This is a genomic window from Nitrosomonas communis (assembly GCF_001007935.1).
Taxonomy (GTDB): domain Bacteria; phylum Pseudomonadota; class Gammaproteobacteria; order Burkholderiales; family Nitrosomonadaceae; genus Nitrosomonas; species Nitrosomonas communis.
The window spans coordinates 1,038,087-1,268,772 of record NZ_CP011451.1; the positions used below are offsets into that span (position 1 = coordinate 1,038,087).

Sequence of the window (230,686 nt, forward strand, 5' to 3'; positions counted from 1 at the left end):
TAGAGATGTTAAAAAATCATACTGCCGGCTCACCAATGGATGAATCCGTAAAGTGGTCAAATTTGAGCCGCAACGAAATGGCTGAGAAGCTAAAACAGTGCGGATTTAGCGTGAGTGTGACCGTTATTGATCAATTGCTCGACAAACATCATTTTCGCCGCCGTCAAGCCTTCAAGGTTGAAGCCGGGAAAAAGAACCTGCCGCATCGGGACGAGCAGTTCAAAAATATCGAGCGCCTCAAAGAAGAGTACCGGGTCCAGGGTAATCCGGTGATGAGTATGGACGTTAAAAAAAAGAATTGATCGGTAATTTTTATCGCCCCGGAAAGCTCTATACCACTGAGGTCGTGCGGGTCAATGATCATGATTTTGCATCCCTGGCAGACAGTAAAATTGTGCCTCATGGGCTGTATGACATCCATCGCAAAAGCGGCTATATCGTATTAGGCACGAGCCATGATACCTCTGAATTCGCTTGCGCCTGTATCCGGCACTGGTGGTTGAACTATGGTCAACTGGACTATCCAAAGGCGACGAGTATTTTATTGCTCTGCGACTGTGGAGGCAGCAATAATGCACGCCACGCTATCTTTAAAGAGGAGTTACAGAAATTGGCAGATGAATTGGCTATTGAGATTCGTATCGCTCACTATCCCCCGTACACGTCAAAATATAATCCCATAGAGCATCGATTATTTCCTCATATCACCAAAGCTTGTAGTGGAGTTATTTTTACCAGTGTCGAGCGGGTCAAAGCAGTCATGAGTAAAGCAAAAACTTCTCAGGGACTAAAGGTTTTTATCTCAATTATGGATAGGGTATTTGAAACTGGGCGCAAAGTGGCGGATGGCTTTAAAGAAAATATCACCATTGAGTTTGACCCGTTTTTACCGAAATGGAATTAGGTTGCAATTCCATCTGCTTGCATAATTTCTGCAGTTATTAAATCCTGATTCCTTAGAAGAGAGCATCATAATAAGTACGAGAAAATGTATCATGTATGTTCTATTGCCGTCTTATTCTGATCTGACAATTTTATTAACCTTGGCCAACGGTCATGTATCCAATGATACTGGGATGGAGTCTCTTCGGTGACAATATAGAGACCTTGTGCTCGTCATTTCTCTCGGCAAGTAGAGCCTGAATTAACATCCCTGATTCGAGTTTTATCCAGTAGAATTGCTTATCGTGATTTTTTTCTAAAAACCTATCTGCCGGAATTAATACTGGTCGGGGATGTCATGGTTTCCATTTTCCCGCTTTGATTGAATCAAGCCTTGCCCAACCACCGTTGGGAAATTTCCCTGGCCCTTCATTTTGACGTTTACCCCATAACACCCAGATTACTCCGCCATATCGTAGCATTACTGGCAGTTTGGCAATTGGGTGAAGGAAAATAGATTTTCTAATTCCGATATTGGATACCGCCACACATGAAGGAATTATAGCGGGTATGAATATTGTATGAGAATGGATAACTGGAATTGGTATGCTAATCATAATGGAATTAATTATCCAGTAGCGATTATACGTAAAGTAATTATTACCTGATGTTACGCAGCCCCACACTGATAACGTATCATTCCTGGCATGAAAGCAAAGTATTTAGATTTATACACGGATTATTTGATCAGCACTACCGGCTACGCGAGGGCGACCGAATTATCGGCCATGTTAGACGGGGAGATGAGTCATGATCAAGTGACACGGTTTTTGTCGGAACGAAAATACACATCCAGGGACTTGTGGCGGGAAGTGAAGTCAGTAGTGCGGCAAATCGAGCAGGAGGAAGGCTATCTGATTTTTGATGAGTCGGTGCAGCAGAAAGCGTGGACAGACGAGAACGAGGTTGTTTGCTGGCATTATGACCCTTGCAAAGGGCAGACAGTCAGGGGCATTAGCCTTTGAATGCGCTGTATTACAATGATGAGGTATCGATCCCGGTGGCTTTCGAAATGATTCGCAAGCCGTTGCAATATTGCGCCGTCAAAACGCACCAAATCAAGCGCACCAGTGAGGTCAACAAGAACGAGTTGCTGCGAGACATGCTCAAGACATGCGTGAACAACCCACTTAAATTTCGTTATGTGCTGATATCTGGTTCGCGGCGACAGAGAACTTTGAGGCGGTACTGCGTTCAGGTAAGCATTTCGTGGCGGCGTTGAAGGATAACCGGCAGGTAGCGCTGACGCTGGAAGACAAACAACAAGGTCATTTCGTCAAGGTAAGCGAACTGACGTTATTGGATCGGCAGGCAGTGCGCGGCTGGCTGAAAGGCTTCGATCAGGAAGTGCTTTTGGTACGGCGGGTCTTTACCAACAAGGACGGCAGCACAGGCACGTTGAATCTGGTTTAGAGTAGCCTCTTCTGCGAAGATGGACAAGTAGCGGCGATCTACCAAAAACGGTGGAAAGTCGAAGCGTTTCACAAGTCGTTGAAATCCAATGCGGCGCTGGCAAAGCCGCCGACTCGGACGGCAACCACGCAATGTAACCACGTGTTCATATCCATTTACGCCGTATTTAAATGCGAATTAAGATCTAACTCTCAAAAAATTCCAAAAAAACAGAGCCGCAGCCAGCTTTCCAAAGACATGCACCATCAGTCCCTTATAAGAACGAACTTTGCTGGCACATTCAATGCCTGTTTTTTCTTCAATCCAGGCAAATAAGGCTTCAATCGGTTGCCGAACGCGAGATATCGCTGTAGACAACCATTGATCCTGTGGTTCCAGATGGTGTTGCCCTGTTTGTTTTTTAACCGGTGTCAGGACAGTCAGATTCTGGGCTTGCCTGACCTCTTCGGCGTCTGGCCGTTGATAAGCTTTATCCCCATACAGTTCGTTGTTGTGCAATTGTGGCCGAATCTGATCAAATATCTTGCCATCATGATCGCTGGCGCCAGTCACACCGATATACTCAGGGATCGGCAATGAGCCTGGTTGGCGGCTTCCTATGATATGAACCCGCACACCATGATAGTACAACTTCCTGGTTGAGCAGTAGCCTGAATCCGCCAACTCTTTCGCTACACACGCGTTAAACCGATGGCCTTGCCTGGCTAATATCACCGGAAATGAATCGATCAACCAAGCTTGCCCTAAGTTCTTGACTTCCTGTTCCTGCTGAATTAGTGCCAATAAGGGCGCAAACACATCAACCACCTGATTCAAGCGCTGAACATAAGCCACATAACCAGGAAGTCGTGGAAACCAATCGCGTAAGTGGCGATCCGCATATTCGTAAATACCTTTGATTTCTCTATGCTTGTCCATTACACCGAACAGGAAGAGAGTAAGGACCTCTTCGTCACTAAAGCTTAAATCCGCGTAATTACTCATTCTTTGACTATGAATCCAAAGATTTTGCTGATAATGCTTGCAAACATGGAGATAAATCGTTATTAATCGGTTTTGCCAGTTCATTGGTTACTTTGATTGATTGAGGTTGGGTAGTGTCTTCCTCAATAGTTTAACGTTATTGATGAACTGGCTTCTATTTCAGCTCTTAATTCGCATTGTAGAAAAATATTTCACAATGCTGCCAAGTTTATGCTGTGGCCAAATACATGTTTACTTAGGAAGACATAGAATTGAATTGAGCAGCGAGATCTTCTAACAATTTTATATACATATCGTTCATAAATTTTATGGCCTCTGTTTCATTTGATTCCCATCTGCCGCTCCATTCCACAAATGTTTTTCCCTCTGAAGTAATCGGTAATAGATGTAGATCACCTACATAGTTACGAATGTTTTCTGGAGAAATAGGAGGAGGTGCATTATCAATGGAATAGGTAATACGATGATCTAATGAACTATAAGCAATTAATGTATCTAAGAAACTCCCGTTCAAAAGCCGCTTTGCACCGACAGATGTTCCTCCCATGCTTCCCACGTTCTCACACTGCTTTATGATAGATGGTGCCCACGAGAAATCATGAAAATCTGAGATACGCTTCCATACCACCTCAATGGGTGCGTTAATAACAATAGAGTTATAGACACTAGGCATTATAAAAGTCCATCCCATTTCATGTAATAATTGGATGATATATCACTTTGCCAAGAATAATTCAGGCTCGTTCTATATAAATGATATGCGTACCGGTTTGATCATAATATCAAGTTACGATGGGTAATGTTTTTATCTTTGCTTTCTATTTCATACTTTCATTTTACCAAATGATAAACTTAATATTTGGGAGTACATATCACGTTTTGTTATTTCCTGTATTAAATAGAAACTTCTACTTTCTATAATTTATATCTTTTTTATTACTTTCTTCCATTATTAAGAGGTTATTTCTTATCTAGTGCGAAAGAGAGCTGGTCTAAAGGGCACCTCTTTCAAGAAACAAATGTAACACAATGGTTTTACAGCAAATATTAAGTAGCCTCAGGAACAGGGGTAAGATTAAACCCCAGCTTCCGAGCGCGAACAGTCAGATGATGCAACACGCGTTGACGATATCGCTCCTCATAGTACTCCTGCCCTTTATCGACGTACTCGGTTCCTTTCGTTAGCATCGTGTAGATCAAGCGCGCCAGTTTGTGTGCTGTCGCTGTGATTGCCTTTGCCTTGTCGAGTCTGCCACATAATCTTCTGTAATAGGCACCCAGTGCAGACTGGCTGGATTTCAATGAAACTGCCGCCATGCGCAGTGCCTGAGCCGCACGGTTCGCTGTGCGCTTGCTTGCCCCCGATAGCACTTTTCCGCCCGATATCTTTGTTCCAGGACACAACCCAAGCCACGAGGCAAACTGCTTCGCACTCTTGAACCTGCTCATGTCAGCGCCCACTTCACTCAGGACTTTCATCGCAGTCATCACTTCGATGCCGTCAATTCGCGTCAAATCAACCCCACACATGCCAATCAGATGGGCACGCAAATCAAATTTGGGAGCGTTCTTGACATTGGAGCGGCGCTTCTTCTGGCAGATCTCTACCTTGTGCACCTGAAGTGCCGCCAGCATGGTTTCAAGCTGCCGGTCACATTCGGTGAGTCGTTCGCTGTAGGCGTCATAGAGTGACATCGCTTGCTTGAGTGCAAACAGGTGTTCTTCCCGCCAATTCCCGACTAACGATTTCTCAATCTCGTCTTTGCCAGCCCGGATGCGATTGCTCTTGAGATTCGCCAGGATGTGCCCATCTCTCTCACCAGTAATGATGGCACGAACGATCTTTTGACCGGTTTCGCCCACAATATCCGAAATCACGTTCGCCAATTGTATGTTCATTTGCGCCAGAGCCTTTTGCATATGTTGCACATGTCGCGCCTGATAACGGATCAGCATATCGCGTTGACGAGATATGGCTCGTAGTGCACATATCTCATCTTTCGGACGGAATGCGCCAGACATCAACCCAAAGCTCATCAGTTGCTGTAACCATTGGCAGTCCAGTACATCCGACTTCCGGCCAGAAACATTTCTAACGTGCCGCGCATTTACTAGATACACAGTCAGCCCGCGCGACTCCAAAAGTTCATACAGTGGAATCCAGTATACCCCCGTCGATTCCATTGCCACAGTGTCAATTTCACAGGCCTCTAACCAGTCCGCTAAACCATTCAGGTCTGCGGTGAAACTCTTGAATTCCCTTACCGGCTTGTTATCTCGATCCGGCGGTACCGCCACAAAATGGCTCGCAGAGCCAATATCAATCCCCGCTGCATTCGGATGGATTAACTCCAATTTACTTTGCTTGAACTTTGCCATGACATCCTCCATTATCTCTATTGGAATGTCGCGCTGGTTCAGGTACGTCGTTGTACTCACTCTTTCAAACGGGATGTCCGTTGCCACGGACTCACCAATGTCGCCGACGTGACCCATGACCACGCTAAAAAACGGGCGGATTAGCACCAGTGATGTGTCGGTCTTCTCCAGCGCGACATTCCAACTTTACTCCTCAAGCTCTGACGCCGCTTGTTTCTTCTGCGCGCCTTGCCGCCTCTAGCGGATTACTACGCTAAAAATACCTAAAAAAAGCAAATCAATTCAACCAGGAGGGCAATTTCACTTGATTCTCAAAGTTTTTCTGTCCAATAATTAAATTTTTCTAAATTCAAGGTGATTCGGGTTGTTATCTTCTCGTTTTTGCTCCCTTTAAGCCATTTCGGGCGCACTAACCCTATCGAAACTGAAATACCCTTTTCGAATCAGCGTCGCTACACGCTTGATGTTATAGACGAGGTTGAGTAAGCCTATTTGTACTTTTGCTCTCCCATAACCTATGGTACGAATCGTGATTCCGCCCAGTTCATTCGTCATCGAACCAAACACATGCTCGACTCGTGCACGCACCCGTGATTTCTCTTTGTTACTGGATTTTTGTGCTTGCGTGAGGGGATGATTGCGAGCGCCTTTTTCGTGAATCTGACTCGTGTATTTTGAGGTGACCAGACTTTCTTCCTGTGCATTGCTGCGGTATGCTGAGTCCGCATAAATATCTGCGCCTCCCACTTCAGGGGATTGCAGCACTTCTTCCAAAACCTGACTGTCATGAATTTGCGCTGAAGTAACTTCCCATGTGGTTATCAGCTTGGTATCGCGATCCATATTGACGTGATCTTTGTAACCATAAAACGATTCGCTGTTCTTCTTCGTCCAACGCGCATCAATGTCTTTTTGCGCCAGTTTGTGGGGATTCTGTCCCCATTCAATCGGAACGGCATCTTCTTTAATCATCTTGTTTTCTTCACGTGTATTGCGTTGTTTAGGCACACTCACAAAGGTCGCATCAATGATCTGACCTGACTTCAGTTCTACCTCCAACTCTCGTAAACATTCATCGAATCTTGCAAACAGACGATCCATCAGATGGTTCTCTTTCAACTCTTCCCGGAACGACCACATGGTCTTTGCGTCAGGCACTACCCCTGCCAGACCAAGTCCCAAAAACCGCATGAAACTCAACCGGTCCCGGACTTGATACTCCAGCCGATCATCCGACAGATTATTCATTCTTTGTAATACCAGCATTTTGAATAGCATCACCCGATCAAAGGGTTTGCGGCCTGCTTCACTTTTCCGGGGCTTCATCGTTGTCTCTGCAAGAAGATCAGCGAATAGATTCCAATCGATTATGCGATTCAGCTCTTCAAGCGGATCATTTAACTTACTTAGCTGAGCATATCGATTGTCAAGGTCAAAAAAACCGAGTTGCATGGTGAGGACTCATATCGGGGAGCATAATCTCATTATTATACATTTGAAACAACGTGTTATCCTGGACAAATCAAGAAAATACTACTTTCTCCTAACGCGCCTCATTTTATAGCTTGAATTTTTAGAGGTGCCCTAAAATAGTTAGATTCTCTCAGAAACTGTTTGGAAACTCCTGTTTTATGTCAAGCGCCTCAACATAATGCGGGTCATGGCGATGTAAACCCAGGATTCATCCGTCCGGGTGAGGCGCTCATAGCTTTTACTAAGCCTAAGCCTGCGTGAATGGTTCAGCCAGCCAAAAGTACGCTCGACTACTCAGCGACGAGGCAATAGCACAAATTTCCTGGCTTCCCTGGGGCCCAACACCACCTCGAAACAGAATTTAAACCGTTGTGCGACCCAGGCTACTAAACGCCCGCCATAGCCACCATCCACCCAAATACTCCTCAATTTTTTGCATTCTCCCGACAGGTAATGCAACAAGCAGGCGAGCACCGTCACGATCCTGCACACTGGCAGCAGTCACTGCCACCATCAACAGTAACCCCAGTGTGTCTACCAGAATGTGGCGTTTACGACCATGGATCTTCTTACCTGCATCGAAACCACGTTGCCCAGGAACTGCACTACATTTGACGCTTTGACTGTCCAGGCAGCCTGCCGTCGGCGTTTATGTCGGCCACATTTTTCTCGCAAGCGAGAGCGCAATAAATGATGAAGACGTTTCCATGTCCCGTTATAGGACCAGCGGTAGAAATAGTAATAAACTGAGCTCCAGACCAGGAATTCACGAGGCAATTGTCGCCATTGACAACCTGTTTTTAGAACATACAAAATCGCATTTACCACCTGACGCATACTCAACTCTCGTGGCCTTCCCACGGCTGATACTGGCAGATGGGGTTTCAAATAACGCCATGCTCCATCACTCAGGTTGCTCGGATAACGTTCCTTTCGTTTTTTGTTGATTCATGATGTTGCTTACTAATAGCAAAAAGACGCTACATTAACCCAGAATTCACAATTTCCAAACGGTTTCTTAGAGTGATGCACAAACCGATCCAGTTCTGTGATGTAACGACACGGCAAGTCAAGCGTGCCAGCGTGGCGACTCAAAAATGAACTGATGCGACAGATGTTAAATACCTGTGTGCTGAATGCGATAAAGTTTCGTTATATCCTGATGGATAACTGGTTTGCGTCGCAAGAGAACTTTGAATTTATTTTGAAGAAAAAGAAGCACTTTATTGCTGCATTAAAAGACAATCGTCTGGTGGCGCTCAGTCGGGAAGACAAGAAACAAGGGCGCTTTGTACGGATCAGTGAACTGGGTTTAACGGATAAGCAAGCGGTGCGCGGCTGGCTGAGGGGCTTCGAACAGGAAGTGCTGTTAGTGCGGCAAATCTTTACAAACAAAGACGGCAGCACCGGTTGGTTGAATCTGGTGTGCAGTGATTTGACGTGCGATGGCGAATACGCCGCAACAATCTACCAGAAATGGTGGAAAGTTGAAGAATTTCATAAGTCTCCAAAATCCAATGCGGGATTGCGAAATCGCCAACCCGTACGGTAACCACGCAGAACAACCGTGTTTTCATGGCCATCTATGCCGTGTTCAAACTGGAATGCTTGAAGATCAAACACAAGGCCAATCATTTGCATTGCGAGCAAAACTTTTCATTAAAGCCAATCAGATAGCCTATACTGAATTGAAAAAATAAAGATCGCGTAACATCAGTTCCTAAGACCCTTTGGTGGTCGTTATCGAGTATATAACGCATCTATTACGGTACCATCCATTGGAGCCGTCTCGATAGGAAGCCAACTTGTTGTTACATCACCTGTAATCTTGATAGCGTTCACAGGAAATTCTTCAAGACATCCATCTTCTTTCTGAACTATTCCATAAACTAAATTTGGCTCTATATGAATTTTAGTGGGTATGGCATTATTGAATAATGAATAATGGAACCTTGTTTAGTCTGGCTTTAGGCCTTCAGTCTCCTTGGGAAGTTAAAGAAATAAAGTTTGTTCATGCTGAATCAAAGCGAAAAGAGTTACACCTACAGATTGGTTTTGCAGTAGGGACACGATTTGCAGATGAGGCAGGAAATCTTTGTGGTGTTTATGACACAGTGGAGCGGACATGGCAGCACCTTAACTTCTTTGAGCATACTTGTTATTTGCATTGCGCGGTTCCCCGCATTACAACATCGTCAGGTAAGGTAGTTAATGTAGCGGTACCGTGGGCACGTGCCAACAGTGGTTTTACCTTGTTGTTTGAAGCCCTGGCTTTAGCGATGATTGAACGGGAAATGCCGGTCAATCGAGTTGCTGAGCTAATGCAAGTCAATCCACAACGCATCTGGACGATATTCAACCATTGGGTAGGCAAAGCGTTGCGTGCAGATGATCCTTCTGCTATCAGCCAGCTGGGTATCGATGAAACCTCTACGCGCAAAGGGCACAACTATAGCATGTCCCCTATAAATTGATTATATAGCATGTCCCCTATAAATTGATTATAATTTACAGATGACCTATCCGATATTATTTCGCCATAAAGTATTATCCGTTCGTGAGAAGGAGAACCTCTCAATCGCGCAAGTGGCCAAGCGTTTTGGTGTAGGGGTCGCCAGCGTGATGCGTTGGATCAAAACTCCCGATCCCAAGACCACCCGCAACAAACCTGCCACCAGGATCAACATGGAAATGTTGGCGCAGGACATCAAGAATTATCCGGACGCGTATCAGTACGAGCGCGCCAAACGGTTGGGTGTCAGCAAGCAAGGCATTAACCATGCTTTAAAGCGTCTGGGCGTGACTTATAAAAAAAAGCCTGTGTCACCCCAAAGCCAGCGAAAAAGAGCGGCGTATCTTCCAGCAAAAAATTGAAGACTATGAGCGAGCAGGCCGCGTTATCGTCTACCTTGATGAAAGCGGCTTTGCGCACGACATGCCACGCACGCATGGCTATGCGCCAGTGGGTGAGCGCGTCCATGGCGTAAAAGACTGGCATGCACGAGGTCGAACCAATGTGATTGGCGCCCTGATCGGAAAGACGCTGCTGACTATAAGTCTGTTCATCGCCAATATCACCGCTGACATTTTCTATGCGTGGATAACGCAGGACCTGTTGCCTAAACTTTTGCCCGCTTGCGTGATTGTCATGGACAACGCAACCTTTCATAAACGGCAGGATATCCAAACCGCCATTGCCAATGCCGGGCATACACTTGAATACCTGCCGCCTTATTCCCCTGACTTAAATGACATTGAACCCAAATGGGCTCAGGCCAAAGCCATCAGAAAAAAGGAAGGTTGTTCCATCGAGCAGCTCTTTGCCGCTTATGAAATTTAAATCATTTTATATGGGATCTGCTATAATTTACAGATGACCTATCCGATATTATTTCGCCATAAAGTATTATCCGTTCGTGAGAAGGAGAACCTCTCAATCGCGCAAGTGGCCAAGCGTTTTGGTGTAGGGGTCGCCAGCGTGATGCGTTGGATCAAAACTCCCGATCCCAAGACCACCCGCAACAAACCTGCCACCAGGATCAACATGGAAATGCTGGCGCAGGACATCAAGAATTATCCGGACGCGCATCAGTACGAGCGCGCCAAACGGTTGGGTGTCAGCAAGCAAAGCATTAATCATGCTTTAAAGCGTCTGAGTGTGACTTATAAAAAAAGCCTGTGTCACCCCAAAGCCAGCGAAGAAGAGCGGCGTATCTTCCAGCAAAAAATTGAAGACTATGAGCGAGCAGGCCGCGTTATCGTCTACCTTGATAAAAGCGGCTTTGCGCACGACATGCCACGCACGCATGGCTATGCGCCAGTGGGTGAGCGCGTCCATGGCGTAAAAAACTGGCATGCACGAGGTCGAACCAATGTGATTGGCGCTCTCATCGGAAAGACGCTGCTGACCATAAGTCTGTTCATCGCCAATATCACCGCTGACATTTTCTATGCGTGGATAACGCACGACCTGTTGCCTATACTTCTGCCCGCTTGCGTGATTGTCATGGACAACGCAACCTTTCATAAACGGCAGGATATCCAAACCGCCATTGCCAATGCCGGGCATACACTTGAATACCTGCCGCCTTATTCCCCGGACTTAAATGACATTGAACCCAAATGGGCTCAGGCCAAAGCCATCAGAAAAAGGGAAGGTTGTTCCATCGAGCAGCTCTTTGCCGCTTATGAAATTTAAATCATTTTATATGGGATCTGCTATATGTCACGGTGGGAGTTGATATGGAAAGTGAACGTGTGATTTATGTGAATGAAGGAAAAGGCAAACAAGCCGTTCAAGCTATTGGCGAGCATTTGCAAGCAAAAGGGGCTCAGGCAGAGCAAATTCAGCAGGTCAGCATGGATTTATCGCCTGCTTTCATTGCCGGCGTCAAAGATGCTTTCCCCTGTGCACAGATTACCTTCGATCGTTTCCCTATCGTCAAACTGCTCAATCAAGCAATGGATGCAGTGCGCAAAGCTGAACGCAAGGAACACGATGCGCTTAAAGGCCACCAATACACTCTTCTAAAAAACCGCGAATCACTCTCAGAAACACAACAGCAACAATTAACTGACATACTTCGCCTCTACCCTACCTTGGGAGAGGCCTACCGCCTCAAAATACTGTTCAATGATCGATGGAGCATGCCGGATAAGATCAGTGCCCACGCTTTTCTCACGCAGTGGTGCAATGAGGTTAAGCAAGCCGGCATTCCAGCTTTCCAGGCTTTTGCTAATACGGTCACTTCTCACTGGAACGGGATTATTCACTTTGTTGAATCCCGTCTGACCAACGGCATTCTTGAGGGCATCAATAACAAGATTCAGCTTGCCAAACGGCGCGCCAGAGGCTATCGGAATATTAACAACTTCATCAATATGATTTATTTCTTATGTGGAAAACTTCGGTTTACTTACCCACGGTATTTCACATAGAACCCTAAATTTGAACCAAGCTGATCTCTTCCAGCACAGAAGCCCAATAAGCATCCATTTAACATGGCGCCATCTTTTAGTAATTTAACTTTCTTGCTGGCTGTTGAATTTTGTTGATTCATGCGAACGTTGCCTCCACGTTTTTAGCTTTCATGCCAAAAGTATAATAACCGAGAAGTTATCGCAACCATTCAATGTCAAAGCTGACTGTATATAGACCTATTTAGTTGGGTTACCTGGCTCTCTTCTCCTGCATTTGTGGCACAGTAGAGCATTCATGACTCTGCATCTGGCTATGCCGTGTGTCAAGTTCCATTTCTACTACTTTTAAATGCGAATTAAGAGCTGAAATAGAAGCCAGTTCATCAATAACGTTAAACTATTGAGGAAGACACTACCCAACCTCAATCAATCAAAGTAGCCAATGAACTGGCAAAACAGATTAATAACGATTTATCTCTATGTTTGCAAACATTATCAACAGAAGCTTTGGGCTTATAGTCAAAGAATGAGTAATTACGCGGATTTAAGCTTTAGTGACGAAGAAGTCATTACTCTCTTCCTGTTCGGTGTAATGGACAAGCATCGAGAAATCAAAGGTATTTATGAGTATGCGGATCGCCATTTACGCGATTGGTTTCCACGACTTCCAGGTTATGTGGCTTATGTTTAGCGCCTGAATCGAGTAGCCGATGTGTTTGCACCCTTATTAGCACTGATTCAGCAAGAACAGGAAACCGGGAATTCCGGACAAGCTTGGCTGATCGATTCATTTCCAGTAGCGTTGGCCAAGCAGGGTCACCGGTTTAACGCGTGTGTAGCGAAACAGTTGGCGGATTCAGGTTACTGCTCAACCAGGAAATTGTACTATCATGGTGTGCGGGTTCATATCATAGGACGCCGTCAACCAGGCTCATTGCCGATCCCTGAGTACATTGGTGTAACCGGCGCTAGCGACCATGATGGCAAGATATTTGATCAGATTCGGCCACAATTGCACAACAACGAACTGTATGGGGATAAAGCTTATCAACGGCCTGACGCTGAATGCATCAGGCGAGCTCAGAATCTGACCGTCTTGACACCGGTTAAAAAACAAAAAGGGCAGCACCATCTGGAACCACAGGATCAATGGTTATCGACAGCGGTTTCTCGCGTTCGGCAACCGATTGAAGCCTTATTTGCCTGGATTGAAGAAAAAACAGGCATTGAATGTGCCAGCAAAGTTCGTTCTTATAAGGGACTGATGGTGCATGTCTTTGGAAAGCTGGCTGCGGCTCTGTTTTTTTGGAATTTTTTGAGAGTTAGATCTTAATTCGCATTTAAACTTTAGACTACTGCCGCTTCCAAAGAATCCCCAACAGCAATAGCCAGATCATCTAAACTGCCATCATTGTGGATAGTAAGATCAATGTACTTCTGGTCCAGATCTTTCTCTGATTCGTGAGATGATTTAATTTTGAATGGATTGTTTTGTCTTTCGATCCTCCAGATAACACCGCCATTCCTTTTGATCAACTGCGCTTCATTCTCAAACCGAACATCAGAAACGACGATATCAAGAAGAGATTGTGTTTTTAGTTTTGAGTAAGTTTTTATTTTTAACTCAGTAGGTCTAACAAATGCATCAGGATCAATTGATCGAACCCAACCGCTAAATGAAAACTTAACTTCTCGAGGCGTAAGCCCCCCTAGTAATTCATTAGATTTATCCTTTAGCTCTTGATCATAGAAAAGATTGAGATATATTTCATAATCAGGATGACGATCACAAATACCAAGTGATAGAAATATTCTTCTGACAAACTCAGCTTTAAACGTGATCTCTTTATAACCATATTTATCAGAAAGAAACCGCGCTGTTTCACTCTTCCCAGAACCGATTGCGCCGTTTAAACCGATTAATTTCATTCTAAAACCTACCTCATTTTTGATTTGTTGATAGTTCAGTTACTTTTATGAATATCGTCCTTGTCCGTCTGAATATTTATATCAACCTCCAGAATTCCAACCATCCACAAAATAGCTCCAAACCCAACAACAACCAGCACCACAAAACCAACTATTTCCAAAATATTCATTTTATTTATTTTTAATATTAAAGGCTCTAGACTAGCAGAAACAATCTATTAATTTAATAAGATGTTAAGAAACAGTAAATCAAGTCATTATTCCATTCAAAAAATCATTCAATGTTTTAGCATTGATATACCAGCCAGTAAAGCAGCTCTGCTGTTAGGTGAAAACCATAACCCGATTAATCGGTGGTATGGCATTTTCAGGCAAGTAATATATCGCCATCAGACTGCCCTTAAAGACAAGTTATTAGGTAGAGTAAAAGTCGATGAAGGCTATTTTGGTGCGAAACAGCATCGTTGATATCATGGCAAACTCAAACGCGGCCGCGGTACAATAAAACAACCTGTAACCCTAAGAGAGTTATCAAATTAATGGCAATTCTCAACTGGGCCATAAAACCTTTGCTGTTCTCACACAGCGCAATGTTATCCTCCTGCCGTACCGAACTCTTCAGGAACTCGCCCATAAGGCGAACTTTAGACCACTCACGACCTTTTGCCTTATGAATCGTAGGAATAGTAATATTGCATATTTTCTCATCAACAGTGTGATTTAGTGCCTACGTTATATAATATTTTGCTCATGAAATAAAAACTGCCCTTCGCGAGGCGATTTGGATGATTAAAAAAGTTTTAGTAATATTACTTGAAGACCATGATGAGGCGAGATTACACCTAGCATAGGCGCCCTCGTAGTGGCAACGTCAGTAACGACGGTAATAACCGCAATGATGACGAAGCAGATATATCAGCATGAGCGACGGATGGGTAAAATACAGCCAATAGCGATTGAAGGAAATAGGCCATTATTATAATAAAGTAAAAAAAGAATAACTTCAAACACCAGTAGCCATATGTAGAGAACAAATAAACTGTCCGGACTTGTAGCAAATGATCTGTCCGGTTTATATGGAATCCTGGGAGGATTTCAGATGAAACGGACAGAATGGCTACAGGAGACCAGGAAGATGAGATTTGAAGAAGCGTATGAAAGCTATAGAAAAAGGAGCCTTACGCAATCGGAAGCGGCGTTATTGCTTGGAGTATGTGATCGCACATTCCGGCGCTATATGAACCGGTATGATGAGGATGGTTTGGATGCGTTATTAGATAGGCGTCTTGTGCAGGTATCACACCGACGGGCACCAGTAGATGAAGTCATGCGGTTGGTCGAGCACTATCGCAATCGCCACATGGGTTGGAATGCCAAGCACTTCTATGCCTGGTATCGTTCTGGCGGTGGTAATCGCAGTCATACGTGGGTTAAAAACCGGCTACAGGAAGCCGGACTGATTGAACATACCAAGAAGCGAGGCACGCACCGTAAGAAGCGTGAGCGGGCTCCTTTGATTGGTATGATGATTCATCAAGATGGCAGTACGCATGAATGGGTTTTGGGACAGAAATGGGATTTGATTGTCACGATGGATGATGCCACCAGTGAGCACTACTCGATGTTTTTCGTTGAGGAAGAAAGCACTATGAGCAGCTTCCAGGGCGTACAGGAAGTCATTGAGAAGCACGGGTTATTTGCCTCATTTTACTCCGATCGTGGCAGCCACTACTGGTACACGCCAGAAGCAGGAGGCAAGGTTGACAAACAGAATCTCACTCAATTTGGACAGGCCATGAAACGATTAGGAATCGAGATGATTGCAGCCTATTCGCCAGAAGCACGCGGACGCAGTGAACGCATGTTTCGCACGCACCAGGAACGTCTGCCTAAAGAACTAGTATTAGCTGGGATTACCGATATGACAGCAGCTAATCGGTATCTGAAAGAAGTCTATATGCCTACTTTCAATGCCGAGTTCGTACAACCGGCATCCGAGGAAGGTAGTGCTTTTGTACCATGGATTGGTGGAGAGCTTGCGGACATCCTCTGTGAGCGTCATGAGCGCGTTGTTGGCTATGATAACTGTGTTAGCTTTGAAGGTTTAAAGCTTCAAATCCCGGCAGATCGTCATCGCTGCCATTATGTGAAAGCAAAAGTCATCGTACTGCGCTATCCAAATGGACAAATAGCTATCACGCACGGCCCAAGGAAGCTTGCGACATATGATTCGTCTGGCAAGGAAATAAAACTGAACAGTACAGTTGTTGCGTAAATCCGCCGCCACAACTGCGCAATGAATTAATAGACAATTCATTGCGTTTCAAAGTGGACAATTTATTTGCTACAAAACCGGACAATTCTATTTGTTGCTAACAACACCAGTAGCCATACTGCGTGAATTTATTGCTCGAATTGGTTCATTTAAACCTTTCTATATAATATTTAATGGTTGTAGTTATGCACACCCAAAATCAGTGCTACAGCTTAGCGAATGGCTTGAGGCTGGACACTACTCATCTTTAAATTATTGAAACGTTTGTTGTTTAGATAACGCTTAGTCGATAGTCATATTAATAATACGGTTTCGGTACGCAATTGTTATTTCTCCCGATTCCTCAGTAAGCAGTTGTGTACCGGTTTCTCATCATGGCCTTTTCAAGATGCATAATTGTTTTGTTCCTTTTATACCCTTTTACTACCTTGTGCACCTTTTTTTGGTGCATTGTGCACACCCCCCAATCAGCGCTACAGCATAACGTTTGGCTTGAGGCCAAGAACAGCTCATCAATAAATCATTGAAACTTTTATCGTTTTTGTAGTTCTTATTGTTAACTCTTTGCTAAAAGGGTTACGGTACACAGCTATAAATTTATAGCCTCTTGTCGTTATAGTTGTGTACCAGACTTTCATAGTTATGATCTTTTGATGTGGTGCACATGTGAATATCTCCCCTCTTCACTTTGTGCACCCATTTTTTAATTTTCGTGAAAATATGTTGCATTTGCAAATGAAAACAATTATCATTTGCACATCCATTGTTAAAAAAGAGCATGGGTATAAACCTGCAACCCTCCTCTCTCCTTGTTATACAGGTACGTATCGGCTCCTCAATGGATATTTTCCTCCCATGGTGCACATTGTTTCTCTCTTATCTTTTCTTTGTGCACCATTCTTCTATTTAAAAAATAATTCATAACGTTTTCCTTATTTGTTCATTACAAGCTTTTACATGTACCTTAGTACAATGGAATAAAGCATGCATAAAGTTGGATAATTTACTTGTAGCGCTTGAGCTACTGATTTTGTTTCGTGAAGTGCATATTTACGAAGCTGAGTCATTTAATTTGTACCCATTGTTGAAGTATTTTGACGGTGCATAATTGCAGACATTGCTGGGAGGATTTTGTGATTTTGCACCGTCATTTTTTAAATTGTTGCAGAATACTCTTTCATATATCTCTAAATTGGGTGCTTGGTGCAAAAAAGTAAAAAGGAACGACAGCAGAGAGATAACAATAAGCAATTCATAAGAAAAAATTTCATAAAGTGATCCTTATTTATTAACCACAAATTTTAAGGGTTATTGAATTCGTCATCGAATCTATCCCAGTCAGGAGGAGAAAACTGGTTTAAGCTCGACGACGTGAACCTTGGTGGGGAATTTAGTGACGTTGCACGGTTCGGTTATATCAAGACCATATTCACGTAGAATCTTGGCGTGTCGGTAAAGGGTTCCGTTTGACATGATGGTACGTAAATCTTCACCTGCCAACCAAGCGGCAGCCGTCATACGGTAGCGAGTAGGTATAGAATCTAGTATGTCGGTCATCGCTGCGAACAACACGGCGGAAAATCTCGGTTTCTGATGCGAAGATTTGCTGAATCTTTTCATCTGATAGAGCTTTCCTCTTGTAGAATCCTCCACTTTATAGAATGTAGAATCTCACATTCATGGTAGGAACGCATGCAATCGAATTGAAAATTTCTTGACATTCTGAATTTATCCACACTTATTTTTATAAAGGATCTGTATTATTCAAAAGTATAAAAATAACCAATATAATAACAACTTATTGATAATAAATAATATTATTATATGTTTAAAATTTAGTCGATCTAGAAAAGATTGTTACAAATAACCATCTTAGCAACAGTATTTACAACTTACCCACATAGTTATCCACAGAAATTGTGACAAATAATAAGATGGCTTAAATAAATTTAAAGAAAATGCATAAACCACAAGCATTTATGTAGAAAGTTGACTATCTCTATTTGGTAATAATTGCATACTTGGTAGATTGCAGAATGATCCGCTTCAAGTTTGCATTATCGACGAATACGGCCATTTAAAAGTGAAGAGTGCCGCCATCGCGATATATAGAATAATTACTTAAAGGGTATTTAAAAAATGACTGAGCTATAAGCTCAGTCATAAATTTGCAGGTAAAAGCAAAGCTTATCTTCCAGATCTTTTAATTTTTTATGCAACCACAGCTTCTGTCTCATTCACACTAATTTAGAGAAGATAAAAGTCTTAATTTACAATTTTCAATATAAAAAAGACCAATACTAAAATGAATATTGGTCTTGTTACTCAAGTTTCGGAGTTCAAAATCGAATAAAATTTCACTGATCACACCTATCCAAAGCTTCTTGCTGCAAGGCAAGGTAAGGTAAGGTAAGGTAAGGTAATCTAATTGCAGAGCTTGCATAAAGAATTGATTTATGTGCGCCTCAATTGTTTCCATGATCTGTTCAACGCTACAGCCAAGCTGGCGTTTAATGCCTGACCGCCCCTCATGGATCAATGCGCGAAACAGCAGCTATAATTGTTTTGCAAAACTCAAGCTCATTAACCCCTCGACTAATTTATCTCTCACCTCGCTTACCTGTAATCCGATCCCTTCCTGCTTAGCGAAGACTAGCATGCAAAAGCGTATGGCAGCCAGATGGATCGATGCAATATGAGAGGCAAAACTACTGGTTCTGCTCCATCAACAGACCAAGGTGGCGTTTGCTTTCTTTGAAGTAAACCTCAATACCCCAACGCAGCGCATAGATTTCCAGAATACGGCTTGCTTCTATTGTGGTATCCGTAGTGATAAATAGCGTCCAGTCATGTTTGCCAGATGTTGCTGCATTATCTGCCGTGGTTCCTTTAACAAAGAGCAGTCGGTAGGGAACCCATTGTGGCGCTTCATCGAGAGATGAGGCGAGATTAAGTCCAACATCCAGCAATCTGTAGCGATAACGTGTTCCCTGAATGCTTTGCCACTGCTTGCGAATATGATGGCGATATAGTCTCTTGGCATCTGCCATGGTAGTGCATCGCGCGCCATTACTGTCATATAGCAGATCCCATATAAAATGAATCAACCTATTTTCCTCAGTTGAACCTATAAAAACAACCGAAAACGTAATACTGTCAAGGCTTTATGGCTGAATAAAGGAGTCACCCAATGGGTGAAAAGGATTTTGAGGAAAAAGGAGCGGCAAAGGCGGTAAGTAACGCCGTGCAGGAGATGGAGCAATCTGCAGAGGAGATGTGTTTGTCGACTCCTGGTGGTCGATTTCACGTGCGCTGGGATGAAAACGGAAGTGCCACAGCCATGGGTCAGTTGGCATTTTTTTCTGAATTCCTGGAAGTTACCGGCTTATTTGCCCGTTGGGTAGAAGGATGCCCGCTTTCTTACACGAGTCCTAATGCGCCTGCTGTGGTTGATTTACTGGGTACCTGGTTGCTCTCCATTCTTGATGGGCAGCGACGCTATGCCCACATCGCCGGGCTACCAGGAGACGAAGTGGCTCCTGAGATACTTGGCATGGGCAAGATTGTCAGCGATGAGAGCTTGCGTCGCGCGCTGAGTGCGCTTGCGCCAGGTTTACCCAAACGTTGCGATGAATCGCAACGTGCTGTCTGCCTGGCTCAACTGATGAAGAGTACAAGCTGGATGGATACAGCGCTCAGCGAGAGTACTCGTGAAGCCTTGAATACTGCCTGGATTCTTGACGCTGATAGCAGCGTCAAGCTGTTATATGGCCGTCAAACAGGTGCTGAGATCGGCTACAATCCTAGCAAGCCGGGACGGCCAAGCCACACCTTGCATACGTATTGGATTAGCAATGTTCGTCTGGTGCTTGATGTTGAAGTGCAAAGCGGTAAATCTCATGCTGCCAAACATAGCCTACCCCGTCTGCGGCAGTTAATCGAAGACTTGGCTCTTGAAAAGCGTCCTGCGTTGGTGCGTGGCGACAGTGCTTTTGGCAATGAAGGCGTGATGGCTGGAATGGAACAGATTAATCAGCGTTATCTGTTCAAACTGCGCCAGACTGCTGGAATTAAACATTTGATCGAGCGGAAATGGCAGCAAAACCAGTGGCAGCCGTGGGGCAAGGCTTTGACGCAGTAGAGGATGAAATCCAATTGGCAGGCTGGAGTCGCGCGCGGCGGATAGTGGTGCTGCGGCGTCAAGTCAAAAACAATCTGGCAGTCGAAATGAATGCTGATACTCAACAGGGAACCCTGCACTTCGTTGACCATCCAGATAAGATCAAAGTATGGGAATAGGCTGTTTTAGTGACCAGTGCTGATTATTCATTGGAAGCCTTCGGTCAATGGTATCGGGATCGGGCAGATTGCGAGAATGGCTTTGATGAGTTGAAAAACCAATGGGGTTGGGGTGGCTATACCACTCATGACCTGGAGCGCTGTAACCTCTCAGCACGAGCAGTCGCGCTCATTTATAACTGGTGGAGCGGGTATGTTCGCCTGGCACACCCCAAAACACATCTGGAAGCAATTACCAGTCGCCCTTTACTACTAAATGGGGTTGCTCGTCTGACTCGACATGCAGGTCAATCTCGACTATTGCTTACATTAACTCATGAGGCGGGTGATCAAATCAAAACAATGATCAGCAGTATCCGTAAGGGTTTTGATTTCATTCTAGCAAATGCGCCTCAGTTGCCAAAAGTGGAACGTTGGCCTACCTTGGTACGCTACATTATCGACAAAATCTTTGCAGCCGGACCAAAAAATCCACCAGTTCTCGATTTGCCAACCTTTCATTTGGCTTCCAATTCGGGTTAAAAGAGGAATTTAGGATCAAATTTCATAAACGGCAAAGTGATGTGGTTCCCTGTAACTGGACAACCTGAAAGAAAGTTCAGCTCTGATATGTATAGTTAAACAGGTTCAGGCAACCCGATCAATTCTTGGATCACTATAGTAGATTTCATCAGGCGTAAGACGGTCAAGGCTTTGATGAAATCGTTCTTGATTGTACCATTCAAACCATGTGGATAAATTCTGCTTTATCTCCTTCAGATTATTGAATTCTCTGGTATATAAAAGCTCATACTTAACTGTCCGCCAAAGTCGTTCAACAAAAATGTTGTCATAGTAGCACCCCTTGCCATCCATGCTGATCTGAATATGATGATCTTTTAGTATGGAGGTAAATGCTTCGCTGGTAAACTGTACGCCCTGGTCGGTATTCATGATCTGTGGACAGCCATAATCCTGGATGGCTGCCTCCAGCGCCTGAGTACAAAAGTCAGTATCCAAGGTATTGGACAAGCGCCAGCTCAACACCTTACGCGAATGCCAGTCGATGATGGCAACCAGATAGCCAAAGCCTTTCTCCATGGGGACATAGGTTATGTCGGCAGCCCAAACCTGATTGGGTTTATTAATGACAAGTTCTCTAAGCAGATAAGGATAGACCTTATGCTGTTTGCTTGAGATGCTGGTCCTGGGTTTTGGAGCTATGCTGACAATACCGAGTGTCTTCATTAAGGAAGAGGCTTTCTTGCGCCCTAACATGATTCCCTGGCGCTGAAACCAGGTAGCATAACTGCGTGAGCCATATTGTGGCGTCTTTAAGTACTGTTCATCCATCATGCGCAGCAGAACCAGATCAGCATTACTGATTGGTTGCGGTTGATAATAATAAGTTGAGCGCGCCAGATCCAGCAGCTGACATTGACGAGTTTGACTAAGTTTGCCATGGGGCTCAATCATCTCTTTGCGTTCTACAAGACTTAATGATTGAGCTTTCTTGCTAAAAAATCGCGTTCTACCGCCAATTGACCAATAACCCGGTGCAGGTCATCTGTTGTAGGCTGCTCCTTATTGGCGGCAGTATTATTTTTACAAAACAGCTCGGCAGCTTGCTCAATGAGTTGCCGTTTCCAGCTATTGATCTGCGTGGGATGTACATTATAACGCGCTGCTAATTGGGGGACAGTTTCATCACCACGTATCGCTGCCAGCGCTAGTTTTGCTTTGAATTCGCTCGAATATTGTATGCGCTTTTTACTCATTGTTATTAAGCTCCTTTTTAATTCTGCCAGAGCTTAACAACCTGTACAGTTTTTGGGTACCACTTCAAAGAGCTGCTCGATGGAACACCCTTCCCTTTTTCTGATGGCTTTGGCCTGAGCCCATTTGGATTCAATGTCATTTAAGTCCGGGGAATAAGGCGGCAGGTATTCAAGTGTATGCCCGGCATTGGCAATGGCGGTTTGGATATCCTGCCGTTTATGAAAGGTTGCGTTGTCCATGACAATCACGCAAGCGGGCAGAAGTATAGGCAACAGGTCCTGTGTTATCCACGCATAGAAAATGTCAGCGCAGATATTGGCGATGAACAGACTTATGGTCAGCAGCGTCTTTCCGATGAGAGCGCCAATCACATTGATTCGACCTCGTGCATGCCAGTCTTTTACGCCATGGACGCGCTCACCCACTGGCGCATAGCCATGCGTGCGTGGCATGTCGTGCGCAAAGCCGCTTTCATCAAGGTAGACGATAACGCGGCCTGCTCGCTCATAGTCTTCAATTTTTTTCTGGAAGATACGCCGCTCTTCTTCGCTGGCTTTGGGGTGACACAGGCTTTTTTTTATAAGTCACGCCCAGACGCTTTAAAGCATGGTTAATGCCTTGCTTGCTGACACCCAACCGTTTGGCGCGCTCGTACTGATACGCGTCCGGATAATTCTTGATGTCCTGCGCCAACATTTCCATGTTGATCTTGGTGGCAGGTTTGTTGCGGGTGGTCTTGGGATCGGGAGTTTTGATCCAACGCATCACGCTGGCCACACCTACACCAAAACGCTTGGCCACTTGCGCGATTGAGAGGTTCTCCTTCTCTCGAACGGATAATACTTTACGGCGAAATAATATCGGATAGGTCATCTGTAAATTATAATGCGAATTAAGAGCTGAAATAGAAGCCAGTCCATCAATAACGTTAAACTATTGAGGAAGACACTACCCAACCTCAATCAATCAAAGTAACCAATGAACTGGCAAAATCGATTAATAACGATTTATCTCTATGTTTGCAAGCATTATCAGCAAAATCTTTGGGTTTATAGTCAAAGAATGAGCAACCACGCGGATTTAAGTTTTAGCGACGAAGAAGTCATTACCCTCTTCCTGTTCGGTGTAATGGACAAGCATCGAGAGATCAAAGGTATTTATGAGTATGCGGATCGCCACTTACGCGATTGGTTTCCACGACTTCCAGGTTATGTGGCTTATGTTCAGCGTCTGAATCGGGTAGCCGATGTGTTTGCACCCTTATTAGCACTGATTCAGCAAGAACAGGAAACCAGGAATGCCGGGCAGGTTTGGTTGACTGATTCATTTCCGGTCATCCTTGCGAGGCAAGGTCGTCGGTTTAACGCGTGTGTAGCGAAACAGTTGGCGGATTCAGGCTACTGCTCTACCAAGAAGTTGTACTATCATGGTGTGCGGGTCCATATCATAGGGCGCCGCCAACCAGGCTCACTGCCGATTCCTGAGTATATTGGTGTGACTGGCGCCAGCGACCATGATGGCAAAATATTTGATCAGATTCGACCACAATTGTACAACAATGAGCTGTACGGTGATAAAGCTTATCAACGGCCTGACGCTGAATGCATCAGGCGAGCTCAGAATCTGACCGTCTTGACACCGGTTAAAAAACAAAAAGGGCAGCACCATCTGGAACCACAGGATCAATGGTTATCGACAGCAGTTTCTCGCGTGCGGCAACCGATTGAAGCCTTATTTGCCTGGATTGAAGAAAAAACAGGCATTGAATGTGCCAGCAAAGTTCGTTCTTATAACGGGCTTATGGTACATGTATTCGGAAAGCTGGCTGCGGCTCTGTTTTTCTGGAATTTTTTACGAGTCAGCTCTTAATTCACATTATAATCAATTTATATAGGACATGCTATAGAGATAAATCGCTATTAATCGGTCTTGCCAATTCATTGGTTACTTTGATTGATTGAGGTTAGGTGATGTCTTCCTCAATAGTTTAATGTTATCGATGACCTGGCTTCTATTTCAGCTCTTAATTCGCATTTAAGTTCAGCCGGTAAAAAATTTGTATTGATGTTGTTGTATTAATACATGTCATAAACTATTGCTATCAAATTTCGTAAATCGACATTGATTACAATAGTATATCGCTTCCTGGCAAGGGGACATTTGTGTACAGTTTCTATTCAAGCGACATTGATAATTCTCGGTTGATGCTTTCGATGTTTTGCTGAAAGGTGTTTTGTTAACTAATACTTTTTTGACTGGCACTACCTCGTTTGATGTTTTGTTCATCGCTGGAGTTGATCCTTGGTCCAATGCCGTAACGAAACTCTCACGGTGGGACGCACTGAGGGCACGACGCAGCAAAGATCAGTGCGCTTAATTTGCTAAAATTAGTGCAGATTTTTTAAAACTTCTGCTCCTACACCCATATCAGTTGTCTCACAAGTGTGAGTTTGCCTTAAGCTCCCGACAACGGGTATTTTTATTTCATTACCGCATTCTTCTCGGAAAAGGATATCAACCTTTATTGATTTCTGTTGGAGAGGAAGATTTCCAGTTACTTCCATTAAATTCTGGGAAGTATTTGAAACAATACCGTCGCCATCTTGAAAATTGACTAAACTAGACAACGTAGGTTGACCTGTTCCAATTATCGAGACATAGATTGAATCGGATGGAAGGGGGTGAGTGGCTAAATCATTAAGTATTTTCAAAGCCGAGCTGTCTGTTTGTAGTTCCTGCATTGCAGTACTATGCGGATCAATACTTAAATTGAAAAGATCGCAAATGCTATTTTCACCGGGAATACCGAGATCATCATGACATACTTGTGCCCAAAAACTACCTTGATGTGGGGTGGCAATGGAGATAAATTTCGCGACATCACCCTGATACGCAATGGGTGCTGCTGCATCGGGTGCTTGTGCTAGTCCCTGTAGATAAGCTCTTGCAGCAAGCCCACCTAAGCTATGCCCAATCAGAAGAACCTTTGTTGTTCCAGGATTTTTATCTAAAACTGCTTTAATGATTGCTGCTAATTCGCCCCCCTGTCTATCTAAAGATAGGTTTTGATTATCAGAGAAATTTAGCGTATAGAAATTGCCTGCATTACCCGTACACTTAATAACCGGGTTTGGATTCGTGGGGCAGCTAATATCAACCATTTTTGTGCCATGATTGTAAGAAGGGATTCCTCCGAATGTCCATTTGGCATTATTTATTAGATAGTCTATATATGCAGCCCATGTTTCTGCTGAAGAGGCTAAGCCATGAATAAAAATAATAGGGTAAGGTATCGCCCCACATCCTGACTCTTGCAGGAAAATGGATAAATCACCGAGGTCCCTTGGTGAGAGATCGGTCGGTCCTTGGTAGTAAACATGATTATCTGCAGACGAAACGCCCACATAAGAATTAGTAGTTGGGTAATAGCGATAGGTATAAGGGTCAGAAAATTGCACCTCTTGCACCGCTGGTGAAAATAAATCGGAGTGAAATGTTTGTGCCCAGTTGAACAAACACTCTATGTTAGGCATTGTTGCGGTATTAGCTTTTACCGAAGAGTCAATCGCCACTGCAATGTTGCAAAACCCTATGAGAATTACCGCACCCAGTACATGTGCTAGAAAAGAGCTGCTTGTGCATTGTTGATCGTTCATTGCATTCTCCCATAGTAAAGGAACAGAATGATTAATCTCATGAGCAAGTGATTTTTCCGATAACCAGATTATGTTGCGATACAGTTATCGCATTTAAATTATTAAAAATATATTCCTTAAACTAACTGCAGTCCATATGATTATTGCATTCATTTCTTTAGAGTATAACGCGGGGGGGAGAACAAAAGGCTTTATAGATTAGTTTAATTGATAAGCTAAAAGAATATAGAACAGATATGGTTCTATGTGAAATACCGTGGGTAAGTAAACTGAAGCTTTCTACATAAAAAATAAATCATATTGATGAAGTTGTTAATATTCCGGCAACCTCTGGCGCGCCGTTTGGCAAGCTGAATCTTGTTATTGATACCTTCGAGAATGCCATTGGTCAGACGGGACTCGACAAAGCGAATAATCCCGCTCCAATGAGAAGTGACCGTGTTAGCAAAAGCATGGAAAGCTGGAATGCCGGCTTGATTGACCTCATTGCACCACTGCGTAAGAAAAGCGTGCGCACTGAGTTTATCTGGCATGTTCCACAGCTCATTGAACAGTATTTTGAGGCGGTAGGCCTCTCCTAAGGTAGTGCCAGTCCGAAAACCCCATTTTTTCACCAGTAATCTGCTTAATTTTTAAGTGCCTTTGTAAAAATGCAACGAAACCATACATCCAAAAAAGCCTCTGATTGTATTTTTGTGAGGCATGGCATGAAAAATACGGTTTCTACCCAGCACTCACCACTGATTGCTCGCAATCAGGCGGTTTTTTGCGTTAGCGGGAGAGCTTAAGCTGCTTGTTGGTGCTTTAAATTACGTTTTATAGCTTTGCGCTCACGCTCCACATCCTGCTGCCATAGAATATTACCTATTCGGCGGATATTTCTGGCGACAATAGCCAGTGCAACGTAACGTTTAAAACCACCCATGCCATGATCTGGGCATTTGTCTAGTCCGTGCACCTGCAGCGCATTGATTGCTGACTCTACTGCTGAGTGCGCACGACGGGCTTTAACAAATTCTTCCATTTGTTCTATTGCTTTGCGCTCTTTGGATAGTTTGCCTTTTTTGGGCAGCGTAACCTGCTCAAGATGTTGGGCTAATTCAGCCTGGTTAGGAATCAGGATTTAATAACCCCAGAAATTATGCTGGCAGATGGAATAGCAACATAATTCCATTTCGGTAAAAACGGGTCAAACTCAATGGTGATATTTTCTTTAAAGCCATCCGCCACTTTGCGCCCAGTTTCAAATACCCTATCCATAATTGAGATAAAGACCTTTAGTCCCTGAGAAGTTTTTGCTTTACTCATGACTGCTTTGATCCGCTCGACACTGGTAAAAATAACTCCACTACAAGCTTTGGTGATAGCGTGGCGTGCATTATTGCTGCCTCCACAGTCGCAGAGCAATAAAATACTCGTCGCCTTTGGATAGTCCAGTTGACCATAGTTCAACCACCCATGCCGGATACAGGCGCAAGCGAATTCAGAGGTATCATGGCTCGTGCCTAATACGATATAGCCGCTTTTGCGATGGATGTCATAAGCCCATGAGGCACAATTTTACTGTCTGCCAGGGATGCAAAATCATGATCATTGACCCGCACGACCTCAGTGGTATAGAGCTTTCCGGGGCGATAAAAATTACCGATCAATTCTTTTTTTTAACGTCCATACTCATCACCGGATTACCTTGGACCCGGTACTCTTCTTTGAGGCGCTCGATATTTTTGAACTGCTCGTCCCGATGCGGTAGGTTCTTTTTCCCGGCTTCAACCTTGAAGGCTTGACGGCGGCGAAAATGATGTTTGTCGAGCAATTGATCAATAACGGTCACACTCACGCTAAATCCGCACTGTTTTAGCTTCTCAGCCATTTCGCTGCGGCTCAAATTTGACCACTTTACGGATTCATCTATTGGTGAGCCGGCAGTATGATTTTTTAACATCTCTAAAAAAGCTTCATCCAGCCCTTCTATCGTCTCCACAACTGACTTTCGCCCACCCCCTGCTTGCCGAATACGTTCCTCCTTTTCAAGCAACGGCATCTTTAACTCTTTCAGGCCACGGCTAACGGTGCCTTCATCGCAGTGTAATACCTGACAAAGGTAGGTGATCCCTCCGTGACCCAGCTTTGCCGCCTCAACGGCAGCATAGCGGCGGCGGTCTTTTTCCGATAAGCTGTGATAAAAATTGCGCATTTGTGCTTCGACTTCAGGGGTGTATGTGGTTATCTTCATTTTCAAAACATAACCGAAATACTCTATCCGCGGCAACTTAATTTACAACTCAAAGCTCTGGAGTTATTGAATCTTCGTTCCTTAGCAGGTGAATGAAAACCTTTATCGAAGCTGCAGGCATTGAGTATGGGAAAGCGTTTTTTAGCTTGCGTGACCATGTTTACCGCAATTTGATCATCGGTTTGTCTTTCCATTACGTGATGGTGCAAGATGAATTGATGCTGGTCTTCCAGAATGCACACTTTGACGCCTAACTCGACAGGCACACCGGCTTTGCCTTTACTGACCCATTCGGTGTGGGGTTCAAAAATGGAGAATACTTTTTCCTGGTGAGGAATGATTTCGCCTTTGATAACACGACGCTCAATTTGGTCTATTTGGCGCTTGGCATGTTGGAGGCAGTCTTCAATTTCAATCTTTTGCAGCAACTCGCGCGTAGCAGTTGTAACCAGCTTGGTTAAGGTGGTTTGAATTTTGTTCACGTAACATTGGGCTTGCTCAATATAGGCCTGATACGCTTGAATCGTTTGTAGGTTGCTTTGTTGGTCTGCGGCTTTGCGGCGCTTCTTGCTCTGTGCATTGCGCATAAGTCGTTTTAATTGACGTAGATTGTAGCGATATTGCCGCCAGTCGCTTAAGTGCTGGCTTTCGCACCAGCGCGCCGTCAGCGTAATCGCTTTGCGCAGGGCATCCCCCAATAAGTTGATGTCGGTTGGAAAATGCACATCGGTTTCAACCACAAAGGAGTCGCACCGCCCACGCAGGGCGCTTTCGTCCTTTTTTATGAGGATATGCCCTCCCTCGACGATGATCTGGTTTAATCTGTCCAGCAATTCTGGCGTGAACAAACTGACATTATCCACCAGGGTTTGATAGGCATATTGCTTGTCTTCATCGTACAGACTATGCCCCAACATTGCGCGCAAGGTCCTGTGCTGGTTGACCAATTCGTGCAGACGGTCATAATCAGCATTTAAGTCCAGCCGTAATACGCCACATACCAGGACACTCCATAGGGTCATGCCAGGACGACCATTGTGCTTATCCACCTTGGGGGCAATTTCACTTTCCAGTAAGGCAAAAACTTTGTGGCACAATGCCTCATCCAGGTACAGGTGCTGTAAGCCGCGCAGTATCTTCGGAATATCATCTCGTGATCTCAAGTCAAATTTGATGTGGGATACATCAATTTCACCTAATTCCATCTGGGTATTTTGCACTACGCGCATTTGATTTCCACTTGAACGAAGTTTGTCTTTGAGGACAATATTTTCGCTGATTTGAATCGAAGTTTGAAATTGTTTTGCTTGAAAATACGCCAAAACCACCTAATAACGGCACTTTCACTCAATTTTTCAGCAATCTTCTTTTCTTGAATTAGACGCAACCCTATGTTTATTATAGAAGAAGAGGGTTTTCGGACCGACACTAAGGTAGGATAGAGGCGAAGCTGCTGGTTAATTGTTGCTGTTGCGTTTCTGAGAGTGATTCGGGGTTTCTTAGAAAAATGTATTGGTGGCCTTTAAGCGCATCGTGTTCCTTGCGTTCAGTTTTGCGCACTGCATCCATTGCTTGATTGAGCAGCTTGACGATATGGAAACGATCAAAGGTAATCTGTGCGTCAGGGAAAGTAGCTTTGACGCCGGCAATGAAAGCGGGAGATAAATCCACGCTGACCTGCTGAATTTGCTCTGCCTGAGCCCCTTTTGCTTGCAAATGCCTGCCAATGGCTTGAACGGCTTGTCTGCCTTTTCTTTCATTCACATAAACCACACGTTCACTTTCCCTATCAACTCCCACCGTGATATAGTTGCGCCCTTTGCGCGTGGAAGTTTTATCAACACCCAGCTGGCTAACAGCAGCAGGATTGTCTGCATGCAGCGCTTTGCCTACCCAATGGTTGAATATCGGCCAGATGCGTTGTGGATCGACTTGCATTAGCTCAGCAACACGATCAACCGGCATTTTTCGTTCAATCATCGCCAAAGCCAGGGCTTCAAACAGCAAGATAAAACCACTCTGTTGGTGCATGCCCACGGTACCGCTACATTAATTACCTTACCTGCCGAAGTCTTGATGCGGAGAACGGCACAGTGCAGATAAGAAGTATGCTCAAAGAAGTTAAGGTGCTGCCATGTCCGCTCCACTGTGTCATAAACACCACAAAGATTTCCTGCCTCATCTGCAAATCGTGCCCCTGCTGCAAAACCAGTCTGCAGGTGTCATTCTTTTCGCTTTGATTCAGCATGAACAAATTTTACTTCTTTAACTTCCCAAAGAGACTGAAGGCCTAAAGCCAGACTAAACAGAGTTTCACTATTCATTATCGAATAATGCCATACCCACTAAAATTCATATAGAGCCAAATAAATATTATTGAAATAACCTTCAGTTTCACTGCGCTTGTAAGCTAAGCATATAAATTAATTTCCTTCTTCATCCTCAATATTACATCATGCACCATTATTCATTGATTCTGTCATTTGGCTGATATGTGTAAATTCTGATCTCTTCATAGTTAGACTTATTAAAGCCACCATTCTAATCTTATGAGAGCACAGATAGCGAATTCCTCTCTGCGTTATTGCATCTCACCAATAAGCAGCACGTAGCCAATGGAATGGCTGCTTAAAGCGTTGAAACATCAAACCAGCGAAGCACAATCTTCTCTTGTTTGAGTTTTGCCTCAAGCTTGCGGTTAAAATCACGCCACCAATTATGATCAAACTCGGCGACCATCACTTCATAAATAATAATTTGGTCTTTCTGGACATACCCCTCATCTTCCCAGACGCCTTCCGCTGGCGATTGCGAAAATGCGGTAACACCGCTAAATTTCTCGGTCAGTTCTTCCTTGATATCTTTAAAGAATTTTTTCGGAAATTTCTTTCCCAAATTATCGTTTAACGGAAGTAGGAGCTGAACAAGCTTCATGATACTTTTCTTGTTTCGTTTTTAGCTCTCATTCTTTCTCGAATACGGACGCCATTGGTAATTTCTGCCACAAGTACCTCTAGCACCTCTATTCTACAGATGGTTAATTCAATTGTCGTTCCGTGTCCAAACCCACTGGAAGCGCCGACCATAACAATGGTTTTTTCAGCCGCGTCTTTTTTTATCATATTAATTTAACTTTCAGAGATGCCCTGGGTTTGGAAACTGCTTTTTTAGCCTTCGGCGCAGTTATAACCGGCTTTAATTGGGCGCTTTTGTAAGCTTGGTGGTTTTGCCAAGTCCTGCCTTCCGAATCTCGTCCATAGTACGGCCTGTTACGATACTGGTATTCTCGCGTTTGAGGAAGTCAGCGTTTTTGGTTTTATTTAGCGCAAAGTCGTCTTTGCTTTTAATGAGAAGCCAGTTCTCGCGTTTATCCGGCGTGCGCATTCGGATCAAATGCCACTGCCCCTTCATGCGGCTACCTTCAATTGTAAAAGTGATACGGCCCTCTCTCTCCATCTTGTCTGGATCGTCTTCTGGCATCCAGGTTCCTTTATCCCAAATCATGACCGGACCGGCACCATATTGTTTGTCTGGAATGACGCCTTCAAAATCGTTGTAATCCATCGGATGATCTTCGGTACGAACTGCCAGCCGTTTATCTGCAGGATCGTAGCTCGGGCCCTTAGTTACCGCCCAGCTTTTCATTACCCCATGCCATTCAAGCCGAAAGTCATAGTGAATGCGGGTCGCCTCGTGAAGCTGAATAACAAAACGCAGATTTGTTTTAGCGCGTTTTCCGACTTTGCCTTTCGATTCACCCGTAATACCAAAGTCTCGCTTTTCGATATATTTTTTTAATAGGTCACGCGACATTTAGGCTGCCTGCTTTTTCTTGGTTGCCTTCTTCTTTGAAACGGATTTTTTGGGCGCAGCTTTTTCTATCTAAAAATAAGATTTTGGTTTTGATATTAAGTGTGAGGGGGTGATTTATTTGGTACATAAGTAAAGAAATAAAAAAAGCCGCAAAAAGCGCATGAAATAAAGAATAGCGGCTATATTTAATAAAAAAGTTATTTGGTACTAAATAAGAAAGAATAGGTAAAAAATAGTTAAATTTGCGCTTTAATTGGTACTTATTCGTTATATTTTGCGCCCAAACCAAACTACACGACCTAATACACGTAAAGCTTCAGCTTTAGAAGAATCTAGTACTTCTTGCTCATACAAAAGATTATCACTTTTTATGATCACAGAGCCGTCCATTTTGCGCTGTATACGTTTTACTAGCAGCGCGCCATCATGCTGCAGTACATAAATAGCGTTTTCTTCAATTCGGTGTTCCTGAATATTTACTAGGATTAAATCTTCATTACCTATTGTAGGCTCCATACTATCGCCCTTCACACTTATCAAAACCAAGTCTTTCTCCGTCACTCCGAGCGTATTTTTTACCCAATCAGCGCGAAAAGCCAAGTGATCAACTATTTGTTCGGAATGGATAATTGATCCGTGGCCAGCGCTTCCCCGCACATCATAACGAGGCACAAACACGAAATCATTCAAGGTTGGAAGTGGCTTAGCCAATGGTTGTGGCGGATGCGCCTTGAGCTGTGGCATTTCCTCTGACACGCCTTTTTCTTTCACAAAATAACCAGGATTTTCTTCCAGAAATTTGTGAATGATCAATAGAGTATCTCTGGGTGGCTGATATTCTTTTTTTACCCCCCCTTTTCCCCCTTTTCCTAGAACATGACGCTCCTCCCATCCAAGACTACGGGCTTTTTCTCCAGCACGTCGCTCAGATCGAGGAATATCAATAATTCCAGCCTGGCCAATAAGAGCCAATTCTAAAGCTGAAAACCACATCTTATTTATGTCAGCACTCATAGAGCAAAGTATTGACGCTGAGGGCGAATAACATTAACACGTCCAAACATTGATTTAATCCTTTTTTATCAATAGCTAGCAAGCAAAAGCAAACGAAGCACAAAAATATATGTTCTGACGTATTGACTAAGTAATGTCGTATAGACATAATGCTGCCATGTAAAAAAACATGACTACGTTAAACATGACAAAAAAACCAATCCCGAAAGACTGGCATAGAGCAGACATCATCGCTGCTGTACATAAAACTGGAACCAGCTTGCAAAAGTTGTCACGCAATTATGGATGGTGCCGGACAACGCTAGGTAATGCGCTTTATAACCCATACCCGAAATACGAGCGGATGATTGCGGAGCATCTTGGAACCACACCGCAAGCCATCTGGCCAAGCCGCTATCACATAGACGGATCGCCCAAATCAGGGCGCGGAGAACGCGGACGCGGTCGCTATAAAGCAAAACATAAGATTAACCCTACTCATAAAAATGTCAATGTAAATCATATTTACAAAGAAGGGGCTGCATGAATACATGGCTATCCAGTTTAACGCAGGAAGCAACTCTCGCAAATTTGCGATTTAGTCATGAAAAAGACGCGTGATCCTTACACTATGGACTTATTTGAACAGGAACTGCCGCCAGCGCCGGTGACAGCGCCTGGGGGGTTGTCATGCCGTGTAGAGATTGCGCATGTTATGTCCAATGCCATGAAAGGGCTTGATCGTGATGATGTTGCTGCACGTATGAGTAAGCTGCTTGGATGGAAAACTGTAAAAAGATCAATCCTTGATCAATATGCAGCACCTTCCAGTGATGTACATGTTCCACCTCTCGATATCGCGATTGCTTTTGATATTGCAACAGAATCAAGAGCCTTAACTGAGTTTAGTGCCAGAAAAGTAGGTGCAAAACTCATCATAGGAAGAGAAGCATTGGACGCAAAGCTTGGCCAGCTAGAACGTCTTCGTGAAGATTTGAATAAGCAAATTAAAGTAATTAAGAAAGCAATGGGGGAATCATGAGTACACTCAAAACTCACTACTCATGCTCTGAATTAGCAGAAATGAGACTGCCAGGATTACCAGAAAGTGAACGGAGAATGCACGATCGTGTAAAAAAAGAAAAATGGGAATCGCGCATAGTACCTGGCAAAGGTGGCAAGGGTGGAATGCGCACCGAATACCAACCACCCGCTGCCATTATGGCGATTATCAGACAGCGTGCAATCGAGGCACTGATTGAGGCAACGCCAGCCATGCCAGCACAGGCTCAACCAGTGAACACCCCCTCGCCTGCTGTAGCCAGTCTCAAGCTGACAGGACTACCAGAAAGACAAATCGAGCTACGTAGCAAGCAGGATCGCAGACAAAACCCCGACCAATTAAAAGACTGGCAACGCCAGATAGCTGAAGCACGTGCCGCAATCTGTGCAGAAGTCCGCAGACTGGAAGCCGTAGGAGGGACAGAACGTGCCATCCGTACCGTAATCGACCTGGCTGCACGTAATCAATTACCCCAGCATTTGCAACAGTTAGTCCCTGTGGCCAATGCCAAGGCAGGCATGGAGCGTGCGTTATCGCGCACTACCCTCTATCGTTGGCTAAAGGAATCAGCACGTAATGGTGCCAGCGGTAGTCAGGTGGTACAGCTCGCACCCAAAGCACGCGAAACAGTCGGTATTCCACCCTGGGCACCCTATTTGCTGAATCTTTACGGCCAGCCACAGAAACCCAGCCTCGCCTATTGCATAGAGAAACTGCCAGAACTATTGCCCGCGGTCATCATACCGCCCTCCTATGCAGCTGCTCACCGTTTTATCCAGAAAATGAGCAATGTAGATATACAACGCGGACGTATGGGCAATCGTGAAATCAAATCGCTCCTGCCATTCGTACGGCGGGATACCAGTTACATGTGCCCAACTGACGCCTATACCGCAGACGGGCACACGTTTGATGCAGAAATTGCGCACCCGATGCATGGCAAAGCTTTCCGGCCTGAAATCACCACCGTGCTCGACATTGCTACCCGTAAAGCCGTCGGCTGGTCGGCAGGATTAGCTGAATCAACCTGGGCAGTTCTGGATGCGTTACGCCATGCATGTATGAGTTGCGGTATACCGTCCATCTTCTATGTCGACAATGGATCAGGCTACAAGAATGCAGCCATGTCCGATGAATCGACCGGCTTCATGAGCAGGCTTGGAATTGAACTCACGCACAGTCTCCCCTATAACTCGCAAGCCCGTGGCGTAATCGAGCGCGCACACCAGACCATCTGGGTCAAAGCCGCCAAAATGCTGCCGACCTACATGGGCGAAAAGATGGATGCTCAAGCCAAGCAAAAAGTATTCAAGATTACGCGCAAGGATCTCAAAACCATCGGCAAATCACAATACCTGATGGAATGGGCTGATTTTATGGCTTTCTGCCAGCAGCAGATCGACGACTACAACAATCACCCCCACCGGGCTCTGCCCAAAGTACGCGGAGCAGACGGCAAAAAACGCCACCAGACGCCCAATGAAGCCTGGGCGCAGGCAGTAGCTGAGGACTTCGATCCGGTCATGGTGGATGCTGTTGAGGCAAACGACCTGTTCCGCCCCTACAAAACCTGCAAAATCATCCGCGGAGAAGTACGGTTATTCAATAACCTCTATTTCAGCCAGGAACTGGTGCACTACCACGGTGAAACCGCGCAGGTTGGCTATGACATCCACGACGCCAGCCGTGTCTGGGTACGCAACCGTCAAGGACAGCTCATCTGTATCGCAGAATTTGAAGCCAACAAGCGCGGCTATTTTCCGGAATCAGTGCTGGATCAAGCCCGCTACAAACGCGCGCAGGGCCGTATCAAACGTGCAGCATCCAAGATAGAGGAAGCAGAACAAGAGCTCAACCCACCACAACTGATTGAACACCAGCCAGGCATCGAACTGCCGCCGATGGCCATAGCACAACCTCAATATGCAGGCATTGAGATAGCTGAACCGATCGAAACACAAGCAGTTGATGCTCAGCCAACCAACGTCTCACCACTCATTCAGCGCCCACATTTCAAAAGCACTATTGAAAAATATACCTGGCTGATGAACAACAAGCGCACTTGGGACACGCTAGATGCCAGATTCCTGATGCAGTATGTCGACAGCCATCAGTACTTCGATATGCTCCAGATCTATGCATACGATGGCATCAGCTGGACCAAGGCAGATGATGAAACCGCTAAGAATTTAATGCAGCAGGAAGAGGAGCTAAAAGCTCCAGAAGAAGTGGCCGCACAGTAGCGCCAACTACTCTATGCAGCCGGTTTTTATAACACATTAGAGAAAGAGGAGTTTAAATGTGAAGAACGTGTTTGTCAAAACCAGTAACTACATCAGGTTTCAGGAGGGCCTGGCCGCTGTCGAAGGACGCGGCGCACAGGAATCGAGCCTGCTGCTGGTTACGGGCGAGGCCGGTTACGGTAAATCGGAAACAGTCGATCAGTGGGCTGTGCAAGTCGGTGCATCTTACCTGCGCGCAAAAACTGACTGGACCCCGAGATATTTTTTAACGGAGCTCGCCGAGAATCTCAAAGTCGACCCATCCGGTAGATCCAAAGACGTATTTGCACGGGTATCCGGCTATATCGGGCGCAATCAAACTCCTATCGTGATTGACGAAGTGGATCACTGCTTAAGGGATAACGCGCGCGTGCTGGAAGCTGCCAGAGATCTGTCCGATTTAACGGAAGTTGTCATCGTCCTGGTCGGTATGGAGAAAGTACAGGCCAAGATCAGCAAACACCTGCAGATCAGCAGCCGTATTGCGCATGTCGTTACCTTCTGTCCGGCAACCATTGACGACGTCGTCATGACCTGCAGCCAAAAATGCGAAGTCAAAGTGGCGCGCGATCTGGCCATGGAAATCCATCGGCAAAGCAAAGGGAGAATGCGCGAAATCATGAACGCGATCGCACTGGTAGAGCGCGAAGCACAGCTCAATGGGCTGGAGGAAATATCACTGAAAAATGTCGTAAACAGGCAACTGACGCTCGATTGGCAATCAACCGGCCAGCGAACCCTGGTAAATGGGGGTCGCTGAGATGAGCAAACCATGCAATCTGGATACATCGCAAATAGATGAACGCAAACCCGACGGAGTCGGGTTACGGTTTGAGCTCGATGAGAAACAATATCTCGTTCTAATGTTTATCGAATCAAGCTACCTACTCATCACTGTTGATGATGGATCGGTCTATATTGGAGGAACAGGATTTAACGCTGAAGGGTGTCGTTTATACCACCATCAAACTGAAATTATTCAAGGCTTCCTCGGTGTGAGATTAGAAAGGAATGGAGAGGTCATTGGATCAATTGAGTTTTCCACCAAGGAAATCATTCTCACGCTAGACGAAACCAAGAAAAAGATCAGCCTTAATCTTAACGATGATGCTCGTACTCGAATAGAGGGAATGTTTGCCCGAGCGGGGGGACTGCACTAATGGCCTGGATCTCTGAACAACTCCTTAAAGTTATCGGTCAGCACGCTCCTAACGAATGCATCACCGAGAAAAGACTCGTCAACCTGACGAGGCTTAAAGAAAAACAAGTCGAAAACGCGATGCGCAAATTGCGTAAGCACGAGCTTGTCGTGTTGACTGCTCCTGGCTGCTACCGGCTCACGGACGCAGGCAAAGAAGCACTGGCAACTGAAGCCGCGCTCAGATCGGGTCCAAACGGCTCTTATCAAGCAGTGCGTATCCACAAAAACAGCCTGAGAATGCGGGTATGGCGCGCTATCCGCATCCGCAAGAAGTTCAGCATCCCTGAAATTGAGCCGTTAGTGTCTACCGGGAATGAAGCCGACATCGTCAGCAATATCGGCAAATATCTCAGAGCACTGGAAAAAGCAGGCTATCTCATCAAAATGAAGAAGCGCGAAGCAGGCAGCGCACTCACCTCCAACGGGTACATGCGCTGGTGGCTGCCGGATGAGAACAACACCGGGCCCATCGCGCCCATCTGGCGGCAGGCCAAAAACACCCTGTTTGATCCGAACAACGGCAAGGAGGTGCCATTATGTGGCGAGAGATCCTGAATGCAAGGGTTGCTGCCAGCAGCAAAGCGCAAGTCGCAGCAGAGCTCGGCGTATCACGCACTGCGATCAGCCTGATCGTGCATGACAAATACCCGGCAGATACCAGGCACATAGCAGCCAAAGTGATCGAAATCTATGGCCGTATCCGCTGCCCTCATCTGGGCCTGGAAATCAGCCAGGCACAATGCCGTGAATACCACAGCAGAAGACCACCCACCAGCAGCCCGCGCGCAATGAAGCACTGGCGCGCCTGCCAGAACTGCATGCAAAGAACAATGACCGTTGATCAGAGTAGCGAAAACAGTGGAGGAAGCAAATCATGAACCCTACAGGCATCTGTTTTATCACCCCAATATCTACCAACGCAAAAACGGCACACGTCTGTGTTGTAGAGCATGACAACGGCTCCCTGGGTGTGCAGATCAGTTTAACCATGAAGGACAGCAACGAATCCATGGAGCTAATCAACCTGACAGAAAATGAAGCCATCTACATCGGCAGCAATCTTGAGTTTCTTGGAAGCATGATCAAGGTTTACCAGGAGGATGCACACAAGGAGAGCAATAAACCATGAACACACTATAACGCATCCTGCTCGCTACCAAGCTTTGGATGCACGATGTGGAAGAAGAAAGTACCAGCAGCACAATAAATCTGCATGAAGCATACAGAAAAGATTTTGAATTAATTAAAAATGGAGCCGGCATGAAAAAACATCAAACACAACACTGCTTTCCGCAACAACACACAATTTCCATCGGCAAAGAAAACCAAATCCTGATGGATATGCTCACTAAAGCGAAAAATGTCGCTATCAATTTGGCACGCACAGGCCACCGCGTGCTCGATATCAACATCGGCAGCCGTAATGTGCGCTTAACCATCAGCCCATCCAATCGCTGCAACCTGCTAGGCGGGGCCATGATCAAGATCAGCCGCGTAAATGGCGTGGAAGAAAAAACTATGGCTGCCAATATTGACGGTGTACAGGTCGAGTGGACCACGAGCACCAGGCTAGAACCAGGCCAATTTATAACACGCTGAGAAAACCAGGAAGAATATTATGAAAATTGACGATACCAGCGCGCAGATACTGGATTGGGCAGGAAACCTGGGAACGGCATTTACTACCGCAGAAGCCTTCAATCAGCTCTCATTTGTTGAGAACGCGAAAGAAATGTCTGACAACATCAGAAAACTATGGGTTTTAGGTCATCTGGCACGCAAAAAAATAGACAACGTGCGCTACAGTTACATCGTGTCTGAACTGGCTACTGACGACTATGAAAGATATACCAATCCGCCTAAACCTGATGAAGTCAAGCAGGCTGTAGATTCGTTCTTGGCAAAACAGGCTCCCGGTAAAGTGAATACCCCGGCTCCCACTAAACCCATTCAGGAAGCTGCAAAAAAAGAGGCAAAAAGTGAAGAGGCGAATATTCAACCGGAGAACAAGCCGGAGTCTTTTAATCTGCTGCCTGAGCGGTTCAGCCTCACGCTGCAAACGCCAGGCGGCATCACCATCACGATAACTGCAGGAGCATAGTTCATGCATCTAACCTGCCCTTGTTGCCAGGCTGAATATCCGCTGTTAGCAGCCATTAACAATGCAGCCTTGCGGAATGTCCTTGAGCACGCCTTAAGTCAAACGCCAGTAGGCAAACTGCTGCTGATCTATGTGGATCAGCTATTCAAACCGCCCCAACGGGAAATATCTGATACGAAGCTGGCCAAACTGCTGAGCGAGCTCATCATTATGGTCGAAGCTGGCAAGATCGAACATAAGGGCCGGGTCTTCCCTGCCCCGCAGGCTTACTGGAAAGCGGCATTGGAGCAAATGATTGACCAGCGTGACACCCTGACGCTACCGCTCAAAAGCCACAGCTACCTGTTCACCATCATCGCCAGCGCAGCCGACAAGGCAGCTAAAAAGGTAGAAACCGAACAGGAAATGCGCACGCGTATCGGCCACGTGCAACAGGAGCAGGAGGCAGCAATCAGAAAAGGAATGCCGGAGGCAGTACGCAACCAGCTCCAGGAAATTATCAATAAAAACAATCCATAATTACAGGAGACAGATAAAAAATGGCTAAAACCGCCACCCGACACAAGACCAAGGCTCAAGCCCACGTGCCACAAACAAGGGATGAGGCCGCTGCAGACATTCGCAAGATCGGTGACCTGCAGCGCCAACTCACCCGTGCCACTACCGAGATGAACGACGCCATTGCCCACATCACGCAAAACTTCCAGCCACGCCTGGAAGCTCTCAATGATCAGCTCAAAACTCTACTGGAAGGTGTGCAAGGCTACTGTGAAGCCCACCGTCTCGAATTAACGGATGGCGGCAAAGTGAAAACTGCCAACCTTATCACAGGTGAGGTGCAATGGCGGCAACGCCCGCCCAGCGTATCGGTGCGCGGCTCGGATACCGTGATCGAAATGCTCAAGCGCCTGGGACTGGAACGCTTTATCCGCATCAAGGAAGAAATCAACAAAGAAGCTGTCCTCAACGCACCGGATCAGGTACGCGGTGTGGCCGGGTTGACTGTGGTCACTGGTGTGGAGGATTTAGTCATCACTCCATTTGAGCAGACTACTGAAGCCTAGAGGCTTGACCAGATGGCGTTAAATCTAGCGCCATCGAGCCAAACCTTTGGACTAATTTAACGCCATGAAAACTAGACTAACTGCAGAAGAACAACGTAAACGCGACATTGCACAGATCCACATTGCCAAAGCACAACTTGGCATGAATGATGACACTTACCGTGACATGCTGTTTAACGTTACCGGAGTGCGCTCCAGCCGTGAGCTCTCAGCCACCGCAAGACTACGCGTGCTGCAGCATCTGAAAGAAAAAGGCTGGAAGAAAAAGCTGCCAGCAAGAGCAATGCTTGGTGCACCTAAAGCAGGCAAGGCCAGCATTCAGCCGCTCATCAGCAAAATAAGTGCATTGCTCACAGAAATGAAACTACCTTGGTCTTACGCCCACGCCATCGCTAAACAAATGTGGCAGCGGGAACGGCTCGAATGGTGCAAGCCGGATGAGCTGCGCGCCATCATTACTGCCCTCACGAACAGGATGAAACAACAAAATGCATGACCATGACGTCGATGAATCATTGCTGCCCGGCATCCTTCAGGAAATCACTGCACTAATCGGGCTCCCCGCTACGCTTAAACTCACGCAAAAATACGGCGGCGTACGCCTGTACGTGCCCAAACACTTGCCGGAAGATCATGTGCTGGCCGACCTCATCGGTCTCGAGGCTGCGCGCAAGTTAGCAGAGCACTACGGCGGACTGGTACATTTCGACATCCCCAAGGCGGACGCTATCCGTATCGCTCTGAGGAACAGCAAGATCCGTGCAGAATGGCCAACCTTAAGCCAGCGCCAGCTTGCGTTGAAGTACAGCCTTACTGAGCGGCAAGTAAGAAAAATTCTCGCTATTGAACAGCAGGATGAGCCAAGGCAGATGGGGTTGTTTTAGATGAAATAACCTGATGAACTATGCAAATAGATCATCAGGTTATATAGAAATGATAAGGTTACTACACATCTAGTTTCGATCAAGACTACAAAACTTTAGCATCTTAATGAAGCGCTCAGAATAAATATTATCCTTACTAATCATAAAGCTGTTATCCATAGCCTTATATACGAAATAAATATTAATAATAAACTCTTGTCATAGCCTGATGGGCTGAATAAAATTCCATAACATTGGAATTTATGAATTATTTATATTTATGCTACTCACTGGAACGTTAGCTATACCGCCATATAGTCTCAACTGATGCGAAATTGGCTTAAAACACTATTGTTTGTTTCTTCTTTTTCCCCAGCTCTTATTACTACGGCATATGTTCGATATGATCTCTATGGCTGGAGTATGGATGTCTTTCAATTAATTATTTTTGGACTACTTGGAATTCTTTTGCCTATCTTAATTATTAAACTAGTAGAGCAACAGGGAGAAACATTTCATATTCAAGCGAAGAAAATTGAACCTAATGATTTCATGCTTCTTGCATTCGTCGGTAGCTATTTACTTCCACTTATTTTAAATAGTGCAAAAATATCAATAGATACTATTGTTGTTATTTTGGTTATTATTGGTCTACTTTTGTGGCTAATTAGCTCTCTCCCGGCACATCCTTTGTTGAGGATCTTTAAATTTAGATTTTATAAACTTGAATCATCAGCAGGAATGGTTTATACATTGATATCGAAGCGGGAAATTAGAGATCCAAAAGAAATTAAATTTGTAAAAAAGCTTTCCGAGACAATGCTCATGGAGATTAAATAATGTTTAATCTTTTCGCATTAACGGACGATCCCGCAAATCGCATACTTCGTTTCTCCTTATCACATGAAGTACAAGCAGACTTAACTTCATTACTGAAGCAGCAAGAATCTAATTTTAATTGCAATGGCCAAGAAGAAATTCCGTTTGACGGCAAATATAAACCTGATTTGGGAGAAGTTTTAGTCATCAGTGAATTTGACGATATAGATGGTCTTTCTGATGCAGTATCAAATCCATTATCAATTCCGGAAGTAACACCAACTCCAGAGGCATTTGGAAGCATAAAAGCTCTCTTTTCCGGCTATATCGATTATGATGGAATTCCCATGGTATTTATCCAACATTTTGATAAAAAAAGGATTATATCAACTAACGGACTTTCTATTTTTCATTCATTAAACGTCTATAGAAAGATAGAAGGAATCGGTCTTACTATAGACAATAAGTTAACCGCAATCATTCGAAATGGCGCGCTCAAATTCCATAGCTTTCATCTGCTGAGGCAGATTTTTGATGTTTCGGAATATTATAAAGAAGCAACAGATGTTGATATTCAGCAGTTTGCGAATATGGCTTGTGTTTCTGTTACAAATACTGCAAATTTAGTCTCAATTTCAGATACATGGATTCGCAGAAAACTTTGGTTGATATCACAAAGTCAAATATTGCAAAAAGTTCCAGTTTATGACATCAAAGCTGTTGCTGCAGAATTTAATATATCACTTGATACTAAAATGGAAAACGGAAGTGAAAAGATAGAAATTCCAGATACCAAAAAAGAGCTCAAAACCCTTCTTAGATTTTTGGATGAGGATTATTATAAATCACCTCTTCTTCAGAATCGCTATTTAACGAACTCAAAACGCCTTATATAAAATATATTCCGCGCGGCCATGGATGGAGAAGTTTGTCTTTTCTATTAAATCGATAATTCAATAAATTCTCTTTTCATACTTATATGAGTAATATGTCCTACAGCTAATTTAAAGCTCTATAACTCTTCAATTCCAAAATACAATTGCCTCTGCCTAGGCGCGATAATTAGATCAGTATCATGAATCCGATTGGCTGATCTGCGTCGACCTCCATCCTGGCCAATAACTTCCAATTCTTTGAGCTCTATTAATTTTCCTACAGCATTTCGATATATATCGGCTGATGCAGGTGACATGTTGCAGGTTGTGGCAAACATTTCACCAAATGACATTCCATCCGGATCAGGATAAATTAAATGTGGAATCTGTTCCATCAAAGTAGAAACACTCTTATTTCTCGCATCTTCATCAAAACAGAAACCCATTTGCCCAGTATATGATTCATCATTCTTAGGAATATACCCAAGAGCAGTAAACATTTTCATACCTGCTCCACCATAATGGATAAAATCCGTATTTTTGGCCCAATGGATGCGCGTCATGACATCTCTAGCGCGCGCTCTTTGTGAGAAATGGATTAACCAATAGTCGCCATGACCTTTATCTGATCGGATGAAGAATAGGGTATAAAATCTGGCATCACATTTATCTACCAGCTCTTTGTATAGGCAAGACTGAATAAATAAGCGCCAATCACTTTCGGTATTCTTAATATCTTCAATGGTACGCCCACGTAATACATCAGGAACACCAATTTTATTTAGCAAACCTTGAGTTAATCCCTTTTGATCAGTAACATAGTTCAGCATTGAATCCACAGCAAAAGTCAAAATAATTTCACTTCCAGGTAATAAATGTAAAATTTTATGGATCATTGAAGCTGGCACTTGGGAATAGCCATACTGATCTAATAAAAAGATTACTCGAGCAGCGCGAGGGCTTCGCTTTCTTACATAATCAATAATTGAATCAGCTTGTTCCTCGAAAGAAGAATGATGTAAAAAAATATTGTTGTTAATTTGAGAACCATAGCCACGGTTTTTCAATTCTTTCTCAAGATGTAACTTAGCTCCTTTATCTTTTTCAATAAAAAAATAATCAAAGTTAAGAACTATATGTTTATATCGATCCTTATTGATCAAGAATTCAACTTCCCTTGCTGCATCTAACATAATAAAAGGAGAACCAACAAGTTCCTGACCACTTTTTGCATGTCGATACACACCCCCCCCTGCAAAGCCATCAACTAGGGTAAGGCGGAATTCTTCTCTATTAGGATTCGAGGCCAGAGTTTGAATATAAGCTATTAGATAAGAACGTAGAATTTCATGCTTAACTACACTATGCTGTTGGATCAATGGGTAAGAGTGTCCAAGTGCCCATTCATAATGAACTTCAGTCATACAGCTTATTACCTTTAGTGCAAATTCATCATTATGTGACTAGAGACTCATTGTTGGCATTTCATCCCACGTCCTGCCATTAAGCATGCGACCATTTTGTTTTTTTGCACGCTTCTTGCCATCCGCACCCCATCCACCCCATTGCTTGAAAAAAAACGCTATATCGGCAACTTCACATTGCTCTCGAATAGCATCAACCCATTCTGGTTTCATTGGCCTTGCCTTTGGACCTGACTCTCCACCAACAATTACCCAGTGAATATCAGTAAGATTAATGACACCGATATCTTCAAGTAGCGGTTCAACGGACAAAAAGCGAATAGATGCTTTTATCTTACGCAAGTAATCTACCCTAGGAACACCATGTTTACGATCTTCTACAGACACCCCAACCCATGCATTTAATGGTACCTCCTTGCCATCAAAGTATCTAGCCATACGCTCAGCGCGCTTAGTCAATATCTGGAAAGTATGTTGCTTAGCATGCCGAATAATTTCAAACACTTGATCAATGTAAACAAATGGCACATCCTCATGAAAGAGATCTGACATGGAATTCACAAAATAAACCGTGGGTGTTTTACGTTTAAGCGGATCTTCTAGTCTTTTAGGAACCAAGGTTAATTTAAACCCATTCTCATATCCAGAAATTCCCATGGCTTTCAGGCGCTGAGCCATCGATTCTGCATAACAATTTTTGCAACCAGATGAAATTTTGGTGCATCCTATAACGGGATTCCAAGTTTGCTCTGTCCATTCAATTCGGCTTGTTGTGGCCATTATCTGTTCACCTTCAATATATTGATTTCAATCTTCTTTAGTCGATAACTGAAATCCTAACCAAATAGCGAAGAAAAAAGCTAATTTATATTATCACAGCATATCTAATAACTTTGTAAGTTGGCAACTATTGAAAAAGAAACGATTTATATTTTTTGGTAATTTACGATTTAATATAAGAAATTGTATGCTTCCTAAATCCCTCTAAAAGAGCGTAAAATTACCTGTTTTTTATCATTGATAATCAAATAGCATGGCACTAGCCTGGAATGAAATCAAAAACCGTGCGCTTGCATTTTCCAAAGAATGGGCAGATGCTGCCTCGGAATATGCTGAAGCCAAGCATTTCTGGGTCGAATTTTTCAATGTTTTTGGTATTTCTCCCCGACGTATTGGCAGTTTTGAGCAGAGAATCAAAAAGCTTGATGGCAAAGACGGCTACATCGATTGGTTATGGAAAGGCAATCTGCTGATCGAACATAAATCACTCGGCAAAAACCTGGATCGCGCTTACCAGCAAGCTATTGATTATTTCCCTGGATTGAAAGAACACGAGCTGCCGCGTTTTTTACTGGTCAGTGACTTTGCTCAGTTTCGCCTGTATGACATGGTTGATGGAATACAGGCCGAGTTCCAGCTTAAAGATTTCTACAAAAACGTCAAACTATTCTGGTTCATTGCGGGTTACCAACCACTAAAGATATTACCCCAAAGCCCAGTTAATGCAAAAGCTGTGCAGCGTATGGCCAAACTACACGATCGACTCAAGCAAATCGGCTACAGCGGTCATTCACTGGAAGTCTATCTGGTACGCTTGCTGTTTTGTCTATTTGCTGAGGATGTTTGACATTCTGAATACTCCAGAAGCTGCACGTCTAACAAACCTTGATGAAACTTTTACGCGCTTTCCGTATATCAACGGTAAGCTGTTTGAAGAGCGCCTGCCCATTGCCAGTTTCGACAGCGAAATGCGCGCTGCGCTGCTTTATTGCTGTGCGCTGGATTGGAGCGGAATTTCGCCTGCTATATTCGGATCGCTGTTCCAGCATATCATGGATGAAACGCCCAATGCACGACGCAATCTAGGTGCCCACTATACAACGGAAGAAAATATTCTCAAGCTGATTCGCTCACTATTCTTAGACGAATTACATGCAGAGTTTGAGAAAGCTCGCAACAATACAAAGCGTCTGCAAGTTTTTCATAGCAAACTAGCCAGCTTAAAATTCCTAGATCCAGCCTGTGGTTGCGGAAATTTCCTTGTGATTGCCTACCGTGAATTACGCTTGCTTGAGCTAAAAGTATTACGCGCTCTTTATGATAGTGGTCAACAGCTATTAGACATAACTAGTATTGTGCAAGTTGATGTTGATCAATTTCATGGTATTGAAATTGAGGAATTCCCTGCACAAATAGCCCAGGTCGCACTGTGGCTGACTGACCATCAGATGAATGCACGCGTGTCTGAAGAATTCGGTCAATACTTCATCCGCCTACCACTCAGCAAATCAGCTCATATTGTACATGGCAACTCTTTGCGGTTGGATTGGCAAAATATCCTGGCCGCTTTGGATTGCAGCTACGTTATGGGTAATCCACCATTTATCGGTGCAAAATTCATGAATGAAGCACAACGCGCAGATATCGCAACAATCTTTCGCGACACGAAGAATGCTGGATTGCTTGATTACGTTACCTGCTGGTATCGCAAAGCGGTTAATTATATGGAGGAAAATCACGTAATACGTGCTGCATTTGTCTCAACTAACTCCATTACACAAGGCGAACAAGTGGGTGTGCTATGGCCAAGTTTACTCCAGCGTGGCACGCATATTCAATTTGCTCATCGAACTTTCCAATGGGAAAGTGAAGCCAAGGGTAAAGCTGCGGTGCATTGCGTCATTATAGGCTTTGGCATGCAGGTAATCACAAATAAATTGATTTTTGAATATGAGGATATCAAAGGTGAGCCTCATGCTACACCTGCTAAAAATATCAATCCGTATCTAGTAGATGCACCCAATGTGATGCTGAACAATCGTGAAAAACCGCTGTGTAACATACCAGAGATAGGTATAGGTAACAAACCAATAGATGGCGGTAACTACTTATTTACGACAAAAGAAAAAGACGAATTTATTACGCGCGAACCACAAGCAAAACATTGGTTTCGTCGCTGGATCGGGGCAGACGAATTTATCAACGGGCATGAGCGTTGGTGTCTATGGTTGGGTGATTGCCCGCCAAACAAACTGCGGCAAATGCCAGAAGCAATAAAGCGCGTGGAAGCTGTGCGTCAATTCCGCTTAGCTAGCAAGAGCGCACCCACACAAAAATTGGCCGCCATACCAACTCGCTTTCATGTAGAAAATATTCCCCAATCTCCTTATTTAGTCATCCCAGAAGTTTCATCTGAACGACGCACATATGTACCGATTGGTTTCATGCAGCCTGAAACCTTATGCAGCAACAAGGTAAGAATATTTCCAAATGCTACGTTCTATCATTTTGGTATTCTGACTTCGCTAATGCATATGGCGTGGTTACGCGCTGTGACAGGTAGACTGAAAAGCGATTATCAATATTCTATTACAATCGTTTACAACAACTTTCCCTGGCCAAATCCTAATGACAAGCAAAAACAGGCGATTGAAAAGGCTGCCCAAGGGATATTGGACGCACGCATGCAGTTTCCAGCTTCAACACTAGCTGATCTCTATGATCCGCTTACCATGCCGCCCATTCTTTCAAAAGCACACCAGCTACTTGATCGTGCAGTAGATGCTTCATATGGCAAGAAAGCCTTTACTTCCGAAGCTGAACGCGTCGCTTTTCTGTTCGAACGTTACCAGCAGATCATTAGCTTGATGCCCGCTACTCCACCCAATAAAGTTAACGAAAAGCTCTTAATTGACAGCACTCTAAATCCCGCATAACCTGCTAACTTCATCCGCCCAAAACCTACGGGCGGACTTGTTTCCTCCTTATTTCCCTTCTTGTCTTCCGCCATCATGGTGGCATGACAAGACAAATCAAAAGCATCATCATCCACTGCTCGAATACACCCAATGGCAAGCATGTTTCCGTTGAGGAGATCGATCGTTGGCATTGTCAATGCGGCTTTAAACGTTCAGCAGAATTCAGACAGCGGCAGAATCCTGACCTGGCTTCCATCGGCTATCACTTCGTGATCTACCCTAATGGCGCAGTCGCTACTGGCCGCCACTTCGACGAGATCGGCGCGCATGCCCAAGGATTTAACAGCAAATCCATCGGCATCTGTTTGGTCGGCACCGATAAATTTACCTGTGCGCAATGGAAAAGCCTGGAACAGAACGTGTGCGGCTTGGTCACGGACATCGTGCTGCTGCAGGGAACCAAAGATCCACAAATGCCGCATGTGCTCGGTCATCGCGATCTGCCGGATGTGCGCAAGGAATGCCCTGGGTTTGCCGTGGCTGAATGGCGCACCCATCAAATGCGCCCCCTACCTGGACATATCCTGGATGAAGGGATTGGCGATGGCTGGTAAACGCAATGCCTTGATTGGCCTATCCGCTGCCGCGCTGGTGGCGATTGCCTGGTCTGAGGGTTATCGTGAGCATGCTTATGATGATGGTGTTGGAGTACAAACCATTGGCTTTGGTACCACAAGCGGCGTTAAGCCAGGCGATAAAACCACCCCAGAGCGGGCGCTGGGGTTGCTGTATCGGGATGCCAGCGAAATGGTCGCACAACTCTCCCGCCCTGGCTGTATCGGCGATGTGCCGGTATATCAGCATGAAGCCGATGCTTTTGTCAGCCTGGCGTACAACATTGGCTCTGGTGCATTCTGCAAATCCACCCTGGTCAAGAGATTAAAGCAGACTCCGCCTGATTACGCCGGAGCCTGCTCTGAAATTCTACGCTGGAACAAAGCGGGCGGCCGTGTACTGCCTGGGCTAAAGAAGCGCCGCCAGCAGGAATATGAACTGTGCATGCAGGGTGATAGCAAATGATTTCACTGTTTTCACCCTATCTCTGGCTGGCAGTCATACTCTGGTCATCCACCATGCTTGGCATGGGTTATTACCAGGGCCATCAACATGGCAAGAATGGCTGTTTGGCAGATCAGGCAGTTGCCCTTGAAGAAGCCATCCAGCAAGCGCAAGGCCAGGCCCTCGAACAAGCCAAAGCAGAACTTAAAACTACCCAGGAATTTGAAACAGCACGTGAAAAAGTACGCACTGTTTACGTAAAAATAAAGGAAAAAGCGGATGAAAATATTGAGCATAATCCTGATTATGATCATTGCAGTCTTGATGCTGACGGGCTGCGCCTCTACAACGCTCGCCCCACCTCTACTTCCTCCACGCCAGCCACCGACCTCGCTGACTCACCCTTGTCCGGATCTGCCGGACTCAGCAGACGGACGGCTTTCGACCCTGTTGCGCAACAGCCTGGAGCGCTCAGCGATGTATTACGAGTGCCAGGCGAAACACAAGGCGCTGGTGGAGTGGGTTACCCCACCACCCGAAAAGGAGAATAAATGAGAGAGGACGAATTAGCGCAGGCCATTGAACTCGCCGAGTATGAGCATACACAAAAGCGCGCTATCCGGCTAGAAGTACAAGCACCTGGATTTAGCCACTGCGAGGATTGTGGCGAAGAAATCCCGCGAATGAGGCGAAAAATCAAGGGCATAACTCGCTGCATCGACTGCCAGCATGAATACGAATTAACCCTAAAAAGAGGCTTATGACCATGACTGATGAACACACGCTGCTGCTTGGAGAAATCAAGGGCAAGCTCGATCTCATGATCGAGAGACAGGACGAAAGTAATGCCCGGCTGGATAAACTCGATAATCGTCTGCGCAAGGTCGAGACGAAATCAGCCATCAATGGTGCTATCAGCGGCGGCCTGGTATCAGTAGGTGTTGCGCTGATGATCGAAAAAGGTAAATCCCTGATCGGCCTGTAAAGGATGCAATGGCTTATTCGACTCAAAGAATAACCGAGGCACGCTCTGCCTATGTCTATGAAGCGTTAAATCTGGAAAGCGTTGCGCGTAAAACTAACATCCCGTTAAGCACCATCCGACGCTGGAAGGATGCCGCACGAGAAAATGGCGATGACTGGGATCGCGCGCGTGCAGCTGCGAGGCTGTCCGGTGAAGGGGCAGAAGCCGTCACTGCGGCTGTAATGGAAGATTTTGTGCTGCTGTTTCAAAGCACGCTGGAAGACGTCAAAAACAGCCAGGATATCAAGCCGCTGGATAAAGCCGAAGTGCTCTCACGCATCTCGGATGCCTACGCCAAAACCATGAACGCCGTCACCAAGGGTAATCCCAAGCTGGATAAGCTCAGTTTTGCTGCCGACCTCTTGCGTGACCTGGTGCAATTTATCCAGATAAATTACCCGCAACATGCAGCGGCGATGGAAGAAGTGCTGCTGCCGTTTGGCGAGAGCATTGGAAAGCGCTATGGCTAAAACTACCCAAAAAGCCTTCCTGCAGGAGCTGACACAGCTAGCGGCAGAATTCCGCCGACAAATCGAAGCGAATGTTGACGGTTTTGCGCCAGATAGCGCAGCCAGAAAAGAAAGGCTCACACGTTCAGAGCATGATCTCGAATTCTTTGCGCGCACCTATTTCCCACACTATATCAAGCATCCCAATGCAGCACTGCATGACTTCCTGTATCAGCGATTGAAAGAGATCGTCGATAACGGCGTCGGTGATCATGACGCCATTGCCGCTCCACGTGGCAATGCCAAATCAACGCTGGTGACGCAGATCTTCGTCATTTGGTGCATAGTCACGCAGCGCAAACATTACCCAGTCATCATCATGGATGCACTCGATCAGGCGCTTCCTATGCTGGAGGCGATCAAAGCCGAATTGCAATTCAATCCGCGTCTGATGATGGATTACCCGCATGCTACCGGTCAAGGGCGCGTATGGCAAGTCGGTACCATCGTAACCAGTAACGATGCCAAAGTACAGGTATTCGGCTCAGGCAAACGTATGCGCGGACTGCGCCATGGTCCACACCGGCCCGATCTGGTAATCGGTGATGATCTTGAAAACGATGAGAATGTCAGGAGCCCAGAACAGCGCGACAAATTAGAATTGTGGCTGAAGAAAACCGTGCTGTCACTCGGCCCGGCGGATGACAGCATGGACGTGGTCATCATCGGCACCATTCTGCACTATGACTCGGTGCTGGCGCGCCTGATCAAGAACCCGCTATGGAACGCACGCAAATTCAGGGCGGTGATCGAATGGCCGCATAGAATGGATCTGTGGGACAAGTGGGAGGAGCTATTGCTTAACCAAGGTGAAGCGGAGGCATTAGCGTTTTACCAGGAGCGCAAAACAGAAATGGAAGCAGGCTCAATCGTTTCCTGGCCTGCCGCCCAGCCGCTTTACAAGCTGATGGTCAAACGTGCGCGTGATGGCCGCCCGGCATTCGATTCTGAACAACAAAATGATCCCATATCCGGTGATGATGCCCCTTTTGCCAATTGCATCCAGTTCTGGGTAAATCGCCTGATGGAATGGCGCTTCTTTGGTGCATGCGATCCAAGCCTGGGCAAGCACGGTGCAAGTCGCGATCCCTCCGCCCTGTTAGTGGGCGGTTTTAACCGTCACACCGGCATTCTGGACGTAGTGGAAGCCTTAATCAAAAAACGCCTGCCAGATCGCATTATCGAAGACATCATAAAGTTACAGGCAGAATACCGTTGCGTGTTATGGGTGGTGGAGGTGATCCAGTTTCAGGAGTTTCTGCGCACGGAGCTGGTCAAGCGTTCGGCTGCCCGTGGTGTACCAGTACCGGCCACTGCCATCACACCCAACACTGATAAATTACTCAGAATCGAGACCCTGCAGCCGCACATGGCCAACGGCTTAATCCGCTTGCATCCCTCGCAAGCAACTTTGATCGATCAGCTCAGGCATTTCCCCAAAGCAGACCACGACGACGGCCCTGATGCATTGCATATGCTATGGATGGCAGCCACTACCCGCTCAAGCGGTATGGCCTACCAGAGCGCAGGCCAATCAGAAAATGAAGGAGGCGCATGGTAAAACTAGTCGATATGTATGGCAACCCGATCGATACCGGGAAATTGAAAGAAGCACAAAGCGCCAGGGTCGGACAACTGCATCAGGAGTTCGCTGCCCATCCAAGCCGCGGACTCACCCCAGCCAAACTCGCGCGCATCCTGGAAAGTGCCGAGCAGGGAGACATCCGCGCACAGCATGATCTGTTCCTGGATATGGAAGAAAAAGACGGCCATATCTTTTCTGAGATGAGCAAACGCAAACGCGCCCTCTTGACCGGAAATTGGGATATCGCGCCCCCGCGTAACCCCTCAGCTAAAGAAAAGAAAATAGCCGCCGCAGTCAAAGAACTGCTGCTGGATGTATCCAATCTGGAAGATGTGATCCTCGATTGCCTGGATGCCATTGGCCACGGTTTTACTTGCCTGGAGTATGAATGGCAGCGGCTGGGGAATAACTGGTTACCAAAGGCGATTCATCACCGCCCGCAAAGCTGGTTCATGACTGATCGTGCTACGCGTACGCAAATTCGCTTGCGTGATATGTCGCTGGATGGTGCACAACTGCAACCCTTCGGCTGGATTACTCATGTGCACAAAGCAAAATCTGGCTATCTATCACGTGCTGGACTGCACCGGGTGCTCGCCTGGCCATTCCTGTTTAAAAATTATAGCGTGCGCGACCTTGCGGAATTCCTGGAAATCTACGGTCTACCCTTACGCCTGGGTACTTATCCAAGTGGCAGCGGCGATGATGAAAAAGCAACATTGCTGCGCGCCGTAATGCAGATCGGGCATGATGCGGCGGGCATCATCCCGGAAGGCATGTCGATAGATTTCAAGGAAGCTGCCAAAGGCAGCCACGATCCCTACCAAGCCATGATGGACTGGTGCGAGCGCACTCAGAGCAAGACCATTTTAGGAGGAACGCTTACCAGCCAGGCAGACGGTAAGTCCAGTACCAACGCGCTGGGCAATGTGCATAACGAAGTGCGCCACGACCTGATGGTATCAGATAGTCTGCAATTATGCGGCACGCTCACGCGGGATCTGGTCGTACCCATCATGGTACTCAATATTGGCGGTATTGAAGATATGCGCCGCATACCGCGCTTCACCATCGATCTGCGCGAACCGGAGGACCTTGGTTTATATGCGGAAGCACTGCCAAAGCTGGTCGATGTCGGCTTGCCAGTTCCCGTTTCCTGGGCGCAAGACAAACTGCGCATTCCTGCCCCAGAAAAAAATGAACCGGTGCTCATGCGATCACAACCTGCTCTTCCTGATGCCGCACCTCCCCAACCGTCCGCCTCTGCTACTGCCATTGCTACAGCCACAGCACAATGCGGACTGGATGAATTCGATCTGTTCAGCGATGAACTGGCCAGTGACTGGGAGCGCGTCACCGATCCACTGATTGCGCCTGTTCTGGAACTGGCAGCAACGACCAGCAGCCTGGATGAGTTTCGCACAAAAATGGCCGGACTAATTGAGTCGATGGATACCTCAAGATTGACCGAGACGTTGGCACAAGGCCAATTTGCCGCTGCCATCTATGGGCGCGTGCGTAATCAGAAAGCAAATGAATAAATCGTACGGGCGATCTTTGTGATCGCCCATGTTAATCATGGCACAAGGGACGAATACAAGATTCGCCCCTACACCGCCATCCAAAATAACAAATAACCCATGCCAGCATTTGAATTCAAATTATTACCGCCAGCAGATGCAATCGAATTCTTCCGCCAGAAAGGCTACCTCATTTCCTTTAGTTGGGAAGATGTGTGGCAGCAAGAACATCAAGCTGCATTTACCGTAGCCAAGGCCATGCAGATCGATATTCTGCGCGATATTCGCGAAGCTGTCGATAATGCTCTGGCAGAAGGTACAACCTTCGAGCAATTCCGCAAAGAACTGGCTCCACTGCTGCTGCAGAAAGGTTGGTGGGGCCGAGCTGATATGACTGACCCGATCACTAATGATGTAAAGAACGTGCAATTGGGCAGCATGCGCCGCCTTAAGGTTATTTATGACACCAATCTACGCACCGCCCATAGTGAAGGACAATGGCAACGTATTCAAAGAAATAAAGATTCGTTTCCCTATTTAAAGTACGACGCCAAAAACTCTGAGCACCCTCGCCTGGAGCACTCTGCCTGGGATGGATTGGTGTTACCTGTCGATGATGCCTTCTGGCAAGCACATTATCCGGTCAAGGCATGGGGCTGTAAATGTGGCGTAATGCAACTGGATGAAGACACGCTAAATGAACTGGGATTGAAACCTTCCGAACCACCGCAAGAAAAAACCTACACTTATATCAACAAGCGCACCGGGGAAGTGCAGCGCATACCGAAGGGCGTTGATCCTAGTTTCAATTATCCGCCAGGAGGTCGTTTGGCAAATTTACAAAAAATGCTGGCTGACAAGATCAATCGCCTGCCGGATGATTTAAAAGCTGCGGCAAATGAGCAAATCAAAAAAACGGGGATTCAAGCGGTTTTCTCTGTTACTGGCTACTATGCCCTTACTTAAAAATTTTACCCGCGTTAACTATCCGTTAAATCACGTCTAATTGCTGTTCATGTATAGAGGTTTCAGCTTGATTTGGCAATTGCCAAGCTAAAATTCATCTCATCCAATGTGATGGTTTTGGTTGATGAGCTCGGATGCCACAGATGAACCTTATCTGAGCGTAGATGGACATGCGTTGCATAGGTAATGTGAACACCGATCCGACCCACGAAGTAGAACCATTGAGCGCTTACCAAACCGCCGTTCACAGTCATCGTTTGTATGGGCGTGACGAAGGCGCGATTTTGAAACCTCCTTCCCTTGATTGCAAGAAATGACAAGTAAATATTCGGATGAGCTGCTGATTTAAGTATTGCATTCGCAAGCGACTCAGTTTCAATTGGGACTTCAGCATCCAGAATGAGGCAGCCCGTGAGTTTGACGAAATACAAGTGAATGCCTAGAAGGCCACGCCGCAGCCCATTCTGGAACGCATGAACAGGACGAATCACCTCACCCGGCTGAATCGGATTGGAGCGATTGCGAAGGTATGAGACAAAAGTTTCCCAGCTCTTGTCGTATAGCTGCGTGCGAGCATTGTTGCAGTGGGCACACAAGCGAGTCCGAAATTTAAGCTTTGGGGAGCTCACACCTTGAATGAGCTCATGCGGGCAGGTGTTTATCCTTCGGTAGATCGGCGTCTTCGTCGTTGTATGGCCGAACAAGTATCGCAGATCGGAAGCTTTAATCATGTGCTCCCCAGTTTCGGCAGGGTCGCCGCAGATCCAGCAGTTCATGGCTAATTTAACATAGCGTTACAGATTAGGCCACAGTGGATAATAGTGGATAGACCACGGTTTCTAACTAAGTTTTGTTAATTCTGGAAACAATCATGGTTTGTCCCCTATTATCGTAAGAGTTTTGCAACAACGTCCACCTCTGAAGCGGCCGCGAAAAGCAGAGGCCGAGTTCGACGGAGAATACTGAGAAGTTAGCGTCGCAGAACTCAGTGTAACACGACACGACATCTATATCTCTTTCAAGTGCAAGAATGGTATGGCTGCGATTTCCACAAGTCTTTACCTGCTTTGTAATTCAATGGGTTAGGCCCACAGGCGCGATGATTTAGGCACATTCACGCGTAGCGCCGAGTTAGGCGCTGATGTGTTGCTTCTGTCTAGATTCTGTTATTGAATTTGCGATAAACGCTATTAAGTGTCCACCTTCACCAGAAAAACAAACTCTTGCATTGCTATCTGTAAAAAGACATATTTCCCATTCACCAAAAAATTCATTATAAGATGAATATGGCCCGGCCTCAAGTTGCTCTTCGAGTATTTCTAGTTTCGGTTTCTCAAATATAAATCTTAGTGCTACTTTATCTTCAGCTGGAAGGTGTAGCTCGGTTGGCATACTAAGATAGATTTTCCAGTTTGTTGCTCCGGTAAGTACCCACTCGTAATCTCCGTAAAATTCATAACCATATTTATCATCCTCTTGAATCGCTTTCCCATGAATTTTGCCCTTCTCTGAGTCACCTAACACCTCTTTATCAATTTTGCAGGGTAAAATAATTCGATAATGCAGTTTCGCAATCCATTCTCCAAATGCACTTCCAAGTTGTTGTAGCGATCCTTCGATTTTAGTCCTTGAAAACCATACAGATGTACGCGTTTGATTAGATATAATCAATTCCATACCGAATTGATTGTTACTTTCTGTGGTTAGTCTTTTTACGCTCTCAATTTTTATGCCCGCTGTGGAAACTTGATTTGTTTCCGCTACAAAATTTCTAAGAATCCTAAATGTTAAATCATCTGCATTCTTAGGCTTCGCAACATTCTTATGTCCTTTATCTGGAATCATCTCGACGTCTGGGTTTCCCCAGTAGGATCTGGCGCTTAATGGATCTACACAACGGTCCTGTCCTGCAACGACATATTTTATGATTAACAGATTATTTAAATTATGCCGAAACCAATCCGCATTTAAATTACGAATAAGATCCGAGTCTTTGCAAAGTTGTTTTAAATGATAATGTTTCCAAGGAAAATAATCTGCAATAGATGCTAACCCGGCTCCGTTATTTGGTACGGCATATAACAGAAGCTTCTTTACAACCAATTGCCTATTATTAGTTACTTCGTCGATTAAATACTTCTGCGCAATAAGACCTCCAAGACTATGACATACTAAAACTATAGATTCGTAGCTCGAGAGCTTGTGATTAATTAGAGTTCGAAGTCCCTCAGCCAAATCTTGAATTTTAAGCATCTTTTTCAGGAAAGGCAGTCCAAACAATGAAGTTGGGTAATCATAGAATGCCAACTCATAATGACTAGATAATTGGTTATCCGCCTTGACTAGTTCAGGAAAATTGTCCCACGCTTCTTCTCCGGAACTTCCCAGGCCATGTATGAAGAGTATCAAATTTTTCTTCATTGAAATCACCAAAGAAAGACATATGAAAATATAGATCACGATTTTTGAGATAAGTTGCGTGGTGAACTCAAGCTCAAATATTACAGTTATCATACCGAGCAATCTTATTTTGCAGAAGGATCGAGTCAGACCACGAAGTATCAATTTGACTGACTTGACAATAGAATGCTAATCTGATTTTTGTTAATTCTCTGTTCTAAGGAGGAAACGCTACCTCCTTAATCCTTCTCAATGCTGCCAGTACCATGGCGGCATGAATCGTAAACAACCCCAGAAAACCAACCCATCCTTAGGCATTGCCACATGTGCCTTTGCGGTAACCCCAGCCAAGGAAGTGCAGTTATTACCTGCCGGGCAATTCCGCACAATCGACGGTCGCCCTTTCGATGCACCGCACTGGTCTATCGATGCCACGTTGGCAGCCAGCATCATTGCCGAGTTTGAAAGCCGCATAAACCGCACGGTGGTGGATTATGAGCACCAAACACTGCTCTCCGCACAAAACGGCCAACCTGCCCCGGCCGCAGGGTGGTTCGGCAAGCTGGAATGGAGGGAGTCTGGTTTATTCGCTGTCGATGTCGAATGGACCGAACGTGCCAGCCAGATGATCGAAGCTGGCGAGTACCGCTACATTTCCCCTGTTTTTACTTACGACAAGAAGACCGGCGCAATCAAACGCTTGCTGAATGCAGCACTGACCAACAATCCTGCGCTGGACGGCATGGACGCCGTCGCAGCATCTCAATTTTTATCTATTGGAGGAGAAGACATGCAACTAGAACAGCTACTGGGTGCACTACGCAAACTCACGGGACAGAATGAAACTGCGGATGCTGACTCGGTGCTGGCCAGCCTGACCACTCTGCTCAGCTCAAAAGATGACGCCATCGCCGCTCTCAGAACCGCTGCCGATCATCCTGATCCGGCCAAATTCGTATCGATTGAGGTGATGAAATCGTTGCAGAACGAAGTAACAACCCTTAAAGCAGAACAGATCGAGCGCGAGGTAGATGACGTGGTGGAAGTAGCATTGTCCGAGGGAAAACTGCTGCCAGCCCAGGAAGACTGGGCGCGCAAACTAGGTAAAGAAAGCCTGGAGTCACTCAAGCAATACCTTGCAGCCGCGCAACCGATTGCGGCTTTAACCAAAACCCAGACGGGAGGGAAAGCACCCGATAGCGGGGAGCTCGATCTGAATGACGCCAACGCGATCGCTGCGGCTGCTAATAAGTATGTATCTGAACAAGCAGCGCTGGGGATAACCGTCACCGCCTCCCAGGCAGTCGCCTACGTTACCAAGTAACCCAGCAAATCGGATTCATTAAACAGGAGAAAAAATGGCTAACACGCTATTGAACAAGAATTACACCGCTGGTGGCGCGATTAACCCCTACCGCATTGTCAAGCCTGGTTCTAACGATGGCGAGGTGGTGCAGGCTGCTGCCGCGACAGATTCTCTAATGGGTGTTTGCGAGTCGGTTGGGCCAGCTTCAGGTGAGCGCTGCGACATCGTCAAATCAGGCATTGCCGATCTGGAATTTGCTGGTGTAGTGACTCGTGGCGGCCCGGTGACATCTGATGCGGATGGCAAAGGCGTAGCTGCAGCCCCTGCGGCGGGAGCCAATGTGCGCATTATCGGCTTTGCCGAGGTCACGACAGCACCTGGTGATATTGCGCCGGTGCTGATTGCGCCCGGCACCATGCAAGGCTAAGTGGGCTCAGGCGGCTATACAAACTGATAAACGGATTTTCAATAAATTACAGGAGATGCAGATGTTCAAGCTGTTCAATATTCGATGGATAATCGCTTTAATGGTGGCATTAGTTTTCAGCACAACGGTGCTGGCTGACTATGTTCCGGCCGACATGAGTTTGGGTATTGCCGCCATAGGCGCAATCCGGCCATTCCCGATCGACCCCAAGCTCACCGCCATTGCAATAGCTTACCGTAATCCCGATATTGCTCTGATTGCCGATGAGGTTCTGCCGCGCACGCCGGTGGCGCAAGAGTTCAAATATCTCAAATACGATCTGGCGCAAGGTTTCACTGTGCCGGATACCCGCGTGGGCCGCAAGAGCACGCCCAATGAGGTGGATTTCAACGCAACCGAGATCACCGACAAGGTCATCGATTACGGTCTGGATGATCTGGTACCAAATGAAGACATCGAGGCCGACAATCAGGGTGTCAATCCACTGGGCACAGCCACCATGTACCTGACCAATCTGGTCAACCTGGCGCGCGAGCTGCGTGCCGCTTCGCTGGTATTCAATACCAACAGCTACGCAGCAGGCAACCAGACGACACTCTCCGGCACCAGTCAATGGTCTGATGCCGCGAACTCAGATCCAGTGGCAGTGATCAGTGATGCGCTCGATATTCCGGTGATACGCCCGAACATCGGCATCCTGGGGCAAGCGACCTGGACCAAACTGCGCCGCCATCCCAAGATCGTGCAGGCCATCAAAAACACCGACCAGGGTGCTGGCATGGTATCGCGCCAGGAATTTGCCGATTTCTTCGAGCTGCAGGCGCTTTATGTCGGAGCCGGTTTTGCCAATAGCGCAAAGAAAGGCCAGACCGCCAGCCTGGCGCGGGTATGGGGCAAGCATGCCTCCTTTATTTACCGCGACCGGGCAGCAGGCCCGCAGGCTGGTGTTACTTTCGGCTTCACTGGCGAATGGGGCAACAAGATTGCCGGGAACATCGATGAACCCAAAGTGGGATTGACTGGCTCTCAACGCGTGCGTGTGGGCGAGCGGGTTAAAGAGCTAATTTGCGCGACAGACTTGGGGTATTTCTTCCAGAACGCGGTTAATTAAGAATCAGTCAGGCCAATGCCGATAACCCCTGCCTGGAAGTTAGCCGGGCAGGATTTAGCTGAGGATCAAAATGAGCAGGAAAAATTACACCATTAAAACGCCAGTCAATCATGACCAGGTTGACTATGACCCTGGCAGCCACATCGAGCTGGATGAAACTCACGCCAAGCCATTAATAGCAATTGGCGCGATCGAAGCCGTTGAAGAGAACACAGAATCAAATAAAGCCAACAAGAAAAAATGACTTACGCTACCGCTACTCACCTGCTCGACCAGTTCGGCGCGGAAGAAATCGCGCAACGGGCTGACCGCGGCACGCCCCGCCTGGTGACTGCTGGTATGTTGCAGACTGCTGCCGAGAACGGTGATTTGAACGGATACACCCAAGCAGAACAGGATGCCACCTTCGCAGCGCTCGCGGTGGTCAACAACCGGCTGCTGGATGCGGATAGCGTGATCAATGGTTATCTAGCGACACGTTACACCTTGCCGCTTTCCACGGTACCAAGAATGGTGATGTTGATTGCCTGCAATCTGGTGCGCCATGCATTGTATGACGACCAGGCACCTGAACTCATCCAGGAACGATACAGGCTAGCGATCCGCCAACTGGAATCGCTGGCCAAAGGTCAAGTGAATATTGGCGTGGATATATCCGGCAACAAGCCGACGGTCAATGATGCCGCACAAATGTCTGCAACCCAGCCGGTCTTCAAGCGCGATGAGGGAGGGTTCATCTGATGACCACTCAATCTTTCGAGGTCGATTATGAGGATGCGCGCATCCGGGCAAGCTTGCAACGGCTAATGGCGCTGGGGCGTGATCAATCCAGGGTGATGAAGGATATCGCCAACAAGCTCGAACAAAGCACCCGGCAGCGCTTCATCAGCCAGACCAGCCCAGACGGAATACGCTGGAAACCCAGCTTGCGCGCGAAACTTACCGGCAAGCGCACCTTGATTCTGGATCGCCATCTGCTTGATTCGGTAGCACATGACTCAGGGCGCAATTTTGCGCAGGTAAGCGTGAACCGCGTTTATGCCGCCATCCACCAGTTCGGTGGCGTTATCAAAGCAAAAAACGGCAAAGGCTTACGCTTCAGGCTGGCCAATGGAGATTTTGTCATTCATAAATCGGTCACCATCCCGGCACGGCCTTACATGGGTATCAGTACACAGGATGAAAACTGGATTTTGAAGCGCATCGAACGCGCCATTAATGAGGCTGCCAATGCTCGCTGAACTCGAAAACGATCTGATCACGCACATCAAAGCATCCTCTTTAGGAGCAAAACTGCGTGATGTGGCAGGATTGCCAGATTTAACTGGCGAGAGCCTGATCAAACGCTTTGCCACGGATGCACCCGCAGTCTATGTCGCCCCGGCTGCGTTCCAGATCGAAAGCCGCAGCGCCAAAGTGCATTTTGGCATTGCATGCGTGGCACGCAACAGCCGTGGCCAGACAGCTAGCCGTAAGGGCGAAGCCATTGGCCCGGTCGGGCTGTATGAAATGCTGGAATCCATTGCCGCGCTGTTTGATGAAGCGCAGATCAACAAAAGCATCTGGAAAGCGACCGCTGTCGATTTCATGAATGACGAGCTGCTCTACAAGGCAGGCTTGACCGCAGGTGTGGTGCAGGTCGAGACCCGCGTCAAGCAGTTTACTCTTTAAACCAGGAGGAAATATGGCAAAACAGAACAACCCGGTAACCGTTGATTCTACGGCACCGGAAATACCGCAAAACAAACAGATCACCATCGAATTGCTCAAGCCGCATACCCATGCCGGGCGTGATTATCCAGCAGGCGCACGGCTGACCCTGGATATTGACAGCGCACGCTGGCTGATCAGCATCGGCACAGCTGAAGAATTTCTCTAATTTCAGGAGCTCTCCCCTATGTATTTCTCAGGACAAGGAAAAGTATTCATCGCCAGCCGCGCAGCGGATGGATTTCCGGCAGCGATGCGTTTTGTCGGCAACGTGCCGGATCTCAAGATCAATCTGGAAACAGAAAAGCTTGAACACAAGGAATCCTCCAGCGGCCAGCGCTTAACCGACCTCTCACTGATCACCGCCAAGAAAACCAGCGTGGAATTTTCCCTGGAGGAATTGTCCACTGACAACCTCGCATTGGCGCTCTATGGCACCAAATCCACTATTGCTGGCAGCACGGTCACGGCTGAAGCATTGGCCAATCCCTTAGCAGCGGGCGATTATGCCCGGCTGAAAAATGGCAAGGTGTCATCGGTAGTAGTCAAGGATAGTACAGGCACTCCTGCCACACTGGTGGCCGGTACTGATTATGAAATATCCAGCGCCGATCATGGCACGCTCAAGATTCTCAATATCGGCACTTATGTACAGCCATTCAAGGCAGATTACAGCTATAGCGCGCAAGTCAATGTCGGCCTGTTCCAGGCAGCCGCACCCGACCGCTGGTTGCGTTTCGAGGGGTTGAATACCGCCGATTCGCTCAAGCCAGTATTGATTGAACTCTACAAAGTAACACTCGATCCGCTGAATGAGCTTGTACTGATTAGCGATGATGTGACCAAGCTCGCCCTATCCGGCGCTGCCCTGTTCGACGACACCAAGGTGGGCGATGCCATCCTGGGTCAGTTTGGGCGTGTGGTCGATCTGTCTTAATTGGTAAAAACGAACAATAAAACAAATGGAAAACACAGAACACAACAACGAACTGGCCGTTTTAACGCCAACCGGCGTGCTGGTAACGGCAGGCGGAGAAATGATTGCCATTACCCCCATCAAGGTAAAAGAGCTGAATGCCTTTCTTACCGCGATTCAGCCCGTGCTTGGCGATCTGATTAAGCAAGAGATCGATATCATGGCCCTGGTGCTCAAGTCGCCGGAAGCTGTGATCAAGGCAACCGCCATCGGCTGCAGAAAATCAGTCGAGTGGATCAATGAACTGAACATTGACGAACTGGCCAAGCTGGCATTGGCAGTCATCGAGGTAAACACTGATTTTTTCGTGCAGAAGGTTCTGCCAGCCGTGCAAACCGGCATGCAGAATCTGGCCGCGAAACTGGATGGGCAGAACTTGACCTCCTCTTTAGGCAAGCAGGAGCCGGTTCAGTTCTAGACATGACGCTGGCCCAAGTCAGGATTTACTCGAAAGCAATCCAGCAAATGGAAGCTGACCGCCTCAAAGCACAGGCCATCGCAGTACGTGCAGCGCTAGCCGATGAGAAAAGCTTTAAAAAATGGTTTAACTCGTTTTAGCCATGGCGAACAAAGAACTCAAAATCAGGATCAGCGCCAGTGACCATGCCTCGGCTGTCATTGGCAAGATCCGTGATGAATTCGACCGGCTGTCCAATTCGAACGTCGGCAAGAAGATCAAAGGAGACCTGAATGGTCTATCAACCAGTATTGATAGTTTTCGCTCAAGATTTTCTGGTTTACTCGGTGGGCTCAGCGCGGCTATTTCCATCCCGGTCTTTACGCAACTGGCTGAGTCCTACAAAGAAATCAACGCGCAGCTTAAGATCGCTGCTGAGAGTCAGGATGATTTCAACCAGTCGCAACGGGAAACAAAAGCTATTGCGCTGGAAACCGGTCAATCGCTTGAGTCGATCGCCGGGCTATACACCAAGTTAAGAATCAATGCAGGGCTAGCTTCGGAAGAGTCCGCCAAACTGACCAATATTATCGCCAAGGTAACACAGATCGGGTCCAAGGGGCCGGGTGTTGATGCTGCCATCTTCCAATTACAGCAAGGGCTGGCATCTGGTACTTTACGTGGAGAAGAGCTTAACTCCGTGATGGAGCAAACCCCTATGCTTGCCAAATCGATTGCGGACGGTCTTGGTATCAATATCGCCCAGATGCGCAAGATGGCGGAAGAAGGCAAGCTGACTACTCAGGTGGTACGTGATGCGCTGTTCAAGATGGAAGCGGATATTAACAGCCAGTTTGCCAGGCTTCCTTTGACCACCCGTGTCGCTTTCCAGAATATCAAAACGCAAGCGATTCTCACGCTCGGCAAGCTGGATGAACGGTTTGGCATTACCGAAGGATTCGCCAACACCTTGCAGGCTGTTGCCAACAATATGCAGACAGTCATCGCCTTGATATCAGGTGGTGTGATTGCTTTAATAACCATTTTCCTTTCCTCAAGCAAAGGCGCACTAACGCTGTCCACATCGGTTGCTGCTATCCTGATGGCATTGAAAGCGCTGCTCTCGCCGATCGGGCTGGTAGCCGCAGCATTGGGAGGATTAACCGCTTTCATTGTTGCGAACATCGACAAGACGGTCGAATTTGAGAGTCAAACCACCACCGTTGGCGCGGTGGTGTCGGCCACCTGGCGCACCATCAAGGATACGGTAGCGGATGCGTTGCGCGCCATTTCGCAGGCTGTAGGCGTATCCGGGCAGGAGCTGAACACCACCTTCCGCAGCCTTGGCAATGTCGCAGGCGGGATGTTTAACGCGTTGCTCGAGGTAATTAACGCGTTTGTCACCAGCGTGTTTACCGGTCTGCGGCTGATTGGGCGCGCAGCTGGCATTACCGCAGCGAGCCTCTATCAGCAGTTCAGGGCGGCTATCACCAACACACGCGCGCTGTTTAACGCCTTGGCTGAGGATGTGGCGGACGCTTTCAGCGGCAAGGATTTTGCCTTTGACAAAGTGGGCAACGCCCTCTCCAAAGGGTTATCCGATGCCAGCGTGGAAGCAGGCAATTTAAAAAACGCGCTCATTGAAGCTTACGAGGTTGAGGCTAAATTCGCCGAAGATGGCGGCGTACTGAGCGCGCTTAAAAAAGGCATTGCCGGACGATTTAATCAAGCCAAGGCAGCTGAAGATGAATTCAAGAAACGCAACCCGAACACGGGTGCTTCCCCCACGGCACCCGGCAAGGAAGAACTGAAAACGGCCAGGGAACTGGCGCAAGCCAGGCAAGACCTGGAAGACGCACTTTTCAAGCAAACCAGGCGTCTGGCTGATGATCAGGCACAGCGCGAGATTGAAACAGCTAAGGAGCTATTCCAATTCAAGGCGATTAGCGCTGAGGAATACTACCGGCGGCTAGATAGGCTTCAGACTGAGCTGATTAACCGTGAGGTTGCCGAGCTGGAGCGGCAGAAAGCAATCCGGCAGGCAACCATCGATGATCCACGCAGCAGTGAAGCAGACCGGCTGAAAGCGATTGCCGAAATCACCGAACTCACCACCAGCCAGGCCATTGCCGAACGTGAACTGAATGCGCAAAGATCGAAAGTAGTCAATGAAATCGCAGCACTAGAAGCAACCCGGCTCAAGAGCCAGCAGGAATTTATCGGTGAGCTTAAGCGCGAGGCGTTCTTGTCGGGCTTGTCGAAAGATCAGCGCGAGACCGCCCTGCTGATGATGGAAGCGCAGAAACGCGGCATCCAGGATATTAACGGGCTGCTGCAAATACAAGGCAAAATTCAGGCTAACAATCAGGCCAGACAGCGCGCTGAAGAAATCCTGCGCCAGCAGAACCAGATTTTTGACCATGTGCAAAGAGGGGTACAGCAAGCTTTTGCTGACGGGCTTTACCGGGTAGCCAAAGGTGAAGGCGGCATCAATGAAATCCTTGCTGCCATCGGCGATTCAGTGTTGCGCGCATTATCGAACTCACTTGCGGGCGGGTTTACCGATATATTCTTCAATCTGTTCGCGCGCGCCGAAAAAGATGGCCAATCCGCCCCAGCCGGGATATTCAGCGGATTATTCAGCAGTCTATCAGAAAGTTTGAACGGCTTGCTGGGCTCACTGAAGAATGGGCTGTCAGGCATTTTCTCATCGTTTAAAGGATTGTTCTCTGGCGGCGGGAGGGGTATCGGTGGTTTTTTCAGCAGTTTGTTCAGTGCGTTTTCTGGCAAAGGTTTTGCTGATGGCGGCTATACCGGAGAAGGTGGCAAGTATCAACCGGCCGGGGTGGTACATGCCGGTGAGTATGTGTTCTCGGCGGCATCCGTGCGCCGTCTGGGATTGACGGCACTCGATAACCTGCACCGTCTGTCCAAAGGTGCGCCAGTACCCATTGGCCCACGTCTGGGCTATGCCGAAGGCGGTCTGGCTGAACTGCCAACCCTGTCTCCTGCGGCAGCGCCCACGGTCAACCAATCGGTGCGCATCGTCAATAGTATTGACCCGCGCATCACCAAGGATTTTCTGGCATCGAGTGAGGGGGAGAAAGTGATCCTGAATATCATTTCCCGAAATACAGCCGCTTTGAAACAGGTGCTGGCATGACAGTAGAGATCGGCACAGCAGCCAACGCGTTTGATCTTTTCGAAAAACTGCGTACATTTTTAACGGTGACGTTGCCGGTCAACGAGCGCTGGCAAGAGCTGTATCACAACTCAGATTACTCCTTGATGGTCGGTGTGTTTGCTTCAAGCGGCAGCATTACTTTAGCCAACAATCCATTTAATGCAGCAGCAAGCTCATGGTCAGGGTCGACCAACGCGCAACCTTGGACTATCGGCATCCAGTTTGACCAGCCGGTGTACCTGAGCGCAGCCGACATCACCGCCTTGACTAATAACGCACAACCGGCAGTGATCAATTTCCAATACAGTGATGATGGCCTGAATTGGACGACTCAGGACAGCTTCAGCGGCATGACTGCGCTTGATTGGTCATCAGTGGCTGGTATCAAGCACTTTAATCTGACTGGCACCAGCGCGAACAAGCACAAATACTGGCGCTTGCATATTCCCGACAGCACCAGCACTGGCACGAAATCGATTACGCTCCATAAAATCGTACTGTGGCAAGATTCAAACCCGCTTAACGTTCGGCTCAGAAAGCGCTTGTCCCTGAAAGGACCTGGCGGCGGATCAGATGAAATATTCGTCAACCTGGAGACTGATTACAGTGTCTCCGGCGATTGGTACAACTGGCGGCTGTATGGTGCGACCGGATTTATTGCAGGCAATGTGCTCGATTTTAGCACCCAGCCGGGAGCGAGCCTACCAATTGGTTTATCGCTCTGGCAAGCCAGCATCCCCTACTGGTTTATAGTCAATGGGCGGCGCTTCATGGTCATTGCCAAGATCAATACTACCTATCATGCGCTCTATGCAGGCTTCATCCTACCCTATGCCACCCCGAGCCAGTATCCCTATCCATTGATGATTGGCGGCAGCAATGCCATGGGATCACTCACCGATGCCAGATTGCGCTGGTCCAGCACCAATGATGACTGCCGTAATTTCTACGACCCGGGGGGCATTAGCTCCGACATGACCAGCCTTACCAGCGTCGCCACTCTCTACCTGCGTTTTGCAGATGGTTCATGGTATCCATTTAAAAATTGGTATACATCAAGTTCGCCTGAGGCATCAGCCGGAAATGGCCGCAATGTCTGGCCTTGGGGGCCGGATAGTGCGCATAGTACGGCTTACAAGAATATCGTCACTGCGATCGATGGCAGTTATGTGCTGTTCCCGTGCATCATGCACGTGGATGGCGCTAACCCCTCACCCAACATCCTGGGCGAGATCCATGGGGTATTTGCCGTCACCGGATTTGGTAACGCAGCAGAAAACACCACCACCATCAATGGTGTGACTTATCTGATCATCCCCAACGTGTTCCGCACCGCCAAGGAACGCTGGGCGGCGATCGCTTTGGAGTAACCAGCATGGCTTATGAGACGGGAATTGCCACCTCGCTATTCGATCTGCTGGACAAAATCCGGCTGTTCGCCATCGCACAGGGCTTCACGCAGAATGAATTTACGGTGGTGGACAGCACCACCAAGCGGTTGTATATGCAAAAGAACACCGCCAATGGCGGCGGACTCACCTTTTACCTCGGCATCGAGGCTTTTGTTAGTTCAGGTGCTACTTCGACAGAATTACGCATCAGGGGAGCGACTGGCTATACCTCTGGTGCAGCGCTCAGCTCACAGCCGGGTGCACCCTCTATTAGTGCGGTCATAAACCGTGTCGGAAACGGGCCGTATGTCGCCTACCATCTGTTTTCCGATGCAGCAGGCGACTATGTGCATTGTGTTCTGGAATACTCGGCTGGTTTCTTCAGTCATCTGGTGTTTGGTCAGCTCGATAAATACGGCGTTTATGCTGGCGGCCATTATTGCGATGCCACTTATATCGGCACAAATGCCAATGACCATGACAATTACCTGAGCTCCTGGTCGCGCCCTCTGTTCGATAATTATGCTATATCTTCATCTTCCGCAGGTCATGTCAGCGCCAACCTGGAATTGAATATCTGGCGCATGTTTAAAGGATCAACAGGAGATTCCTCCACCTTTGATGCTTATGGCAATGGCCGCTCAGGTTTGACTAACCGTTTATTGGTGGGCAGCCAGCCCAATACTTTGAATCTCGCCACACCCTTTATTCCGATCTATATCTTTACCGATATCGGCGGCCCCAACTCCGGCAACCGCGCCCCATTAGGTGTAGTCAAGGATTTGCGCCTGGTGTGGATGCAATCGTTCTCAGTCGGACAAGAGGTGACGCTGGGTTCAGATACCTGGAAGGTATTTCCAATCTACCGCAGGTCTAATTTACAGAATACTAGCGACGATCTGCCTAATTCGTGGCAACTGGGTTATGCCTACAGGAAGATCGCATAATGGCAGTCATTAGCGGAATATTAGGCTCTGGATTGCTGGTGCTGGTGGAACCGGCACCGCTGTCTATTTCGCTCGATCAACTGAATGCTCCGCAACAGTCGCCTGTAGCGCAGGCAGCCGCCCCGGCCTTGGTTGGCGTTATGATCGACCAATTACCGGTATCACCCGAACCCAAATCAGCGATCGCCGGAAAGTTTGCCGCTTCCTTCAAAGATGATTACTACAATCGTATTCATATTCAACCTGCATCGATCGATCTGGGTAATGTCATTTCGCAGAAGATCATCCAGGTGGAGGTATGGAATGCCTATTTTGCTGCCAATCTGCTATCGTCAATTGATACCAATGCGGGCACCGGCATCAGCTTTACCGGGCCACAGCCAGAGCCTACCAGCTTCAACGCATTGGAGCCGCGCATTTACACATTGGCGGTGGAAGTAGCCGGGCCGCCACTCATCAATACTACCTATACCCTGAATTTTGCAGCCGAGTCTCCCACGTTAGTAGTAGTTGGACGCCGGGTGATTCTGCTGTTCGCCGGGATCAATTGGGATAATGGCGTACTGGAACGCTATTCATTCCTGACGAACATTATTACGAGCTGGGATGGGAGCGAGCAGCGCGTGAAACTGCGCGCAACACCCCGGCGTGAGATCGAAGCACATCTGCAGGTATTCGGCTTGGATTTTGTGCGCAAACTGCAAAGCACGCTGTTTGGCTGGCAGTCGAGAAGCTACCTGATTCCATTCTGGCCCGATTACACTTTGTTAAGTGCTGAGCTGCCCGCCGGGTCAACGGTTATCCCGAATATCCCCACAGCAGATTCAGAGTTTATTACCGGTGGCGTGGCCTTGCTGTTTAATTCCATCGATAACAATGAATCGGTGCAACTGAAAGAGGTGCAGTCCAACCAGTTGATCTTGGATCTTCCCACCCAGCAAACCTGGCCAGCCGGAACAAAAATCTATTCCGCCAAATTTGCCCGGATCGCGAGCCAACAAACGGTTACCCGCCCCACCCGCCATATGCTGGATATGCAGGCCAAATTCATCGTCACCGACAATTCAGGTTTGACTGAAGCAGAGGGGAAGACCTTGTACAAAGGCTACCCGGTACTGCTGGATATTCCCAACGAGGTGGAAGTGTTGTCGGAAGACCTGATGCGCCCACTGCTGGAGTTCGAAGCCGATACCGTTAACCCGGTGGTAGATGATCCGATCGGCTACACCACCATTGTGCGCCGCATGGACTGGCTGCTGAAATCACGCAAGGAGCGAGCCGAATTCAGGAAGTGGCTGTATGCCCGCGCGGGACGCTGGAAGCCTTTCTGGATGCCCTCCTGGAATGAAGATTTCAAGCTTAAAACTACCCTGGCGGGTACTGACACCAAACTGGTGGTCGAGTTTGCTTTCTATGAACGGTTTGTGCCCGCTACATCCATGCGTAATGCGTTAATGATTGAGCTGTTTAACAGCACCAGGATCTTCAAGGATATTCTGAGCGTGGATGAAATCTCTGAAACTGAAGAAAACGTGTTTATCCATAGCCCGGTCGGGTTCGACATTCAACCGCAGGATGTCAAACGCATCAGCTATCTCAACCTATCCCGCCTGGATGCGGACACGGTGGAGATTTTTCATGAAACAGACACAATTTCACGTGTCAGTGCATTGATTAGGACAGTGGTGCAATGACGCTCAGCGTTTTTGAAAAGAGCATCCATGACGCACGCCCGCTGGAGCTGTATGAATTCTCTCATGGACTGCAAATCTTCACCTACACCTCCGGTGATGAAGTGGTGAGCTTTCAGTCGAGAACGTACACGCCAACCGCTTTAATTCGCTCGGCCATCGGCTCATCGACTGAAGTGAGCAAAATGAAGCTGGAAATCGAAGTGACCCGCGACAATGATGTCGCCAAGCTCTTTATCCGCTCGCACCCTGGGCCGGTGAAATTGACAATCTACCGGATGCACCGAGGCGATAGCGATGTGGTAACGCAATGGATCGGGCGGGTGGTGAATGTGGAATTTAGCGGGCTGACTGCGAAAATCACCTGCGAGCCGATTTATACCTCGTTGGAGCGCGCGGGCCTGCGCGGGATGTTCCAGCGGTTATGCCGCCATGCCTTGTACGATAGCGGCTGCACCCTGAATGCCGCTGCCTTTCGCGATACCGCCACCATTGTTTCTATGGTGGGATCAGCCATTACCGTAGTACCGATGAACCGAGCAAGCGGCTGGTATACCGGCGGCTATATCGAGATGGGTGATGTGGAAAAGAAAATGATACGCGATCATACCAATGATGTGCTGACGCTGACCGGCGTAACCGCATCTTTGAAAGCGGGTGTCACCATCAATCTATATGCAGGCTGCGCGCACGACCGCAACGCCTGTCTCAACAAGTTCAATAATTTTGATAACTACGGCGGCTTTGAGTTTATCCCCAATGACATGGGGCCATTCAAGGGCGACCCGATCGAATAGGAGGAAATCACATGTGGTTTCAGATTATCGCTTTTGCTTTATCCGCCGTCTTGTCAGCAGTGTTTGCGCCCAAACCGCCCAAACCCGCTTCCAGTAACCTGGATGATTTCAATGTACCGACAGTGTCTGAGGCGACACCCATTCCGGTGGTGTTCGGCACGCGCTGGATCAACCAGGCAAATACGGTATGGTACGGCGACTTTAAAAAGACCGCGATCAAATCCAGTTCAGGCAAGAAGTAATGATTATTGACGGTGTGGATACTAGCAACCTCAGAATGACGATGCAGGATCTTGCGGAATGCAATCTGTGCGCGCGCGGCTCAAAGCGCTTCCTTGAGAAAAAAGGTGTTTGTTTCCGTCATTTCCTCAAGGAAGGGTTGCCGCTGGATACGGTTATTTCATGGAATGACGGATCAAGCAACAAGGTGGTGGAACATATCTTGAGGAAACAAAAACATGAAAGGTAAATCCGTCACGATAGGCTGGCGCTACCACTTAGGAATTCACATGGTTGCATGTCAAGGCCCGGTGGATGCCGTGACCGGCATCAAGGTAGGTGAAAGCATGCTATGGGAAGGCAATATCACGGCAAGCTCCACTCTGCCGGTCAACGAACCTGAGCTATTTGGCGGCGACAAGAGTCAGGGCGGTGTTGTCGGTGATATTGATCTTGCTTTTGGTGAAGCGACCCAGCCACCCAACGCTTATTTGCAAACCCAACAAGGCTCGCCTATCCCAGCTTACCGCGGCGTGATGTCCTTCATCCTCAAACAGATCTATCTGGCAGCCAACAACCCCTACATCAAACCCTGGGCGTTTCGTGTGAAAAGGATTCCCGCCAAGACCTGGTACCCGGAAAAAGCGGATATCAATGGCGATGCCAACCCAGCACACATCATTTACGAATGCTTGACCAGTGATCGCTGGGGACTGGGCTACACCTCTGGCAATCTGGACGATGCCGCTTTCCGTGCGGCAGCAGATACATTGTATTCCGAGAATTTCGGTCTTTCGTTCGTGCTTGCCGAGCAAACGAGCGTGAAAGAGTTGATCAATACCGTATTGAATCACATCGACGGTGCCTTGTACCTTGATCAAACCACTGGCAAGTTCACGCTTAAGCTGGTCAGAAACGATTACGATCTTGCCACGCTTCCTATTCTCAGCCCCTCCAACATCGTGCGCATGGAGTCTTTCTCCAGACCAGGTATTGCCGATCTGGTCAATCAAGTGACGCTCATCTATCAGGAACGCGACTCGGATAAAAAGATTTCCGTCACCATCCAGGATCTGGGCATGATCGCCATGCAGCAAGGGGTGGTGCCCACCACCATTCAATACCTCGGCATTGCCAATGCCACTCTGGCTAACAATGTCGCCATGCGAGAACTCAAAACGCTTACCCAACCGTTGGCGAGGCTGAAGCTGATCGCCAACCGTGAGTCGTTCGGTCTGAAACCGGGTGGCGTATTCAAATTCACCTGGCCAGACTTGGGGATTGTGGAAATGGTCATGCGCATCACTACCATGGATTTCGGCACATTAGCCGATGGCGAGGTGACGATCGATGCGGTGGAGGATGTATTCTTCAGCGTTCAGTCCGTATTCGCTGACCCGCCGCCTACCTTATGGACTGATCCAATCTCACTGCCTGTTCCAATAACCGATTACTTTCTGTTGACTGCGCCCTACTGGCTGATCGCAACCCAATTCTTAGGGGATAATCAAACAGCGATCGACAGCATCGATGTGACCAGTGCATTTCTGTTGGGTGGGGCCAAAAATCCAGGCTCAAGCGCATCCTCTTATGAATTCTGGACATCCACCAATAACGCAGACGACAGCAATGATCAGCCAGGCAGCCTGACATCTTTGTTTACGCCTACTGCCACGCTATCGGCAGCCATTACCGAAACCACCACGACATTGCCTTTGACAAGTGCGGTCGACATCAGCCAAGTAGCCAGCAACACCATCGCTTTGATTGAAAGCGAACTCGTTTATCTGACCACTGCTCCGTCAGCCTCAAGTGTAACGGTGGTACGCGGCATCCTGCACACTTTGCCCAAAGCTCATGCCGTAGGAAGCCGCATATGGTTCTTCCAGGATTTCTTCGGTCATTCCGAGGTGGAGTTTGCAAGCCTTACCACGCTATACGCGAAGTTTCTCACGGAAACCGGCAAGGGCGTATTGCCCAAAGCAAGCGATACCTGGAGGGCTTTGACACTCAATCAAAGCTGGGGCGCGCCTTATCCGCCTGGACGGGTGACGATCAATAGCGTATTGAGGCCAACCAGCATTGCTGGAGTGAATACTGATGCCTCGATTACATGGTACCACCGTGACCGCTCGAATACCGCCGCCGTCAACATCGGCAATGACAGTGCCACCAACGTCGGGCCGGAAACAAGCAGTACCATCACCATTCAGGTCTACAGCCTCAAAGTGGGCGGATCGTTGGTGAAAACCTATTCTGGTTTAACCGGTACAAGCTTCACCTATACCGCAGCTCAAGCGTTCATTGATAACGGTAATGCCGCCTTTACTGAGCGCAGGCTGGAGATATTTTCAGTGCGAGAAGGATTAAACAGTGTCGAGAAGCATGTCATTCCACTGGATTGGACAGTAAATGCTTAATTCATATTAGAGAGGAAGCGGCCAAAGCCATGCGGGAACATGGCCTGGCCGCCATAACCCACAGATTGCACCTGTGAGCCATAGCCAAGGCTTCCTGCCACGTCGACGCGGCGGATAAAGGCTACCATATTTTTACTAATGAAAAAGGGCTTACAGCATGACTAAAACAAACCCGGTTGTACCATGGATAGGCGGAAAACGTCGCCTGGCCAAATATATCCTGCCATTGTTTCCTGAGCATGAATGCTATGTAGAGCCGTTTTGCGGGGCAGCAGCGTTGTATTTCATGAAACATCAGACGCATGTGGAAGTGCTCAATGACATCAACAGCGAGCTGGTCAACATGTACCGGGTGATCAAATACCATCTAGATGAATTCACTAAGCAATTCAGGTGGGCGTTGACCAGCCGGGAGATGTACAAATGGTTGCAAATCATGCCGGTAGAAACGCTCACCGATATCCAGCGCGCTGCCCGCTTCTATTATTTGCAGAAACTCGCTTTCGGCGGTAAGGTCACCAACCAGAACTTTGGTACCGCGACCACCACTGCACCCCGTCTCAATTTGCTGCGTCTGGAAGAAGAATTAAGCCAGGCGCATTTACGTCTTTCGCAAACTTATATTGAGCACTTGGCATGGCAGGATTGTGTGCGCAAGTATGACCGGGAACACACCTTATTTTATTGTGACCCTCCTTATTGGGGCACAGAAGGCTACGGTGTAGATTTTGGCCTGGAGCAGTATGTGCAGATAGCTGAGCTGGCGAAAACGATCAAAGGCAAGATGATCATATCAGTCAACGATATTCCGGAAATGCATGAGGCATTCAAAGGGTTGACGATGCAATCGGTGGTGATCAACTACACCGTGGGTGGACTGCAAGGACGTGGACAACGCACTGAGCTGGTGATTTGTAACTTTTAACGCTGAGGTTAAATGTACCAAGCGGCAGTGCCAAATAAAGCGAAAAACAGTACCAAATTGAGCGAAAATTTACATTAAGAGGTTCTGATTGGTGCGAATGCTTTATCTTACTTCAGTATTGAGCCGACCTTGGTCTTTGCCGTTAATAGAAAATGCCTATATAAAAAACATATGTGTTGTTTTCTCTTAGTGCCCCACAAACGAAAGTTAGTTTAGGTGATTAAGCGTAACACGCTGGTTTTATTGGTGCTGTTGAGAGGAGTCGAACCTCCGACCTACTGATTACGAATCAGTTGCTCTACCAACTGAGCTACAACAGCGTTCTAAATTGCTGACAAGGGCGAAATTATAGAGGTTTAAGAGACTGTGAGCAATTATAAGTCTTTTGATAAGCAGATATACTAATAATAAAATTTAAAAATTATTAGCATAAACAATTGAACAAAATAAATTATCAATAATTTCGGCTAAATTCTCTGATTATCTCCAAAAATCTGTACATTTTCAGCAAAAAAAGCCATAATTTCACAATGACATTTAGAAATATATCAGCTAAAAATATTTTGGTGATCCATGGGCCCAACTTGAATCTTCTGGGTAAGCGGGAACCTGAAATTTATGGCAAAACGACTTTGGATGATATTAACAGAAAATTATCTGCAATATCACGAGCGGCCGAAGTAAAACTAGATACTTTTCAAAGTAATAATGAGGGTGAATTAATAAACCGGGTACAGCAAGCAATGGATGATGAAACTGATTTCATCATCATTAATCCAGCAGGATTAACTCATACCAGTATAGCTTTACGGGATGCTTTAGCCGCAACAGGAGTGCCTTTTATTGAAATACATCTTTCTAATATTTATGCACGTGAGGTATTTCGTCATAAATCATACTTTTCTGATCTTGCAATTGGTGTGATCAGCGGCCTAGGGGCAAAGGGTTATGAACTAGCATTACTGTTTGCTTTAAATGATCGATAGTCTCCAACCCAATCTTTTAATGGCTCGTATGTACTTTACTTAAGCATGAATGCGCTTTACTTAAGCATCAAAACCAAAAATATATAGAAGACTAACGATAAAGAATAATAAATCATACAACGAATTGATAATATGTAGTAATATGCCGCCGCCACGTATTCAGATATGCATCGATGCATTCTTTGTTAGCGAACTACATAAGTTCTATTTTATATTTAAACCATATCTTACAAACCTTGATCATAGATTGTGTCTCAGGTTTGATTTTAGATTACTCGTAAACGGAATGTTTCCGGGAGGCTGTATATGGATCTAAGAAAGCTAAAGAAACTTATCGAATTAGTTGAAGAATATAATATCGCTGAGTTAGAAATTACTGAAGGTGAAGAGAAAGTTCGTATCAATAAATCCGGCTATTCCTCACAAAATTATGCAGCCCTACCTCAATTTTACCAAGCTGGTGCTGCTCCAACAGCAAATGTGCCGGCCAGTACAACTGAGACTGCTCCAACCGGAACAGAAGCTAAGCTCAGTTTACCGGAAGGACATATTGTAAAATCACCGATGGTAGGTACTTTTTATCGCGCTTCCGCACCCGGAGCAAAACCTTTTGTAGAAACAGGACAGACCGTTAAAGTGGGTGATACCTTATGTATTATTGAAGCAATGAAGCTTCTTAATGAAATAGAAGCCGACAAAGCTGGTGTGATCAAAGCCATTCTACTTGAAAATGGTCAGCCAGTTGAATATGGTGAGCCTTTATTTGTGATTGGATAATTTTTTTATATCCATTCTTTTGAATTAGCCCCTTCCAGATTTCACCTCAAATATGTTTGAGAAAATACTTATTGCCAATCGTGGCGAAATTGCTTTGCGTATTCAACGTGCATGCCGTGCCATGGGCATTAAAACCGTGGCAGTTCATTCTGAGGCCGACGCTGAAGCTAAGTATGTCAAACTGGCTGATGAATCCGTATGTATCGGCCCTGCTGCATCAAGCCAGAGCTATCTGAATGTACCGGCTATCATCAGTGCAGCAGAAGTAACGGATGCTGAAGCCATTCATCCAGGTTATGGTTTCCTCTCAGAAAATGCTGATTTTGCTGAAAGAGTAGAAAAAAGTGGCTTTGTCTTCATCGGCCCACGTCCAGAAACTATACGGTTAATGGGTGATAAAGTCAGCGCAAAAAATGCCATGAGACAAGCAGGTGTTCCCTGCGTTCCTGGCTCAGATGATGCATTACCGGAATCCATAGAGGAGATCAAGAAGATCGCCAAATCAATTGGCTACCCCATTATTATCAAAGCAGCTGGAGGTGGCGGAGGGCGAGGTATGCGAGTAGTCCATACGGAAGCCGCTCTCTCCAATGCAGTCATCACGACACGAAATGAAGCTCTAACAGCCTTCGGCAATCCAACCGTATATGCTGAAAAATATCTGGAAAATCCTCGTCATATTGAATTTCAAGTTTTAGTTGATGACTATGGCAATGCCGTTCATCTAGGTGAACGAGACTGTTCCATGCAACGTCGACATCAAAAAATTATTGAAGAAGCCCCAGCAACCAATATCCCTCCCCGAATGCGCGACAAAATTGGCGAGCGCTGCACGGAAGCCTGTCGCCGTATCAATTATCGTGGCGTGGGAACTTTTGAGTTTCTTTATGAAAACAATGAGTTCTATTTTATTGAGATGAATACGCGTTTACAGGTAGAACATCCGGTGACTGAGGCAGTCACCGGCATCGATCTCGTTCAAGCGCAAATCTGGGTCGCAGCAGGAGAAAAACTCGCATTACGGCAGAAAGACATTGTGATCAAAGGACACGCCATCGAATGCCGTATAAATGCCGAAGACCCCTACAAACTAACCCCCTCGGCAGGTCGGATTACTCAATACCATGCTCCCGGTGGTCCTGGTATTCGGGTGGATTCTCATGTCTACCACAACTATATGGTGCCACCTTATTATGATTCCATGATTGGCAAAATCATCGCATATGGAGATGATCGGGATCAAACCATTGCCAGAATGCGTATTGCGCTGTCAGAAATGGTGGTGGATGGGATCAAAACAAATATTCCTCTACATCTTGACCTGTTATCCGATACCCATTTTCTTAATGGAGGGGTTTCAATTAATTATCTCGAGCACAAACTTGCTTTGCATAATAAAGCAGGTAAGGAAAATAGTTAAAAATCCTCTTGAAGTCACCCACCGTTAAAATGTCCTGGGTATCACTTACCGTTGAAATCAATGCAGCACATGTTGAAATTTTAAGTGATAAACTATTCGAGCTAGGTGCCTTATCCGTTGATATTCAAGATGCTTCTGCCGGTACTGAACAAGAGCAGCCTCTATTTGATGAACCTGGCGAACTCACAGGCGAAATCTGGGAACAGGCGGCCGTCACTGCATTATTCGAACAAAATGCAGATATTCCGCTCATCATGCAAAAAGTTACCCAGGCACTGCGGCTTACAACCGAACCTGAGTACCGTTTAGCTCGCCTGGAAGAGCAAGATTGGGTCAGATTGACACAAGCGCAGTTCGAGCCAATCAAAATATCATCACGATTATGGATTGTTCCAAGCTGGCACCCACCCCCTGACCCGACTGCAATCAACTTGATTCTTGATCCCGGGCGCGCATTTGGTACTGGCAGCCATCCTACTACTCAACTTTGCCTCTCCTGGCTAGACAGCAATATTCAATCTGGTGAGACTGTACTCGATTACGGATGTGGTTCGGGTATACTGGCAATTGCTGCGCTAAAGCTGGGCGCGCGTAATGTGCTAGGCATTGATATTGACGCCAATGCCATTGCAGCTAGTCGTGATAATGCTGTACTCAATCGTTGCGAGCCGGAAAGAATACTCTTTTCCACAACATTAGATTTATCCCAAACCAACAAAAAAGAACAAAGGCAAGTTGATAAGGTGGTCGCAAATATCCTGGCCAACCCCATAATTATGCTAGCCCCTATATTGATGAATGCTTTGCGCAAAGGTGGCTCTCTAGCACTTTCTGGCATCCTCGAGGAGCAGGCTAACCAGGTCATCGATACTTATCGCCAATGGTTTGAAATAAATATTGCTAGCAAAAAAGAAGGCTGGGTGCTATTAGCCGGGATAAAAAAATAACAACTTTTTCTCTAAAGATTTTAAAACTTTTGTAGAAACAGCAAAATCAATATCAGTCTTTATTTTGATAACAGTAAGCTAGCGCAACAAACAACTCATTACTGCTGTTTAACCTTTTATTTCATTTATAAAAATAATTCCATTTCCAAACCAGGCATAGTGAATGCAAACCGCGAATGCAACCGCAGGCAGTATACAAATACTACGACAAAAGCGCTGGCAAAGTCAGGTTTGATTCAGAAATAGATTAAGGTATCGGAAACGACCTATTACCCTCTCGCCAAGCGAGCTGCCGGAGTTGAAATTCTAGCAGCTACTTCCTCAGACCATGTTACAGGAACCATGGGGTATAATCAGCTACTTTGTATTTAACGGAAAAATATCATTCCATCATGACTCATCTTCGCACTGCTTTATTGGAAAACTTGCTTACTCGTCGCATCCTACTTCTAGACGGCGCGATGGGCACAATGATCCAGAGTTACAAATTGAGCGAAACTGATTATCGAGGGAGCCGTTTTGCAGATTTTCCTCATGACCTCAAGGGCAATAATGATTTGCTAACGCTAACACAGCCTCAAATCATCCGTTCTATCCATGCGCAGTACCTGGAGGCTGGCGCTGATATCATTGAAACCAATACCTTCAACTCCAATGCTCCTTCGATGGCTGATTACCATATGCATGAGTTGGTCTATGAATTGAATTTTGCAGCAGCCAAATTAGCACGTGAAGAAGCACTTGCGATGGAGGCTAAAACACCGGATAAACCCCGTTTTGTTGCAGGGGTGATCGGGCCCACGACCAAAACAACTTCTATTTCACCGGATGTGAATGATCCCGGTTTCCGCTCCATCACCTTCAAACAGCTTGTGACGGATTACTCGCAATCCATACAGGGATTAGTGGAAGGAGGCGCCGATATTCTGCTAGTGGAAACCATTTTCGACACACTGAATGCTAAAGCAGCATTATTTGCGATTGAGCAGTACTTTGAGAAAAATAATATTCGCTTGCCTGTCATGATTTCAGTCACGATTACCGATGCTTCCGGTCGCAATCTGTCTGGGCAAACCCCAGAAGCATTCTGGAATTCAGTCAGGCATGCTCAACCCTTATCTGTAGGCATCAACTGTGCATTGGGTGCTGAATTAATGCGCCCTTACGTTGAAGAACTCTCCAGCGTTGCTGAGGTATATACCAGCACTCACCCCAACGCTGGTTTACCCAACCCCTTGTCTGAAACAGGTTATGACGAATCTCCCGAATATACTGCGAGCTTGATTAAGGAATTTGCCCAGTCGGGTTTCGTTAATATTGTGGGCGGCTGCTGTGGCACGACACCCGCTCACATAAAAGCTATTGCTGATGCGGTAGCGGAGATTGCCCCACGAAGTATTCCGGATATCTCCAAGAAACTGCGCCTCTCCGGCTTAGAACCACTTAATATTGGTGAGGATTCGCTCTTTGTCAATGTGGGCGAACGTACCAACGTGACCGGATCAAAAGCTTTTGCCCGCCTGATACTCAATGACAATTATGCAGAAGCACTGAGCATTGCACGCAGCCAAGTCGAGAATGGCGCACAAATCATTGATATCAATATGGATGAAGCCATGCTGGATTCACAAAAAGCGATGGTTACCTTCCTCAACTTGATTGCATCAGAGCCGGATATCAGTCGCGTGCCTATCATGATTGATTCGAGTAAATGGTCAGTGATTGAAGCAGGCTTACAATGTATTCAGGGTAAAACCATTATCAATTCCATCAGCTTAAAAGAAGGTGAGGAAGAATTCATTTATCACGCCAGGCTTGCGCGTCGTTATGGCGCAGCAGTCATCGTGATGGCATTTGATGAGAAAGGACAGGCCGACACATTAGCGCGCAAAGTTGAAATCTGTACGCGTTGTTATCGTGTTTTAGTCAACCAGGTTGGCTTCCCGCCAGAGGACATTATTTTCGATCCCAATATTTTTGCGGTAGCAACTGGTATCGAAGAACATAATAACTACTCGCTGGATTTCATTGAAGCTATCCGTATCATCAAACAGACTTTGCCTTATGTCAAAATCAGCGGTGGCGTCTCCAATGTGTCCTTTTCTTTTCGTGGCAACGAGCCGATCAGAGAAGCCATTCATACTGCATTCCTATACCACGCCATCCAGGCTGGTATGACCATGGGTATCGTCAATGCGGGTCAATTAGGTGTGTATTCGGATATTCCCAAAGATTTACTCGAACGAGTTGAAGATGTTCTGCTTAATCGCCGTCCAGATGCGACTGAGCGTCTGGTTGAATTTGCCGAAAGTTTCAAAGGACAGAAAAAGGAGCAAGTTGAAGATCTCAGCTGGCGTAACCAATCCGTCCGCCAACGATTAACACATGCACTCGTCAAAGGGATCGCCACCTACATTGAAGAAGATACTGAAATCATCCGTCAGGAAGTAGAAGGCAGAGGGGGACGAACCATAGAAGTCATCGAAGGCCCTCTGATGGATGGCATGAATGTAGTAGGCGACCTGTTTGGCGCTGGGAAAATGTTTCTGCCACAGGTAGTTAAATCTGCACGCGTCATGAAGCTGGCAGTTGCATATCTTCTCCCTTACATTGAGGCTGAGAAAAAAGTTTCCGGTGACGCTAAAGCGAAGGGAAAAATCGTTGTTGCCACAGTGAAAGGCGATGTCCATGACATCGGCAAGAACATCGTTGCAGTCGTCCTCCAGTGCAACAACTATGAAGTCATCAACATGGGAGTGATGGTGCCCAGCTCGCAAATCCTGGAAACCGCACGCAACGAACAGGTTGACATTATCGGATTATCTGGCCTGATTACCCCTTCTCTCGAAGAAATGGCGCATGTAGCCAAAGAAATGGAGCGGGAGGGTTTTACTATTCCTCTTCTCATTGGGGGTGCCACGACCTCGCGCGTACATACCGCCGTTAAAATTGCGCCGCACTATAGTGGAGTTACAGTGTGGGTGCCTGATGCAAGCCGGGCTGTTGGCGTATGCAGCCAATTAATGTCTCAGGATCAGCAAAGTACGTATATGCAGGAAATCAAGGCAGAACAAGAGAAAATCCGCACACAGCAAAAAAACAAAAAAGGTCCCTCACAATTATTAACCCTCGCTGAAGCACGTGCAAATGCATTGAAAATAGATTGGCAGCACTATGCTCCTCCTGAATCTAGCTTTCTCGGTATTAGAACCCTGAATAACTACCCTGTAGAAGCACTGGTTCCTTATATTGATTGGACACCCTTCTTCCAGGCATGGGAACTATCTGGACGCTATCCGGCTATTCTAGAAGATGAAGTAGTAGGCGAAGCTGCCAGCAATCTATTCCGCGATGCACAAACGATGCTGAAGAAAATAATTGAGCAAAAATGGCTTACAGCCAATGCTGTCATTGGACTCTTTCCAGCCAATACAGTCAATCATGACGACATCGAAATTTATTCGGATAAATCCCGTACTAAAGTGCTGATGACCTATCACACCTTACGGCAGCAAACAGTCAAACCTGCCGGACGCCCCAACCTCTGTTTAGCAGATTTTATTGCGCCTAAAGAAAGCGGCATCATGGATACGATTGGATTATTCGCAGTCAGTGCCGGTTTTGGTATCGATGATCGAATAAAAGCTTTCGAAGCTGCCAATGATGATTATAGTGCCATTATATTGAAAGCATTGGCTGACCGCCTGGCTGAAGCCTTTGCCGAACACATGCATGCGCGTGTGCGGCGAGAATTCTGGGGGTATACCAAAGATGAAGCACTCAGCAACGAGCAACTTATTAATGAGAAATATCAAGGAATTCGCCCCGCCCCGGGCTATCCAGCCTGTCCCGATCATACTGAAAAAGGACCTTTGTTTGCCTTACTCGAAGCTGAAAAACGAGCAGGTATCATTATCACCGAATCGTATGCTATGGTTCCTACCGCGGCGGTATCCGGCTTTTATTTCTCGCACCCGGAATCTACTTATTTCGCCGTAGGTAAAATTGGCAAAGATCAAGTAGAAGATTATGCCAGAAGAAAAGGCTGGACGATTGATGAAGCGGAAAGATGGCTCGCCCCCACATTGGCATATGAGCGCTGAGCGCTCAATAAATACCAATCGAGCATGAATCAGGTATTTATAATACCCTGCTGCCGCATTAAGTGATAGAAACTATCAGAATCTGGTTGGCGCCAGGAGGATAGCAATAGCAATTATAGGGCAACTTCTATCTGAGATAATCCTGTATTTTTTGCACGGAATAATGCTTCATCAACTCGCTTAATCACCGTATGCTGATGCTCATCAGTTTGGCGTAATGTTACCCCGCCACTAATAGTGATCGATACCGGTTGGTTATCTTTATTGAGTACAGGATTGCTAGCCAGCATGCGCTGTAATCGCTGTATGATACGTACCGCATCATTGATCTCTGTATCAGGCAATAAGATAATGAACTCCTCCCCACCATAACGGGCAACCACATCGGTTGGACGTAACGCATTCTTTATGGTTCTCGCCAAAGAGATCAGAACATTATCGCCGAATGGATAACCATAAATCTCATTAATTTCCTTAAAGTTATCCAGATCAATCAGGATAACGCATAACGGATTTTTGCTTCGGTCTGCACGGGCAGCTTCACGGATAAAATGCTCATCCAGTCCGCGCCGGTTAAACAGGCCAGTCATCTGATCGGTATGCACTAACTCTCTGATGAGTGCTAGCTCATGCTTCAGAGATTCAATTTTTTGCTCAGTATCAGAGATCTTGTGCCGTGAGTTGGACATCTCATCACTTTGATGCAAATCCCTGGTTTCAGACAAAACAGCATCCAGAATTCTAATTATTTCATTCACATCATGAGTTTTTCTGATTTCGTGGGCATACTGCTCAGCGTGCTGATAATATTCATCAACGGTTAACAATGCTTTGCTGCTTTCCTCACTTGTTTCATTTTCTTCACCAACCTCGGATGACTTGACCAGCTTTAATCGCATTTCACTCAAAGTTTGCATAATATGTAACCTCTCATTGATAACACCAGGAATAAGATGATTATTCCAGTCAAACCCAAGCCAATACTGACTAATTAAAAAGGATAAGCCGCTGCAGGAATAATCTACTATTATCTGTAGACTAACAAACTCAGCATGATTCAATAAATGAAATTAAAATAGAAATCCAGCTTTATTCTAACTTTCCCTTAATCTTATTCTATTTCTCAATCAAAAATGACGCGAAGACGAGCCGCAGACAGTATCAATCATGCGGCAAGTAAAGCCGACAAAGTCAGGTTTGATTGAGAAATGGAATGAACCATAAGCGGACACTTGCAGATCCTACAAGCTAAACTCAGTCAAACACCGGGATAAGATAGAGATCCTAAAGAATATTTAATGTTTACCGAGTAATTGGTGGAGTAACTCAGATTAATCAACCAAGTGGTGTTTAATAGCGTAACGTACTAATTCAGAATTGTTCGATAGTTTAAGTTTTTCCATAAGACGAGCACAATAAACACTGACTGTTTTTGGACTCAGACACAAGCTGGTAGAAATTTCCGAAAGGGACTTACCTGCCGCAATCAAGCATAATGTCTGATATTCCCGATCAGATAAACTATTATGTAATGGTTGATCAGTATCTAATGTAATTGCGTTAGCCAGCTCTTGTGCAAGGGATGGAGTAATGTACTTGCGCCCCGCTGCCACCTGACGAATCGCTGTCACCAGTTGCATAGGCGCACTTTGTTTACTTAGATAACCGGCTGCTCCTGCTTTAATTGCGCGGATCGCGAATTCACTTTCGTGGTGCATGCTAAGCATTAAGATAGTGAAATTAGGCTGGTCTTTTTTAATCTGTTTGAGCACCTCAATACCGTTTCTATCCGGTAGTGAGATATCCAGTAACATCACATCAAAAATTTGCTGGCGTGCGATGGTTATCGCCTCAAACCCGGTTTCTGCCTCACCGGCTACACTAATATCATCCGTCTCACTTAAAATCTGTTTCAAACCCTGGCGTACGATGGCATGATCATCAGCGATCATTACACGTATCATTCTACCCTCCCTCGCCTATTATTTTTCGATACATGATACAACCTACAAAGGTTACTATTCTTTACCATTCACTGGAATCTGGATTATCACGCAAGTTTCCTTTTCAGGTATTCCGTTAACATAAATGTTTCCACCCAATTGTTGACAACGTTCACGCATTCCCCGTATTCCAAAAGATCCTGGTTTGTTCATATCTGATTCCCTAATTCCACGCCCATTATCAATCGCTTCCAAAAATACCCAACCGTCATTTTCAAATAGCTTGACTTTAACGTTCGAGGCGCCTGCATGTTTAGAGATATTAGTCAATATTTCCTGAAAAACACGAAAAATAGCGCTAGCTAAATCTGCATCTAGCGGAATATCTTCACTGTCACAACAAAACACACAAGGAATTTCTGTACGTTTGCTAAATTCCTTTGCTTGCCACTGAATCGCCGCCACGATACCAAAATCCAGTATACCTGGCCGCAGGTCTAATGCAATTCGGCGCGTGCTGTCAATCACATTATCGACCAGCTCTTCAATTGAGGCTGCTTTCTGCTGGTAAAAATCAGGTTTCCTCGGTTTTGCGTCCATGCAGAGCAATAGCTCACATTTAATTGCTGTCAAGGTTCCGCCAATATCATCGTGAATTTCTCGGGCGATCTTTGCACGCTCATGTTCCTTAACTTTCTGTAGATAAGAAGTAAGTTCAGCCAGTCGCGCATGCGAGCGAGCAATTTCAATTTCTGCCAGCTTATTGCGTGAAATATTCATGACGATACCGTCCCATAACACCCCATCATTGGGTGAGCGGCGTGGTGTTGCACGTAAACTGACCCACTTAATATCTGGATCACTTTTAACTTGAATGCGCCCCTCCCAGTTCCAAGTAGAAAAATGCTTGGCCGATGCTTGCATGAGTTGATCATAAGAAGCCCTATCTTCAGGCAAAATCAGGTTAGTAAATAAATCCGGCTGCTCTATTAAATGAGTTGGTGAAATTCCTAACAGCATCACAGAGCCTTCACTTACATAAGAAAAGCTTTTAGAACCATCTTGATTCAATAAAAATTGAAATACCAGCCCGGGCAGATTCGAAGCAATTGCACGAAAGTGCGCTTCACTTTTCTGCAACGCAAGCTGTGTTTCTCGAATATGCTGAAGCGTTTCCATTTGCTTCAGACTACGCTGTATCGCTTGCTTCAGTCTTGCCGTGCAACAGGTTATTGAAATGAAATCCTGAGCCCCTGCTTTCATCAAATGAGCTGCAGATTCATCATTTCTACCGCTGGATACGACGATCACAGGGATAGCTAAATGATGCGCAGCAAGATGAGATAATACCTGTTCAGCACCTGGTTCAGGCATTGTATCATCAGATAAAATTACATCCCATGAAGATCCAACGAATGTCTTCGGAAAAGCTTCAATAGTATCGACACATTCTGAATTAAAACATAAACCACCTGCCCTGAGTGCCTGACAGATATGCTCAGCATTTCTGGCCGAATATCCTACCAGCAGTATATTGAGCGTTCTGGCCATCCTTAATATTCATCCAAATTTTATTCAAATAAAAGAATTTTACATATTATAAAGCTATCATACAAAGAAGGCGGCATAGAAGGCACTCAAAAAGTAGTTCACTAAAAACCAAGCTATTGGCTAAGCTCTCCTTAAATCAACTAATAAGCAAGCCGTTACGAGTGCGGAAGAAATGGCAAAAATGTCTCAAGCCAAGCACAAAGACTCGACAGATATCACAGAGCATGTTGAAATAATTAAAATAATGTAAAAAGCAAACACTATTTCCAATCCAAAAATAAACTATGATAATGGAATGGCTGGGCAAGAGGCATTTAGCAACAGACAAAAAGTATAGTTATAAAAAGAATCGCTGCATCAACATACTACCTGCAATAGCAGTAATGAGTATCTCTATTCCCATCAGTTATGCGGCCGCAATAGCAAACGAAAGGGTTACTACTTCTCAAGATCAGAAGAACATCATTGTTACTATTTATAATGGGAACCTGGCATTAATAAAAGATTCACGCAGCGTTATACTGGATCAAGCTTTCAACAAACTGGCTTGGCAGGAAGTCTCTGCGCAGATACGCCCTGAAACTGCGCTATTACGCAACCTTGCTTATTCTTCAGGATTTCGCTTACTGGAGCAATCTTTTGATTTCGACGTGCTCACTCCGAAAAAACTACTGGAAAAGTACTCAGGTAAAGAAGTAACCGTTATACGCACCGACCCTGCAACCGGTTCTGAGGCTAGCGAAGCAGCCACCATTCTTTCGACTAACGAAGGAATTATTCTGAAATTTATTGACCGAGTTGAAAGCAGTGTACCTGGACGAATCGTGTTTCCTGGTTTACCTGAAAATCTGCGTGACAGACCTACCCTACTCATTTCACTGATTAGCCCATCCCAAGGAAAACATGATCTTGAGCTTTCCTACCTTACATCCGGCTTATCCTGGCGTGCCGATTATGTAGCTGATCTGAATGCAGATGATAATTGGCTTGATCTCAATGGCCTGATAACATTTACCAATCAAAGTGGCATAGCCTACTATAATGCCAGGTTGCAACTAGTAGCAGGCGATGTTCATCAAATTTACCCTGAACAGCCTACCTCCAAAAAAATGATGACATTTGCGCGAGAAGTAGCTGATAGTGCGCCAATGAAAAAAGAAGCACTTTTTGAATATCATCTTTATACATCACCGCACCCTATCACACTTGCTGAAAACCAGACTAAACAGGTTGCCCTCATGTCTGCAACTCATATTCCAGTAAGCAAGGAATTTATTCTGCAAGGTAGGGATTATTATTACTCTGGACAATACCCTATAATCAGCCATAAACTAAAAACTAACGTATCCATCAGTTTTGCTAATAAGGGTGAAGGCTTGGGAATACCGCTTCCGGAAGGAATTATCCGAGTCTACAAAAAAGATACCCAGGGGAATAATCTCTTTATCGGTGAAGATCAGATCGATCATATACCTCAAAATGAGTTGGTTCGTCTCAGCCTGGGGAGTACCTTTGATATTACCGCTGATAAGTTACAAACCGACTTTCAACAAATCTCTGGCGAGCTAGGTCATAGAAGTATCGTAGAAACGGCTTATCAAATTACACTAAGAAACGCCAAGAAAGAGGCAGTTATAGTAAAAGTACAGGAGCCCATTCCAGGAGACTGGACTATGTTATCTGAATCATTGCCTCATACTAAGCTATCCTCTGGCATGGCGGAATGGAGAATGCCTGTTCCAGCTGAGAATGAGGCCACGCTAACTTATCGGGTACGCGTCAAATACTAAAAAGTAGTTCCTTTTATTTAATAAACTAGCGAATCAGATTTGCCCGCATTCTTCCATTGCTGCTTCCAGCTCCAGCCAGCTTTCTTCCAGTTCAGCAATTTTTCTTTCTAATTCAGTACGGATATGATTGAGCTGACTGATTTCCTCACGTGTACAGTTTGTATAAGTAGCCGGATCAGCTAACTGGTGATGGATTGCGGCTAACTCAGTTTGCGCAATGGACAATGTTCCCTCGAGTTTAGTTTGCTTAGAAAGAAGTGCTTTTCTATTCGGTTTAGGCGTCTTTGGCTGAGTAACTTTCTCTGGCTTAGGCTTAATCGCTTTATAGGTACGCTGATTCTCAATCCAGTTTTTATAATCTTCCAAATCGCCATCAAATAGCTGGACCTGACCATCCGCAACCAGCCAAAATTCATCCGCCACGGCACGAATCAAACTACGATCATGTGATACCAGGATTACACTACCGGTATATTCTTCCAGCGCCAGCATGAGCGCATCACGCATGTCCAAATCAAGGTGGTTGGTAGGTTCATCGAGCAACAGTAAATGGGGTCGTTGCCAAGCGAGTAAAGCCAGCACCAAACGGCTTTTCTCACCACCGGAAAAAGTCATCACCGGACGATCTTCACTGTCCGCAGCTAATCCAAACCGCCCCAGGAAGGAGCGCAATGTCAACATGGTTTCCTTCGGGGCGAGTTGCTGAAGATGCTGTAATGGTGTCATTGATCCATCCAATTTCTCGAGCTGATGCTGAGCAAAATAACCAATACGGATATCTGACGCGATCTCTATTCGCCCAGCGCTCGGTTTAAGCTCATCAATAAACAATTTGATTAACGTGGATTTGCCCGCACCATTCGGTCCCATGAGCGCAATACGCATCCCTGCTCGCAAGAATAAATTAACGTGCTGAAAGAGCATCTCTCCACCATAACCAAAACCCATGCCTTCCACTTTCAGCAAAACATCCGGGCCTCGCTCGGGCGCATCGAGCTGTAACCGATAATGACCATCATCTACATGGAGAGGTACGATTCGTGCCAACCGCTCGAGCGCCTTAATTCGGCTTTGTGCTTGTTTAGCCTTGGTAGCCTTTGCTCGAAAACGCCGCACAAAATCTTCCATATGGGCTATATACCTTTGCTGCTGCTGGAAAGCTTGGCCCTCTTGAGCGATACGTTCAGCACGAGTTCGTTCAAAATCATCATAATTCCCACCATAACTATCAATGATCTGGTTATGAATGTGTGCAATACGATTCACACATGTATTAAGGAATTCACGGTCATGTGAAACGACAATTAAACTACCGGGATAACGAGCCAGATACTGTTCCAGCCAAAGAATAGCTTCCAGATCAAGATGATTGGTTGGTTCATCCAAGAGGAGTAAATCAGCTCGATGCATCAACGCGCGCGCTAAATTCAAGCGCATTCGCCAGCCACCTGAAAATTGGCTAACGGGATGCTCCAATACATCATTTGCAAAACCTAATCCATTCAGCAATTGGGCTGCGCGCGCACGCGCTCCGTAACCATCGATTGCTTCATAGCGTTGCTGTGCCTCAAACCAGTTGGAATCATGTGTCTCACGCATCAGGATTTGCTCTAATTGTCTCAATTCAACATCGCCATCAAGCACAAACTCCAATGCAGATTGATGAGAATTGATAATTTCCTGTTCAACAAAAGCAACCGTTTTGCCAGCTTGAAGAATAATTTCACCCTTATCCGGATGAATTTCCCCTCGTATCAAACGAAATAGAGTAGATTTTCCGCAGCCATTTTTACCGACCAAACCCACACGTTGATTGGCAAATACCTGTAAATTAACATCCCGTAGAAGTGGCAGTCCATTTTGTAAATAAGTAAGGTTCTGAATATTTAGCATGAATGATGACTAATAATTTTTATCCACTTCCTTCACATATAAACTGTAATATGTATGAAAAAAATCTTTTTATTGAAGAATCCAAGGTAATGATTATTGTTTTAGTTATTTGTTTTCAATAGGTTAAATAAGAAATTCTCCTCATAAATTATCAATACTCTTGACATATAAAACAATTCACAATTTCTTTTTAAAATAATTTATTTCAATTTAAATTTACATCAATATTTATTAAAATCACAACTATTTGATTAAAAATGATTATTTTATGTGCAAAAACCAATCAAATTATAAGATACTGTTATAGGCAATTATCTTAATAATACTATTTACAACTTACTCACAAAGTTACCCACAAAATTTGTGAATAACTCATCCTGAAAAGCAATTTCCTTGATTATGATAATGAACATTCCTCAACGAAACATACGCTCGAATACCTTAAGCTTCAAACGTAACAAAACAGAAATTGGGTTACTTCCTTGCTCTGTTTATCAATGTGTATTTAAAGTAGCTACCTGCTCTGATAAGTTTTGCTCATCTGTTCTTTTATTTGAATACTCAGGTACCCATTTTGTTAAGGCCCACCTGACCTCCTCATCCTTTAGCACAGGTTGTTTGGTAAACCAATCCATGAATGACGCAAGCCATTGCTCATCGACTTGGTAAGACAGCGTAATACTAAGTTTTTTATGTTGGGTTGGCAAAATATTTTCATTTTCTGTAGCGAGTTCTTCATATAACTTCTCACCTGGACGCAACCCAGTATAGACAATCTTGATATCTTCTTCGGTCAGGCCAAGCAAACGGATCATATCTTTGGCCAAATCTACGATTCTGACGGGATCGCCCATGTCCATAACAAAAATTTCTCCTCCACCTTTCACACCGCCCATCAAGCCCGCTTGTAAAACCAATTGTGCTGCTTCCTGAATAGACATGAAATAACGCGAAATCTCAGGATGTGTCACAGTAATGGGTCCACCTTTTGCGATTTGCTCCCTAAATTTAGGGATCACACTACCTGTACTTCCTAAAACATTACCGAACCGCACGATGACAAAACAAGTTTTGGATGATGCAGTATACTTGTTCTCAGCATGTAACACTGATTGCTGTAGCGCCTGACAAACCATTTCAGCCAATCGCTTGCTGGCACCCATTACATTGGTAGGGTTCACCGCTTTGTCAGTAGAAATGAGCACAAATTTTTCTACCGCATGTTCAATCGCTACTTCTGCCAGTACATATGTTCCCATAACATTATTCAACATAGCCTGCCAGGCATTTTCATTTTCCATTAAAGGTACATGTTTATAGGCCGCAGCATGGAATACCACCGTAGGCTGATATTTATCAAATACTTGCGAGAGTCTTGCGCGATCTTTAACATCTCCGATCACAAACGCCATAGAGACAGCCGGAAATTTGAGGAGGAATTCTTCTTGAATGGCATAGAGCGCAAATTCATTCAATTCAAACAAGACAAGCTGCCTGGGATTAAATGCCATGATTTGCCGGCACAGTTCAGAACCTATGGAACCACCCGCCCCTGTAATAAGTATCGTTTTTCCGGTCAGCAGATCATGCAAACCTTTCGTATCGAGCACCACAGGCGCCCGGCCAAGTAAATCATCCAGCTCAACATTGCGGATTTGTGATACAGTCATTTTCCCACTGACAAGGTCAGCATAGGATGGAATGGTCAATGCCTTAACACCTAGCTCTGCGCACATTTCGAGCGCTTGACGCCGCTCGTTCTGAGAAGCAGATGGCATGGCAATAATAACATGGCCCACACCTAATTTTGCTACCCATGCAGGTAATTGACTGATCATACCCAAAACCCGAACGCCATGAAGACGAGCTCCTAATTTTTTGGGACTCCCTCCCAGCAATCCCACTACCTGCCAATCAGGGCTACGATCCAGTTCTTTTACCAGATTAATCGCAGTATTTCCTGTCCCTAGCACAATAACTGGTTTACGTTCTGAATTTTTTAAGCTGTAAAACCGTCCTTCTTTCCATGACCGATATAAAATGCGGCTTCCTCCCATGATTAGCAGCAAGAGTAATGGGGTAAGGAATATCACTGCTCGTGGCAACAAGACAGGCAGTTTCAGCATGAATATTACAAACGGGACAATCACTGCGCCGCAAGTAACGGTTAGCAGAATTCTTTTTAAATCTGGCAAGCTGGCATAGCGCCATAATCCGCGATATAGGCCAAATGAATAAAAGATAGCCGCTTGAGTTGGTGCAATCCAGACTAAATTTTCCTTGAGTGAAGCTTGAAAATCAGCAGGAATTTCAAAATTGAAGCGGAATAAATAAGCGAACCACCACGCTATGATCACTGCAATAAAATCATGAATGAAAGCAATGAGAGAGCGTTTATGAATTTTACTTGCAATCATCCTGTATTTTAGTGTAGCGATAGCGTTGATAACAATCAAAAGCCCGCATTATAATTAAATAAATACTTCCCCACATCACCGCCAGCCAGCTCTGGGTGATAAAGTCATAACTGTTTGCCCATACTGCACTCCCGCCGACCATCAGCATCAATAGATATTCCAATAAGGCTGTATTGCGGTGCCCAACCCCACTCTGCACAACCCTCTGGTAATAATGTTCACGGTGTGCTTGCCAAACCCTTTCACCACGGAAGAATCGCTTAATCAGCGTCATACTCGCATCGACTATAAAAGGTGAAAATATCAGTAAAGGCAGCCAAAAAGACCACAAACCTTTAACCCAACCTAAAATACCGAACGCCGCCGCTAAAAAACCCAATGGCACTGCCCCCACATCTCCCAGAAATATTTTGGCTGGATGAAAATTGAAGCGTAAGAAAGCCCCAGCGGAAGCCATAATACAAAAGTTAATCATGGCAAATTCCATATTGCCTGCAAGCAACGCTGTTACACCATAATAACCAAAACCGATGAACGCCATACCACCCGCTAGCCCATCAGAACCATCCATAAAATTATATAGGTTGGACATCCAGGCAATGGCCAGTCCCATTCCTATCACCATAACCCAATTGTAACCATCTAGTAAAAGCATCGCAGAAAAGCTGATGGCAACAAGAATATGAGCCAGTAAACGCACCAGTACAGATACACCCTTCACATCATCAGCCAAAGAAACAAGCGCAAGTACGCTAAATCCTACCCACAATGAAATAGGCAATGAAGCAGAAAACAGCAGCCATACCAACAATATCGAGAGAATCAGACCGATACCACCAGTCCGAGGAACAGGAGTGCTATGTAACGAACGTTTATTTGGAAAATCCAGGATTTTGAGTGCATTACCTTTCACCAACCAGAAAATAAGTAAATAGGCCACTAGGAAAGATAGCAAAGGAGCTGCAACAAGTTGAAAAGAAAATTCTGAATTCATGAAGCAGAATTATGCTGGAAAACACAGGCGATAGGCGAGCAAGGCGTTGAATAAAGATCCAACCAGTTCTCCTAACTCGTCAAATTCAAAAATGAGAATAGTAATTCCATTTCCAAATCAAACGCAGCTGTGCCGGCTTCTCTTTGTCGTATTATTTATATTACCTGCGGCTCGCCTTGGCGTCATGTTTGATTTGGAAATGGAATAATACTTTTCTCTTACTTTACCGCCTTATTGCAACTACTTCCTATCCTGCAAAAAGAAAGCAGTTGCATAGTTTATGAGTTTTGTTTCAATCAAAACTTATACTGTCATAGTATTAGCTGCATAGGTTTGATAAGCGGCCACTTCTGCAGCACCACGCTCTACCTTCATACCCATATTCGATAAAACAGTTTCCAAGGCGTTAAGACAGAAAATAACATTTTCAACTCGACTTGAATTACCCATTAAACCGAAGCGCCAAACTTTCCCAGCAAAATCTCCTAAGCCAGCTCCGATTTCCAAATTAAAATCAGCCAGCAACCTACGGCGTACTTCCTTATCATCTACGCCTACTGGTATATGTACGGCATTCAGCTGGGGCAAGCGATAGGGCTCGGCGACCACATATTCGATACCCATCGTCTGCAAGCCGGCTTTTAGCGCCTTGTGATTACGCTGATGCCGTGCCCAGGAATGTTCCAGCCCTTCTTCGTATAGCATCAATAACGCTTCGTGCAATCCAACCAGTGAATTGGTAGGTGCCGTATGATGATAGGTTCGTGAAGAGCCCCAGTAACCCAATAGCAAGTTGATATCCATGAACCAGCTTTGTACCTTATGTTTTCGGTTTTTAACCAGATTCACCACGCGCTCAGAGAAACTTACTGGAGAAAGACCAGGAGGGCAGGACAAACATTTCTGGCTGCCGGAATAGACTGCGTCAATTCCCCATCCGTCGATATAGATGGGTGTTCCACCTAGCGAAGTGACCGTATCCATGATCGTTAAGCAGTTATAGCGCTTTGCTAGATCACTAAGAGTTTTAGCATCTGACTGTACACCGGTAGAGGTTTCAGCATGAACAAACGCCAGAATTTTCGTATCTGGATTATTTTTTAAGGTATCTTCCACTTTCTGAGGATCAACAGGCTCTCCCCATTTGTCATCCACCACCACAGCCACTCCCCCATGGCGTTCGACATTCTCAATCATACGCCCACCGAACACGCCATTGCGACAAACAATTACCTTATCTCCCGGCTCAATCATGTTCACAAAGCACATTTCCATACCGACTGAACCAGGGCCTGATACAGGAAAGGTGAGCAAATTATTCGTCTGAAAAGCATAACGCATCAAACTTTTCAGCTCCTCCATCATGTCCACAAATACTGGATCCAGATGACCCAAGGTGGGACGCGCCATTGCGGACAAAATACGCGAATGGGTATCGGATGGCCCGGGGCCCATCAAAACACGTTGAGGTGGATAAAAGATCGAAATTTTCTTCTCTGGGCGAAAGTCTTGGGTGGCCATTGATATTCCTAAAATATAAAAATAAACAAACAGTATGCTTGAAAATATAAAGATGGCGATTCTATCAAGTGATCAGGCATTTGACTATACTCAATTCCAGAAAACGACTTTAGAATCAACTAAGTTTTATTATCAGAAAGGTTTGGTTAGCGTTTGATTATTAGAGTAAAAGGTACTTCTTGAGCACTGGTGAAAAAGTATATTGAAGAAAAAATAGTTTGGTGAGTTTGGTTTAATCCAAAGATGCCCGCACTTCTTTGACTAGTTTAGCCAGTTTTGCTACCTCCAGTATGTGCAGGTCACGCCCTCACTGCTCGACCAAATTAATTTTAGCCAAACCGGCCAACTCCTGGCTCACTGCTCACGATGGGTGCTAACAAAACAGGCTAATTCAGCATGAGTGGGCACCGGTGAGATAATGGCAGTATTGAACGATACCATGTGCTCCATGGCCAGCCAGTCGGCTCAAAATAGCATTGCAGAAAGCAGGATAGGCATGAATTAATTCCCAAAAAGTTTTGTCAAGTATGGAGACTGACAAGCTATCTGTTTTAGCGATAGCAGTTGCAGAGCGTAGAAAACCATCAATTGCTGTCAACTCACCAAATATTTCTCTTACAGGCAAATCGCACAGAACGACTTCCTTTCCCCTTCTGCCAATGTTACCAGCGCTACTGGATGGTTCTTGCCGCTCACCGTACGATCTCGAGTCATTCATCTATACTGACTCGGTTGCGAATAGTGCCACGTCGTTCTGCCCACTTGCATAGCGCTTGCGTCACAGTTTCTGGCAGCGCAGATGTCTCCACAAATTACCTCCTGCCAATTTGTCTGCTTAGAGGTGCTGATAAATGATTTCATAGCTGATTGACAATTCATCTTCCAGTTTAAGTCGGGCGGATACCTGTTCAGGGGTCATATCCTGTCAAATCATCCTTTCCACCTTATTCCAGTCTTCCTGACTAAATCGTTAAGCTTGGGCTTTCTGCCTTATATGTTTATCTCGTAACTTCTGCCCCTGCTTTGGGCGCCAGCCTCGCTGTCCTCTATTGCGCCTGAGTTCTCGTGAGATGGTAGGTTTGTTCACACCTACTTCATTCGCTATCTCTCTTTGCTTAAACCCTGCTTTCTGTACCCATAAATCTGACAGCTTGCTCACAGGTAAACTGCTGATAGTCTTTCTTCTGTGCTCCTTTTATTTGATTGTTCAAGAAGCTCAGATGCTATCGCAGCTTGCTTCTTGTTAACCTTATAAAAATTGCACTTCAAACTTGAATCCGCCACTTAAAAATACTCAATTTTCCAAAAGCCAGTGATGCAGAGGTCTCTCGGATAGACTGGAAATGGTAGCAAGTTGGGTACCTGCGTTGACATAAGCTGCTGACCCGGTCAGTATACCGAACAAGCTTACTCAGTAAAAAGTACTGGCACGAATCGCCGTAAATCCCATCCACAGATTTATCAGGAAAAAGAAAGGCAGACACGAGTCACAGGAAGAACAGATAAAGGGCACCATCCCGTTCTAGGCCCTTGTTGATCGCCTCAAGACGATCGCTAACACAGCGTTGTAATGCCTCATGCAACAAGGAGAGCGTGCGGCCAGAAGAGCAAATGTGGTACCTAGAGTGGCTGAAACCAGGGCAACTCTATCCCTATTAAGAATTCCCCTGCAAGCGACATGACAGTAGAGCCCGGTAAGGAAAGTGCCCGTCTGCCTCTATATTGGAAATAACCTGATTAACAATGAAGAGCGAAAAACGCCCATTCGGTAAAGTTTACGCATTCCTTCCTGCGTATGAGCAATATACCTTGCTCTCTTCCCTGATCGGGCTGCATTGCGTCGAAATGATCGAGACTTCCCAGAAATACAGTGGATAACACTAGAACCGAGCAGGACGATTTTGTAAAGTATAGGCAATGGCACACACAAGTGCGCGAAGCTGGCGCCGCGCTGATCGCAGGTCATGTTGCAATAGTGTAATTAGCTTCAAGCAATCTTCTAGCTTATCTATAGCGGAACGTTGCTCCATTATCGCAATAGACTGCCCTGCCCTTCGGCAATAATCTATCAGCGCCGTACTTAATTGATCAGTGCTCCACGGCAGATCAGTCAGTACTGGCCATGGGGTACAATTAGCCATCAATGCAATACCCCCATTTGTTGCTGGTACCAGCACCGCATCATGATGCTGCAAGGCAATACGACAATCTGTATAGTCATTTTTTGTCAGTGATGGCGCATCGCTACCAATATAAACTAACTGCTTCAATCCCTTGTTACGTAATTTGCAATCGAGCTCACTGAGGCGTTTGCCAAGGTTACCAATTGCTTGGGGTTGTATCCATACTGCCTTAGATGATGGCAACAAGGTTGTGGCCCAATCATGATCCTCCTCCGATGCGGGCGCAATCACTACCAGATTATTCCAATTCTTCGCATCTTCTAGTGCACAAGCCAGAAGTGCTTGTGCGATCTGATGTGTTCTTTCTATGCCTATGCTTGCTGCCAGACGCTGCTTGCTAAACCCTAATACAGGTCGCTTACATAACAAAACCAGCGCTATTTCATCCATAATAATTACTGATGATGAATCGATGAATCATTGCTTGCTGAACCAGTTATCATAATACCAGGCTGTTGTTGCACTACAGTATTATCCGTAATAGTCATAATGCTACAGCATCGACCTGAAGGGTTTCACCGAATAATAATCGATAATCAACGCGCACATCGCAGCACTCGCTAATCTATTGACCGGCTTTCTTGAAACCTTATTCTACTGCCATGATGTGTGCATTATTTGTGAAAGCGTTAAGCCAGCTACTCCCAATTGTCTGCCCATTCGATCACATAGAATTGATAGCGCGAGCATGTCAGAATGTTAAACATCCTGAGAATACAGTACCGTTTTGATTAAGTGGCAGAACGTCATGAAGAAAGATCGCCGGATATGATACTGCCTGCTGGACGTAACTAATATTATCAGTTATTGATGTATAATTGGCAACAAGCTTTGCTATTGATATACAGTTGGCAACAAGCTTCACTTCTTGGTATGATGTAAATTAGGCTTTATGAAGGCTTATCACTTTGGTGCCGGCTGTCGCTCCATGGCTTCATATGCCAGCCATGCTCATGAAGCAGGTTTGAATTTATACTGTGGAAACCGTGCCCGGCCATTCATCCCAATTACTTGACGTGTGATAAGGAACGATGTGCTGTTCTTTTATCTTCATTTTATAGCCGGGTATGCGCCATTCTTCCTTATCAAAACCGGTGTCTGTCCATTCTGCTTGATGTAGTTCACCTGTTCGCACGAAAACCAAGCGGGATAAGCCGTGTTGTTTAATTCGCTTATTTAATGACTTTGACTGGCGCTGGATCAACGTCCCTAACCAGCACATCCCATGCTTCATCTCTTTTTCGCATGCAGTGGGGAGAGTAACGGCTGGCTAAACACCGATAGTTAGAGCATTTAGCGCTTGCTTGCATATCGATCGGGAAAGGTAACCGCAAAGCATTTGCTATATTATTAATATATAATGATTTTTATTTTTCAATTTTGAAAAATACCATCAAATTTTTTACTGGGGGTAAAAAAGCATTTGTTAATGATTATTGATTGAGAATGCAAAATGAAAACCATCACAGCAACACCCGCCAGCAGCATCAAAAAAAGCCAATCATTCACGCCACATGAAAAAAACTTGATTCTGGTGTATTCAATTTTTATATGCAAACAGATAACGCGCGCCACCTATCTTATATTTGCACCATGATTTATTTTTTAATACACAGAAGGTCGCTTTATCGCTTGCGGCTGTAAATTGTCGGTTTATCTGAGGGGAAGCGCATAACAAAACCCCACCGAACCACAGCTAATAGATCTGATGGGGGGAGAGGCATACAATAATATGAACTTCATGACGAGCACTACATCATGAAATATTTTTAACGGCTCTTATTTCTGAAACTTTAGAATAAAAAAGGGCGAGATTCATTAAAATCCATTCCCACCAAGTAATAAGCGTTCTAGCGAAATCCTGGCGTTTTTTAACCAGTATATACTCTGCTTTAGGGTTATTTCTTATCAATACCGACAAATTACTTTCTTTGGAAACATTTAGTGTAGAAAGAGTAAGCCGCGGCTCATACATCTAAAATCTGTAGAGATTGAAATGGCCTTACCCTACCATTTACAAAATCGTTTTTATAATTTGTACGTACAAAGATTTGGACTGATTACGGTACTAAAAATGAAAGCTGTACAGATTGACGTTGCCCCACTCATCAAAAAGAGGACAACAAAGGAGAAGAAAGAGGAGTAAATTATCTTATCCCTTTATGAAATACACAATTTAATAAAATTGTGTATTGGAGACATTGCTTGATTTGATGTGAGAAGATGCAATATTAAATCGCATTTGGGCAGAAATATAGCTCTCGATAATCTACCTAGTGCGGATTTTTATTAGCTTTTGGAAAGGGAATCAATGAAAAAAGCTATATCGTTATTAGCCGCAATTACGCTGTTATCAGGTTGCGCTTCCATATTCCATGGCGTATCGCAACAAGTGATAATACGAAGTAATCAGCCAGACGTTGATCTCTATGTGAATGAAGCCTTTATTGGACGCGGTAATGGCATCACATCCTTTAAGAAAAAAGAAGAATACGTGATTACTGCACGCAAGGAAGGTTGTATGCCTGCTTCCATTCCAGCCTCAAAATCATTCGATGCCACCACCTTGCTTGGTATGTTTATTGACTTGGGCATCATCTCAATACTTGTGGTTGATGGCGCTGGTACTGGTGCATGGCGTAAATTTGACCAAACCAGCTTTGTTATTGATCCGCAGTGCGATAAAACACTAGTAGCACCAAAACCAGTGCAACAACTGTTAAGAAATAAGAAGCTAAAAAATAAGATTAAAAAGAAAATATATAAATATACAGATGATGCCCGTTAGTGCGGGCTATCTCTGTCGAATACCAATGGGGCAAGCTGTAACGCGCATTTAGTGATGTATGAACCAACCAACCCATTGATTAAGCGTAGCAATTCACCAATAACTTTAGGGTCGGTAATGCAGGCATGATACTTTGCTTTAACTGGCGTTAATGCCCCCCTCAAATCGCCACCAGAATCACGTTCAGCACGCCCGGTTTGTTTAAATACTCAGCCGACATATTCTTCCTTGCTCATTGCATTTTCTCGTGCGCCCCACGGCTTTTTATCTTGCGTAACACAGCAAGAGCAATTCAGGTGTGTTAGATACCCTTGGTTGGGCTGTTATCTAGCCAGGGAAATATATATCTTCTTCTAGACATCAATTTATATCTCTAAGCTTGATTCTCCCAAATAGTTAATTGCTTAATATGCCATTCAAGTGCTATAACTTAAAATGTGTTTTCGTGAGCATGATTCTTGGCTTGCTTGTTTACGGCTTTCACCATCACCGGGTCAATATCTTTAATAAGCAAATTTCGCGCTTCGTCTCTTTTCTTACGCGCAGCAGATAGGGTAATAGCTGGATAAGCACCAATAGCTAAAGTTTTCTGCTTACCTGCATATCGGTAGTTCATGCGTCAATACTTCCCGACGGAGTTCAACAGCAAATATAAACCGCCGCTATCAGTTAGTTTATATGGCTTATCTCTTGCTTGAGCATTACGTATCGCGATATCTATAAACATTGATGGCATCTCTCTAGTGATATCAAATAGTAACATCAAATTGTATATACAGATATCTTGTAATGCTATATGAAAATATCGATCTTGCTAAAAGCTAGTAAATTAGAGGGATTTGATGCTATAAGATACTATTTGAAATGCTTATGTGGTGCCGGGAGGGGGAATCGAACCCCCATGATGTTACCATCGCGGGATTTTGAGTCCAGTTCATTACTATTATTTATCAAATACTTAATAGTGATTTTTGTTCCGCAAAGATAGTAAAGAAGCATCTCTGAGAACCTTTATTTATGCGGGTCTATTTTATTTTGCGGAACGGATTTATCCGCGTTTTTTGCATAGCTTGGTCAGCATTTCCTGTAGTTTGACAACCGTAATTAAACACACTTATATTGCGCTCAAGTGCAATCCATCCGTCGTTCAAAAAATCATAACAGAGAGTTGATTTATGATTGCTCAATCAAGACTAGATAATGCTTATCAATTTTCAGATTGCTTAATGCAGACTATGAGAGGGATTCCCCTTTATGGAGGGTTAAGAGTACAGGCAGCTGCAGCATGCTATGGTATTGTTGTGCATCATTTTAATGCTATTCTCCTTACTATTCAAAATAGAATTTATGCTTCTAGTTCTGCATTAGAGAGAGTGATGCTAGAAGCTTTTATAAATGGAGAGTGGATTAGATCATGCGCCACAGATGATGAGATTAACATTCTATACGAAGAAGGTAGGTATCCCAGTCCCAAAATTAATAAGCGGATTAAAGCTATTGAAGAAATGGGGGAATGGAATGGTGAGTTGGAGAAATATTACAAAGATAACTAGAATACTCTTTGTAGCTATACCCACACAGCTGCATTTCAATTGTGGCAGTGGCATAAGCAAGATGAGATAGAGCCTAACTATAACCATGAACATCTTGTTGGACTATTAGATCGCTCAGAACGAATTTTAGCTTGCGCCATTTCTGGAATTGCACATATGTCGAATTCATGTGAAGTATTAAATAATTTAAATGTGATAATGACTAATAAATGGCCGGAGCATAATTCGAATAGGCCATAAACATGATCACACGATAAAGCGTGCAAACGTTCCCACTACAACTCCCCACACTTGTAATTCATCATTCTCACGGAACCTGAGTGTAGGATATGCTGGGTTCTCAGCGTGCAATTCAATAACTCCATTACAGGAATATAATCGCTTTACAGTATATTCATTATTAATCACTGCCAATACGATATGCCCGTGTTTGGGTTCGACTGAGCGATCGACCACCAGCATATCACCATCATAAATATGTGCACCAGTCATTGATGAAGTGGTACCCAAAAACTGTACAGGTTGTTAAGCTCTGGCAGAATTAAAAAGGAGCTTAATAACAATGAGTAAAAAGCGCATACAATATTCGAGCGAATTCAAAGCAAAACTAGCGCTGGCAGCGATACGTGGTGATGAAACTGTCCCCCAATTAGCAGCGCGTTATAATGTACATCCCACGCAGATCAATAGCTGGAAACGGCAACTCATTGAGCAAGCTGCCGAGCTGTTTTGTAAAAATAATACTGCCGCCAATAAGGAGCAGCCTACAACAGATGACCTGCACCGGGTTATTGGTCAATTGGCGGTAGAACGCGATTTTTTAGCAAGAAAGCTCAATCATTAAGTCTTGTAGAACGCAAAGAGATGATTGAGCCCCATGGCAAACTTAGTCAAACTCGTCAATGTCAGCTGCTGGATCTGGCGCGCTCAACTTATTATTATCAACCGCAACCAATCAGTAATGCTGATCTGGTTCTGCTGCGCATGATGGATGAACAGTACTTAAAGACGCCACAATATGGCTCACGCAGTTATGCTACCTGGTTTCAGCGCCAGGGAATCATGTTAGGGCGCAAGAAAGCCTCTTCCTTAATGAAGACACTCGGTATTGTCAGCATAGCTCCAAAACCCAGGACCAGCATCTCAAGCAAACAGCATAAGGTCTATCCTTATCTGCTTAGAGAACTTGTCATTAATAAACCCAATCAGGTTTGGGCTGCCGACATAACCTATGTCCCCATGGAGAAAGGCTTTGGCTATCTGGTTGCCATCATCGACTGGCATTCGCGTAAGGTGTTGAGCTGGCGCTTGTCCAATACCTTGGATACTGACTTTTGTACTCAGGCGCTGGAGGCAGCCATCCAGGATTATGGCTGTCCACAGATCATGAATACCGACCAGGGCGTACAGTTTACCAGCGAAGCATTTACCTCCATACTAAAAGATCATCATATTCAGATCAGCATGGATGGCAAGGGGTGCTACTATGACAACATTTTTGTTGAACGACTTTGGCGGACAGTTAAGTATGAGCTTTTATATACCAGAGAATTCAATAATCTGAAGGAGATAAAGCAGAATTTATCCACATGGTTTGAATGGTACAATCAAGAACGATTTCATCAAAGCCTTGACCGTCTTACGCCTGATGAAATCTACTATAGTGATCCAAGAATTGATCGGGTTGCCTGAACCTGTTTAACTATACATATCAGAGCTGAACTTTCTTTCAGGTTGTCCAGTTACAGGGAACCACATCATAAAGGCCACGGGAAATTGGTAGCTAAGTACAAATAAATATATTTCGAGCTCTAGTTAGGAGGCCAATTGATAATTATGGATTTGCAATTACTGTTTTGAGCAATTATTGCTTGATAGTTAATCAACCACCTCAAACCTAACCTTGCATCTCTCAGTCAAATCCCAGGCATATATCTTCAATTTCTCGAAGTCCTGCCACACCTGTTCTAATCCGTTACTCGGTTAAGCTCAAGCCAATCTCTTCAAAGGCTGATGTAAATACATGCACTGGCTCCTCAAATCCTGATCCGTTTTCCTCCGGACGTATGCCCAGATCAGGAAGTCTTACGATACACCCCCATTCATGCTGTTCTATTAACTTATCCCCTATTTCGACAAAAACCACTTTCAGTTTTTTGCCTAATCTTTCTCGTACTTCATTCGCCAGATCATGATGAGGCACAAAGCCATTAAGCTCGCGATTTGTTGCGATACCTTTGTAATTGGCTCCAAATCCTTTCTTGCTGCCGTTTAGTACGGCAACGGGATTGGATACATTTTTTACCGCCTCAAAGAATCTTTTGAAAAGATATGTGTATTTTTGATTTATATTTTCTATATCTTCGTCTTCGGTAGACAATACTACGCCCTGATGATTGCCATCCCATCTGCGGGGAAAATCATGATGATGAAGTATATTAAGCTTATAGTTATAGACAGTATTATGTTCGTGTGGAGGGCTGATGAGAAGATCGTCTCGATCTACATGGAATTTAAACCCTGGTTCCAGCATTCTTAGCATGGATTTCGCTGGCGTTATCCACCAGTCAAACGGGTATGTGGTATTAATACCAAAGTGGCTACGTAAGTTCCAAGTATTTCTGCAGTTTGGGCCAAGGCTAAAAATTAGATCTGACTTCATAATATATTTATTCCTCTAAATAAATATATTATGGCGATAAGCCAATTCCACAATTGTGTAATGATTTACAGCGTACTGTTCCCTAACAGTAGCAGGCAATGTTTGATTGGTAGCATTGAATAATTCAACTATGGTAAAAATTACCATAGTTGAACTGTATGCTTGCTTAAAGCATGTTGATTTTAAATACCTCAAAATTGTGTAATGATTTACAGCGTACTGTTCCCTAACAGTAGCAGGCAATATTTGATTGGTAGCATTGAATAATTCAACTATGGTAAAAATTACCATAGTTGAACTGTATGCTTGCTTAAAGCATGTTGATTTTAAATACCTCAACCGAGGTAATAAAAATTAACATGAAGAGAAATTATTTATTATTAGCCACCTCAAACCTAGATCTGCATCTTTTAGTTAATCACTTAGCAACACCTTTGATCTTCTCGACCATTCTGACCCCGCTCAACCCTAACATGGCTAGCACCAATTCTAGCAAGTAGTCAGTATGAATATCCGGCAGAGTCTTAAACGGCAGCTCAAATGCCTGAACGATCCAAAGCATGAAGGGTTGACCAATGAATGCCCAAAAGCATCCAAACACGCAGCACCAACCCAAAGCAGGACGCCAGCCAGCAACAAAAACAGAGGAACTAGCGGCCTCAATCTTATTGATCTCACGTTGATCCGCAGCTGCTTGGTTGATGGCTTTCTGCAGATCGCCTTCCAGTTGTTCCCTTGCTCTGGCTCGCTCGTTCTCATTGGGTATCAGGTCAAGAACTTTGTTGATGATTGGGGTTATCGCTGGAAATAATAATTGCCACATGTTATCGCTCCACGTCTTTGTCAAGATTGTAAAAATTCAGCCTTCCGATTTTACCGACGAGCCGGTCAGGATTTTCTTTGGCCCACTTTGGAATAGCATTACCTTTAAGGGAGTCGTCATAGTATGAATCGATACCTCTGAGGGGTGATTTGTGCGATCCATCGACTACCGATCTGGCTATCTCAAGACATTCTGAAAATACTGGATCGCCCGTTTTAGGCCAGTTCGTCAACTGTCTATCATTGGGATCGGTAATGCTCGAATACTGCCATTTTTTCGTGAGCACACTAATGATGTCATTGCCCCACCAGCCCGGATTGTTCACCCGGTTAACAATGGTATGAGCGACAGCAATTTTCGCATCGCGCGTTTCACCCCTCGCCTCACGCCAAATGGTTAGCGCGAGCATTACAATTTCGTAATAACTCCACATATGCCCTACCTCACAACGTAATAATCACGTAGATATTAATGGCTACGATTGCCACAACAGACGGAACCAGAAATTCAAGTCTTGCTTGATCGTTCCACCTTTCAAGATTCCACCAATAGATCAGCCCTCGATATTCGTTATCTTTGGCGATTCGCTGCCCCAGCTCCCACATATACCAGCTCACCACTACGGCAACAGTTACCGCGATCAGGTGCGGCAATACTAATAAAATGATCATCATCACCAGAGAAACAGCAGAATGCACCAGAATGTCTTTTAAGTTTTTGTTCATGTCTTTATAGTCAGTTAGTTAAAAATAATTGCTTGCAGCTCAAATAAAACGGTCAATTTCTCAGCCAGTTGCTGATGCCATGCTTGATGTAATCCACGTTCTGAAAAAACCACCAGCCTACGGACGCGCAACCCATTACGACATACAAAGCAACCCTCCCAGCAAACATCATTCTCTCGATGCTTTGTAAACGCTGATCGATGTTCTTCAATGTGGCAGCCATGTCGCGCACGCTTTCAGGATTCATCGGGCATTCATCCGGTGTCTTCTCTCTCGCCACGATTCATGCTCCAGTCCGTTCTATACCCATGATTCATCCCTCTAAAAATGTCTCAAATTAGAGACAAAAATGATAATATGACTACTGGATTAACTCCAATTTGAATGAAACACGGGCTCTGCTGGAACAGGGCTCGTGCATATGATGTAGTTTTAAAACAATCTCTCCACGATCATCTTCACTCCGGTAGCGAGATTATCCCCATGCGCTCTGAGAACCGATCCTGATGCGAGCCAGCCTGTGTATCCATTTCCCGTAGGTCCGGATCCTGTAGCCTGCGCTCCGCCGCCTGCAAAAATTAATTTCTCTGACTGTGGTATTGATGAGAATGCTGTTGCGAGATTTGCAGAATTCAAGGAGACACCGCACTCTCCATTTGTGTTCACATAATCAACCATTAAATTAACATGATAGAGTCCACTAGCATTGATCGTGAATCTCCCGCCGTTTGCTGCGTTATCTGCATAGGTAATCGATGCGCCCAGATTAGTTTGAATTGTTGCGAATCTCATAATAGAGGTGTCTGTAGAGGCATATGCATTGGAAGTATAAACCACGACTTTTTCAGTGCCCTGGAATGGCAACAGGATTGGCGATGCCTGACTGATGGTCCAGGTCGCTATCGTTCCGGATCCAGCAATATGGGTGACATTAACAACCAGTGCCCCGGTGCTTGAGTTGTAGGATACGACTTCACCTTGCATCCATTTCGTCACATCCGCGCTATTAGCGACTCTAACTGTCATTCCAGCCACATAGCTTTTAGATGCCTGCACAGTCAGGCTTTTGTTTCCTGTGCCGATAGCCAGGCTGGTGGTGCTGGTTGAATTGGTGGCATTAAAATTAAACGCATTGACTGCGGCATTAATCTCGATACCAAAATTAGCCAGCTCAGAAAAGAACTTGTTCATGCCCTCATTAAACTGGGCCTCCGTCATATTGGACGTATTCGGCAGTGGCGTGCTTAGTGGAGTGATAGCCATCAAATACCCTTCAATGTTAGGTTGATTTTTGCTTGCTTGATATTGCTTAGATCGATTGGGAATCGCTGATAAACGCCAATCAGGACGAGTGGCTCAGCGTACACATGGTCCAGGTTATCCAGGCCGGACCAGACCACGGCTTTCGCGTTTGCTTGGTCTCTAAATTGTTTAACCGTATTTACTCGATTAGCCTCTGTTGCCAGCTCAAGTTCAATGACTGGCTGGCTTGGCACGGGTGTGAGTGTTGCTTTGCCAAATGCATCCCACGTGATTTCGCTATAGTTTTCAGCATCCGATACCGGATTCCATTCTATGTCTCCCAAGTGTATTGCCTGGCCTACTGCGAATCGTGATAGCTCGCACGTACCGGATGGATCTGTTAACGTAACAGTAATGACCGAATCACCCACTGGCGGCACATCAAAAGTGGCCGTTATCTTGTCGTAGATAAAAGGCGAGAAGCACCACTCGTAAGGTGTGGTTGCATGGCGATTCAGTAAATCCTTATTAATCGTTAATACAGTTGGTCCGCTTAGCCCATCCTTCACGGTAATCACTGCAGTTGCCGCTTTGAGCCCTTCCAGCATCACGCGTTAATGCGTCCGCCGGGTCGTATCACGACCGTCATAGGCGAGGTTCCCACGCTTGGATTGCCTTGGTTCCAGTCGAACATGCGGAAGCGATTGGTGTAGCATTTGAGGAACCATTTGTCAGGTGATGTGGCAGGAGGGTTATTGAGATTGCTGGCTACCAGCGACTTATATACCAGATGGCTATCGGCAGTGATCACGCTGACCTCGGCATCTTGTGCATAAGTGGTGCCGGAACTCCAGGCAGGCTCTCCCGCATACGGTTCAGCAATAGTGCTGCTGACAAAGCGTGCATCAGTGATGTCAATCGGGAGAAATGCTTTCATGCCGTTTTAGTCCTGAGAGCAGTCCCGCCTTGTGTTACAGCGTCGAACTTGTTTGACATGCGACGGTTGTACTCGCGCACTTGCTTTATCTCTTCGCGTAGCAGGCGCAATTCTGCAATCACATCATCTTGATTCAACTGGATAGATTGATTATTGTTAGTGGTAGATGTGTTAGGTCTGGCGCTTTCCACAATCGGAGATGGGCCAATATCCTCACCAATAAAACCACCTTCAGCAAAGCCGGATGGCTTGCCATCTTTGCCTGCCTTATGCAGCCTCTCCAGCGTATCAAGACCGATGCTCTCTACCGCTGAGGCAGAGAACACATACTCCCGACCATGCACGATGCCGACCGGCTCATCTGTGCCAGCATTGCCGGTATAGCCTCCACTTGCAAAGCCGCGATTCAGCTCTACATGCTGCAACTCACGCACATGGTCAAAGATGGATTTACGCGATCTATCATGCTGGCTTTGTATATATGCCGCATTGACTACATCTTTGAGGATGTTTGCTTGCGTGATCCGTTCGCGGATAACATCATTGGCCGCCCTGGACTTTTCAAAGATACGTTTGGCATCAATGACATTAGGGCACCTCTAAAAATACCTAAAAAAAGCAAATCAATTCAACCAGGAGGGCAATTTCACTTGATTCTCAAAGTTTTTCTGTCCAATAATTAAATTTTTCTAAATTCAAGGTGATTCGGGTTGTTATCTTCTCGTTTTTGCTCCCTTTAAGCCATTTCGGGCGCACTAACCCTATCGAAACTGAAATACCCTTTTCGAATCAGCGTCGCTACACGCTTGATGTTATAGACGAGGTTGAGTAAGCCTATTTGTACTTTTGCTCTCCCATAACCTATGGTACGAATCGTGATTCCGCCCAGTTCATTCGTCATCGAACCAAACACATGCTCGACTCGTGCACGCACCCGTGATTTCTCTTTGTTACTGGATTTTTGTGCTTGCGTGAGGGGATGATTGCGAGCGCCTTTTTCGTGAATCTGACTCGTGTATTTTGAGGTGACCAGACTTTCTTCCTGTGCATTGCTGCGGTATGCTGAGTCCGCATAAATATCTGCGCCTCCCACTTCAGGGGATTGCAGCACTTCTTCCAAAACCTGACTGTCATGAATTTGCGCTGAAGTAACTTCCCATGTGGTTATCAGCTTGGTATCGCGATCCATATTGACGTGATCTTTGTAACCATAAAATGATTCGCTGTTCTTCTTCGTCCAACGCGCATCAATGTCTTTTTGCGCCAGTTTGTGGGGATTCTGTCCCCATTCAATCGGAACGGCATCTTCTTTAATCATCTTGTTTTCTTCACGTGTATTGCGTTGTTTAGGCACACTCACAAAGGTCGCATCAATGATCTGACCTGACTTCAGTTCTACCTCCAACTCTCGTAAACATTCATCGAATCTTGCAAACAGACGATCCATCAGATGGTTCTCTTTCAACTCTTCCCGGAACGACCACATGGTCTTTGCGTCAGGCACTACCCCTGCCAGACCAAGTCCCAAAAACCGCATGAAACTCAACCGGTCCCGGACTTGATACTCCAGCCGATCATCCGACAGATTATTCATTCTTTGTAATACCAGCATTTTGAATAGCATCACCCGATCAAAGGGTTTGCGGCCTGCTTCACTTTTCCGGGGCTTCGTCGTTGTCTCTGCAAGAAGATCAGCGAATAGATTCCAATCGATTATGCGATTCAGCTCTTCAAGCGGATCATTTAACTTACTTAGCTGAGCATATCGATTGTCAAGGTCAAAAAAACCGAGTTGCATGGTGAGGACTCATATCGGGGAGCATAATCTCATTATTATACATTTGAAACAACGTGTTATCCTGGACAAATCAAGAAAATACTACTTTCTCCTAACGCGCCTCATTTTATAGCTTGAATTTTTAGAGGTGCCCATTATTTATATCGCTTATGCTCTTGATGTCATTTTGCGCGTTTAACGTAGAGGCCGTGCTCTCGATATCGCGTATGTCAACAACACTGCGGATATTCTCATCTATCGAACTGATGCGCTTGATCTGATCGAGCGTCTGGCTTTTATCAGAGATGCTCAATGCGTTAAGAATATTCCGGGTGTCCCTATCTGTAATGCTGGCTACAGATTTATAAGCACGCTCTTCAATTGAGTCTAATGCAGTATTAGAGAGATTCGTTATATCGCTAACGCTCCGAGCATTACTAATATTGCTCTTGCTGCTTACAAAAGATGCATCTGTTAATTTCTTGCCAACGCTACTGAGCAGATCATTTTTATTGGTTTCTGATGTAATGTTTGCCCGGCTGAGAAGATCGCGTCTAGTTTCGCTTGATACCGCTCTGTTCTCAAAGATATGCTTGGCATTAATAACATTGTCGATATGGCTTGTGCTGCGTGTATCGTTTAACACATTCAGCGCATTAGCTGTTTCCTCAATTTTTGAGATTGATTTTTGCTCTTTCTCAAATTCCTTGATGAATTCCTGCTTGTTTCTCAAATCGCTATGCTCATGGATGATCGATGCATCACTTAACGCATGGCGTTCAGTTGATGAGTCAGCAAATCGATTCATCGCATTAATCACATTGCTAACCATGAGCTGCTTGCTGGTACCGACTAGACCGCCGGTTGCATAACCTTCCGGCTCTCCTCGTTTGGCGGATTCGTGCAAACTGTCAAGCGCACCTACACCAATGTTCCTGACTGCCTCTTGGCTGAACACATACTCGCCAGCATGAACGATACCGGCAGGCTTGAACTTACCGCCTGAGCCGGTGAAGCCACCGTCTGAATATCCTCTGGAATCCAGCCGCTTCAATCCATTGTCGTCATAGAATTTATTAATGTCGGCAATAGAGACTCCGATGGAACGTGAAAGCTGTTCAATGTTTACGTCAAACTGTTGAGCCGTTTTCGCTACTTTGAGTAAATCGTTTTTATTGGCCTGGTAGAAGTCACTGACCAACTGATCAGATATTCCATAAGTAGGAGTAGCGGAAATGCTAGGAGTCACGGCTTCAGATAGTCTGGGTACTCCCAATGCATCGGTAGTCGCGTTGATTTCGCCAATCGAGTATCCGGTAGCTTTGGATATATCACCGGAACTATAACCTAGCTCTAAAGCCTTGTTATAAATCTTAAGAGGATCATTTATGTTGGCATCTACAAAAGCCTTGATCTCTGCATCACTTGCCTTTGTCTTAATACCTGAACCGCTAAAACTAAACGAGCTGAATCCTCCGCCACCACCGCTGCCAGCACTGCCTGAGCCGCTTGCGTTAGCTGTATTTATAGCTGCCTGGAAGTTTTGAAGCGCATCAGCAATGGTTTTAGTGTTTGTTTCGATTCCGTTCAGAATATCAATCTGCGTTTTAGCATCTTCCAGAATCTTATCTAGCCGTGTCATTTCACTCTTGAAACCATCTTCAAGAGATTTTTTAGATTCTTTCAATGCATTGAGAGAACGTTCCTCTGTACTCAACTGATCGTCAGTCAATGCGCCCAGCTCACCCAGCATGCTAGCGGTCTTAGCCTGCTCGAATGCAAAATCAAAACTAGTCGTAAAGCCCGAGGTGGATTGCTGCTTCAGTACGTCCAAAGCTTGGCTGATATCATCTAAATTCGGCAATCCGCCACCAGCCCGCGCGGTAGTAAGCGCCGCTTCAATCTGAGCTTTAGCCTCACTCCGTTCCATTGGACGGATAGCATTGATCGTATTTTTGAATGCATCTGACAGGGACTTCAGTTTGCTGATTGAATCAGTAACGCTCTCGATCTGGGTATTGATTCCATCCAGTGCGGTATTGTATTCATTGGTCAGCCTGGTGCGCTCGGCATCAACTGATCTTTGAAGATTTGCATAAGCTTTATTGACTGCATTCAAGCTGTCTTGATCAATACTGTTAAAAAAGTCAGCAGTTATGCCCGCCGCACGCATCATTTCATCAGTAAGCACTCCGCCAGCATTAACGCATTCCCTCAGCGCTTCAGTTATCGCCTCCCTGCCCATGTCAACAGATAGCCCGAACTGACTGAGCGCATCGTTAGCCATGATGCGCTTAATGCCAGTCACTTCCTCTGGCGCAAACATCCCGGCAAGAGATAGTAGATTTTGGTTGTCATTCGCTTTTTTCAAATCGACAGAATTTAAATAATCGAGCGTAATGCCAACCGCGTTCATCACGCTTTGAGCAGCAGCAGTCAGCAACCCGCCGGAGCTTACAAACTCTCTGACGTATTCTATTAGCTGCTCTCTGCTGATATCTGCCGATATTCCAAACTGGCTGAGCGCATCGCTCATCATGGAGTATTTAATACCTAGCACTTCATCGGGAGCGAGGTTGCCAGCTAAGGACAATAAGTTCTGATTGACGCTTGCTTTTAACTGATCTGCAGCATTTTTGACATTCAAGAATGCTGGCGCAAGTTCCAGCAATTTACTGGCTGTTTCAACCGAGACGCCGCCAACCTCAGTGACTGATCTGATCAGCCCAGCGTATTGCTCTTTGGTCATGTCAGCAGATAGACCAAGCTTGCCAAGCCCACGGTTCAACAGCTCAAGGCTAGTGGCGTTAACTTCCTGCTGAGACATGAAGTTCTCTGAGAAGAAACTAATCTGCTGATTGAGCTTGTCTATGCCGCCTACCTGCTGAACCAGTTGCGAGCGATGATCAAAAGACATGCCGCCAACTGCTTCTGTCGCAGCATTGGTTGATCCGCTTAATAAAGACGCAGCACTTTCCAGGCTAACGAACTCCGTGCCCAGTCTAGATAAGGTCTGAAGCGCATCTTCCCCTTTGCGACTAAACTCAGCAATGCCAGGCACAAGTGCATTGACCATTTCATCGGTGATGCGTATCAGCTCTGCGCTAATTTGTTCCTCGGTTAGCTGTTTGCCGCTCTCGGACGCCACTTGAATCTGAGTAGAGAAATCATCAAGAGGCTGTTTGCTGATATGCAGGCTGTCAGCTACCGTGTAAAGTGATTTAGAAACGCTGGCAGTTGTTTCATTGATTACCTTGGTTATAGCCTTTGAAGTCTCAGTTAAGCTTTCCTCGTAGGAACTTAGCTTATTATTATCCGTGCTGAACTCATTGGTAACCATGTCAACACTGACAAAATCGCGCTTGTCACTGACAAAAGTTCCGCCCTTCGCCTTAAAGTTGGTACGGATGGCACCATTTTCCACGCCCTCAGCACCCACCATGGCGTCGATTAAGGTCTCTTTCTGTCTCAACGGGCCTCGGCCAAACAGCGCGTTTAAGGTGCCACCCAAGATGCCGCCGATGGGACCAAGCAGGGCCGTACCGACCGCTGAGGTGATCATGCTATTCATGCCAAACAACTTTTTATCGCCGCCAATCATGGTTCCACCCATGAAGCCAGCCGCTAGAGCGGCGACTGGCGCAGCAATTTCAGCAAACGACGCCATGATTGGCGCTAAGGTAGCGGCAAACTCACCCGCCATCACACCGGCTTGAGCCGCCATGCCAGCTCCCATCGTCGCACTTTCTGCGGCTATAAAACTGGCTGCCTGAGCCCCTCCAGTCATGCCTGCGCTAAATGACCCAAATAGAGTACCTGCGTTAGACCCAAAGCTGGCCAGGCTCATAGCATTGGATCCAAAGTTGGCTATATCCGCCAACCCAATCCCACTGGATCCGCTACCGGTTGCGGTACTGCCAGACAACCCAAACGAACTGAACAGCGACGCCATATTGCCGGTTGGCTTATTAAACAGTGCACCCCAAATATCAGCGGCCAGCGCCTGCACCAGCATTTGCTGAATCGCTTGCGCAAAACCATCCACCATATCGCCAAACCGACCATTTATGCCATCAAACAGCGCATCCCCTAGCGCGTTTTGCAGGTTACGTTGCGCCTGGATAGCGAATTGGGATATCTCATCCAATGCATCACGTCCAGCCTTGCCGGTTTTAAGAAATTATTCTTCAGCCTGCTTTAACGCTCGATTGTAGGTTTCCTGGCTGATCGCGGTTCCATCGGTAGCATTGCGCGCTTCACTGAGAATCTGAACCTGCCTGTCGTATTTTTCCTGATCGGTTAGAACGCTCTCGGTGATCTGTTGATAGCGTTGTAAATTCTTGGTGATCGAATCAATCTGGATCTGTTGCGCTTTGAGCGCCTGGTTTTCCTGTTCTATTTTATCGATGAGAGGTGCAGCAACGTCAAGCACACCAAGCTTGGCAGCCTCTAGTCGCTTAATTTCGGTAGACGTTAATCCAGATTGACTGGCCTCTTTAATGAGAGCATCTAAAAATCTCTGACTTTCTGAAACAGAGGTTTTGGTAACTGTTGCTGTTTTTGTGTATTCTTCTTGCGCTTTCTGTAGGGCTCGATTGTATGTTTCCTGAGTAATGCGGCCAGCCTTGAGCAAACTGTTCAGTTCTTTCTGGGTTTGAGCGTATTTCTCACTTGGCGAGATAACTGATTCAGTGATTTTCTGGCCGCGCTTAACCATATCTTCAGTCAATTTGTTAGCTGAGGATGCGGTCGACACAGCGCTTTCTTTTATTTTTTTGTTGGCGGAAATCGTCATTTTATAGAGATCATCAATAGCGTTTTGATAATCTTCTCTAGCCTGGTCGAACTCTCTCTGAGGGAAGAAAAAATCACCCCGTATAGGTATATTTTTGATATCGGCAATATCAGCAACCTTCTGCCGCAATTCTTCGACTTTGACCTTTTGTTTTTCTATTTTGGAAAGATTTTCAGCTGATCCCACGCCAGCCATATGCTTATCAAAAGCAGAAAGATTTTCTGATGAGCCAAATACACCTGCCATGGCATTGGCTAATCTCGTGGCGAGCTGGATACCGCTAGATAGAAAATCAATCAGGCCGGTATTGCCGATCGCCACTTTCATTTCAAACATGGCGGTATTAAACCGGTTGATTTGCGCTTGCAATCCCTGTGCGGCTTGCTGAGACTGCGCCCCGAATGTTTTCTCCAGTTCTGCCGCCAGTTTTGGCAATAATTCCTCGGCCGTAAGCTTTCCGCTTGAAACGAGAGCATTAAGCTCTGTTGTAGTCATGCCCATTGAACGAGCTGCAATTTGTAACGCGCCAGGCAAGCGTTCGCCAAGTTGGCCAGAAAGCTCTTCCAAACTTACCTTACCTTTACTAACCATCTGTTGCACAGCCAGCAACGCTCCGCTTGCTTCGTCAGTAGACAGACTGAGCGATACAGAAGCTTTAGAAATGCCTTCAAAGATATCGCGCGTAGCTTGCCCTTCTAACGCAGTTCCTTTAGCCGCCGCAGCTAATCTGGAGAATTGCTCCGCAGATACCCTCAAGTCTAGCCCAAGTTCATTAGAGGTTTCCCGCAGGAATTGCATAGCATCATTGGATGCATCGACGCTCCCCAAGCCTACCTGGAGTGTATTATTGAGCTTTTCAATGTCTAAAGCCGCATCCGCTACCGATTTGATGCTTTGGAAGGATGCGAATCCCGCCACCATACCTAGTGCACTGATGTGGTTCCCTGTAACTGGACAACCTGAAAGAAAGTTCAGCTCTGATATGTATAGTTAAACAGGTTCAGGCAACCCGATCAATTCTTGGATCACTATAGTAGATTTCATCAGGCGTAAGACGGTCAAGGCTTTGATGAAATCGTTCTTGATTGTACCATTCAAACCATGTGGATAAATTCTGCTTTATCTCCTTCAGATTATTGAATTCTCTGGTATATAAAAGCTCATACTTAACTGTCCGCCAAAGTCGTTCAACAAAAATGTTGTCATAGTAGCACCCCCTTGCCATCCATGCTGATCTGAATATGATGATCTTTTAGTATGGAGGTAAATGCTTCGCTGGTAAACTGTACGCCCTGGTCGGTATTCATGATCTGTGGACAGCCATAATCCTGGATGGCTGCCTCCAGCGCCTGAGTACAAAAGTCAGTATCCAAGGTATTGGACAAGCGCCAGCTCAACACCTTACGCGAATGCCAGTCGATGATGGCAACCAGATAGCCAAAGCCTTTCTCCATGGGGACATAGGTTATGTCGGCAGCCCAAACCTGATTGGGTTTATTAATGACAAGTTCTCTAAGCAGATAAGGATAGACCTTATGCTGTTTGCTTGAGATGCTGGTCCTGGGTTTTGGAGCTATGCTGACAATACCGAGTGTCTTCATTAAGGAAGAGGCTTTCTTGCGCCCTAACATGATTCCCTGGCGCTGAAACCAGGTAGCATAACTGCGTGAGCCATATTGTGGCGTCTTTAAGTACTGTTCATCCATCATGCGCAGCAGAACCAGATCAGCATTACTGATTGGTTGCGGTTGATAATAATAAGTTGAGCGCGCCAGATCCAGCAGCTGACATTGACGAGTTTGACTAAGTTTGCCATGGGGCTCAATCATCTCTTTGCGTTCTACAAGACTTAATGATTGAGCTTTCTTGCTAAAAAATCGCGTTCTACCGCCAATTGACCAATAACCCGGTGCAGGTCATCTGTTGTAGGCTGCTCCTTATTGGCGGCAGTATTATTTTTACAAAACAGCTCGGCAGCTTGCTCAATGAGTTGCCGTTTCCAGCTATTGATCTGCGTGGGATGTACATTATAACGCGCTGCTAATTGGGGGACAGTTTCATCACCACGTATCGCTGCCAGCGCTAGTTTTGCTTTGAATTCGCTCGAATATTGTATGCGCTTTTTACTCATTGTTATTAAGCTCCTTTTTAATTCTGCCAGAGCTTAACAACCTGTACAGTTTTTGGGTACCACTTCACATCCACGCGGTTCGAATTACCCACACGGGATTGATGCTGGGAAGGACCCGTGATCATTTGTTGAATACTAATGGTCGTCATTTCTTACTCCTTTCTTTTTATCAACCCACATATCGCCAGTGATCCCACCGATAGCCATACCTTCAGTGGATGGTGTACCCAGCTCACGCTCACCTTCCTTCAGATACACCAGCTTGAGGTCATCGCCAAACACAGCCCGCACCTCATCGGCCAGCTTGCACGCTTGCGGGAATTGCTGCCTCACCTGTTCTTTTTTCATGGGTTCCTAACCTTGTCTGAGGTTAGGAATAGGTTAGAAAGCTGAAAACGAGCATCTGTGCTTGTTCTTCCTAACCTTCCTAACCTTCCTAACCTATGTATGACTAAATATATAAAACAGAAATAGCCTATACGCGCGTGTGTGCGCGTACGTGCGCGCGCGGTGAGGTGCGGAAGGTTAGGAAGGTTAGGAAGAAGCCCAGCCCATGCGGCTTTTGGGGTTCCTAACCTATCCGCGAGGTTAGGAAGAGGTTGGGAACTTATGATGTCAAAATGCGATGCCATGATCGCCAGCTTTCTCTTCATCACCACGCCCTGGCTTTCGATCGTGTCCCATTTCTGTGGGGGACTTGTACCAATACCCGGTTGTTGCGTGCGTCCGTTTCTCAATGCGCCTGCAGCCTAATTGCCGCAATGCACTCCCTATCCTCGTTTGAATATCCCTGCTTAACCGTGCTGCATCAATTTTTAAACACCCTACTGCCACATCTGCAACGCAGAATTCCTGTTCCCTGTACTGTCTCAGTAACCAGTCCTGGATCATATCGACATAGCTGTCTGAGGCACCCCGCTTGAATTGTTCCGGATTAAATATCTCCCGCTGCTCATTGCTATCTGGCCAGAAACGCTCGCCACTCAGATACACCTGATAGGCTTCCGCGAAGAGCTGATCGCGTGCAGCGGATAGCCCATCGGTATTCACATCACCATCACACTCCACCGGCCAGAAACGACGACCGCCGGTCGGGTCCTTGTTCCATTCCCACTCATTGGTAGTTCCCCCGAACACCAGCTGGCGCGGGCAGCGTATTTCTCGCGAACCATAAGTAGGCCTGAATTCGTCAACCTGTCTGGAAAAAAACGACTTCTGCCGGGTCGCTTCCGCCCGAGCCAAAGAGCCCAGCTCAGCAATCTCATACAGCCACTTGCCACGCAGCGCCGACATGGAATCCTTGTTATTCAAATCAAGGTCAGTCTCACCGAACCACTCCCCACCCAGCACGCGCAGCGCAGCCGATTTTTTACGCCCCTGCTCTCCTTCCAGTACCAGGCAGTAATCAAACTTAACCCCCGGCTGCATCGCACGAGCAACCATGCCAACCAGAAACCAGCGGGACACACGCCACACATACTCGGTCTTCTGTGCGCCCAGAAAATCTGGAATCCAGTCATTGATTCGCTCTACCCCATCCCACTTAAGGGAGCGCAGATAATCCTGTACCGGGTTAAATCCATGAAATTTAGCCAACGCCTCAACGGCAAGACCGACCATGTTCTCCCGCGGTGCAAACCCATACTTGCGCGTGATCCACATCGCTGTCTGTACATCATCATCACTCGTCCATTCCCCCACCCTGCCACCGGCATAAGGAGGAGGCTTCAGCTTCATGGTGCGGTAAGCAAATTCATCGTAGCCAAGCACCCCTGCCATTGCTTGTCATGTTCAAGGATGTCATACACATTGGATAAACAACTGGCCGGCCGTTTACCATCCCATACCAGATCATGGGACGTCCAGGGTGGACCGCCATCATCACCCCCTGATGAGGAGAAATTGTTTTGTCTGACAGGCGTCTGTTCTATCGGTCTGGTATTGAGAACAAACTGCGTCAATTCCTGCGCTGTCATGCCATCCTGAATGGCATCGGCGATATCCCAACCATCTGCCTTTTCACCTGGCTTAGGAATATCGACGATATGAAAATTGTCCGGATTGTCAAGAATACTGCGTATCTTGAGCATCGCTGCCATGCCGGGTTGTTGTGACTCAGGCAGCAAATGATTGCCTGTTCGATCGCGTTGCGCATCACAATCCGCAAAGGCATAAACCACACGGCCACGTAATGGCGACCAGTCGATCTTGCCAATCGCCTTGGCACCACCCGGCCAAGTTACGAACACAAAATCATCTCTTAGTATCACATGCCCTGCATCAGCACATTTTTCCCCTTCCACGAGTACTACAGGCTTATCAGGATGCTGAGCGAGCTCATACAATCCATAAATCGGTCTAGGCTCAGGGAAAGCCATCCAGCGCCACTCACGTTTCTTATTCTGAGTATGCTCAGCAAAACAGCACGGCAGCACTTCTTTGCCGCCGTCTGAGGTCGTAAACCGGCAAATAATGCCCAGTAAATTCCCTTGCGTATCGTAATACTCATAAGTTGCCTGCGGACGACCGCGCACAGGATGAGCCAATGGATATTGGCCAGCATCATCCGGTGCCGGCAAAATGGGATGCCATAACGTGCGCTTACTGGTGGATTCCTGCTCTGGTAACGCATCAGGCTGCTTGATGGGTATAACATTGCTGCGCGGGCCCGGCTTTGGTTCAGCATCATCAATTGCAATACCCACCTGAGCGGCTATTTCCTTGGCGGCATTGATCTGAGTTAAACCATTAATGTAGGCATACAGGCTGATCAAATCAGCGCCAGATTCATTTGTGGAAAAATCAGACCATACACCCGATCTCAGGTTGATCGAGAACGATCCTTTTGAACGATCACCACGGGTAGGATTGAGCGCCTTATATTCACCACCGGACACATCACTACCTGGTAACCATTGCGCTACCAGTAAGTGAGCACGATTCAGTGCGGCTGAGGCTATTGCTTTGAAATCCAGCCTTCTTTTGGCGCTCATTATTTACCCCTACCCATCCAACGTTTCAGATAGTTAGCTCCAACGCTTATGTGAAGCAGGGCTTCATCCACCTCTGTCCAACCAGTGACAAGCAACTTACTCAAATCATCCAATGCATCCCAGAGAGGGGAGCCGACATCGTGCGGCAGTGTGTTAGCCCATCCCTTCAATTCAGTAATGAGCTTCTTAGCTACTTCAATGTTTCGGTCATTGCCTTCCCCACAACTTGGAGCTGGACGTGTCCATACGGGTGGATTGATAAGCTTGTGCGCGACCGGAAGAGATTTAAGCAGGCGTTCTTCTATTTGCTTGGCGAGTTGCTCGGCCTGAGCGGATTGATCTGGTAAGGCGGGTTTGTTGGATCGCTCCAAAGAAATGAAATAGCGTCGAATCTGACGACCTTTTTCATTGTTCTCGACCATCGCCAGTTCTTTGGCCATGTCGAGGGTTAGGTGGTATTCGGTGGTTGGGCGACCGCCTTTTGTGCCTTTGGAGGTTTTTAACAAAATTGTTAAAAAGTCCTCTCCTTCAGTAAATCCGTATTGTTCGATACGTTCTTTAATCCAGTTGGCAAATTGTCGCTGTGACTCTAAGAATTTATGAAGGTCACGTGCATTGCAAAGCTGGACGGATTGATGCTGAATGGTCCCGGTGAATACCGGTACTAAATCGGTAGCTGTCATGATATGCGCCTCAAGTTCGTTTAACGAACCGCCGACCACGACTGCAATCATGGTGGGCGGAACTGAACAGGTTGCAGTACTGGTGAGGCACCAGCGGCCTTGCGGCCCCTGCTCAGCCCGCCCATAAACGGACGCACTGAGGCACAAAAAAAGCCGCACTGCTTGATACGCGCGGCTAATATCCTTCGCCGCCTCATTCAGGACTGCAATCCATACCACGTTTTTTTCCGTGGTATGGAAAGGATAAGCCTGTATAGCAGCGGTTGTCAAATCCTTAAATTTTTCGTTATGTAATTGATGAAATGTCTTGTATTTGACCTCTTTAGTCTCATTTAGGTTGAGATAAAGCTTTTTATACTTTCTGTAAAAGTTACTGTACGCCACATATAACCATAAGAAAGGCAACATTATGTTTCCCGAATCCTCTAAAGAATCCTTGCACGAAAACCGCCCTATGGTGTCTATTACAATAAGTGTTCCAGCTGATGTAGAGGATTCTATGAAAAAAATAGCGCTACTCAGAGGATTTACCGAATACCAGGCAATGCTGAAGTCATACATCAACGAAGGGTTACGCAGAGATGAATACCGATATTCCGGCATATCAATGGCACGTTTCATTGAAGCGCTAAAAGAATATGGCGTACCTGACACCGTAATCCAACAAGCTACACGGAATTTAATTGAGCCATGAATACCTGGATAAGCCTGAGAGGTTAGCGGTGTCAAGAGCATCATAATTCGCAGTTTCTCCAATGCAGAACGAGAATAAAGTTCAGACAAAGTATTAATAACAAGCGAGGAAACATGGAAGAGATATACCTTGTGCATGCTGAAGCTGTGGCCGCAAAAACGGCACTTAACGCAAATGATATTGACAATGTAGATGCAATCATTTTTGTTTCTGCTAAATCACAAGATGAAGCTCAAACACTTGCAAATTCTGCTTTGATGGAACATGGCTACCAGCTGATAAGGGTTTTTGCAGTTTCTGTACCCACTCTTTCCGCTGTTTTAAAGTCGGACACACGATTAATAGTTCAGTACCATGCTGCGGTTGAGTTAGGGTGCAGTCTTGAGATAATGGCTCATCCGCGTGACGAGCGGCACCCGGATCATCCTTTTGAGAGTCGTACATTGATATCTCCCATTTTTTATGAGACAAAAAAGCAGCAGATTGGCGATTTCTCCAATGTTGATAGAATAGTAAGTTCCAACAAGCTATTAATAACAAAGGAGAAACCATGAAGCTAAGTGATGACAAAAAATCTGTAAGTCTGTCAATCAATGAAACACTATCGGCAAGCGAGCTGACTACGCTAATAGCCGAGCTGGCAGTTATCAGAGCAAACATGCTGCCTGAAGTATCAATGAAACCACCTATTAAAAAGGAAGATGGAACAGCATCCTTACAAGATAATCCGCGGCTAGCCATTGCAAGACTCCAAGATAACAGGATCAGATTCTGGCTCAGAAATGCCGGACTTGGCTGGATGATCTTTGATATTCCCAGCGACCAGGTTGGCCCGATCCGCGACTATCTCATCGCCAATACTCAAACGGGAACCAGCGATCTCTTCAGAGATGGCAACAGAAATAGCAACAATCTTCAATGAATTCAGTGAATTTGAATGATCAATAGTGAACATATGCGAGGCTGTATTCATGCTTATCCCCTTCCTACCAATCCAGCCATTGACCCGGCAACCTCAGCCCGCAAATGATCCATATCCCCATCATTACAAATGATCTGGTCGATATACCTATCATCAATACCGTGCTCACTCTCATACCCGGTATTGACTGCAAATGGATTATTCTTGCGCTCGATATGCCAGATCACCCCGCCCCGCCGCTTGATCATCAGCGCTTCATTTCCAAAACGCACATCAGATAACAGGCACCGGTTAAAATGCACAATTTTGTTTTCTACTCTATGCACCCAAATATCAGGATGAATTAACTTCCTGCCCCAATCTGTACCAAAGGACTGCATCACCTCCCTGGGCGAGCGTCCAAACAATGCAGCATCCGGCTTTTCTTTCAATTCACGATCATGGAATATCTGCCCGTCTACCTCAAAGATATGAGCCAGGCAATGCACCATAGAATTTTTAAATGTCAGCTCAGTAAAACCATATGAACTACATAAATGCTGAGCCACCGTGCTCTTACCCGCGCCAATCGCCCTGCTTAACCCGATCAATTTAATATCTACCATCTCACACCTGAATAAATATTTAGTTAGCTTTTACGGCTCCTGACTTAGGATACAACTCACAAAGAACGCATCAAATGCCATTTGCATATAAACATTGACTGACATAAAGAAATTCAACAAAAATTTGTTAAACTGATTTTGACAATCGTCAATAAATTGATGTCTCATCTTAATTAAGCTGAGAATGGTGATTTTGCTCAGCACAAAGTGATGAAGGATGTGTTTTTCAAGCCACGTTCTTTCTTTGGCAGAGGCAGTCGCGTGTATTACGTCTCCTAACTTTCCTACTCTTACCCTACCATGCCCCTGAAAATTATCGAAAAACTTATTGAAAAATATGGTCCAATTAATGCTCATAAAGAGCAGCTTCTGCTCTTGAAGGAGCGAATCATAGCTTACGAGGATCATCTTTCTGAATGCAGAATAAAATCTGCTGCTTCCGCGGATGTAATACGTAATCTTGAATATGAAATTCGATATCTGAAGCTCGAAAATAACGTATTGCAGGAGAAGATAGAAAGGTTTCATCATGCTAATATTGAGGGATTCCAGTGTAGATATTGCGGTTCGGTAAAGCTAAAGAGAAAAGGTGATAAGCCACATAAAGTATTTTCTGATCTGGGCATAGTAGATACTTTCTTCATTTGTCTGGATTGTGGGAGAGAATCAGTACTCACCATTAATACTCTTGAAAAGCTTTATTAAATTTTGGCTGGCCAGACGATCCCTTCAATGTTGGGAGAGCATTCATGATAATATTGAGCGCTTTTCCTACCATTCCTGCTAAGGGTAATTCATGAGTCAGCTTGGCGAACAGTTGTACGAAATTATCTGTCCTCATTGCAAAACTAAATTTAGTAAATCTTTGCAATGGTTGAAACAGAGCGATAGAGATTGCAAAGAATGTAAAGTTACATTCAAGTCTGATGAATTCATGCGAGAGATTGAAGAAATCGAGCGCAAGCTTTCTAGCATTAGAGAAAAAATTGAAAAGATGGGATAAGAACCCCTCTAAAAATCCATTTAATTCATTTGTATCTGCTGTTGTAATATCTATCTCTCTCATAGTATCGTCAGTTAACATTTGTTTATAAAATCCCCGTAACACCACACCGAAGGGAAGTCGGCAGTAAGGGAGGAGTTACGGGGATTCGTCATGTCACTACTCGGAAAATCTTTTATAAAGGCTGGCTGTCACCTGATTTAACTCAAGCAACAGTGGCGCCAGTTCTTTGCGCTCTGATGCATCAAACTTCCCATCTTTTAAATGTTCAGTGCCTGCGCTCAAACAGGCCGATGCAGCTGCAACCAAAGACAGGAAATGTTTAACCTGGCTTTCTTCGTTAAGGTCTGCGCTTCCCATGTCTATATCCATGGTGGTCTGACCTGTTAAGCTGCAAATCTGGAAGGTTGTTCTCTTCGCCTGTGCCAGCAGAATGATTTCAACAATGGTGGCAAACGTGGGTGGTGGGCAATCATGATCAGGATTAAGGCCATTAGCCAGCGTACTGCCGTTTAAATCAAGCGCTTCAGCTAATGCCTTGATGCCTCCAGGATAATTCTTGGCATCAGCCTGCAGGGCCAGAAACAATGCTCTATGTACTTGCTTAGGATTCCGTTTCACGATTCAACCTCTTATGTTCGCGTTTTCGCTTGCTATTTATTCTTTAATAATGACGTCATCATTTAACAAGGAGACGCCATGAAAAAATTCTTGCCGCCAGTTAAAACGCCACCGTCAGAACCGCTTGATATGCGGTCAGCGTCTGCATGGGCTGCCATCATTGGAGCCGTCATCGAAGCTGAGCGCATCAGGACTGGTAAGGAGAAGGTTGATGCTTCTTGCATTAGCGATTCCATAGCTCAAACTGATCGATCTGATGTAAATAAATGAGAGTCATGTCAGCTTTGACGACGATCAAACACGCGCCTGTATTCCTTGCGCCTGTAATTTTTACGTCTATCCACTTGGCGGCGTTGGTAAATGCGGCGTTCTGTAAGCTCGCCAGCAATAATTTGTTCGCTAGTAGCAGGCTTCCTAACGTACAAATCAGGCCTCAATTCTTCGCGGGGTATGCCGGTAATTTTTTCAACGTCCAGTATCCTGTCAGCTGGAATCACTTCCCATTGAGACACGGCAGCCCTGCTTAAACCAAGCTTCTTTGATAGCGCAACTACCCCGCCGACCCTTTTTGCTATATTTTTGATATGTTCTTTACTCATGAAACTACGTTTAGCGATACTTAACAAAAAATGACAAGTAATACTTGATCACAAAAGTATAGTTTTGCTATACGATTAAATATATGGAAATTGGAACTAAACTATTAAAGTTAAGAAAAAGTCTTGGATTAAATCAGGAGCAATTTGCCGAATATGCCGGCATTTCTAAATCCGCTGTCTCCCAATGGGAAAATGGCGCGACCACACCAGGGCTAGAACAACTGTTAAGGTTGAGAGAAAACCTGTCTTTTTCTTTTGATGAATTACTTTGCGACGAATACAAAGAGCCATCCTGTCTCAAGTTGACTACAAATAAAGAAAGCGGCAAGATCCTGCCTTTTGAGAGAAATGTAGTGAATATTTCCGTGTTTTCAGCTAAAGGCTCAATGGGTACAGGTGAGCCGCAACCTAGCTACGAGACCATTGTTGGCGACATCAAAGTTAGCAAGGAGTGGGTTGAGGAAAATTTAAAAGGTATTACGAATGTAAGAAACCTTGCGGCAATGACCGGCAGAGGCAACTCTATGTCGCCAACATACAAGGATGGAGATATTCTTATTGTTGATACTGGGGTGAAAGCAGTAGATGTTGACGGCGTATATGTTTTTACTACTAATGGCAATTTATTTGTTAAGAGAATAAGAAAAAGACTTGACGGAAAGCTTGAGGTGTCAAGCGATAATCCTATCGTAAAGTCTTACGATATCTGCGACGAAAAAGATCAGCTAAACATCCTTGGCTTGGTAAGGTTAGCGTGGAATTGCAATAAGATTTGATTGACTATCGGCACCATTGCAAAACTACCAAGCGCAGCTGTTTGTAGAGCTGATACTGGGGCAGCGTAATGTAACTTAAAGCGCAGCGAAACAAAATTTTCTAAAAATCCTCCAAATAAAAATCACAACATTTATGCGGAGGTATCTGTGAATCAGATAACTCAACTCAAGAGTTACTCAATAAGAGTACATAAGATAAAAGATACGATTCAAATTCTAGCTTTTCTCATAATTCTATGGCTGCTTTTATGGCTGCCTTCTGTTGAAGTTCACGCATTTAGTGCGATCACTAGAGGTGGGTATGTTGCTTGCACAAAAAAAGAATGGTTAGAAGACATGTTTCGTTTTAGCGCAGCAAAAGATATATATAGCCTCCAATCTTACTTAGACTCTAGAAAGTGCATCATTCTCAAAGAAGGGCTGCTAGTTACGGTAAAAGAATTTCCTGGTTTGAGTAATATTGTAGGTTTTACTTATCGTCGTGAGGTGATAATGTGGGCTAATATAAAGGCATTAGATTATCGAGATAAAAAATAGTCACATTTGCGCGTCATATAGTGGCAAAGTTACCAAGCGCGGCTGTTTATAGGGCTGATACTGGATCGATTTAAAAGACATTAATTGCAACAAGGGTTTATTGCACCTCATTTTGCGCTTCTTCAATTGACGACAACGTCATATCAAGAGAAAATCCCACCTTTATTACTACAATCCAATCCGAAATTTTTCATGCGTTTTCAAAAGGAGTAATTCATGAAAAAAATTTTATTTTACTACTGTTTTTTTTGACAACTAACACTGCTAATGCCTTATCAATAATTTATGATGGCTTTAAATGTACAGATGAATCAGCAATTTTAGGCGATCAAGCCCAAAGCATATTCACAATTGAAGAAGATTTAGGAGGTGGTAACTATAGATTATTATTGGAAAACGGATACTTGGTCTTCAAAGATAAAATTTGTATAGAATTGATTAATACTTCAATAGATCCAGCCAACTTACATGGCCTATCCAAAATAAAAGCGGTAGCATATTTTAATGGCAATGCTCTAGTTATCTCATATGGACTCATAAAGCAAAACAAAGACATAGTGAATGGCAATCCTATATTACTCACCGACATTAACTTTCCTAGTACTTACACCCTAGTTTTTGATTATTTGCCCTCCACACAAAGGTTCAAACTTAAAAGTGCAACTAAACTCGATAATCTTTTTACCGCGCTGCATAGTGGAAGTAATAGCACTCCATCCTTCTCTAGTTCTCATGTAGATCCAATATTACCAGTAGAGGAAATACAATTCTTAATTAAAGAATAGTTCAGCTGGTTGTCGCCACCCCAAGCACACCAAATCAAAGCACAACAGCGCAGAAAAAAGGTAAGTAACTAGCAACCCAGCCCTACCCAACGCCCCGATCAAGGGGCGTTTTATTTATTAAAAAATAAAAGATGACTGAAGAAATAATTATAAGTAGTGAAAGTGAAGGATGGGAATTATTAGAAAAAGCGTTAGCCAATGAAATTGGTAGCGCAGCTACAATAACATTTCAGGATTGGCCGGTATTCAATCTTACAATTGAAGGTAGAGATTTCCATGGCACTATTCCAACACGAATTATGCCTTCCATCATGGATCTTCAAAAAGAAATACACAGGCTATACTGCAAAGCAAAATACAGAACCGAAGATATCAGGAAACTTACACAGGATGAAAAAGACCAATTAGAATTAGTTGTTAGCGTAAAGCCCGGCAGTAGCAATTTTTTTACTGAATTGTTCAATGCTCTAAATGAGGTTATAAAAAATTCTAACATGGACGGCACTCAAGCTTTAATTCTTGTTCTCGGTATAGGTATGATGATAACAAGTGTTGTCTGCTGGAAAGAGTGGGTACAATCAAAAGAGCGACTACATAGCAAGGAAACAACGGTTCGTCTTTCAGAAGAAGAAACAAAACGAACAAAAATAATTACTGATGCGATGAAAGAATCTTCTGAGCTCAAGAAGGATAAAGAAGATGTCGACGCATTCAGAAGTAATATATCAAGAAAACTTAAACCTACAGATCAAATCAGGGTTGATAATGAGCCCATTATTAATGGTGAAATGGCCGCAGAAATAATTCCGTCCACCAAAGAAGAATCTGAGGATATAAGAATTGATGGCGAGTTCATCATCAATCAAGTCAAATTCCCAAATGAATATGGTGGCAAATATCGGCTTCCTATTACTTGTTTATTTGATGATAAAAATATAATGGTGGATGCCTCTCCAGATACATTAACGCAGGAAGATATATCAATACTTAAGGAAAGTGGTTTTAGCGTAAAACGAATATTAATGCAAATCAATGCCAAGCAGCTTAGAGACCAAATTACATCAGCAAATTTAATCTCGATTCAATGGCCTAAAAGACAGGAAATTTCTAACTAATCTAGCCCAGCGCGGGCTTTTCACTGGCAAGAACTATTTGTATTACAAGAGCCAGGTGCGGCGCATAGCTATAGAAGGGAGGTAAGAAACGACTAACTATGCACCGCGAGGGGATGGAAAATATATACATAGCCGATGACTTAGCAAGAAGAGAGTCAGCAGGTATGTACGGAGCACTCCTATATAAAAGGAGAACTATTAAGACTCATTCTCAACAATAAAGTTCAAAAACTTAGATACTTGGTGACGCTTTAGGAAAAATTAAAAGCGTAGTACATAGCAAAGACTGGTTTATGAATAATCCCTTTCTATATATTTTTCATATTCGTCAGGATAATTATTTCTCAATTCACTGGATAATTCATTAACCCTCTCAACGCATCTATTAACCCACTTATCAGAACCAATATATCCAGAATTATTATCTACCGCTCTCTTTAATTCAGCTTGAGCTTGGTCAATTTCTTCTAAGAGATTGCTTAGTTCCATATCAATTTCCTCCTATTAGAAACTTCTTTTGAGCAATATTCATATTAATTCAGACACATGCAAACTGTTTTAAATCCCTAACGGGATTTTTAACGGATTATTTCTAATCTACATTACATTTTTTTTGACTCGTTTTTACCTTTCGCCCTACCCACACCCTCTTAAATAAGCTCATAGAAACTCCTTGCGTTAAACATAAATAGATTTTAACAGCCTATGTTAAGTTATACTTGACTTTATTAGTCAAGCTGCTCTAAACTTATCCTACCAACCCAACAATAAGTTATCTACCAGGAGACCACTATGGCATTCCAATTCGAATTAGATGAAGAAGTAACCGATGACAACGGCAAAGAAGGCCTGATCATCGGCCGGTTTGAATTTAGCGGCACCTCACCCGGCTATCTGGTCAGCTTCGTAAATGATGACGGCTTCACGTTTGATCAATATAAATCAGAGTCAGCATTAACAAAAAAGTGAGAAACATGAAACCGACTGTAAAAGTTAGACGGTTAATTAACTTCAATATTTCAGTCACTTGGATTGGAGGCATGTATACATGCTATCAAATGCTGTTTTTCAATTCTGAATCGGCTCGTTATTACGCTACTGAAGTTCATGGCATTGAGCCAAAGATCAAAGTGGAGCCATGCGTGAATTGATCCAGCAAATTGTATTTCAGTTGTTCATTGCTGTTCTGTATGTAGTGACACTGTTCTTCACCCTGCTTTCAATTGATGATGTTTATTTCCCAATGGTTTGGGATTCGATCAAGAAACAAGGATGCTGCTCATGAATATTACTTCAGGAATGAAAGTGAGATTCCACCCGATTATTGGTGGCAAGCACGATGGGAATCTCTACGAGGTTAGATGCACAGGGAAGTTGTATGGCCGTGATTTTGCATGGCTTGGAAGTAAAACTGATCCTGTTGATATACGATCCCGACCATGCCTATGTCATTAAAAAACTGTTACGATCCCGATCGTGATAGTTAATAAAGGTTATTGATATGAGCAAGCAATTCAGCAATATAGAAAATCTTCGTGAACTTAGGCTTAAGTTTGGCCTGAGCCAGACAGAATTTTGGAGCGCGGTGGGAATTACGCAAACAGGCGGATCAAAATATGAGTCGGGTAAAAGCATGCCAAAACCAGTAAGAGAGCTGGTGAGACTGATTTATGTTGAAGAGGTAGATTTGGCTAAAGCTAAAAGAATCGATCTGGAGATAGTAAGAATGCTCAAGGAGCAGCATCCTGAAATCTATAAAAGCATCAAAGATTCAATTAAATAATTTTTATGGAAGTGGTTATGGGATTTGTTGGCAGAAGAAAAGAAAAGCAATTAGCACACATTGCACACAAGTTTGATTATGTGAGGCCGCAGACATGAGTTTTTGGGAGCGTTTTAGGTTCTGGCGTGAGCGCAAATTATCCGTACTCGAATCAATAAGACGGGCTCGCAATATTAATAGCATCCTGTATTACGAGTTTTACGATTTTATGCATAGAGGTTCATGAATGGGCTGAGTTTAAGCCCACAGATTTAACAACAAGGGAGATGCTATGAGCAACAACATATTAGAAACCTGCCGTGAGCTAATAAATGTATACCCTCTGGTCTAAAGACGAGGAAAAACTGTTGGCGCATCTCTACCCCAACAGCCACCACAAAGCATTGGTCAAGCTGTTCAGAGGGCGCTTTGATCATGTCAAGATCAGAGCCAAAGCCATGAAAAAAGGATTACATAAATCAGAGCGCTATTACCAGGGCATCTATACCAAAAATGCAAATCCCTGGAACAAAGGACTCACCCTCAATCCAGCGTTAAAACAATACCAGATGCCAGGCTTTGGCCGAATCAGAAAAAATCGTAACGGTTATCTGGAAGTCTGGCACCAAGGCAAATTCCAGGTGCTCTCGCATGTCATATGGGAGAAGCACCACGGCAAGCCGGTACCGCATGGCATGACCTTGCGCTATGCCGATGGGGACAAGGACAACGTAGACATCAACAATCTGGTACTGACCAGCAGAAGTGACGTCATACGCGAACATTCATTCAGCAATTATCCGAAAGAAATCAGGGAAGTTCACCTGATGAACAAAGAAATCAACAGGATCATCAACAATGAATAATCAAAACAACATCACCGAACTGCGCGCCATCCTATTCGATACGCTGCGCGGATTGAAAGATAAAACAATCGACATCGAGCACGCCAAAGCGATCTCTGACACCGCTCAAGTCATCATCAACTCAGGCAAAGTGGAAGCAGACTACGCCAAACATTACAAAAAGAAAACCACATCATTTATGCACGACAAAATCATAGATTCATCGTCAGACGAATCTAATGACATCGATGATGACGATACAGATGATCGACGTGAGCTGGCAGACGTTAACCGCACTGAACCCAAATTAACCAGTTATGTGCACCGCGCTGGCGGTGGGAAGGAGCGGATTTAATTTAGCAAATTTACCGGGACCACCAGAAAAACGAGAGTATGAGGTTCTGTTTCATCTGGATCCAAGATCTCATCAACACGTACAGAAATTGGCTCATATGTCTCAGGACGAACAAGGCAAGGTCTAATGATTAAATCACCTATATTCGGCAGCGTAGCGCAAGATGAATCACATAGATTTTCATTATATGAGACCTTGCCTACATCCCATGGATACACAGCCCATCCTACAGCCGGATTACTCATTGTCGTTTCTCGGCAACATTGTGAAGTGAATTTACATAATATCACCATATTGTTGTGAGTTATGAAAAGTTAATGAACCAACACCAAAAAGATAAATTAAATGCGAGTCTACAATCAAATCATCAAATTCCCTGAGCGAGCTATGGCGGCCATTATCGGCGGTCATCCAGCTGCTGATCCAGTCATCACTGAAGACGTGGTAATTGGCGCCGTGGATGATAGCCAAAACAACAGAGAGATAAGTAGCCAGCTAATCAACAAGCTGTTTGACAACATTATTATATGATCACCCATGGCACATGGGGGCAACGGTACGTAATTCGCCGTCGCGGTATATCAGGAGCCTGACCCACGGCAGGCTTGAATGTGCCACTACCGAAGGGAAGCCCTGGTGCTTGAGGGCATCAGGGATACAAGAATAGATAACAACAATAAAAAGAGAGGAGCATGATGCTTAAAGATATAAGAAGTTTCGTCATCCATGCATGCGCATTCATCATTATAGGAGCGTGTGTTTCTTTTGGAATGATAGGCATGCAATTGATTTTACCGAATCCAAAGCATGAACTTAAAGTGGTTATCTGCTACGTAGATGAAATTGATACTGTTGAAATGTGCAGACCTTTAGAAGAACTCAAGCAAGAAGAGAAGATTGGTAATACATCAGGTAATAAACGAATACTTTAAAGTGACCAATAAACTGATGAGGAAAGCAAGGGGTTGTAATTTATGGAACAGACATCGGAAAGTATCTGGTTAAGCAAATCAGATCTAGAAGAGCTAACCGGGTATAAAAAAATCATTGCAGATTGAATTCTTGAGAGATCGCGGCATTGCATTTATCGTAAATGGAGCGGGACGACCTATTGTAGCCAAAACAGCATGGACAGGTCAGCCAGCGCCACAGATTAATAAAAAATGGCAGCCTAATTTTGCTGGGTAAAAATCATGGGGAGACTTCCTTACGCTCATAAAAATTTGCCTAGACGCATGCGAGCCAGAAAGCGTGGCAAGTCTATCTATTATTTTTATGATGCTGGCGGCAAACCACGCAAAGAGATACCGCTTGGTAAAGATTACGCAATGGCAGTCAAAAAGTGGGCTGAATTAGAGATTGATGCCAAGCCTATCCATCACCAGGTGATGACGTTTCGGTACGTTGCAGAGCGGTATATCAAGGAAGTATTGCCGACCAAAGCGCCTGCGACACAGAAGGATAACCTTCGCGAATTGCAGATGCTGTATAAATTCTTCGACAATCCCCCTGCCCCACTTGACGAAATAGAGCCGATCCATATCAGGCAGTACATTGATATGCGAACGCAATCAGGTGCAGCTGTCAGGGCAAAAAGAGAAAAGGCTTTATTTAGTCACATATTCAATAAAGCACGTGAGTGGGGATACACATCACGTCCCAATCCTTGCGCTGGAATCCGTGGCGCAAAAGAGAAAGGAAGGAAAAGCGTTTATATCACTGATCGCATGTATAGCGATGTGTATGACGCAGCCGAGCAACCACTTAAAGATGCAATGGATTTAGCTTATCTAACCGGTCAGCGCCCATCTGACGTTCTCAAAATGACAGAGAGAGATATAGACGATGGAGCGCTGTGTGTTGTCCAGAACAAAACGGGCGCAAAGCTTAGGATCATCATTGAGGGTGAGCTGACAACATTATTGGCTAGGATATCCGCAAGGAAAGCTAGCTATAAAGTGATAAGCATGCATCTAATTGTTAATGAAACAGGACAACCAATCAAGTTAAGGGCGCTGCAAGATCAGTTCCATAAGGCGCGTGATAAGGCCGGGGTAGATAAGGACTCGTTCCAATTTAGGGATTTGAGGGCAAAAGCTGGAACTGATAAAACAGAATCATCTGGTGATATCAGACAAGCTCAGAAGCAACTTGGGCACTCTAATATCACAACGACTGAGCATTATATTCGTGGTAGAAAAGGCGAGAAAGTTAAACCAACAAAATGAGGAATTGCGGAAAATTTCCGCAAAAGACAAAAAACGAGCAGACACATTCTGACGATGATCAATTCTAACTTATTGTTTTTATTTGGTGCCGGGAGGGGGAATCGAACCCCCATGATGTTACCATCGCGGGATTTTGAGTCCCGTGCGTCTACCAATTCCGCCATCCCGGCCACCGCTTATTTTTTTCGGGTGAGGCGCAATTATTACTGAAAATAGCGGGTACAGCAACATAGAGCTCGGGAAAAATTGCAGCATGTGATGCAAGAACAAAGAAAATCAAGCTCAATCCCAATAAATATCAAGTAGATATAAGCTAAATATAAATAATATCTCTCAATGCAGTTACCTGAATATTATGAAGTAGATTTTTTTACATTTTCATAATTGCAGCAGCTTTAGCTAAAAGAATGATCTGTCCTTAGCACAGCATATATTCAAATATGGGGAAACGTGCGAATAGATTGAGCACACCTGTATAATAAGAGTGATGAAAATTCAGGATTTTGATTTTTTTCTACCCAATGATTTGATTGCGCAGTTTCCGCCTCAGCATCGAGTAGACAGCCGCCTGCTCTATTTGGATAGTCCGAGTAACAAATTTCAAGATGCATTATTCGTTGATCTAACAACATACCTGCGCGCTGGTGATGTGATTGTTTTTAATAATACTCGAGTCATCAAAGCGCGACTATGGGGTAGCAAGCAGACTGGTGGCAAGATAGAAGTAATGGTAGAACGAGTGCTTGATTCTCATCATGTTTTGGCAATGATACGTGCCAGCCATGCTCCCAAAATCGGATCAAGTTTATTGCTGGGGAACAAAATTAACGCAGTTGTTCAAGGGCATGAACAAAATTTATATATACTGCACTTCGCACATGAACTTCCAGTCATTGAATTACTGGAGCAATACGGTAATCTGCCATTACCACCTTATATTGAGCGACAAGCCACCCAGCTGGATGAAGAACGTTATCAGACGATTTTTGCAAAAGAGATGGGTGCTGTCGCTGCGCCTACCGCAGGGCTACATTTTGATGAAACAATGCTAGCAAAATTGCATGAATTGGGGGTAATCATCGCCTATGTAACGTTACATGTCGGCGCTGGAACATTTCAACCTGTTCGAACTGATAATATATTGAATCATCAAATGCACACAGAGATTTATCACATACCAGCAGAAACGATCGATGCCATTCAACAAGCCAAGCAGATCGGCAATCGCGTGCTAGCAGTCGGCAGCACCTCCCTGCGTGCTTTGGAAGCTTGTGCTAACGCCAATAATGGGGAACTAAAGTCAGGGCATGGTGAAACCAACCTTTTTATTACACCTGGTTTTAACTTCCGCATCGTGGATCGATTGCTTACTAACTTCCATTTACCACGCTCTACCTTACTTATGATGGTATCTGCTTTTGCCGGCATGGAAAATATTCGTTGCGCCTATCAGCATGCCATTAGCCAACGCTATCACTTCTTTAGTTATGGTGATGCCATGCTTATCGAAAAAAAGTATGAAATTTGAACTGCATCACATTGATAATAAAGCCAGACGGGGAACATTGACACTTGCCCACGGTAAAGTGGAAACACCTGCTTTCATGCCGGTAGGAACATATGGAGCAGTCAAAACTGTATCACCGAGTGAATTACAGGAAATTAATGCAAAAATAATATTAGGCAATACTTTCCATTTATGGTTACGCCCTGGTTTAGACGTTATTGAAACACATGGAGGGCTACACCGCTTCATGGGATGGAATGGTCCCATACTCACTGATTCAGGCGGCTTCCAGGTTTTTAGTCTCGGTAAATTGCGTAAAATCAACGAGAAAGGCGTCGCATTCCGCTCACCGGTAAATGGTGATATGTGTTTCTTAACGCCTGAAGAATCCATGCGTATTCAGCGTATACTCAACTCTGATATTGTCATGATTTTTGATGAATGCACCCCCTATCCAGTTGATATTCCGATTGCAAAAACCTCTATGGAACTTAGCTTACGTTGGGCGGAGCGATCAAAACGTGCCCACGATGGCAATTCCAATGCACTTTTTGGTATTGTTCAGGGGGGAATGCATGAAAATTTGCGTGACCAGTCTCTCGCTGGTTTACAGCAGATAGGTTTTGATGGTTACGCTATTGGCGGACTGTCTGTAGGTGAACCCAAAGCAGACATGCAGCGTATACTTACGTATGTTGCACCACAATTACCACCTGATAAACCCCGATACTTGATGGGAGTGGGTACGCCAGCAGATATTGTCCATGCAGTCGCACAAGGCATTGATATGTTTGACTGTGTTTTACCGACACGCAATGCGCGCAATGGCTGGCTCTATACACGAAATGGCATTATTAAACTACGGAATAGTCGATATCGCCTGGATACCTCATCACCAGATGAACAATGTCCCTGCTATACTTGCCGTCATTTTACGCGTGCTTACTTACATCATTTACAACGAACAAACGAGATTCTTGGCGCACGCCTGAACACACTACATAACCTTTATTACTATCAGCAGCTCATGAGTGACATTCGCACAGCAATTGAGCTTGGCCAATTTGAGCAATACGAACGAGAATTTCAAGCATAATGCTACAGCGTGTTAGAATATAATTTTTAACCTTTTTTTCAGGAGAAAATATCATGTTGATTAGTGAAGCCTTTGCTCAAGCTGCTAATGGCGCTCAAGCTGAACCAAGCTTAATGAGTCTCCTGCCGTTAATTGGGATTCTTGTTATTTTTTATTTTTTATTGATTCGCCCACAATCTAAGCGCGCCAAGGAACAAAAGTTAATGAGAGAAGGATTGCAAAAAGGCGATGAAATTATCATTAGTGGGGGCGAACTAGGTCGTGTTACGAGTGTGGGAGAAAACTATATTATGGTGGAAATAGCACCCAGTGTGGAAATTACAGTCCTCAAGGCTGGCGTACAGACCTTATTGCCCAAAGGAACGCTAAAAAGTATCGATACCGGCAAAAGTAATAGAGCGCTTAAAACTAACAAATTGCAAAAAGCAAGCGACACTCAAGAAAGTAGCGATGAGAATATGAGCGTAGCACCGCTTAACGAGTCGCAAAAAGAAAGTAGCGACAAAAGCGGAAAAATCCAATAAAAATTAGAGTGATTTATCCCCCCCTATTTTCTTTTTTAAATTCATTTTTGATACCATGAACCGCTATCCTCTCTGGAAAAATTTAATTATTGCGATTACGCTTCTTGTTGGGTTGCTTTATACCTTACCCAATTTTTATGGCGAATCACCCGCAATACAAATTTCACCGCTGCGAATTACAGCAGAGGCTGGCTTACCACTATTACAGAAAGTAGAAGGTACGCTTAAAAAACATGGCCTCATCAATGAAGGAACACTTGTCGAGGGAAATAGTATCAAAATTCGTTTTGCTGATACGGATGTTCAAATTAAGGCAAGAGATATTCTGCAATCGGAGCTTGGCACCGATTACATTGTAGCGCTCAATCTTATTCCAAATTCTCCAGAATGGTTGAATAGTCTAGGTGGATTACCCATGTATCTAGGGCTTGATTTACGCGGCGGAGTCCATTTTTTGCTGCAAACAGATATGGATGGAGCATTATCCAAAGCGCTGGATCGCTATAGCAGCGATATTCGCAGCACCTTACGTGAACAGAAAATATCATCTGCTGGCCTTGATCGACAAGATTCACAACTCATCATCAAATTCAGAGATGAGCTATTACGTTCAAAAGCTGAAGCCGAACTCAAGAAAATATATTCTGATCTGGATGTGCGCACCCAGGATACAGGAAGAGATTTTCGCCTGCTCGTATCGATTAAGCCAGAAGCACAAACACGTATGCAAAGTGCCACCATACAACAAAACATTTCTACGTTGCGTAATCGTGTAAATGAGCTCGGTGTCGCAGAGCCTGTTATTCAGCAAGCTGGTACCGATCGTGTCATCGTGCAATTACCTGGCGTTCAAGATACGGCCAAAGCAAAAGATATTCTAGGAAGAACAGCGACTCTGGAAATCAGGATGGTAGATGATGAAAACGACATTGACGCAGCGTTAAGGGGGCAGATTCCATTTGGTACCGAGCTTCTTACTGAACGTGATGGCGGCGCAATTCTGGTAAAAAAGCAAATATTATTGACCGGTGATCGTATTACGGATGCACAACCCGGGTTTGATAGCGACAATCAACCAGCTGTTCACGTTACCCTTGACAGCAATGGTGCACGCATTTTCAAGCAACTGACACGGAATAATGTCGGCAAACGTATGGCAATTTTACTTGTTGAGAAAAATCGTGCAGAGGTTGTCACTGCACCTGTCATTCGCGAGGAAATCGGCGGTGGACGTGTTCAGATAAGTGGTCGAATGAGCAGTATGGAAGCTCGTGATGTTGCTCTATTATTACGAGCTGGTGCATTAGCTGCGCCAATGGAAATTATTGAAGAACGCACGGTAGGGCCTAGTCTGGGTGCTGACAATATCAGCAGAGGATTCAACTCGACATTGTTTGGTTTTCTAGCAGTAGCCATTTTCATCATGCTTTACTATAGAGCAATTGGCGTGATTTCTATTCTTGCACTTGGGGCAAATCTTTTATTGCTGATCAGCCTTCTTTCCATTTTGCAAGCGACACTAACCCTTCCTGGAATGGCTGCAATTGCACTTACAGTCGGCATGGCGATTGATGCCAATGTTCTTATAAATGAGCGTATTCGTGATGAGCTTCGTAATGGCTTAACGCCACAACTCGCCATCAGTGCTGGCTACGAGCGAGCGTTTGGAACTATTGTAGATTCAAATATCACCACACTCATTGCAGGGATTGCATTATTTGCTTTTGGTTCAGGTCCAGTTAAAGGATTTGCAGTCGTACTTTGTTTGGGTATTCTAACTTCTGTATTCACAGCAGTAACTGTATCTCGTGCGATGGTCAACCTGATATATGGTGGGCATCGTAAATTGGAAAAAATTTCAATTGGTACCGTCTGGAAACCCAAAGCAGTAAAGCGTTAATGATAATAGACAAATATTAAGTTTTACTTGTATCAGAGACCACAGAAGTCTAATCTGAAATAGCTAATCAGGATTCTTAAACTATGGAATTTTTTAAATTTGAACGTGATATTCCCTTTATGAGTTGGGGAAAATATACAACTACTATTTCATTATTGACTTTTGCTATCTCGCTTTTTTTTATTGTTACAAAAGGATTAAACTTAGGGGTTGATTTTACCGGTGGAACGGTTCTTGAAGTAAGTTATGCGCAACCCGCTAATCTCGATAGAATTAGATCAATCTTTGTTACACTCGGAATACCTGATGCTTCAGTACAAAATTTTGGTACTTCTCGCGATGTATTGATTCGATTACCAGCTAAGCATCAGCTTTCTAGCGCTAAACTATCAGAAACTGTAATAGCTTCCCTTAAAGAATTAGATGAATCTATACAAATACGTCGAGTGGAATTTGTCGGCCCTCAGGTAGGCGATGAATTACTAGAAAATGGCGCATTAGCTTTACTGTTTGTATCGCTTGGCATCGTGGCGTATCTAGCAATGCGCTTTGAATGGAAATTCGGTGTTGCTGGTATTATCGCAAATTTGCATGATGTGATTATTATTTTAGGTTTTTTTGCTTACTTTCAATGGGAGTTTTCCCTTACCGTTCTTGCTGCAATCCTGGCTGTTCTCGGCTACTCAGTAAATGAATCCGTTGTTGTATTTGATCGCATTCGAGAAAATTTTCGTAAGATGCGTAAGGCACCAGCAACTCAAATTATTAATAATGCTATAACGCGAACAATGTCTCGTACCATTATTACTCACGGCAGCACAGAGGCAGTGGTTGTATCTATGCTTCTTTTTGGTGGTGAGACCTTGTATTATTTTGCACTGGCATTAACCATCGGTATTTTGTTTGGCATTTACTCTTCTGTGCTCGTTGCAAGTCCACTTCTGATGTTACTAGGGGTCAAACGCGAGGATTTAGTAAAACCTGAGAAAAAGCAACAAGAAGAGGCTCTACCATAATCATAAAAGATCTGAGACTTATCGAATGAGGCAAGAACGATAAGGTATGTACCATACCATTCTGTCTGTAGAGTAATAACTGGAAATCTGACTGGAGTACTTGTTCAACCATTATTTAACTGCCCATCCGGTTGGGTATCAGTCTATAAATCATCCTCCTTGCTGGTCTCGCAAAAATTAACTTAACCCTAATTTCCTATAAAAGTTTGAATAGAATTTAAGAAAAAGGGTTCAAGAAATGAATTTGCAGAGCATGAAACTATCGCCTCAGAGCCGGAAACAGCCTTCTTCCCTGTACTCCCCTACTATTGACTGTATTTGTCCAAGAATATGAAATTGGCTGATGTTTCCTAAGAACAAGCAAGCGCAGCAGATAATCGAACGTCTTGATCACTGATTACGCAAAAATCCCGGATTTAGAAAGGCGCATGAGGTATTCTTCAGAGCATCGGTTAGTTATTCCACTTTGAAATCAAACATGACGCGAAGGCGAGCCACAGACAGTATCAATAAAACAGCGTGAAGCCGACAAAGTCATTTTTTATTTAGAGATAGAATAACATACATTACTTGAGTACGTTTTTCAACCGTCTGCTAAGGGGTATTAATATTTAAATTAGGTTCTAGACTAACAAAGCATTCCTGCTAGTCTAGAGCCATAATTATTATCTAAAGCAAAGCGCAATAATGAGTAATATTCTTGATGAAAATCAGTTCTGAATACGATTAACGCCAATTAATCAAACATTAAGCCGCGCTAATTTTAGCTAAGCTGTTGCTGCTTTATTCTTTTTGCCGCGCATCAAGAAGAAGGCAGCAGCCACTGCCAGCAGGATGACACCGATGATATAAGGCAGGTTCGATTTTCCACCTGTTCCCACAGCAAACGGAAAGCGTGAAACATATTCTTCCTTGTCACCTCTTACTGTGACCAGTCCTACAAATTTGCCTGGCTCCGGAAAGGTATGCTCAAAGGTCACCGATCCATTCGAATAGACTTTCGGTGGTATATGAAAGATGGTTGCGGCATCCGGATTCTCTTCTGACCCGGTATCCCGTATGATGCGCACTTCGGTGGTCATAGGCCGCAGCTCCTCATTGATGTAATCCAGTGCCACCACGGTGCGGCCTGTCATGGGAATATCTTCACAAAACTCCTGCTCTTGCGTGCTCTCAGGCTGGTAACCCGTAAAATGCATGGTGTAAGGCCCGATCGTAAGCTTGCACATATCCTCAGCCAGTGACAGTCCACCATGCGCAGACAGCTGCATGGAATACATCATGCCTAATGCAACCAGTAACATTGATTTATAGATAGATTTCATTACGTTTACAAACACTCTTCTCTCCCCAGGGCGATAATAATATTTTTATTATAGGATCATTTCTTTGGCAGTACACTTACTTTAATCTTGTGAGCGTTGTGCCGTTCGCCATTTGCGCAACCGTTGCAATGGCTTGATTTTATAGATAAGCCATGCCAATAGCAGCAATACCATCACAGGCAGAATGGAAGCACGCACTATCTTCATATAATCTACCATTTCCACCCGCAGTCGATATTGATATTTTAGCGGTGGAACGCCTTCTGCCGTCACAATCACTGAATATAACCCTTTTTCCAGGTTAGTTATGCCGTTAATGACGCCATCGGGATGCAGTTCTGCAGGCAACTGCAGCACGCTTTCTCCCTCTGTCTCACTACCACGATAAACGTTGACTTTGACAGGCATGTTACGTATGGCAGCATCAATCAGATCGATGACTAAATAGGTATCGCCTGCTAACGGGATCTCGGTACAATAATGCGCGCTTTTGTCATGTTGCGGCTGATAAGTACTTAGATGCACCATATTTTCATTTATTTGGCGCGTACATGGATCTTCCTCTAAAGAAACTTTTCCGTGGGCAATTACACTACCCGCGTAAAGCATCGCAACAAGAACGAAAGCCGCAATACCCGCTTGTGTTAATTGCTTTACCACGACAATTCTCCTATTGATGATTAAAACTATTATGGTTTAAAAAAAAACCGGCACACCTTGCTGCCTCTCGACAGGGGTGCACCGGTTTGTGTTGCTTTCTGCTATTTATTAAAGCTTGGTAAAGACCGGGATAACCGCACCAGCAATACTATTAATGTGGCGATTTCCATTTTCATCCCAAGACATCAACAAACCACCAAAACGGCTTTCCGGATCACCCAACAGCGCCATCAGACGTTGAATTTCCCATAAGGCGTCCTTAGCTTCCATTTTGATTTCTTTAGTTTCACCAGGTTGAATCGCTGATTCGTCATCAAACGTCAAGCCGATTGCGATCAATTCCCGTGGATAGGATGGATCAAGATATTGACGGCCAGTGGAGTTGATGAAACGAATACCCGCTGTGGTGAATTCTCCAAATGTGACTGGGCTGTCACCATTGTTAGTCACTTCCATAGTCACACGCAGTGCACGTCCCGGTACGTCATAGTTAGCGTAAGTTACGCGAATAGCGACTGGGTTGGGTGCAACCGGCAACGGCGCTACTTTGGATTCACCTGCCTGGATGGGCACGGTATACGGATGTTTAGTTTCCGTGTAGCGATAGCCGCCCCACACCAATGCGATCGTTGCAATGGCAACACCCCAGGCCAGTTTTGTGTCCAGCGGATCCACCAGCGGGTCATCACCATAAGCCAACAACACACGGCTACGTGGCAGGAACATGGGACGTGCCACAAAGATGCCGATCCAGAAGCAGGCTAACGTCATCCAGATAATGTGCCAGGTCATCCCATTGGCAAAGTTGAAGGTTTCGGTATCAACGGTTTCGCCCGTCAATAATTTGACCGGGTTGGTAAAGTCGTCCCAGCTACCTGTGATATTCATCCATGCACCGGGTCCTGCGATCGGGCCAGCATCCTTCACATTCAACATCGCATGCATGTGATGACGACCTGGAATACGTGCTCTCAGGTTGACTTCAACTTCATAGTCACGACCAATTTCCAATGGCCCGGCGATGAACCAGGGCTGGCCATTGATCCGGGTGCTCATACGCACAAACACCGGGCTTGGGCTACCTACGTTGAAGAAGGATCGATCTGGCTTAGCTGCTGCACGCGGCCAATCCTCAGCCAGGTGGAATTTACCCTTGATCGTGGCAGAGTCATTGACTTTGGTGACTTCTGGTGACCATTTGATGTCATACCATTGTACCGTACGCATCCGCAAGAAAGGTTCTTGCGAACGTTCCCCGTGGGCTGCCACCGGTGTGACATCGACTACCAGGCTGGACTGCTAATGCTGCTGCTGCGTAAGCGACTCCGTAAAGCCCCAGCACGCTTCGTTTGTATATGTTTTTTAAATTCATTATTTGATCCCCTGTGCGAAACCTTCTTCACCAAACGCGGTAACGTCATCTCTTTGCACGATACGTCCTCTTTTGCCTTTAACATAGTAGAAGGCTGTGCAATAAATTTTACCGAGATACCACCAGACGACGAACATCAGCATAGATACAAACGCCGCAAAGAAGGCAGCAATGACAGTGGTATGGCCACCAAAGGTACGCAGTGAGCCTTGCTCAATATTACGGACATATTCTGGTGTACCGGTACGCACATACAGGTGCCCCATGAAGTCTGCCATTGAAAGTAATACACCATCAGCTACGACTGGCAGATGGGTGGGTCCAAAAATTGGCCAGTTTCCTGGATAAAACAACAAACCAAAAAATCCACCGCCGACTAACGCGGTAACCAGCCAGTTACGGGTTAGATACATAGTGATATCCAGCATCAGTGCGCCTGGGAGCATGATGCCAGGGGTCACGAAGTTAAGTGGATAGTGCGACCACCAGTAAAAACCCCAGTAACGTGTTAGCCATTCTCCCACCAGCAGACAGACGATACACAGTGTCGCGCCAAATGGTTGACGATAGTTAACCCAAAGGTAATACATGATGGCTGAACAGTAGGTAATGCCTACAATCGGGGTCACGACCGGCCACCATTGACGGTCTTTCCAATCCATCCAGAAATCCCAGTCACCTGCCAGCAACATAAAATGCATGTGGTATGTTCCAACCAGCAGTATGCACAGAATCGGAAAATAAATCAGATCAATTGATCGCGACATGTGGATTGCTTCCGGTGGCATCTTGGCAGCTTGCAGAATGTCCTTGGTTTTGAACATATCTGCAAAGTAGCCTTCACTTTTTGACAGCAATGGCACAAATAGAAACAAAACAGGTATGAATATTAGTACCCATACTATACTTTCATTCATGATTCAACTCCCTCCCTTTTGAAGCTTTTAATATTTAAATATGACATGACGATTCCTTTCTTTTCTAAGTGTTTTTAACCGCCGACCATTCTATGTTTCCCTCACATAGGTCGACTCACTTTTATTTCATTCCCACTTCTGGTTTGCCAGAAGCAGGAATGATAAGCAGGTATAAACCCAGAGAATTAAGGAACAATCCGGTTGTTAAGGATTTCCTTGTTAGCGTTGTTCCAAACCACGTCTGTCAGATTGGAGTAACGGGTGATGATCTGAGCTGCAATACCGCCTGCGAATAATCCCGACCAGCCCAGAATCACAAAGCCCCAATGCAATGGTGCACTGAAGAGTTCTTCCATGAACCAGAATGCATGACCCCATTCATTCAAGCCTACGTTTGGCAGAATCATGAGCGGACCTGCAATGGCCAACACCAGTGGGAAGGAAATCCCTCTGCTGTATAAAGGCAGGCGAGTCATTGCGTACAGGTATGAAGCCACACCACATACGATATACATGGGGAAAGAACCATAGAATACGACTACATGGCTAGGAGTAAAACTAGTATCCCGGATAATTACCTGGTGCCATGATGCATCTTGCTCGGTGAAGAAGCTACCACCCCAGTATACGCCAAAGAGGTAAACACCAAGCCACATCATCCAGTAAAAATAGCGTTTGATTTCCAGTTTTGGATCCAGATTGTCCAGTTGCTCTTTGGTATCACGGGTTTTCCAAATCCAGCCCCAGGTAATCAATGCAAATAACGGCATAATAGTCATGTGAACACGCCACAATCCCATCCATACGCGATCAAATTCCGGCTCCATTGAGTCCATACCATGAGAATACGCGAATGTTCGTTGATACCAAATCCAGAATATCGCTACCAGCAGCATGGTAGCCATTCCAAATTTATACCATTTTGAGTCATACCATACCGACGTGTCATAGCTTTGGGCGCTTGACGCTGCGCTGCCCGTTCCATATGTTGTTGCCATTTGTACTTCCTCCTGTTTTTCATTCACTTATAAAAAGTAATATCTTTCCTAGCATATTACCCTTACTCGTTAACTATCGCAGTATCCCATAAAAACCTTTTTGTCTTCAGGGTTTATCGATAGCCTTCCTTCTAAACTACTCTTCTTGTTGTTCCAGCTAAAAAGTGCTACACCCTTTGCTGGCTACACTCTACAGGCTAGTCACCTTCATCGTTTTAGTCAAGTAGTTTTTCCATATTTATAGCAGGGTATTTCAGAAAATATTAATTTCCATTACTACTTCAATAGCTTCAATGAATTAAAAATAAATCTAAGAATTACATTCTCGCACTGGGTTTTAATACTTAGTATCAACCCAGATTTTCTATTAGAACCTCAAATAGGAAGAAAATCAACGTCTTGTTTTAATAGCCCTTTTTGAGAATAATATTAAGAATCAGATAATTAGAATATAATGTATAATGGAAAAGCTGGGATCAACTAAACATGCCCAAGTCTTAATAAATAATAAAGTCAGATTTTCCAATAGTAAGATTTTTTAAAGGATGGCATTAGAATAAGATGCCGAATTCAAGCTTGAAGTGCAGCTTTTATAAGGTTAAAAGAAGCAAGCTGCAATAGCATCCGGGCTTATTAAACGACCAAATAAAAGAGGCATAGATGAAGCATTGTCAGAAATTCACCCGAGAGCAACGCTATCAATTCTACGGGTTACGAAAAGCAGGCTTTAAGCAAAGAAAGATAGCGAATGAAGTTGGCAGGAATAAGTCTGCGTTCTCACGCGAACTCAGGCTTAATGAACGGCAATGCGGCTGGCATTCGAAGCAGGCGCAGGAATTACGATATAAACGAGTGAGGCAGAAAGCCAAAGCAAGGGGATTTGGCCGAGAAGATCGGGATAATTCCATTTCTAAATCAAGATTTACTTTGTCGGCTTCTTTTGCCGTATTATTTATACTATCTGCGATTTGCCTTCGCGTCATGTTTGATTTGGAAATGGAATAAAGTGGACAGAATGATTCAGCAGGATATGCGACCTGAACAGGCACCAGCCCGACTACCAGCCAAACATGCCGAAGAAGCAACAGAAAGGATCAACTATCTATTACTTCCCTAGCAGCACAAGGATCACACTATAATATTTGGTAGTGGCAAGAAATCTGCATAATTTGAAACAATCACCTCAGAACTGGAAGCAGCCATTAACCTTGCACTTCTTACCCTTCATTGAAGCGAGAATTGAATGGAAACAGCAATGGTTTACTACGACAATATTTTTCCCAGAATAAGAAAGGCTTTCTTACATACCAATCTCATATGCTGCATCAGCCTTTTTGTTCTCACCTCGTATTTTTAAAAAACTCTGAATTTTCAGAGATGCCTAAGAGTTCTGAAGTAAGCAATGACTGAAATGTAACAGCCCAAATAGCATCCCATCTGCTAATAGAGTTGCTCATCTCGTTCTCAGCCCAGGTAAGAAAAGCTTAGCTTCAGGAAACTTAAATTGCTGTCGTAAAAATTGATTTTACAGTAGCACGGTTAATTACTATTGAAATAGCAATTAAATTTACAGCGAATAAATTTACATGAATAGAAACATGGAAGGAATATGAGTCACTTCTTCAACAAGAAAGATTCATACCCTTCCACTTGAGATTAGCCTTAGCGATTCAATTAAAAAGAATAGCTTATTATCTTTTCTCTATAACATCCTTAATATAGCTTAACTACAGTCTTCACTGCTCGCCTCAAAACAGCCATACAAATGATATTTACAGCAGAAACCTATTAACTATATTTAAATTCATTTAATTATAGCGTACTGCTCATTTAAATAACTTAGCATTAGCATTTACCGCACTTTCATTTTTTTTCGTTACCTCACCGCATGAAATTTTCGTTCCATCTATACGGTCTTTAATTTGGTCTTCTGCTTTTTTATCTTTGCAAGACATGATGTTCAATAGATCCTGCGCTCTAATAGGCGTTACTGCAGATTCCACATTTCCACTAGCAAAGACAGAGGTAGAACCCAATATCAATGCAGAAATGAAAGCAGAAATAATAAATTTATTCATTTTTGATACCTTCCTCTTATTGAATTTAATGATAGCAAATCGTTTCTATTAGAAACTAACTGTTGCAATGAATTTATTACACTCGGAAACGAACTTGTTATTTATAACATAAACGAGCGCTTCATACTATAACAGTATATAACAGCGTTTTTTATTTGTCAGGTAGTTTTGATTTTAATATTGTTATCAGAAAATAAGCTCTTTCTTCTTTATGTGGTATCAAAATTCTAAAAGTAATGCACATTAATTGAAACAAATGAATAAATTTCTTAAAAAACCAGAACGATAGACAAAAGATTAGGAATTGTAAACCAAAGCAAAATATCCGTTCTGTTAATGTTACAACAAAAAATCCGAATCATTATTGATGTAAACTGTATAAATACTTGTAATCTGTATAAATACTTGTAATTTTAGAGTTTCAAGTTATAAGTTATTTCAGAGAGTCGCCTAGTGTACTTATAATAGTTTGAATCTTGATAATAATTTTATTTCTTTTTCATTAGGGTCTTTTGAAATTTCACATAGGTAGCCACAGATATCCACACGCTATGGCTACCATACTCTCGTAATTTCGCTTCAGTTTGTCGTATCGCGTTGCTATTGCCCGATACTGTTTTAGCCTGGCAAAAGCATTCTCCACCAAATGCCGATATTGATATAAACCCCAATCCATATCTGCATTACCCTTCGACGAGTTGCGCTTTCCCGGTATCACAGCCTGAGCTCCCTTCTTCGTTATCTGTTCCCGTAACCATTCGCTGTCATAGCCCTTGTCCGCAACGATTGTTTTTGCGTCAGGCAACCTGGCAATCAAATCAGGTGCGGCAGAACAGTCATTGACTTCTCCACCGGTAATTTCAAACTCAACTGGCAAACCATACCCATCGACCGCTAAATGGATCCTGGTGGTATTGCCTGCACGGCTTTTCCCGATAGCCTGCGATTCTTGACTCGCTGCTCCCGCACTATGTTGATGCGCTTTAACATAACTGCCATCCATAAATCTCCATTCCCAATCGGGATCAACAGCCAATGCTTTGAAAATATTGAGCCATTTCCTGCTCAATGACCATGCATTGAATCTTTTATAGATAGAATTCCTGCAGCCGAACACCCTGGGCAGATCGCGCCATGGACAGCCAACCCGCATTCGATACAGTATGCCTTCTACTGTCATGCGCAGATTGCGCTTGTTATCAATCGATTCTTGAAGCAGAATCTTCTCCAGCTTCGACCAGTACTCATCATTGAGCATCATTCGGGGCATCGCAAACTCGTTTTGTTGGTGGTACGGGAACTCCAATATTACGAGTTTGTTTCTATCAATGAAATACTTATCTTAAAACGTCAACAGACCCTAGTAAAATAATAAATGCAATTCATCAATTTCTAGTAGAATTAGGGACTTTTTTACATCTTTATTGCTTAAATTAGACACAATCTATACTCAGCGCGGTAACAATTGCGGATTTTAAAGGTATTGAAGGCCTTAAATTATAAGAGTTTTTCGCATTTCTATTTTCCGCATCTGTGGCCGCGCGGAGTATATTGTTTTTTCTCAGCATGGAGGCTTCTCGGGATAGCGCTCCTTAAATCAGACTCAGAATGCTGAAAATGGCTAAACAGAAAGTTCTTGGAAAACAAGTTATTGTAAATTTTATCAGCAATGAGTTATAAAAGGTGTTGATCTCAGTGCTAGAGCGATTGAATATAAAGCTTTCTTTAACTGACACCAATCTCTCGGCGGGTAGGAAATAAATATCGGATGTTCGTTGAATCAAAAATTAGGTGAATTTTTAAATAAGCCGCGGTTGTTGCTTTCGTCATACGGCAATATATTGCTCAGCAACTTCAAGGTTGCCTGATCAGCTCAATATATTTATAGGCTTCTCAGACGTAAACGGAGGCGTGCTATTGCTTGAGTATGTATTTGACATATCCGTGATTCGCTGACTCCAAGTACCTCTCCAATTTCCCGCAAATTCATCTCCTGCTCATAATGCATACCCATTACTATTTTTTCTTTTGGCGGCAAATTTTCAATTGCTGCAACCAGTGACTGCCGCAATTTTTTATCTAATAAAATTTCCAGTGGCTCATTCTCAGAGTCAGAACATAATCGATCCAGGAAATGATCTTCATCTTCCTCCTGAAAATCTTCATAATAAATCAGCTGAACCCCTCGCACTTCCTGTAAAACTTCGTGATATTCATCAAGAGTCATATTTAATTCAGTTGCCAACTCCTGCTCACTTGGAGGACAACCCAAACGCTGCTCCAGCGCTCTCATTGTTACTTCAATTTGGCGCATCTTCTTACGGAGGCTACGAGGTAGCCAGTCAGATTCACGCAGTTCGTCTAATATTGATCCACGAATACGCTGCGCTGCATAACTTTCGAATTGGCGCCCATACGATCCTTCGTAACGGTTTATAGCATCTAGCAAGCCAATCATGCCAGCCTGTATTAAATCATCTACTTCCACACTAGGAGGCAACTTAACCATCATATGGTGCGCTATACGTTTCACTAGTGGCGTAAATTCAACTATGAATTGTTCTTTGTTTATGATTCCAGGTGTTGGATACATTGGATATTAAACTAAAAAATTCGCCCTATTCAATTATCAGTAGGGATAAGGTGAAGCTTGAAATTTTCTCTACTTTCATCGTATGGATTGGAATAAAAATAAAATAACGCAATATTTTTGCAGTAGATATAAAAGCAAAAAAACTACCCCTATTATTTGACATAACTAATTAGCACATCACTATCTTCCATTATTATTAAAACCCTCTTATTGAGTTTTTCAATAAAATAAGATTCCTAATCGTTTCTGCCATATTGCCAAGCACTTTCTGCACATTAAATTTAAAATTTATCTTCTTGATTATCACTTTATAATTACGTTTAGCTTATTAATGTAACTTCAAGATTGCCTTTCTATTAATGACTTAGTAGAGCTTACTTACTACACTTTCAATATTTATTTTTGTCATGACATCCCTATGGGTAGCATGTATTATTAGTGATCCATTCAATTTTTAATAAGTCAAACAGAAGATGATTTCTTCCATTATTCTCTGCATATAATTGCAAATAACCATTAGCATCACTACCTGATGTAAATTGATAAAATGCGCTAAATACAAACTGATACACCGCTTAGTGAAGATCGATCATAATTTCGGCTTCATAACTGCCCGCTAACTGAAAATTCACACTCTTATCAGTCCTTGTGGATCAAGCAAGCTAGCAAAATAAATATAAATTCAGCCTAAATTGAGGTACGTCGATAATTCATATTAATTAAGTTCATAATAATTGTGGAAGACACAAACTTTTTCGTTCTTTCTAGCTTTGGTTATTTTGTCTTATGAGTATTCATTAGCAAACTTCTTGCCACTTATATCGGTAAAAACCGTCATCGTAGATTTGTTTTTGAACACAATTAGATGTACCGATTGAGGGAGCCCGTAAACTTTGAAGTGGTACCCAAAAACTGTACAGGTTGTTAAGCTCTGGCAGAATTAAAAAGGAGCTTAATAACAATGAGTAAAAAGCGCATACAATATTCGAGCGAATTCAAAGCAAAACTAGCGCTGGCAGCGATACGTGGTGATGAAACTGTCCCCCAATTAGCAGCGCGTTATAATGTACATCCCACGCAGATCAATAGCTGGAAACGGCAACTCATTGAGCAAGCTGCCGAGCTGTTTTGTAAAAATAATACTGCCGCCAATAAGGAGCAGCCTACAACAGATGACCTGCACCGGGTTATTGGTCAATTGGCGGTAGAACGCGATTTTTTAGCAAGAAAGCTCAATCATTAAGTCTTGTAGAACGCAAAGAGATGATTGAGCCCCATGGCAAACTTAGTCAAACTCGTCAATGTCAGCTGCTGGATCTGGCGCGCTCAACTTATTATTATCAACCGCAACCAATCAGTAATGCTGATCTGGTTCTGCTGCGCATGATGGATGAACAGTACTTAAAGACGCCACAATATGGCTCACGCAGTTATGCTACCTGGTTTCAGCGCCAGGGAATCATGTTAGGGCGCAAGAAAGCCTCTTCCTTAATGAAGACACTCGGTATTGTCAGCATAGCTCCAAAACCCAGGACCAGCATCTCAAGCAAACAGCATAAGGTCTATCCTTATCTGCTTAGAGAACTTGTCATTAATAAACCCAATCAGGTTTGGGCTGCCGACATAACCTATGTCCCCATGGAGAAAGGCTTTGGCTATCTGGTTGCCATCATCGACTGGCATTCGCGTAAGGTGTTGAGCTGGCGCTTGTCCAATACCTTGGATACTGACTTTTGTACTCAGGCGCTGGAGGCAGCCATCCAGGATTATGGCTGTCCACAGATCATGAATACCGACCAGGGCGTACAGTTTACCAGCGAAGCATTTACCTCCATACTAAAAGATCATCATATTCAGATCAGCATGGATGGCAAGGGGTGCTACTATGACAACATTTTTGTTGAACGACTTTGGCGGACAGTTAAGTATGAGCTTTTATATACCAGAGAATTCAATAATCTGAAGGAGATAAAGCAGAATTTATCCACATGGTTTGAATGGTACAATCAAGAACGATTTCATCAAAGCCTTGACCGTCTTACGCCTGATGAAATCTACTATAGTGATCCAAGAATTGATCGGGTTGCCTGAACCTGTTTAACTATACATATCAGAGCTGAACTTTCTTTCAGGTTGTCCAGTTACAGGGAACCACATCAAGCTGCCTGCAATGGCTATTAACCTGGAAGCAATAGAGACAGCAGCATAAGCATAGACATATTCCCGGGTGATCATTGCCTGGCATAGTGGTCGTATAGGTTTGGGACACCAACCTCGGCGTGTATCGTAAACACGCCCGAAGCGAGCTTCATCCTGAAACATCAGACGAAGTATCCCTTCTGCATGCCACTCCTGATCGATTTCGATGAGAGTAGCGCGCAGTTTTTTTCCACTCGTCCTGAGCGAGTGCGTCAGCTCCGGGATGGCGCTTGTCAGGGGTTAATTTGCGCCAACCATGACGGTGCAGTAGGTAGTAGTAGGTGGCTGCGGGCGATGTCTTGTGTTTTAAGCGTGCATCTAATGCCTGCTTGATTTCGCTTACAATCAGAACACCTCCAGCCGCTGCTTTTTCGATAAAAGGCGTCAGAAAGGTAACTTCCTCTAACGGGAAAGATTCTCGCGCCGTCGCCCACCATGGGTAGGCTTGGTCGTGTCATGTGTGCCGCTATTCGGATGAAACGCCTTCGAAACTGGCACGCCCAGCCTATTGAAACACCTATTGCGGTAGTTGTCTGCTCTATTGATAAGCCAAGTTCCAAAGGTAGCACTACAGCCTGTGCTTGCTTTGATTCTTCTATTGGTCGGGCATTAATTAGTAATGCCTTTGCTTGGTCCAAAATTTCTTTACCACTTGCCGATCGTGCCATCACCATACTTCCTTTCATAAGTTGCTTCTATTATTTCACTTATGAAGTACAAATGGAATTAGCACTGATTCAGCAAGAACAGGAAACCAGGGATCCCGGGCAGGTTTGGTTGATTGATTCATTTCCGGTCATCCTTGCCAGGCAAGGCCGCCGTTTTAAAGCGTATGTAGCGAAAAAATCGAGCATTCCCGTCATCGCAGCTCATTTAACTTCTTTGTTAATCTGATAGCTGGGCTGGTGGCTTACACCTTTCGCGAGAAGAAACTCTCGCTTAATATCAGACTCCCTCAAGCTCTTCCAATCGTGATGTGATGATTCTTATGTCGAACTCACGTTAAATTTAATTAGTCGCCCCTGAAAAAAGCAATTTTTAGGACATCAATTTAAATTTCCTGGCACGAAGCCTGCACTTTCTGAGCGAGGATACAAGGCTTACAGCTCTATTAACGGCTGATAAGTTGGTTGTTTCGTTCCAGTAACGATGGAAAAAGCAGCCAAAAAATGGCCAATAGCCATTGATTCAGATTCCAGGCGCAAGCTGCCATCAGTAGATTAATATGATCACCCATTACGCCCTTGAGATAATTGCGTGACAATCTGAAATCTGATTTCAAATGCCCGATAATAGGTTCAATAGCCGCACGCCTTTTGCATTGTTTGCGCTTCTTGTCTTTCTGGTTTCGGCTATCCTTCTTTAGTGCCTTTCCAGGTAAGATGATTCGGGTTCCACTGACTTCACTTCTGCCACGGTAGCCTCGGTCACATACCGCCTGTTTGACTGCTTTGCCACGCGATATTTCAACATGCTTTAGTATTTCTGGTAAGGTATGATGATCATGCAGATTGCGCTCATGACTGATCACCCCCACAATCAGGTTGCTTTGTGCAGTCGAAGCAATTGACGCCTTTGCGCCATATTCGTAAGGTTTGTGCTCCTTACCTTTAGCTATGCAGTACACTTGCGGCTCGTGCAAGGAGTAGATTTTATTCTTGTCTTTGGGTTGCTGTTGCCATATCTGTTCATACCACAGGAAATCTGCTTGATAGCGTTCAAACAGACCATGCTGGGGTAATTTTCTGCGAAGCTCCCGGATCAATTTGTGAGCGATGGTTCTGAGTCGCTTTAGCGCTCGTCGGGCTTGAGCTCTCCTCTTGGCGTGTCGAAAGTGCCGGCTAGCCAAACGCAGTTGCTTTACTTCCTTGACATAGGTACGCCTTTGCAAAATGTCATGAAATTTGGATAGCTTGTTTAAACGATTGATGATGCGGATAGCAAGCTTACTGTCTGTGGGATAGGTCACCGCTTTTTCCTGGACGGTAGTATCGATATTGACGGTATCTTCCAGCGCTAACTGACCGTGCAACTGAATACTCATCTGAAATATCTTTTCAAACCCCTCCTTACCAATACGCTTGCGAAAGTGAACAAGCTCTGTGCTGTGGCAGGGTAGCCCGCGTTGAAACATTTTCATGCCACAAAATGCCTGGTAGTAAGGATTACGCTTCCATTGCAACACTACTGCTTCATCACTCAGATTCTCCAGTTGCTTGAGCAACAACAGTCCCACCATCAGGCGAATCGGCTTACTCGGCGCCCCTGTTGCCTCTGTGTAATGAATAGCAAAGCTTTCTTCAAATTGATGCCATGGAATCGCTGCTGATAATTGAAGCAGAGGATCCGCAGGATCAAGTTGTAGAAGTAGATCTGCTTCAAATAAATTAGCTTGATGAAGTTCAGGGGTCTTGGTGAGCATGTTTTTAATCAATTCAACCAGAAAACAGCTACTATTTTACCATTCCCGGTCGAATTGGTTTGCTCATTCTCTTATTTCCTGTCTTATTATCAGCATGTTGAGTGATTATTCAGGGGCGACTAATTAAGTCTTCGAATGGGTTCACTGACACTTGTTATTAGATTTCTTGCAATGCTATGGAAAGCTAAAAAATAGCCTAACGCAAAGCTAAGCGGCAGCGCTTTACTTAAGCGTGAGCGATAGATTTCTTGATGATTTATTGGTGCATGGCTGTGATGTTTTCCATAATAATTTTTCCAATAAAGTCATTTTTCTTTTTGGGGTGCGTAACCCAGCGTAGCCCCAAAAAAAAGAAAAGGGTTTAACATTTCTGCTAAACCCTTAATTTTATTGGTGCCGACACCAAGAATCGAACTCGGGACCTTCTGATTACAAATCAGCTGCTCTACCATCTGAGCTATGCCGGCACGGAAATAGATAATTAGTAAGAAAAAATTTTAAATTATAAACTTTAAGTTATAGCAAGTTAACCTATTTTTTTACCTAACAATCTTTAAGTGAGCTCGCTCACGTTCATTGTTAGAGGCCGGGTAATTATCCGGCAAAGATTCCAATTGTTGTGTATCTTCCTTCTCACAAGTATGAAGCATTTTTTGTTCAGTATCAGGCGTAAAGAATAAGCCACGATTAATTTCTTTCGCAAATATCGCTTTCACTGCACTAGTTGGGACAAATATCTTCCTTGATATACCACTAAAACGTGCAGTAAACTGAACAGAATCATTGTCAATTAATAAGTCACGTGCAGCTATAGGGCTAATATTCAAAGTAATTTCACCATCTTTTACATATGCCTCAGGGACAGATGTGTTTTGATCAATTTCAACAGAAATATAAGCGGTCAAGTTATTATCGACACACCACTCATAAATGGCCCGTATTAAATATGGCTTGGTCGTAGGATATTTCATTTACGCATTAATTTCTCTGAAGGAGTCAAAGCATCGATAAATAATGGTCTACTAAATAATCGCTCAGAATATTTTAATAATGGCGTAGCCTGTTTTGGCAGACTGATTCCATAATGGTCCAATCTCCAGAGTAAGGGCGCTATAGCGACATCTAGCATAGAATATTCATCACCCAACATATATTTTTGCTTATCAAAGATTGGTGCAATCATTGTCAGACTCTCAGCAATGGCTACTCGCATTTTGTCAGCTATCTTTTGATCATTCTGCTCGACAGCTTCAATGTGACAGAATAACTCTTGTTCAAATCGATGTAATAACAATCTTGCGCGAGCACGCATTACTGGTTCTGCTGGCATTAATTGTGGATGAGGAAAACGATCATCAACGTATTCATTGATAATATTAGATTCATAGAGCACAAGATCACGTTCAATCAAGATTGGTACGCGACCATACGGACTTATCACAGCCAGATCTTCTGGTTTATTGTGAGGGTCAACATCAATGATCTGAAAATCCATGTCCTTTTCATGCAACACAATGCGACATCGGTGGCTAAAAGGACATGTTGCAGTCGAATACAACGTCATCATAATGACTTATACATCTTCATTATATTTTTATTCAATAATTTATTAATGCACGTCTCTCCAATATTCACGTTTTAGTAAATAAGTCAATCCAAGCATACCTAATAAAAAGATAAGGACGAAAGCTCCCAGTTTCTTACGATAATTCGCATGAGGCTCACCCAAATAGACTATGTAGTTTACCAGATCTGCGGCAAAGTTATCATATTCCTCTTTGGAAAGTAATCCAGGCACGCTCAGATTCAACTCTTTAACTTCTAAGCCATCTTGTGATTTGACATTAAGTGTCTGTAGACCCTGCAATTGGTAGAGAACATGCGGCATTGCAACTTTATCAAAAATTAAATTATTCCAGCCGCTAGAAGATGATTCATCTCTATAAAAAGATCTAAGATAAGTATATAGCCAATCCGCGCCACGAGAGCGCGCAATTACAGATAGATCAGGCGGAGCGACACCAAACCATTCTTCAGCTTCACTCTTCTTCATTGAAGTAAACATTACATCACCAACTTTTTGCCCTGTAAGAATAAGACGCTCGCTAATTTCCTGGTTACTTAGTCCAATATCTTGATGTCGATTATAACGCATATAGCTTGCTCCATGGCATGTCAAGCAATAATTGACAAAGCTTTGCGCACCACGCTGTAATGAGGCGTCGTCAGAAGTATCAATCGGGGCCTTATCAAGTTTTATGTCTGTGGATGCGAAAACAAAAGTCGGAGCCAAACTGATAAAAAAAAGCAGGAATTTAATTAATCTCATTTTGTCACTCTTTTGGGTTCTGGTTTTGTTTTATCTATCTTGCTATACAATGGCATCAGAATAAAAAATGCAAAATAAATAACCGTAAAAATTTGTGCTAATAACGTGTATAAAGGTGTTGGTGCTTTTGTGCCAAGCCAACCTAATACAAGAAAGCTTATTACAAAAAGTGCCAGCGCGAACTTAAAGATTGGCCCTTTATAACGTATTGATTTTACCGGACTACGATCCAACCAAGGTAAGAAACAAAAAATGATTACTGAACCCGCCATTAAGATAACCCCCCACAGTTTCGCATCTACTCCGAGAAAATTAACTGTGACTGCCCTAAGCATTGAATAATAAGGGGTGAAATACCACACAGGAGCAATATGATCGGGTGTTTGTAGCGTATTTGCAGGGATAAAATTATTATGCTCAAGAAAATACCCACCCATCTCAGGAATAAAAAATATAATGACGGAGAACACAATTAGAAATGCAACAATCCCGACTATATCCTTTACAGAGTAGTAAGGATGAAATGGTATTCCATCTACTGGAATTCCTGTTTTTGGATCTTTGTTAGCTTTAATTTCAATCCCATCTGGATTATTGGATCCAACTTCATGCAATGCGATGATATGAACAAATACCAGCACAATTATCAATAGTGGCAAAGTCACCACATGATATGCAAAGAAACGATTAAGCGCTGCATCTGAGAGCATGAAGTCTCCCAGAATCCAGTTTGATAACGTGTCACCAATATATGGAATCGCCCCAAACATACTTACAATTACCTGAGCACCCCAATAAGACATCTGCCCCCAAGGTAAAATGTATCCAGTAAACGCCAGACTCATCAACACAAAAAATATCGCCATCCCTATCAGCCACAAAAGCTCTCGAGGCTTGCGATAAGAGCCATACATCATTCCTCGGAACATATGCAGATATACCACCACAAAAAACATGGAAGCTCCCGTGGAATGCATATACCGAATTAACCATCCAAAGTTCACGTCCCGCATGATGTATTCAACTGATGCAAATGCAAGGCTAGCATCCGGCTTATAGCTCATAGTAAGAAAAATACCGGTAATTAATTGGTTGACCAGCACAAGCATTGCTAGCGAACCAAAGTAATACCAGAAATTAAAATTTTTAGGAGCATAATATTCAGAAAGATGCGCTCTCCAAGTAGCAGTCATTGGGAAGCGCTCATCAATCCATCCCATAAACGAATTTTCTTGTTTACTCATTTTATACAGATTCCTTGCTTTCAGAGCCAATTAAAAGCCGATTTTCACTCAAATACACATGAGGAGGCACCTCCAGATTAGTAGGTGCGGGAACACTCTTATAAACACGCCCTGCCAAATCAAATTTTGAGCCATGGCATGGGCAGAAAAAACCACCTAACCAATCAGGTCCTAAATCAGCAGGAGCAATATCTTTCCTAAATACCGGAGAACACCCAAGGTGCGTACACACGCCTACTACCACCAGAATTTCAGGTTTAATAGAACGCGTCTCATTCTGTGCATAAGGTGGTTGCTGATTTTTTTCCGATGTTGGGTCAGCCAGCACATCATTTAATTTTTTCAAACTCTCTAGCATCTCTTGCGTGCGTTTCAGCACCCAAACCACCTTTCCCCGCCACTCAACCATCAGCAGCATACCAGGCTCCAACTTACTAATATCGACTTCTACCGGTGCCCCAGCTGCTTTAGCGCGCTCACTAGGCATCATATATAACATAAATGGTGTTGCCACCGCTACGGCAGCAATTCCACCTGCTACAGATGTGGTTAGCACTAGAAAACGACGCCGACTATTCATCTCACCATTACTATCTGCCATTTTTTAATAATTCCATCCAATGAATTTTCCACCCAGAATCGACTCTAACTGGAAGCCGATCAGCCTGTTGTTTATCTTATGCTTTACTTTCCAAAATATTCATAGCACGTCATATGCTTAAAAAGCATAATTGTAAAAGTATAACATAGCGCTTTAAATATGAGAGTAATAATATATAAAGCTAATCATCAAAATAGCTTGTTCCTTAAAAATTTTCATCTTTTGAATTTTATAATTATCCGAAGCAGATGATTTTTGGATGATGTTCAGACCTATCAAAATAATAATCTGTACAAATTTGTACGCCAGCTCTTACTAAATAGCGCGGCCCCCAGAAACCTTCTTTTCCGATAAGGAATGACGAGCTGCGTTTAATCTTTTTTGGATTTAATTCCCCGTAGCTTGCTGCGTAAATACGTGCATGAGCACGTATAACCATTAGCGCTATCATGTTACGGTATTGTTGTAATATCTTTCCTGCAAAGTATCGGCGAGCAGTATGTAATGAGGGAGTCGATAAAGTCCTAATGGAGGTATGTCCTGGGATAGAGGATGCTATGAGATCAAATTTTTGAAGGTAGGAAAAGATAAGAATCATGTCTATTTTCTGATTCAGTCTGTGCCAATGCATTCTATAAAAAAGATTGTATAAGTGATTAAGTCATTGTGGCCCCGAAAGTACTCAAGAGGCGACCTGAAGCGAAGAAGCAATTATGAAATGGTAAGTTTGGGACTGGGGGCAGATGGAGCTGGCACGTAGTTCACCATTTCGCTGCCACTTTGTGCTTTATAAAGGAAAACCTAAGGGTCGCAGCAAAATCACTTACCATGGTGAGCGAGCACGCTCAAAACATAACGAACAATGTGCAAAGCGCGAGCGTGAACCATGGTTGCTGGCAACCTTTCTGCCAGCCACTTCAACACTGGCAAAGCAAATTGTGAAGCTCTATCGCACACGCATGCAGATCGAGGAATCATTTCGGGATGTGAAGAGCGTGCGCTTCGGTATTGGCTTCGAACTCAATGTTACGCGCTCGGCCGACCGATTGCAGATCCTGCTATTGGTGGCCATGATTGCTACCTTTGTACTCTGGTTGCTGGGAATGACTGCGCGGCATAGCAACCGACATCTGCATTATCAGGCCAATACTATTAAAGATCGCCATGTCCTCTCAACTATCTACCTTGATATGAGAGTAGCCAACGATCAGCGTTTTAAGTTTCAATTGAAAGAATTGAAAACGGCAGTAATCATCTTAAACCAGGTAGTGAGTGCTCATGGCGAAGACTGGTAATTTCGTGGGGATTCCTCAGAATCTAAAGCCTATTTACAAGCTATAGACTACGCTTCTTTTACCTGTTTTTGCCTATTATAACAACCTCAAATATGAATTCTACATCTTATTAAGTGCTTATGCATTCGCTCGATTATCTCTTTCTTTTTTTCGAATATATATGAAATGACACTTGGGATCTCATGTCATATACGCATATTCTAATTATCACGCATTTGATGCTCTAGTTCTTGATCAAGCTAAAAGAATGAGGTTAACTGCCTTACACGGTTAGATCTCTAACCATTCCCCAGCATAACCGAGGAATTACTTTATCTATTCATATATCTGTTAACTGGAGCCGTTATATTCATTCGAAAACCGATTGTAATATTAATTGAAGACTCCTCCTATTGTCGATTACCTTAACTCGCGTAAAAATAATCGTAAACTCATTTGATTCTTATTAAATAGAGCTTAGATTAGAAATCTACCATCAGTAAAGGAAGTATTCAGCAATTTTATTGACTCCACGTTTAATCAATCATTTACTATTTAAGCTTACCATGGCAATGCTTATATTTCTTGCCGGAACCACATGGACAAGGATCATTCCGACCAACTTTAGTACTTTTGCGAACAAAAGGTTGTGGTTTTTCTTCAGAACTCTGGGATTGCTTATCTATAACTTCTTCATAAGCCGCATGGTGATATTGCATATTGCTCGAGGGAGGAGCTGTTTCGGCTACTGTTTCCACTTGTTGCTCATTCTTTATTTGAACAGTCATGAGGATTTTAGTTACTTCAATCTTAATCTCTTCAAGCATATTAGCAAATAACTCGAAGGCCTCTCGTTTATATTCCTGCTTTGGATTTTTAGCTGCATAACCACGCAAGTGAATCCCTTGCCGTAAATGATCCAATGCTGCCAGATGTTCTCGCCAATGAGTATCAAGACTATGTAACATGACTGCCCGCTCGTATTGGTGCATAAGATGACTGCCGACCATTTCTGATTTACTACGGTAAAGCACACGCGCTGCTTCCCAAACCCTTTCCAGTAAATTCTCAGCGTGCAAATCGGGTTCTTTATCTAACCACTCCTGAATTGGCAGATGAATATGATAATCGCTCGCCAATGCTTTCTCTAAACCAGAGATATCCCACTGTTCTTCTATACTCTGAGGTGGAATATGAAGATTGAAAAGATTACTGATTACACTTTCTTGAATAGCTGTTATCGTTTCTGTAATATCTTGTTGCGCTTCTAATAATTCATTTCGCTGCTGATAAATTACTTTCCGCTGATCATTAGCAACATCGTCGAATTCAAGCAATTGTTTACGAATATCAAAGTTCCTCGCTTCAACTTTCCTCTGTGCATTCTCTATTGCTCGTGTTACCCATGGATGCTCTATTGCTTCTCCTTCAGGCATTTTAAGGCGTGTCATAATATTTGCCACACGGTCAGATGCGAAAATGCGCAGAAGGGGATCTTCAAGTGAGAGATAGAAACGACTAGAGCCGGAATCACCTTGCCGACCAGCACGTCCACGCAACTGGTTGTCAATTCTACGTGATTCATGTCGTTCAGTACCTATGATATGTAATCCACCTAATTTAATTACTTCATCATGTCTCTCCTGCCATACTTTCTGTATTTCAGCGATACGCTTCGCTTTGGTTTCTTCATTGAGTGTCTCATCGGAAAGCACCCGATGAATTTCTGGCTCTGGATTACCCCCTAATACAATATCGGTACCCCTTCCAGCCATGTTAGTCGCGATCGTGATCATTTTGGATCGACCCGCCTGAGCAATAATATCTGCCTCACGGGCATGCTGCTTCGCATTGAGGACTTGATGCGGTAACTTTTCTTTGCTTAACAAAGAAGAAAGTAATTCATTATTTTCAATAGAAGTTGTTCCAACAAGCGTTGGCTGTCCACGTTGATAACAATCCTTCATATCTTCCAGAATGGCTTGGTGTTTTTCTTTCATGGTACGAAAGACTTTATCCATCTTGTCTTCACGAATCATAGGACGATGTGTCGGAATAACGACCGTTTCAAGTCCATAGATTTGTTGAAATTCAAAAGCTTCGGTGTCTGCTGTGCCTGTCATGCCAGCGAGCTTGTGGTACATACGAAAATAATTTTGAAACGTGATCGAAGCAAGTGTCTGATTTTCTTTTTGAATAGGAACATTTTCTTTTGCTTCAACAGATTGATGCAGACCTTCTGACCATCGCCGCCCTGACATTAAGCGACCAGTAAATTCGTCAACGATAATAACTTCGTTATTTTGCACCACATAATGCTGATCACGGTGATAGAGGGCGTGCGCACGTAATGCAGCATTGAGATGATGAATCAAATTGATATTGGCCGGATCATACAAGCTTGTCCCAGCCGCTAGTAAGCCAGCCTTAGCAAGCAATTTCTCGGCATGCTCAAAACCTTCCTCACTCAATAATACCTGTTGAGATTTCTCATCCACACTATAGTCACCAGGACCTTTCTCTATTTGCTGTCGGGTAAGTTCAGGTATTAACGTATTGATACGCACATAAATCTCAGTATCGCCTTCTGCCTGGCCTGATATGATTAATGGAGTACGCGCCTCATCGATCAAAATTGAATCGACTTCATCGACAATTGCAAAATTAAGCATACGCTGTACCCGCTCAGCAGGGTGGCTAACCATGTTGTCGCGCAAATAATCAAAACCATACTCATTATTAGTGCCATAGGTAATATCAGCAGCATAAGCAGCCTGTTTGGTATCTTGCGCCATTTGGGAAGTAATTACACCAACCGACAAACCTAGAAATTGGTATATTTTCCCCATCCAGCCAGCATCACGAGTGGCAAGGTAATCGTTTACAGTCACAATATGCACTCCCTGCCCCGTCACGGCGTTAAGATAGGCAGGCAGGGTGGCCATTAATGTTTTACCCTCGCCAGTACGCATCTCAGCAATTTTCCCATCATGTAACACCATTCCGCCAATCAGTTGCACATCAAAATGACGCATTCCCAACACTCGCTTGCCTGCTTCCCGCACTACTGCGAATGCATCGGGTAATAACGCATCAAGCGTTTCGCCATTGGAAATCCGTTGCTTGAATTCATGAGTCTTGCCGCATAGATCAGTATCAGATAAAGGTGCAATAGTTGATTCTAGTTCATTGATAACACGCACGATTTCAGAATATTGTTTGATTAAGCGGTCATTGCGGCTACCAAAAATCCTTTTAAGCAAATTGTTTAACATAAAATATTTAGTTTTTTAATTTGAATCAATTAATCACGAAAAATCTTTATATTTCTGACATTCCAGTGGAGATTAGAAAAAAATAACAAGATAATTTTTACCTTACTTTTTATGACAAAGTCCCAAAAATGTATTGAATTTATTAATTATTTATCATTCACTAGATTTCCAAAGATGGAATAAAGAATCTATCTATTTTTAAGAATTTAAAAATGAACCATAAAAGGGATTGATTTTATATTTCCCTTTGGATTCAGAATTAAGTTCTCACAAAGAAGAACGGTTAATTTTTTACTCTAATAGTCTCTGAGATTATCTATTCATCAAATACACTCACCGCTGCCGGTAAAATTCATGACACACATTGTCTATAGTCAAAATACTCTCATCTTATCATACTCAAAATAGCAGTCAGTGGAATCAAATGATATGACGCCCTGAAACACATAAATTATGTCTTTGTAGAAAATGAAAATTTTAATGATTTTTCGTTTTATTACATTTCATCTTGCTCATGAGAGATTACTATATCTAAATGACAATGCAATACATGCCACCTTATCGCACAATATCACCGAAATGAATAAACAACTCTTTTAGAATTACACCAAACTATAAGGCTGATGATGATATCTTGGCAGTGTTAACAAACCCATTTTTTTATTATTAGCATATTGAGGTTGAATTGATATTTAGCCTTCCCTATACGTTCCTGAGATATTGAGTATCCGTGTTGTCACGAATCTAATTCCATTTCCAAATCAAAACTGATTTTGTCGGCTTCAACTTGCCGTATGATTGATACTGTCTACAACTCGCATTCGAGTCATTTTTGGTTTGGAAATGGAATCAGATTCGTAGTGACCATTCTTAGAACTAAGCCACATCGGATTAACATTTGAATTCTCATCAAATACTTATTGTAGAAACAAATTTGTACCTAGTTCTCAAGCTTGATAGCAGAATGCTTATCACCATAATTTGCTTACAATTCAGCAGCTTATAAATATAAATAAAGATGGAAGAATGAGATATATACTTTTCTATAGCTTATTTGCAGGTCATATAGCAACTTAGATATTTCTTACCGTACCAATCATTTCAGATTATTTTAATTTCTCGTTGGTATATGGCTTACAATAAACCCTTGCAGGAAAAGCTTCACTGCGACGCGAGTTTTTAATTACATCTCCCCCATTTTTTATACAAGCCATTGTTGACTTATCAAGGCTAGCAAAATATTCATTAGTACCAGGTGGTGAAGATATGGGAGCCACTTGCTCTCGGATTTTTTTGCAAGTTTCTGGCTCATCTTCTACAATCTTATCAGTAGTCATTGGGGGTAATGAGCATAAACGACACGGATCACCTACACAAAGACATCCCTTGCATGATGCTTGTACCAAAGTAGCTAATGAGCATAAAAAGATACTTGATACTAGCAAGATTAATACTCGCATTAAATTAACTAGTTTTAGTTTCACAAAATATTCTCCAAAATTAAAATCTAAAAATAATGCTTTGCACTTTTTCTTCCTTAATTTCTGCGGAAACTACTTCAATATACTGCGGTAACCAATATCGTTTATGATCAAACATAAGAGGCTGAACAAATAAACAACAATCGCTAGAAAACAAATCGATACAATAAATAAATGGATGAATGGTAATATATTTTCACCAAATGTCGCTGAAGCTGAACAGGAACTCTAAATAGCTTAGAAAAAATTGAAAGAAACAAAAACGAGAATAGAATCATCGAAAAAGAAGTGAGATGAGTTCTCCAATACACTCGTTCAAGAATGAAGAAGACGAAAAAACAAATGATAAAAATGAATACAAAGATTAAGATTATTTAAATGGATGCCTAGAAACAATAGTTTCATCACGATCAGGGCCTGTCGAAATCATATCTATCGGTACCTCACAGATTTCTTCCACTCTTTTTAGATAATTCTGTGCTGCTTTCGGTAACTGCTTAAATTCTCTTAATCCTTGGGTACTCTTGGTCCATCCAGGTATCTCTTCATAAATAGGCTCACAGTTAATCAACTCATCAGCGCCTACTGGCAAGATGTCAAGAGATTTCTCCTTATCGGTATGGGTACTATTTAGCTTATATCCTATGCAAAGCTTCAAAGTTTCGATACCATCAAGAACATCTAATTTAGTAATACATAAGCCCGATACGCCATTGATCTGAGTAGAACGTTTCATTGCCACAGCATCAAACCAACCACAACGGCGGCGACGTCCCGTTGTAGAACCGTATTCATTGCCACGATTGGCTAAATATTCACCTACATCATCCTTAAGTTCTGTAGGGAACGGCCCCGATCCTACGCGAGTTGTATAAGCTTTAGTAATACCCAGGACATAATGCAACATCTGTGGCCCAACCCCACTGCCTGATGCTGCGGCACCAGCAATACAATTACTAGAGGTGACAAAAGGATAAGTGCCATGATCAATATCGATCAATGCTCCTTGGGCACCTTCAAATAAAAGGTTCTTACCTTCTCTATTGGCTTTAAATAGCAACTGCGGGACATCTGCCACCATAGGTCTAATACGCTCAGCCTCAATAAGGCTTTCATCAATTGTCTTGTTGAGATCGACTATAGGCGCTTGATAATAATTTCTCAGAACAAAATTATGGTAATCAAGTATCTCTTCTAATTTAGCAATAAATCTTTCACGGCAAAGTAAATCTTGCAAGCGTATTGCACGGCGTGCGACTTTATCTTCATAAGCTGGACCAATACCACGACCAGTTGTACCGATTTTATCTAAACCCCTGGCTTTTTCTCGCGCATTATCAAGAGCAATGTGATGAGGTAATATAAGCGGACAAGCTTCACTGATACGTAATCTTTGATAAACATCAATGCCTGCCTTTTCAAGCATATCAATTTCTTCAAGCAAAGCCTGCGGAGAAAGCACTACCCCGTTACCAATATAGCAAACCACGCTCTCGCGCAAAATACCAGAGGGTACAAGATGTAAAATAGTTTTTTTGGTACCGATTACCAACGTGTGACCAGCATTATGGCCACCCTGGAAGCGAACGACACCTGTTGCATGATCAGTTAACCAATCGACAACTTTACCTTTCCCTTCATCTCCCCATTGTGTTCCAATGACGACTACATTTTTGGTCATATCTCAGGATTCCTTCATCTTGATGTATATGGACAATTTATATTCCCACTACCTGCCATACGCCATTGTGCAAGATAATCTTCCTGTCATAGTAGAGGGTGTTTTCTTTGTTTTCACTTCCAGGTAACTCTGTTATAACGATATGACCATCATTTCTCAACTGCTCAATTATTTTTTCCAGTGCTTTATCATCTTTTGCGTAAGGGGCTAGGATCCCTTTAGAGCATGTGTCTGATCTGACTAACCTCGATAATTCCCGCAAATCTATACTGAAGCCTGTAGCCGGCCTTGCTCTTCCAAACGCTTTGCCTATTTCATCATATCTTCCTCCCAACGCTATTGCGTTAGCGCTTCCTGGCGTATAAGCAGCAAATACCATCCCTGTGTGATAATGATAACCACGTAAATCCGATAAATCGAAAGTGATGGTATCGACAAATTCTTTTAGCTCTTCCTCAACCATTTCAAGCTGATCCAGCGCATTTTCAATTTCTGGATAACTAGGGAGCATTTTACGAGCGTGTGCTAGTATTTTTTTGCTACCATATAATTCCGGAAGAAGCATCAGAGCATCTCGAATAGGCTTATCCAGCCGTTTATCAAGCCCAGTACACAGGAGCTCCTTCAGAGCAGCTGTATCTTTGGCTTGTAATAGATTGTATAAATCTGCTTCAAACTCCGAGAGAGCCCCTGAATCCTTAATCAAGCTTCTGACAATAGCGACATGACCCAGGTCGAGATGAATTTTGTCAATTCCAGATACTGCAAGACACTTCAACATTAAACATTGGATCTCAAGATCACTTTCCAGACCAGAGTGACCATATAATTCTGCACCAATCTGGAAGGGTTCGCGTGTACGTGTTATTTCACAAGGAACAGTGTGTAACACGCTGTTTGCATAGCAAAGACGAGTCACTCCTTCATCATTCAGTAAATGTGCATCTATACGTGCAGTTTGGGGTGTACTATCTGCGCGCAATCCCATCATTCTTCCGCTTAATTGATCTAGCACCTTAAACATGTGCAGATCCATGTCACTTCCACTACCTGACAATAATGATTCCACATATTCTAATAATGGGGGAATAACAAACTGATAGCCATGCACAATCAGTAAATCCAAAATGCAGCGACGCATTTTTTCGATACGTAATGCCTCGGACGGTAGAACATCTTCGACATATTCAGGAAGAAGCCAATTACGCATTCTAATAATGATTTAGGAGCCGCTTAATTTATGAGCTGCTAGAAAAAAAGAGGATGTTTTAAGAATTCAATTCACTAAATAGAGCAGTATTAATCCTATTACCATTGACGTTAATCCAATGAATCGAATCTGATTATCTTCCAATTCAACAAGTTTTCTAAAACTATCACGCCAAGCATTAGGAAATGTAAAAGGAAGAATACCTTCCAATACCAACATTAATGCAATGGCCATCAGGAAGGTATCCCACATACAACAGTATCTCCAGCTAACTTTTTGATAATATTACGTTTTCTATGAGGTTATTCACTTTCCCAGATCAATTTTTTATAAAAATCAAGAAAATACTATTCAGAATAACTTAACCTAACTTCTATTTTTTATTTGCTGAACTATTTTCTGGATTATTCAAATATTTAAAAAATTCTGAGCTGGGTTCAAGTACTAACATATCCTGCTTGTCCTTAAAGGATTTTTTATAGGCTTCCAAGCTACGATAGAACGTATAAAATTCAGGACTCTTTTCAAAGGTACCTGCATAGATTGCAGCAGCCTGACCATCACCTTCCCCCATGATTGTCTGAGCTTCACGATAAGCTTCAGCCAATATCACTTCACGTTGCCGATCAGCATCTGCACGGATCTTTTCAGCTTCTGCAGCGCCAGTTGAACGTAACTCATTGGCTACTCGTTTTCGTTCAGCTTCCATTCTGCGATAGACTGACTCGCTAACCTCTTGGGGTAAATCAACACGCTTCAAACGTACATCCACCACTTCAACACCGATTTTTTTTGCATCCACATTTGCTTTCTGGCGCATAATTTCCATAATTCTATCACGCTCACCAGAAACAACTTCATGCACTGTGCGGTTACCAAACTCGTCACGCATACTTGAATTTACGGTTTGTGCCAATCGAGTCCGTGCCAGTGCCTCATCTCCTCGTACACTGATATAGTATTGCCTCACGTCAACGATACGCCATTTCACGAAAAAATCTACCAGAACGTTCTTCTTTTCTGAAGTAATAAAGCGTTCCGGTTCTTCTGTATCCAAGGTAAGTATGCGCGAATCAAAGTAACGTACATTCTGTGCTACCGGGATCTTGAAATACAACCCGGGAGAAGTTTTTACATCAACGACTTCTCCTAGTTGAAATAAAATTGCTTGCTCGCGCTCATCAACAATAAATAATGCAGAAGTTGATATTAAAACTAGTACAGCGACTATAACCGATAATATTGATGATAGTTTTCCCATTTTATCTTACCTCCCGTTCACGAGTACGAAATGATTCCCGTGTGCGCGTGCTCACATCAGGAACTTCTGGAGCTATTTGCGTGGGCGTCGTTGTCACGGATGGTTTCGAAGCGACTCCATCCGTCTGCATCAACTTATCCAGTGGTAAATACAACAAGTTGCTACCACTTTTTTGATCAATCAGAATCTTACTCGTGTTGGAAAGCACCTGCTGCATCATATCTAAATATAGACGATCGCGTGTCACGACTGGTGCTTTACTATATTCGACAAAAATCTTCTCAAAGCGGCTGACATCACCCTCTGCACTAGAAATAACACGCTGCTGATATCCCCCTGCCTCTTCCAGTAAGCGCGCCGCAGCACCTCTTGCTCTAGGAATTACATCGTTGGCATAAGCCTGCCCTTCATTACGTTGCCGCTCTCTATCCTGACCAGCCTTAACCGCATCATCGAATGCTGCCTGCACCTGTTCAGGTGGCTGCGCATTCTGCATCGTTACTCTACTGATAGTAATGCCTATCCGATAGCGATCCAGAATAGTTTGCATTATTTCTGTTGCGCGGGCGGCGACTGCCTCACGTCCTTCGTACAATACAAAATCCATTTTGCTTTTTCCGATAACTTCACGAATAGCCGTTTCCGCGATTTGCAGCACGGCGTTATCAGGTTCACGATTATTAAACAAGAAATTCTCAGGATTATTTAAAATGTATTGAACAGCAAACTGAATATCAATAATGTTTTCATCATCGGTCAACATCAGCGATTCTTTTAGCACCTTGCTTCTGACATTATTCCGATAGCCAATTTCTATCGTGCGCACTTGACTGACGTTGACATTTTCCACTCTCTCAATCGGATAAGGTATATGCCAATTCAACCCAGCTTGGGTAGTATCAACATGTTTGCCAAAGCGAAGTACGACGCCGCGTTGACCCTCATCTACAATGTACAAACCGCTGGCAGCCCAAACAATTGACAGCAAGACGATAATGACTATGATATTACCACTACTATGTTTTTTTGGGCTCTCTCCTTCAGGACCATCATCACCCCCGCCCTTCCGGCCAAAAAGCTCATTAATTCTTTTGCTGATATTACGCAGCACATCATCCAGATCTGGAGGGCTAGAATTGCCTTTTCTTTTTCCCCATTGAGGATCATTTAATCCCATGATAATTTAATCCTTCCTCTCGTTCTAAAAAAGGTGTAGCACTGCTATCGTTCACTTTCCCAACTTCCAAGAAGCTCTCTCTTAAATCTACAGAATTCTGGGCAATGGCTTCTGCCAGAGCCAATTTAACAAATTCTAACCCATCGCCGGTCTTAGCACTTAACCGAATAGACATTATTCTACCATACTCATCCCGCACATAATTTGCAGTCCTGCTTGATTCGGCACAATCAATTTTATTGAATACCAAAATTTGTGGAATACTTTCTGCACCAATTTCTTTAAGTAGTTTGTTTACTTCTGCAATATGTTCATTACGCGATGGGTCAGCCGCATCAACCACATGTAAAAGCATATCAGCTTGCACTGTCTCTTCCAACGTAGCACGAAACGCAGCAACCAAAGTGTGAGGCAATCCACGAATAAAGCCAACCGTATCCGAAATAACCACTTCCCCGCACTTTGGAATAAATAATTTACGTGTCGTCGTATCTAGCGTAGCAAACAACTGATCAGCTGCATAGGTCTGAGAACGCGTTAGATTATTGAATAAAGTTGACTTCCCGGCATTAGTATAACCAACAATCGATACTGACATTACCTTAGTGCGCTGCCTCGCACGTCGCTGGGTTCCTCGTTGGCGTTGCAGTTTTATGAGTTTCTCTCTCAAAAATTTAACCCTCTTGGCCAGTAAGCGCCGGTCTGTTTCAAGCTGTGTTTCACCCGGTCCGCGCAAACCAATCCCCCCTTTTTGTCGCTCCAAGTGAGTCCACCCTCGTACTAACCGTGATGCCAGATGTTCTAGCTGAGCAAGCTCAACTTGTAGTTTACCTTCACGGCTTTTAGCACGCTGTGCAAAAATATCAAGAATTAAACTTGTGCGATCAATAACGCGACACTGCAGCCGCTCAGTTAGATTCCGCTGCTGTATTGGGGAAAGATCATGATTGAATATTACCAGTGATGCACTAGTCTGGCTTAAAACCTGGTAAATTTCGTCTAATTTACCACTGCCAACAAAAGTCGCAGGATCAGGGCGCGAGCGCTTTCCTTCCACGACAGCCAGGACTATAAGCTGGTCACTTATAGCAAGCTGACGCAACTCTTCCAAGCTCTCTTTATCACTATCGCCTAGATTGAGCCCAACTAAGATAGCAATGTTATTCTTTTCTGCTTTTAGTTCTGTGTGATTAATCATCACGTACAGCTGGTGCTTCAATTGGAAAAGTCACAGCCCTGGCTGGAACGACTGTAGAGATCGCGTGTTTATATACCATTTGTGTAACTGAATTTTTTAATAACACAACATATTGATCAAATGAATCAATATGTCCTTGTAACTTAATACCATTGACCAAGTAAATAGATACTGGAATATGCTCCTTCCGGAGGATATTTAAAAATGGATCTTGCAACAACTGCCCCTTAGCACTCATGAACAACCCTCCCTGTTTTTTTCCAATTATCTCTAATTATAATTATTAGATATGAGACTCTACTTTATTTTTTTAAGTGGACCATCTGCGCCCAACAGGATCATCATCGAAAGACTCAAATAGAAGAATAAGATATTGCAACTGGATATTAACAAATGCAAGGAGTATATTAGAAAAAAAATTTAAATACTCAGTTTAGCAAATAAAATTTATGCAAATGAGGACTAAGCTTATCGGAATTTAGGCAATTATGCTAAGAACAGTTTATATACCGGGTTATTGCTCTCATCCCAGTATCGATACCCAAGATTGTCAAGAAAATTTTTAAAGTCATTTTTTTCACTAGGAGGCACTTCCATTCCTACTAGTACGCGCCCAAAATCTGCCCCATGGTTACGATAATGGAACAAACTGATGTTCCATAGATGACTCATATTATTCAGAAAATTCATTAAAGCACCTGGTCTATCAGGAAACTCAAAACGATAGAGAATCTCATTCTTAACATCTCTGGAACGTCCTCCCACCATGTGACGAATATGTAATTTTGCCATTTCATTCCCACTCATATCCTCAGTACGCAATCCGTTTGCTTCCAGATTTTTGATCAGATTAAGCGCTTCCTCACGATTATGAACTGAAACCCCAACAAATACATGCGCCTTTTTAGGATCTGCATAGCGATAATTGAATTCAGTAATACTTCTTGCCCCTAACAAGGCACAGAATTTCTTGAAACTACCAGGCTCTTCAGGAATCGTAACCGCCATGAGCGCTTCACGTTGCTCGCCTAACTCTGCACGTTCAGAGACATGGCGTAAACGATCAAAATTCATGTTAGCACCTGATGCTATCGCTACGAGTGTTTTATGACGTAATTTTTCACGATCGACGTAAGCCTTTAATCCAGCAACAGAGAGCGCTCCAGAAGGCTCAAGAATGGCCCGGGTATCTTCAAATACGTCTTTAATAGCCGCACAAATAGCGTCCGCGTCGACTAGAAAAATTTCATCAACCAGCTCTTGACACAAGCGAAAAGTTTCTTCACCAACGTATCTCACTGCTACACCATCAGCAAATAGACCTACTTGCGAAAGTTTAACGCGATGTCCTTTCTGTAATGAACAATACATGGCATCTGAATCAACTGGTTCAACCCCAATAATCTTGATTTCCGGGTAAAGCCTTTTTACATAGGCTGCAATCCCAGAAATAAGTCCTCCTCCTCCTACTGGCACGAATATGGCGTATATTCCAGCTCCATGCTGGCGTAAAATTTCCATACCGATGGTCCCTTGTCCAGCTATTACATCTGGATCATCATAAGGATGAACAAAAGTAGCATCCTCTTGCTGCGTAAGCTCTAAGGCATGTTCATAGGCATCGTTATAAGAATCGCCATAAAGTAACACGGTTGCACCAAGCGCCATCACTGCATTGATCTTGATTTGAGGAGTTGTTACTGGCATCACGATCGTAGCGGAGCAATCTAATTTCTGGGCAGCTAATGCAACACCTTGCGCATGATTACCAGCCGAAGCAGCAATCACGCCACGTTTGAGCATAGCGGGAGAAAGCTTTGCCATTTTATTGTAAGCGCCACGCAACTTGAATGAGAATACGGGCTGCATGTCTTCTCGTTTCAGAAATACTTGGTTATGAATGCGTGCTGAGAGATTAACTGCCTCCTCTAGTGGTGTTTCTATAGCGACATCATAAACACGGGCAGTAAGCACCCTTTCGAGATAGTCATTCCTCATAAGATGGCATTTTGGAAGTGGTAAACAAAGTCAAGAGTATGAATTTACAGGATGTGCTGATTCTATCATGCTAAACGAATTGCAATTGATAAGAGGCGAAATTTAAATGAATTAAAACCACCATTCATTGCAGATACCTGCTAGAGTCAGGACAATCTAATTCCATTTCTAAATTAAAATTGATGCGAAGGCGAGCCACAGACAACATCCATAATACGACAAGGTGAAGCCGACAAAGCCAGTTTTGATTTAGAAGTGGAATAACAGGTAGAGAGAACGCTCTAAAACCAGCTTCATCATTAGAATCGCTCTTAAAATTTATTTTAGACAATTAATATCATTCTAAATACGGAAGAATTAGAATTGTTATTGAGAAACAAACTGAAGTTTAGGTTCAATACAATCTGTTTTGAATTAAAGAGAGCTATACACTGCAATACTGGCAAATTAAAATTTCTGAAAAATTCACCCAGCCCATCATGAATCTGGGTGAACCATAAAGTGTTTCAAATTGAAAATTATTTCTAATCAAACCCATTTATTAATGGTCATTTAATCAAATGGCTCATACCGATGAGTTTCATTAGTGGATGGAGGTAAAATCGGTAATTTAAAGTCTGGCTGCTTACCCGTCAATGTTTTCAGAAAAGCCACAATATTAGCAATCTCCTCTTTGTTGAATTCACGATTGACTTGTAATCTTCCCATGATATCCACTGCTTCTTCCAGCGTTGAAGCACCACCATCATGGAAATAGGGGTAGGTTAATTCCACATTGCGTAATGTTGGTACTTTAAATACAAAACGATCTTCTTCCTTACCTGTTACATCCATGCGGCCTATCGCAGGGCTTTCTGTCTCATAGGGTTTATAAACACCCATTTTTTCAAATGAATTTCCACCCACTGCTGGACCATTATGGCATTTTGTACAACCCGCGCTCTTGAATAACGCATATCCATCTGATTCTGCCTTGGTCAGCGCCTCTTTATCACCTTCCAACCATTTATCAAAACGGGAGCCAGGTGTCACCAGAGTTTCCTCAAAAGCTGCGATGGCAGTAGTTACCCCATCTATATCAATTTTATCCGAATTAAAAGCTTTCTTGAATTGGTCCTTATATTGAGGAATCGTGTTCAACATCGCTACCACTTTGTCATGTGCAAAAGCCATTTCCCCGGGATTCGCGATAGGTCCACCCGCTTGCTCTTTGAGATCTTTTGCCCGTCCATCCCAGAACTGCGCCAAATTCATGCTCGCATTCAGCACAGTAGGAGCATTGATCGGGCCCTGTTGCCATTTATGGCCAATGGAAGTTTTGAGGTTATCCGTCCCTCCCATGCTCAAATTATGGCAGGAATTACAGGAAATAAAACCAGATTTTGACAATCGGGTATCAAAAAATAACATCTTCCCAAGTTCAACCATTGCTGCATTTTCTGGTTTTACCGGTTTAATAGGCTGTATTGGTTCATTAGCAGCAAATGCATGCACAGACATAAACATTACGCCAACCGATAATAGCGAGGCAGTCAGCTTACGCATCATCATTGTTGAGAATCTCCTAAAAAACACGGCTGTAATGGCGCAGCCGGTTACGCCTAAACTAAATGTATCTTATCAAAATGAACTCATTAAAAATAATTAGTTATAATTTACTCAATCTACTTGAATCATCTATCTATTACTAGCAAAAATTCATTTTTTCTGTTTTTTTACAGAAGTAGCAGTCTTTGAAATAATGTGATTATTTTCTATATAACCATAATCACAGCCTTTTCCAATATCACAATCAAGCAGGTGAGATAGCTCTATAAGAGCTTGCCGGTAGACTTGACGCTTAAAATCTATAACTGAGTCAAGTTCTACCCAATACCGATTCCAGCGCCATGCATCAAATTCAGGGTGTGGGCTTTTTCTGAGTGATACATCGGTATCACGCCCAAGTAAGCGCAGTAAAAACCAGATCTGTTTCTGCCCCTTATAGCTTCGGCGCCATTCACGTCTTATCCAGCATTCTGGTACCTCATAACGTAACCACTCTCGAGTGCGCCCCAAAACCTCCACATGATAGGGCTGTAGCCCTACCTCCTCAGTTAATTCTCGATACATCGCTTGCGTTGGAGTTTCACCAGACTTAATACCCCCCTGCGGAAATTGCCAAGAATTCTGCTTGACACGCTTCCCCCAGAAAACTTCATTTTTAGAATTTAATAGAATAATTCCAACATTAGGACGATATCCGTTACGGTCGATCATTTAATTCATCCGTCATTGAGACGTCAATTACTAGCCATTTTTCCATAATTTCTCCCAGATTAAAAGTCATCATAAAACAAAAAATCGGGACATACTTTCTTTAATTTTTTCATTTCTCCCTTTCTTAACTGGATATGATAATCGTAGTGAGTTTAAACCGCATAGGTAACCCAGCTTTTTCAGGGTAAAATGTCGCTTTCTTATTTCTAATATAACCATAAAACATACGAGATCAATCCTCCATGCGTGTTTCTCAATTCTTTATTTCAACGCTCAAAGAAGCTCCTGCAGAAGCTGAATTGATCAGCCATAAGCTGATGCTACGCGCAGGTTTAATCAAACGCCTTGGCAGTGGCCTTTATACCTGGATGCCTTTGGGTTTGAGAGTCTTGCGCAAGATCGAGTTCATTATTCGCGAGGAAATGAATAACAGCGGGGCGGTTGAGCTTTTAATGCCTGCAGTTCAACCCGCAGAACTCTGGCAAGAAACTGCTCGCTGGGAAGCATTCGGACCACAAATGCTGAAAATCCAGGATAGACACCAGCACAATTATTGTTTTGGTCCAACTCACGAAGAAGTCATCACCGATATTGCACGTAAAGAAATCAAAAGCTATCGCCAATTACCACTCAATTTTTATCAAATCCAAACCAAATTTCGGGATGAAATTCGTCCTCGCTTTGGCGTCATGAGAGCACGTGAATTTATAATGAAAGATGCCTACTCGTTTCATGCTGACCTAAATTCCCTTGAGAAAACCTATCGGTTAATGCATGACACTTATAGCAATATATTTACCCGTATCGGGCTGAATTTCCGAGCTGTGGCAGCAGACACGGGCGCGATGGGCGGTAGCAATTCACATGAGTTTCATGTATTAGCTGATTCAGGTGAGGATGTGATTGCTTTCTGCCCCCAGTCAGATTATGCAGCTAATATCGAATTGGCCGAGGCCATTTCTTCTGGAAAAATTCGCGAAATTCCTGATGGCATCATGCAAAAGATTTCAACACCTGAGCAAAAAGCCTGCGAAGAAATTGCGAGCTTTTTAGGTATTCCCGTGCAGAAAACGGTAAAAGCATTGGCCATTACTGCAGATGATCAGTTTTATCTCTTGCTGCTACGTGGTGATCATCAGCTCAATGAAACAAAAGTGAGAAAAATTCCATTTTTAAGCCATTTCGAATGGGCCAATGAAGAAAGAATATTAGCTGAAACCGGCTGCCGACCAGGGTATATCGGACCGGTTGGTTTGGAAAAATGTATCATCGCTGACAAAGCTGTTATGGAAATGAGTAATTTCGTCTGTGGCGCAAACGAGGAAGGTTTTCATTTCACTCAGGTTAATTTTGAACGTGACTTGAAATTACCCGATCACGTTTTTGATATCCGTGATGTCATTGTGGGGGATCCCTCACCCGATGGTAAGGGAACACTGGAAATTTGTCGTGGTATTGAGGTGGGTCATATATTTCAGTTACGCACAAAATATTCTGAAAAAATGAAGGCAACCTACCTGGACGAATCGGGCCAAACCAAAGTAATGGAAATGGGATGTTATGGCATCGGCGTATCGCGCATTGTAGCAGCAGCCATTGAACAAAATCATGATGAGCATGGCATCATATTTCCGCTTGCGATCGCTCCCTTCCAACTCGCTATTATTCCAATCGGCCTGAAAAAAAATCCACAAGTACAAGCTGAGACTGAAAGGCTGTATGACGCATTTTCAGCAGCTCATATTGAAGTGATTATGGATGATCGCGAGGAGCGCCCTGGTGTAATGTTTGCTGACATGGAATTAATTGGCATTCCTCATAGAATCGTAATCAGCGAGCGAGGCCTAAAAGAAGCCACAATAGAATATCGTGGCCGATGTGATGAAAAATCTCAAATAATTCCCCTGAAGGAGATCACTTCATTTGTCATTGCAAAAGTATGCGGAAATTGACTGGCTTTATTATGATGCTTATTCCGCTTATTGCTCAGGCAGGTGCCCAAATGTATGAACCTTTATCTGCCAGCACCAGAACAGTATTGCAAAAGACTGTCAGTGATCAAGCTGTTTCGTATTTTATTACCTTGCCCGAAACAGAAAGTAAGGCTTGGCTTACCACCATGTCTGATCGGTTAAAAAAGCATATGCCCGATCAAAACGAGCGCAATGATTTCCTTACTACGGTTCATTATGAGGCTGTCCGCGCGGGGCTCGATCCACAGTTAGTGTTGAGTATTATTCAGGTCGAAAGTAGTTTTAGAAAATATGCTATATCGACCGCGGGTGCGCGCGGCTATATGCAAATCATGCCCTTCTGGGTGGACACCATTGGCAGCAAAGAGCATAACCTCTTCCATCTACGGGTCAATTTACGTTATGGATGTACCATTTTGCGTCACTACCTTGATATGGAGAGAGGTGATTATTTTCGCGCTCTTGGAAGATATAACGGAAGCCTAGGACAAGCTACTTATCGAGAGCTGGTATTTAATACGTGGCACAAGTATTGGCACTATCCTGTAACCCAGGAGATAGCACAAAATTAGCAACATTTCTATTTAGTATGAGGGGAATCAACTGCATTGACTGGATCCATTCTTCCTGAATAACTCTGTATGAATTTTTCAATCTCTTCTCGGTTAAGCAGGCCAATCTTTCGTGCGGCAGGTTTACCAGCAGGGTCGAATAAATAGGTACTAGGCAGCATCGATAATTCATCAAGCTGTAAAGCAATCTCTCGGGTACCGAAAACGATCGGATAAGGAATAGACATTGCATCAGCAAATTTTACTATCGTTTCCGTATCGGCATAATCCATAGCAATCCCAATGATTATGACATCCTTCCGGTCTTGGTAAAGCGAGATCAAATCAGGAATTTCCTCCAGGCAGGGAGGGCACCAGGTTGCCCAGAAATTTACCAGCACCCACTTTCCTCTATAATCACTCAATTGATGTATTTTTCCCTTGCTATCCTCAAATCTGAACTGAAACTCTTCTGCCTGACCATAAAAAGATACGAAACTCAATAAAAGCAATAAGCAAAGGAAAAAGCGTTTCATGTTATCAAACCTGCGGATGGGCTTTCTCAAGCCTGCTATACAGTTTATTGAATGCGCTGAGATAAGCTTTAGCAGAAGCCACGACAATATCTGTATCTGCCCCTTGACCATTTACAATTCTACCGGATTTCTGCAACCTGACCGTCACCTCACCTTGTGCATCCGTTCCACTGGTAATGTTGTTAACCGAAAACAATTGTAATTCGGCGCCACTATGCAAGATCTTTTCAATCGCACGAAAAGTTGCGTCAACTGGACCGCTCCCTTCAGATTCGGCATGTAGTTCATTACTCCCGGCAGCGATCACTACCCGAGCGAAAGGAGTCTCACCTGTTTCACTATGTGCAGTGAGTGAAAGCAATCGATAATGTTCTTCAGGAGTCTGCACCTCATCCGAAACCAGTGCGTGCAGATCTTCATCAAAAATTTCATGTTTTTTATCTGCCAAATCCTTAAAGCGCACAAACATAGTATTGAGCAATTCTTCAGATTCAAACTCAATGCCAAGTTCCTTTAAACGGCTGCGAAACGCGTTACGGCCAGAATGCTTACCCAGCAACAACTTATTGGCTCCCCAGCCCACATCTTCTGCACGCATAATTTCATAAGTCTCACGATGTTTGAGCACACCATCTTGATGAATTCCAGATTCATGTGCAAACGCATTTGCGCCAACAATGGCTTTATTGGGTTGTACTGGAAAACCGGTAATTCCTGAAACCAATTTACTGGCAGGGACAATATGGGTGGTATCGATGCGCGTATCACATGGAAAGAAATCCTGCCGTGTACGAACGGCCATGACAACTTCTTCAAGCGCAGCATTTCCAGCGCGCTCACCCAGTCCATTAATGGTACATTCAACTTGTCTCGCGCCATTTATGACTGCCGACAATGAATTAGCGACCGCTAACCCTAGATCATTGTGACAATGGACGGAAAAAATGACTTTATCTGAATTGGGAATACGCTCACGCAATGTTCGAATAAGTTCGCCAAACTGATCTGGCATGGTATACCCTACTGTATCTGGAATATTCAATGTCTTTGCCCCCGCATCGATCACTGCTTCCAAAACACGACACAGAAAATTGATTTCAGACCGACCGGCATCCTCTGGAGAGAATTCAACGTTGTCTGTATACCGACGTGCCCATTTTATAGCTTTCACCGCTTGCTCGACCACTTGTTCCGGCGACATGCGCAATTTATTCTTCATGTGTATAGGTGAAGTAGCAATAAAAGTGTGAATGCGCGCTGCATTAGCGCCACACAAGGCTTCACCCGCGCGATTGATATCATTTTCGATAGCGCGAGCAAGTCCACAAACCACGCTATCCTTAATCGTATCAGCCACTGCCTTGACGGCTTCAAAATCCCCATTGGAAGCTGCCGGAAAACCTGCCTCAATAACATCAACCCCCATACGCTCAAGCTGTCGAGCAATCCGCACTTTCTCTTCTTTTGTCATGGAAGCGCCAGGACTTTGCTCTCCATCACGTAAGGTGGTATCAAAAATAATCAAATGGTCGCGCATCATTTTCTCCATCGAATGAAATCTAAATTACAGAGCAAAGATTAAAAATTCGGGTTTCGAATTTTTTAGATTATCAGCAAGCGATTGAAAGAAGTATTGAATTTTAGCGCCCACGGCGCAGCAGATAGCCTGTTAGATGCAACCAGGCCAAAGAAGAGAAATAAAAGAAGAATAGAGATACCGGAAAATTAGTTGTCAACTTGTTCATGGTAGAAATATAAAACGTTTCCAATATTTCTGCAAGCGCAAGACCGCTATGTCATATTCTGATTTTTTATCTCATCGTTTTTTTTACTTTTACTCAGCCGCCATAACTTCATGAAATAGCCTGATAAAGCATATAGAGAAAATAAGCCAAATAACACCACAGGCGGATGACTCGGTATTAAGACAAAAAAGAACAATAATAAAAGTAAAACTGAGAAAAAAGGGACGCGTCTGCGCAGATTGAACTCTTTACCACTATAGTAAGGCAAATTACTCACCATGGTAAGGCCAGCAAACAACGTCACTGCCCATACCAGCCACTTGATATCCGCGCCTTGTATTTCAAAATCCGATGCTACCCATACCAATCCAGCTATCAGCGCTGCTGCTGCGGGGCTAGGCAGCCCCTGGAAAAAGCGCTTATCCACTACTTCTATGTTGGTGTTAAAACGTGCCAATCGTAATGCCGCACAAGCGCAATAAATAAACGCTGCTATCCACCCCAATTTACCCATCTCTTTTAGTACCCACACATATGCTACCAGTGCAGGGGCAACTCCAAAAGAAACCATATCCGACAAGCTGTCATACTCTGCACCAAATTCACTTTGAGTATGTGTTATACGCGCCACTCGACCATCCAGGCCATCCAACACCATTGCCACGAAAATTGCTATGGCAGAATTCTCGTAGTGACCATTCATGGCCTGCACAATCGCAAAGAAACCTGCAAACAATGCGGCTGTGGTAAATAAATTCGGCAATAGATAAATCCCTCTGCGTCGCAATCGGGACTTAAGCGCAAAGCGCGCTGAGTTCGGTTCATGCATTTTTAGTATGAACTACATAATAGCCTACAATGGAATAAAGAAAGATAAATCGCAAAAAATAGAAAATAATTTTATTAATCTAGCAAACAAATTAGGAGGTAGCAATAATAAACAAATTTGCCTAACTGCGTAACTCAGCTAATATGGTTAACGTCGCATAAACTTTATCACCAATATTGACATTAATTCTAGTATCGGTTGGCAGATAAACATCCACTCTTGAACCAAAGCGAATAAATCCAAACCGTTGCCCACGTGCCAGGCGATCACCAGGGTTGACGTGACATATAATACGTTTTGCGATCAAACCTGCAATCTGCACACAAGTTACATCGAGCCCCTTATCTGTTTTTATCCAGAGAGCATTACGTTCATTTTCTAAGGAAGCCTTGGATAAGCTAGCGTTAATAAATTGACCCGGGAAATACCAGCGGTCTTTTATCATTCCATCCACAGGGCTACGATTGGAATGAACATTAAATACATTCATGAACACACTGACTTTAATCGCCTCACGATTAAGAAAAGGATCCTGCGTTTTCTCAACAGCGACAATCCTTCCATCTGCAGGCGCTAATATAGCATTAGCTTGTGATGGAATGGTGCGGGAAGGATCCCGAAAAAACTGCAAAACGAACAGTGCAATAAACCAGAAGGGTAATGCCCACAACCAGCCTAAAAATAGATGAACCAATAAAGCGATTGAAAACGCGACGGTAATATGAAACCAACCTTCGCGCGCAATAATAGGATGAGGATAAGTTGGCATGAGTAACTTAAATAGTAGGTTAACCCGATATTTATAAAATATCGGGTAAAAAAGCGAAGTATTTTAAATAATTCTTAGACAAAAATGCGCAGATAAGTTCTTCATTAGTTCTTTACTTGGTCAACTAATTTATTTTTCTTAATCCAAGGCATCATGTCGCGCAATTTTGCACCGACTGTTTCGATCGAGTGCTCAGCGGCAAGGCGTCGACTGGATTTGAGCATAGGCGCTCCCGCACGGTTCTCAAGTATGAACTCACGTGCATACTGACCCGTTTGAATTTCACGCAGAATCTTGCGCATTTCCGCACGCGTTTCTTCAGTAATAATGCGGGGTCCACGCGAGATATCACCATATTCAGCATTATTAGATATAGAATAGCGCATATTGGCTATGCCGCCCTCATAGATTAAATCCACAATCAGTTTTACTTCATGGAGACACTCAAAGTAGGCCATTTCGGGTGCATAGCCGGCCTCTACCAATGTCTCAAAGCCAGTCTGAATTAATGCAGTAAGACCGCCACACAATACCACTTGTTCACCAAATAAATCTGTTTCTGTTTCCTCACGGAAAGTGGTTTCAATCACACCACCGCGTGTCCCCCCATTAGCAGCTGCATAGGATAGGGCTAAATCGCGTGCATGCCCTGATTTGTCCTGATGAACTGCTATAAGTGAAGGCACGCCCCCACCTTGGGTATACGTGGAACGTACAAGATGCCCAGGCCCCTTAGGCGCAATCATAATGACATCAAGATCCTCACGCGGAGTCACCTGTCCATAGTGAATATTAAAACCATGAGCAAATGCCAGCGTCGCATTATTTTTTAAACCTGCCTCGATCTCTGATTGATAGATAGCAGCAATCTGCTCATCCGGAAGCAGTAACATCACGACATCTGCATCTTTAATGGATGGCGCAATTTCTTTTACGGTCAAACCAGCTTTTTTTGCCTTATCCCAAGACGCTCCCCCTTTACGCAAACCGACTGTAACCTTGATACCAGAATCACGTAAATTATTAGCATGCGCATGTCCTTGTGACCCATAGCCGACTATCGTGACTTTCTTTTTTTTAATGAGAGACAAATCGGCATCTTTATCGTAATAAACTTTCATTATGTTCCTTTAATAATATATACCCAGCTGGTGCAAAAACATCAAAACAAAACTCTAATGACTGCCACTGTATAGACAATTAGTTATCTTCAGGGCGCCTCTAAAAATTCATATTCCATCACAATACTTCATTGTTCACAAAAAATGATTCCTCACCTATCAATGATAGGCTGCGTCAACATTTTTTGTGTTCGCCTTGTCTTGATTAGAACTCTGAATTTTTAGAGGCGTCCTTTATTAAATCAATCTGTTATTCTTTTAAAATCCGCTCTCCACGACCTAAACCGGAAGCACCCGTTCGGATAGTCTCGAGAATCATATTTCGCTGTATTGTTTCAAGAAAGGCATCAAGTTTTGAACTGGTACCTGTCAGCTCTATCGTGTATGACTTGTCTGTGACATCAATAATACTGCCGCGAAAAATATCTGCCAACCGTTTGATCTCTTCGCGATCCTCGCCAATGGCTCGGACTTTCACCAACATAAGCTCTCGCTCGATATGATCTCCCTCGCTCAAATCAACTATTTTGACCACCTCAATCAGTTTATTCAGCTGCTTGGTAATTTGCTCGATCACTTCATCCGAGCCGACTGTAACCAAAGTCATACGAGACAAAGTGGGATCTTCTGTCGGCGCTACAATGAGTGACTCAATGTTATAGCCTCGTGCCGAAAATAAGCCTGCTACTCGAGACAGCGCACCGGCCTCATTTTCCATCAATAAAGAGATAATATGCCGCATTTCTTACACCAGAATCATTTCAGGCAAACCTTTACCACCTGGCACCATAGGAAATACATTTTCCGTTTGATCGGTAATAAAATCCATAAAAACTAATCGCTCTTTGAGTTTAAAAGCCTCCTCCAATGCGCCTTCGATCTCTTCCGGTTTCTCTATCTTCATACCGACGTGACCATAGCTCTCAGCCAGTTTGACAAAATCCGGAAGCGCATTCATATAAGACTCTGAATAGCGGTTGCCATGGAAAAATTCCTGCCATTGCCGAACCATGCCCATATACCGGTTATTAAGATTAATAATTTTAAGGGGTAAGCTGTATTGTTTACAGGTGGATAATTCCTGGATACACATCTGTATGCTCGCTTCACCTGTAATGCACGCGACTACGCCAGCGGGATTAGCTAATTGCGCACCCATTGCGGAAGGTAGCCCAAATCCCATGGTTCCTAGTCCACCTGAATTAATCCAACGGCGAGGTTTATTAAACCGATAGAACTGCGCAGCCCACATTTGATGCTGCCCGACATCTGATGTAATAAAAGCATCACCCTTCGTCACCGCATAAAGTTTTTCCACCACCATCTGCGGTTTAATCACTGCACTCGTACGATCATATCTTAGGCAGTCTCGTTCGCGCCATAAATCTATTTGTTTCCACCATTCCTTAAGCGCATGCTCATCTATTTTTTCTTTACTGGCCTTGATCAATTTAATCAGTGCATTCAATACTTCCGAAACGCTTCCCACTATGGGGATGTCTACCTTGACACGCTTGGAAATAGACGAAGGGTCAATATCAATATGAATAATTTTTCGCTCTTCACTGTAAAAATGCTTGGGATTACCAATGACACGATCATCGAAACGCGCACCGACTGCGATCAATACATCACAATATTGCATCGCCATATTCGCTTCATAGGTGCCATGCATCCCTAACATACCAACAAACCGCTTATCTGTCGCAGGATAACCGCCAAGCCCCATTAAGGTGTTAGTACATGGAAAATTCAGCAAATGTACCAATTCTGTCAAAGCCTCAGATGCATTATCCAGAATCACCCCTCCCCCAGAATAAACCATCGGCCGCTTTGCATTTAAAATCAATTGCGCCGCTTTTTTTATCTGTTGGCTATCTCCCTCGCTGACCGGCTTGTAAGAACGCATACTTACACTGCTTGGATAATCAAATACCGCCTTGTGTTGTGTGACATCTTTGGGAATATCCACCAAAACGGGACCGGGACGGCCGGTTGAAGCAATCACAAAAGCTTTTTTTATCGTTGATGCAAGCTCAGTGACATCTTTCACCAGAAAATTATGTTTGACACAGGGGCGTGTAATTCCCACGGTATCCACTTCCTGAAAGGCATCTTGACCAATGGCTGCGGTAGGGACCTGCCCACTAATAATCACGAGGGGGATAGAATCCATATAAGCAGTCGCAATCCCTGTTACCGCGTTCGTGACCCCAGGCCCTGATGTCACTAAAGCAACCCCCACATTGTGACTGGATCGAGCATAGCCATCTGCAGCATGAAGCGCTGCTTGTTCATGGCGAACCAGAATATGCTTTACTTTATCTTGCTTAAATAGCTCATCATAAATAAACAACACTGCACCGCCAGGATAGCCAAAAATATACTCCACCCCTTCTTCCTGCAGGCAACGCACCGTAATCTCGGCTCCTGTTAGTTCTACACTCATACTTTGTGCATCCTGGTATCAAAAAATCAAAAATCTAAAAATAAGAATTTAGTTAAATACATCTTTGCTTATCAAATACATTTCATACATCTCGAATATTTCAGCCATAATTTAATCAAGATGCTTAGTTAACTCTCAGGTTTATTAAAATCAGACTGCAGGAAGCAGCCCTATTAACGACCGATCACCCACCCCTATATATCATCAGGCGAACCGCTATTCGTTTTGCCATATAAAGAAATGTATGCATCCGCATATATTACTAGGAATCCGGGTTTTATTCCCGACTAACTGACGCTAAGAAAATTCCCGGATTGATGATGAACCAGCAGGAAGATAACCGGCTCTCGTCAACCACCTGTTCCCCCTACTGTCAACCCTTCCACTCGCAGCGTTGGCTGCCCTACGCCTACTGGTACGCTCTGTCCTTCTTTCCCACATGTGCCTATCCCTGGATCCAGCGCCATATCATTACCTATCATGGAAACGCGTGTCAGAATATCCGGGCCATTACCGATTAAAGTGGCTCCCTTTATGGGGTAAGAAATTTTCCCATTCTCTATCATGTAAGCTTCCGCAGCAGAAAAGACAAATTTACCACTCGTGATATCGACTTGCCCACCCCCAAAATTTGCGGCATATAATCCATGTTTCACTGACTCAATAATTTCTTCTGGATGTTTATTTCCATTCAGCATATAGGTATTTGTCATGCGTGGCATCGGAATATGTGCAAAAGATTCTCGCCTGCCATTGCCGGTAAGAGGATGCTTCATGAGTCTTGCATTCAGGCTGTCTTGCAGATAGCCTTTGAGCACCCCATTCTCAATCAATACCGTACATTGAGTGGGATTCCCTTCATCATCAATATTCAACGATCCACGACGATTAACCAGCGTACCATCATCCACCACCGTCACACCATCGGCCGCAACTCGTTCACCAATGCGTCCAGAAAAAGCCGAGCTACCCTTGCGGTTAAAATCACCTTCCAATCCATGACCAATGGCTTCATGCAGCAGGATACCAGGCCAGCCATTTCCTAGAACGACTGTCATGGGGCCTGCCGGAGCAGGTCTCGCATTCAGATTCACCACCGCTTGGTGTACTGCCTTTTGAGCATAGTCATTTAGTATTTCATCCGTAAAGTAAGTGTAATCAAATCGTCCACCTCCACCCGCAACGCCCTGTTCACGTCGGCCATTTTCTTCTGCTATGACCTGTAATGACATGCGCACTAATGGCCTCACGTCAGCAGCTAACATTCCATCACTACGTGCAACCATGATAACCTCGTACTCACCTGCAAGTGATGCCACAACCTGAATGACGCGTTTATCTATCGCACGCGCAAACTGTTCAAGTTTCTCCAACAATGCTACTTTGTCGCTATCTTTAAAGTTCGCAATAGGATCCTGCGGAAGGTAAAGTGACCTGGTGTTATAGTGTGCCACCTGTTTAACGACGTGAACTGGATGCAGGCTTCCCTGGCCAGCAATAGCGCGTGTTGCTTTGGCTGCCGATACGAGTGCATCCAGGCTGATCTCATCTGAATACGCAAAGGCAGTTTTTTCACCACTGAGCGCGCGAACGCCGACACCTTGATCGATATTAAAGCTACCTGATTTAACAATGCCTTCTTCAAGCACCCATCCTTCAGAACGACTATACTGAAAATAAAGATCGGCATAATCGATCCGATGGGTAAGTATTTGCCCGAACACGTGATGTAATCTATTCGCATCCAGCTCATAGGGCGTCAGCAGACAACGGTCAGCAATGGTAAAAAACTCATTCATTTTAAGATTAAACTCATTTTTACAACACACATTTTAACTTCTTGCGATAAAAAAACAGAATAAAAGCTGTCCTTCTTCAAGACATTTCATTCCCTATTCTGTTCAAAGTAAACAGTCATCTTTCTATATTTAACATGGGTATAAGCAGCGATGTTCTAGTGCCGGCAAGCTTGCACGCACGCTCGATTGGTAGGCACGATCCAACGTCGCCACCACCACGCCAGGCCCACGAGCCAGCCGGTCAATCACTACACCCCAGGGATCTACAATCATACTATCTCCATTGGTTTCACGGCCATTGACATGAAACCCTCCCTGCGCTGGTGCAATCACATAGGCCTGATTCTCTATAGCACGTGCACGGATTAAAGTCTCCCAATGCGCTTTACCTGTAATTGCAGTAAAAGCAGAGGGAGCAAGAATAATATCCACCTTCCCCATCAAACGGTAAAGTTCAGGGAAGCGGAGATCATAACAAATAGATAAACCTATCCGCCCAAAAGGAGAATCTACTGCAACGACTTTATCTCCGGCTTTGATTGTTTTTTCTTCCGCGAAACGTTCTTCACCCATTTCAAGGCCGAATAAATGAATTTTATCGTAGCGTGCTACCTGCCTGCCCTCATGATCATAAACTAGGCAGCTATTATAAACCTTATCCGGTACCGGACTCTCCAACGGCACGGATCCCCCCACCAACCAAATCCCGAAACGTTTAGCTGTCTCGCTTAAAAATGATTGCACCATGCCTTCGCCAGGTTGCTCACGCACACTTAATTTATCGGTATCCCGCAACCCCATAATACAGAAATATTCCGGAAGTGCAACCAGCTTTGCTTCTTGTGATACAGCCAGCTCAATCAAGCGGAGCGCCTCTTCCAGATTGGCAGAGACGCTGGGGCCTGATGCCATCTGTATAGCCGCAACACGTAAAGTACAGTTATTCTCTTTCTCTGGCAGATGTTTTGAGAAAATGCCCGAATGATTCAACATATCTTCCTCCCCTATAAGTCCCCTTTTCTACTGAATTCAGGCAAGATAAGAATTTCGCTCACAAAAACCATAAAGCGGCCATAAAGCAGCGCATAATGAATAGGCATTATCCCCAAAACCATCCATACCTATCAATTCTCATTATGCTTGGATTCTGATTGCGTGTCCTTATTTTCTTGTAAATCTTGTGATTTCTTCATTACAGGCTTATCCCACCTACCTGTTATAATATATTCACTAAATAAAACACGATCAAATGGATCCTTCAGTGACTGGTTCGCAATCATGGAAGCAATCCCTGCTACTGGTGTTGCCAGCCCAAGCGAAGGAAACATTTTGACCAGGAGCGCTTGAGTTTCTTCTACCAGATCGATTTTTCCACTCACAGTCAGATAAGCTGCGCTTCCTGCAATCTGCAGTTCATCTGTCACCGCAACCCCTCTGTTAATTCTAACATCGCCGGATATATCATCGAAACCAAAACCTTGACTAAATACATCATAAAAATCCAATGTCAGTCTGCGCGGAATGGATTTTAGATCAAAAATACCCAGCAATTTGCTCATCCCCGGCTTGAATTTGGTAAATTGACCGTGCTGAGCGGTCAATTTCAGATTGCCAGAAAGAGAAGGGAAATCTATGGAAAAAGGCTGCCCTATCCATACCAATGAACCTGTCGCTTCGCCTTTTCCACGCGCAATACGCCCCGGGTAACCCAAGCGCGCCAGGAATTTACCTATACTTTTTGCTCGCAGTTCGACGTCTGCTTGCATCTGAAAAGGAGCGATACGGTTCTGCCACACTCCCTGCAGCATAAGAGAACTGTCAGCGTGAGCAATTTGAAGTTGATCGATATGCCAGCCCTCTGCTTGCTGATGAGCTACTAATACTAATTTACCTAAAAGCTTTCCGCCTACATAGAACTCGTCAGCATACAGATCCATGCTCGGCCAATCCTTGGATGGATTCTTTTTGTTCATGACTGAGTCAGATTCCGGAATGGCTTCTGGTTTTACCAATTTTTTTAATCGTGCAAATGCTTCCTTGTTGAGAGAATTCCAAACGATATGACCGATGACCTCTTTACTGACCACAGCAGTATGCCATTGCCCACCGTGTTTATTGGCATCCAATACAAACTCATTAAAACGACTTCCTAGAAAATCGAGCCTGCCAACATTCAGATTGAAATTGACCCGATCAGTCAGCAATGCCTTGATTCCTTGGCCAGCTTGTCCTGAGCGGGCAGCCATTTCCTCATGCCGATCAAAAAGCGCTTTCCAGCGATCCCATTCCAACACCGGAATCGTACCATGTACGAGTGTGACAGTATCTTTCGGTAATTCAACAGGCGCAGTTCGGAAATTCATCACGCCACGTGTCGGTAAGTAAGTGCCATCTTCTGCACGCACACGTTGAATTTCTGCCGTAACCACCTCCCCATAACGAAAGCGCAGCACCTCACGTTCTGAATCAATGAATTTTTTTTCCAAACTGAGCGGAATCTTTTCTGCCGCAGCTTTGGCAAAAGGCTCAGGTAATGATGAAGCAGCGCCAACTAACGATGATTCAACGCTGACATCCATGCCTTCTTTGTTAATATCAAGCACGGCTGACCAATCAGTTATCCCCCGCATATACTGCGTCCACAACTGCAAGGTATTTGCCGGTTGATCAGGTTTAACTGAATGTAAGCGATCGAAATTAGCCCTGCCTGTCGCCATGATACGCATTCCTCCGTTCGGCAGAGCGGTAGAGTTAATCGTTATCGGCTCACCGGTCAATTGCCCAGTTACATTTTTTATAGCCAGCGTGGACTGAGTAAAAGCAAGCAATCCATTGACTTTACTCAATGCAGGTAAATCTTGACCCAGAGGAATCTCGTTATTGATAAACTGATAATCCCCCTTGAGTTCGATACGTCTCTCCTCATCGCGGTATGTTTTTATCGGCATGGCGAGCTCCAGACGCAATTTCCCATTCCCGGAAACTTCACCTGGCTGTGAGAAATCAACCGCATGGAGATGCTGAGAGCCTTTTTTAATCAAAGTAATGATGTTTTGGGTAGCGCCCTCGGCTCCCCCCGTCAGGTGTAAAATGGGATGCCGTGCGTGTAAATCTGCAATCTGCAAGCGCACATCTTTCATAACAATATCTGCCAGTTTTGCGCGTGAAATAGTCATGGCAAGTTGATTATCCTGCAATGAAAGATCGGCTTGGATTTCCGTCATATTCGGCCATTCTTCAGGCAAATTTACCGCTGTGTCAGCCATTCGGGTAGTTAGCTTGAAGGCGAGTTTGTTGCGCAGATCTGAAGCAGATTCACTTAACTCGCCACGGATATTAAATCGGGTGCCTTCCAATCTACCCGCTATGAGCGCTTTATTCAGCCAGTTTTGCGAAGCCTCCTGATCACCCAGGAATGTCAGGTACTTATTAAGATAAGTAACCTCTGCATGCGCCAGTTCACCCGCCACATCGATTGTGCCGGGCTGTGCAAAGATGCCACTATGGTAGCGGCCATGCATTGTTCCGGACAGATAACGATTAGCAAATGAAATATGATTGAATTCAAACAAAGTGGTATCCTGATCAGGCAATACCTTCCAATTGAGCTGTGTAGTCAGCCTATCAAACTCGAGCGGCTCGTTAAATGTCTCAGAAAGGTTCATGCTGGCTTGATCAGAATCAAGATGAAGCGTTCCGCCCGCTTCAGATAGCTTGACACTGCCACTTAGCCCACTCACTGCAGGCAGCTTGTCAAACGCCTGGATAGCCAAATTGTGAAAGCTTCCCTCGACATTAAAAGAGGAAGGCCTGGTCCAATCCCCTTGCCAATCAGCTTGCACATGCTCGATGACTCCTTGCGGGGATAATTCACTCACCTGCTGTTGCCATGAAGGCTCCATGGGCAGATAACTTAACAGAGAAGCCACCATGCCTAAATCCAGAGCATTTACCAGTAATTTATTTTCGCTGGATGCCTCACCTTCTCCCCCCTGTCGTTGCCACAAAATGTTCACTGGTTGGGTAAATACTTCATTTTCAATGGCGACACTCAGTTGCTGGGCAAACCATTCATCCCCCGGCTGGATCGCGTCATTATTTCTTTTCCACCCCACGCGACCACGCAAATGGGCAAGATCAAGCCTTGGCAGATCCTTTGTCCAGCGTATATCAGTTTCATGCAGATTCACATCGGCTTTCCAGTAAGCAACCGACTTACCCTCTATGCCCATCCACGCACGAAAGGCACCCCTGCCACGACCCAATTCCAGGTCTTCCGGGAACGATAACCAGGTTTGTAAAACAGCGAGATCGACGTGATTCAATTGAGCAAACAAGCGCCCGCGCCACTGATTCAATGTATTGACGGATTCGCCTGTTAAATCACCGCGTATATCCACCGGATCGGCTAATTCAGTGGGTGGAATGAACCTTAGTCCAAAATAGTGATGGCCTTCCTTATTATGCATACGTAAATCTACATTTTTCAGATAAAGCACGGGTGCAGCACGCGGCTCATCCAGCCAATAAACTTCAGCGTCATTGACCAACAGCTGGCGCTGTTGTAATAGCCAATTAAAAAAGCCATTATCTGCTTCCTCTTGATCAAGCGTAACGCCTGCGATGTGGATCACTTTTTCACTATCACGGCGGATGCTCAGAACAGGTCGTTCAATTTTAATCTCACGAAACAGCAATTCTCCGTACAGTAACGAGCGCCACGCAAGCGTGCCATCCAACTCAGTCAGTATCAAAACAGAATTACCATACTTATCATGCACACGCACCCCATGTAATCGTAAGTAAGGGCGCAATCCGTCCCAATTGGCATCGATGCGTTCTATACTGATTGTTTGCTCGGCAACCTGCGAAATGGCGGCCGCAATGTCGGGCCGGTAGCGATCAATATCAGGCAATAGCCAATAGCGCAATAACAACAGTAACAGGGAAAAAAACATTACGATAACAAACACAACCCACCCGAGCTTGCGCAAGGTGAAGATGCTATGCTTAACAAAGGAATGCATCATGGGATAATTGAATAAGAAGCACAGTTTTATTCTGAAAAACTGCTTAATCCTAGGAAGTAAAAAAGAAGAGTTTGATCAAAATGGTGTTTTTAATAGGATTTCTAATAGGAACTAGGATTTCTAACAGGAGCATTGCCGTGGGCTGCGGGCCGTGACCCTCCCCTACAAAATACTCTTTTATCTATTTAGTGACATAACTGATCTTAGCAAATCAAGCATGCTTTATTTTAACCTTGAATATGTTTTTACACAGCATCCATCCCCCTACTGAATCAGCGCTGGAAAGTCTCCTTCGTTTCAGCCGTTATGGACGTCGTTTATTAGAAAGCGAGCCTGATTTACGCACTGATCTGATTGAACATTCCCATCGCCCTTTTGCACGCGAGGAAATGCTCGCATTCCTCAGCGCAATCTGCCCGGAACATACCGTGGATGAAACAAGTCTGCACAGCGCCCTGCGTAAGCTCCGTAAACGGGTCATACTGTGTCTGGCTGCGCGTGATCTGGCCGGCATGGCTGATCTGACTGAAGTCATGGTTACGATGACCAATCTGGCCGAGGTCACGATTCGTTTTGCGCTCGCGCATCATCAGAACTGGATGACGCATCCCAACCAGTTTGGTTCACCTATCGGCGAAAAAAGTTCAACCCCGCAGCAATTATTAGTCGTTGCCATGGGCAAACTCGGAGGAGGAGAACTCAACGTTTCCTCCGACGTCGATCTGATTTTCATCTACCCAGAGGATGGCGAAACGAATGGCAGAAAATCGATCTCCAACCATGACTTCTTTACTCGCCTCGGGCGCAAGCTGATTGCCAGTTTAAATGATTACACGGTGGATGGCTACGTCTTCCGGGTCGATATGCGCCTGCGCCCGCACGGAGAAAACAGCCCGCTGGCCATCAGCTTCGCAATGCTGGAGGACTATTTTGTGACGCAAGGAAGGGAATGGGAGCGCCATGCCTGGCTCAAGAGCCGGGTCATAGCAGGAACGGCTACCGCATCAGTGGTGCTGATGGAGGACATCACCCGCCCGTTTGTCTTTCGCAAATACCTGGATTTTGAGGCCTATGAAGCCATGCGTCGCCTGCATGCGCAACTACGCAAGGAAGTGGATCGCCGCGAAATGCATGACAACATTAAACTGGGCCCGGGCGGTATCCGTGAAATTGAATTCATCACCCAGGTTTTTCAACTGATACGGGGAGGACGGGATGCCGATCTATGCATTCGCCCCACGCTGACCGCCCTGCACCGCTTGCAGCAAAAGCAGCCGATTCCTGCTCAAACCATCACTGAGCTCATCGAGGCCTACCGCTTTCTGCGCAAGCTGGAGCATCGCCTGCAATACCTCGATGATCAACAAACCCAGAATCTGCCTGATAATCCTGAAGATCAGGCATTAATTGCCGCAGCTATGGGCTATACCGACTTTGCCGAGTTTCTGCAACAGCTCGATATCCACCGCAACCATGTCGCGCGCCACTTTGAATTGATCTTCGCCGCGCCACGCAAATCGCCAGCTCATGACATCCTGGCAAGCCTCTGGCAGGAGCAGGCCGGAGACAGGACTCAGGTGGAAGCCGCCACCACACAGCTGACGACGCTGGGGTTTACCGAACCAGAAAAAATCTCGGCGCGCATCCAGCAATGTTATGGCAGTTATTTTTTCCAGCAATTATCGCCAGCCAACCAGCAAAAAATCAAATCCCTGATGCCGATTCTGGTAGAGGCCATTGCTCAGTTTCCACCGGTGGAAGCCACACTGGAACGCATGCTGCAATTATTGGAGCATATCAGCCAGCAAGCTGCTTACCTGGCCTTGCTGCTGGAACACCCCCAAACCCTGCCGCGCGTGACCAAACTCGTCAGCGCCAGTCAATGGGCTAGCGATTATCTGGGCAGACACCCCATCCTGCTCGACCGACTGCTGACACCGCGTGGGTTGTATCAATTACCGGACTGGCCGGCACTGAGGCAAGAGCTGACGCGCCAACTCAACCATGTGGACAGCCCCAAAAGCAATATCACGGAATGGCAAATGGATGTGCTGCGGCATTTTCAACATGCGCAAGTATTTCAGTTATTGGCGATCGATCTGGAAGGAAAGCTATTGCTGGAAACCCTCAGCGATCATCTGACCGAGCTCGCTGATCTCATTCTCGATAATGTACTGTACCTCGCCTGGATGTGGCTGAAGAAAAAACACCGCGAACAACCCGTTTTCGCTATCATCGGCTACGGCAAACTGGGCGGAAAAGAGCTGGGCTACGCATCCGATCTCGACATCATTTTTCTTTATCAGGATAACCATGCCGATGCACAGGAGGTTTACACCAAGCTGGGGCAAAGCATCAACACCTGGCTCACCAGCCCCACCTCAGCCGGGGTATTATATGCAACAGATTTACGCCTGCGCCCGAATGGCGCCAGCGGATTACTGGCCTCTTCCATCGAAGCCTTTACCCAATACCAGCATACTCAAGCCTGGGTATGGGAGCATCAGGCCTTGACGCGTGCGCGCTTCGTCACGGGTGACCCGCATGTGGGCAAGCTGTTTGAACAAACCCGCAAGGAAATTCTATGTCAAGCGCGCGACCTCGCTCAGCTCAGGCAGGATATCCTGATGATGCGCGAGAAAATGCTGGATGCCCACCCTAACCCGACGACGCTGTTCGATATTAAACATGACCGCGGCGGCATCATCGATGTGGAATTCATCGTGCAATATCTGGTGCTTGGCTACGCGCACCAGTACCCGCAACTCACCGGCAATATCGGCAATATCGCGCTGCTGAAACTAGCCAGTGAGCTGGGGCTCATTCCGGCTGAAACCGCCCAGCAAGTGTGGACAGGCTACCGTGAATTTCGTCGCGTGCAACACCGCCTGCGCTTGAATGCCGGGCCTAAGCTGGAAAGCTCAGCGGCTTCCTCGGAAAAATCGGGTAACTTTGCCCGCATCGAAGCCGATGATTTAAGCCACGCGCGCATGGCGGTATTGCAGCTATGGGAACAGGTATTTGGGGGATAAGCCTAGCGGGCTCCAGGATTATTCCATGTTAATTTAAGAAAAGCACCTAATAAACCGCTTATTTCCAACTAAACCTTTTCTGGAATGCCGTTATGATGCTAACGGCATTCTTTTAACTAAAAGATAGTGCGCGATTATTTCTGCTCTACTAGTCCATGCACTCACTGAGTGTTTTTTACCGAAAGGAGAATGATTCATGCAGCAAATGCAAAAAGGTTTTACTTTGATCGAGTTAATGATTGTTGTGGCCATTATTGGTATTTTGGCGGCGGTGGCGATTCCGTCTTATCAAACCTACACCAAAAAAGCCAGGTTTAGCGAAGTTGTGGCTGCTGCTGCCCCACTCAAACTTGGTATTGAAACTTGTTTCCAAGATAAGCGTGATATGACTAACTGTACCAATGGAGCTAATGGGGTACCAGCTGCTGTTGGCGCAAATGGTTATGTACAATCTGGTACAGTCGGTGGTAATGCTGAATTAACTGCTGCAATTACTATGAAAGCGGCTAAAGATAAAGACGGCTTAAATGAAGAAACTTATATACTTACTGGAACTGCCGCCACTAAGGATTCTCCCATACAATGGGTAAAAACTGGCAGTTGTGTAGCTGCTGCTATCTGTTAATTTAATCTTTAACAGATATTGAATTTCTACCAAAAAACACCCCAATAATGGGGTGTTTTTTTATCTTATCCTTCTACTGGATACATACTATCCTCGACTGATGAATATCAGTCCGCGATCGGGTCGGGATAACGGATACAATCCGTTATCCCGACCCGATCACGAGAGAAAGAAATTACTTGATACACACCGCTCTTACCTGATAAATGTCAGTTATCCCCTGCAACACTTTATCAATGCCATCCTGTTTCAAAGTACCCATGCCATCAGCCCGCGTAGGGCGTAATAACCAACGGGCATTGCGCCGCATGTGCCCTACTTCATCATCTGGTGCAATGCGTTACACTTATTGCACCCTACAAGCTACACGCTACTATCTCACCCCCGGGAAAGCCTGAGTGTTTTCTTTAAAAACCCGCGATCGGGTCGGACTAACAACTATGTCCGTTACCTCTCCCATATCATCGAACGTGCGGTTTTAACTTCACCGATACTTTGTATTCCGCATCCGGCGTTTGAACCTAGCACGCGTAGTGCCTCACTTCACTATCCGGTGCAATGCGCTGCGCTTATTGCACCCTACAGTTGCTAGTCTTCATAGCTCAAGCTGTCTTCCGTTCCACCGGCCCAATCAGATGGATAGACACCTTGCGCCACCCATCGATGAAAGGTTGAATACGGCCAATCTGCGACACGCTCTACCAATCCATGTTTCACTGGATTGATGTGGACGTAATCCATATGCGCCCGATAATCCGCCTCATCCTGAATCAGGTGCTCCCAATAACGCCGCTGCCAGACGCCTCGTTCACCTCGTCTCACCCGTACTGCGGATAACCGTTCATTCTTTGGTAGCGCCTTGGAAAACCCCATTTTAATCAAACGCCAGCGCATAGCAAAATCGTCATCGCCTGGCGGTAACGCTATCACGCAGTGCAAGTGGTCAGGCAATACCACCCAGCCATAAATTTGGAACGGGTGACCCTTTCGAACCCGGCCAACGACGCCACGCAGCACATCAATATGCCGGATCAGCAAAGGGTTGCCATGCCGCCGCAACAGATTAACAGTAAAGAAATAGGTGCCACCAGGATGCCACAGGCGGCGGTAATCAGGCATAGTAGCGATATTCAAGTATATGGCGCAATACCCGCTGGTTATTGCGCCCTACACTAGAGAAAGAAATTACTTGATACACACCGCTCTTACCTGATGAATGTCCGTTATCCCCTGCAACACTTTATCAATCCCATCCTGTTTCAGGGTACCCATGCCATCAGTGAGCGCGGTCACGAACATGTCAGCGACGCGCGCATGCTCCTGGATGTTCTTTTTGAGGGCATCAGTCGCCGTCAGGAGTTCGTGCAGCGCCACGCGCCCTGAGTAACCCGTGCCATTGCATTGATCGCAACCGACCGCCTCGTACAGGGTAATCTGTTGATGCTCATTACTATATTCCTGTCGCCAGCGCGCTTCAATTTGCTGATAAGCTGCCTCAGGGTTAGCCTTGAAATACTCGATATGTCTCAATTCTTCGCAATATTCCATCAGCAGCATCCCGATTTCTTCCCGGCTGGCAGTATGCGGTTTCTTGCATTGGCACAAACGTTTCGCCAGGCGTTGCGCCAGGATGCCGAGCAAGGCATCAGAGAAATTGAAGGGATCCATTCCCATGTCCAGCAGACGGATAACCGATTCTGGCGCACTGTTGGTATGCAGAGTAGCCATTACCAGGTGGCCGGTTAGTGAGGCTTCAATCCCGAGGCTGGTCGTTTCCCTGTCGCGCATTTCCCCGACCATGATGACATCCGGATCCGCCCGCAGAAAGGACTTCATCACGGTGGCAAAAGTGAGGCCGGCTTTGACATTGATCTGCACCTGACGCAGCCCTTTCTGAGTAATCTCAACGGGATCTTCTGCGGTCCAGATTTTGGTTGCTGGCGTGTTGAGGTGTTTCAGAATTGAATGCAATGTGGTCGTTTTACCGGAGCCGGTCGGACCACAGACGAAAAATAAGCCATAAGGCTTGCTGATGATGGATTTGAGTTCTTGCAGATTACGGACAGTAAAATTCATTTTTTCGAGTGGGATCGGCTCGCCTGCTGATAGAATACGCATGACGACATCCTCCAATCCACCCGCAGAAGGCAGCGTGGCCACCCTCAGCTCGATATCAAGCGGGGCAAACCGTCTGAATTTTATTTTGCCATCCTGCGGCTTGCGCTTCTCAGAAATATCCAGGTCACACATGATCTTGATCCGCGTTACCAATGCATTGCGATGACTGGCTGGAATTTCGATGTAGGGCATCAGCGAACCATCCTTGCGAAAACGGATTTTGGTTTTTTCCTTGCCAGGATAAGGCTCAATGTGGATATCGGAAACGCCCATTCTGTAAGCATCCATGATGATCTTGTTGACGAGCTTGACCAGTTCGTTTTCAGAAGCTGCGGAAGCCTCATCGATTTCCTCGAGCGGCTCTTCCTCGTCCTCTTTAAGCTTGGAAAGCATCTCATCGATATTGCCGCTATCTTGCAAAGCAATGCCTTTTTCATTCCCATAGAACAAATCCACTGTCGCCTTGAATTCTCGCTGGGTACAGACGGTATAGATGATGGTATGCTTGGGAAAAATCTGATTGACTACGCGCATTGCTTTGATTCTTTCCGGATCGAGCGCCAATATCACCAGACCTTCCTTGGTTTCATCAATTGGCAGCCAGTGATTGCTTTCGACAAAATCCCGTTTGAGATTTTTCAAGACCTCGAACGGTTTAATCCGGTCAGCCCGGTACGGTTCATACTGGACCTGGAAGTAATACGCCAGCGCTTCACCAATTTGAGCCGGTTTGATCTGAAAATAATCGATGAGCACCTCTTCCAAATCGCATTCTTTTTCACGCGCATATCGCACAGCCTGCTCAAGTTCAGCAGCTGAGATAGTCGCCGTTGATATCAAATGATCATAAATGATCATAGCTGGAGTTTGCCAATAATTGCTGTTTCTGTCGCTGCTTGCAAGCAATGCTCACTAGCTGGCCAGCTTTACTATCCCCGCAAAACGATAGTATTCAGGAAAAGCTGAGCGCATTTGCCTGTTAAACGCGCGCAAAGTATGTTGATCTTAATCCGCTACCTGAATTCAGGTAGCGAGTGTCTATATTCTGAATAACAGGACGTGGTTACCCTTTAGTTACCCTTTCTTGTCCAGCTATTTAACATGATTTACCTAACGGGCATTTTCGCTAATAGCGCAGGAATTACACCTGATTCTTGTTATTTGACCAAAAGAACCGGAATCGGTGAAAGATGGATCAGCTTACTGGCGACTGAACCCAGCAGCATACCCTGGACCGTGCCAAGCCCGCGCGGACCAAGGACAATTTGATCACATTGCTTTTCTGCCGCAAACTGAACAATCATTTTTGCTACCTCCCCTACCACCACATGGTACTGATAAGCGATACCGGCCTGATCTAATAAATCACACGCTGATTTTAAATCCTTCATTCCTTCATCCTGGTGATATTGCTTGATATTTGTCTGACTGATAAACGTCGAAATATCACCAGGCAATGGAAACTGCACATTGAGCAGATGAATTTCCGGTACTTCCTTATACCAGTTGAGCAACTGAATAAAATGAGCAATGGCCTTATTGCAAGCATCAGACCCATCTACTGGCAGCAGTATTTTTAACATGATGCACTCCCCCTCACTTGTTTTTTATGACTGATTCAATGTTACATAGGTTTATTGGTGTCATTCGTAAGATCAATCAAAGCTATATTTTTCTGTGCTCTCGCTGCCAGCCACTTGCCAGTAACGATCACAACTAATGCAGTACCAATCGGCATGAGCCAGTGTAGAAAAGCAGCATGCATATTGACCCATTCTCTGGTCAATGCGTCAGTTATGGCCATGCCTCCCGCGATCCAGCCAAGCAACCCAGCTCCAATAAAAATGGTCAGGGGAAAGCGGTTCATCAGTTTCATGACCAGCTTACTGCCCCAGACAATGATTGGCACACTTACCAGGAGCCCAAAAATTACCAGCGTAAGATCACCCCGCGCAGCACCAGCAATACCGATCACATTATCCAGGCTCATGACAGTATCCGCGATGATAATCGTTTTAATAGCACCCAGCAGGGTTGTGCTGGCATCAATTTCATGTCCATCACCTGCTGCTTCCGGCTGCAGTAATTTGATCCCGATCCACAGCAGCAGCAGCGCGCCCACAAGTTTCAGGAAGGGAAGTGCCAACAGATTAATCGCAAAGAAAACCAGGATGACACGTATCGTTATTGCACCGAAAACTCCCCAGAAAATCCCTTGATTGCGTTGCTTCTCAGGTAACCGCCGGCAAGCAAGGGCAATGATGACCGCATTATCTCCCCCAAGTACGATGTCAATCGCAATAATTTGTAATGCCGCAAACCAGAACTGGGGATCAGAAAAATCCATATTCAATTTCTCTCAAGACATGGTAATAAATTTAAGAATTTCATCTTGCTGTTGCATCGTGTCACGATAGCCAAGATCAATTAAGGCGCGACAATAAGAAGCCTCAAAGAGAACATAGCTCAACAATCTCGAACCGCTCGGACTCATTGCGCCTACAGCACGATATAAATAGCGCATAGTGCGTGGTAACGAATAAGCATGCTGCCACGCGATTTCACTGATTCTTTCGCTCGGTGATATTACCAGCGATTTGATGGGGCGCAGCAAAACGCCCCCCTCTTTTCTTGCCTCAGGTGGAATAAGCGCTAACGTGCCATTAATGCGCTCCAGACGCTCCAGATCAACTTCCAGGCTATCAAAAAAAATACTACTCATCATATGACCCGCGATCTGGGCGACGGGTGGATAACTTGTCACTTTAACACGCTCAAAGGGGATTTCTCTTTTTTTGTTCACACTGATCACCAGGATACGATCTGCTCCCAGATGCAACGCTGGACTGAGCGGTGCGAGCTGTCGCATAGAACCATCGCCAAAATATTCGCGATTGAGCCGGACGGCTGGAAAAATAAGCGGAATCGCCGAAGAAGCAAGCAAATGCTGGATACCAATACGTGACGCCACTCCTATACGCATCACGCGGCTCCAGGGCTGAATACTTTCATTCCCTTGATAAAACGTGACCGATTGTCCTGAAGTATATCCCCAAACGGTCACCCCCAATGCATGCAAGGCGCCGAGGTGGATACTTCGCTGAATACCACGAAACGGCAGACGGCAGCCAAGCAGCGTTCTCAGGGGAGCATTATCGAGCAGTGCGAAAGGTGCCTTTTTATTGGCCTGACTCGACAGTAAGGAACCCACACAGTGAGCCGTGTTGCGGATCACACCAAGGAGATCTGCCCGATGCACCTGGTCAACGTGCAAATTTCCCCACACTGCCTCCAGTTGTCGCACACCTGTAGCAAAATGAGTGGCCGACATGGCCAAACCTGCTGCATTAATCGCACCAGCCGAAGTTCCACAAATAACAGGAAAAGGGCTATGCGCAGGAGAAGGCAACAATTCAGCAATGGCACGCAGCACTCCTACTTGATAAGCAGCGCGCGCTCCTCCACCTGTCAAAAACAAGCCTAATTTAGATGATTGTGCGAAAGTATTATTCGGCTCACTCACTGGCTATTCAGTTTGGCTATTAATTTTTTTTCTCAGCTTTTCAAGCACCACAACGCTTCGTTTGTAATAAGTGATGCTGTTACCCGCTTATTTTGGATGTTCAAATTATTCTGCTATTCACCCATTAACATGGCTATTTCTGCCTGTCATATGGAACGCTCACGCTCTGCTATGAAATATGCATCATAATCGTTTCCTTTAGCCAGGTATACTGTTTCAATCGTTATCCTGTCTTATCATTCCATTTCCACATCGAAACTGGTTTGGTCGGCTTCACCTTGCGGTATGATTGATACAGTCTGCGGCTCGCCTTGGCGTCATGTTTGATTAGGAAATGGAATCAGGGCACTATTTCAAACAAACAGGCAATAAGCAAATAGGTAAATGGCGAAGCTCTCAGCAATTTCTTTTGCTTTTCCAATATCTCCGCAATCAGTAAACTGCCAGATTTATACCATCAATGATAAAAGGATAACATGTCACATACCGAGCTTTACCCGGAAATCGAGCCTTATCAACAAGGAATGCTGCCAGTCGATGCGCGGCATACCCTTTATTGGGAACAATCAGGCAACCCTAACGGTTTACCCGTCTTGTTTCTACATGGTGGCCCAGGTGCTGGATCAGCACCCAATCATCGCCGTTTCTTCGATCCCGCCTACTACCGCATCATCATTTACGATCAGCGTGGAGCGGGGCGGTCTACACCGCTGGGTGAAATTCGGGACAATACCACGCCTCATCTTATCGAGGATATCGAAACATTGCGACAATATCTGAGTATCGAACAGTGGCTGGTATTCGGCGGCTCCTGGGGCAGCACATTGGCGCTTGCATACGGAGAAGCACACCCTTCAAGTTGCCTGGGATTCATTCTGCGGGGGATCTTTCTTTGCCGCAAAAGCGAAATCGACTGGTTTCTTTATGGACTGCGCCATTTCTTTCCAGAAGCCTGGCAAGAGTTTGTGGCACCCCTCTCCCTGCATGAACGAAAAGATATCCTTGCCGCTTATTATCAGCGCCTGATGGACCCGGAGCCCGCCATCCATATGCCTGCCGCCCGTGCATGGGGTCGTTATGAAGGCAGATGCTCCACTTTGCTGCCCAGTCCGGAAACCGTCAATTATTTTACAAGTGATACGGTTGCGCTCGGGCTTGCACGCATGGAAGCCCATTATTTCAGTCATGATATCTTCTTGCCACACAATGCGTTGCTGGATAATGTCAAAAAACTGCACGGCATGCCTGCTACCATCGTGCAGGGACGTTATGATGCCGTTTGTCCCATCATCAGCGCAGATGACTTAACCCATGCCTGGCCTCAAGCCGAATATGTCATTATCGAGGATGCAGGTCATTCTGCATGGGAACCCGGTATTCGCTCGGCGCTGGTGCAAGCAACCGATAAGTTCAAAACCATGCTTAAGCCGCTAAAATAGCTCTGCTAACTGCTGCATTATTCCATCCCCCATCAAACCTGACGCGAAGGCAAAGCGCAAACCGTTCCATCATGCGGCCTGGGGAAGCCGGCCAGGTCAGATTTGATTTGGCAATGGAATAAGAAGCTGCGAGATATCGAGCAACTCAGCATATTCTCTTGCCTCTATTTGTTCATTAAACGGCAAAACACCAAGCAGAGGACAATTCAGGCGCTGTTGCAAGGCACGAATGTTTTCTGCTTGGCATTCCATATGAGGATCAATCTGGTTAGCTACCCAGCCTGCCAGGGTTAACCCGCTTGCATGAATAGCCCGGGCAGTCAACAAGGCATGGTTGAGACAACCCAGCCGCAATCCTACTGTCAGTATCACAGGTAATTTCAATGCGCGCGCCAAATCGCTGCTATCGTAGCGGTCATCCAGCGGCACCAGAAATCCCCCGACCCCTTCGACAATGACCATTTCTGCCATTTGCCACAGCACTTGAAAAGCCCGTTGAACAGTTGCAATATCAATCACGAGACCCGCTTGCTCAGCTGCGATATGCGGTGCCATCGGCTGCACTAACGCATAAGGATTAATCCATTTACGTGCTGCTGATAGGTTGCTGGCTTCAACAAGACGTTCCACGTCCATCCATTTACCGTTTTCGCACCCTGCTGCGATTGGCTTCATCCCAATCACCGATTTACCTGCCCTGGCAAATGCATATAGCAACGCGCAACTTGTGAGAGTTTTACCTACAGCGGTATCCGTACCGGTTACGAAGTAGCCTGCGGGCATAGTGTTTAATTCCATTGCTAAATCAAAACCGACTTGGTCGGCTTCCCCTTGCCGCATGATGGATACTGTCTGCAGCTCGCCTTCGCGTCATGTTTGATTGGGGATTGAAATAACCATTTATTCCAGACCGAGCTTCCGTCTGGTTTCTGGATTGAGAACCGCTTGTCGTGGCTCTGGTTTCCAGGCATGCCCATAGACCACTTCGAAGGTCGCCGGCAGCCTGCCAGCCTGACGGAATGATTCGTAATGTTTCACGACTTGCTGCCATCTCCCTTTCCCAGTCAGGCCTCGCTGTCTGCCATGTGTCACATTATGCGCACCGATGGTTTTAAGATCACGCATGATATCCATCACTTCCTGGTAAGTGAGCGTTATGTATTCCATATCCATGACAGGCGTGGCAAAGCCGCTATACACCAGCAGATCGCCGATATCGTGCATATCCATAAAACGATTGATATGGTTGTAACTGTCCACTGTTTTAAAGGCCTGCTTTAATTCTTTCAAGGTATCCGGACCGAAAGTACTAAACATCAGCAGCCCCCCTTTTTTCAGAACACGATGGGTTTCCGCAAAGGTCTGCTTGAGATCGTTACACCACTGAATGGTTAGATTTGACCAAATCATATCGACACATGCATCGCGCAGTGGAAGCTGTTCGATATCCGCACCCACATAATGCGTCATAGCGCGCTTACCCAACGGTAACCATTGCTGCCATCGGGGAACAGGTTGACGTGCTTGCAAATGCATCGCGAGTGCGATATCCAAGGCCAGCAGTTTGCTATGCGGATAGCGCTCAATAAGCTTACGGCTGCCATAGCCGGTACCGCTGCCCATATCCAGTATCCAATCGGGCGTATATTTGATGTAATCAAGGCGCGAGAGCATGCGTTCCCCCACTTCCCGCTGCAGAACGGCCGCTTGATCATAGCTGGCTGCAGCTCGTTCAAATGCTTGACGCAACTGACGCTTATCTAAAATGTGATCATAAATCATACAGGCTGGTTATAAATTGATTCGGATGCGATAAAAACGGGGCATGACCACAATGTGGAAAGCCGACTAATTTTGCGTGAGGCAATTGCTGGTGCATCCATCTGGCTGCATCCAGATGTGTGATCACATCATTTTCTCCATGCAACAGTAAGACAGGTTGAGAAATATCCGCTAATTTTCTCCGTAAATCGGTGGTCAGCAGGATCTGTAAACCGGCCCTGAGCGCGTGACCATCGGGTTGCCTATGTTGGAAAAAATGTTCACGTATTTGCGCTAATACATGTGTCATATCACATCCACCATTGACCTGCAGGGTAAAAAAACGGTTGAGCGTCTGGGTATAATGATGCTCCAGATTTTCCATAAAAAGCAGCAGCGTAGATTGATCCATTCCCCACTGCCAATCCTCCCGTTTGACGAAACAAGGGGTGGTGGCGACCAAAACAAGCTGACTCACTTGCGTGGGAAAAGATAAAGCCAGCTTGAGGGCTACTTGCCCACCGAGTGACCAACCACAAACGATGCTTTCCGCTGGCAAAATCTCCGCAACACTGGTTACGATGGCTTCGAGTGAATATGTTTCCCACATTGGACTCTGGCCATGACCTGGCAGATCCACCAAATGCAGCCGGAAATGACGCGCCAGCTGATCGCGGATACTGCCCCAGATACCACTGTGCATTGCCCAGCCATGCAACATCACGAGATCAGGCCCTTTGCCTGAAATTTCTACATGTAGCCGACTCATATCACATGACTATTTTTTATGATGAGATGATTTTTGCCAAATCATGTAATGTTTCACTTAATTGCTCAACATCTTCCTCCCGGTGGGCAGCTGATAAGGAAATGCGCAAGCGCGCTTTTCCCTCCGGAACAGTAGGCGGGCGGATGGCAGGCACCAGGATGCCTCTGTCACTTAACGCTGCACTTAAATGCATGGCCTCGTCATTGCCTCCTACCAACAATGGCTGAATGGGCGTCATGGAAGGCATTAATGGCCAACGCAATGAGTGCAGGCTGGTTTTCAATTGCGTGATAAGTTTGATTAATTTTTCACGCCGCCATGCTTCCTGCTTGATCAATGACAAACTGGTCATGAGGGTATGCGCCAATAACGCAGGCGTAGCAGTGGTATAACCATAAGAGCGCGCAAATTGGATAAGTGTTTCTATTATGTCGGATTGAGCCGCAACAAAAGCACCGGAAACACCCGCTGCTTTACCGAGTGTGGCCATGTAAACCAAGTGCGGTGAGCGCACATTAAATTTATCAAACGCATGCGTCACACCGTTACCGTTTTTGCCGAGCACGCCGAAGCCGTGAGCATCATCCAGTAACAACCAGGCACCATACTGCTCACATAGCGCCAATAGTTCAACGACAGGAGCGATGTCACCGTCCATGCTGAACACGGCATCGGTGACGACGAGTTTACCACTTGCGTCTGAGTCCGCCAGATACCTTTCCAGCCTTGTCAAGTCAAGATGAGGATAACGCTTAAAGGTTGCCTTGGAAAGCAGCGCTGCATCATTGAGAGAAGCATGATTGAGCCTGTCAGCGAAAATCGCATCACCACGACCGACCAACGACGTGATCACCGCCATATTGGCCATATAGCCGGTAGAAAACAGTAATGCCTGGGGTAACCCTACAAAATGGGCCAACGCTTCCTCGAGCGTGTGATGGGCCAGAGAATGGCCGCAGATCAGATGGGATGCACCTGACCCCACGCCATAACGTTGGGCGCCCGCACAGGCCGCTTCAATTAATGCGGGGTGGCTAGCAAGGCCTAGATAATCATTGCTACAGAAAGCAAGATAATGCTTTCCCTCAATCGCAGCATGAACCATCTGAGGACCTTCGAGCATTAACCGGCGACGGTACAACCCCGCGTTTTCGCGCTCCCTCAGTTTGGCTGAGAGATGTGTTAGCATGCCTGTTCCCGGCTAGAGGGTGCGTAATCCCAATTTGTCAAATAAGGCTTTATCGCTTTCTGTTTCGGGATTACCTGTCGTCAGCAGCTTGTCTCCATAAAAAATGGAGTTAGCGCCCGCCAGAAAACATAATGCCTGCACAGCCTCTGACATTTGCCGTCTTCCTGCAGATAACCTGACCATCGCTTTCGGCATCGTAATACGAGCTGCTGCAATGGTACGTACAAACTCGAACGGATCAAGGGGATCCGTACCATAAAGCGGGGTTCCTTCAACTTGCACCAGATAATTGATCGGCACTGATTCAGGATAAGGATCCAGATTGGCCAGCTGGGCAATCAATCCAGCGCGAGCCAGCCGGGATTCCCCCATACCCACAATCCCCCCGCAGCACACATTGATGCCTGCCTTGCGCACTTCCTCAAGGGTATCGAGGCGATGCTGGTAGTCGCGTGTGCTAATGATTTCTTCATAGAACTCGGGTGAGGTATCCAGGTTATGATTGTAATAATCCAGGCCAGCCTGTTTGAGCTGCTCGGCCTGCCCTGGTTTCAGCATGCCCAAAGTCGCACAGGTTTCAAGTCCCAGCACCTTCACAGCCACAATGATCTCGCTCATTTTATCAATATCACGTTGTTTGGGGCCACGCCAGGCTGCTCCCATACAAAATCGTGTCGCACCTTCCGCCTTGGCTGCCTGGGCAGCGGCCACAACGGTATCCAGCGACAGCATATCCTGATTCTCCACCCCGGTATGATAGCGCGCGGCCTGGGGACAGTAACCACAGTCTTCCGGGCAGCCACCTGTTTTAACAGAAATCAGCGTAGATAATTGAACGGCATTGGCATCATGGTATTGCCGATGAATGGTTTGCGCTTGATGAACCAAATCAGTGAAAGGGAGATCCAGTAAGGCCTGGATTTGTGGAACGCTCCATAGTGCCATACGGCTGCGATCCTGTTGTTCACCCATAGATTGCTTTTTTTCGTTTGCAATAGACTTGGTACTGGATTCAATCATGATAAGGTCAGAAAATTTTGCTCGATCTATAATATAGTGCCAGGAATCATCAAGGATCACGCTTCAATTGTCAAATTTTCTTTCAAAATTTTTGAACAGGCGATTAAATTTTGTGCAAACCCTGTTCCCAACCAATTGTCTTTTATGCCTGGCAGACTGCGAAAGCGATCTGTGTCGTGCCTGTCGTGAGAGCTTACCCCAATTACCTTCTGAACATTGTTCTTTGTGCTTATTGCCCACAAAAGATTCCTGTATTTGTGGTAATTGCCTCAAGCATCCGCCAGTATGGACACAGGCGCTTGCAGCACTACAATACGTTTTTCCCATCGATGCCATGATTCATTCGCTTAAATATCAAGGTAACCTGACTGTGGCGCCCATCTTGGCCAATCTATTGCTCGCAAAAATGAATCACTGCCCTCTACCCGATGTCATCATCCCTGTTCCGCTTCATCCGATTAAATTACAGGAGAGAGGCTTTAACCAGGCGCTAGAAATCAGTCGACATATATCCAGACAAATCAATGTTCCCTTGCTGCCTCATGCTTGTGTGCGTACCAGAGACACGTTTTCTCAAACTGAGTTATCCTGGAAGAAACGGCTAACTAATATGCAAAATGCGTTTGAATGTACTACGAGTCTCGCACATAAGCAGGTTGCCTTACTGGATGATGTCATGACAAGCGGTGCCACACTGAATGAATTGGACAAGGTGGTACGTAAACACGGCGCAACCCGGGTAAGTGTATGGGTGATCGCTAGAGCAATGCCGTCATCCGCTTTAATCAAAGCTACTGAGCATCATCAGACTATGTTATAGAATATGCCTTATGCTGAACGTTATTCTCTATCAACCTGAGATTCCTCCTAATACGGGCAATATCATCCGGCTCTGTGCCAATACAGGCGCTACACTTCATCTGATCAAACCGTTAGGGTTTCTTCTGAATGACAGGCAGCTGCTCCGGGCCGGACTCGACTATCATGAATTTGCTCATGTCGTGCTACACAAAGGTTGGGAAGAATGTATGCATAGCTTACCAGGACGGCGTATTTTTGCTGTGTCCACCAAAGGAACCCAACGCTATGATCAGGTTAAGTATCACCCTGAAGATGTTTTTCTGTTTGGTACAGAAACCCGTGGATTACCGATTGAAATTCTGGAGAGCTTTTCCAATACGCAACGTATTCATATTCCCATGCTGCCTGACCGTCGCAGCTTGAATCTTGCTAATGCTGTTTCCATCGTAATCTACGAAGCTTGGCGACAGCTTGGGTTTATCGCAAACGGGAAATGTTAGCCTCGATTTCTGAGCCGGCTGTGGTGACATATCGGTACAGCAGCGGAAACAGGAGGATAAGCATGCAATTGATAAGAAAGGCTATTATATGGATCATCTTAACAACCGAGCTAGCCATTAGCTGCAAAGTCCAGCTTTAATTGTTTAGCGTATGCTTAAATTTTCATTCAAAATCCGAGGGGTGACAAAAATCAGAAGCTCCCGCTTATCATCCCGCCTTGAATTATTCTTGAAGATATTACCGAGTATCGGCACGTCACCGAGCAAAGGCACCTTGTTATTCGCTATATTTTCTGCTCGCTCGAAAATCCCACCAATTACTACGGTGCCACCATTCTCAATGAGTACTTCAGTCGTAATTTGTTTGGTGTCAATCGCTGGACCAGCAGGTGTATCTTGACCACGGGTGTCCTGATTAACTTGCAGCTTCATGATAATGTTGTCATCTGGAGTAATCTGTGGCGTTACCCTGAGAGCTAGTACAGCTTTTTTGAACTGAATCTGCGGCCTTCCAAGCTGGCTGACAATCTGGAAAGGTATTTCGGTCCCCTGCTCAATGGTTGCTTCTACGCGGTTAGCTGTGACCAGGCGTGGACTGGCAATCACTCTACCTTTACTGTCTGATTCCAGTGCAGATAATTCCAAATTGATTAGCGAATCATCATTGATCTTGATTAAACTCAGCGCTAAAGCAGCCGGTCCCCCTGCTGCACCCGCAATCGCAGCAGCTGGTAAATTGACGTTAAGATTCTGACCACCGCCCGGGGCAGCGCCAGTAGCAAGTGAGCTGGAGCTGTCCAGATTGCCGGAGATTCCCAGATTACGGTTTCCAATCTGATGAGCACTTTGTACGCCAAACCGGGCGCCTAGATTGCGACTAAAGGTATCCGTTGCGACCACGATACGGGACTCGATCATGACTTGACGCACAGGAGTGTCAAGATTTCTGATATGTTTGGCGACCTCTGCCAGTCTGATAGGAATATCGGTGACGGTCAAAGTATTACTGATATCGTCAACTTCTACCGTTCCACGTTGACTCAAAATCCCTTTGAGAGGAATTGAACTGGCTGTCCGATAATTTAATCTGAAAGTCTCAGTATGCAAAGGTTCTAATTCAGTAATTTGCTGACGAGACTCCAGTTCGGTTTTTTCCCTGGCAGCTAATTCCTCACGTGGAGCAATAAAAATGACGTTACCTACTCGACGTTTATCGAGCTCCTGGGACTGAAGCACAATATCCAAAGCTTGGTCCCAGGGGACATCTTTCAGACGCAAAGTAAGACTTCCTTTAACTGAGTCGCTGGCAATAATATTCAGATTAGTAAAATCAGCCAGAACCTGCAAAACTGAGCGGACTTCCACATTCTGAAAATCAAGCGATAGTTTCTCGCCAGTATACCCTCCTGTGAGCAATTTCCTGTGGGCAGGCACATCTTCGCTTTCAACAATCGGTTTGACATCCAGAATAAATCTCGCCCCTGCATGATAGGAAGTATGCTCCCACCGTCCTTTGGATTTGATGACCATCTGTACGTTATTATCTTTGGTCATGGTTTCTATGGTTTGCACCGGTGTGGCAAAATCTACCACATCCACACGCCGCTCTAAATGAGGAGGCAAATAAGCGTTGATAAATTCGATCATGATCCAGTTATCCTGTTGACGAACATCGACGCCGATGCCTGGGGCGGAAAGGTCGACTTCCACACGGCCCTCGCCATTCAGGCCACGCTTGAAATCGATATCTTGCAGGCTCAACAGCTTTTTCTCCTGCATATCTACGCTGTTAAAAGGATAAACGGGAGTATGGACAGTTTTTTTTGCATTGAGTCCATTTAGTGAAATAAACAGTTGATTTCCTACCATTTTAGTCTCATAGGTCATCGGCTTTAACAAGTTCATCACCAGGCGGGTACGGTTTTCAGTTTGAACAATGTCAATGCTCTTCAAATCTCCTTCCCCTACTGCTTGTACTCTTTTACCAAGTGCATTAACCGTATTGATAAAATCAAAATAAATTCTATCCGGATTGTTTAAAGAAATGCCTACAGGAGCCGTATCAAGCAGTTGATCAAGCGATACTTTCACTATGATTTGTCTGTTTCGATTACTAACCACATCGATTGCATTGATTCTGTTCTGCTGCATTGATGTCACACGCGCCGGATTATCGGCCGCGACGATGGAAACCTGAAATAATATCAATAATAGTATGAGTTGGGAGGCAGCATATCGCCACCCGTAGAAAAGCTCTCTTGCTATCATCCTTCTCATTATTTCTGCACCTGCACTTGCAATACGAGCGTACTCAGGCGCTCGATCCAAACATGGACACCATCTTGCACGATTTCTTTTAGCTTGATTTCTGTCTCGGAAATATCGGTAATCAATCCAAAATTCTGGCCTAAGTAATTACCAGCCTTGACACGATGCACGGTATTATCAGGCGTCCTCACTAATGCAAAAATTTGCTTGTTTCGCTGCAATGTTCCAACCATGGTCAGATTTTCCAGCGGAAAATTCTCCAACGCTTCCTTGCGCCGTTTCAGATCAGGCTGAAGCGTGTCATGCTTGCTGGATGGAATGTTTTTTTGTGCATTGAAAGGATCGGAAACGTTAAATGCTTCATAATTGAACTGAGCAAAAGGCCTGATCTGAGGTAATGGATCGACCTTGCCACGCAACCCTTCTCCAGATTGGTTCACAAACTCTTCAAGATCATTGTAGGTACCTTCACTACAGGCCGAGGCCGAAACAATAACAAGCCACACACGCCATAAATGAGGAAACCACTTGATCATTTATTTCCCCCACTGTTGCTCTTGACCTGATTAGCAAGCTCTTCATCATCAAGATAGCGAAAGGTCTTTGCGACAGCGTTCAACACCAGATTTTGCTCCTTCCCGGGAGTAATATTAATATCATTTAACGTTACAATCCGTGGTAATTGGGCAACATCACTGGCAAAAGCACCGATGTCATGATAGTTACCGATGACACGTACCGTTACGGGTAATTCAGCATAAATTTCTTTGATCGTTTCGCTCGCTGCGGGCTTGAATAACTCAAATTGCAATCCCCGTCCTAAACCAGCCCGATTAATATCTACCAGCAAAGCATCTATTTCAGATTTATTGGGTAATTGTTTCAACATCAAACTTAGTGTCTGCTCGATCTCCTGTAATTGCTGCCGCATAATATCCAAATTGACAGCGCTTCTTTTTTTGATCAGATAAGTTTCTTTAAGCGTCACTTCTTCTGCTTCAGCCCTTTCAAACATTTCTGACTGCTCCTGCCAATCCAGAAAATAACCTACCGCGACAATTGCCACCAGCAAGCTGATCAATGTACAGACCTTGATGGCTAGCGGCCAGCTACCGGGATCATTGGGGTTAAGTAGCCGCAATTGTTCTGATAAATTCATCCTCATCCACCTTTTTATTCCAGTTCTAAATCAAAACTGCCTTTGTCGGCTTCACCCTGCCGTATGATTGATACTGTCTGCGGCTCACCTTCGCGCCATTTTTGATTTGGAAATGGAATTAGCTAATTGGAAATATGCGCTGGCGTAGATCCATTATCCCAGCTAGTCAATAACTCGGTGAGCCTCACATTCAAATCAAATTCATTCATACGCACATTATTGACATTAACTGCCTTGATCTCGATCAATAGAGGAGATTCAAATATGGGTGACGCGTCCAAATTCCGCATTAAGGTAGATACCCATGCATTTGATTGCGCATAGCCAGAAAGATGGATGTGCTCATTAGTTTGCTTGAGACTCTTGAGATATACCCCATCTGGCACTAGTCTAGCCAGCTGATCTAACATATAAACAACATGAGTGCGATTGACTTGTAATGCCTCCACGACCTCTTTGCGTGCGAGCACTTCCTTGAGTTGCTGCTTGATTTGTTTGATTTCTACAATTTGCTTATCAAGAATAGCAATTTGACTCTGCAGGTATTGATTACGCCTATTCTGATACTCAATCTTTCCCAGGATAGCCTCATGCCCTGCCCAGACAATCAGTATGCCAAGAACACAAGCGGCTCCAGCCAGTATGGCAAACTGCTGCTGGCGTGCCTTACGTTTAAGTTCACGGTGCGGAAGTAAATTAATGCGAATCATGAGGGATCAAAGCCCCGCATTGCTAATCCACAGGCAGTCATTAATAAGGGTGCATCTACTTTCAGCTGCTTGAGGGGGATACGATTAGATAGCTCCATATTGACAAAAGGGTTAGCGATTTGTGTCATCACTTGGGTACATTCAGTCATCATCTCCCCCAAACCAGGAACTGTTGCGCATCCACCACAAAGAAAAATATAATCAATCCGAGTATATTGGGTAGAAGTAAAAAAGAACTGCAAAGCACGTTTCACCTCCTGCGCAAGTGTTTCGCAGAAAGGTTGCAACACATTCGTCTGATAGCTGTTGGGTAAACTCCCATTGCGCTTGGCTGCTTCTGCTTCTTCATATGTCAAATTAAACTGATTCTGAATTTCCTGAGTTAACTGAGCTCCCCCGAACGGTTGATTCCGTGTATACACAAATTCACCATTGCAAAGAACATTTAGACGGGTAGTACTCGCACCGATATCGACCAGTGCAATCACTTGATCCTTGCCTCCTCCAGGTAACTGACGCTCAATTAACTCAAAAGAAGTTTGGGCAGCGAAGTGCTCGACATCGATTACGACTGCTTTTAGACCAGCCGTTAATGCAGCAGCAACCCGATCTTCCACTTTTTCCTTGCGTGCAGCAGCGATCAGGACTTCTACCTCATTTGGATTCTCAGGTATTGCTCTGATGACCTGAAAATCGAGATTTACTTCGTCCAGTGTAAATGGAATATATTGATTCGCCTCTGTTTCAACTTGAAAGACCAAATCATCTTCTCGTTGGCCAACGGACATGATGATTTTTTTGGTAATGACAGCAGCCGCGGGCAGTGCAAGGGCGATATTTTTTACACGTGTCTCCATACGCTTCCATGCACGATGAAGGCTATCTCCCACTTCCTTGAGATCATTGATATTTCCATCAAGAATAGCTTCTTTCGGCATTGGTTCAATGACATATCGCTCAAGGCATAATGTGTTCTCAGCTTTGTTAGTCATGGAAAGCTCGATCATTTTCACCGACGAAGCACTGATATCGACCCCTAAGAGTCGTGACGATCTGGTAGAAAAGAAATTGAGATTGATATCAAAGCTTTTATTCAACATTGATTTATTAGAAACAATATTTTAAAGTGCGGTATTGTAATTATCAGATGACATGCAAAAATTTTCATCGGCATGTTTAATCCTTCGAGTCAATCTAACTTTCTTTAGCAAACTGATATGCTGGGTAAACTATTCTGGCAGATTCCAAAAGAGTTTGATTTATACAAAAACAGCAGATATACCCTCTATAATTAGCAATTGATTTTTATTCCTCATAGTTAGAAATTTTATATCTCATGTTATTTCGTTGGCTGGCCTATCTCTTTCTAGCAGTGCTGGGAGCAAGCATGATTGGTGTTTTACTAATCGTTTTTGCAGCACTCGTTGTTATCCCGACATTACCTTCGCTCGAAGTTTTGATGGATTATCGGCCTAAGATACCGTTACGGATCTATAGCGCGGAAGGGTTACTCATCGGTGAATTTGGAGAAGAGCGTAGAAATTTTGTAAAAATTAACGAAACGCCCACCTATCTTAAACAAGCCATCGTGGCCGCTGAGGATGACCGTTTCTATCAGCACGGCGGGGTGGATTATATTGGTATTCTGCGAGCTGCTTATTCCAATTTCAGTGGAGGAGGCGCGCTTCAAGGTGGCAGTACGATTACGATGCAGGTTGCACGTAATTTTTTTCTGACTAAAGAAAAAACTTTGACGAGAAAATTCAGCGAAGCCTTACTGGCATTTAAAATTGAGCACAGTCTAAGTAAAGATAAAATTCTAGAACTCTATATTAATCAGATATATCTGGGTCAAAGAAGCTATGGGTTCTCAGCCGCAGCTCAAACTTATTTTGGAAAATCGCTCGATGAAATTAATTTAGCGGAAGCAGCCATGCTGGCAGGATTACCCAAGGCCCCCTCAAGATTTAACCCAGTCGTTAATCCAGAGCGCGCAAAGATACGCCAGCGTTATGTGTTGAAGCGGATGCACGAGCTTGACTATATTTCCGACGAACAATTAGCCAAGTCAGAAAAGCAACCGTTACCCATACACCGCCAAGTACGGAATTCTGCCATGCCCGCTGAGTACGTGGTTGAAATGGCCAGACAAGCGGTATATCAACGCTTTGGTGAAGAAGCCTATACACGTGGCATTAAAGTCTATACCACTGTAAGAAAATCAGATCAAGAGGCCGCGAATCAGGCACTGCGTAAAGGCGCATTAGAATATGATAGCCGTCATGGTTATCGAGGCCCAGAAGGTTTCATTGATTTACCCAGAAATGATGCCAACCTGAAAAAAAATCTGGAAGAAGCGCTGCAACCATTTCATGATAGCTACGATATGTTCATTGCTGTAGTGCTAACCACCAGCTTAAATTCTGTTAAAGCTTATCATAAGGGTGGAGAAGTGATACAGATTAGCGGAGATGGACTCAAGTTTGCCAAAAGATTTCTTACCGATGACCCTAAGATTGGTAATCAGCGAATTCGTCCAGGAGCATTAATTCGGATACAAAAGAATGAGAAAAATGTCTGGCAAATTGTCCAACTTCCCGAAATTGAAGCCGCACTCGTTGCCATTGATCCGATTGATGGGATGATTCGTGCTCTGGCCGGAGGATTTGATTTCAATCTCAATCAGTTTAATCATGTCACCCAAGCATGGAGACAACCAGGCTCCAGCTTCAAACCATTCATTTACTCCGCTTCACTGGAAAAAGGATTTACACCCGCAACGATTATCAATGATGCGCCTTTATTTTTCGATGCGGCGCAAACGGGTAGCAAGTCTTGGGAACCTAAAAATTTTGATGGCAAGTTCAGCGGTCCAATACGCATGCGTGTTGCACTGACTCATTCAAAAAACCTGGCATCCGTTCGAATTCTTCAATCCATTGGACTGCGCTACGCCCAAGATTATATTACTCGCTTTGGTTTTGATAGTGATCGTCACCCTCCTTTTTTACCCATGGCGCTGGGAGCAGGCTCTGTGACACCCTTGCAAATGGCCGTTGGGTATGCCACTTTTGCTAACGGCGGTTTTCGCATTCATCCTTACTTCATCGAAAGAATAGAAGATGATGAGGGTAGAATTCTTGAACATGCTCAACCTGTTATTGCCGGGATGAATGCCAAGCAGGTGATTGATCCACGGAATGCCTTTCTGATGACCAGTATGATGCAAGATGTGATTCAACGAGGAACAGCCACCATGGCAAAAAGACTCGGTCGCAAGGATATCGCAGGAAAAACAGGCACAACCAGTAATTTTATTGATACCTGGTTTTGTGGTTTTCAGAAGAATTTGGTCACGGTAAGCTGGGCAGGTTTTGATGAACCTAAAACATTGGGTAAGAATGAAACTGGAGGACGTGTCGCTTTACCCATCTGGATAAACTATATGGAAAAGGCGTTAAAAAATATCCCTGTTGCGACTTATACTCCTCCCCAAGGCATCATGGTAGCCAGAATTAATCCGGAAACCGGTTTGAGAGATGAGAGAGGAGCGATGAGTGAATATTTTTTCAACGAACAGCTCCCCCCTCAGGCCGAGTTACCTACTGAGGATTTTGACTCGATAGAAGCGCTGTGGAATCAGTTATACTGAAAAGAGGATTTCTCAGGTTTATAGATTTTTTCTGAGCCAAGTAGCCGCATCCAAAGCAAAATAGGTCAAGATAGCATCTGCACCTGCGCGTTTGCATGACAACAAGGACTCCATGACACAGGCTTCTTCGTCTAACCAGCCATTCATTGCGGCTGCCTTGAGCATAGCATACTCGCCACTGACTTGGTAAACCAGTGTAGGGACGCCAAATTTATCCTTTACTCTGCGCACGATATCAAGATAAGGCAAGCCTGGTTTTACCATGACCATATCAGCGCCTTCCTGTAAATCCAGCCCAACTTCCCATAATGCCTCGTCCGAGTTGGCCGGATCCATTTGATAAGTATATTTGTTACCCGACCGCAGATTGGCGGAAGAACCTACTGCATCTCGGAATGGACCATAAAAACTGGAAGCATATTTTGCCGAATAAGCAAGAATGCGTGCATGAATAAATTTATTGCTATCCAATGCTGCACGGATAGCGGCAATCCTCCCGTCCATCATATCCGAAGGGGCAACCACATCCGCTCCTGCCTGGGCATGGACAAGCGCCTGCTGCGCCAGAACCAAAACGGTTTCATCATTCATCACATAACCATTCGCATCAATCAAACCATCTTGACCATGACTGGTATATGGATCAAGCGCTATATCAGTAATAATCCCTAGCTCTGGAAAATTCTTCTTTAACTGAGTGACAATTTGTGGCACCAGCCCCTCTGGATTAAGTGCTTCGTCTGCAGTCAAATTCTTGAGGGAAGAGTCAATCACCGGGAAAATAGCGATAGCGGGGATTCCAAGTTGTAAGCACTTCTCAGCCTGAAGCATGAGTAAATCCAGACTTAATCGCTCAACACCCGGCATAGAAACCACTTGTTCTTTTCGTTGCTTTCCGTCTAGTACAAAAACAGGATAAATTAAATCATCTGTTCGCAAATGATTTTCTCGTACCAAGCTGCGGGAGAAATCGTCACGACGTAAGCGCCGCATTCTCTTTTGTGGGAATTGACTAATAAATGACATGATTGATCATCAAAAAATAAAATATTAATATGGAACTTACTAAGAAATCTTGCCTCTTAAGGGGAGGCGATATTTTAACTCGTCTCTCGCCTTCCCTCCCTGAGGCGGGGCCTTTGATATAAGGCGATTCCCCCCGGTTTTTCCCCTTTAACCGGGGTTTTTTTTGCCTCTAATTCAATATGATGCTGATCAATCTTTGCTCCGGCTGGCCCAAACCAATCCGTTAAAATTGCGGTGGCCTCTTCAATACCATACCCCATCATGCTGGAAAAAAGCTGCACTGTACAGTGTGGATATCGTTCAGTTAAAAAATGTCTTACATTTTTCAGCACGCAAGCCGCTTGATTGCGACTCAATTTATCTGCTTTGGTTAATAGAATATGCACTGGTTTTTTTGTGAGCGAAAACCACTCCAGCATCTGGAGATCAAGCTTGGTTAAAGGGTGACGAATATCCATAATGAGCACCATGCCGTATAGCACATCACGAGTCTGCAGATAAGTGCTGAGGAGATGCTCCCAATGCTGACGGATGGCTAAAGGCACTTTGGCATAACCATAGCCAGGAAGATCAACCAGAAAGTGACTATCCCCAAGTTGAAAAAAGTTGATATGCTGGGTTCGGCCGGGTGTTTTACTGACATAAGCAAGACGACCACGTTTGGCAAGCGTATTAATGGCACTGGATTTACCCGCATTTGAACGTCCAGCAAAAGCAACCTCCAGACCAGATGCTCGAGGTAAATCTACCAAACGATTGACGGTAGTATAAAAATGGATATTTTGAAATAATGACATATACTTATTTTCTACCAAGCTATTTCAGGTTTTTCTTGGGCAATTATCTTTAATCCTTCCAGCACCAAATTATCCGCACTCATGGTAGGAATTTTAATATAAGGTAACAATAAAGCAGCGCCTCCACCGCTAATAATACAGTGGATAGTATCGCGATCCAGATAAGTGGAAAGCAATGTATACATATGGTCAAGCGTACCTGTCAATGCATGAACTATTCCGCTGTGAATAGCATCTGCCGTGTTAACCGGAAAATCTTGAAAGCGACCTTCTTTTAAAGTTAACAATGCCGTGTGGTGTGCTAATACCTGTTTCATTAATTCAAAGCCAGGCAAAATAATTCCACCCAAAAACTCTCCTCTATCAGAGAGGGTATCGACTGTCATAGCAGTCCCTACATTGACCACCAGACAGCCCTGTTGTTTCATTCTCCATGCAGCGATCAAAGCTGCCCAGCGGTCGCTACCCAATTGCGCTGGATTTGAGTAGCGATTCTTAACACCACATTGATCAGCAGCCGCTGAGATCCAATGCGGGATGGCTTTCCAAATAGCAAACAAATTTAACAGTGCCGATTCAGCTGAAGGCCCTGCCACATTGGAAACAATAATAGCGGATGGCTCCGGCACATCTCGCCAAATTTGGCTCAGCAATACACGTTGATTCTGAGTAACGCTTCCGCGCTCATGCCAGTCATTACCATTGTGTAACCCCCACTTGATAGCAGTATTACCCGAATCGATAGCTAGAAGATAAGGCATGGAATTTATTTCAGTCTAATTTACGCAGACTGATCTCGCCACCATGGAAGCTTTGCTCGCCCATTAAAGTATTTACCAGTAATGATCCATCAGGCGCAACACCACGGGCAATACCTAACTGTATAGAGCCATTTGGTAGATGCAACTCAATCAGTTTATTCTCAAAGGCATGATAACGTATCCATTCATCCTTAAATAGCGAGAAGCCCTTCTGATCAAATATATTTAATGTCGCCACCAATTCTCCCAATAAAACAGCCAACAATTTATTGCGATCAGGAACTTCCTGAACAATAGAATAGAGATCAGTCGTCTCTTGGTCTATCTTATTTTTAATATGATCAGGCAATCTTAGATTGATTCCGATACCAATAACTGCCGTAGCCGGTCCAAGCATGTCACCCTGCAACTCAATTAACACACCTCCAAGCTTGATAAACTCAAACAGCAGATCGTTAGGCCATTTTAGCGTCACACCCTTGATCCCGACTACCATTAATGCTCGAACAATTGCTACACCTATGGCTAAACTTAAGCCAGAGAGAAAATTGACCCCTCGCTGGAACTGCCACGATAACGAAAAAGTCAGACTGTCTCCTAAGCCTGTATACCATTGCCGTCCTCGGCGTCCCCGTCCCTGAGTTTGTAACTCAGCAGCAATGACATGAATTTTTCCATCATGCATGATATGGTTTCTTGTGATCTCATGCAGCAATAAAGTGTTAGTAGATTCTGTAATGTCGATGACCTGAATATGAAAGCGATCTGACTCCCCCGCAAGATGCGTCTGAATCATGGCTGTGTTCAGCCATTGCACGGGATTAAGCCAGCGATAACCACGGCCTTGAATTTTGTGAATAACCAGCCCTAATCGATCAAGATCATGCAAAGCATTTGAGATGCTGGAGCGTGACATCCCCAGAATTTGAGAAAGCTCTGTTCCTGAATGAAACTCGCCATCACTTAATCGTCTTAAAATAGCAAATGTAAGTGATTTCACATTGAGATCGATGTAAAAATTTGCGAGCATTCCCAAGAACGCTCTTATTCAGGTGAAGTGGAAAGCGAAGTAGTTGCTTGATTGGGTATTCATGCTAAGGTTTAATCTTATTCCATTTCTAGATCAAAACTGACTTTGTCGGCTTCACCTTGCCGTATGATTGATACTGTCTGCGGCTCGCCTTCGCGTCATTTTTGATTTGGAAATGGAATTCCCATGAATACCTTCATATAGTGGCGTCCCCAAGGGGATTCGAACCCCTGTACTCACCGTGAAAGGGTGATGTCCTAGGCCTCTAGACGATGGGGACCAGAATATATTTACAACGACTAGCGAGAGATACTGGTGGAGATAAGCGGGATCGAACCGCTGACCTCTTGCATGCCATGCAAGCGCTCTCCCAGCTGAGCTATACCCCCGACTGAAGGAGAAAGGATTATACTGGGACACTTGGTTATTGTAAAGTTGAAGATCAATCTGGAAAGTAAGATATTTGTTGATTTATTCGCTTAAGGGTTTCTGTTCTGCCGAGTAACTCCAATATGGCATCTATTGAAGGCGTTTGTGCCTCGCCTGTGATCACTATACGCAAAGGCATCGCTACCTTTGGTAATTTGACATTAAATGTTGCCGCTGCTTTCTTAATTTCATCCTGGATAGCCTGACGGTTCCAATCAAGCGAGTTAAATTTATCGATTAAATAAAGCAGGATGGATTTTGCCTCCGGATTGAAATACTGCGCTTTGAGGTCATAAGAGGGCTCTAGTGGGCGAAAAAAATAGACAGCCGCATCGGCAAGTTCGCTAATCGTATTGACTCTTTCTTTCAGCAGATTAATTACTTTTAATAAATATTGCTGATTTGGGATATGACAGCCGTCTTGCTCAAGAAACGGCGTCATCAATTCGGCTATATGCACCTCTTCTTTGTTTTTAAGATAGTGCTGATTCAGCCACATCAGCTTTTCCGGGTTAAACTTTGCTGGAGAACGACTTATTGTGGCTAAATCAAACCACTCAATCAACTGATCAGTACTGAATATTTCTTCATCACCATGAGACCATCCAAGTCGTGCAAGATAATTTATCATAGCCTCAGGTAAATAGCCTTCTTCATGATAATGCATCACTGAAACGGCCCCATGCCGTTTAGATAATCTTTCACCATCTGCTCCTAATATCATGGGTACATGCGCATACTGAGGTATAGGAGCGTCCAGTGCTTTAAGGATATTAATTTGCCGTGGTGTATTGTTGACATGATCATCACCACGAATGACATGACTGATGTTCATATCCAGATCATCCACTATCACACCAAAATTATAAGTCGGGATGCCATCACTTCTCAGCAGAACCAGATCATCAAGCTCGCTGTTCGCTACCACAATTTTACCCTTGACCAGATCATCAAAGACAACATGTCCCTCTGTGGGATTCTTAAAGCGGATAACTGGCTTGACTTCGGCTGGGGGGGGCTGTTTTGCATCCCGCCAACGTCCATCGTATCTTGGTTTTAACCCTGCAGCACGTTGTTGTTCTCGCAACAAATCCAGCTCCTCTTTGCTGGCGTAGCAGCGATAAGCAAGATTGTTTTGCAGCAATTGTTCAGCCACTTCATGATAACGCGCCAATCTCTGCATTTGATAAAAGGGGCCTTCATCATAATCAAGACCTAACCATGCCATCCCATCAAGGATGGCTTGCACTGATAGTTGAGTTGAGCGTTCAAGATCGGTATCTTCAATTCTTAAAATAAATTTACCGCCATGTTTACGGGCAAATGCCCAGGAAAAAAGGGCTGTCCTGGCCCCTCCAATATGAAGATAGCCTGTAGGGCTAGGTGCAAATCGTGTACGTACCATTGTGAAAATGCGATGAGTAATGTCAATTAGAAACAGAACAATGCTTGCAATTACGCAAGATAGTGTTCTGGTGGAATATATTTCTTAGCTTATATTTTTATTTTTAACAAAAAAAACCGAAATCAATACAGCTTACTGATCTTGCTTTGAGGCACCTCTAAAAATTCATATTTGCGAGCATCCACTTCGCGGATTGCCTGCTTACCCCGCTTCGCCACCATACTTCGTTGTTCACAAAAAATGTTTCCTTACCTATCAGTGATAGGCTGTGGCAACATTTTTGGTGCTCACCTTGTCTTGTTTAGATCTTTGATTTTTTAGAGGCGTCCTTTATTCTTTTATTTAATTTCAAACTATTTGCTATACTGAGCAACTTTAAAAAAAATTTCTAATAACATGAGTGAATATCTTTTTACTTCTGAATCTGTTTCTGAAGGACACCCTGACAAGGTTGCAGACCAAATATCAGATGCAGTTTTAGATGCTATATTAAGTCATGATACAAACGCACGCGTCGCCTGTGAAACAATGTGTAGCACAGGTCTAATTGTTCTATCAGGTGAAATTACAACACATGCGTCAGTCGATTACAATGTAATTGCGCGTGAAACCGTTAAAAAAATAGGTTATACCAGCTCTGAGATTGGTTTTGATTGGAATACCTGTGCTGTATTAACCGCATTTAATAGACAATCACCTGACATTGCACAAGGCGTTAACCGTAGTAAAGAAGAAGAAATGGATCAGGGTGCAGGTGATCAGGGATTAATGTTTGGTTTCGCATGTGCGGAAACCCCACAATTAATGCCGATGCCCATTTATTATGCTCATCGTTTGATGGAACGACAATCACAATTAAGAAAAACCGGGCGTTTACCCTGGTTGCGGCCTGATGCCAAATCTCAAGTATCGGTCAAATATATCGGCGGTAAGCCGCAGCGGATAGATACAGTTGTCATCTCCACTCAACATGATCCAGATATTTCTTATGCTGCCCTGAGTGAGGCAGTTATCGAAGAAATCATTAAGCCAGTACTTCCCAAAGAAATGTTGAATGGAAATACTCGGTATCTGATTAATCCGACAGGACGTTTTGTGGTCGGTGGACCGATGGGTGATTGTGGTTTAACAGGCCGCAAGATCATTGTCGATACCTATGGTGGTGCTGCGCATCATGGTGGCGGTGCTTTCTCGGGTAAAGATCCCTCTAAGGTAGACCGTTCCGCTGCTTATGCTGTACGTCATGTTGCAAAAAATATCGTGGCAGCTGGACTTGCCTCTAAATGTGAAGTCCAGGTCGCGTATGCTATTGGTGTTGCTCGACCGGTCTCTCTGATGGTTGAAACTTTTGGTACCGGGAAAATTTCAGATGAAAAGCTTGCCAAGCTAATAGAACAACATTTTGATTTGCGTCCAAGAGCCATTATCCATCAACTTAATCTGTTACGACCGATTTATACGAAAACTGCTGCCTATGGTCATTTTGGACGGGATGATCCGGATTTTACCTGGGAAGCAACGGATATGGCTGCCCAGCTTCGTGCTGATGCTGGCATTTAATTGATTTCATTTCTAGAATAAAATCGACTAGCTGAGAATTACCCCTACCTTATTTAAGTATAAGCTTAATTTTTCCTGTAGACTGAGGAGCGCTGCAACGGGCATCTATCCGTGAGGCTCAGTATATGAGGATAGCAACCTAACGGCGCTCGTTCATTTTTGGAGATGTTAACTATGAACGGCCAATCTACTGATTTGAAAATTGCTGATATTTCTCGAAGCCAATTTACTGATTACAAAGTTGCTGATATTTCCCTGGCAGAGTGGGGAAGAAAAGAAATAGCTATTGCTGAAACCGAAATGCCAGGCTTGATGGCATTGCGTCATGAATATGCAGACCAGAAACCGCTGAGAGGGGCGCGCATCGCGGGATCTTTACATATGACGATTCAGACAGCAGTATTGATTGAAACACTTGTTACTTTAGGCGCTGAGGTACGCTGGGCCTCTTGCAATATCTTTTCAACGCAAGATCATGCAGCAGCAGCCATTGCGGCAAAAAATATCCCGGTTTTTGCGTATAAAGGTGAATCACTGGAAGATTACTGGGAATATGCTCACCGTATTTTTGAATGGTCGCAAGATGGCAAAACCGGTAACGCAAATATGATTCTGGATGATGGGGGAGATGCGACCTTACTCCTAACACTTGGAAGTAAAGCCGAGAAAGAACCTTCTGTTATTGCAAATCCCACCAACGAAGAAGAGCGTGCATTGTTTGCAGCGATCAAATCACGAATTAACAGTCAACCTAACTGGTATTCTGAAAAGCTTGCCAGCATCAGAGGCGTCACGGAGGAAACGACCACAGGGGTCCATCGTTTGTATGAAATGCAAAAAAGGGAAGCTTTACCATTCCCCGCGTTTAATGTTAACGATTCAGTCACCAAATCAAAATTTGATAACTTATATGGCTGCCGGGAATCGCTAGTGGACGGTATCAAGCGTGCCACCGACGTCATGATTGCCGGGAAAATTGCAGTAATATGTGGCTATGGTGATGTGGGCAAAGGCTGCGCACAATCACTGCGGGGTTTAGGGGCCACTGTCTGGATTACTGAAATCGACCCAATCTGTGCATTGCAAGCCGCTATGGAAGGTTATCGTGTGGTAACGATGGAGGATGCATGCGATCAGGCGGATATTTTTGTGACGGCAACGGGTAATATTCGTGTGATTGGTCATGATCATATGCTGAAAATGAAAGACCAGGCTATTATTTGTAACATTGGACATTTTGATTCTGAAATCGATATTGCTTCAATTCAGCAATATCAATGGGAAAATATCAAACCGCAGGTTGATCATGTCATTTTCCCGACAGGTCGTCGGATCATTGTATTGGCACAAGGTAGGTTAGTCAACCTGGGCTGTGCAACGGGTCATCCTTCCTTCGTCATGTCCAGCTCCTTTACCAACCAGGTATTGGCGCAAATTGAGCTTTGGCAAAATGGAGAAAGTTATCAGAAAAAAGTGTATGTACTTCCTAAGCATCTGGATGAAAGAGTAGCGCGCCTACACCTTGGCAAGCTGGGTGCAAAACTGACCGAACTAACCAGCGAACAAGCGCAATACCTTAACCTGGACAAAAAGGGACCTTTCAAACCAGAAGCATATCGTTATTAATCACGGATTAAAAGCACGAGCAGTTTAAATATAATAAGATGCTTGCTTAAATCTAAAAAACTACTTTCAGGTTAAGCATGGTTTCCAATAGAGGGGGCAATCATCCATTTTAATATCTTAGTAAGATTACCCCCTTAATTTAGTAATGATCACAGATACAATAAGTTGAAATCACAGAAAGCTTTTTCGCCCACTTTTAGCTTTGAACTTTTTCCTCCACAAACTCCAGAAGGGGTAGAGAAATTACGCGCTGCGCGCCATCAGCTCTCCCAGTTTAAGCCAAAGTTTTTCTCGGTCACCTTCGGTGCAGGAGGGTCCACTCGCGATCGGACATTTGATACAGTATCAGAAATGCTGGCAGAAGGTCATCCTGTTGCGCCACACCTTTCCTGTATCGGTTCTACTCGTGAAAATATTTATTCAATCTTGAGAAAGTACCAGGAAAGCGGCATTCGCCACATCGTGGCTCTGCGTGGAGATTTACCTTCTGGAATGGCTCAACCGGGTGAATTCCGTTATGCCAATGAATTGGTAACCTTCATTCGCAAAGAATTTGGTAATACCTTCGAGATGGATGTGGCAGCTTATCCAGAATATCATCCACAGTCCCGATCTGCTCAAGAAGATTTCAGGAATTTTAGAAATAAAATAGAAGCCGGCGCAGACTCTGCAATTACGCAGTTCTTTTATAATGCAGATGCTTATTTTCATTTTGTTGATATGTGCGAGACAGCCAATCTGAATGTGCCGATTGTCCCTGGTATTATGCCTATTAACAAATTTTCTCAACTGGTTAGGTTTGCAGATAATTGTGGTACTGAAATTCCGCGCTGGATCAGAAAAAAACTGGAAGGGTATGGGGATGATATTGCGTCTATCCATGCTTTTGGGCTAGACGTGGTAACCGATTTATGTGAGCGATTACTTAAAGCAGGTGCGCCGGGACTCCATTTTTACACGCTTAACTCAGCTTTCCTGACAACAAAAATTTGGCAACGCCTTGGTTTATAGCATTATCGCTGCTCTTCACCGGAATCTTCTTAATTCGGCCATATCCATAAGTTGAAGGAAGTTATAGGCAGAAAGAATTAATATAGCACGCGAGTTGAATATTATTCTATAACACGCAATGACAACATTATATTGGCATGATTATGAGACCTTCGGCTCGGATCCCAGATGGGACCGTCCAGCTCAGTTTGCCGGTTTAAGGACTGATGAAGCACTGAATGAAATTGGCGATCCACTCGTTATCTATTGCAAACCACCCAAAGATATTTTGCCTCAACCCGATGCCTGTTTACTGACTGGCATTACGCCGCAAATAGCCGATAACCAGGGTCTCCCTGAGCCAGAATTTATTGCAAGAATTCATAACGAACTGGCACAGCCCAAGACCTGTGGTGTTGGCTACAATACATTGCGCTTTGATGATGAAGTGACGCGCTTTACCCTCTATCGGAATTTTTATGATCCTTATGGGCGTGAATGGCAACAAGGGAACTCGCGCTGGGATCTCATCGATTTGGTGCGTATGACTTATGCGCTCAGGCCGGAAGGTATTATATGGCCCAGGCATGATGGCAGACCCAGCTTTCGTCTTGAGCATCTCACAACAGCCAATAATATTCATCATGATGCTGCCCATGATGCACTATCAGATGTTAAAGCAACGATCAAGCTGGCGCGTTTGTTACATGATAGACAACCGCGTCTTTATAGCTGGTTTTTTCGACTTCGCAACAAGCATAATGCCGCTTTATTATTGGATTTAATCAATCATACCCCGGTTATCCATACTTCTCGTATGTATCCCTCAGAAACTGGCTGCACTACAGTAGTGATGCCCATGATTCAAGAGCAGGGAAACGGGAACAGTATTTTGGTTTATGATCTGCGCCATAATCCGTCCCCTTTTATGGAATTAAGTGTCGAGGAACTGGCAACGTGCTTGTTTACACCGCAATCCACATTACCTGAGGAAATGCCACGCTTGCCGGTAAAATCAGTAAAGATTAACAAGTGTCCTGCACTTGCTCCTCAGAATGTGCTTGATAAATCCATTATCTCCCGAATTAACCTTAATATAGAAGCTTGCCAGCAACATTGGCAATTGTTGCATAAAAATACCGCATTTATGCAGCGGGTAGCGCAGGCCTATTCCAGTATGGAATTTGAAGCATCTAAAGATGTCGATCTGGCGCTTTATGACAATTTTTTCAGTGAGAATGATCGCATCCTCATGTCAGCAGTGCGTAATGCTTCACCCCGGCAGCTTACGCATCATCATTTTGAGTTCCAGGATAAGCGACTTCATGAATTATTGTTTCGATATCGTGCACGTAATTGGCCAGATACTTTATCGGCAAATGAATTGCAGCGATGGAGAAATCTATGCCGTCAGCATCTTATGGAGAAAAACTGCGATAATAGCATGATTTTAACTAAATTCGCTGATAAAATTAAGGCATTACGTGACGCTCATAAAGAAAATGCTCATATTGTGCAAATATTGAACGCCATTGAAACATGGGGTAGAGAATTAGCTACAGCAAATAACATACCTTGGGATTTTTGATATAAAAGAATAACTTCCCTAGTGAATTCACATTCCTTAGAATTGCCCACTCCTCACATCATTCTCCAACAGAATCACATACAGGTTCAAACCAGGCTAGTTTTTGATGTAATCTGACCACTTCCCCGACAATAATGAGCGTTGGAGGCACCAAGTTAGCGGCCGAAGCAAGAGCAGGTAATGTTTCGAGTGAACCAATCACGACACGCTGTTTATAAGTAGTTCCCTGCTGTACAATGGCTGCAGGGGTTGATGCTGGAAGACCATGCGCAATAAGCTGCTTGCACAATACAGGTAATCCAAGCAACCCCATATAAATTACGATAGTCTGCTGTGGTCTGGCTAACACCTGCCAATCCAAATTGATGGTATTGTTTTTGAGATGGCCTGTAACGAAAATGCAGGATTGAGCATAATCGCGATGGGTAAGCGGAATACCCGCATAGGAAGCCACACCTGATGCTGCTGTAATCCCTGGTACCACCTGGAAAGGAATGTGATGCTGGGATAATGTTTCAATTTCTTCGCCACCTCGGCCAAAAATAAAAGGATCGCCTCCTTTTAGTCGAAGCACTCGCTTTCCTTCTTTGGCTAGTCTTACCAATAAATGGTTGATTGATTCTTGTGGCAAGGTATGCTGATTGCGCTCCTTCCCCGCATAGATACGCGTTGCGTCGCGTCTTACCATATCGAGTATGGCTGGAGATACTAAGCGGTCGTATACGACAACATCAGCTTGCTGCATCAAGCGCATGGCACGAAAAGTCAGTAAATCAGAATTACCTGGCCCGGCACCTACCAAATAGACTTCTCCCCAAAGTGGTTCGTTTGTTTCGTGCTCAAGAGAACTTAATAAAAATGCTTCTGCCTCCCGATTTTTTCCCGAAAAAACCATTTCAGCAAATGGACCTTGTAACACTTTTTCCCAGAATAAGCGACGCTTCTTGGGAGAACTGAAACGGTGCTTGACATGCTCACGGAATTTACCAGCATAATAAGCCAAACGGCCATAAGCTTCTGGTATCAAAGTTTCCAGCTGTGCGCGTAACAACCTTGCTAGTACTGGTGATGTTCCCCCACTAGAAATGGCGATGAGAATAGGTGAACGATTGAGTATCGATGGCATGATAAATGAACACAATGCGGGATTATCAGCGATATTAACTGGTATACCCAGTCCATTCGCGGCTTCAGAAACATATTGATTGATTGAGCGTTCATTCGTTGCAGCAAACACCAGCACCACATCTTTCAGCTGCACGGGGTCAAAAGTTTCTGCATGATAAATAATGCTGCCTCGTTGGAGAAGATTATTTAGTTCATCATTAAGATGTGGCGATACGACTCTGACTTGTGCCCCCGCTTTCAATAATAATATCGTCTTCCTGGCTGCAACCTCTCCCCCACCTACGACGAGGCAGTTACGGTCTTTAATATTAAGAAAAATGGGTAGAAAATCCATAGAACTGAGGAATTTTTCATTTTGATTATTGCTTGTTATAACGTGCTCATATTTCGTATATTAAAATTTCTTGAACTTTAATTTCCTCTGATAAACAGATTTAATAGCGATAGATTAATTAACAATATACTCAAAGAGTTATTCCATTTGCAAATCAAAACTGGAGTTGGCACTATAACAAAAATGATAATTTTGAAAATAACTGATTTAAAAGCGAATCTCTTTACCCCAAATCAGATCTGCAGATTATTGAGATAGCGTTATAAAGCTTAAACAGGAAAATAATTTATAAATAAGGTATAGAATAATGGCAAACTATTGCTGATTGAATAACCAATTGATTTATTAGCCAATCATACTTATGGTGATCAAAAACTGCAATTTATTGGTCATCAATCAGCAAGTCCTTCATATTAGTTTAATAATAAATTCTTTATAAAATATTCAGCATTACTGAATATAGGTGCTGAGGTAAGATTCTTCACTATTGCAGCTCTCTTCTATTGTAAATTAGCAGCATGCTGAACCGCAGTAGCAATCTGTTCTGCCCAATGATCAACTTTCTGCTTCATCCTGCCTTCCACCATTACTCTGATCAGTGGTTCAGTCCCAGATGCACGCAGCAATATTCTTCCATCGTTTCCAAGATCACTTTCTGCCTGCTGTGTAGATGAGTTAATCGTTAAGTCATTACGGAAATCGAAGCCTTTGGGAACATTCACATTAATCAATCGTTGCGGAAATAGTACCATATCTTGCGTAAACTCCGCCAATGTCAAAGAAGTATCACGTAATGCATACAAAACTTGCAGCGCAGTAATGATGCCATCACCAGTCGTATGCCTGTCGAGACATAGAATATGCCCGGATCCTTCTCCACCTAATTGCCAGTTATTCTTTATCAGTAATTCAAGCACATGACGATCCCCAACGCGTGCTCTCTTAAAAGGAATATTAAGCTCCCCAAAAGCTTTCTCAATAGCAAGGTTGGTCATCAATGTGCCGACCACCCCCCCTTTCAGAATATTTTTTTGCTTACGATGTTTAGCAATAATATAGAGCAACATATCTCCATCATAGACAATTCCCTCTTTATCGACCATTAAGGCGCGATCACCATCCCCATCCAGTGCAATACCAAGGTCAGCTTCATGTTGTATAACTGCATTCTGTAACGCTGCAATATGTGTCGCTCCGCATTCATGATTGATATTGAAACCATCTGGTTTCGCACAAATCGTGATGACATCTGCTCCTAGCTCGAGCATCACGTGCCCAGCAATATGATAGGTAGCACCGTGAGCACAATCAACCACGATACGCAAACCACGAAGGTCAAGATCATAAGGAAAAGTACCTTTACAAAACTCGATATAACGGCCTGTTGCATCTTTAAGACGCTGCACTTTCCCAAGCCCTGCTGAAGGCATGGTTTGAATTGGGTTATTTAATCCCGCCTCAATTTCAATTTCTATGTCATCCGGCAGTTTGGTCCCTCCTGATGAAAAAAACTTGAAGCCATTGTCTTCAAAGGGATTATGTGA

238 protein-coding genes, 5 tRNA genes, 10 pseudogenes and 1 riboswitch (1 of these 254 running past the window's edge) are annotated in these 230,686 nt (G+C 44.6%); of the genes and pseudogenes, 118 read left to right on the forward strand and 135 right to left on the reverse strand.

Translation table 11 applies throughout. From position 1 onward, the window contains the following. The first annotated feature begins 35 nt into the window (after positions 1–35). From AAW31_RS21755 to AAW31_RS21765, 3 genes and pseudogenes are all read left to right on the forward strand, one after another. A pseudogene (locus AAW31_RS21755) lies at positions 36–904 on the forward strand (ISAzo13 family transposase). A 685-nt stretch (positions 905–1,589) separates the two neighbouring features. Then, positions 1,590–1,907, forward strand: coding sequence for a hypothetical protein (locus AAW31_RS21760; protein WP_200899710.1), 318 nt, complete (start codon positions 1,590–1,592; stop codon positions 1,905–1,907). 244 nt (positions 1,908–2,151) lie between these two features. Beyond that, positions 2,152–2,355: a hypothetical protein gene (locus tag AAW31_RS21765; protein ID WP_200899711.1), complete on the forward strand. Its 204-nt coding sequence runs from the start codon at positions 2,152–2,154 to the stop codon at positions 2,353–2,355. Positions 2,356–2,532: 177 nt separating this feature from the next. On the opposite strand, the gene AAW31_RS18735 is transcribed toward AAW31_RS21765, so the two are convergent. The 5 genes and pseudogenes from AAW31_RS18735 to AAW31_RS19570 form a co-directional block, all read right to left on the reverse strand. Then, complete coding sequence (locus AAW31_RS18735; protein ID WP_052752077.1) at positions 2,533–3,423, reverse strand: transposase; 891 nt, start codon at positions 3,421–3,423, stop codon at positions 2,533–2,535. Positions 3,424–3,574: 151 nt separating this feature from the next. Then, positions 3,575–4,012 carry an SRPBCC family protein gene (locus AAW31_RS04590; protein ID WP_046849338.1) on the reverse strand — a complete coding sequence of 146 codons (438 nt, stop codon included), beginning with the start codon at positions 4,010–4,012 and terminating at the stop codon, positions 3,575–3,577. A gap of 374 nt (positions 4,013–4,386) precedes the next feature. Continuing rightward, entirely contained in the window at positions 4,387–5,718 is a 1,332-nt protein-coding gene (locus AAW31_RS04595) for an IS110 family RNA-guided transposase (protein WP_046849339.1), read from the reverse strand. A gap of 390 nt (positions 5,719–6,108) precedes the next feature. Next, positions 6,109–7,170 carry an IS5 family transposase gene (locus tag AAW31_RS04600; protein WP_046849340.1) on the reverse strand — a complete coding sequence of 354 codons (1,062 nt, stop codon included), beginning with the start codon at positions 7,168–7,170 and terminating at the stop codon, positions 6,109–6,111. 177 nt (positions 7,171–7,347) lie between these two features. Then, positions 7,348–8,139, reverse strand: a pseudogene (locus AAW31_RS19570) (IS5 family transposase). Positions 8,140–8,266: 127 nt separating this feature from the next. Here AAW31_RS19570 and AAW31_RS04605 point away from each other — a divergent pair. From AAW31_RS04605 to AAW31_RS04630, 6 genes and pseudogenes are all read left to right on the forward strand, one after another. Beyond that, positions 8,267–8,743 (forward strand): transposase, encoded by a 477-nt coding sequence (locus AAW31_RS04605; protein ID WP_200899712.1) that lies wholly within the window; start codon positions 8,267–8,269, stop codon positions 8,741–8,743. A gap of 385 nt (positions 8,744–9,128) precedes the next feature. Next, positions 9,129–9,644, forward strand: a pseudogene (locus AAW31_RS04610) (helix-turn-helix domain-containing protein); the annotation flags it as partial. A gap of 61 nt (positions 9,645–9,705) precedes the next feature. Next, the gene (locus AAW31_RS04615; RefSeq protein WP_046849341.1) at positions 9,706–10,065 is read left to right on the forward strand and encodes an IS630 transposase-related protein; all 360 of its coding nucleotides are present in this window, start codon (positions 9,706–9,708) and stop codon (positions 10,063–10,065) included. Continuing rightward, positions 10,061–10,531: a transposase gene (locus tag AAW31_RS04620; protein ID WP_144412830.1), complete on the forward strand. Its 471-nt coding sequence runs from the start codon at positions 10,061–10,063 to the stop codon at positions 10,529–10,531. Before AAW31_RS04615 ends, AAW31_RS04620 begins: the two co-directional genes overlap by 5 nt. A 33-nt stretch (positions 10,532–10,564) precedes the next feature. Further along, the gene (locus AAW31_RS19575) at positions 10,565–11,389 is read left to right on the forward strand and encodes an IS630 family transposase (protein WP_046849342.1); all 825 of its coding nucleotides are present in this window, start codon (positions 10,565–10,567) and stop codon (positions 11,387–11,389) included. 23 nt (positions 11,390–11,412) lie between these two features. Further along, positions 11,413–12,129 (forward strand): annotated as a pseudogene (locus tag AAW31_RS04630) (ISL3 family transposase); the annotation flags it as partial. Here AAW31_RS04630 and AAW31_RS21150 read toward each other — a convergent pair. After that, positions 12,108–12,251: a hypothetical protein gene (locus AAW31_RS21150; RefSeq protein ID WP_158441385.1), complete on the reverse strand. Its 144-nt coding sequence runs from the start codon at positions 12,249–12,251 to the stop codon at positions 12,108–12,110. The pseudogene AAW31_RS04630 and the gene AAW31_RS21150 sit on opposite strands and share 22 nt — an antisense overlap. Positions 12,252–12,553: 302 nt before the next feature. Between AAW31_RS21150 and AAW31_RS21770 the strand changes: the two genes are divergently transcribed. After that, complete coding sequence (locus tag AAW31_RS21770) at positions 12,554–12,802, forward strand: hypothetical protein (RefSeq protein WP_046849343.1); 249 nt, start codon at positions 12,554–12,556, stop codon at positions 12,800–12,802. A gap of 21 nt (positions 12,803–12,823) precedes the next feature. Next, entirely contained in the window at positions 12,824–13,444 is a 621-nt protein-coding gene (locus AAW31_RS04640) for a transposase (protein ID WP_046849344.1), read from the forward strand. Between the two features lie 14 nt (positions 13,445–13,458). On the opposite strand, the gene AAW31_RS18745 is transcribed toward AAW31_RS04640, so the two are convergent. Next, positions 13,459–14,040, reverse strand: a complete 582-nt coding sequence (locus tag AAW31_RS18745; RefSeq protein WP_052752078.1) for a deoxynucleotide monophosphate kinase family protein — start codon at positions 14,038–14,040, stop codon at positions 13,459–13,461. Positions 14,041–14,075: 35 nt separating this feature from the next. Next, entirely contained in the window at positions 14,076–14,210 is a 135-nt protein-coding gene (locus tag AAW31_RS23030; protein ID WP_258920414.1) for a hypothetical protein, read from the reverse strand. Positions 14,211–14,271: 61 nt separating this feature from the next. Here AAW31_RS23030 and AAW31_RS04650 point away from each other — a divergent pair. Next, a pseudogene (locus AAW31_RS04650) lies at positions 14,272–14,505 on the forward strand (IS1595 family transposase); the annotation flags it as partial. Positions 14,506–15,139: 634 nt separating this feature from the next. Beyond that, positions 15,140–16,315 carry an ISNCY family transposase gene (locus tag AAW31_RS04655; protein WP_046849345.1) on the forward strand — a complete coding sequence of 392 codons (1,176 nt, stop codon included), beginning with the start codon at positions 15,140–15,142 and terminating at the stop codon, positions 16,313–16,315. 1,338 nt (positions 16,316–17,653) lie between these two features. Here AAW31_RS04655 and AAW31_RS04665 read toward each other — a convergent pair. After that, a complete protein-coding gene (locus tag AAW31_RS04665) occupies positions 17,654–17,872 on the reverse strand; it encodes a phage/plasmid replication domain-containing protein (protein ID WP_158441387.1) in 219 nt (72 codons plus the stop codon). Between the two features lie 1,151 nt (positions 17,873–19,023). Then, entirely contained in the window at positions 19,024–19,422 is a 399-nt protein-coding gene (locus tag AAW31_RS18755; RefSeq protein WP_052752081.1) for a transposase, read from the reverse strand. Positions 19,423–19,505: 83 nt separating this feature from the next. On the opposite strand from AAW31_RS18755, the gene AAW31_RS22560 reads away from it, so the two are divergent. From AAW31_RS22560 to AAW31_RS22570, 3 genes are read left to right on the forward strand one after another with little or no spacing between them, the layout of a single operon-like run. After that, positions 19,506–20,456 (forward strand): transposase, encoded by a 951-nt coding sequence (locus AAW31_RS22560; protein ID WP_052752082.1) that lies wholly within the window; start codon positions 19,506–19,508, stop codon positions 20,454–20,456. Further along, the gene (locus AAW31_RS22565) at positions 20,408–20,614 is read left to right on the forward strand and encodes a hypothetical protein (protein ID WP_235264495.1); all 207 of its coding nucleotides are present in this window, start codon (positions 20,408–20,410) and stop codon (positions 20,612–20,614) included. Before AAW31_RS22560 ends, AAW31_RS22565 begins: the two co-directional genes overlap by 49 nt. 9 nt (positions 20,615–20,623) lie before the next feature. Further along, positions 20,624–21,136 (forward strand): hypothetical protein, encoded by a 513-nt coding sequence (locus tag AAW31_RS22570; RefSeq protein ID WP_235264496.1) that lies wholly within the window; start codon positions 20,624–20,626, stop codon positions 21,134–21,136. Positions 21,137–21,241: 105 nt separating this feature from the next. On the opposite strand, the gene AAW31_RS04685 is transcribed toward AAW31_RS22570, so the two are convergent. From AAW31_RS04685 to AAW31_RS04700, 4 genes are read right to left on the reverse strand one after another with little or no spacing between them, the layout of a single operon-like run. Beyond that, positions 21,242–22,069: an IS3 family transposase gene (locus tag AAW31_RS04685; RefSeq protein WP_046848692.1), complete on the reverse strand. Its 828-nt coding sequence runs from the start codon at positions 22,067–22,069 to the stop codon at positions 21,242–21,244. Positions 22,070–22,089: 20 nt separating this feature from the next. Continuing rightward, on the reverse strand, positions 22,090–22,371 hold the full coding sequence (locus AAW31_RS23395; protein WP_036503716.1) for an IS3 family transposase: 282 nt from the start codon (positions 22,369–22,371) through the stop codon (positions 22,090–22,092). Between the two features lie 33 nt (positions 22,372–22,404). Beyond that, positions 22,405–22,953, reverse strand: coding sequence for an IS630 family transposase (locus tag AAW31_RS04695; protein ID WP_309567613.1), 549 nt, complete (start codon positions 22,951–22,953; stop codon positions 22,405–22,407). Then, complete coding sequence (locus tag AAW31_RS04700) at positions 22,886–23,245, reverse strand: IS630 transposase-related protein (protein ID WP_046849349.1); 360 nt, start codon at positions 23,243–23,245, stop codon at positions 22,886–22,888. The genes AAW31_RS04695 and AAW31_RS04700 overlap by 68 nt, the downstream gene beginning before the upstream one ends. 105 nt (positions 23,246–23,350) lie before the next feature. Between AAW31_RS04700 and AAW31_RS04705 the strand changes: the two genes are divergently transcribed. After that, on the forward strand, positions 23,351–24,241 hold the full coding sequence (locus AAW31_RS04705) for a transposase (RefSeq protein ID WP_046849350.1): 891 nt from the start codon (positions 23,351–23,353) through the stop codon (positions 24,239–24,241). Between the two features lie 518 nt (positions 24,242–24,759). Here AAW31_RS04705 and AAW31_RS04710 read toward each other — a convergent pair. The 13 genes and pseudogenes from AAW31_RS04710 to AAW31_RS21790 form a co-directional block, all read right to left on the reverse strand. Beyond that, the gene (locus AAW31_RS04710; protein ID WP_046849351.1) at positions 24,760–26,028 is read right to left on the reverse strand and encodes an esterase/lipase family protein; all 1,269 of its coding nucleotides are present in this window, start codon (positions 26,026–26,028) and stop codon (positions 24,760–24,762) included. A gap of 242 nt (positions 26,029–26,270) precedes the next feature. Further along, the gene (locus tag AAW31_RS04715) at positions 26,271–26,645 is read right to left on the reverse strand and encodes a transposase (RefSeq protein ID WP_082110339.1); all 375 of its coding nucleotides are present in this window, start codon (positions 26,643–26,645) and stop codon (positions 26,271–26,273) included. A 117-nt stretch (positions 26,646–26,762) separates the two neighbouring features. Then, a pseudogene (locus AAW31_RS20440) lies at positions 26,763–27,139 on the reverse strand (ISNCY family transposase); the annotation flags it as partial. Positions 27,140–27,144: 5 nt separating this feature from the next. Beyond that, entirely contained in the window at positions 27,145–27,435 is a 291-nt protein-coding gene (locus AAW31_RS23035; RefSeq protein WP_407667748.1) for an ISAzo13-like element transposase-related protein, read from the reverse strand. 9 nt (positions 27,436–27,444) lie between these two features. Beyond that, positions 27,445–27,632: pseudogene (locus AAW31_RS23400) on the reverse strand (ISAzo13-like element transposase-related protein); the annotation flags it as partial. Between the two features lie 44 nt (positions 27,633–27,676). Further along, on the reverse strand, positions 27,677–28,264 hold the full coding sequence (locus AAW31_RS23045; protein WP_052752085.1) for an ISAzo13-like element transposase-related protein: 588 nt from the start codon (positions 28,262–28,264) through the stop codon (positions 27,677–27,679). 77 nt (positions 28,265–28,341) lie between these two features. Further along, positions 28,342–29,493 (reverse strand): annotated as a pseudogene (locus AAW31_RS19590) (ISNCY-like element ISNco1 family transposase); the annotation flags it as partial. A 229-nt stretch (positions 29,494–29,722) separates the two neighbouring features. After that, positions 29,723–30,588 (reverse strand): annotated as a pseudogene (locus AAW31_RS04735) (ISL3 family transposase); the annotation flags it as partial. Between the two features lie 304 nt (positions 30,589–30,892). Next, positions 30,893–31,198 carry a hypothetical protein gene (locus AAW31_RS04740; RefSeq protein WP_046849353.1) on the reverse strand — a complete coding sequence of 102 codons (306 nt, stop codon included), beginning with the start codon at positions 31,196–31,198 and terminating at the stop codon, positions 30,893–30,895. After that, on the reverse strand, positions 31,195–31,386 hold the full coding sequence (locus AAW31_RS04745; RefSeq protein ID WP_046849354.1) for a hypothetical protein: 192 nt from the start codon (positions 31,384–31,386) through the stop codon (positions 31,195–31,197). The genes AAW31_RS04740 and AAW31_RS04745 overlap by 4 nt, the downstream gene beginning before the upstream one ends. A 73-nt stretch (positions 31,387–31,459) precedes the next feature. Next, positions 31,460–32,077, reverse strand: coding sequence for a DNA polymerase ligase N-terminal domain-containing protein (locus AAW31_RS04750; RefSeq protein ID WP_046849355.1), 618 nt, complete (start codon positions 32,075–32,077; stop codon positions 31,460–31,462). Continuing rightward, positions 32,067–32,366, reverse strand: coding sequence for a hypothetical protein (locus AAW31_RS21575; protein ID WP_046849356.1), 300 nt, complete (start codon positions 32,364–32,366; stop codon positions 32,067–32,069). The genes AAW31_RS04750 and AAW31_RS21575 overlap by 11 nt, the downstream gene beginning before the upstream one ends. Next, positions 32,345–33,091: a S24 family peptidase gene (locus AAW31_RS21790; RefSeq protein ID WP_200899716.1), complete on the reverse strand. Its 747-nt coding sequence runs from the start codon at positions 33,089–33,091 to the stop codon at positions 32,345–32,347. The genes AAW31_RS21575 and AAW31_RS21790 overlap by 22 nt, the downstream gene beginning before the upstream one ends. Before the next feature lie 184 nt (positions 33,092–33,275). Between AAW31_RS21790 and AAW31_RS04765 the strand changes: the two genes are divergently transcribed. The 16 genes from AAW31_RS04765 (at position 33,276) to AAW31_RS19595 (ending at position 43,359) form a co-directional block, all read left to right on the forward strand. Continuing rightward, positions 33,276–33,617 carry a helix-turn-helix domain-containing protein gene (locus AAW31_RS04765; RefSeq protein ID WP_046851521.1) on the forward strand — a complete coding sequence of 114 codons (342 nt, stop codon included), beginning with the start codon at positions 33,276–33,278 and terminating at the stop codon, positions 33,615–33,617. Between the two features lie 57 nt (positions 33,618–33,674). After that, entirely contained in the window at positions 33,675–34,112 is a 438-nt protein-coding gene (locus AAW31_RS04770; protein ID WP_046849357.1) for a hypothetical protein, read from the forward strand. Next, positions 34,109–36,376: a Mu transposase C-terminal domain-containing protein gene (locus tag AAW31_RS04775; RefSeq protein WP_052752088.1), complete on the forward strand. Its 2,268-nt coding sequence runs from the start codon at positions 34,109–34,111 to the stop codon at positions 36,374–36,376. Before AAW31_RS04770 ends, AAW31_RS04775 begins: the two co-directional genes overlap by 4 nt. Positions 36,377–36,443: 67 nt before the next feature. Beyond that, positions 36,444–37,175 (forward strand): AAA family ATPase, encoded by a 732-nt coding sequence (locus tag AAW31_RS04780; RefSeq protein WP_235264556.1) that lies wholly within the window; start codon positions 36,444–36,446, stop codon positions 37,173–37,175. 1 nt (position 37,176) lies between these two features. Then, entirely contained in the window at positions 37,177–37,575 is a 399-nt protein-coding gene (locus AAW31_RS04785; protein ID WP_148906877.1) for a hypothetical protein, read from the forward strand. Then, complete coding sequence (locus tag AAW31_RS04790) at positions 37,575–38,171, forward strand: hypothetical protein (protein WP_046849360.1); 597 nt, start codon at positions 37,575–37,577, stop codon at positions 38,169–38,171. Before AAW31_RS04785 ends, AAW31_RS04790 begins: the two co-directional genes overlap by 1 nt. Then, the gene (locus tag AAW31_RS04795; RefSeq protein ID WP_046849361.1) at positions 38,153–38,494 is read left to right on the forward strand and encodes a hypothetical protein; all 342 of its coding nucleotides are present in this window, start codon (positions 38,153–38,155) and stop codon (positions 38,492–38,494) included. Before AAW31_RS04790 ends, AAW31_RS04795 begins: the two co-directional genes overlap by 19 nt. Continuing rightward, entirely contained in the window at positions 38,491–38,745 is a 255-nt protein-coding gene (locus AAW31_RS04800; protein ID WP_046849362.1) for a hypothetical protein, read from the forward strand. The genes AAW31_RS04795 and AAW31_RS04800 overlap by 4 nt, the downstream gene beginning before the upstream one ends. Before the next feature lie 131 nt (positions 38,746–38,876). Then, on the forward strand, positions 38,877–39,215 hold the full coding sequence (locus AAW31_RS04805; RefSeq protein WP_144412849.1) for a hypothetical protein: 339 nt from the start codon (positions 38,877–38,879) through the stop codon (positions 39,213–39,215). 19 nt (positions 39,216–39,234) lie between these two features. After that, a complete protein-coding gene (locus tag AAW31_RS04810) occupies positions 39,235–39,717 on the forward strand; it encodes a hypothetical protein (protein WP_046849364.1) in 483 nt (160 codons plus the stop codon). A 3-nt stretch (positions 39,718–39,720) separates the two neighbouring features. After that, positions 39,721–40,236 carry a hypothetical protein gene (locus AAW31_RS04815; protein WP_046849365.1) on the forward strand — a complete coding sequence of 172 codons (516 nt, stop codon included), beginning with the start codon at positions 39,721–39,723 and terminating at the stop codon, positions 40,234–40,236. Between the two features lie 65 nt (positions 40,237–40,301). Next, positions 40,302–40,781 (forward strand): host-nuclease inhibitor Gam family protein, encoded by a 480-nt coding sequence (locus AAW31_RS04820; RefSeq protein ID WP_235264497.1) that lies wholly within the window; start codon positions 40,302–40,304, stop codon positions 40,779–40,781. A 64-nt stretch (positions 40,782–40,845) separates the two neighbouring features. Beyond that, positions 40,846–41,277, forward strand: a complete 432-nt coding sequence (locus AAW31_RS04825; RefSeq protein ID WP_046849367.1) for a gp16 family protein — start codon at positions 40,846–40,848, stop codon at positions 41,275–41,277. Next, positions 41,270–41,665: a Mor transcription activator family protein gene (locus tag AAW31_RS04830; protein ID WP_046849368.1), complete on the forward strand. Its 396-nt coding sequence runs from the start codon at positions 41,270–41,272 to the stop codon at positions 41,663–41,665. Before AAW31_RS04825 ends, AAW31_RS04830 begins: the two co-directional genes overlap by 8 nt. 306 nt (positions 41,666–41,971) lie before the next feature. Then, positions 41,972–42,484, forward strand: coding sequence for a hypothetical protein (locus tag AAW31_RS04835; protein WP_046849369.1), 513 nt, complete (start codon positions 41,972–41,974; stop codon positions 42,482–42,484). Further along, entirely contained in the window at positions 42,484–43,359 is an 876-nt protein-coding gene (locus AAW31_RS19595) for a Kiwa anti-phage protein KwaB-like domain-containing protein (protein WP_082110340.1), read from the forward strand. The genes AAW31_RS04835 and AAW31_RS19595 overlap by 1 nt, the downstream gene beginning before the upstream one ends. A gap of 116 nt (positions 43,360–43,475) precedes the next feature. On the opposite strand, the gene AAW31_RS04845 is transcribed toward AAW31_RS19595, so the two are convergent. Next, positions 43,476–44,762 carry a three-Cys-motif partner protein TcmP gene (locus AAW31_RS04845; RefSeq protein WP_046849370.1) on the reverse strand — a complete coding sequence of 429 codons (1,287 nt, stop codon included), beginning with the start codon at positions 44,760–44,762 and terminating at the stop codon, positions 43,476–43,478. A 39-nt stretch (positions 44,763–44,801) separates the two neighbouring features. Further along, entirely contained in the window at positions 44,802–45,542 is a 741-nt protein-coding gene (locus AAW31_RS04850) for a DUF5131 family protein (protein ID WP_046849371.1), read from the reverse strand. A 253-nt stretch (positions 45,543–45,795) separates the two neighbouring features. On the opposite strand from AAW31_RS04850, the gene AAW31_RS22580 reads away from it, so the two are divergent. The 11 genes from AAW31_RS22580 (at position 45,796) to AAW31_RS04900 (ending at position 55,123) form a co-directional block, all read left to right on the forward strand. Continuing rightward, positions 45,796–46,389 carry a type IIL restriction-modification enzyme MmeI gene (locus tag AAW31_RS22580; RefSeq protein ID WP_235264498.1) on the forward strand — a complete coding sequence of 198 codons (594 nt, stop codon included), beginning with the start codon at positions 45,796–45,798 and terminating at the stop codon, positions 46,387–46,389. Beyond that, a complete protein-coding gene (locus AAW31_RS04855; RefSeq protein ID WP_235264499.1) occupies positions 46,382–48,478 on the forward strand; it encodes a class I SAM-dependent DNA methyltransferase in 2,097 nt (698 codons plus the stop codon). Before AAW31_RS22580 ends, AAW31_RS04855 begins: the two co-directional genes overlap by 8 nt. Before the next feature lie 83 nt (positions 48,479–48,561). After that, entirely contained in the window at positions 48,562–49,074 is a 513-nt protein-coding gene (locus AAW31_RS04860; protein WP_046849372.1) for an N-acetylmuramoyl-L-alanine amidase, read from the forward strand. After that, entirely contained in the window at positions 49,064–49,540 is a 477-nt protein-coding gene (locus AAW31_RS04865) for a lysozyme (protein WP_144412850.1), read from the forward strand. Before AAW31_RS04860 ends, AAW31_RS04865 begins: the two co-directional genes overlap by 11 nt. Next, positions 49,537–50,070: a hypothetical protein gene (locus AAW31_RS04870; RefSeq protein WP_046849374.1), complete on the forward strand. Its 534-nt coding sequence runs from the start codon at positions 49,537–49,539 to the stop codon at positions 50,068–50,070. The genes AAW31_RS04865 and AAW31_RS04870 overlap by 4 nt, the downstream gene beginning before the upstream one ends. Beyond that, on the forward strand, positions 50,071–50,283 hold the full coding sequence (locus AAW31_RS04875; protein ID WP_046849375.1) for a TraR/DksA C4-type zinc finger protein: 213 nt from the start codon (positions 50,071–50,073) through the stop codon (positions 50,281–50,283). Positions 50,284–50,285: 2 nt separating this feature from the next. Beyond that, on the forward strand, positions 50,286–50,504 hold the full coding sequence (locus tag AAW31_RS04880; protein WP_144412851.1) for a hypothetical protein: 219 nt from the start codon (positions 50,286–50,288) through the stop codon (positions 50,502–50,504). Positions 50,505–50,512: 8 nt separating this feature from the next. Further along, a complete protein-coding gene (locus tag AAW31_RS04885) occupies positions 50,513–51,013 on the forward strand; it encodes a DUF1804 family protein (RefSeq protein WP_046849377.1) in 501 nt (166 codons plus the stop codon). Then, on the forward strand, positions 51,006–52,613 hold the full coding sequence (terL, locus tag AAW31_RS04890) for a phage terminase large subunit (RefSeq protein WP_046849378.1): 1,608 nt from the start codon (positions 51,006–51,008) through the stop codon (positions 52,611–52,613). The genes AAW31_RS04885 and terL overlap by 8 nt, the downstream gene beginning before the upstream one ends. Further along, on the forward strand, positions 52,607–54,178 hold the full coding sequence (locus AAW31_RS04895; protein ID WP_046849379.1) for a DUF935 domain-containing protein: 1,572 nt from the start codon (positions 52,607–52,609) through the stop codon (positions 54,176–54,178). The genes terL and AAW31_RS04895 overlap by 7 nt, the downstream gene beginning before the upstream one ends. 99 nt (positions 54,179–54,277) lie before the next feature. Continuing rightward, positions 54,278–55,123, forward strand: a complete 846-nt coding sequence (locus AAW31_RS04900; protein ID WP_046849380.1) for a phage head morphogenesis protein — start codon at positions 54,278–54,280, stop codon at positions 55,121–55,123. A 62-nt stretch (positions 55,124–55,185) separates the two neighbouring features. On the opposite strand, the gene AAW31_RS04905 is transcribed toward AAW31_RS04900, so the two are convergent. Then, positions 55,186–55,899: a hypothetical protein gene (locus AAW31_RS04905; RefSeq protein WP_046849381.1), complete on the reverse strand. Its 714-nt coding sequence runs from the start codon at positions 55,897–55,899 to the stop codon at positions 55,186–55,188. 355 nt (positions 55,900–56,254) lie between these two features. Continuing rightward, entirely contained in the window at positions 56,255–57,544 is a 1,290-nt protein-coding gene (locus tag AAW31_RS04910) for an esterase/lipase family protein (protein ID WP_144412852.1), read from the reverse strand. Between the two features lie 253 nt (positions 57,545–57,797). Here AAW31_RS04910 and AAW31_RS04915 point away from each other — a divergent pair, with 253 nt between their 5' ends. The 20 genes from AAW31_RS04915 (at position 57,798) to AAW31_RS05000 (ending at position 75,024) form a co-directional block, all read left to right on the forward strand. After that, the gene (locus tag AAW31_RS04915; protein WP_052752089.1) at positions 57,798–58,847 is read left to right on the forward strand and encodes a phage protease; all 1,050 of its coding nucleotides are present in this window, start codon (positions 57,798–57,800) and stop codon (positions 58,845–58,847) included. A gap of 34 nt (positions 58,848–58,881) precedes the next feature. Next, positions 58,882–59,256, forward strand: a complete 375-nt coding sequence (locus AAW31_RS04920; RefSeq protein WP_046849383.1) for a DUF2190 family protein — start codon at positions 58,882–58,884, stop codon at positions 59,254–59,256. Positions 59,257–59,317: 61 nt separating this feature from the next. Continuing rightward, complete coding sequence (locus AAW31_RS04925; protein WP_200899717.1) at positions 59,318–60,367, forward strand: major capsid protein; 1,050 nt, start codon at positions 59,318–59,320, stop codon at positions 60,365–60,367. Between the two features lie 70 nt (positions 60,368–60,437). After that, entirely contained in the window at positions 60,438–60,611 is a 174-nt protein-coding gene (locus AAW31_RS21155; protein WP_158441389.1) for a hypothetical protein, read from the forward strand. Beyond that, positions 60,608–61,108 carry a gp436 family protein gene (locus AAW31_RS04930; protein ID WP_052752090.1) on the forward strand — a complete coding sequence of 167 codons (501 nt, stop codon included), beginning with the start codon at positions 60,608–60,610 and terminating at the stop codon, positions 61,106–61,108. Before AAW31_RS21155 ends, AAW31_RS04930 begins: the two co-directional genes overlap by 4 nt. Then, complete coding sequence (locus AAW31_RS04935; protein WP_046849384.1) at positions 61,108–61,608, forward strand: phage virion morphogenesis protein; 501 nt, start codon at positions 61,108–61,110, stop codon at positions 61,606–61,608. The genes AAW31_RS04930 and AAW31_RS04935 overlap by 1 nt, the downstream gene beginning before the upstream one ends. Then, positions 61,598–62,038 carry a phage protein Gp37 gene (locus AAW31_RS04940; protein ID WP_046849385.1) on the forward strand — a complete coding sequence of 147 codons (441 nt, stop codon included), beginning with the start codon at positions 61,598–61,600 and terminating at the stop codon, positions 62,036–62,038. Before AAW31_RS04935 ends, AAW31_RS04940 begins: the two co-directional genes overlap by 11 nt. A gap of 13 nt (positions 62,039–62,051) precedes the next feature. After that, on the forward strand, positions 62,052–62,246 hold the full coding sequence (locus AAW31_RS04945; protein ID WP_046849386.1) for a DUF7210 family protein: 195 nt from the start codon (positions 62,052–62,054) through the stop codon (positions 62,244–62,246). Between the two features lie 18 nt (positions 62,247–62,264). Next, positions 62,265–63,014, forward strand: coding sequence for a phage tail tube protein (locus tag AAW31_RS04950; protein ID WP_046849387.1), 750 nt, complete (start codon positions 62,265–62,267; stop codon positions 63,012–63,014). 25 nt (positions 63,015–63,039) lie between these two features. After that, positions 63,040–63,471 carry a DUF6631 family protein gene (locus AAW31_RS04955; protein ID WP_046849388.1) on the forward strand — a complete coding sequence of 144 codons (432 nt, stop codon included), beginning with the start codon at positions 63,040–63,042 and terminating at the stop codon, positions 63,469–63,471. A 2-nt stretch (positions 63,472–63,473) separates the two neighbouring features. After that, on the forward strand, positions 63,474–63,611 hold the full coding sequence (locus tag AAW31_RS21160; RefSeq protein WP_158441391.1) for a hypothetical protein: 138 nt from the start codon (positions 63,474–63,476) through the stop codon (positions 63,609–63,611). A 2-nt stretch (positions 63,612–63,613) separates the two neighbouring features. Then, positions 63,614–66,613, forward strand: a complete 3,000-nt coding sequence (locus tag AAW31_RS18785; RefSeq protein WP_052752091.1) for a tape measure protein — start codon at positions 63,614–63,616, stop codon at positions 66,611–66,613. 65 nt (positions 66,614–66,678) lie between these two features. Then, positions 66,679–68,004: a hypothetical protein gene (locus AAW31_RS18790; protein ID WP_144412853.1), complete on the forward strand. Its 1,326-nt coding sequence runs from the start codon at positions 66,679–66,681 to the stop codon at positions 68,002–68,004. Positions 68,005–68,138: 134 nt separating this feature from the next. Further along, complete coding sequence (locus AAW31_RS04970; protein WP_144412854.1) at positions 68,139–68,972, forward strand: hypothetical protein; 834 nt, start codon at positions 68,139–68,141, stop codon at positions 68,970–68,972. After that, the gene (locus AAW31_RS04975; protein ID WP_144412855.1) at positions 68,936–70,666 is read left to right on the forward strand and encodes a hypothetical protein; all 1,731 of its coding nucleotides are present in this window, start codon (positions 68,936–68,938) and stop codon (positions 70,664–70,666) included. The genes AAW31_RS04970 and AAW31_RS04975 overlap by 37 nt, the downstream gene beginning before the upstream one ends. After that, positions 70,663–71,460, forward strand: a complete 798-nt coding sequence (locus AAW31_RS04980; RefSeq protein WP_046849391.1) for a phage BR0599 family protein — start codon at positions 70,663–70,665, stop codon at positions 71,458–71,460. Before AAW31_RS04975 ends, AAW31_RS04980 begins: the two co-directional genes overlap by 4 nt. Before the next feature lie 11 nt (positions 71,461–71,471). Continuing rightward, positions 71,472–71,702 (forward strand): hypothetical protein, encoded by a 231-nt coding sequence (locus AAW31_RS04985; RefSeq protein WP_046849001.1) that lies wholly within the window; start codon positions 71,472–71,474, stop codon positions 71,700–71,702. Beyond that, positions 71,702–71,929: a hypothetical protein gene (locus tag AAW31_RS04990; protein WP_046849392.1), complete on the forward strand. Its 228-nt coding sequence runs from the start codon at positions 71,702–71,704 to the stop codon at positions 71,927–71,929. Before AAW31_RS04985 ends, AAW31_RS04990 begins: the two co-directional genes overlap by 1 nt. 286 nt (positions 71,930–72,215) lie before the next feature. Then, the gene (locus AAW31_RS04995) at positions 72,216–74,099 is read left to right on the forward strand and encodes a phage tail protein (protein ID WP_235264557.1); all 1,884 of its coding nucleotides are present in this window, start codon (positions 72,216–72,218) and stop codon (positions 74,097–74,099) included. Between the two features lie 157 nt (positions 74,100–74,256). Next, complete coding sequence (locus tag AAW31_RS05000) at positions 74,257–75,024, forward strand: DNA adenine methylase (protein WP_046849394.1); 768 nt, start codon at positions 74,257–74,259, stop codon at positions 75,022–75,024. A gap of 244 nt (positions 75,025–75,268) precedes the next feature. On the opposite strand, the gene AAW31_RS05005 is transcribed toward AAW31_RS05000, so the two are convergent. Continuing rightward, positions 75,269–75,344: transfer RNA gene (locus tag AAW31_RS05005), tRNA-Thr, on the reverse strand. 210 nt (positions 75,345–75,554) lie between these two features. Between AAW31_RS05005 and aroQ the strand changes: the two genes are divergently transcribed. From aroQ to metH, 5 genes are all read left to right on the forward strand, one after another. Then, positions 75,555–76,010: a type II 3-dehydroquinate dehydratase gene (gene aroQ, locus AAW31_RS05010; RefSeq protein WP_046849395.1), complete on the forward strand. Its 456-nt coding sequence runs from the start codon at positions 75,555–75,557 to the stop codon at positions 76,008–76,010. A 306-nt stretch (positions 76,011–76,316) separates the two neighbouring features. After that, on the forward strand, positions 76,317–76,787 hold the full coding sequence (gene accB / locus AAW31_RS05015) for an acetyl-CoA carboxylase biotin carboxyl carrier protein (RefSeq protein ID WP_046849396.1): 471 nt from the start codon (positions 76,317–76,319) through the stop codon (positions 76,785–76,787). A 52-nt stretch (positions 76,788–76,839) separates the two neighbouring features. Further along, on the forward strand, positions 76,840–78,207 hold the full coding sequence (gene accC / locus AAW31_RS05020) for an acetyl-CoA carboxylase biotin carboxylase subunit (RefSeq protein WP_046849397.1): 1,368 nt from the start codon (positions 76,840–76,842) through the stop codon (positions 78,205–78,207). 29 nt (positions 78,208–78,236) lie between these two features. Next, entirely contained in the window at positions 78,237–79,154 is a 918-nt protein-coding gene (prmA, locus tag AAW31_RS05025) for a 50S ribosomal protein L11 methyltransferase (protein ID WP_046849398.1), read from the forward strand. Positions 79,155–79,546: 392 nt separating this feature from the next. Continuing rightward, positions 79,547–83,257, forward strand: a complete 3,711-nt coding sequence (gene metH / locus AAW31_RS05030) for a methionine synthase (RefSeq protein ID WP_046849399.1) — start codon at positions 79,547–79,549, stop codon at positions 83,255–83,257. Between the two features lie 113 nt (positions 83,258–83,370). On the opposite strand, the gene AAW31_RS05035 is transcribed toward metH, so the two are convergent. The 3 genes from AAW31_RS05035 to AAW31_RS05045 all read right to left on the reverse strand — a co-directional run bounded on the left by AAW31_RS05035 (position 83,371) and on the right by AAW31_RS05045 (position 86,751). Beyond that, positions 83,371–84,174: a GGDEF domain-containing protein gene (locus tag AAW31_RS05035; RefSeq protein ID WP_046849400.1), complete on the reverse strand. Its 804-nt coding sequence runs from the start codon at positions 84,172–84,174 to the stop codon at positions 83,371–83,373. A gap of 414 nt (positions 84,175–84,588) precedes the next feature. After that, positions 84,589–85,221 (reverse strand): response regulator, encoded by a 633-nt coding sequence (locus AAW31_RS05040; RefSeq protein ID WP_046849401.1) that lies wholly within the window; start codon positions 85,219–85,221, stop codon positions 84,589–84,591. A gap of 54 nt (positions 85,222–85,275) precedes the next feature. Continuing rightward, positions 85,276–86,751, reverse strand: a complete 1,476-nt coding sequence (locus AAW31_RS05045) for a hybrid sensor histidine kinase/response regulator (protein WP_046849402.1) — start codon at positions 86,749–86,751, stop codon at positions 85,276–85,278. 383 nt (positions 86,752–87,134) lie between these two features. Here AAW31_RS05045 and AAW31_RS05050 point away from each other — a divergent pair, with 383 nt between their 5' ends. Continuing rightward, positions 87,135–88,541: a DUF4139 domain-containing protein gene (locus AAW31_RS05050; RefSeq protein ID WP_046851529.1), complete on the forward strand. Its 1,407-nt coding sequence runs from the start codon at positions 87,135–87,137 to the stop codon at positions 88,539–88,541. Between the two features lie 33 nt (positions 88,542–88,574). Here the strand turns inward: AAW31_RS05050 and AAW31_RS05055 are convergent, their stop codons facing one another. The 7 genes from AAW31_RS05055 to AAW31_RS05090 form a co-directional block, all read right to left on the reverse strand. Next, positions 88,575–90,434, reverse strand: coding sequence for an ABC-F family ATP-binding cassette domain-containing protein (locus AAW31_RS05055; protein ID WP_046849403.1), 1,860 nt, complete (start codon positions 90,432–90,434; stop codon positions 88,575–88,577). A 494-nt stretch (positions 90,435–90,928) separates the two neighbouring features. Continuing rightward, complete coding sequence (locus tag AAW31_RS05060; protein ID WP_046849404.1) at positions 90,929–92,851, reverse strand: polysaccharide biosynthesis protein; 1,923 nt, start codon at positions 92,849–92,851, stop codon at positions 90,929–90,931. Then, a complete protein-coding gene (locus tag AAW31_RS05065) occupies positions 92,838–93,845 on the reverse strand; it encodes an MraY family glycosyltransferase (protein ID WP_046849405.1) in 1,008 nt (335 codons plus the stop codon). The genes AAW31_RS05060 and AAW31_RS05065 overlap by 14 nt, the downstream gene beginning before the upstream one ends. Before the next feature lie 303 nt (positions 93,846–94,148). Continuing rightward, entirely contained in the window at positions 94,149–95,366 is a 1,218-nt protein-coding gene (locus AAW31_RS05070; RefSeq protein ID WP_046849406.1) for a pyridoxal-phosphate-dependent aminotransferase family protein, read from the reverse strand. 391 nt (positions 95,367–95,757) lie between these two features. Next, positions 95,758–96,084, reverse strand: coding sequence for a cyclic nucleotide-binding domain-containing protein (locus tag AAW31_RS05075; RefSeq protein ID WP_144412856.1), 327 nt, complete (start codon positions 96,082–96,084; stop codon positions 95,758–95,760). Positions 96,085–97,246: 1,162 nt separating this feature from the next. Beyond that, positions 97,247–97,939, reverse strand: coding sequence for a TIGR04282 family arsenosugar biosynthesis glycosyltransferase (locus AAW31_RS05085; RefSeq protein WP_046849409.1), 693 nt, complete (start codon positions 97,937–97,939; stop codon positions 97,247–97,249). Positions 97,940–98,519: 580 nt separating this feature from the next. Continuing rightward, entirely contained in the window at positions 98,520–98,783 is a 264-nt protein-coding gene (locus AAW31_RS05090) for a hypothetical protein (protein ID WP_144412857.1), read from the reverse strand. A 219-nt stretch (positions 98,784–99,002) separates the two neighbouring features. Here AAW31_RS05090 and AAW31_RS21170 point away from each other — a divergent pair, with 219 nt between their 5' ends. After that, positions 99,003–99,146, forward strand: coding sequence for a hypothetical protein (locus AAW31_RS21170; protein ID WP_158441397.1), 144 nt, complete (start codon positions 99,003–99,005; stop codon positions 99,144–99,146). Between the two features lie 159 nt (positions 99,147–99,305). On the opposite strand, the gene AAW31_RS05100 is transcribed toward AAW31_RS21170, so the two are convergent. Beyond that, a complete protein-coding gene (locus tag AAW31_RS05100; protein WP_046849412.1) occupies positions 99,306–99,524 on the reverse strand; it encodes a hypothetical protein in 219 nt (72 codons plus the stop codon). Positions 99,525–99,860: 336 nt separating this feature from the next. Here AAW31_RS05100 and AAW31_RS05105 point away from each other — a divergent pair, with 336 nt between their 5' ends. Then, entirely contained in the window at positions 99,861–100,337 is a 477-nt protein-coding gene (locus AAW31_RS05105; protein ID WP_200899718.1) for a hypothetical protein, read from the forward strand. A 430-nt stretch (positions 100,338–100,767) separates the two neighbouring features. On the opposite strand, the gene AAW31_RS18795 is transcribed toward AAW31_RS05105, so the two are convergent. Beyond that, positions 100,768–100,953 (reverse strand): Arm DNA-binding domain-containing protein, encoded by a 186-nt coding sequence (locus AAW31_RS18795; protein WP_052752093.1) that lies wholly within the window; start codon positions 100,951–100,953, stop codon positions 100,768–100,770. 559 nt (positions 100,954–101,512) lie between these two features. On the opposite strand from AAW31_RS18795, the gene AAW31_RS05115 reads away from it, so the two are divergent. Continuing rightward, positions 101,513–101,890, forward strand: a complete 378-nt coding sequence (locus AAW31_RS05115) for a DUF6988 family protein (protein WP_144412858.1) — start codon at positions 101,513–101,515, stop codon at positions 101,888–101,890. A gap of 246 nt (positions 101,891–102,136) precedes the next feature. On the opposite strand, the gene AAW31_RS05120 is transcribed toward AAW31_RS05115, so the two are convergent. Then, positions 102,137–102,382 carry a LexA family protein gene (locus AAW31_RS05120; protein ID WP_052752094.1) on the reverse strand — a complete coding sequence of 82 codons (246 nt, stop codon included), beginning with the start codon at positions 102,380–102,382 and terminating at the stop codon, positions 102,137–102,139. A 70-nt stretch (positions 102,383–102,452) separates the two neighbouring features. On the opposite strand from AAW31_RS05120, the gene AAW31_RS23405 reads away from it, so the two are divergent. Both AAW31_RS23405 and AAW31_RS05130 read left to right on the forward strand, forming a co-directional pair. Continuing rightward, positions 102,453–102,734: an IS3 family transposase gene (locus AAW31_RS23405; RefSeq protein WP_036503716.1), complete on the forward strand. Its 282-nt coding sequence runs from the start codon at positions 102,453–102,455 to the stop codon at positions 102,732–102,734. Between the two features lie 20 nt (positions 102,735–102,754). Next, entirely contained in the window at positions 102,755–103,582 is an 828-nt protein-coding gene (locus AAW31_RS05130) for an IS3 family transposase (protein WP_046848692.1), read from the forward strand. A gap of 283 nt (positions 103,583–103,865) precedes the next feature. Here the strand turns inward: AAW31_RS05130 and AAW31_RS05135 are convergent, their stop codons facing one another. The 20 genes from AAW31_RS05135 to AAW31_RS21800 form a co-directional block, all read right to left on the reverse strand. Continuing rightward, the gene (locus tag AAW31_RS05135) at positions 103,866–104,552 is read right to left on the reverse strand and encodes a DUF1796 family putative cysteine peptidase (protein ID WP_082110344.1); all 687 of its coding nucleotides are present in this window, start codon (positions 104,550–104,552) and stop codon (positions 103,866–103,868) included. Positions 104,553–104,970: 418 nt separating this feature from the next. Beyond that, entirely contained in the window at positions 104,971–105,375 is a 405-nt protein-coding gene (locus tag AAW31_RS05145; protein WP_046849416.1) for a 3TM-type holin, read from the reverse strand. Between the two features lies 1 nt (position 105,376). Then, positions 105,377–105,808: a cell wall hydrolase gene (locus AAW31_RS18800; RefSeq protein ID WP_052752095.1), complete on the reverse strand. Its 432-nt coding sequence runs from the start codon at positions 105,806–105,808 to the stop codon at positions 105,377–105,379. Positions 105,809–105,818: 10 nt separating this feature from the next. After that, positions 105,819–106,100, reverse strand: coding sequence for a hypothetical protein (locus tag AAW31_RS05155; RefSeq protein WP_046849417.1), 282 nt, complete (start codon positions 106,098–106,100; stop codon positions 105,819–105,821). Positions 106,101–106,152: 52 nt separating this feature from the next. Then, positions 106,153–106,380: a hypothetical protein gene (locus AAW31_RS05160; protein WP_144412859.1), complete on the reverse strand. Its 228-nt coding sequence runs from the start codon at positions 106,378–106,380 to the stop codon at positions 106,153–106,155. 152 nt (positions 106,381–106,532) lie between these two features. Then, positions 106,533–107,291: a hypothetical protein gene (locus tag AAW31_RS05165; protein ID WP_144412860.1), complete on the reverse strand. Its 759-nt coding sequence runs from the start codon at positions 107,289–107,291 to the stop codon at positions 106,533–106,535. 71 nt (positions 107,292–107,362) lie between these two features. After that, a complete protein-coding gene (locus AAW31_RS05170) occupies positions 107,363–107,950 on the reverse strand; it encodes a hypothetical protein (RefSeq protein WP_046849420.1) in 588 nt (195 codons plus the stop codon). Beyond that, positions 107,950–108,279 (reverse strand): hypothetical protein, encoded by a 330-nt coding sequence (locus AAW31_RS05175; RefSeq protein WP_046849421.1) that lies wholly within the window; start codon positions 108,277–108,279, stop codon positions 107,950–107,952. The genes AAW31_RS05170 and AAW31_RS05175 overlap by 1 nt, the downstream gene beginning before the upstream one ends. Beyond that, positions 108,276–108,713: a hypothetical protein gene (locus tag AAW31_RS05180; protein ID WP_046849422.1), complete on the reverse strand. Its 438-nt coding sequence runs from the start codon at positions 108,711–108,713 to the stop codon at positions 108,276–108,278. Before AAW31_RS05180 ends, AAW31_RS05175 begins: the two co-directional genes overlap by 4 nt. 302 nt (positions 108,714–109,015) lie before the next feature. Further along, positions 109,016–110,077: an IS5 family transposase gene (locus AAW31_RS05190; RefSeq protein WP_046848937.1), complete on the reverse strand. Its 1,062-nt coding sequence runs from the start codon at positions 110,075–110,077 to the stop codon at positions 109,016–109,018. Positions 110,078–110,198: 121 nt separating this feature from the next. Next, positions 110,199–114,203, reverse strand: a complete 4,005-nt coding sequence (locus AAW31_RS23860) for a hypothetical protein (protein ID WP_046849424.1) — start codon at positions 114,201–114,203, stop codon at positions 110,199–110,201. Between the two features lie 33 nt (positions 114,204–114,236). Beyond that, a complete protein-coding gene (locus AAW31_RS05200) occupies positions 114,237–115,772 on the reverse strand; it encodes a tape measure protein (protein ID WP_046849425.1) in 1,536 nt (511 codons plus the stop codon). A 79-nt stretch (positions 115,773–115,851) separates the two neighbouring features. Continuing rightward, complete coding sequence (locus AAW31_RS23415; RefSeq protein WP_407667745.1) at positions 115,852–116,076, reverse strand: integrase core domain-containing protein; 225 nt, start codon at positions 116,074–116,076, stop codon at positions 115,852–115,854. Next, positions 116,054–116,680 (reverse strand): IS3 family transposase, encoded by a 627-nt coding sequence (locus AAW31_RS23420; RefSeq protein WP_407667746.1) that lies wholly within the window; start codon positions 116,678–116,680, stop codon positions 116,054–116,056. Before AAW31_RS23420 ends, AAW31_RS23415 begins: the two co-directional genes overlap by 23 nt. A 20-nt stretch (positions 116,681–116,700) precedes the next feature. Continuing rightward, a complete protein-coding gene (locus AAW31_RS23425) occupies positions 116,701–116,982 on the reverse strand; it encodes an IS3 family transposase (protein WP_036503716.1) in 282 nt (93 codons plus the stop codon). A 17-nt stretch (positions 116,983–116,999) separates the two neighbouring features. After that, complete coding sequence (locus AAW31_RS23050; protein WP_258920415.1) at positions 117,000–117,131, reverse strand: hypothetical protein; 132 nt, start codon at positions 117,129–117,131, stop codon at positions 117,000–117,002. After that, a complete protein-coding gene (locus tag AAW31_RS05215; protein WP_046849426.1) occupies positions 117,118–117,330 on the reverse strand; it encodes a hypothetical protein in 213 nt (70 codons plus the stop codon). The genes AAW31_RS23050 and AAW31_RS05215 overlap by 14 nt, the downstream gene beginning before the upstream one ends. 267 nt (positions 117,331–117,597) lie before the next feature. Then, on the reverse strand, positions 117,598–118,761 hold the full coding sequence (locus tag AAW31_RS05220) for a virulence-associated E family protein (protein WP_052752096.1): 1,164 nt from the start codon (positions 118,759–118,761) through the stop codon (positions 117,598–117,600). After that, entirely contained in the window at positions 118,716–119,975 is a 1,260-nt protein-coding gene (locus AAW31_RS18805; RefSeq protein ID WP_052752097.1) for a hypothetical protein, read from the reverse strand. The genes AAW31_RS05220 and AAW31_RS18805 overlap by 46 nt, the downstream gene beginning before the upstream one ends. Beyond that, positions 119,975–121,042 carry an antA/AntB antirepressor family protein gene (locus tag AAW31_RS21800; protein WP_200899719.1) on the reverse strand — a complete coding sequence of 356 codons (1,068 nt, stop codon included), beginning with the start codon at positions 121,040–121,042 and terminating at the stop codon, positions 119,975–119,977. Before AAW31_RS21800 ends, AAW31_RS18805 begins: the two co-directional genes overlap by 1 nt. 115 nt (positions 121,043–121,157) lie before the next feature. On the opposite strand from AAW31_RS21800, the gene AAW31_RS05230 reads away from it, so the two are divergent. The 3 genes from AAW31_RS05230 (at position 121,158) to AAW31_RS05240 (ending at position 122,274) form a co-directional block, all read left to right on the forward strand. Then, positions 121,158–121,352, forward strand: a complete 195-nt coding sequence (locus AAW31_RS05230; protein ID WP_235264500.1) for a hypothetical protein — start codon at positions 121,158–121,160, stop codon at positions 121,350–121,352. Between the two features lie 113 nt (positions 121,353–121,465). Then, the gene (locus AAW31_RS05235; protein ID WP_046849428.1) at positions 121,466–121,906 is read left to right on the forward strand and encodes a hypothetical protein; all 441 of its coding nucleotides are present in this window, start codon (positions 121,466–121,468) and stop codon (positions 121,904–121,906) included. Further along, positions 121,903–122,274 (forward strand): hypothetical protein, encoded by a 372-nt coding sequence (locus AAW31_RS05240; protein ID WP_046849429.1) that lies wholly within the window; start codon positions 121,903–121,905, stop codon positions 122,272–122,274. Before AAW31_RS05235 ends, AAW31_RS05240 begins: the two co-directional genes overlap by 4 nt. 53 nt (positions 122,275–122,327) lie before the next feature. On the opposite strand, the gene AAW31_RS05245 is transcribed toward AAW31_RS05240, so the two are convergent. Beyond that, the gene (locus tag AAW31_RS05245; protein WP_052752099.1) at positions 122,328–122,879 is read right to left on the reverse strand and encodes a deoxynucleotide monophosphate kinase family protein; all 552 of its coding nucleotides are present in this window, start codon (positions 122,877–122,879) and stop codon (positions 122,328–122,330) included. 300 nt (positions 122,880–123,179) lie between these two features. Here AAW31_RS05245 and AAW31_RS21175 point away from each other — a divergent pair, with 300 nt between their 5' ends. Further along, positions 123,180–123,584, forward strand: a complete 405-nt coding sequence (locus AAW31_RS21175; RefSeq protein ID WP_158441399.1) for a hypothetical protein — start codon at positions 123,180–123,182, stop codon at positions 123,582–123,584. Here the strand turns inward: AAW31_RS21175 and AAW31_RS05255 are convergent. Both AAW31_RS05255 and AAW31_RS05260 read right to left on the reverse strand, forming a co-directional pair. Next, entirely contained in the window at positions 123,559–123,963 is a 405-nt protein-coding gene (locus tag AAW31_RS05255) for a hypothetical protein (RefSeq protein ID WP_046849431.1), read from the reverse strand. The genes AAW31_RS21175 and AAW31_RS05255 overlap by 26 nt on opposite strands. Positions 123,964–124,041: 78 nt before the next feature. After that, positions 124,042–124,503 carry a phage regulatory CII family protein gene (locus tag AAW31_RS05260; RefSeq protein WP_046849432.1) on the reverse strand — a complete coding sequence of 154 codons (462 nt, stop codon included), beginning with the start codon at positions 124,501–124,503 and terminating at the stop codon, positions 124,042–124,044. A gap of 78 nt (positions 124,504–124,581) precedes the next feature. On the opposite strand from AAW31_RS05260, the gene AAW31_RS05265 reads away from it, so the two are divergent. After that, positions 124,582–124,773 carry a hypothetical protein gene (locus tag AAW31_RS05265; RefSeq protein WP_046849433.1) on the forward strand — a complete coding sequence of 64 codons (192 nt, stop codon included), beginning with the start codon at positions 124,582–124,584 and terminating at the stop codon, positions 124,771–124,773. Positions 124,774–124,781: 8 nt separating this feature from the next. Here the strand turns inward: AAW31_RS05265 and AAW31_RS19605 are convergent, their stop codons facing one another. Next, entirely contained in the window at positions 124,782–125,102 is a 321-nt protein-coding gene (locus tag AAW31_RS19605; RefSeq protein ID WP_200899720.1) for a transcriptional regulator, read from the reverse strand. 83 nt (positions 125,103–125,185) lie between these two features. Here AAW31_RS19605 and AAW31_RS18815 point away from each other — a divergent pair, with 83 nt between their 5' ends. The 4 genes from AAW31_RS18815 to AAW31_RS05290 all read left to right on the forward strand — a co-directional run bounded on the left by AAW31_RS18815 (position 125,186) and on the right by AAW31_RS05290 (position 128,315). Next, positions 125,186–125,878, forward strand: a complete 693-nt coding sequence (locus tag AAW31_RS18815) for an XRE family transcriptional regulator (protein ID WP_052752100.1) — start codon at positions 125,186–125,188, stop codon at positions 125,876–125,878. Positions 125,879–126,025: 147 nt separating this feature from the next. After that, the gene (locus AAW31_RS05280; protein ID WP_046849434.1) at positions 126,026–126,415 is read left to right on the forward strand and encodes a hypothetical protein; all 390 of its coding nucleotides are present in this window, start codon (positions 126,026–126,028) and stop codon (positions 126,413–126,415) included. Between the two features lie 248 nt (positions 126,416–126,663). Then, positions 126,664–127,200, forward strand: a complete 537-nt coding sequence (locus AAW31_RS05285) for a hypothetical protein (RefSeq protein ID WP_046849435.1) — start codon at positions 126,664–126,666, stop codon at positions 127,198–127,200. 131 nt (positions 127,201–127,331) lie between these two features. Then, positions 127,332–128,315, forward strand: a complete 984-nt coding sequence (locus tag AAW31_RS05290; RefSeq protein WP_046849436.1) for a hypothetical protein — start codon at positions 127,332–127,334, stop codon at positions 128,313–128,315. A 291-nt stretch (positions 128,316–128,606) separates the two neighbouring features. On the opposite strand, the gene AAW31_RS05295 is transcribed toward AAW31_RS05290, so the two are convergent. Then, a complete protein-coding gene (locus AAW31_RS05295) occupies positions 128,607–128,804 on the reverse strand; it encodes a hypothetical protein (RefSeq protein ID WP_046849437.1) in 198 nt (65 codons plus the stop codon). A gap of 303 nt (positions 128,805–129,107) precedes the next feature. Here AAW31_RS05295 and AAW31_RS21180 point away from each other — a divergent pair, with 303 nt between their 5' ends. The 9 genes from AAW31_RS21180 to AAW31_RS05330 all read left to right on the forward strand — a co-directional run bounded on the left by AAW31_RS21180 (position 129,108) and on the right by AAW31_RS05330 (position 133,505). Next, positions 129,108–129,284, forward strand: a complete 177-nt coding sequence (locus AAW31_RS21180) for a hypothetical protein (protein WP_158441401.1) — start codon at positions 129,108–129,110, stop codon at positions 129,282–129,284. A 169-nt stretch (positions 129,285–129,453) separates the two neighbouring features. After that, entirely contained in the window at positions 129,454–129,600 is a 147-nt protein-coding gene (locus AAW31_RS21185) for a hypothetical protein (RefSeq protein WP_158441403.1), read from the forward strand. 216 nt (positions 129,601–129,816) lie between these two features. Beyond that, positions 129,817–130,098: a helix-turn-helix domain-containing protein gene (locus AAW31_RS05300; protein ID WP_046849438.1), complete on the forward strand. Its 282-nt coding sequence runs from the start codon at positions 129,817–129,819 to the stop codon at positions 130,096–130,098. Positions 130,099–130,409: 311 nt separating this feature from the next. Further along, positions 130,410–130,943: an HNH endonuclease gene (locus tag AAW31_RS05305; RefSeq protein WP_046849439.1), complete on the forward strand. Its 534-nt coding sequence runs from the start codon at positions 130,410–130,412 to the stop codon at positions 130,941–130,943. After that, entirely contained in the window at positions 130,936–131,277 is a 342-nt protein-coding gene (locus AAW31_RS21805) for a hypothetical protein (RefSeq protein WP_071414739.1), read from the forward strand. The genes AAW31_RS05305 and AAW31_RS21805 overlap by 8 nt, the downstream gene beginning before the upstream one ends. A 345-nt stretch (positions 131,278–131,622) precedes the next feature. Beyond that, positions 131,623–131,808: a hypothetical protein gene (locus AAW31_RS05320; protein WP_046849441.1), complete on the forward strand. Its 186-nt coding sequence runs from the start codon at positions 131,623–131,625 to the stop codon at positions 131,806–131,808. 161 nt (positions 131,809–131,969) lie between these two features. Further along, a complete protein-coding gene (locus AAW31_RS05325; RefSeq protein WP_046849442.1) occupies positions 131,970–132,209 on the forward strand; it encodes a hypothetical protein in 240 nt (79 codons plus the stop codon). 115 nt (positions 132,210–132,324) lie between these two features. Continuing rightward, positions 132,325–132,465, forward strand: a complete 141-nt coding sequence (locus AAW31_RS19610; protein WP_158441405.1) for a DUF4224 domain-containing protein — start codon at positions 132,325–132,327, stop codon at positions 132,463–132,465. Positions 132,466–132,470: 5 nt separating this feature from the next. Continuing rightward, positions 132,471–133,505, forward strand: a complete 1,035-nt coding sequence (locus AAW31_RS05330; RefSeq protein WP_046849443.1) for a tyrosine-type recombinase/integrase — start codon at positions 132,471–132,473, stop codon at positions 133,503–133,505. A gap of 83 nt (positions 133,506–133,588) precedes the next feature. On the opposite strand, the gene AAW31_RS05335 is transcribed toward AAW31_RS05330, so the two are convergent. Then, a tRNA-Leu gene (locus AAW31_RS05335) sits at positions 133,589–133,675 on the reverse strand. Positions 133,676–133,992: 317 nt separating this feature from the next. Here AAW31_RS05335 and queA point away from each other — a divergent pair. The 5 genes from queA to secF all read left to right on the forward strand — a co-directional run bounded on the left by queA (position 133,993) and on the right by secF (position 139,548). Beyond that, a complete protein-coding gene (queA, locus tag AAW31_RS05340) occupies positions 133,993–135,033 on the forward strand; it encodes a tRNA preQ1(34) S-adenosylmethionine ribosyltransferase-isomerase QueA (RefSeq protein WP_046849444.1) in 1,041 nt (346 codons plus the stop codon). Then, positions 135,023–136,108, forward strand: coding sequence for a tRNA guanosine(34) transglycosylase Tgt (gene tgt / locus AAW31_RS05345; RefSeq protein ID WP_046849445.1), 1,086 nt, complete (start codon positions 135,023–135,025; stop codon positions 136,106–136,108). Before queA ends, tgt begins: the two co-directional genes overlap by 11 nt. Positions 136,109–136,161: 53 nt before the next feature. Continuing rightward, entirely contained in the window at positions 136,162–136,632 is a 471-nt protein-coding gene (gene yajC / locus AAW31_RS05350) for a preprotein translocase subunit YajC (RefSeq protein WP_046849446.1), read from the forward strand. A gap of 55 nt (positions 136,633–136,687) precedes the next feature. Beyond that, a complete protein-coding gene (secD, locus tag AAW31_RS05355; RefSeq protein WP_046849447.1) occupies positions 136,688–138,532 on the forward strand; it encodes a protein translocase subunit SecD in 1,845 nt (614 codons plus the stop codon). Positions 138,533–138,615: 83 nt separating this feature from the next. After that, positions 138,616–139,548: a protein translocase subunit SecF gene (secF, locus tag AAW31_RS05360; protein ID WP_046849448.1), complete on the forward strand. Its 933-nt coding sequence runs from the start codon at positions 138,616–138,618 to the stop codon at positions 139,546–139,548. Positions 139,549–140,315: 767 nt separating this feature from the next. Here secF and AAW31_RS05365 read toward each other — a convergent pair. The 5 genes from AAW31_RS05365 to AAW31_RS05385 form a co-directional block, all read right to left on the reverse strand. Then, positions 140,316–140,873, reverse strand: coding sequence for an LPXTG cell wall anchor domain-containing protein (locus tag AAW31_RS05365; RefSeq protein WP_046849449.1), 558 nt, complete (start codon positions 140,871–140,873; stop codon positions 140,316–140,318). Between the two features lie 81 nt (positions 140,874–140,954). After that, positions 140,955–141,533, reverse strand: coding sequence for a hypothetical protein (locus tag AAW31_RS05370; RefSeq protein WP_046848826.1), 579 nt, complete (start codon positions 141,531–141,533; stop codon positions 140,955–140,957). A 108-nt stretch (positions 141,534–141,641) separates the two neighbouring features. After that, entirely contained in the window at positions 141,642–142,802 is a 1,161-nt protein-coding gene (locus AAW31_RS05375; protein ID WP_235264501.1) for a methane monooxygenase/ammonia monooxygenase subunit B, read from the reverse strand. Between the two features lie 102 nt (positions 142,803–142,904). Further along, a complete protein-coding gene (locus AAW31_RS05380; protein WP_235264445.1) occupies positions 142,905–143,822 on the reverse strand; it encodes a methane monooxygenase/ammonia monooxygenase subunit A in 918 nt (305 codons plus the stop codon). Positions 143,823–144,007: 185 nt separating this feature from the next. Beyond that, the gene (locus AAW31_RS05385; protein WP_046851396.1) at positions 144,008–144,820 is read right to left on the reverse strand and encodes a methane monooxygenase/ammonia monooxygenase subunit C; all 813 of its coding nucleotides are present in this window, start codon (positions 144,818–144,820) and stop codon (positions 144,008–144,010) included. A 660-nt stretch (positions 144,821–145,480) separates the two neighbouring features. Here AAW31_RS05385 and AAW31_RS05390 point away from each other — a divergent pair. Continuing rightward, entirely contained in the window at positions 145,481–145,825 is a 345-nt protein-coding gene (locus AAW31_RS05390; RefSeq protein WP_046849451.1) for a helix-turn-helix domain containing protein, read from the forward strand. Between the two features lie 821 nt (positions 145,826–146,646). On the opposite strand, the gene AAW31_RS05395 is transcribed toward AAW31_RS05390, so the two are convergent. From AAW31_RS05395 to AAW31_RS05405, 3 genes are all read right to left on the reverse strand, one after another. Beyond that, on the reverse strand, positions 146,647–146,898 hold the full coding sequence (locus AAW31_RS05395; RefSeq protein ID WP_046849452.1) for a hypothetical protein: 252 nt from the start codon (positions 146,896–146,898) through the stop codon (positions 146,647–146,649). A 520-nt stretch (positions 146,899–147,418) separates the two neighbouring features. Further along, positions 147,419–148,168 (reverse strand): IS5 family transposase, encoded by a 750-nt coding sequence (locus AAW31_RS05400; RefSeq protein WP_082110346.1) that lies wholly within the window; start codon positions 148,166–148,168, stop codon positions 147,419–147,421. A 612-nt stretch (positions 148,169–148,780) separates the two neighbouring features. Further along, positions 148,781–149,491, reverse strand: coding sequence for an RNA polymerase sigma factor FliA (locus tag AAW31_RS05405; protein WP_046849453.1), 711 nt, complete (start codon positions 149,489–149,491; stop codon positions 148,781–148,783). Between the two features lie 961 nt (positions 149,492–150,452). Between AAW31_RS05405 and AAW31_RS23430 the strand changes: the two genes are divergently transcribed. Next, the gene (locus AAW31_RS23430) at positions 150,453–150,734 is read left to right on the forward strand and encodes an IS3 family transposase (protein ID WP_036503716.1); all 282 of its coding nucleotides are present in this window, start codon (positions 150,453–150,455) and stop codon (positions 150,732–150,734) included. 20 nt (positions 150,735–150,754) lie between these two features. Further along, positions 150,755–151,582 carry an IS3 family transposase gene (locus AAW31_RS05415; protein WP_046848692.1) on the forward strand — a complete coding sequence of 276 codons (828 nt, stop codon included), beginning with the start codon at positions 150,755–150,757 and terminating at the stop codon, positions 151,580–151,582. A gap of 6 nt (positions 151,583–151,588) precedes the next feature. Here the strand turns inward: AAW31_RS05415 and AAW31_RS21810 are convergent, their stop codons facing one another. Together AAW31_RS21810 and AAW31_RS23435 are read right to left on the reverse strand one after the other, a co-directional pair. Continuing rightward, the gene (locus AAW31_RS21810; protein WP_046849454.1) at positions 151,589–151,813 is read right to left on the reverse strand and encodes a hypothetical protein; all 225 of its coding nucleotides are present in this window, start codon (positions 151,811–151,813) and stop codon (positions 151,589–151,591) included. Next, positions 151,800–152,078, reverse strand: coding sequence for a helix-turn-helix domain-containing protein (locus AAW31_RS23435; RefSeq protein WP_082110546.1), 279 nt, complete (start codon positions 152,076–152,078; stop codon positions 151,800–151,802). Before AAW31_RS23435 ends, AAW31_RS21810 begins: the two co-directional genes overlap by 14 nt. Positions 152,079–152,125: 47 nt before the next feature. Here AAW31_RS23435 and AAW31_RS05425 point away from each other — a divergent pair, with 47 nt between their 5' ends. After that, positions 152,126–152,584, forward strand: a complete 459-nt coding sequence (locus tag AAW31_RS05425; protein WP_046849455.1) for a hypothetical protein — start codon at positions 152,126–152,128, stop codon at positions 152,582–152,584. Next, positions 152,533–152,670, forward strand: a pseudogene (locus tag AAW31_RS23865) (IS982 family transposase); the annotation flags it as partial. The gene AAW31_RS05425 and the pseudogene AAW31_RS23865, both read left to right, overlap by 52 nt. A 131-nt stretch (positions 152,671–152,801) precedes the next feature. Here AAW31_RS23865 and AAW31_RS05430 read toward each other — a convergent pair. From AAW31_RS05430 to petA, 7 genes are all read right to left on the reverse strand, one after another. Next, positions 152,802–154,112, reverse strand: a complete 1,311-nt coding sequence (locus AAW31_RS05430) for an IS5 family transposase (RefSeq protein ID WP_046849456.1) — start codon at positions 154,110–154,112, stop codon at positions 152,802–152,804. 391 nt (positions 154,113–154,503) lie between these two features. Next, positions 154,504–154,579: transfer RNA gene (locus AAW31_RS05435), tRNA-Thr, on the reverse strand. Positions 154,580–154,651: 72 nt separating this feature from the next. After that, positions 154,652–155,083 (reverse strand): ClpXP protease specificity-enhancing factor, encoded by a 432-nt coding sequence (locus tag AAW31_RS05440; RefSeq protein WP_046849457.1) that lies wholly within the window; start codon positions 155,081–155,083, stop codon positions 154,652–154,654. After that, a complete protein-coding gene (locus AAW31_RS05445; RefSeq protein ID WP_046849458.1) occupies positions 155,080–155,679 on the reverse strand; it encodes a glutathione S-transferase N-terminal domain-containing protein in 600 nt (199 codons plus the stop codon). Before AAW31_RS05445 ends, AAW31_RS05440 begins: the two co-directional genes overlap by 4 nt. Before the next feature lie 42 nt (positions 155,680–155,721). Then, positions 155,722–156,441, reverse strand: coding sequence for a cytochrome c1 (locus tag AAW31_RS05450; protein WP_046849459.1), 720 nt, complete (start codon positions 156,439–156,441; stop codon positions 155,722–155,724). Continuing rightward, positions 156,438–157,685 (reverse strand): cytochrome b, encoded by a 1,248-nt coding sequence (locus AAW31_RS05455; protein WP_046849460.1) that lies wholly within the window; start codon positions 157,683–157,685, stop codon positions 156,438–156,440. The genes AAW31_RS05450 and AAW31_RS05455 overlap by 4 nt, the downstream gene beginning before the upstream one ends. Before the next feature lies 1 nt (position 157,686). Beyond that, the gene (gene petA / locus AAW31_RS05460; protein WP_046849461.1) at positions 157,687–158,286 is read right to left on the reverse strand and encodes a ubiquinol-cytochrome c reductase iron-sulfur subunit; all 600 of its coding nucleotides are present in this window, start codon (positions 158,284–158,286) and stop codon (positions 157,687–157,689) included. Between the two features lie 743 nt (positions 158,287–159,029). Here petA and AAW31_RS05470 point away from each other — a divergent pair. Beyond that, the gene (locus AAW31_RS05470; protein WP_052752101.1) at positions 159,030–159,581 is read left to right on the forward strand and encodes a transposase; all 552 of its coding nucleotides are present in this window, start codon (positions 159,030–159,032) and stop codon (positions 159,579–159,581) included. 530 nt (positions 159,582–160,111) lie between these two features. On the opposite strand, the gene secA is transcribed toward AAW31_RS05470, so the two are convergent. The 11 genes from secA to AAW31_RS05525 all read right to left on the reverse strand — a co-directional run bounded on the left by secA (position 160,112) and on the right by AAW31_RS05525 (position 174,269). Further along, positions 160,112–162,835 (reverse strand): preprotein translocase subunit SecA, encoded by a 2,724-nt coding sequence (secA, locus tag AAW31_RS05475; protein WP_046849463.1) that lies wholly within the window; start codon positions 162,833–162,835, stop codon positions 160,112–160,114. 1,106 nt (positions 162,836–163,941) lie between these two features. Continuing rightward, a complete protein-coding gene (locus AAW31_RS20455; RefSeq protein WP_144412861.1) occupies positions 163,942–164,172 on the reverse strand; it encodes a hypothetical protein in 231 nt (76 codons plus the stop codon). 514 nt (positions 164,173–164,686) lie between these two features. After that, on the reverse strand, positions 164,687–165,997 hold the full coding sequence (locus AAW31_RS05485) for an adenylosuccinate synthase (RefSeq protein WP_046849465.1): 1,311 nt from the start codon (positions 165,995–165,997) through the stop codon (positions 164,687–164,689). 37 nt (positions 165,998–166,034) lie between these two features. Continuing rightward, complete coding sequence (locus AAW31_RS05490; RefSeq protein WP_046849466.1) at positions 166,035–167,207, reverse strand: ATP phosphoribosyltransferase regulatory subunit; 1,173 nt, start codon at positions 167,205–167,207, stop codon at positions 166,035–166,037. Between the two features lie 66 nt (positions 167,208–167,273). Beyond that, complete coding sequence (locus AAW31_RS05495; protein ID WP_046849467.1) at positions 167,274–167,459, reverse strand: DUF2065 domain-containing protein; 186 nt, start codon at positions 167,457–167,459, stop codon at positions 167,274–167,276. 121 nt (positions 167,460–167,580) lie between these two features. Next, entirely contained in the window at positions 167,581–168,468 is an 888-nt protein-coding gene (gene hflC, locus AAW31_RS05500; protein ID WP_046849468.1) for a protease modulator HflC, read from the reverse strand. A gap of 1 nt (position 168,469) precedes the next feature. Beyond that, a complete protein-coding gene (hflK, locus tag AAW31_RS05505; protein WP_046849469.1) occupies positions 168,470–169,645 on the reverse strand; it encodes an FtsH protease activity modulator HflK in 1,176 nt (391 codons plus the stop codon). Then, positions 169,632–170,843: a GTPase HflX gene (gene hflX / locus AAW31_RS05510; protein ID WP_046849470.1), complete on the reverse strand. Its 1,212-nt coding sequence runs from the start codon at positions 170,841–170,843 to the stop codon at positions 169,632–169,634. Before hflX ends, hflK begins: the two co-directional genes overlap by 14 nt. Beyond that, entirely contained in the window at positions 170,836–171,081 is a 246-nt protein-coding gene (hfq, locus tag AAW31_RS05515) for an RNA chaperone Hfq (protein WP_046849471.1), read from the reverse strand. The genes hflX and hfq overlap by 8 nt, the downstream gene beginning before the upstream one ends. Before the next feature lie 248 nt (positions 171,082–171,329). Beyond that, complete coding sequence (gene ilvA, locus AAW31_RS05520; RefSeq protein ID WP_046849472.1) at positions 171,330–172,841, reverse strand: threonine ammonia-lyase, biosynthetic; 1,512 nt, start codon at positions 172,839–172,841, stop codon at positions 171,330–171,332. A 552-nt stretch (positions 172,842–173,393) separates the two neighbouring features. Next, positions 173,394–174,269, reverse strand: a complete 876-nt coding sequence (locus tag AAW31_RS05525) for a cytochrome-c peroxidase (protein ID WP_235264558.1) — start codon at positions 174,267–174,269, stop codon at positions 173,394–173,396. Here AAW31_RS05525 and AAW31_RS22590 point away from each other — a divergent pair. Beyond that, entirely contained in the window at positions 174,181–174,489 is a 309-nt protein-coding gene (locus AAW31_RS22590; protein WP_235264585.1) for a hypothetical protein, read from the forward strand. The two genes, AAW31_RS05525 and AAW31_RS22590, sit on opposite strands and share 89 nt — an antisense overlap. Before the next feature lie 50 nt (positions 174,490–174,539). On the opposite strand, the gene AAW31_RS05530 is transcribed toward AAW31_RS22590, so the two are convergent. Then, positions 174,540–175,100: an RNA pyrophosphohydrolase gene (locus tag AAW31_RS05530; protein WP_046849474.1), complete on the reverse strand. Its 561-nt coding sequence runs from the start codon at positions 175,098–175,100 to the stop codon at positions 174,540–174,542. 242 nt (positions 175,101–175,342) lie between these two features. Between AAW31_RS05530 and AAW31_RS05535 the strand changes: the two genes are divergently transcribed. Then, positions 175,343–177,052 carry a proline--tRNA ligase gene (locus tag AAW31_RS05535; RefSeq protein ID WP_046849475.1) on the forward strand — a complete coding sequence of 570 codons (1,710 nt, stop codon included), beginning with the start codon at positions 175,343–175,345 and terminating at the stop codon, positions 177,050–177,052. Further along, positions 177,040–177,645, forward strand: a complete 606-nt coding sequence (locus AAW31_RS05540) for a lytic transglycosylase domain-containing protein (protein WP_046849476.1) — start codon at positions 177,040–177,042, stop codon at positions 177,643–177,645. The genes AAW31_RS05535 and AAW31_RS05540 overlap by 13 nt, the downstream gene beginning before the upstream one ends. A gap of 8 nt (positions 177,646–177,653) precedes the next feature. Here AAW31_RS05540 and AAW31_RS05545 read toward each other — a convergent pair whose 3' ends face one another. The 10 genes from AAW31_RS05545 to AAW31_RS05590 form a co-directional block, all read right to left on the reverse strand. Beyond that, positions 177,654–178,160 (reverse strand): TlpA family protein disulfide reductase, encoded by a 507-nt coding sequence (locus AAW31_RS05545; RefSeq protein ID WP_046849477.1) that lies wholly within the window; start codon positions 178,158–178,160, stop codon positions 177,654–177,656. A gap of 4 nt (positions 178,161–178,164) precedes the next feature. Then, the gene (locus AAW31_RS05550; protein ID WP_046849478.1) at positions 178,165–179,697 is read right to left on the reverse strand and encodes a 2-isopropylmalate synthase; all 1,533 of its coding nucleotides are present in this window, start codon (positions 179,695–179,697) and stop codon (positions 178,165–178,167) included. A gap of 254 nt (positions 179,698–179,951) precedes the next feature. After that, positions 179,952–180,734, reverse strand: coding sequence for a CDP-diacylglycerol--serine O-phosphatidyltransferase (gene pssA, locus AAW31_RS05555; RefSeq protein WP_046849479.1), 783 nt, complete (start codon positions 180,732–180,734; stop codon positions 179,952–179,954). A 121-nt stretch (positions 180,735–180,855) separates the two neighbouring features. Next, positions 180,856–181,503, reverse strand: a complete 648-nt coding sequence (locus AAW31_RS05560) for a phosphatidylserine decarboxylase (protein WP_046849480.1) — start codon at positions 181,501–181,503, stop codon at positions 180,856–180,858. Positions 181,504–181,607: 104 nt separating this feature from the next. Further along, on the reverse strand, positions 181,608–182,624 hold the full coding sequence (ilvC, locus tag AAW31_RS05565; RefSeq protein WP_046849481.1) for a ketol-acid reductoisomerase: 1,017 nt from the start codon (positions 182,622–182,624) through the stop codon (positions 181,608–181,610). Between the two features lie 250 nt (positions 182,625–182,874). Next, entirely contained in the window at positions 182,875–183,366 is a 492-nt protein-coding gene (gene ilvN / locus AAW31_RS05570) for an acetolactate synthase small subunit (protein ID WP_046849482.1), read from the reverse strand. A 3-nt stretch (positions 183,367–183,369) separates the two neighbouring features. Then, entirely contained in the window at positions 183,370–185,073 is a 1,704-nt protein-coding gene (locus tag AAW31_RS05575; protein ID WP_046849483.1) for an acetolactate synthase 3 catalytic subunit, read from the reverse strand. Positions 185,074–185,423: 350 nt separating this feature from the next. Then, positions 185,424–186,872 (reverse strand): metalloprotease TldD, encoded by a 1,449-nt coding sequence (tldD, locus tag AAW31_RS05580; protein ID WP_046849484.1) that lies wholly within the window; start codon positions 186,870–186,872, stop codon positions 185,424–185,426. A 129-nt stretch (positions 186,873–187,001) separates the two neighbouring features. After that, positions 187,002–187,865 (reverse strand): carbon-nitrogen hydrolase family protein, encoded by an 864-nt coding sequence (locus tag AAW31_RS05585; RefSeq protein WP_046849485.1) that lies wholly within the window; start codon positions 187,863–187,865, stop codon positions 187,002–187,004. A gap of 131 nt (positions 187,866–187,996) precedes the next feature. Further along, complete coding sequence (locus AAW31_RS05590; protein ID WP_046849486.1) at positions 187,997–191,902, reverse strand: YhdP family protein; 3,906 nt, start codon at positions 191,900–191,902, stop codon at positions 187,997–187,999. A gap of 239 nt (positions 191,903–192,141) precedes the next feature. On the opposite strand from AAW31_RS05590, the gene glnE reads away from it, so the two are divergent. Together glnE and AAW31_RS05600 are read left to right on the forward strand one after the other, a co-directional pair. Then, positions 192,142–194,934: a bifunctional [glutamate--ammonia ligase]-adenylyl-L-tyrosine phosphorylase/[glutamate--ammonia-ligase] adenylyltransferase gene (gene glnE, locus AAW31_RS05595; protein WP_046849487.1), complete on the forward strand. Its 2,793-nt coding sequence runs from the start codon at positions 192,142–192,144 to the stop codon at positions 194,932–194,934. A gap of 196 nt (positions 194,935–195,130) precedes the next feature. Beyond that, the gene (locus AAW31_RS05600) at positions 195,131–195,559 is read left to right on the forward strand and encodes a pilin (protein WP_046849488.1); all 429 of its coding nucleotides are present in this window, start codon (positions 195,131–195,133) and stop codon (positions 195,557–195,559) included. Between the two features lie 175 nt (positions 195,560–195,734). On the opposite strand, the gene AAW31_RS23055 is transcribed toward AAW31_RS05600, so the two are convergent. Next, a complete protein-coding gene (locus AAW31_RS23055; RefSeq protein ID WP_258920416.1) occupies positions 195,735–195,869 on the reverse strand; it encodes a hypothetical protein in 135 nt (44 codons plus the stop codon). Between AAW31_RS23055 and AAW31_RS20460 the strand changes: the two genes are divergently transcribed. Continuing rightward, on the forward strand, positions 195,870–196,151 hold the full coding sequence (locus tag AAW31_RS20460) for a hypothetical protein (protein ID WP_144412862.1): 282 nt from the start codon (positions 195,870–195,872) through the stop codon (positions 196,149–196,151). Here AAW31_RS20460 and AAW31_RS05605 read toward each other — a convergent pair. From AAW31_RS05605 to AAW31_RS05625, 5 genes are all read right to left on the reverse strand, one after another. After that, a complete protein-coding gene (locus tag AAW31_RS05605) occupies positions 196,148–196,693 on the reverse strand; it encodes an REP-associated tyrosine transposase (RefSeq protein WP_309567522.1) in 546 nt (181 codons plus the stop codon). The two genes, AAW31_RS20460 and AAW31_RS05605, sit on opposite strands and share 4 nt — an antisense overlap. 51 nt (positions 196,694–196,744) lie before the next feature. Beyond that, complete coding sequence (locus AAW31_RS05610; RefSeq protein ID WP_082110347.1) at positions 196,745–198,535, reverse strand: GspE/PulE family protein; 1,791 nt, start codon at positions 198,533–198,535, stop codon at positions 196,745–196,747. 299 nt (positions 198,536–198,834) lie between these two features. Next, on the reverse strand, positions 198,835–199,260 hold the full coding sequence (locus AAW31_RS05615) for a universal stress protein (protein ID WP_046849490.1): 426 nt from the start codon (positions 199,258–199,260) through the stop codon (positions 198,835–198,837). A gap of 41 nt (positions 199,261–199,301) precedes the next feature. After that, a complete protein-coding gene (locus AAW31_RS05620) occupies positions 199,302–200,024 on the reverse strand; it encodes a TerC family protein (RefSeq protein WP_046849491.1) in 723 nt (240 codons plus the stop codon). 12 nt (positions 200,025–200,036) lie between these two features. Further along, positions 200,037–201,200 (reverse strand): patatin-like phospholipase family protein, encoded by a 1,164-nt coding sequence (locus tag AAW31_RS05625; protein ID WP_046849492.1) that lies wholly within the window; start codon positions 201,198–201,200, stop codon positions 200,037–200,039. A gap of 476 nt (positions 201,201–201,676) precedes the next feature. Between AAW31_RS05625 and pip the strand changes: the two genes are divergently transcribed. Continuing rightward, on the forward strand, positions 201,677–202,639 hold the full coding sequence (pip, locus tag AAW31_RS05630; protein WP_046849493.1) for a prolyl aminopeptidase: 963 nt from the start codon (positions 201,677–201,679) through the stop codon (positions 202,637–202,639). A gap of 96 nt (positions 202,640–202,735) precedes the next feature. Here the strand turns inward: pip and bioD are convergent, their stop codons facing one another. Genes bioD through bioB form a run of 5 tightly spaced genes read right to left on the reverse strand, consistent with a single transcriptional unit; the run spans position 202,736 to position 207,330 of the window. Continuing rightward, on the reverse strand, positions 202,736–203,479 hold the full coding sequence (bioD, locus tag AAW31_RS05635) for a dethiobiotin synthase (protein WP_309567524.1): 744 nt from the start codon (positions 203,477–203,479) through the stop codon (positions 202,736–202,738). A 60-nt stretch (positions 203,480–203,539) separates the two neighbouring features. After that, positions 203,540–204,421, reverse strand: coding sequence for a malonyl-ACP O-methyltransferase BioC (gene bioC, locus AAW31_RS05640; protein ID WP_046849494.1), 882 nt, complete (start codon positions 204,419–204,421; stop codon positions 203,540–203,542). Beyond that, positions 204,411–205,169, reverse strand: a complete 759-nt coding sequence (gene bioH, locus AAW31_RS05645; RefSeq protein ID WP_046849495.1) for a pimeloyl-ACP methyl ester esterase BioH — start codon at positions 205,167–205,169, stop codon at positions 204,411–204,413. Before bioH ends, bioC begins: the two co-directional genes overlap by 11 nt. A 16-nt stretch (positions 205,170–205,185) precedes the next feature. Then, positions 205,186–206,358, reverse strand: a complete 1,173-nt coding sequence (gene bioF, locus AAW31_RS05650) for an 8-amino-7-oxononanoate synthase (RefSeq protein ID WP_046849496.1) — start codon at positions 206,356–206,358, stop codon at positions 205,186–205,188. Positions 206,359–206,370: 12 nt separating this feature from the next. Then, complete coding sequence (gene bioB, locus AAW31_RS05655) at positions 206,371–207,330, reverse strand: biotin synthase BioB (protein ID WP_046851541.1); 960 nt, start codon at positions 207,328–207,330, stop codon at positions 206,371–206,373. A 160-nt stretch (positions 207,331–207,490) separates the two neighbouring features. Here bioB and AAW31_RS05660 point away from each other — a divergent pair, with 160 nt between their 5' ends. Next, a complete protein-coding gene (locus tag AAW31_RS05660; protein ID WP_046849497.1) occupies positions 207,491–208,198 on the forward strand; it encodes a ComF family protein in 708 nt (235 codons plus the stop codon). A 10-nt stretch (positions 208,199–208,208) separates the two neighbouring features. Beyond that, positions 208,209–208,679 carry a tRNA (uridine(34)/cytosine(34)/5-carboxymethylaminomethyluridine(34)-2'-O)-methyltransferase TrmL gene (trmL, locus tag AAW31_RS05665; protein ID WP_046849498.1) on the forward strand — a complete coding sequence of 157 codons (471 nt, stop codon included), beginning with the start codon at positions 208,209–208,211 and terminating at the stop codon, positions 208,677–208,679. Positions 208,680–208,823: 144 nt separating this feature from the next. On the opposite strand, the gene pilQ is transcribed toward trmL, so the two are convergent. From pilQ to AAW31_RS05690, 5 genes are all read right to left on the reverse strand, one after another. Next, positions 208,824–210,956, reverse strand: a complete 2,133-nt coding sequence (pilQ, locus tag AAW31_RS05670; protein WP_052752103.1) for a type IV pilus secretin PilQ family protein — start codon at positions 210,954–210,956, stop codon at positions 208,824–208,826. Then, a complete protein-coding gene (locus AAW31_RS05675) occupies positions 210,956–211,483 on the reverse strand; it encodes a pilus assembly protein PilP (protein ID WP_046849499.1) in 528 nt (175 codons plus the stop codon). Before AAW31_RS05675 ends, pilQ begins: the two co-directional genes overlap by 1 nt. Then, positions 211,480–212,106: a type IV pilus inner membrane component PilO gene (locus AAW31_RS05680; protein WP_046849500.1), complete on the reverse strand. Its 627-nt coding sequence runs from the start codon at positions 212,104–212,106 to the stop codon at positions 211,480–211,482. Before AAW31_RS05680 ends, AAW31_RS05675 begins: the two co-directional genes overlap by 4 nt. Positions 212,107–212,228: 122 nt before the next feature. Then, on the reverse strand, positions 212,229–212,816 hold the full coding sequence (locus tag AAW31_RS05685) for a PilN domain-containing protein (protein ID WP_046849501.1): 588 nt from the start codon (positions 212,814–212,816) through the stop codon (positions 212,229–212,231). Next, positions 212,813–213,916 (reverse strand): pilus assembly protein PilM, encoded by a 1,104-nt coding sequence (locus AAW31_RS05690; protein WP_046849502.1) that lies wholly within the window; start codon positions 213,914–213,916, stop codon positions 212,813–212,815. The genes AAW31_RS05685 and AAW31_RS05690 overlap by 4 nt, the downstream gene beginning before the upstream one ends. 236 nt (positions 213,917–214,152) lie before the next feature. Between AAW31_RS05690 and AAW31_RS05695 the strand changes: the two genes are divergently transcribed. After that, a complete protein-coding gene (locus AAW31_RS05695) occupies positions 214,153–216,468 on the forward strand; it encodes a penicillin-binding protein 1A (protein ID WP_046849503.1) in 2,316 nt (771 codons plus the stop codon). A gap of 18 nt (positions 216,469–216,486) precedes the next feature. On the opposite strand, the gene hemB is transcribed toward AAW31_RS05695, so the two are convergent. The 7 genes from hemB to gltX form a co-directional block, all read right to left on the reverse strand. Beyond that, positions 216,487–217,494, reverse strand: coding sequence for a porphobilinogen synthase (gene hemB, locus AAW31_RS05700; RefSeq protein WP_046849504.1), 1,008 nt, complete (start codon positions 217,492–217,494; stop codon positions 216,487–216,489). 74 nt (positions 217,495–217,568) lie between these two features. Beyond that, positions 217,569–218,291: a ribosome biogenesis GTP-binding protein YihA/YsxC gene (yihA, locus tag AAW31_RS05705; RefSeq protein ID WP_046849505.1), complete on the reverse strand. Its 723-nt coding sequence runs from the start codon at positions 218,289–218,291 to the stop codon at positions 217,569–217,571. 11 nt (positions 218,292–218,302) lie between these two features. After that, positions 218,303–219,052 carry a type III pantothenate kinase gene (locus tag AAW31_RS05710; RefSeq protein ID WP_046849506.1) on the reverse strand — a complete coding sequence of 250 codons (750 nt, stop codon included), beginning with the start codon at positions 219,050–219,052 and terminating at the stop codon, positions 218,303–218,305. 10 nt (positions 219,053–219,062) lie between these two features. Further along, entirely contained in the window at positions 219,063–220,082 is a 1,020-nt protein-coding gene (locus AAW31_RS05715; RefSeq protein WP_046849507.1) for a biotin--[acetyl-CoA-carboxylase] ligase, read from the reverse strand. A 204-nt stretch (positions 220,083–220,286) separates the two neighbouring features. After that, a tRNA-Glu gene (locus AAW31_RS05720) sits at positions 220,287–220,362 on the reverse strand. Positions 220,363–220,395: 33 nt separating this feature from the next. Beyond that, positions 220,396–220,471 (reverse strand) — tRNA-Ala (locus tag AAW31_RS05725). 53 nt (positions 220,472–220,524) lie between these two features. Then, positions 220,525–221,916 (reverse strand): glutamate--tRNA ligase, encoded by a 1,392-nt coding sequence (gene gltX / locus AAW31_RS05730; RefSeq protein WP_046849508.1) that lies wholly within the window; start codon positions 221,914–221,916, stop codon positions 220,525–220,527. A gap of 396 nt (positions 221,917–222,312) precedes the next feature. Here gltX and metK point away from each other — a divergent pair, with 396 nt between their 5' ends. The 4 genes from metK to sbcB all read left to right on the forward strand — a co-directional run bounded on the left by metK (position 222,313) and on the right by sbcB (position 227,680). Continuing rightward, positions 222,313–223,476, forward strand: coding sequence for a methionine adenosyltransferase (gene metK, locus AAW31_RS05735; protein ID WP_046849509.1), 1,164 nt, complete (start codon positions 222,313–222,315; stop codon positions 223,474–223,476). 78 nt (positions 223,477–223,554) lie between these two features. Next, a riboswitch (S-adenosyl-L-homocysteine riboswitch) is annotated at positions 223,555–223,634 on the forward strand. A gap of 16 nt (positions 223,635–223,650) precedes the next feature. Continuing rightward, complete coding sequence (ahcY, locus tag AAW31_RS05740) at positions 223,651–225,102, forward strand: adenosylhomocysteinase (RefSeq protein WP_046849510.1); 1,452 nt, start codon at positions 223,651–223,653, stop codon at positions 225,100–225,102. A 165-nt stretch (positions 225,103–225,267) separates the two neighbouring features. After that, positions 225,268–226,113 (forward strand): methylenetetrahydrofolate reductase [NAD(P)H], encoded by an 846-nt coding sequence (metF, locus tag AAW31_RS05745; RefSeq protein ID WP_046849511.1) that lies wholly within the window; start codon positions 225,268–225,270, stop codon positions 226,111–226,113. Positions 226,114–226,231: 118 nt separating this feature from the next. Continuing rightward, entirely contained in the window at positions 226,232–227,680 is a 1,449-nt protein-coding gene (gene sbcB, locus AAW31_RS05750) for an exodeoxyribonuclease I (protein WP_046849512.1), read from the forward strand. A gap of 58 nt (positions 227,681–227,738) precedes the next feature. On the opposite strand, the gene cysG is transcribed toward sbcB, so the two are convergent. After that, the gene (cysG, locus tag AAW31_RS05755; RefSeq protein ID WP_046849513.1) at positions 227,739–229,142 is read right to left on the reverse strand and encodes a siroheme synthase CysG; all 1,404 of its coding nucleotides are present in this window, start codon (positions 229,140–229,142) and stop codon (positions 227,739–227,741) included. Between the two features lie 500 nt (positions 229,143–229,642). After that, positions 229,643–230,686: the 3' portion of a phosphoglucosamine mutase gene (glmM, locus tag AAW31_RS05760; RefSeq protein ID WP_046849514.1), read on the reverse strand. Its footprint extends 321 nt past the window's final position; the window shows 1,044 of its 1,365 coding nt (coding positions 322–1,365); its start codon lies beyond the right edge, outside the window — the gene reads right to left on this strand; the stop codon is at positions 229,643–229,645.

Bases quoted from the DNA above. Each gene is read 5' to 3' on its own strand.
- AAW31_RS21760 (WP_200899710.1), top strand. From the start codon at position 1,590: ATGAAAGCAAAGTATTTAGATTTATACACGGATTATTTGATCAGCACT.
- AAW31_RS18735 (WP_052752077.1), bottom strand. From the start codon at position 3,423: ATGAACTGGCAAAACCGATTAATAACGATTTATCTCCATGTTTGCAAG.
- AAW31_RS04590 (WP_046849338.1), bottom strand. From the start codon at position 4,012: ATGCCTAGTGTCTATAACTCTATTGTTATTAACGCACCCATTGAGGTG.
- AAW31_RS04595 (WP_046849339.1), bottom strand. From the start codon at position 5,718: ATGGCAAAGTTCAAGCAAAGTAAATTGGAGTTAATCCATCCGAATGCA.
- AAW31_RS04600 (WP_046849340.1), bottom strand. From the start codon at position 7,170: ATGCAACTCGGTTTTTTTGACCTTGACAATCGATATGCTCAGCTAAGT.
- AAW31_RS04615 (WP_046849341.1), top strand. From the start codon at position 9,706: ATGACCTATCCGATATTATTTCGCCATAAAGTATTATCCGTTCGTGAG.
- AAW31_RS19575 (WP_046849342.1), top strand. From the start codon at position 10,565: ATGACCTATCCGATATTATTTCGCCATAAAGTATTATCCGTTCGTGAG.
- AAW31_RS21150 (WP_158441385.1), bottom strand. From the start codon at position 12,251: ATGAATCAACAAAATTCAACAGCCAGCAAGAAAGTTAAATTACTAAAA.
- AAW31_RS21770 (WP_046849343.1), top strand. From the start codon at position 12,554: ATGAACTGGCAAAACAGATTAATAACGATTTATCTCTATGTTTGCAAA.
- AAW31_RS18745 (WP_052752078.1), bottom strand. From the start codon at position 14,040: ATGAAATTAATCGGTTTAAACGGCGCAATCGGTTCTGGGAAGAGTGAA.
- AAW31_RS23030 (WP_258920414.1), bottom strand. From the start codon at position 14,210: ATGAATATTTTGGAAATAGTTGGTTTTGTGGTGCTGGTTGTTGTTGGG.
- AAW31_RS04655 (WP_046849345.1), top strand. From the start codon at position 15,140: ATGAAACGGACAGAATGGCTACAGGAGACCAGGAAGATGAGATTTGAA.
- AAW31_RS04665 (WP_158441387.1), bottom strand. From the start codon at position 17,872: ATGACCGACATACTAGATTCTATACCTACTCGCTACCGTATGACGGCT.
- AAW31_RS22560 (WP_052752082.1), top strand. From the start codon at position 19,506: ATGGGTGAAAAGGATTTTGAGGAAAAAGGAGCGGCAAAGGCGGTAAGT.
- AAW31_RS22565 (WP_235264495.1), top strand. From the start codon at position 20,408: ATGGCAGCAAAACCAGTGGCAGCCGTGGGGCAAGGCTTTGACGCAGTA.
- AAW31_RS04685 (WP_046848692.1), bottom strand. From the start codon at position 22,069: ATGATTGAGCCCCATGGCAAACTTAGTCAAACTCGTCAATGTCAGCTG.
- AAW31_RS23395 (WP_036503716.1), bottom strand. From the start codon at position 22,371: ATGAGTAAAAAGCGCATACAATATTCGAGCGAATTCAAAGCAAAACTA.
- AAW31_RS04700 (WP_046849349.1), bottom strand. From the start codon at position 23,245: ATGACCTATCCGATATTATTTCGCCGTAAAGTATTATCCGTTCGAGAG.
- AAW31_RS04705 (WP_046849350.1), top strand. From the start codon at position 23,351: ATGAACTGGCAAAATCGATTAATAACGATTTATCTCTATGTTTGCAAG.
- AAW31_RS04710 (WP_046849351.1), bottom strand. From the start codon at position 26,028: ATGAACGATCAACAATGCACAAGCAGCTCTTTTCTAGCACATGTACTG.
- AAW31_RS23045 (WP_052752085.1), bottom strand. From the start codon at position 28,264: ATGAAGATAACCACATACACCCCTGAAGTCGAAGCACAAATGCGCAAT.
- AAW31_RS04740 (WP_046849353.1), bottom strand. From the start codon at position 31,198: ATGAAGCTTGTTCAGCTCCTACTTCCGTTAAACGATAATTTGGGAAAG.
- AAW31_RS04745 (WP_046849354.1), bottom strand. From the start codon at position 31,386: ATGATAAAAAAAGACGCGGCTGAAAAAACCATTGTTATGGTCGGCGCT.
- AAW31_RS04750 (WP_046849355.1), bottom strand. From the start codon at position 32,077: ATGTCGCGTGACCTATTAAAAAAATATATCGAAAAGCGAGACTTTGGT.
- AAW31_RS21790 (WP_200899716.1), bottom strand. From the start codon at position 33,091: ATGAGTGCTGACATAAATAAGATGTGGTTTTCAGCTTTAGAATTGGCT.
- AAW31_RS04765 (WP_046851521.1), top strand. From the start codon at position 33,276: ATGACAAAAAAACCAATCCCGAAAGACTGGCATAGAGCAGACATCATC.
- AAW31_RS04770 (WP_046849357.1), top strand. From the start codon at position 33,675: ATGAAAAAGACGCGTGATCCTTACACTATGGACTTATTTGAACAGGAA.
- AAW31_RS04775 (WP_052752088.1), top strand. From the start codon at position 34,109: ATGAGTACACTCAAAACTCACTACTCATGCTCTGAATTAGCAGAAATG.
- AAW31_RS04785 (WP_148906877.1), top strand. From the start codon at position 37,177: ATGAGCAAACCATGCAATCTGGATACATCGCAAATAGATGAACGCAAA.
- AAW31_RS04790 (WP_046849360.1), top strand. From the start codon at position 37,575: ATGGCCTGGATCTCTGAACAACTCCTTAAAGTTATCGGTCAGCACGCT.
- AAW31_RS04795 (WP_046849361.1), top strand. From the start codon at position 38,153: ATGTGGCGAGAGATCCTGAATGCAAGGGTTGCTGCCAGCAGCAAAGCG.
- AAW31_RS04800 (WP_046849362.1), top strand. From the start codon at position 38,491: ATGAACCCTACAGGCATCTGTTTTATCACCCCAATATCTACCAACGCA.
- AAW31_RS04805 (WP_144412849.1), top strand. From the start codon at position 38,877: ATGAAAAAACATCAAACACAACACTGCTTTCCGCAACAACACACAATT.
- AAW31_RS04810 (WP_046849364.1), top strand. From the start codon at position 39,235: ATGAAAATTGACGATACCAGCGCGCAGATACTGGATTGGGCAGGAAAC.
- AAW31_RS04815 (WP_046849365.1), top strand. From the start codon at position 39,721: ATGCATCTAACCTGCCCTTGTTGCCAGGCTGAATATCCGCTGTTAGCA.
- AAW31_RS04825 (WP_046849367.1), top strand. From the start codon at position 40,846: ATGAAAACTAGACTAACTGCAGAAGAACAACGTAAACGCGACATTGCA.
- AAW31_RS04830 (WP_046849368.1), top strand. From the start codon at position 41,270: ATGCATGACCATGACGTCGATGAATCATTGCTGCCCGGCATCCTTCAG.
- AAW31_RS04835 (WP_046849369.1), top strand. From the start codon at position 41,972: ATGCGAAATTGGCTTAAAACACTATTGTTTGTTTCTTCTTTTTCCCCA.
- AAW31_RS19595 (WP_082110340.1), top strand. From the start codon at position 42,484: ATGTTTAATCTTTTCGCATTAACGGACGATCCCGCAAATCGCATACTT.
- AAW31_RS04845 (WP_046849370.1), bottom strand. From the start codon at position 44,762: ATGACTGAAGTTCATTATGAATGGGCACTTGGACACTCTTACCCATTG.
- AAW31_RS04850 (WP_046849371.1), bottom strand. From the start codon at position 45,542: ATGGCCACAACAAGCCGAATTGAATGGACAGAGCAAACTTGGAATCCC.
- AAW31_RS22580 (WP_235264498.1), top strand. From the start codon at position 45,796: ATGGCACTAGCCTGGAATGAAATCAAAAACCGTGCGCTTGCATTTTCC.
- AAW31_RS04855 (WP_235264499.1), top strand. From the start codon at position 46,382: ATGTTTGACATTCTGAATACTCCAGAAGCTGCACGTCTAACAAACCTT.
- AAW31_RS04860 (WP_046849372.1), top strand. From the start codon at position 48,562: ATGACAAGACAAATCAAAAGCATCATCATCCACTGCTCGAATACACCC.
- AAW31_RS04865 (WP_144412850.1), top strand. From the start codon at position 49,064: ATGGCTGGTAAACGCAATGCCTTGATTGGCCTATCCGCTGCCGCGCTG.
- AAW31_RS04870 (WP_046849374.1), top strand. From the start codon at position 49,537: ATGATTTCACTGTTTTCACCCTATCTCTGGCTGGCAGTCATACTCTGG.
- AAW31_RS04875 (WP_046849375.1), top strand. From the start codon at position 50,071: ATGAGAGAGGACGAATTAGCGCAGGCCATTGAACTCGCCGAGTATGAG.
- AAW31_RS04880 (WP_144412851.1), top strand. From the start codon at position 50,286: ATGACTGATGAACACACGCTGCTGCTTGGAGAAATCAAGGGCAAGCTC.
- AAW31_RS04885 (WP_046849377.1), top strand. From the start codon at position 50,513: ATGGCTTATTCGACTCAAAGAATAACCGAGGCACGCTCTGCCTATGTC.
- terL (WP_046849378.1), top strand. From the start codon at position 51,006: ATGGCTAAAACTACCCAAAAAGCCTTCCTGCAGGAGCTGACACAGCTA.
- AAW31_RS04895 (WP_046849379.1), top strand. From the start codon at position 52,607: ATGGTAAAACTAGTCGATATGTATGGCAACCCGATCGATACCGGGAAA.
- AAW31_RS04900 (WP_046849380.1), top strand. From the start codon at position 54,278: ATGCCAGCATTTGAATTCAAATTATTACCGCCAGCAGATGCAATCGAA.
- AAW31_RS04905 (WP_046849381.1), bottom strand. From the start codon at position 55,899: ATGAACTGCTGGATCTGCGGCGACCCTGCCGAAACTGGGGAGCACATG.
- AAW31_RS04910 (WP_144412852.1), bottom strand. From the start codon at position 57,544: ATGAAGAAAAATTTGATACTCTTCATACATGGCCTGGGAAGTTCCGGA.
- AAW31_RS04915 (WP_052752089.1), top strand. From the start codon at position 57,798: ATGAATCGTAAACAACCCCAGAAAACCAACCCATCCTTAGGCATTGCC.
- AAW31_RS04920 (WP_046849383.1), top strand. From the start codon at position 58,882: ATGGCTAACACGCTATTGAACAAGAATTACACCGCTGGTGGCGCGATT.
- AAW31_RS04925 (WP_200899717.1), top strand. From the start codon at position 59,318: ATGTTCAAGCTGTTCAATATTCGATGGATAATCGCTTTAATGGTGGCA.
- AAW31_RS21155 (WP_158441389.1), top strand. From the start codon at position 60,438: ATGAGCAGGAAAAATTACACCATTAAAACGCCAGTCAATCATGACCAG.
- AAW31_RS04930 (WP_052752090.1), top strand. From the start codon at position 60,608: ATGACTTACGCTACCGCTACTCACCTGCTCGACCAGTTCGGCGCGGAA.
- AAW31_RS04935 (WP_046849384.1), top strand. From the start codon at position 61,108: ATGACCACTCAATCTTTCGAGGTCGATTATGAGGATGCGCGCATCCGG.
- AAW31_RS04940 (WP_046849385.1), top strand. From the start codon at position 61,598: ATGCTCGCTGAACTCGAAAACGATCTGATCACGCACATCAAAGCATCC.
- AAW31_RS04945 (WP_046849386.1), top strand. From the start codon at position 62,052: ATGGCAAAACAGAACAACCCGGTAACCGTTGATTCTACGGCACCGGAA.
- AAW31_RS04950 (WP_046849387.1), top strand. From the start codon at position 62,265: ATGTATTTCTCAGGACAAGGAAAAGTATTCATCGCCAGCCGCGCAGCG.
- AAW31_RS04955 (WP_046849388.1), top strand. From the start codon at position 63,040: ATGGAAAACACAGAACACAACAACGAACTGGCCGTTTTAACGCCAACC.
- AAW31_RS21160 (WP_158441391.1), top strand. From the start codon at position 63,474: ATGACGCTGGCCCAAGTCAGGATTTACTCGAAAGCAATCCAGCAAATG.
- AAW31_RS18785 (WP_052752091.1), top strand. From the start codon at position 63,614: ATGGCGAACAAAGAACTCAAAATCAGGATCAGCGCCAGTGACCATGCC.
- AAW31_RS04970 (WP_144412854.1), top strand. From the start codon at position 68,139: ATGCAAAAGAACACCGCCAATGGCGGCGGACTCACCTTTTACCTCGGC.
- AAW31_RS04980 (WP_046849391.1), top strand. From the start codon at position 70,663: ATGACGCTCAGCGTTTTTGAAAAGAGCATCCATGACGCACGCCCGCTG.
- AAW31_RS04985 (WP_046849001.1), top strand. From the start codon at position 71,472: ATGTGGTTTCAGATTATCGCTTTTGCTTTATCCGCCGTCTTGTCAGCA.
- AAW31_RS04990 (WP_046849392.1), top strand. From the start codon at position 71,702: ATGATTATTGACGGTGTGGATACTAGCAACCTCAGAATGACGATGCAG.
- AAW31_RS04995 (WP_235264557.1), top strand. From the start codon at position 72,216: ATGTCCTTCATCCTCAAACAGATCTATCTGGCAGCCAACAACCCCTAC.
- AAW31_RS05000 (WP_046849394.1), top strand. From the start codon at position 74,257: ATGACTAAAACAAACCCGGTTGTACCATGGATAGGCGGAAAACGTCGC.
- aroQ (WP_046849395.1), top strand. From the start codon at position 75,555: ATGACATTTAGAAATATATCAGCTAAAAATATTTTGGTGATCCATGGG.
- accB (WP_046849396.1), top strand. From the start codon at position 76,317: ATGGATCTAAGAAAGCTAAAGAAACTTATCGAATTAGTTGAAGAATAT.
- accC (WP_046849397.1), top strand. From the start codon at position 76,840: ATGTTTGAGAAAATACTTATTGCCAATCGTGGCGAAATTGCTTTGCGT.
- prmA (WP_046849398.1), top strand. From the start codon at position 78,237: ATGTCCTGGGTATCACTTACCGTTGAAATCAATGCAGCACATGTTGAA.
- metH (WP_046849399.1), top strand. From the start codon at position 79,547: ATGACTCATCTTCGCACTGCTTTATTGGAAAACTTGCTTACTCGTCGC.
- AAW31_RS05035 (WP_046849400.1), bottom strand. From the start codon at position 84,174: ATGCAAACTTTGAGTGAAATGCGATTAAAGCTGGTCAAGTCATCCGAG.
- AAW31_RS05040 (WP_046849401.1), bottom strand. From the start codon at position 85,221: ATGATACGTGTAATGATCGCTGATGATCATGCCATCGTACGCCAGGGT.
- AAW31_RS05045 (WP_046849402.1), bottom strand. From the start codon at position 86,751: ATGGCCAGAACGCTCAATATACTGCTGGTAGGATATTCGGCCAGAAAT.
- AAW31_RS05050 (WP_046851529.1), top strand. From the start codon at position 87,135: ATGAGTATCTCTATTCCCATCAGTTATGCGGCCGCAATAGCAAACGAA.
- AAW31_RS05055 (WP_046849403.1), bottom strand. From the start codon at position 90,434: ATGCTAAATATTCAGAACCTTACTTATTTACAAAATGGACTGCCACTT.
- AAW31_RS05060 (WP_046849404.1), bottom strand. From the start codon at position 92,851: ATGATTGCAAGTAAAATTCATAAACGCTCTCTCATTGCTTTCATTCAT.
- AAW31_RS05065 (WP_046849405.1), bottom strand. From the start codon at position 93,845: ATGAATTCAGAATTTTCTTTTCAACTTGTTGCAGCTCCTTTGCTATCT.
- AAW31_RS05070 (WP_046849406.1), bottom strand. From the start codon at position 95,366: ATGGCCACCCAAGACTTTCGCCCAGAGAAGAAAATTTCGATCTTTTAT.
- AAW31_RS05075 (WP_144412856.1), bottom strand. From the start codon at position 96,084: ATGAATGACTCGAGATCGTACGGTGAGCGGCAAGAACCATCCAGTAGC.
- AAW31_RS05085 (WP_046849409.1), bottom strand. From the start codon at position 97,939: ATGGATGAAATAGCGCTGGTTTTGTTATGTAAGCGACCTGTATTAGGG.
- AAW31_RS05090 (WP_144412857.1), bottom strand. From the start codon at position 98,783: ATGAAGCATGGGATGTGCTGGTTAGGGACGTTGATCCAGCGCCAGTCA.
- AAW31_RS21170 (WP_158441397.1), top strand. From the start codon at position 99,003: ATGAAAACCATCACAGCAACACCCGCCAGCAGCATCAAAAAAAGCCAA.
- AAW31_RS05100 (WP_046849412.1), bottom strand. From the start codon at position 99,524: ATGTATGAGCCGCGGCTTACTCTTTCTACACTAAATGTTTCCAAAGAA.
- AAW31_RS05105 (WP_200899718.1), top strand. From the start codon at position 99,861: ATGAAAAAAGCTATATCGTTATTAGCCGCAATTACGCTGTTATCAGGT.
- AAW31_RS18795 (WP_052752093.1), bottom strand. From the start codon at position 100,953: ATGAACTACCGATATGCAGGTAAGCAGAAAACTTTAGCTATTGGTGCT.
- AAW31_RS05115 (WP_144412858.1), top strand. From the start codon at position 101,513: ATGATTGCTCAATCAAGACTAGATAATGCTTATCAATTTTCAGATTGC.
- AAW31_RS05120 (WP_052752094.1), bottom strand. From the start codon at position 102,382: ATGACTGGTGCACATATTTATGATGGTGATATGCTGGTGGTCGATCGC.
- AAW31_RS23405 (WP_036503716.1), top strand. From the start codon at position 102,453: ATGAGTAAAAAGCGCATACAATATTCGAGCGAATTCAAAGCAAAACTA.
- AAW31_RS05130 (WP_046848692.1), top strand. From the start codon at position 102,755: ATGATTGAGCCCCATGGCAAACTTAGTCAAACTCGTCAATGTCAGCTG.
- AAW31_RS05135 (WP_082110344.1), bottom strand. From the start codon at position 104,552: ATGAAGTCAGATCTAATTTTTAGCCTTGGCCCAAACTGCAGAAATACT.
- AAW31_RS05145 (WP_046849416.1), bottom strand. From the start codon at position 105,375: ATGTGGCAATTATTATTTCCAGCGATAACCCCAATCATCAACAAAGTT.
- AAW31_RS18800 (WP_052752095.1), bottom strand. From the start codon at position 105,808: ATGTGGAGTTATTACGAAATTGTAATGCTCGCGCTAACCATTTGGCGT.
- AAW31_RS05155 (WP_046849417.1), bottom strand. From the start codon at position 106,100: ATGAACAAAAACTTAAAAGACATTCTGGTGCATTCTGCTGTTTCTCTG.
- AAW31_RS05165 (WP_144412860.1), bottom strand. From the start codon at position 107,291: ATGAACAAGTTCTTTTCTGAGCTGGCTAATTTTGGTATCGAGATTAAT.
- AAW31_RS05170 (WP_046849420.1), bottom strand. From the start codon at position 107,950: ATGCTGGAAGGGCTCAAAGCGGCAACTGCAGTGATTACCGTGAAGGAT.
- AAW31_RS05175 (WP_046849421.1), bottom strand. From the start codon at position 108,279: ATGAAAGCATTTCTCCCGATTGACATCACTGATGCACGCTTTGTCAGC.
- AAW31_RS05190 (WP_046848937.1), bottom strand. From the start codon at position 110,077: ATGCAACTCGGTTTTTTTGACCTTGACAATCGATATGCTCAGCTAAGT.
- AAW31_RS05200 (WP_046849425.1), bottom strand. From the start codon at position 115,772: ATGGTGGCGGGATTCGCATCCTTCCAAAGCATCAAATCGGTAGCGGAT.
- AAW31_RS23415 (WP_407667745.1), bottom strand. From the start codon at position 116,076: ATGGCAAGGGGGTGCTACTATGACAACATTTTTGTTGAACGACTTTGG.
- AAW31_RS23420 (WP_407667746.1), bottom strand. From the start codon at position 116,680: ATGATTGAGCCCCATGGCAAACTTAGTCAAACTCGTCAATGTCAGCTG.
- AAW31_RS23425 (WP_036503716.1), bottom strand. From the start codon at position 116,982: ATGAGTAAAAAGCGCATACAATATTCGAGCGAATTCAAAGCAAAACTA.
- AAW31_RS23050 (WP_258920415.1), bottom strand. From the start codon at position 117,131: ATGACGACCATTAGTATTCAACAAATGATCACGGGTCCTTCCCAGCAT.
- AAW31_RS05215 (WP_046849426.1), bottom strand. From the start codon at position 117,330: ATGAAAAAAGAACAGGTGAGGCAGCAATTCCCGCAAGCGTGCAAGCTG.
- AAW31_RS05220 (WP_052752096.1), bottom strand. From the start codon at position 118,761: ATGGCAGGGGTGCTTGGCTACGATGAATTTGCTTACCGCACCATGAAG.
- AAW31_RS18805 (WP_052752097.1), bottom strand. From the start codon at position 119,975: ATGAGCGCCAAAAGAAGGCTGGATTTCAAAGCAATAGCCTCAGCCGCA.
- AAW31_RS05230 (WP_235264500.1), top strand. From the start codon at position 121,158: ATGAAAAAAATAGCGCTACTCAGAGGATTTACCGAATACCAGGCAATG.
- AAW31_RS05235 (WP_046849428.1), top strand. From the start codon at position 121,466: ATGGAAGAGATATACCTTGTGCATGCTGAAGCTGTGGCCGCAAAAACG.
- AAW31_RS05240 (WP_046849429.1), top strand. From the start codon at position 121,903: ATGAAGCTAAGTGATGACAAAAAATCTGTAAGTCTGTCAATCAATGAA.
- AAW31_RS05245 (WP_052752099.1), bottom strand. From the start codon at position 122,879: ATGGTAGATATTAAATTGATCGGGTTAAGCAGGGCGATTGGCGCGGGT.
- AAW31_RS21175 (WP_158441399.1), top strand. From the start codon at position 123,180: ATGCCCCTGAAAATTATCGAAAAACTTATTGAAAAATATGGTCCAATT.
- AAW31_RS05255 (WP_046849431.1), bottom strand. From the start codon at position 123,963: ATGTTAACTGACGATACTATGAGAGAGATAGATATTACAACAGCAGAT.
- AAW31_RS05265 (WP_046849433.1), top strand. From the start codon at position 124,582: ATGAAAAAATTCTTGCCGCCAGTTAAAACGCCACCGTCAGAACCGCTT.
- AAW31_RS19605 (WP_200899720.1), bottom strand. From the start codon at position 125,102: ATGAGTAAAGAACATATCAAAAATATAGCAAAAAGGGTCGGCGGGGTA.
- AAW31_RS18815 (WP_052752100.1), top strand. From the start codon at position 125,186: ATGGAAATTGGAACTAAACTATTAAAGTTAAGAAAAAGTCTTGGATTA.
- AAW31_RS05290 (WP_046849436.1), top strand. From the start codon at position 127,332: ATGACTGAAGAAATAATTATAAGTAGTGAAAGTGAAGGATGGGAATTA.
- AAW31_RS05295 (WP_046849437.1), bottom strand. From the start codon at position 128,804: ATGGAACTAAGCAATCTCTTAGAAGAAATTGACCAAGCTCAAGCTGAA.
- AAW31_RS21180 (WP_158441401.1), top strand. From the start codon at position 129,108: ATGGCATTCCAATTCGAATTAGATGAAGAAGTAACCGATGACAACGGC.
- AAW31_RS21185 (WP_158441403.1), top strand. From the start codon at position 129,454: ATGCGTGAATTGATCCAGCAAATTGTATTTCAGTTGTTCATTGCTGTT.
- AAW31_RS05300 (WP_046849438.1), top strand. From the start codon at position 129,817: ATGAGCAAGCAATTCAGCAATATAGAAAATCTTCGTGAACTTAGGCTT.
- AAW31_RS05305 (WP_046849439.1), top strand. From the start codon at position 130,410: ATGTATACCCTCTGGTCTAAAGACGAGGAAAAACTGTTGGCGCATCTC.
- AAW31_RS21805 (WP_071414739.1), top strand. From the start codon at position 130,936: ATGAATAATCAAAACAACATCACCGAACTGCGCGCCATCCTATTCGAT.
- AAW31_RS05320 (WP_046849441.1), top strand. From the start codon at position 131,623: ATGCGAGTCTACAATCAAATCATCAAATTCCCTGAGCGAGCTATGGCG.
- AAW31_RS05325 (WP_046849442.1), top strand. From the start codon at position 131,970: ATGATGCTTAAAGATATAAGAAGTTTCGTCATCCATGCATGCGCATTC.
- AAW31_RS05330 (WP_046849443.1), top strand. From the start codon at position 132,471: ATGGGGAGACTTCCTTACGCTCATAAAAATTTGCCTAGACGCATGCGA.
- queA (WP_046849444.1), top strand. From the start codon at position 133,993: ATGAAAATTCAGGATTTTGATTTTTTTCTACCCAATGATTTGATTGCG.
- tgt (WP_046849445.1), top strand. From the start codon at position 135,023: ATGAAATTTGAACTGCATCACATTGATAATAAAGCCAGACGGGGAACA.
- yajC (WP_046849446.1), top strand. From the start codon at position 136,162: ATGTTGATTAGTGAAGCCTTTGCTCAAGCTGCTAATGGCGCTCAAGCT.
- secD (WP_046849447.1), top strand. From the start codon at position 136,688: ATGAACCGCTATCCTCTCTGGAAAAATTTAATTATTGCGATTACGCTT.
- secF (WP_046849448.1), top strand. From the start codon at position 138,616: ATGGAATTTTTTAAATTTGAACGTGATATTCCCTTTATGAGTTGGGGA.
- AAW31_RS05365 (WP_046849449.1), bottom strand. From the start codon at position 140,873: ATGAAATCTATCTATAAATCAATGTTACTGGTTGCATTAGGCATGATG.
- AAW31_RS05380 (WP_235264445.1), bottom strand. From the start codon at position 143,822: ATGAATGAAAGTATAGTATGGGTACTAATATTCATACCTGTTTTGTTT.
- AAW31_RS05385 (WP_046851396.1), bottom strand. From the start codon at position 144,820: ATGGCAACAACATATGGAACGGGCAGCGCAGCGTCAAGCGCCCAAAGC.
- AAW31_RS05390 (WP_046849451.1), top strand. From the start codon at position 145,481: ATGAAGCATTGTCAGAAATTCACCCGAGAGCAACGCTATCAATTCTAC.
- AAW31_RS05395 (WP_046849452.1), bottom strand. From the start codon at position 146,898: ATGAATAAATTTATTATTTCTGCTTTCATTTCTGCATTGATATTGGGT.
- AAW31_RS05400 (WP_082110346.1), bottom strand. From the start codon at position 148,168: ATGCCCCGAATGATGCTCAATGATGAGTACTGGTCGAAGCTGGAGAAG.
- AAW31_RS05405 (WP_046849453.1), bottom strand. From the start codon at position 149,491: ATGTATCCAACACCTGGAATCATAAACAAAGAACAATTCATAGTTGAA.
- AAW31_RS23430 (WP_036503716.1), top strand. From the start codon at position 150,453: ATGAGTAAAAAGCGCATACAATATTCGAGCGAATTCAAAGCAAAACTA.
- AAW31_RS05415 (WP_046848692.1), top strand. From the start codon at position 150,755: ATGATTGAGCCCCATGGCAAACTTAGTCAAACTCGTCAATGTCAGCTG.
- AAW31_RS21810 (WP_046849454.1), bottom strand. From the start codon at position 151,813: ATGTTTCAGGATGAAGCTCGCTTCGGGCGTGTTTACGATACACGCCGA.
- AAW31_RS05425 (WP_046849455.1), top strand. From the start codon at position 152,126: ATGGGTAGGCTTGGTCGTGTCATGTGTGCCGCTATTCGGATGAAACGC.
- AAW31_RS05430 (WP_046849456.1), bottom strand. From the start codon at position 154,112: ATGCTCACCAAGACCCCTGAACTTCATCAAGCTAATTTATTTGAAGCA.
- AAW31_RS05440 (WP_046849457.1), bottom strand. From the start codon at position 155,083: ATGAAATATCCTACGACCAAGCCATATTTAATACGGGCCATTTATGAG.
- AAW31_RS05445 (WP_046849458.1), bottom strand. From the start codon at position 155,679: ATGATGACGTTGTATTCGACTGCAACATGTCCTTTTAGCCACCGATGT.
- AAW31_RS05450 (WP_046849459.1), bottom strand. From the start codon at position 156,441: ATGAGATTAATTAAATTCCTGCTTTTTTTTATCAGTTTGGCTCCGACT.
- AAW31_RS05455 (WP_046849460.1), bottom strand. From the start codon at position 157,685: ATGAGTAAACAAGAAAATTCGTTTATGGGATGGATTGATGAGCGCTTC.
- petA (WP_046849461.1), bottom strand. From the start codon at position 158,286: ATGGCAGATAGTAATGGTGAGATGAATAGTCGGCGTCGTTTTCTAGTG.
- AAW31_RS05470 (WP_052752101.1), top strand. From the start codon at position 159,030: ATGGAGCTGGCACGTAGTTCACCATTTCGCTGCCACTTTGTGCTTTAT.
- secA (WP_046849463.1), bottom strand. From the start codon at position 162,835: ATGTTAAACAATTTGCTTAAAAGGATTTTTGGTAGCCGCAATGACCGC.
- AAW31_RS20455 (WP_144412861.1), bottom strand. From the start codon at position 164,172: ATGACTACTGATAAGATTGTAGAAGATGAGCCAGAAACTTGCAAAAAA.
- AAW31_RS05485 (WP_046849465.1), bottom strand. From the start codon at position 165,997: ATGACCAAAAATGTAGTCGTCATTGGAACACAATGGGGAGATGAAGGG.
- AAW31_RS05490 (WP_046849466.1), bottom strand. From the start codon at position 167,207: ATGCGTAATTGGCTTCTTCCTGAATATGTCGAAGATGTTCTACCGTCC.
- AAW31_RS05495 (WP_046849467.1), bottom strand. From the start codon at position 167,459: ATGTGGGATACCTTCCTGATGGCCATTGCATTAATGTTGGTATTGGAA.
- hflC (WP_046849468.1), bottom strand. From the start codon at position 168,468: ATGGGAAAACTATCATCAATATTATCGGTTATAGTCGCTGTACTAGTT.
- hflK (WP_046849469.1), bottom strand. From the start codon at position 169,645: ATGGGATTAAATGATCCTCAATGGGGAAAAAGAAAAGGCAATTCTAGC.
- hflX (WP_046849470.1), bottom strand. From the start codon at position 170,843: ATGATTAATCACACAGAACTAAAAGCAGAAAAGAATAACATTGCTATC.
- hfq (WP_046849471.1), bottom strand. From the start codon at position 171,081: ATGAGTGCTAAGGGGCAGTTGTTGCAAGATCCATTTTTAAATATCCTC.
- ilvA (WP_046849472.1), bottom strand. From the start codon at position 172,841: ATGAGGAATGACTATCTCGAAAGGGTGCTTACTGCCCGTGTTTATGAT.
- AAW31_RS22590 (WP_235264585.1), top strand. From the start codon at position 174,181: ATGCTCAAATTATGGCAGGAATTACAGGAAATAAAACCAGATTTTGAC.
- AAW31_RS05525 (WP_235264558.1), bottom strand. From the start codon at position 174,269: ATGGTTGAACTTGGGAAGATGTTATTTTTTGATACCCGATTGTCAAAA.
- AAW31_RS05530 (WP_046849474.1), bottom strand. From the start codon at position 175,100: ATGATCGACCGTAACGGATATCGTCCTAATGTTGGAATTATTCTATTA.
- AAW31_RS05535 (WP_046849475.1), top strand. From the start codon at position 175,343: ATGCGTGTTTCTCAATTCTTTATTTCAACGCTCAAAGAAGCTCCTGCA.
- AAW31_RS05540 (WP_046849476.1), top strand. From the start codon at position 177,040: ATGCGGAAATTGACTGGCTTTATTATGATGCTTATTCCGCTTATTGCT.
- AAW31_RS05545 (WP_046849477.1), bottom strand. From the start codon at position 178,160: ATGAAACGCTTTTTCCTTTGCTTATTGCTTTTATTGAGTTTCGTATCT.
- AAW31_RS05550 (WP_046849478.1), bottom strand. From the start codon at position 179,697: ATGCGCGACCATTTGATTATTTTTGATACCACCTTACGTGATGGAGAG.
- pssA (WP_046849479.1), bottom strand. From the start codon at position 180,734: ATGCATGAACCGAACTCAGCGCGCTTTGCGCTTAAGTCCCGATTGCGA.
- AAW31_RS05560 (WP_046849480.1), bottom strand. From the start codon at position 181,503: ATGCCAACTTATCCTCATCCTATTATTGCGCGCGAAGGTTGGTTTCAT.
- ilvC (WP_046849481.1), bottom strand. From the start codon at position 182,624: ATGAAAGTTTATTACGATAAAGATGCCGATTTGTCTCTCATTAAAAAA.
- ilvN (WP_046849482.1), bottom strand. From the start codon at position 183,366: ATGCGGCATATTATCTCTTTATTGATGGAAAATGAGGCCGGTGCGCTG.
- AAW31_RS05575 (WP_046849483.1), bottom strand. From the start codon at position 185,073: ATGAGTGTAGAACTAACAGGAGCCGAGATTACGGTGCGTTGCCTGCAG.
- tldD (WP_046849484.1), bottom strand. From the start codon at position 186,872: ATGAATGAGTTTTTTACCATTGCTGACCGTTGTCTGCTGACGCCCTAT.
- AAW31_RS05585 (WP_046849485.1), bottom strand. From the start codon at position 187,865: ATGTTGAATCATTCGGGCATTTTCTCAAAACATCTGCCAGAGAAAGAG.
- AAW31_RS05590 (WP_046849486.1), bottom strand. From the start codon at position 191,902: ATGATGCATTCCTTTGTTAAGCATAGCATCTTCACCTTGCGCAAGCTC.
- glnE (WP_046849487.1), top strand. From the start codon at position 192,142: ATGTTTTTACACAGCATCCATCCCCCTACTGAATCAGCGCTGGAAAGT.
- AAW31_RS05600 (WP_046849488.1), top strand. From the start codon at position 195,131: ATGCAGCAAATGCAAAAAGGTTTTACTTTGATCGAGTTAATGATTGTT.
- AAW31_RS23055 (WP_258920416.1), bottom strand. From the start codon at position 195,869: ATGCGGCGCAATGCCCGTTGGTTATTACGCCCTACGCGGGCTGATGGC.
- AAW31_RS05610 (WP_082110347.1), bottom strand. From the start codon at position 198,535: ATGATCATTTATGATCATTTGATATCAACGGCGACTATCTCAGCTGCT.
- AAW31_RS05615 (WP_046849490.1), bottom strand. From the start codon at position 199,260: ATGTTAAAAATACTGCTGCCAGTAGATGGGTCTGATGCTTGCAATAAG.
- AAW31_RS05620 (WP_046849491.1), bottom strand. From the start codon at position 200,024: ATGGATTTTTCTGATCCCCAGTTCTGGTTTGCGGCATTACAAATTATT.
- pip (WP_046849493.1), top strand. From the start codon at position 201,677: ATGTCACATACCGAGCTTTACCCGGAAATCGAGCCTTATCAACAAGGA.
- bioD (WP_309567524.1), bottom strand. From the start codon at position 203,479: ATGCGGCAAGGGGAAGCCGACCAAGTCGGTTTTGATTTAGCAATGGAA.
- bioC (WP_046849494.1), bottom strand. From the start codon at position 204,421: ATGATTTATGATCACATTTTAGATAAGCGTCAGTTGCGTCAAGCATTT.
- bioH (WP_046849495.1), bottom strand. From the start codon at position 205,169: ATGAGTCGGCTACATGTAGAAATTTCAGGCAAAGGGCCTGATCTCGTG.
- bioF (WP_046849496.1), bottom strand. From the start codon at position 206,358: ATGCTAACACATCTCTCAGCCAAACTGAGGGAGCGCGAAAACGCGGGG.
- bioB (WP_046851541.1), bottom strand. From the start codon at position 207,330: ATGGGTGAACAACAGGATCGCAGCCGTATGGCACTATGGAGCGTTCCA.
- trmL (WP_046849498.1), top strand. From the start codon at position 208,209: ATGCTGAACGTTATTCTCTATCAACCTGAGATTCCTCCTAATACGGGC.
- pilQ (WP_052752103.1), bottom strand. From the start codon at position 210,956: ATGAGAAGGATGATAGCAAGAGAGCTTTTCTACGGGTGGCGATATGCT.
- AAW31_RS05675 (WP_046849499.1), bottom strand. From the start codon at position 211,483: ATGATCAAGTGGTTTCCTCATTTATGGCGTGTGTGGCTTGTTATTGTT.
- AAW31_RS05680 (WP_046849500.1), bottom strand. From the start codon at position 212,106: ATGAATTTATCAGAACAATTGCGGCTACTTAACCCCAATGATCCCGGT.
- AAW31_RS05685 (WP_046849501.1), bottom strand. From the start codon at position 212,816: ATGATTCGCATTAATTTACTTCCGCACCGTGAACTTAAACGTAAGGCA.
- AAW31_RS05690 (WP_046849502.1), bottom strand. From the start codon at position 213,916: ATGTTGAATAAAAGCTTTGATATCAATCTCAATTTCTTTTCTACCAGA.
- AAW31_RS05695 (WP_046849503.1), top strand. From the start codon at position 214,153: ATGTTATTTCGTTGGCTGGCCTATCTCTTTCTAGCAGTGCTGGGAGCA.
- hemB (WP_046849504.1), bottom strand. From the start codon at position 217,494: ATGTCATTTATTAGTCAATTCCCACAAAAGAGAATGCGGCGCTTACGT.
- yihA (WP_046849505.1), bottom strand. From the start codon at position 218,291: ATGTCATTATTTCAAAATATCCATTTTTATACTACCGTCAATCGTTTG.
- AAW31_RS05710 (WP_046849506.1), bottom strand. From the start codon at position 219,052: ATGCCTTATCTTCTAGCTATCGATTCGGGTAATACTGCTATCAAGTGG.
- AAW31_RS05715 (WP_046849507.1), bottom strand. From the start codon at position 220,082: ATGCTCGCAAATTTTTACATCGATCTCAATGTGAAATCACTTACATTT.
- gltX (WP_046849508.1), bottom strand. From the start codon at position 221,916: ATGGTACGTACACGATTTGCACCTAGCCCTACAGGCTATCTTCATATT.
- metK (WP_046849509.1), top strand. From the start codon at position 222,313: ATGAGTGAATATCTTTTTACTTCTGAATCTGTTTCTGAAGGACACCCT.
- ahcY (WP_046849510.1), top strand. From the start codon at position 223,651: ATGAACGGCCAATCTACTGATTTGAAAATTGCTGATATTTCTCGAAGC.
- sbcB (WP_046849512.1), top strand. From the start codon at position 226,232: ATGACAACATTATATTGGCATGATTATGAGACCTTCGGCTCGGATCCC.
- cysG (WP_046849513.1), bottom strand. From the start codon at position 229,142: ATGGATTTTCTACCCATTTTTCTTAATATTAAAGACCGTAACTGCCTC.